A 230,686-nucleotide genomic window follows, 5' to 3' on the forward strand; every position below is an offset into this window, starting at 1 on the left:
AACGCCCGGTCTCATTCCGAACCCGGAAGCTAAGCCCTCCAGCGCCGATGGTACTGCACTCGACAGGGTGTGGGAGAGTAGGACACCGCCGAACATCCGTTACCGAAAGGGGACCCAACACACTGGGTCCCCTTTCGTGCTTTGTATGAAAGGAATGGCTGTGTCGGAAAGCAGTGGTGATCGTCGGAACTTCCGCGGAGACGGCCCCCACCGTTCCGAAGGACAACGAGACGGTCGGCCGTCGTCGGATCGACGTGGGGGTCACGACGACCGCCGTCAGTCTCCGACCGGTGGACAGGATCGTGCCGGCCGTCCGGGTAGTGGTTCAGGTCAGTGGCGCGATCGTGACGATCGCAGTGGAGACCGTGGTGACGACCGCCGCGGATATCAGGGTCGCGACGACCGCCGCGATGATCGTCGCGGCGAACGTTCGTCCGACGATCGCCGTCCCTTCCAGGGGCGCGGCGACGATCGTCGCACCGGGGGTGGGCCGCGTCGTCGTGGCGGCGAAGGCGGCTTCGGGCCGGCCCGTGATCGTGACGCGATCGGGCAGCAGCGGCGTGACGCCCGCCCCGACGAGCCGGATATCCCGGACGACGTCGAGGCATCGGAGCTCGAGCCCGCCGTGCGCCGCGATCTGCTGAGTCTCGACAAGAACAACGCAAATGCGGTCGCCCGCCATCTCGTGATGGCAAGCCGGCTGATCGACGACGATCCGCGTCTGGCACTCGCGCATGCCCGCGCCGCACGTCAGCGTGCCGGCCGCATCGCGGTGGTCCGCGAGACCGCGGGAATCACCGCGTATCACGCCGGCGAATGGGCAGAGGCGTTGTCCGAGCTGCGGGCCGCACGTCGGATGTCCGGTGGCCCGGGCTTCCTCGCCGTGATGGCTGACTGCGAACGCGGTCTGGGGCGTCCCGAGCGCGCGATCGAGCTGGGCCGGAGCGACGAGGCGCGTGCGCTGACGGGCGAGGATGCCAGCGAGCTCCGCATGGTCGTGGCAGGTGCCCGCATGGATCTCGGTCAGTTCGACCAGGCCGTCGTCACCCTGCAGACTGCGGACCTCGATGCGGCGCGTACCGGCGCGGCTGCGGCCCGGCTGTTCTACGCGTATGCCGACGCGCTCGTTGCCGCCGGACGAATCGCCGATGGCCTCAAGTGGTTCCTCAACGCGGCGGCCGCCGATCTCGACGGGGACACCGATGCGGAGGAGCGTGTGGCCGAACTGACCGGAGAAGGTCAGTGACGTCCACGCTGCGAAGCGGCTTCGACGTCCTCCTGCTCGACCTCGACGGCACCGTGTACCAGGGACCCGACATCATCCCTGGTGCGCGGGAGGCGCTCGAGGCCGGGGACGAGCGTCAGCTGTACGTGACGAACAATGCGAGCCGCAGTCCGTCCGAGGTGGCCGAGCATCTGCGTGATCTGGGCTTCACTGCGGCCGACGGCGATGTCGTCACGAGTTCGCAATCGGCTGCACGGCTGCTGTCCGAGCAGTTGGACACGGGGTCTGCGGTGCTGGTCGTCGGCACGGACGCGCTCGCCGCGGAGATCGAGAACGTCGGGCTGCGTGCGGTCCGACGGTTCGCCGACAGCCCGGTGGCTGTGGTCCAGGGGCATTCGCCCGCGACCGACTGGGGGATCCTCGCGGAGGCGACCCTCGCGATCAGGGCCGGCGCGCTGTGGATCGCGGCCAACATCGATTCCACTCTGCCCACGGAGCGGGGACTGGTCCTCGGCAACGGTTCCATGGTGGCCGCACTCCGGACGGCAACGGGGCAGGATCCCGTCGTCGCGGGTAAGCCGGCGTCGCCGCTCATGCGGGACGCCCTGGCGCGGGCGAACGCGTCCAAGCCATTGGTCGTCGGGGACCGACTCGATACCGACATCGCCGGCGCCAACGCGGTGGGTGTCGAATCGCTCCTGGTCCTGACCGGCGTGAGTACGACGGCGGATCTGCTGCGTGCGGACGCGGTCCACCGTCCGACGTATGTCGCAGAGTCGCTCGAGGCGCTCAACCGCCCGGCGGCGTCGTCGGTGGTTGCCGTCCACCCTGGTTGGCAGGTGGACTTCGAAGCCGGTGATCTCGTGGTGCGCACCGTCGACACGGATGGCGAGTCGAACGGTCGTACCACCGCTGGGGCATTCTTGACTGTGCTCGCGGCGGCGTGGACACACCCGGAGTTCGTCCGGATCAGGGCCGCCGACAGCGAAGCACGGACCGCGGTGCCCTCGCTACTGGGCGGCATGTAACGGACCGGACGCCGGGATCACCGGTGGTCCGTTGTCGGGCAGATGGGCTAGGTTTGCTTCGATGAGCACGCCGGTACCACTCCCAGGCCAGCACCTCCCGGGTACGGGCAGCAGTGTCGACCCCGCGAGCATTCACTCGAGGGTCGACGCGCTGCTCACCCGGTTGGACGGTGCCGAAACCGACGCGGACACCGCAAGTGGGCTGACCCGGCAGGCGCAGATTCTCGAACGGGCTCACGATGTTCTCGTCGAGTCCCTGGCAGCAGTGGACAAGGTCTGAAGGTGGCACGTCGAGCAAGGGTCGATGCAGAACTCGTGCGGCGGGGACTCGCACGGTCTCGTGAGCAGGCAGTGGAGTTGATCTCAGCGGGCCGTGTGCTCATCGCCGGGACTGTGGCGACCAAGCCTGCCACGGCGATCGAGGCCGGTACGCCACTCCTGGTGACGGAACTCGACGAGGAGATTTCGTGGGCGTCGCGGGGCGCACACAAGCTGATCGGCGCACTGGAGGCGTTCGGGCCGCGCGGGCTCGCGGTCGAGGGACGACGGTGTCTCGACGCCGGCGCGTCGACCGGAGGATTCACCGATGTGCTTCTGTACAACGGGGCGCGCGAGGTCGCGGCGGTGGACGTCGGGTACGGCCAATTGGTGTGGAAACTCCAGACCGACGACCGCGTGCACGTCTTCGATCGCACCAATGTTCGGTCCATCGACGCCGAGACGATCGGTGGTCCGGTGGACTTGGTGGTGTCGGACCTGTCGTTCATCTCGCTCAAGCTTGTGCTGCCGGCGCTCGTCGCCTGTGTGTCCGATGGTGCGGACCTCGTTCCGATGGTGAAGCCGCAGTTCGAGGTCGGTAAGGATCGCGTCGGCACCGGCGGCGTGGTACGCGACCCGGAACTCCGGGTGAGCGCAGTTCTCGAGGTGGCTGAGGCAGCGGCGGCACTGGGTCTGCGCACTCTCGGCGCCGTGGCCAGCCCGCTTCCGGGTCCGTCGGGCAACGTCGAGTACTTCTTGTGGCTCCGCAAGGCCGACGCGGCTCCCGCGGACGTGGACGCCGACTCGGAAGACGGAGATTCGGCTCCCTCCGTCGAGGAACTGATCCGGCGCGCGGTCGAGGAAGGTCCGCAGTGATCCAGGCCATGGCGGATGCCGTGTCGCGCAGCGATTCGGGCCGTCAGATCCTCCTGGTGGCCCACACCGGCCGCGCCGAGATCACCGACACCGCGCGCCGCGTCGCCGCGATCTGCGCGCACGCCGGAATCGGACTGCGACTCCTCGAGAACGAGGTCGATCTCGCGTGGGTCGAACGCGGCGCCCACGACCCCGACGTACCGGTAGTCACAGTGGTCCCGGAGGGGCCCGGTGCTGCGTCCGACTGTGAGATGGTCATCGTCCTCGGGGGCGACGGCAGCTTCCTGCGCGCTGCGGAACTGGCCCAGTCGGCCGATGTTCCTGTGCTCGGCATCAATCTGGGCAGGATCGGTTTCCTTGCCGAGGCGGAGGCCGAACACCTCGAGGCGGCGATGGCGCAGGTCGTGCGGCGCGAGTACCGCATCGAACATCGGATGACGCTCGACGTCGTGGTCCGCATCGAGGACCGGATCGTGCAGCGAGGGTGGGCACTCAACGAAGCGAGCATCGAGAATCGGTCGCGGCTCGGTGTGCTCGAAGTGGTACTCGAGGTCGACGGACGCCCGGTCTCCGCGTTCGGGTGCGACGGTGTTCTGGTCGCGACCCCCACGGGTTCCACTGCGTACGCGTTCTCCGCAGGCGGCCCCATCGTGTGGCCCGAACTCGAAGCGCTGCTGGTGATTCCGAGCAATGCGCACGCACTGTTTGCGCGTCCGCTCGTGACCAGTCCGGAATCGATCGTGGCAATCGAGACGGTCGCGGACAGCCACGACGGGCTCGTCTTCTGCGATGGACGCCGGACGCTGGAACTGCCGGCAGGCGCTCGGGTCGAGGTGGTGCGCGGTAAGTATCCCGTCCGCTGGGTGCGCCTCGATTCGGCGCCGTTCGCCGATCGCATGGTGCGCAAATTCGAACTACCGGTGACCGGGTGGCGGGGGAGGAAGCGGTAGCTGTGCTTTCGGAGATTCGGATCGACAACCTCGGGGCCATCTCCTCGGCCTGCGCCCAATTCCACGAAGGGCTGACTGTCCTCACCGGCGAGACCGGTGCCGGCAAGACAATGGTGGTCACCAGCCTGCATCTGCTCAGCGGTGCCCGCGCAGACGCCGGCCGTGTGCGGGTCGGTGCGGCACGTGCGGTTGTCGAAGGTCGGTTCAGTGTCGACGCAAGCGCGCCGCAGGTCGACCGTGAGGTCACGCGGCTCCTCGAATCGTGCGGCGCCGAACGTGACGAGGACGGCACCATCATCGCGGTGCGGACCGTGGGTGGGGACGGCCGCTCGCGGGCCCACCTCGGTGGGCGGAGCATCCCGGCCGGTGTGCTCTCCGAGTTCACCGACCCGCTCCTCACGGTGCACGGCCAGAACGATCAGTTGCGTCTACTCCGTCCGGACCAGCAGCGCGCAGCGCTCGACCGCTTCGCGGACAAGGCCGTCGGGCCCCTGCTCGCCCGTTACGGCAAGCACCGGGCGGAGTGGCTCGAGGCACGGACCGAGCTGATCGAACGGACCAGTCGCACACGCGAACTCGCGCAGGAAGCCGATCAGCTGACGTTCGCACTCGAGGAGATCGACCGGATCGCACCCACGGCAGGCGAGGACCGGGAGATCGTCGACGAGGTTCGCAGGCTCGGCGACCTGGATTCGCTGCGTTCTGCCGCAGAGGACTCGCAGGCCGCGCTCGTCGGGATCGAGGACTCGGTCGACGGCGGTTCCGGCGCGCTGGACCTTCTCGGGGAGGCGCGCGCACGGATCGAATCGTCCGACGATCCCGCGCTCGCCGGACTCGGGCCTCGACTGGGGGAGGCGATGGCGGTCGTCGCCGATGTCTCGGGTGAGCTGTCGGGTTATCTGTCCGGACTGCCGAGCGACCCAGGCGCGCTCGACTCGTTGTTGACGCGTCAGGCCGAACTCAAGACCCTCACCCGGAAGTACGCTGCCGACATCGACGGCGTGCTCGAGTGGGCGGGAACGGCGCGGGATCGCCTCGAACGCATCGATGTGTCCGCCGACGCCTTGGCGGACCTGTCCGCGCGGGTGGACAAGGCGGCGACGTCGACCTCGGAAGCTGCCGGCAAGCTCTCCGCGGCTCGGACGAAGGCCGCTGTCAAACTTGCGAAGGCCGTCAGTGACGAATTGGCGGGTCTCGCGATGGGGCGAGCGGCCCTCGAGGTTACGGTGCGCCCGCGGGAGGCGGGACCGGCCGATTCCGCTCCCCTCGTGCTCGACGGACGCGAACTTCACGCGGGCGTCTCCGGTGTCGACGAGGTCGAGTTCCGTCTCGCGGCGCACAGTGGTGCCCCGGCGCTACCGATCAGCAAGAGCGCGTCCGGTGGCGAGTTGTCCCGCGTGATGCTGGCCCTCGAGGTGGTTCTGGCGGGCTCCGACCGCGGCGCGACGATGGTGTTCGACGAGGTCGACGCGGGTGTCGGTGGCCGTGCTGCAGTCGAGATCGGGCGTCGACTCGCCCGTCTGGCACGCACACATCAGGTCATCGTCGTCACGCATCTGCCGCAGGTGGCGGCCTTCGCTGACACACACCTGGTGGTCGACAAGACCGACGACGTCCGAAGTGGCATCGACAGCGGCGTGCGCACCCTCACCGAGGACGAACGGGTCGTGGAACTGGCGCGCATGCTCGCCGGCCTCGAGGACACCGAGACCGGTCGGGCGCACGCGGAGGAACTGCTGTCGATCGCGGGACAGGAGCGCAGCGCCGCGCTGGCGTGACCTCGAAACAGACTTTTCAGTTGGCATTGTGTTACTGGTGTGGTATTTGGTACGGCGCGCCTCCGTGGTGATCGTCATGTGACGGGCGATCATCGAATCCATGAAGATGCCGGCGCTGCTCTCCCGTAAGACCGAATCGCTACCCGGAATCAGCGGCATCGCCCGAGTCGACCGCGACACCGCCAAACTGCTGCGTCGAGTCGGCCATGGTGACATCGTCGTCCTGGACGAGATCGATCTGGATCGGGTGACGGCCGACGCTCTCGTGACGGCCGGCGTCCTCGCCGTCGTGAACGCGTCGGTGTCCATCTCGGGCCGCTATCCGAATCTGGGGCCCGAGGTCCTGGTGGCGAACGGCATCATTCTCGTCGACGCGCCCGGCAGCGAGTTGATGAAGGTCGTCAAGGACGGCTCCAAGGTCCGGTTGCACGAGGGCGCTGTGTACGCGGGCGAACGCCTGCTGGTGCAGGGCGAGGAGCAGGTCGAGGCCGAGATCTCCGACCGGATGATCGAGGCCCGGACGGGCCTCGTCGACCATCTGGAGGCGTTCTCCGGCAACACCATCGAGTTCATTCGGTCGGAGAGCCCGCTACTGATCGACGGCGTCGGCGTGCCGGACATCGACGTGGATCTGAAGGGCCGGCATGTGGTCGTCGTCGCGGACGGGCCCGACCACCAGTCAGACCTCAAGAATCTCAAGCCGTTCATCAAGGAGTATTCGCCGATCCTCATCGGTGTCGGTGCGGGCGCGGACACACTGACCAAGGCCGGCTACCGCCCGGACCTGATCGTCGGTGACCCCGAGGACATCACTGCCGAGACGCTCAAGTGCGGTGCCGAGGTCGTGCTACCCGCCGACCCGGACGGACACGCACAGGGCCTGTCGCGCATCCAGGATCTGGGTATCGGCGCCATGACGTTCCCGGCGTCGGCGTCGCCGTCGGATCTGGCGCTGCTGCTGGCCGACCATCACGGCGCGTCACTCATCGTCACCGTCGGCACCACCGTGTCGCTCGACGAGTTCTTCGACCGCGGCCGCCGGGACGCCAACCCGGCCGCGTTCATGACGCGTCTGAAGGTCGGGCCGAAACTCGTCGACGCCAAGGCCGTCTCGACGCTGTACAGCAGCAGGGTATCCGGTGCGGCCATCGCGTTGCTCGTCCTCGCGGCGCTCACAGCGGTCATCGTCGCGCTGGTGGTCTCCAATGTCGGCGGAGACGCCGTCGACTGGGCAATCGATACGTGGAACAGCTTCGCGCTGTGGGTTCAGGGGCTCTTCAAGTGATTTCGATGCGTCAACATGCCATTTCCATAGCGGCAATCTTCCTGGCCCTGGCCATCGGTGTCGTGCTGGGTTCCGGGTTGCTGTCGAACGGGATGCTCTCGGGTCTGCGAGACGACAAGGCCGATCTGCAGAGCGAGATCGAGGACCTCAACACGACGAACAACCAGTTGAGCGAGCAACTCACCTCCGCCGACGGATTCGACTCCGTGGTGTCCGACCGGATCGTGCGCGACGCACTCGCTCAGCGCTCGGTGGTCCTCGTCACCACACCCGACGCGGATCCGGGCGACCTGGAGGGCGTCAACCGTCTGGTCGGACAGGCCGGCGGGAACGTGACGGGCCGGATCGCACTCACCAAGTCGTTCGTGGACTCGGTGAACGGCGATCAGCTGCGCACGACTGTGACAAACATCATCCCGGCAGGAATTCAGCTCCGGACCGGCGCCGTGGACCAGGGGAGCCTGGCCGGTGACCTGTTGGGTTCGGTCCTGTTGCTCAATCCGCAGACGGCCCAGCCTCAGACCACTCCGGAGGAGCGGGTGCTCGCTCTCGACGCGCTGCGCGGCGGCGGTTTCGTCGACTTCGACGGCAACGTGGCCCCCGCACAGTTCGCGATCGTCGTCACCGGTGCCGGTGATCCCGAGAACACCGGCGGTAACCGTGGTGCCGTGATCGCGAGATTCGCGGCGTCGCTGGACGGCCGCGGCGCCGGCACCGTGCTGGCGGGACCGCCGTCGTCGGCGGAAGGCAGCGGTCCGATCGCGGTCGCGCGCGCCGATGCGGGCGTCTCCGCGATGCTGTCGACGGTCGACAACGTCGACCGGGAATCGGGTCGCATCACCACGATCCTCGCACTTCAGGAGCAGCTCGGAGGCGGATCCGGGCGGTACGGAACGGGGCCGGGAGCGGCCTCCGTGACCGTGGGGGCACCGGCACAATGACACGGGTGTGACGCCTCTCGCCCCGTAACCGGAGCGCCGCGCGCGGCGCTCCGGCGAGAAGGTGTTACCGTGAGGTCCCGTGGGTCGGCAGGCCCCAGCAGCGTCCACTCAGACCAAGTCCTGCACAGTCGTCACGGGAGCCCCTTTGCCACAGTCACGCATTCATTCGCGTAGCGCCACCAAGCACATCTTCGTGAGCGGGGGTGTCGCCTCCTCGCTCGGTAAGGGATTGACCGCTTCCAGCCTCGGTGAGCTGCTCACCGCGCGCGGACTGCGCGTGACCATGCAGAAGCTCGATCCTTACCTCAACGTCGATCCCGGAACGATGAACCCGTTCCAGCACGGCGAGGTGTTCGTCACCGAGGACGGTGCCGAGACCGATCTCGACGTGGGGCACTACGAGCGTTTCCTCGACCGCGACCTCAACGCCTTCGCGAACGTCACGACCGGCCAGGTGTACTCGGCAGTCATCGCCAAGGAGCGTCGCGGTGAGTACCTCGGCGACACCGTCCAGGTGATCCCGCACATCACCGACGAGATCAAGAGCCGCATCACCGCGATGGCCGGAGCGGATGCGCAGGGGCAGGTCCCCGACGTCGTCATCACCGAGATCGGCGGCACGGTCGGCGACATCGAGTCGCAGCCCTTCCTCGAGGCTGCCCGCCAGGTGCGCCACGACGTGGGCCGTGAGAATGTCTTCTTCCTGCACGTGTCGCTCGTTCCTTACCTCGGCCCCTCCGGCGAGCTGAAGACCAAGCCGACGCAGCATTCGGTGGCCGCGCTGCGCAACATCGGTATCCAGCCCGACGCGCTGATCCTGCGCTGCGATCGCGATGTGCCGCAGGCACTCAAGTCGAAGATCGCGCTGATGTGCGACGTCGACGTCGACGCCTGCATCTCCACCCCCGACGCGCCGTCGATCTACGACATCCCGAAGGTGCTGCACAGCGAGGGCCTCGACGCGTACGTGGTCCGTCAGCTGGGCCTGCCGTTCCGTGATGTGGACTGGACGGTGTGGGGCGACCTGCTCGACCGCGTCCACAACCCGCGCGAGACCGTCAAGGTGGCTCTGGTCGGCAAGTACGTCGACCTGCCCGACGCCTACCTGTCGGTGACCGAGGCGCTGCGCGCCGGTGGCTTCGCGCACCGCTCCAAGGTGGAGATCTCGTGGGTGCCGTCCGACGAGTGCGAGACCGAGGAAGGCGCACGTGCCGCGATCGGCGGCGTCGATGCCGTGCTGATCCCGGGAGGCTTCGGCATCCGCGGCATCGAGGGCAAGCTCGGTGCCATCCGCTTCGCGCGCACCCACAAGATTCCGCTGCTCGGCCTGTGCCTGGGTCTGCAGGCCGTCGTCATCGAGGCCGCGCGCTCGGTGGGCCTCGAGGATGCGAACTCGGAGGAGTTCGACGCCGACACCACGCACCCGGTCATCTCGACGATGGCGGACCAGGAGCAGATCGTGGCCGGCGAGGCCGACCTGGGCGGCACGATGCGTCTGGGTGCGTACCCCGCGGTGCTGGACAAGGGCTCGGTCGTCGCCAAGGCATACGGCAGCGAGAACGTCTCCGAGCGTCACCGCCACCGCTACGAGGTCAACAACGCCTACCGCAACCGGATCGCCAAGAGCGGCCTGGTCTTCTCCGGCACGTCGCCGGACGGCCACCTGGTCGAGTTCGTCGAGCTCCCCGCGGACAAGCACCCGTTCTTCGTTGCGACGCAGGCACATCCGGAGCTCAAGAGCCGCCCCACCCGTCCGCATCCGCTGTTCTCGGCCTTCGTCGGCGCTGCCCTCGACTACAAGGCGGCCGAGCAGCTTCCCGTCGAGGTCACGGATGTCGCGGCATCGTCGCCGGCGGACGCGGCCACCGCGGACAGCGTCGGATAGCCACTCGATGAGCCTGCCGGGGGAGCACGAGTTCGACACGGTCGCCTCGCGCGATGTGTACAGCGGGGCGATCGTTGCCCTGCGCGTGGACCGGGTGGCGATGCCCGGCGGGCGAGAAGCTGACCGAGAGGTCGTCGAGCACCACGGGGCTGTTGCCGTGGCGGTGCTCGACGACCTCGATCGGCTGGTACTGATCCATCAGTACCGACATCCACTCGGACGGCGACTGTGGGAGTTGCCTGCGGGCCTGCTCGACGAACCCGGCGAGGCTCCCGTCGCCGCGGCGCGCCGTGAACTCGTCGAGGAGACCGGACTCGCGGCCGACCACTGGTCGGTGCTCGTCGACGTCGCGTTGTCGCCGGGCTTCACGGACGAATCCGTCCGGGTGTTCGTGGCGACCGGCCTGCACGAGGTGGGCCGTCCGGACGCTCACGACGAGGAGGCCGACCTCGAGATCGTGCGGGTTCCGCTCGACGACGCCGTGGACATGGCGCTGCGCGGTGACATCGTCAACGCGACTGCGGTGTCGGGGATCCTGGCGCTCGCTGCGGCGCGCGCGAAGGGCACGAGCCTGCGCTCGGCCGACGCCGAGTGGACCGATCGGCCGGAGGCCTTCACGCGACGCAAGCACGGTCGGGCCGCCCACGGATCCGCATGACCGCGCTGGGCGGTCTGATCGACTCGTATCTGGACCACCTGACCGTCGAGCGCGGGGCCGCACGCAACACCCTTTCGTCGTATCGCCGTGACCTCGAACGCTATGCGCGCTTCCTCGAGGGGCGAGGTATCGATGACGCGCGGTCGGTCAACGAATCCGACGTCAGCGAGTTCGTGGTGGCCCTGCGCAAGGGCGACCCCGACGCCGGGGTCGTGGCGCTGGCGCCGAGTTCGGCGGCGCGTGCACTGATCGCGGTCCGCGGCCTGCACAGATTCGCGGCCGCCGAGGGGGTGACGACCGGTGACGTCGCGCGGGCGGTGAAGCCGCCGACGCCGGGCCGACGGCTTCCCAAGTCGCTGCCGCTCGACGATGTGCTCGCGATTCTCGATGCCGCCGGCGGCGACGGTGCCGCGGACAACCCGCGCACCCTGCGCGACCGCGCGCTGCTCGAGCTGCTCTACTCGACCGGCGCCCGCATTTCCGAGGCAGTCGGCCTCGACGTCGACGACGTTGACACACAGTCCCGTTCGGTGCTGCTGCGCGGCAAGGGCGGCAAGGAACGCGTCGTCCCCATCGGTCGGCCCGCGATCGCCGCGATCGACACCTACCTGGTGCGGGGCCGTCCCGCGCTGTCGGTGCGGGGCGGGCCTGCACTGTTCCTCAACGTCCGCGGTGGCCGGTTGTCCCGGCAGAGCGCCTGGCAGGTGCTGCACACGGCCGCCGAGAAGGCCGGCATCGCGGTCGCGGTCTCACCGCACACCCTGAGACATTCGTTCGCGACACATCTGCTCGACGGCGGCGCCGACGTCCGCGTCGTGCAGGAACTCCTGGGGCACGCCTCGGTGACGACGACGCAGATCTACACCATGGTCACGGTGGGTGCGCTGCGCGAGGTGTGGGCTCAGGCGCATCCCCGGGCGCGTTGACAGGTTGCGTGTTGGCAGTCGTTTGAGATCACGAAGCGGTAGCGTTACGGCATCGGACAGCGACAGGATGGGACCGACAGGACAGGGGAACATCGGACCGTGGTGACACCGCAGCCGCCGGAGGCGGAGCAAGCGCACCCGTATTCCAGGGGCGCGCTGTCGTATGCAGAGAATCTCGAGCCGGTGACGGACGCGCCGATGGGCCCGACCGGCCGTCCGCTGCGTGAGGTGCCGGAACCGGGGCCCGTCGCCGCGCACGGACCCGCTCGAATCATCGCGATGTGCAACCAGAAGGGCGGCGTCGGCAAGACCACGTCGACGATCAACCTGGGCGCCTCACTCGCCCAGTACGGGCGTCGGGTGCTGCTCGTCGACCTCGATCCGCAGGGTGCATTGTCCGCGGGTCTGGGTGTGGCACATCACGATCTGGATCTCACGGTCCACAACCTGCTGGTGGAGCGGACTTCGATCGACGACGTGCTGATGCGCACTCGGATCGAGGGACTGGATCTGCTCCCGAGCAACATCGACCTGTCCGCCGCCGAGATCCAGCTCGTCACCGAGGTGGGCCGCGAGCAGACACTCGGCCGGGTCCTGCACCCCGTTCTCGACCGCTACGACTACGTCCTCATCGACTGCCAACCGTCGCTGGGCCTGCTGACCGTCAACGCACTCGCGTGCGCCGACAGCGTGATCATCCCCATGGAGTGCGAGTACTTCTCGCTTCGGGGCCTGGCCCTGCTCAACGACACCGTCGACAAGGTCCGCGACCGGCTCAATCCGCGGCTCGCCCTCGACGGCATCGTCGTGACGATGTTCGACTCCCGCACCCTGCACGCCCGCGAGGTCATGTCGCGCGTCGTGGAGGTGTTCGGCGACCTCGTGTACGACACCGTGATCAACCGCACCGTGCGATTCCCCGAGACCAGCGTCGCGGGGGAGCCGATCGTCACGTGGGCACCGAAGTCCGGTGGTGCCGAGGCCTACCGGGCATTGGCCCGCGAGGTCATCCACCGCTGCGGCCGGTAGCTGCTGTGACCACGGACGTCGTAGGGGAAGCGCCACCGGAAGCCGTCGCGGAGGATCCGCCGGGATTCCGGTTGCGCCTGCGGAACTTCGAGGGTCCGTTCGACCTGTTGCTGACGCTCATCAGCCAGCACCGACTCGACGTCACCGAGGTGGCGCTCGCGGAGGTCACCGACGAGTTCATCTCGTACATGCGCGGCCTCGGAAGTGACCTGGGGCTGGACCAGACGACCGAGTTCCTGGTGGTGGCCGCGACCCTGCTCGATCTGAAGGCGGCCCGATTGCTACCCGCGGGCGAGGTGGACGATACCGAGGATCTGGCACTGCTCGAGGCGCGGGATCTGCTGTTCGCGCGGCTGCTGCAGTACCGGGCGTACAAGCAGGTGGCGCAGCTGTTCGGTGAACTCGAGTCGGCGGCGCTGCGCCGGTATCCGCGGTCGGTGTCGGTGGAGGACCGCTACGTCGGGCTGCTTCCGGAAGTACTCCTCGGCGTCGACCCCCTGCAGTTCGCGGAGATTGCCGCTACCGCGTTCCGGCCCCGACCCGTGCCGACGGTGGGACTCGATCACCTGCACGTGCCGACGGTGTCGGTGCCGGAACAGGCGGCCAGGATCCTCGAGTTGCTGCAGCAGCACGGCGCCGGGGTGTGGACGTCGTTCGGTGTGCTCATCGCGGAATGCGACGCCCAGGTTCAGATCGTGGCGCGCTTCCTGGCGCTGCTCGAGCTGTATCGAGAGAAGGCGGTGCTGTTCGAACAGCCCGAGCCGCTGGGAGACCTCCTGGTGAGCTGGACCGGCGAGGACCGATCCGCACCGGCGAGCGAGGAGGACTACGGATGACATCCGTCGACACCGACGACCTGGGCCCGTTCGAGGACGAGTTCACCGAACTGTCCGACGACCGGCTCGCCGCCGCGCTCGAGTCCATGCTGCTGGTCTTGGATACACCCGCAGCCCCGTCGCTACTCGCCGACGTCCTCGGAGTTCCGGAAGCACGGGTCGAGACGATGCTGCGGACGATGGCGGCCGGCCTGACCGAGCGGGGGAGCGGCATCGACCTGCGCTATGCGGGTGACGGCTGGCGGTTCTACACGCGCACCGAGTTCGCTCCCTACGTCGAGCGTCTGCTGCTCGACGGTGCCCGGTCCAAGCTGACGCGCGCCGCCCTCGAGACGCTCGCGGTCATCGCGTACCGGCAGCCACTCACCCGCGCACGGATCAGCGCGGTGCGTGGGGTCAATGTCGACGGTGTGATCCGATCGCTGTCGGCGCGCGGGCTGATCACCGAGGCGGGGCTGGACGCCGACTCGGGGGCAACCACGTATGCCACTACGGAACTGTTCCTCGAGCGCCTCGGACTGGCGTCACTCACCGATCTCCCACCCCTCGCGCCACTGCTGCCGGACGTAGATGTGATCGATGACATCACCGAGAGTCTCGAAGCCGATCCACGATTTGCGAGAATGGACAGGAACGCAGGGCCTGCGCAGCCGCAGGACCCTGAGATCGACACCGAAGATTGACAGGAAACAAAAAGTGAACAAGCCCGCTCGCCGTGATGGCACACCGGACCGCAAGACCAGGCAGCCTGCCAAGCCCTCCAAGGGCGCGAAGCCCGCAAAGAGCACTGCCCGCACCGAAGCTGGGAGCAACCAGCTGAACAAGCGGGGCAAGCCGAAGTCGGTCAAGCCCCAGCGCGCCCAGACTCAGGCGCAGAATCCGAAGATCAGCAACGCGAAGCCCGCGAAGCATCAGTACGCCGATGTCGACCGCGATCTCGAGCCCATGAAGGGCGACGGCGTGCGACTCCAGAAGGTGCTCGCGCAGGCCGGAGTCGCCTCCCGCCGCGCCGCCGAGGAGCTCATCGACCAGGGCCGCGTCGAGGTCGGCGGCCGCATCGTCCGCGAGCAGGGCCTGCGTGTCGACCCGGAGAACGCTGTCGTCCGCGTCGACGGAATCCGGGTCGTCGTCAAGAAGGACCTCGTCCACATCGCACTGAACAAGCCCCGTGGCTGGCAGTCGACGATGTCCGACGATCTGGGCCGTCCCTGCATCGGCGACATCGTCTCCGAGCGCGTCTCGGCCGGTCAGCGCCTCTTCCACGTCGGCCGGCTCGATGCCGACACCGAGGGGCTGATCCTGCTCACCAATGACGGCGACCTGGCGCACCGGCTGATGCACCCGTCGTTCGAGGTGCCGAAGACGTACCTGGCCACCGTGCAGGGTGTGGTGGACCGCAACGTCGGCAAGGCGCTCAAGGCCGGTGTCGAACTCGACGACGGCCCCGCCAGCGTGGACTCGTTCGCTGTGATGGACATCAACGGCGGCAAGTCGCTCGTGAAGATCGTCCTGCACGAGGGTCGGAAGCACATCGTGCGTCGTATCCTCGACGCCGTCGGACATCCGGTGGTGCGTCTGGTCCGCACCGACATCGGCGCCGTCGCCCTCGGCGACGGGCGTCCCGGCACCCTGCGTGTCCTCGGCCGCGGCGAGGTCGGCGGCCTCTACGGGGCGGTCGGCCTGTGACGGACCAGGCCGCGCTGGCCGTCGCGATCGACGGCCCGTCGGGCACCGGCAAGTCCAGCGTGTCGCGCCGGGTGGCGACGGCCCTGGGCGCCCGCTACCTCGACACCGGTGCGATGTACCGCATCGCGACGCTGCACGTGCTGCGCCGCGGTGTCGACGTGTCGGATCCGGTCGCGATCGCGGAGGCGACGGCTTCGCTGCCGCTGACGATCGGGACCGATCCGGCGACGGACGGCGTCCAGCTCGACGGCGAGGACGTCACCGACGAGATCCGCGGCGCGGCCGTCACCCAGGCGGTGTCCGCGGTGTCCGCGGTCCCCGAGGTGCGGGCGTTCCTGGTGGATCTGCAGCGCCGCATCGTCGAGCAGGCTGGTCGAATCGTCGTCGAGGGACGCGACATCGGTACCGTCGTACTCCCGGATGCGGACGTGAAGATCTTCCTGACCGCCTCCGCGGAGGCGCGGGCCACGCGACGCAACGCCCAGAACGTCGCGGAAGGCCGCGGTGACGACTTCGCCGCCGTCCTCACCGACGTGCAGCGTCGCGACCACCTCGACTCCACCCGCGCGGTGTCTCCACTGCGCCCGGCGGAGGACTCGGTGACGGTGGATACGAGCGAACTGGGAATCGAAGACGTGATCGGCAGGTTGCTGCTGGTGGTAGGCGACAGAACTGGAGCAGTGCAGTGACCGACGGTATTTCCGGAGATTCCACGGCGATCGAGTACGCCGGAGACGGCATCTGGAGTGAGGAATCCGACTGGGACCTCACCGATCTCCTCGATGGCGAAGACCCCGAGGAGCACATCGCCGTACCGACCCTGGCTGTGGTCGGACGCCCGAACGTCGGCAAGTCGACGCTCGTCAACCGCATCATCGGCCGTCGCGAGGCGGTCGTCGAGGACATCCCCGGTGTGACGCGTGACCGCGTGTCGTACGACGCCAACTGGGCCGGCCGCCGGTTCATGGTGCAGGACACCGGCGGCTGGGAGCCCGACGCCAAGGGGCTGCAGCAGGCGGTGGCGCGTCAGGCCGAGCTGGCGATGAAGACCGCGGATGCGATCCTGCTCGTGGTCGACGCCGTCGTCGGTGCGACCGCGACCGACGAGGCCGCGGCGCGCGTTCTGCGACGGTCGAAGACACCGGTGATCCTGGTCGCCAACAAGGTCGACGACGGCCGCACAGAGTCCGAGGCGGCCGCATTGTGGTCGCTGGGCCTCGGCGAGCCGTACGCGGTCAGTGCGACCCACGGCCGCGGTACCGGTGACCTGCTCGACGAGGTCCTGCGAGTTCTGCCGGAGACGCCCCGTGAGGGCACCGGCGGTGAGGGCCCGCGACGTGTCGCGCTGGTCGGCAAGCCCAACGTCGGCAAGTCCAGTCTGATCAACAAGCTGTCGGGCGACGAGCGTTCGGTGGTGCACGACGTCGCGGGCACCACGGTCGATCCCGTCGACTCGCTCGTCGAACTGGGCGACAAGGTGTGGAAGTTCATCGACACCGCCGGCCTGCGCAAGAAGGTCAACCACGCCAGCGGTCACGAGTTCTACGCGTCGCTGCGGACCAAGGGTGCGATCGAGGCTGCCGAGGTCGCGATCCTGCTGATCGATGCCTCGAAGCCGATCACCGAGCAGGACCTGCGCGTCCTGAGTCTGGTGGCAGAGACGGGCCGTGCGCTGGTAATCGCGTACAACAAGTGGGATCTGGTCGACGAGGACCGGCGTCTGATGCTCGAGAAGGAGATCGACCGCGAACTGGTCCGCGTGCCGTGGGCGCAGCGGGTCAACATCTCGGCACAGACCGGTCGCGCCGTCCAGAAGCTCGTCCCGGCGCTCGAAACGGCCCTGGAGTCGTGGGACAAGCGCATCCCGACCGGACGCCTCAACAACTGGCTCAAGGAAGTGGTGGCTGCGACGCCGCCGCCGATGCGTGGCGGACGCCTGCCCCGCATCATGTTCGCGACCCAGGCCAGCACCCGCCCGCCGACGTTCGTGCTCTTCACGAGCGGCTTCCTCGAGGCCGGCTACCGCCGGTTCCTCGAGCGTCGCCTGCGTGAGGAGTTCGGCTTCGACGGCAGCCCCGTCCGCATCTCGGTGCGTGTGCGGGAGAAGCGGGACCGCAACAAGCGCTGATCGTGCGTGACCGCACGGGTTCTGCCGGAGTCGCACAGCAATTCGATACGGATTCGCTGTGCGACGATCCCAGGACCCGTGCGGTGCAGCGTCCGAGATGGCGAAAGTGGGCGCTGACCAGTCGATTCGCTTTCCGGAGCGACACTGTTGTAATCTTCTGTGGCGCCCGAACGAGGGCGTGGACGGGCTGTGGCGCAGCTTGGTAGCGCACTTGACTGGGGGTCAAGTGGTCGCAGGTTCAAATCCTGTCAGCCCGACCGAGAGAAAGTCCCAGGTGAATGTTTTCACCTGGGACTTTTTCTGTTTCCGGATTGTTTGCGGCAGATCTGGATCAGCCAGATCTGGATCAGCCAGATCTGGATCAATGGGGGCCGCTGGCGAGTCGCGCGGCCGCCCTGTCGACGAGCCGACCCCGAAACCGTTGCATCGCTGCAATGGTGTTCGTGACCTCGCCTGGGTCGGCGTCGGGACGTCGTGGCGAGCCGGCATCGAACGGCGGGGCCGGGTCGTATTCGATGGCCAGCTGGATGCTCACACGCTGGTCACGTAGCGGGCGCCGCGGGCCTGCCGACGCAGGAAGTCGAGCATCGTCGCATCCTCGAACAGCACGAAGGCGCCTTGACCTCCGGGGACGAACAGCACGTCGGCCTGCGGGGCGTCGTCGAGCGTCGCGGTCGGCAGGATCGCGAAACCCGCGTCGGTCGGCACCGGTTCGAGCCGATGCCAGACGAAGTGGACCTCCGTGTCGGGCAGGCGTGAGAACACCTGGGCGGGACCGGTGAGATCGAGTTGAGTGACATCGGGAAACACCACGCACACGATGCGGACTGGCTGGCTCATCCGTTCATCGTTGCCGCACCGGACGATCCGCGCGTCGGAATCGGCCGTGCTAGCTGTCGTCCGAACCTTCGCACAGATGACCGATCGCGTCGGACCAGATCGGGAACGTCTCGACCAGGTCGCGTGATCCGCCTGTCACCTTCCAGACGCCCCAATGCCCGGCGTGGTCTCCCGCATCGATCTTGCGGACCGCCCAGGGCGCGGGGATCCGATCACGACGGATCGGGAGACCGAGAAGCCGACGCATCGCGTCGTAGGGGATCGGATCGCTCATTGCGCTCAGGCGAACTCGGGGCAGTACGAGACGGTCGCGGCTCCCAGCACATTCGTGACCTCGGGCGCCGTGTAGCGGTCGTCGTGCCGGTAGTCGGCGGTGACGTCGGACTTGCTCTGCCCGCGGTAGAGCGCGTTGCACATCGACAGGCCGAGACGGATCTGTTCGCTTTCCGACTTCTCCATCAGTGTGAACTCGGTGATGTACGAGAGGAAGAGCAGATCCTGGCTGCTGAGTTCCGTGCTCGGTTCGAGCGAGTTCACCTGTGTCGATGCGACTTCGGCGGAGGTGGTCGTGGAGGCACGGGCTCGTGCGGTCGGCGAATCGTCGGTGACGTCGACCACAGCGGGCGGTGTGGTGTGTGGGGCGGTGGCTGCGACGGGTTGCGGCGCGGCGCGGGAGATGACGACAGGTTCGCCGTCGGTCGGTGTGCTGCTGCACCCCGTGAGGATCAGAACCGAGGTGGAGAGGGCGGAGAAGAAACCGAGACGAGCCGAGCGAATCACGATGCGGGATCTTTCCCTATCCGTCCGACAGATTCGATTTCGGGGGCGGCATCGTCGCAGTTGTCAGTTCAGGTTGGCGTCCGGGCGGACGACGGGCATGACGATTTCGGTGCGTGGATCGGCGACGTCGGGGTCGTCGAGATAGCACTCCCACGCCTCCCCGACAGTGACGAATCCGTGCTCGGTGATCCATGACGTCAGCGCGATGTACGCGGGTTCGACACTGTCGTAGGCGCCGACGTGCAGCGTGGTGACCGCGGGACCCGCCGGCAACGACGTCGGCTCGACCCTCCCGGTCGTCTCGATCGCCCGCGTGAGGGGGAATCCGGCTTCGATGTTCCACGAACCGCCCGGCAGGGGACGGTATCTCGCGAACGGTGGACCGGCGAGACGGATTCCGGACTCTTCCGCGGCCGCGACGACCTGCCGGAACGCCCCACCGATGAACCCGGCGATGTCCTCGACCGGGACGTCGCCACACACCGCCGCCGCGGGCTGTTCGTCTCGTTCCTCGAGCCGGATGTGGTAGTTCATGAATCGTCTCCCTCGAAGCACGCCAGGTAACCGTCAGCGGCGAGGACGCTCGTCGCGCAGTAGGCCGCGGTCGGGTAGTAGGCGCCCATCGATGTTGCCGGATCGGCGTCGTCCGCCTGCGATGCCTGGATGGACTGTGGGTAGAACGTGTCGTCCGGCAGCATGTTTCGCAGGAAGAGCAGCTTTGTCGGGACGTCGGTGGACCCCCACGGGACGACGGTCACACCGGGCTCGAGGACCGACGGAAGATCCTCCGGAGGGGCCACCACATAGTTGTAGAAGCCGTCTGCGTCGAGCGTCGTCTGGAAGTCCGCGGCACAGGCCACCACGGGGTACGGGGAGATCAGATCGTTCTGACACATCGACCAGTACCGCACCTGACGCCCTGGTTCCGTCACGGCCGTCCCGCCGCGCGTGTCCGGGAAGGTCGGGGCACGGCCGCGCACCACGACGACCCGCCCGGGCTGGTGGGTGAACTGGGCCCCGATGTACTTGTTGTCGCCGTTGGGGAACAGACCCGACGTGCTCGCGGGGTTCACGAACGTGGCCTCGGGGGCGTTGCCGGGGAAGGCTCCGGATGCGGCCGACTCGATCGCCCGATCGAAGCCCGTGCGGGCGGCGTCGGCGACGGGCCCGGTGTAGCCGCTCGGATCGAACGGCTGACCGCAGGGCTGCACCGGCACAGTCGCCCCGCCGATGCGGTACCGGACGTCCGGGAGCGGGACACCACCGCTGAGCGACGCGGGATCGTCCGGGACGTACACGCGAACGATGAGGAACCCGACCGGCGCCGCGCCGGGACGAAGCGCCTGAATCTGGTTCCGGGTGGGGTCGGCGGCGCCGGCGACCAGCGTCGCGTGCCACTGCCGCGCCTGCGGTGGCGCCGAGCGGGCAACCTGAACGTCGAACGGGTTGGAACTGCCCGCGTCGGGCGCGATCTCGTCGTCGCGCAGCGTGTCGATCGTGTCGAGGTCGGTGCCGTAGGTGTTGAGCGAGAAGTACCGGGCCGACGGGAACGTCCCGGACAACTCGATCGTGTCGGACGGACCGAGGGCGTACGGGAGAACCCAGTACGCGGCATTGGTGTCGGGGAACGCGACGTTGAGGACCTCGCCGTCGGACAGGAACCGCCACGCACACGGCGCAGGCTCGGGTGCGGCGGATGCCGGTGCCGGCGCGGTGACGGCCGCCAGGGTGGCGCACAGGACGGCACTACCGCTGAGGATGCGGCGGGTGAGAGATCGCGACGACATGTTCATCCGAACCCCAATCGCAGGTTCTCACGATACGAGGCCCCGGCGCCGATGGTGCATGATCGGGCGAACACTGGTTCTGTGCACAGGAGGTGGTCATGGCGGACCCGAAACGGTTCACGAGACCGGAGATCCAGTCCGCACTCGAGGCTCTGGACGCGGTGACGGTCCCGCTCGGCGACCGGCGGGCCGCAGCCGTGGTGATCGCGGTGATGCAGGGCGCCGGCGGGGTGCCGGTGTTCCCGCTGACTCTGCGTCCGGCGAAGATGCGTGCCCATGCAGGGCAGTTCGCGCTCCCCGGTGGTCGGCTCGATCCCGGTGAAACCGCCAGGGATGCCGCACTGCGCGAACTGCGCGAGGAACTCGGTATCGAGGTCGGGCCCGACGACGTGCTGGGTCGGCTCGACGACTACGTGACCCGGTCGGGCTACGTCATGACCCCGTTCGTCGTGTGGTCCGAGCGGGCCGTCGACTCGGTGGTGCCGAGCCCGGACGAGGTGGCACACGTCTTCTCCGTTCCGCTGGACGAACTCGATGTACCGACGCAGTTCGTCGAGATCCCCGGATCACCCGACCCAGTCGCGTGCTGGCCGTTCCGTGGCGAGCACATCCATGCACCCACCGGGGCGGTGATCCACCAGTTCTGTGAGGTCGTTCTGCACGGCCGGCACACCCGGGTGTCCGAGTTCGCACAACCCAGCTTCGCCTGGCGCTGAAATTCGTGTGAGTCCTGCGCCGCGGGACTAGCGTCAGCGCCGTGACCCTCCTGCGATCGGCACTGCGCGCACTGGACCGCACCGGCGTCGAGCCCGTGGCCTGGCAGCCACCCCCCGCCCCCGCACTCACCGGTGTGCTCGCCCCCAATCGCCTACTCGATGCGGCGGAGCAGTGGAAGCTGCCCGCCGGCAGGGGGCCGGAGGACGTCGCGGTCGACGGCGACGGACGAGTGATCACCGGGGGCGAGGACGGGCGACTGTGGCGCTTCGACGCCGTCGGGCGGGCGACCGAACTGGCCCACACCGGCGGGCGCCCGCTCGGTGTCGAGGTGCTCGACGACGGCCGATACCTGGTGTGCGACAGCGAGCGTGGCGTGTTGCGCGTCGACGAGACCGGTCGGGTGGAGGTACTCACCGACACCGCGCTCGGGACGCCGCTGCTGGCCTGCAACAACTCCGCCGTCGGAAGTGACGGCGTCGTCTATTTCACGGACTCGTCGTCGCGGTTCACGGTCCCGGACCATCGTCTCGACCTGCTCGAGCACTCGGGCACCGGACGCCTGCTCCGGTTCGACCCGCGATCCGGTGACATCGATCTCCTCGCCGGCGGGCTTCAGTTCGCGAACGGGGTGGGACTCTCGCGCGACGAGTCGTTCGTGATCGTGGCGGAAACCGGTTCCTACCGGATCCAGCGGGTCGAGTTGACCGGGCCACGTGCGGGAGCCGTCACCGTGTGGTCGGACAACCTGCCGGGCATTCCCGACAACGTCACGTCGCAGACTGCGGACGGCATTTTCTGGGTGGCGCTGTACAGCCCGCGGATGCGACTGCTCGACCAGGTGGCGCCGCATCCGACCCTGCGAATCCTCACCGCGAACCTTCCGGACTTCGTCCAGCCCGATCCGGAACACCGGGCCTGGGTACTCGGCCTCGACGCCGACGGCCGAATCGTGCACAGCCTGCAGGGAGGCAAAGGCAGCTACTCGCCGGTGACGGGAGTCCGCGAGACCCCGGACTGGCTCTATCTCGGCAGCCTCACCGCCGGGTCGATCGCTCGCATTCCACGGGGTCTCATCGACCGCTGAGCGTCGAGGCCCCATCCGGTCGGTCACTGAAATGCGACACCGTATGTGGAAGGCTGGCGTACCGACAAGGACACGGGGTGCCGAGAGGAATGTTGGTGGACGCGGTAGGACAGCAGAACGTGAGCCCCCCCGCGGGGGCCGACCGCATCCTCACGATCCCCAATCTCCTGAGCATGATCCGCCTGGCGGGGGTACCGCTCTTCCTGTACCTGCTGTTGGGGCCGCAGGCCGACGGCTGGGCCCTGGCGCTGCTCATGCTCAGCGGCTTCACCGACTGGGCCGACGGCAAGCTCGCGCGGCTGCTGAACCAGATGTCGCGGTTCGGCGCGCTGCTCGATCCGTTCGTCGACCGGCTGTACGTGATCACGACCCTGATCGCTTTCGTGCTGCGCGACATCATCCCGTGGTGGGTCGCTGCCATTCTGATCGGGCGTGACCTGATCCTCGCGCTCACCCTGCCGATCTATCGTCGGCGGAGCCTGCCGCCGCCGGAGGTCATCTACCTCGGCAAGGCCGCGACGTTCGCGCTGATGTTCGCGCTTCCGCTGGTGCTGGCCGCGCAGGGGGACTGGGCGATCGCGTCCATCGCTCACGCGTGGGGATATGCGCTCCTGGTCTGGGGCACCGTGCTGTACGTATGGACGGCCGGGATCTACATCGCCAAGGCTGTCGGCGTCGCCCGTACGGTGCCCCGGAGCGGCCCGTGAGCGGTGCACCCCGGCCGGTGCGGCGAAACCCGGTCCCGTCGCTGCTGAAGTCGCTCATGAACGACCATCTCGACCCCGGATACGCCGGGGCTGCCGCGGACCGGGAACAGGGGCACTCGAGACCGTCGCGGATCGCGGCCGGGGCATGGATCGCGTTCGGGGCGCTTCTGGTGGGGCTCGTCTTCGGGATCGCCTACGCGCAGGCGTCGTCGTCAGCGTCCGATGTCGACGCGACCCGTGGCGAGATGCTCACCAAGGTGCGCGACGCCGAGGACCGAGGCCGGAGCCTCGCCACGACCCGCGGCCACCTGGCCGTCCAGGTCGACGCTCTGCGGGCCAAGGTCCTCGCGGGTGACGCCGAGGGCTCCCAGGTACTCGAGCAGTTGCGGACCCTCGAGTCGGCCGCGGCCGCCGAGCCGGTGCACGGACCCGGGATCGTGGTGACGCTGACGGACCCGGCGGCGCGCCCGGATCTATCGGACTCGTCGCAGCGTGCGCCGGGTTCGCCGCAGGCGGGAGTTCTCGACCGAGACCTGCAGTCAGTCGTCAACTCCCTCTGGGCGGCCGGGGCCGAGGCCGTTGCCATCGGCGACGTGCGTGTCGGGCCGGGCGTCACGATCCGACAGGCAGGTGGCGCGATGCTCGTCGACAATCAGCCCGTGCCGTCGCCCTACCGGGTGTCGGCCATCGGATCTCCCGCCAAGCTGCAGACCAGTTTCGTCGTCAGCGACGCGTATCTGCGAATGGCGGCAGTCCGGGATTTCTACGGCGTGGGATTCTCCATCGCCGAGTCAGGCGACCTGCAGCTACCCGCTGCCGCAGGTCGTGAAGTGAGGTACGCACAGGAAACCGGGGCACCGTGAAAGGTGGATATGCGCTCTACGGAGTGCTCGCGCTCGTCGTCGGAATCGTGGTCGGGGTCGCCTTCAGCCCGCAGGTGCCCGACGCGGTCCAGCCCTATCTGCCGATCGCGGTGGTCGCAGCGCTCGACGCCGTCTTCGGTGGCCTGCGCGCGTACCTCGACGAGATCTTCGACTCGAAGGTCTTCGTCGTGTCGTTCGTGTTCAACGTGCTCGTCGCCGCGCTGATCGTCTGGCTCGGTGATCAACTCGGAGTCGGCACCCAGTTGTCGACCGCCATCATCGTCGTCCTCGGCATCCGCATCTTCGGCAATGCGGCCGCGCTGCGGCGGCGACTGTTCGGAGCGTGATCGGTATGCAGGACAACGGGACCCCCACCGGGCCGCGCACCGAAGGCCGGCACGAGATGCCGCCGAAACCCCCCGCGCGTTCCCGGGGACGGCTCGGCTTCGGGCTACTGGCCGTCCTGCTCATGGCCGCGCTCGGGGTGGGTATCGCGACGCAGGTGAGCAGCACAGGTTCCGGTGACAATCTCGACTCGGCACGGCCCGCCGATCTGCTGGTCGTCCTGGGCAACCTGAACCAGCGCGAGGCGGCGCTGCGGCAGGAGGTCGCCGGACTCGAGCAGACGCTGTCGAAACTCGAGGCGGGCGGCGGCGGTTCCGGTGCCGCACTCGACGAGGCGAAGGCGCGCTTGTCGGCTCTCTCGATACAGGCGGGTACCGTCGCCGCGGTCGGCCCCGGGGTGATCCTGACGGTTCAGGATCCCGGAACGTCCGTCGGTTCCGAGGTGATCCTCGATCTTCTGCAGGAGTTGCGGGCCGCCGGTGCCGAGGCGATCGAAATCCAAGGTGCGTCAGCGGATCCGATTCGCATCGGCGTGGATTCGTGGGTCACTGGCGGTGGGGGCAACATCACCGTCGACGGGCGCAAGGTCTCTGCTCCGTTCCGCGTGGTCGCGATCGGTGACCCGCCGACGCTTGCAGCGGCATTGAACATCCCCGGTGGCGTGGTCGACACCGTCGCGCGGAGCGGAGGGCAGCTGCGAATCGAGCAATCTTCGCAGGTCACCGTCGCCGCCTTGCGGGACATCTCACCACGCCAATACGCTCGTCCCGGAAACTGATCTTCTTCGGTCCGCTCGCCGGGCCGTCCCCGAAAGGAAGCCACCGTGAGTGAGCTCGCTACCCCTGCCGATCTGCGCTACACAGCAGAGCACGAATGGGTGCGGCGGACGGGTCCGACGACGGTGCGCGTGGGCATCACGGACTTCGCGCAGTCGCAGCTCGGTGACGTCGTGTTCGTGCAGCTTCCCGCAGTCGGCGAGGACGTGACCGCCGGTGACTCGTTCGGCGAGGTCGAGTCGACGAAGAGCGTCTCCGACATCTTCGCGCCGTTGACGTCGAAAGTGGTTGCCGTCAACGAGGATCTGGACGGCAGCCCCGAACTGGTGAACACCGAGCCGTACGGCAACGGCTGGCTCGTCGACCTGGAGGTCGACGACGAGGCGGGCCTGGACGCGGTGCTCGCCGGAACCCTGGACGCCGAGGGATACCTCGCCATCTCGGGCAGCTGATTTCGCGGGTCACCGCCCGGCCTGTCCGCCTACACGCACCGCCACTCTCAGGGTACGGTCGAGGTGAGCGCAGAGCCGTGGCGGTGCGCAGATCCGCGCCGGAATGTGATCGTGGCCGAGACTTCGTCGAGGCCGAGTTGTACCGCGTGAATCCGGGGGCGCCCAGGGCGCTCCCGGATCGACGGATTGAGGAGGAGAAACGGTGAGCGAGAACGGCAACGACGCGGTTTACGGAGAGACGCCGGCCGAGACCACATCGGTTTTCCGTGCGGATTTTCTCAACGAGATGGACACCCAGTCGTCGCAGACGGCCGAGGCCCCGGTCTCCGGAGTCGAGGGTCTGCCCGCGGGGTCCGCGCTGCTCGTCGTGAAGAGGGGCCCCAACGCGGGCTCGCGCTTCCTGCTCGATCAGCCGACGACGTCCGCCGGGCGTCACCCCGACAGCGACATCTTCCTCGACGACGTCACGGTGAGCCGTCGGCACGCCGAGTTCCGTCAGGACGACGACGAGTTCCAGGTCGTGGACGTGGGTAGCTTGAACGGCACGTACGTCAACCGTGAGCCTGTCGACTCGGCGGTGCTCGCGAACGGTGACGAGGTGCAGATCGGAAAGTTCCGTCTGGTCTTCCTCACTGGACCGCGTGGCAACAGCGGCGGCCCGCAGATCGGCGAATCCGCGGCTGGTGCAGGTAGCTGATGACGGCTGTTCGGCAGGACGCTGCCACGGGCATGTCGATCGGCACGGTGCTCGATCGACTCCGCCCGGATTTTCCGGACGTCACGATCTCCAAGATTCGGTTCCTGGAGGCCGAGGGGCTCATCAGCCCCGAGCGAACCCCGTCCGGCTATCGGCGATTCTCGATCGCGGACTGCGAGCGTCTGCGATTCGTGCTCACCGCGCAGCGGGATCAGTACCTTCCGCTCAAGGTGATCAAGGAACAGCTCGAAGCGATCGACCAGAGCGCGGCGACGGTGGGCGCGGTGGATTCGGCACCGCGCCGCCCTCGCACGCTCGCGATCGCGCCCGGCGAGGTGTCACCGGAAGAGTTCCGGTCCGACCGTGAGGTGCGGATCAGCAGGGACGACCTCATGGACCGCGCGGGTATCGACGCGAAGTTCCTGAGCGAACTGTTGCGCAGCGGGCTCATCGTCCCCGGAGCTGCCGGGTTCTTCGACGAGGACGCCGTCACCCTTGCGCGCACAGCGAACTCGATGTCCGAATTCGGACTCGAGGTGCGGCATCTGCGGGCATTCAAGCTGGCCGCCGATCGCGAGGCCGGGTTGGTTGCGCAGATCGCTGGTCCGGTTGCGAAGGGGCGCGATGCCGGTGCGCGTGATCGCGCCGAAGAGATGGTTCGGGAGCTGGCCGCCCTGTCGCTGACGCTGCACACCTGTCTCGTCAAGGCTGCGGTCCGCGGGGCGCTCGATCGCTGACGGCCGTAGCAGGTTCGAATAGAATCGGGGCAGTACGTCAAGCGGGGCTCGTTCGCCGTTCGAGGTGGACCCGGTCACCGGTACGAGGTGGAGGACGCGATGAGTGAGATGCGTGTGATCGGGATCCGTGTCGAGCAGCCGCAGAACCAGCCGGTGCTGTTACTGCGTGAAAGCAATGGCGACCGCTATCTGCCGATCTGGATCGGCCAGACCGAGGCAACCGCGATTGCGCTGGAGCAGCAGGGAGTCGAACCTGCCCGCCCACTGACGCACGATCTCATCAAAGATCTGCTCGAGGCTTTCGGGCACACACTGCGTGAGGTGCGGATCGTGGACTTGCAGGCCGGCACGTTCTATGCCGATCTGGTGTTCGAGGGCGAGGTTCGCGTGTCCGCCAGGCCCTCGGACTCGGTGGCCATCGCGCTGAGGATCGGTGTACCGATCTTCGTGGAGGAAGCGGTACTCGCCGAGGCCGGCCTGGTGATGCCGGACGAGCGAGAGGACGAGGTGGAGAAGTTCAAGGAGTTCCTCGAGTCCGTGTCGCCGGACGATTTCAAGGCGACCGACGGCTGAATCCCACTCAACCTCAACTTGAGGTTGAGACTCTTGGGCGCGTCGCGTTGACCCGATGCGCCGAGAACCCTAGCGTCGTGCATGCGAACGGACGCCACGCTAGGGGTCCGGGGCGTACTCTGAGTGGATCCACCGTTCGGGTTTACTCGATGTCACGAGTGTGTGGTTGACGGGTTTCGAGAAATCGACAACGACCGTCGCCGCCGCTGAACACGCGAGAGGGAGTAGTCCGTGGGAGATCGGCCGCAGGAGCAGCAGTTGAACCTCACTGACGAGGCAACTGGCCAGGCCTCGAAGGTGTCGACCGTCGACGACATGCAGCCCGGGCTGTTCCCCGATGACTCCGTTCCCGACGAACTCGTCGGCTACCGGGTGCCGAGTGCTTGCCAGATCGCGGGCATCACGTACCGCCAGTTGGACTATTGGGCCCGCACCAATCTTGTCGTCCCGTCCATTCGTGGTGCCGCCGGCTCCGGCAGCCAGCGGCTGTACTCGTTCAAGGACATTCTCGTCCTCAAGATCGTCAAGCGACTCCTGGATACCGGCATCTCGCTGCAGAACATTCGCGTCGCGGTGGACCACTTGCGCCAGCGCGGTGTCGGCGATCTCGCTCGCATCACGTTGTTCTCCGACGGCACGACGGTCTATGAATGCACGTCGGCCGAAGAGGTGGTCGATCTGCTGCAGGGCGGGCAGGGCGTGTTCGGCATCGCGGTCAGCGGAGCGATGCGCGAACTCACCGGAACGATCGCCGATTTCCCGGCGGAACGCGCCGACGGTGGCGAGGCCACCCAGAGCCCTGAAGACGAGTTGGCATCGCGCCGTAAGAACCGGAGCGCCCGCAAGACCGGCTAGACGGTTCCTGGCGTTCGGCGGGCGGGCGGTGGTGGCATAGACTGACGGTGCGTCGCCGTCGCGCGGGAGAGTTCCGTGCAGAGTTTTCTCTGTACGGGCGCCGAAGGAGCAACACCTCCCCGTCAATCTCTCAGGCACCCAGGACCGTGCGGGCTCCGACGCCTCTGGAAAGCGGTGGGAGTACCCACCCGCCCACGGGGAAAGGCGTACGTCGTCCGTGCACAATGCCGGCCGATGTGGCAGCCGAATCTCTCAGGCGCTCGGAACTTCGAGCAGGCGACAGAGGGGGAGGACCGTTCCATTCGTGGAGCGCATCCTGCACCTGACGAACCGCCTGGGAGTTCACTTGATCGACGCTCGTAGCCATTCGTTCGCCGACCGCCATGTCGGTCCCGACTCGGCCGAACTGGCACGCATTCTCGACGTTGTCGGCGTCGAATCGCTCGACGAACTTGCGGCACGAGCCGTTCCGGACAGCATCCTGGACCCGGCACCCGGCGGTGTCGCGGCCGGTCTCGACGTGCTGGACGCGCCCCTCTCCGAGCACGAGGCTCTTGCAGCCCTCACGGAGCTGGCGGCGCGCAACACGGTCGCCACCTCGATGATCGGCCTCGGCTACTACGACACCCTCACGCCGCCCGTGTTGGTGCGCAACATCCTGGAGAATCCGGCCTGGTACACGGCTTACACGCCCTACCAGCCGGAAATCAGCCAGGGCCGCCTCGAGGCGCTGCTCAACTTCCAGACCATGGTCGGCGACCTCACCGGCATGGAGATCGCGAACTCCTCGATGCTCGACGAGGGCACCGCCGCAGCCGAGGCCATGACGCTCCTGCGACGGGCGTCGCGCAGCAAGTCTCCGCGCTTCGTTCTCGACGCCGACCTGTTCCCGCAGACCCGCGCCGTGGTGATCACGCGCGCCGAGCCGCTCGGCATCGAGATCGTCGAGGCGGATTTGACTCGGGGCCTGCCCGACGGTGAGTTCTTCGGTGTCCTCGCGCAGCTTCCGGGCGCGTCGGGTCGGGTCGTCGACCACGCTTCGATGATCGCGGACGCCCATGAACGGGGCGCACTCGTCGCGGTCGGCGCGGACCTGCTCGCCCTCACGCTCCTGACGCCGCCCGGCGAGATGGGCGCTGACGCGTGCTTCGGCACCACTCAACGCTTCGGTGTCCCGATGGGCTTCGGCGGTCCGCACGCCGGCTACCTCGCGGTGCACGGCAAGCATGCTCGTCAGCTCCCGGGACGCCTGGTCGGCATCTCGGTGGACGCCGACAACAACAGGGCGTATCGACTGGCGCTGCAGACCCGCGAACAGCACATTCGGCGCGAGAAGGCGACCAGCAACATCTGCACCGCGCAGGTGCTGCTCGCGATCGTCGCAGCGATGTACGCGAGTTACCACGGCGCGGAGGGCCTCAAGGCCATCGCCCAGCGGGTCCATCAGCGCGCCGAGTTCCTGGCCGACGGCCTGAAGGCCGCGGGCGTCGAGGTGGTGCACGAACAGTTCTTCGACACGGTTCTCGCGCGTGTCGAGGGGCGCGGCGAGGAGGTCGTGGCGAACGCGAAGGCCTGGGGCGTCAACCTACGTCTGGTCGACGCCGACCACGTGGGGATCGCGTGCGACGAGGCGACCACCGAGGCGCACGTCCAGTCGGTGCTCGCGGCGTTCGGGGTTTCCGGGGATGCCGAGTGCGCGCACACTCCGGCGCCGTTCGGTGACCGCACCACGGCGTACCTGCAACACGAATCGTTCACCAAGTACCGCACCGAGACCGCGATGCTGCGTTACCTGCGCGCGCTTTCCGACAAGGACATCGCCCTCGATCGCAGCATGATCCCGCTCGGCTCGTGCACGATGAAGCTCAACGCGACCGCCGAGATGGAGCCCATCACGTGGCCCGGATTCTCGAAGCTGCACCCGTTCGCGATCGAGGACGCACCGGGGATGCTGCAGGTCATCGAGGACCTGCAGGACTGGCTGGTCGCGATCACCGGGTACGACGCGGTGAGCCTGCAGCCCAATGCCGGCAGCCAGGGCGAGTACGCGGGCCTGCTCGCGATTCGCAACTTCCACCTCAGCCGCGGTGACGACCACCGAGACACCTGCCTGATCCCGTCCAGTGCGCACGGCACCAACGCCGCGTCCGCGGTGATGGTCGGGATGCGCGTCGAGGTGGTGGCGTGCCGCGAGAACGGCGACGTCGATCTCGACGACCTGCGCGCCAAGATCGCCGATCACGCCGAGCGGCTGGCCGCGATCATGATCACCTACCCGTCGACGCACGGTGTGTACGAGCATGAGATCGGTGAAATCTGCGCGGCCGTCCACGACGCCGGCGGTCAGGTGTACGTCGACGGTGCCAACCTGAATGCGCTTGTCGGGCTGGCGCGTCCGGGGCGGTTCGGCGGCGACGTGAGTCACCTGAACCTGCACAAGACGTTCTGCATTCCGCACGGTGGCGGTGGCCCCGGTGTCGGACCGATCGGTGTGCGCTCACACCTCGCACCGTTCCTGCCGGGGCATCCGATGGCGCCGGCACTCGGGCAGTGCGGTCCGGTCTCCGCGGCGCCGTACGGTAGTGCGTCGATCCTGCCGATCACGTGGACGTACATCAAGATGATGGGCGCGCAGGGCCTGCGCCGGGCGTCGCTGACGGCCATCGCGTCGGCCAACTACATTGCGCGGCGTCTCGACGAGTACTTCCCGGTGCTCTACACGGGCGAGAACGGAATGGTCGCGCACGAGTGCATCCTCGATCTGCGTCCGCTCACCAAGGAGACTGGCGTGACGGTCGACGACGTCGCCAAGCGCCTCGCCGACTACGGTTTCCACGCCCCGACCATGAGCTTCCCGGTCGCCGGCACACTCATGGTCGAGCCCACCGAGAGCGAAAACCTGGCCGAGATCGACGAGTTCTGCGACGCGATGATCGCGATCCGTCGCGAGATCGATCGGGTCGCGGCAGGGGAGTGGCCTGTCGACGACAACCCGCTCCGCGGCGCCCCGCACACCGCCGAGTGCCTTGTTTCCGAATGGAATCACCCGTACTCGCGGGAGATCGCGGTATACCCGCGCGGCACTGCGCGGCCCAAGGTGTGGCCCGCGGTGCGGCGAATCGACGGCGCGCACGGTGATCGCAACCTCGTGTGCTCATGCCCGCCGATCGAGGCCTACTCCGACTGACGCGTGAACGAAGGGGGTCGATCCGTCCAATGGGCGGACCGGCCCCTTCGTCGCACACAGGCCAGTGCCGGGTGCGAGAATCCGGAGCAGACGGAACTGACAGATACCCGGAATTCGAGCCCGGTTGGCGGCGAGTGTCACGTATGTCGGTGGCCGCGACCCGCAGGCCCGGACGAGCGGGGCGGCCGATACCGAAACGTCGTTGACCTCTCGGTCTGCCGGGCAGATGATCGATGAATGGTCGAGGTGCCGGAAGAGGTGCATACCGCTCGGGTCGCAGATCTCTTCGACTTGGTGGCGGACAGTTACGACAACGTGGGCGTCTCGTTCTTCGGGCCGATCGCGGATCGTCTCGTCGAGGCGGTAGCGCCGCCGCCAGGCGCGCAGGCGCTCGACATCGGCTGCGGTCGGGGCGCGGTGCTCTTTCGGCTGGCGGAGGCGGTCGGCCCGTCCGGTGAGGTGACCGGAATCGATCTCGCGCCGCGGATGGTGGCCATCACCGCCCACGAGGCTCGGGCCCGCGGGTTGACGAACACGCATGTGCAGGTGATGGACGCGATGCGGCCGACGCTTCCGTCCGGCCGCTATGACGTCATCACCGCGTCGTTCATGTTGTTCTTCCTGCCGGATCCGGCGGCCGCTCTGACGGCGTGGCGTTCCCTGCTGGTGCCGCGCGGGACGGTGGGGGTCTCGACGTTCGGTGCGTGGGACCCGCGTTGGGAGGAGCTCGACGACCTGTTCGCGCCGTATCGGGATTCGCGGTTCTTCCCGGTCGATCCGCGGGATCCGGACGGGCCGTTCGGGACCGACGCCGCGGTCGAGGGCTTGATGCGGAACGCCGGCCTCGTGCACGCGCGCACCAGTACATTCGACCTCGATCTCACTTTCGATGATCCGGGGCATTGGTACTCGTGGACCCGTTCGCACGGCCAGCGGATGTTGTGGGAGTCGATTCCGGAGTCCGACCGTGATCAGGTGAAGGATGCCGCGCTCGAGCGGGTCGAGGGGTGGCGGGACGAAAGTGGCCGGGTGGCTACTCGACACGGGATCAGGTTGACGCTCGCGCAGCGACCCTGAGACACGGTCGCACCGCCCGAGGAGGGGGAGGCCATGTCGAGGATCATCGTCGCCGTACTCCTCGTTGCCGCGCTGTTCGGCACCGGTGTCGCGTTCTATCGCGTGCTGTCGGATGTGGCGCCGGCGTCGACGGATCGCCCACTCGCGAACGAAGTCGCCACCGTCAAAGGTCGGACGATGACCTGTGCCGAACTACTGCCCGACGGGTGCACGTTCGATCTGCAGTTCGCGTTCGATCGGTGGGGCGATGGACTGAACGCCTTCGTCGCCAGTGATCTCGGGCCCTGGGGGAGGGGACTTCCTGTGGCGCCGGCGGCGAAACTGGGCCTCGAGGCGTGCAACACCGCTTCGATGCCGGGCCGGACCTACCTCGAATTCGAGCCGGTGGCGCGGGTGGATCATCCCGGTGCGAGTACCCCTGAACTGTATCCATTCTGGAACCAGGCGCGCGAGATTCTCTGCCCGGCTGGGTAGTCGCCCGGTGTGCTCCGCCGCGTTCCGTGGTCGAAGTCCGTGGCGGACGGAATCGTAGGATAGACAGAATATTTGGGTCCACCATCAACCGCACCGCTCCGTACGCTGCCCCTTCTCGAGCAGCCAAGACGAAAGGGGCCTAAGGGCGCTAAGACGCGTCGAGGAAACCGAAGCTGCGAGCGCGGGAAAGTGCCTCCGCACGCGAGTGAACGTTCAGCTTTCGATACAGGGTCCGCTTGTGGGTCTTGACCGTCGATGCGGAGAGGAACGCCAGCGCGGCGATCTGGCCGACGGTCAGGCCGCGCGCGACGCCGTCGAGCACGGTCTTCTCCCGGTCGGTGAGGAGCGGGAAAAGCAACGTCGGGGGATAGTGTGCGACTTCCGGTGTGGCGAGAAACTCTGTCAAGGTCGGCGACGGTCGAGATGCCTGTTCGTCGAGGGAGATCACGGTCTGGCGATCGACTGTTGCGAAGGCACTCCGGATTCCGGCACGGTCGGCGATGGTGCAGGCGTGGGACCAGGCCCGTCCGGCGTCGTCGCGCCGGTCGAGGCTGAACGCGGCCACGGCCTCGATCACGAGCGACTCGAGATGTGCGCGGGTGTACGGGGTACCGAGCCAGTCGTACCGGCGGCACGTGGTGATCGCGGACGGGTAGTCGCCGGTGAGGAGGTGGGTTCGGGCCACCGCTACGACCGCCCACGGGGTGTCGCACGGCAGAGAATCCGCGAGTATCCGCGCTCGACGGGCATCCCCGAGCGCGAGGTGGACCTCGATCTCGGTGGCGTCGAGCAGCGAACTGACGAAGGCGCCGTTGGCGCGTGCTCGGGCGTCGGCGCACTCTGTGAGCGCGGTGAGCCCCTGGACCGGCCGACCCGCCGCGATCGAGTACCTGCAGCGTGCGAACGCGACGAACGGCCAGAGCTCGGCGACTGCCGGCAACTCGCCGAGTGTGTCGAGAGCTTTGCCGGCCGTATCGACGTCGAGGGTGCCGAGGGCCGTGAGGACGCGCGCGACGGCGCCGCCGATCCGAACGAGGGCTTCGGTCCAGTCTTCGCCCGCAGGGGACTGCTCCTCGGCAACCAGCCAGTCGTGAGCTCGCTGCAGTTCTCCCGCGAAAGCCCAGTTGAGAGCGGAGTTGCCGGCCGCGTTGCGAGAGATGTAGTTCATGCTTCGCGCGGTACCCAGACGGTGGGCGCGGCGAAGTTCGACGGTGGACTCCGCGAAATCGCCCGACAGTTGATAGGTGAGCCCCATCTGCATGCGCAGGAACGGCAGGAAGTCGGTGATCGCATCGGGTTCCGCATCGAGCAGGCGATAGATCGAGCGGTTGAGGCGGCGTGTCTGATCGGCGGCCGACGCATAGTCGCCCGCGATGCGCTGCAGGAGGATTCGGTTGCCCACCACACTGAGGGCTGCGCGAGGGTCCTCCGCCACGGTGAGGTCGAGCAGGTCGGCGGTGTCGTACGGCTCGGCGTCGTCGGAGTGGTCGCCGGACAGGTGCCGCACGAGGTCGCGAATGCCGCTGATTGCAGGATGCGCCTCGATCACCGGCCCGGGCAGGACGAGCAGCACGTTCCTGAGCAGTTCGAGATGCCTGTTGACCAGTTCGGCCCCGTGCTGGTCGAACAGTTCGACGGTGAGGTCCCAGTTCTCGGATTCGGCGGCGCAGCGCAGCGCGGCCGCGTGCTCGCCCCGGTCCCGATGGTGAAGTGCCAACAGCGTCGACCGCGCCGACGGGTCCATGCCCTCGGCGCGTTGCACGGCGAGGAGCTCGGTGCGTACGGCGGTCGGCAGCTGCCAGGCGTCGCCGTCCGCGGTGTCGAGGTGGTCCAGGATTCCTGCTGCCTCGAGGTCGCGCAGGTACCGGGCTGCGTCGGGGCCGCCGCCTAGGTACCGCGCCAACTCCACGGTGACCGCATAGGCGGTCGCCGTGCTGACCATAAACGTTCGTAGCTCGGCGTTCGACGTCCCCAGGACGTCGTCGCGGACGTAACTCGTGATCGCTTCGGCGTAGGCCTGTCCGAGGACCACATCGGTCAGCGGGCGAGCAGACCGCGTCGCCGCGAGAACCGCCGTGGCGAGCAAGGACAGCCCTCCGGTCCGGCGGTGGAGTTCGTGCACGTCGGGGTCCGTCGGATGAACGCCGGCCGCAGCGAACATCTCCCGGATGTCGTCGAGGGTGTACAGCAGGTCGTCGGCTCGGACGGTGTGGTGCTCCGGTCCGAAGGACAGCGGATCGTCGAACATCGATCGCCCGACGACCGTCACCATGACGTTGACCGAAGCGCAGTCGTCGACCAGATCGAGGATCTGACGCTCGATGTCGGGGTCGGGGTGCCGGTCGATGCGTTCGAGGATCAGATCGACCGGACGGTCAGCACGCGACAGCGATCGCAGCCCGTCCACGCCGCCGGTGACGCCGACACTCACGAGTTGCTCGCCGACGTGTGTCCAGTATCCGTCGGTAGTGGCCGTCGGTTCGGGGGGCGCAATGACGACAGTGGTGCGCCCGGCGTCTCGTGCGAATCGGTGCCACGCGGTCGCGAGGCTCGACTTCCCGAAGCCCTGCGGTGCCCGGACGACGGTGAGACCGGCGTTCCGCTGGAGTCGGCTGATGAGCCGGCTGGGGGCCCACACTGTGGTTTCGTCGCCGACCGCGTTGCGCTGCTCGGTCAATTCACGTCCTTCGGGTTCGGCTACGGTGTGCGGTCCACACCCCGGTGTCGACACGGAACCACCATCAAGGCACACCGCGCACCGGTGGGGCGGCTCGGTCTCCGTGTCGTGACGCTTTATCACCCCCCACTTCACCCATCACGCTGGAGTGGGGATCAGCTGTCGGTGCCGGGTCGGCTCGCGAGTTCGAGGATCGTGATCTCGGGGGGCGCACCGACACGGACCGGAGGACCCCAAGCGCCCGCGCCACGGGAGGTGTAAATGACAGTGTCGCCGACCTGGTCGAGACCGATCACCGAAGGCTGCTGCAAAGGGACGAGGTAGCCCAGCGGCCACATCTGGCCGCCGTGGGTATGTCCCGACATCTGCAGATCGACGCCGAGTTCGGAAGCCTCCAGGGCCTGCTTCGGCTGGTGCGCCAGGAGCATCACGAAGCGGTCGGGGTCGCGGCCGTCCAGCGCGGCGGCAAGGTTCGGCTCATAGGGGGCGGGGGAGGTGAGGTCGTGGATGCCGGCGAGATCGATGACGCCGCCGCCGCGGTGGATCTCGACGCGTTCGTTGCGCAGCGTCCGGATGCCGAGTGTGTCCCACAGATCCAGCCAGCGTCCTCCGTCGCCCGCGTAGAACTCGTGATTGCCGCTCACGCCGAACACGCCCAGCGGCGCGCGCAGGTCACGCAACGGCTCGAGGTCGCGTCCCACCTTCGCGACCGTGCCGTCGACGAGATCGCCGCCGAGCAGGATGAGTTCGGGCTTCTGCGCGTTGACGAGTTCGACGACCTTGCGGGTGAACCCGATTCCACGGGACGGGCCGACGTGCAGATCGGTCACGAGGGCGATCCGCATGCCGGCGAACTCGCTCGGCAGGCGCCGCAGCGGCACCCGGACCCGTTGGATGCGCGGCGTGTGCGCTTCGGTGACGCCGTATCCGGCGGCACCGATCGCCGCGACGGTCACGGCGACGGTGGCACCGCGCAGGACGCGGCGCCGGGACGGATCCGTGGGCTGCGGGCGCCCCGCGAGCCGGGCGATACCCGAGCCCGCGGCAACCAGAATCAACCCGAGGACGAGGTACAGCAGCGCCGCGAGCCACACCCAGCCGACGAAGCCGGGGATCCGCGCCCACACCGGGTCGAACACCTCACCGCTGCCGATTCCGATCAGTGCCAGGACCCACAGCACGACCAGCGCCACGCCGACGGCGCGGGCGGGACGCCCCTTCAGCCCGGTCGCGCGGACCAGACGGCGGTACACCCACCAACTGACGAGCGCGAGGAAGGCTCCGAAGATCGCGATGCGCACCATGGCCTACGACAGCGTCTTCTCGAGCGCGTCCGCGAGCGCGGGACCCTGTGTGGACGGCACCGCCGCGAATGTCCCGTTCGTCTGCTGGGCCATCGCTTGCAGCGTCCCCTGGTCGCTGTTCTCGCCGATCGAGATCACGTCGACGCGGACCGGATGCGCCGTGCCGGAGAGTGCTTTCGTCAGTTGCTGTTTCGTGGTCGAGGTGTCGTCGTTGGGTCCGTCCGTGATGAGTAGTACGGAATTGGGGCGTCCGTCGACGAACGCGTTCACCGCGCTGTCGTGGGCGGCGATCATCGACGCGTACGTGGACGTCGCCGTGGCCGGGCGCAGCGACTGCAGCGCGGTCTCGAGCCGTTGCCTGCGATCGCCGTCGGACATCGGGCCGGTCGGCACCTTCACGAGGTACGGCTTGCTGCCGTCGAGTCCGCGGCTGTACACCCACAAACCGACGTTCGACGTTTCACCGAGTGCCACGATCCGCGCGGACAGCGCGTCGACGGTGTTGCTGAGCCGTGTGCCGTCGCCGTCGGCGTAACCCATGGACCCGGAGACGTCGAGCAGGATCGTCGTGGCCTGGGGGACGGCCGGGTTCGCGAACGTCGACGCGAGGCGTGCCGCGGCGGGAGCGGCCGCGGGGGCCAATACCTGTTCGAGTGCGGGCATCGGGGTGCGCTCGGTAGCGGCCGGCGTCCGGTCGCCGACGCGGAAGCCCGCATCCACCAGTGACTGCGCCTGCTCCGGCTGCCGCAGGAACTCGACGAACTGCGCGGCCGCGCGGCCGAGGGTCTCGTCGACCCACGGGGTGGTGAGGATCGCTGCGGGGTGGTCGGCGACCGGCGTGGCTCCAGCGGGTGCGAACGCGATCAGACCGTCTCCGTGCGCGAAGACCTGCTGCTCGGTGGCGGGGACCGCATGGAAGGAGGCCGCCGTGTGGTCGGATCGGGCGGAGAGCTTGTCGAGGGTATCGGCCGTCGCCGCTGGGGTGCCGTCGATGGACCTGCTGCCGTTCTCGAGCGCGCCGATCGCGGCAGTGACCTGAGGTGAAGCCGCCTGCGCTTCGGTGAGCGGGCCGGTGCCCGCATTCACGGTGGCCGCGGCGACGGCCTCGATCGCGGCGCCGGTGGCGCCGGAACCGGGCCCGGTGGGCAGCGCGAGTTTCAGGCTGCCCCAGCCCGCGAGACCGAGTCCCGCGAGAGAATCCTTGCCGGACTGCAGCGTGGGCAGGGTCTGCCAGCCCGTACCGGCCGCAGTGAGCGCGAGGGCAAGTTCCTCGGGTGCGGCGACGACGACCGGACTCGACGCGATCGACTTGGGCTGACCGTCCACCGCGCCGGTGCCGGCGAGTCGCTCGACCGCCGTGCCGGTGGCCGGAATCCACAGTGCCGGGGCGGGGCCGAGGTCGGCGTTCCACGGTCCGTCGGGGGCGGCAGCGAGAACGTCGGACACGGCCTGCGAGTCGGCTTCGTGCACCGACACCGACACGCAGTGGTCGCGGATCACCGGCAGAGACTCGGTGAATCTGGTGGCGAGCTCGCGCAGCGGCCCGGCGATGTCCGGGTCGGCGGCGACGGTGAGCGTCGCGTCGCCCTCCACGCACGTCCCGGCCGCGGCGGTGCCCTGACTGCTCGTGCGGTCTCTCAGCTGGAACCAGCCGACGACGCCGAGCACGAGCACGATCACCGACACCACCGCGATGATCGGTCCCTTGCTGACGCCGCGGGTGCGCTGATCGCTGCGATGCTGACCCACGAGGAAACCGCCTTGCTCTCTACCTTGTCGGACCGGCGCCCGACCGGCCCCGACGAACGCAGTCTAGTGACGGATCCGGACATCCCGAATGCGCGCGGCCCCGGCACCTGTGTGGGTGCCGGGGCCGCGCGCGATGTCGAGAATCAGGCGTTGGCGGCCTTGTACTCGCGGCGGCGACGATGCAGGATCGGCTCGGTGTAGCCGCTGGGCTGCTTGCCGCCCTCGAGGATCAGCTCCTTGGCCGCCTGGAAGGCGATGTTGGAGTCGAAGTTCGGCGCCATGTTGCGGTAGGTGGCGTCGCCCTCGTTCTGACGGTCGACGACCGGCGCCATGCGCTCGAGGCTGGCGACGACGTCGGCCTCGGTGACGATGCCGTGGCGCAGCCAGTTCGCCAGCAACTGGCTCGAGATGCGCAGTGTCGCGCGGTCTTCCATGAGTGCGACGTCGTGGATGTCGGGCACCTTGGAGCAGCCGACGCCCGCGTCGATCCAACGGACCACATAGCCGAGAATCGACTGGCAGTTGTTGTCGAGTTCCTGCTGCTTCTCCGCATCCGACCAGTCGGTGGACGGGGCGAGCGGGATAGTGAGGATCTCGTCGATCGTTGCGCGCGGCTTGCCCTTCAGCTGGTCCTGGACCGCGAACACGTCCACCTGGTGGTAGTGCGTGGCATGCAGGGTCGCACCGGTGGGCGACGGCACCCAGGCGGTGTTGGCGCCCGACTTCGGGTGACCGATCTTCTGCTCGAGCATGTCGGCCATCAGATCGGTCATGGCCCACATCCCCTTGCCGATCTGCGCCTTGCCCTGCAGTCCGCACGCGAGGCCGGTGTCGACGTTCCAGTCTTCGTACGCGGCGATCCACGTCTGCTTCTTCATGTCGGCCTTGCGGACCATCGCGCCGGCCTCCATCGAGGTGTGGATCTCGTCGCCGGTGCGGTCGAGGAAGCCGGTGTTGATGAACACCACCCGCTGGTCGGCCTCCTTGATGCAGGCCGCGAGGTTCACGGTGGTGCGCCGCTCCTCGTCCATGATGCCGACCTTGATCGTGTTCTCCGGCAGGCCGAGAATCTCCTCGACCCGACCGAACAGCTCGGTGGTGAACGCGACCTCTTCGGGGCCGTGTTGCTTGGGCTTGACGATGTAGATCGAGCCCGTGCGCGAGTTGTCGAGCGGGCCGTGGTCGTCGTCGATGGTCAGACCGTGGGCCGCGCACGCGCCGGTGATGAGCGCGTCGAGGATGCCCTCGGGCATCTCGTTGCCGTCGGCGTCGAGGATCGCCGGATTCGTCATCAGGTGTCCGACATTGCGGACGAACAGCAGCGAGCGGCCGTGCAGCGTGAGTTCGCCGCCGTCGGGGGTGGTGTAGGTGCGGTCGCCGTTGAGGGTGCGGGTGATGGTCTTGCCGCCCTTGTCGAACGACTCGGACAGGTCACCGCGGTTGAGGCCCAGCCAGTTCCGGTAGCCGACCACCTTGTCGTCGGCGTCGACCGCGGCGACCGAGTCCTCGAAGTCCATGATCGTGGTGATCGCGGACTCGAGCACGACGTCCTTGACGCCGGCGCCGTCGGTCCGGCCGATCGGCGAAGTCGGATCGATCTCGATCTCGACGTGCAAACCGTTGTTGCGCAGCAGCACCGAGGTGGGGTTGTCGCCGTCGCCGAGGTAGCCGACAAACTTCTCCGGCTCCGCCAGCGTCGTGACGACCTCGCCACCCAGTTCGACGGCCAGCTTGTCGTCGATGACGAAGTAGCGGGTGGCCTCGGTGTGCGAGCCCTTGGCCAGCGGGGCGGCGGTGTCGAGGAAGTTCCGGGCCCACGCGATGACCTTGTCGCCGCGAACCTTGTTGTAGCCCTTACCCTTCTCGGCTCCACCCTCCTCGGAGATCGCGTCGGTGCCGTAGAGGGCGTCGTACAGCGAACCCCAGCGGGCATTGGACGCGTTGAGCGCGAAGCGTGCATTGAGAATCGGGACCACCAGCTGCGGCCCGGCGGTGGTGGCGATCTCGGCGTCCACGTTCTCGGTCGCGACCTGGAACGGTGCCGGCTCCGGCAGGAGATACCCGATGTCCTGTAGGAACGCCTTGTACTCGGCGGCATCGAGCGGCTTACCCGCGCGCTCGCGATGCCAGGCATCGATCTGCGCCTGCAGGTCGTCACGCTTGGCGAGCAGCGCCTTGTTCTTCGGGGCGAGGTCGGCAAAGACCTTGCCCGCACCCTCCCAGAACGCCTCAGCGGAAACGCCGGTCCCCGGAAGAGCCTCCTCGTTCACGAAGTCGTAGAGAACCTTGGCGACCTGAAGACCACCGACCTGCACGCGTTCAGTCATGGAACTGCCTCACTTTTCGGTACCAGCAGCGTCTCCGGCACGGCCACGGCCTGGGCATATGCGGGAACGCCGAACGGGACGACAACAATGTTACCCGGCGGTAGCTTCTGCGGGAGATCAGTCCGGTGCGGCTGCCAGGGCATCGACGAATACAGCTCGAGAGCTGAGGCGCGTGAGGTGGGCGCCGACTGCGGTGGGACGAACGGTTCGCGTCCGGATGCAGACTCGATCATGAAAGGCGAGTTGGCCGATCGTGCACAGATGATACGTCCCGCGCACCCTCGTCGCGCGACGGGGCGCGGGCGGGCGGGCGGAGCCGCGACGAGCGGTCGGGGATGCGCGGTGAGTGGAAGCGGGCGCTACTCGTGCTCCCGAATCTGCTGCGCCACCTCGTGGAAACGACACGTTTCCAGGTCGGCCCCGAACGTCCCTTTACGGTAGGGCCCCAGGTCCTGTCTGTACATCACCGACGGCGGGTCGAGGTGTGCGGGAACCGGCTGCGAGTGAGGATGATCGAGCACACGGCGCGGCGATGGCTGTGGGTGTATCGAACGAGGTCCGCTCGGCGCACGCACCGCCACCCACGCCGAAGTTGATCGAGTACCGGAGGATGTATGAGCGACTACGACGCCAAGATGATCATGCTCTCGACCGAGAACCTGGACGAGGCGATCAAGTTCTATACCGAGACCCTCGGGATGACCCTGAAGTTCCGGGACGGCGCGCATTTCGCCGCGCTGGACGGGGGATCGGTGACGATCGCGCTCGCGACCGCCGTCGACCACCCGATCCCCGGCAAGGTCGTCGTCGGTATCAAGACCGCCGACGTCGACGCCGCAGCGAAGGCGATCGAGGAGGGCGGCGGGGCAATCATCAAGGGGCCGTACGACGATGCCCACGAGCGTCGTGTCGTGGTGTACGACAACAATGGCAACGGGCTGGTTTTCTACAGCCCGCTCGCGCGCAAGTGATCCGGGACGGCCCGCGGCGTGTGACGCTGCGGGCCGTCATCGGGTCAGGCCTTCTTCCCGGCCGCTGCCGTCGCCATCCTCGCGGCCGCGTCGGCGAGCGGGATGCCGTCCTCGGCGAGCGCCGGAACCAGCAGGTCCATGCTCTTGCCCAGTATCACCACGAGCAGCACGCGCAGGGCGCTGATGTCGGCGGCGATGCGGACACGATCGGTGCTCACACACGACAGCCGCGAGTATGCCTGCTCCACGGTCTGCCACTCGCCGCGCAGCCCCTCGACTAGCAGTTGCGCGCGGATCACCGGCGCGGCGGCCGGGTAGAGGTCCTCCTCGGCGGCGCGATGCCACGGCCGGAGCGTGTACTCGGCGAAGTCGACGACGGCACGGTGGGCGGCCGCGAACTCGGCGTCGTCGGCTCCGATATTTCGGAACACATCGCGTTCGAGCGCCGCGATGCCGCCGAGCAGGTCGAACATCGTCCCCTGCAGTTCCTCGGCCGCTTCCTGGATCGCCGTGTCGGTCATCGAAATCCTCTCATCCCGTCAGTTCGGCGAATCCGCCGTCGAACTCACAGTAGGTGTCCACGGTTCCCGCGCCACGGCCCTGTCGCACTCACCGATACGCTTCTTTTCGTGCGTGGTGAATACAAGGTTCCCGGTGGCAAGCTCGTGATCGTCGACGTCGAGGTGGAGGACGGGCGCCTTTCGCGGGTGTCGTTGTCCGGGGACTTCTTCCTCGAACCCGACGAGGCGCTGGGCGACATCGTCGCGGCGGTGACCGGCATGCCGACCACCGCCGATGCCGCGCAGCTGGGACAGGCCATCTCGGGTGCGCTTGCCGACGACGCTGCGATGATCGGCTTCACGCCCGAATCTGTCGGCATCGCGGTCCGCCGTGCCCTCGGCCACGCGACCAGCTGGCACGACCACACGTTCGACGTCATCGAACCGGTGGTGCTCGACCCGGCGATGCACGTCGCGCTCGACGAAGTCATCGCCCGCGAGGTGGCGAACGGCGAACGGCGTCCGACCCTGCGATTCTGGGATTGGGATTCACCACTGGTGGTGCTCGGCTCGTTCCAGTCGGTGCGTAATGAGGTCGACGAGGAGGCCGCGACTCGTCACGGCATCGGCGTCGTGCGGCGCATCTCCGGCGGCGGCGCCATGTTCATGGAACCGGGCAACTGCATCACCTACTCGCTCGCGGTGCCCACGTCGCTGGTCGACGGGCTGAGTTTCGAGCGCTCGTACGAGTTCCTGGACCAGTGGGTGATGGGCGCGCTCGCCGACGTCGGCATCAAGGCCCGCTACGTGCCGCTCAACGACATCGCCTCCGAACAGGGCAAGATCGCCGGCGCCGCACAGAAGCGGTTCGCCGCCGGCGCGGTGCTGCACCACGTGACGATGGCCTACGACATCGACGCCGACAAGATGACCGACGTGCTCCGCATCGGGCGGGAGAAGATCTCCGACAAGGGCATCACCAGTTCCGGCAAGCGCGTCGACCCGATGCGCTCGCAGACCGGTATGGCACGCGCCGACATCATCGCCGCGTTCCTCGCGCACTTCCGGGCCCGCTACGACACACGCGACAGCGTCTACAGCGACGCCGAACTGGCTGCCGCACAGGAGTTGGTCGACACCAAGTTCGCGAACCCGGAGTGGACGTACCGCGTGCCGTGACCGGCCGTGCCGCTCCCGAAATGACCTCTCGCGCGCGCAATCGCGGGAGCGGGAGGTCATTTCGGGAGCGTGAGTGGAGTGGCCGCGATAGCGACCCGGTGCGGTGCTCGCGCAGTGCTGACGGGCAAGACCGACGCAGCGCCTCGTCCGGACTCGGCGCCGCGGCGGCGGGCGCGGTTGGCGCCGCACCACTGGCGTGATTCCGGAGCTGTCAGCCGACGGGCTGGTCGGCTGTGTGTACAGCTACCGAGCTGTCGGCGCCCAGCAGTCGACGGCACCGTTCGAGAATGTGCGCCCGCAGGTCCGCAGCCCGCTCGGCCAGCACCGCCTGCTCACGCACGTAGTCGGCGCGGCCCTGCGGGGTCTCGATGCGCACGGGCTCGTAGCCGTAGTCGGACAGGTCGTACGGGCTGGCCCTCATGTCCAGCTCCCGCGCGTCCGTTGCCAGACGGAAACAGTCGAGGACGATCTCGGACTCGATGAGCGCCCCCAGTTTGGATGCCCACTTGTACAGGTCCATGCCGGCGTGCAGGCATCCCGGTTGCTCGCGCGCGACCTGGTCGTCGCGCGACAGCGGTGCCTCGTTGAGGGGGACCGCGTCGGGAGTGAAGAAGCGGAACGCGTCGTAGTGCGTGCAGCGCAGTTGCATCGACTCGACCACCTCGTCGGTGCCGGTGTGTCCGAGACGGAGCGGGACCTGGGCGTGCCGGATCGCTTCCTCGCCGCCGTGGTAGACCATCGCCCACTCGTGCAGGCCGAAGCAGCCCAGGTGGGGCCGCCGGCCCGCGGTCGCGGACAGCAGCGCGGCGATGAACTCGACCGTGTCGCGGCGATGCGCGAGCACGTCGGGGGAGAGCGTCACCAGATCGCCGGTGACCTCGTAGCCGGTGTAGATCAGGTAGTCCTGCGCCGACGGTCCCGCGAGCGCGGTCCCGAACCCGGGATGCCAGCGTCGCAGCTGGTTCGGTCGGACGCTGTAGTACGTGAACAGGAAATCGTGCACCGGATGCTTGACGTCCGCGGCTTTGCGCTGCAGATGCGGCCCGACGAGATCCGCCACCACCTCGCGGTGGCGGTCCCGTCGGGCAGTCCACACTTCTTCCGGCAGAACTGCCGAATTCACTGCTCTCAAACCGCCTTCTGGCCGGGTACGGCATCGACGATCCGATGGGTGCCGTCGCGCACGGTACCGACGAACTCCTCGACGAGGTCCTCGAGCGCGACGATGCCGATCACCGCACCCGACCCGTCGACCACCGCACCGAGGTGCGAGTTGGTGCGCCGCAACCGGGCGAGAGCGTCGTCGAGGGGCAGCGTCACCGAGATGAGCGGCAGTCGGCGGATGTCGGACCGCGGGATCGCGGTCTCGGGTCCGGCCGTCTCGTCGGCGACCCGCTCCAGGACGTCCTTGAGATGCAGATAGCCGATCAGGACACCGTCGGCCTCCCGCACCGGGTAGCGCGAGTAGCCGGTCTCGACGACCGCCCGCTCGACCGCACCCAGCGTGGTCCCGCCGTCGACGAACGGCACGGTACGCATCTTCGCCGAGGGAATCATGACGTCGGCGACCGTGCGGCCCTCGGTCTCGAGGGCCTGGGTGAGCCGGCGGTGTTCCTCCTCGTCGATCAGGCCCTCGGTGTGGGATTCGCCGATCATCTCGGACAGCTCCAGTGCGGAGACCGTCGCATCGAGTTCGTCCTTGGGTTCGACGCGCAGCATCTTGAGGATGCCGTTGGCGCTGATGTTGTAGAACGCGATGAGCGGCTTGGCCAGCTTGATGAACGCGAGGTGCGCGGGCACCAGCAGCATCGCCGTCTTCTCCGGTCCGGCGATCGCGATGTTCTTCGGAACCATCTCGCCGAGCAGGATGTGCAGCACCACGACCAGGCCCAGTGCGATCGTGAACGCGATCGGATGGAGCAGGCCGTCCGGAACGCCGAGCGCGTCCATCGGCGCCTCGATGAGGTGCGCGATGGCCGGCTCGCCGACCTTGCCGAGCAGGATCGAGCAGATCGTGATGCCCAGCTGCGCCGCGGCCAGCATCAGCGACAGGTTCTCGCCGGCCTTGATGACGGTGGCAGCGCGCTTCTTGCCCTGCGCGTGCAGCGCCTCGAGACGGTCGCGGCGCGCGGTGATGAGTGCGAACTCGGCGCCCACGAAGAACGCGTTGCCCGCCAGCAGGACCACGGTGAGTAGAACACCGAACAGATCACCCACGGTGACTCTCCTCCCGGGTCGGGACGATCGCCGGGACCGGGGTCAACAGCACCCGGTCGATGCGACGGCCGTCCATCGTCAGGACACGCGCGATCCAGCCGTACCCGTCCGGGCCGATGGGCAGCCCGTTGGCGTCCGGCAGGCTCACCTCGTCGCCCTCGACCGGGATCCGGCCGAGTGACGTGAGGACGAGGCCGCCGAGGGTGTCGTACTCGCCCTCGGGCGCGACGTACCCGGTGGCGCGGCCGACCTCGTCGGTGCGCAGCAGCCCCGAGCAGGCCCAGCTGTGGCCGACGCGCTGGACGTCGATTTCGGGTTCGTCGTGCTCGTCGCGGACGTCGCCGAGGATTTCCTCGATGAGATCCTCCATGGTCACGACGCCGGCGGTGCCGCCGTACTCGTCGACGACGAGCGCGACCTGCATGCCGTCGGAGCGGACGCGCTCCATCACCGTGTCGCCGTCGAGGGTCGACGGCACCACGGGGACGGCCTGCGCGAGCGAGTCGAGCCGGGTGGTCGAGCGGCGCGCAGCCGGCACCGTGAACGCGTGTTTGATGTGCACGACACCGATCGTGTTGTCCAGGTCGCCGTCGACGATCGGGAAGCGGGAGAAGCCGGTGCGTGATGCCGCCTCGAGCAGGTCGGCGACCGTGGCATCCGTGTCGAGGGTCTCGATCTTCACGCGCGGGGTCATCAGTTCCTCGGCGCTGAGGTCGCCGAACCGCAGCGAGCGGTTCACCAGCAGTGCGGTCCCCGCGTCGAGGGATCCGCGTTCGGCGGACGTGCGGACCAGCGATCCGAGTTCCTGCGGGGAGCGGGCCGACCGCAGTTCCTCGGCGGGTTCGATGCCGAGGCGGCGGACCACCCAGTTGGCGGCGCCGTTGAGGCCGTTGATGGCCCACCTGAAGATCAGTGAGAAGCCGGCTTGGAGGCCGGCGGTGGCACGGGCGGTCGGCAGCGGCCTGGAGATCGCCAGGTTCTTGGGCACCAGTTCGCCGAAGATCATCGAGAACGAGGTCGCGATGATCAGCGCCAGCACCAGGGAGACCCCGCTGGCCGTGGAATCGGACAGGCCGACGCCGTTGAGCAGCGGGGTGATGAACCGGGCGAGCACGGGCTCGGCGAGGTAGCCGGTGATCAGCGTGGTGATCGTGATACCCAACTGGGCGCCGGAGAGCTGGAACGACAGCGTGCGATGCGCGTGCTGGACCTGACGTGCCCGGCGGTCGCCGCCGCGCGCATGGGCGTCGACGGTGCTGCGCTCGAGCGCGGTCAGGGAGAATTCGGCCGCCACGAAGAGGGCGGTGCCTGCGGTCAAGGCGATGAAGCCGACCAGGCTGAGGACGGTGAGTGCGACGTTCACGTCGACACCACCCGCCCGGGCAAGTGGGGAGCTACGGGGCCGCCGGGTTTGTCTCCCGGCTCGGTAGAGGAGCCCTCGGACTCCGCGTCCGGGCCCGGTGCAGTAGCTGCGGGTTGTGCGTCTGGGGGCGTGTGTATGGGTGCCTCGGGCACCGGGGTCCTCTCTGTCGGGCGGCGCATATCGTCGGTTCCAACGGAACCGGTGTCGACGATATTTCCGGAAACGAAGCCTCCACTGTACCGGGCGGCACCGGAACGGGATGAAACGGACACCCTTTTCGGGGTTGGGTCACCAGCCGGAGGGGAGGGGTCGCCCCTCCGCGAAACCGGCCGCGGACTGGACCCCGACGACGGCCTTCTCGTGCAGTTCGTCGAGGGTGCGGGCGCCGGCATAGGTGCAGGTGCTGCGTACCCCGGAGCAGATGTGGTCGAGCAGATCCTCGACGCCCGGGCGTGCGGGATCGAACCGCATCCGGGAGCTCGAGATGCCCTCCTCGAACAGGCCCTTGCGGGCGCGGTCGAACGCGGTGTCGTCGATGGTGCGGGCCGCGACGGCACGCTTGGAGGCCATGCCGAAGCTCTCCTTGTAGCGGTTGCCGTCCCGGTCGAACCGCAAATCGCCGGGCGACTCGTAGGTGCCCGCGAACCACGAGCCGACCATCACATTGGACGCCCCCGCGGCGAGAGCGAGCGCGACGTCACGCGGATGCCGGACCCCGCCGTCGGCCCAGACATGCGCCCCGAGATCGCGGGCCGCCGCGGAGCATTCGGCGACGGCCGAGAACTGGGGCCGGCCCACGCCGGTCATCATCCGGGTGGTGCACATCGCTCCCGGCCCGACACCGACCTTGACGATGTTCGCGCCGGCATCGATCAGGTCGCGCGTCCCCCGCGCCGAGACCACGTTCCCGGCGACGAGCGGCACCCCCAGCCCGAGTGCGGCGACCGAGCGCAGGGCGTCGAGCATTCGCTGCTGATGGCCGTGCGCGGTGTCGAGGACCAGTAGGTCGGCGCCGGCGTCGGCGAGTGCCTTCGCCTTGGCGGCGACATCCCCGTTGACACCGACGGCCGCGGCGATCCGCAGCCGGCCGTGTGCGTCGACCGCGGGCGTGTAGATCCCGGCGCGAATGGCCCCGGTGCGGGTGAGAACCCCGGCGAGCATGCCGTCGGCGTCGACGATCACCGCGAGCGGATCGTGCCGCGACTCGAGCAGTCCGAACACCTCGCGTGGGGTCGCCGTCGCCGGGGCGGTCGCGAAGTCGCGCACTGCGACGGCCCCGACACGGGTGAAGCGGTCCACGTCCGCGCACGACGCCTCGGTGAGCACCCCGATCGGCTTGCCGCCGTCGACCACGACCGCGGCCCGGTGTGCCCGCTTGTTCAGCAGCGTCAGCGCGTCCGAGACGGCGTCCTCGGGGTCCAGGGTGATCGGGGTGTCCGCGACCAGGTGCCGACTCTTGACGAACGCGACGGTCTCGGCGACCGCGGACGACGGCACGTCCTGCGGGATGACGACGAGACCGCCGCGCCGGGCGACAGTCTCGGCCATCCGCCGTCCGGCCACCGCGGTCATGTTGGCGACGACGATCGGGATCGTGGTGCCGGATCCGTCCGACGTCGCGAGGTTCACGTCGAAGCGTGACGCCACGTCGGTCCGGTTCGGGACGAGGAACACGTCGTCGTAGGTGAGGTCGTACGGGGGGCGCTGCCCTTCGAGGAACTGCACAGTCGCCGAGCGTACTGCGCACCCGGGCGTCGTGCCCGCTATCGGTCGAGTGCCGGATCCGGCCGCTCGACCCGTCCGTCGCCGTAGCGGGCGAAGCGTCCGGCCTCCCGATCGTGGACGGGAGCCTGCGAGGGCCACGGCCAGCCCCCGAAACCGGTGCGCCGGTAGTCGTCGTAGGCGGCGGCGATCTCGCGGTCGGTGTTCATGACGAACGGGCCCTGCGCGGCGACCGGTTCCCCGATCGGCACGCCCTGCAGGACCAGCACCGTCGCCGCGGTCTCGGCGCGCAACGTCGTTGCACCGCTGTCGTCGGGGGCGAATCCCCATCCGGAGTCGAGTGCGGCGCCGTCGACGTCGACGCGGGCGCCGTCGCCGTGCACGTAGAGCACCCGGCGGGTGTTCGGGGACGCCGCCGCGGGAAGATCGACGATGGCACCCGGTTCCAGGTCCACGAGCCAGATCGCGACGTCCGAGTCGGCCGCGGCCGCCCAGGAGTTGGTGGGCGGCGCGAGCGCGTCGCGGCCCGCGAACCGCCCCGCAATCACCCGCACCCGCGCGCCGTCGAGTACGACGTCGGGGATGTCCTCGTTCCACTGCATCGTGAACTCGGCCGACGCCGACTTGTTGCGGGCGGGCAGGTTCAACCAGATCTGGTACAGCTCGAAGTCGTTGTCGCCGTCCTGGTTCAGCAGCGGGAACATCTCCGAGTGGCTGACCCCGCCGCCCGCGGTCACCCACTGCACGTCGCCGCCGCCGTAGCGCGCGGATGCGCCGGTGGAGTCGGCGTGGTCGACGAACCCGCGCTGCACGACGGTGATCGTCTCGAAGCCGCGGTGCGGGTGCGCGGGAAACCCGGGCACGGTGGTGCCGTGATACATGTTCCACCCGGACGGGTGGCCGAAGTCCTGGCCGAGCGGGCGGTCGGAGACGTCGACGGCCGGCGTCATGTCCGGGGTGCCCTGAGGGTAGTGGTCGACGTGGTGGACGGCGAACAGGAACGGATCCACTGCCGGCCACGGGGTGCCGAGGCGGAAGACCTGTCCGGTGCGGGCGGGTGAAGTCACGGTTCCTCCAGAGAGCTGTCGTTGAAACTCGAACTGCAGTCTATAGTTGAAACTTGAACTGCATTGTCGACCGTGACAACGTCGCCGGGCCATCGGGCATTCCCGTCAGTCCGAGACAGGCTCCGGGGCAGGCTGCAGCGTGGCCTGTTCGCGCGAGAGCGCGATGGTGGCCACCAGCATCACGACGGCCGCCGCGGCGACTACCGCGATGCCGACACCGGATACCTGTAGGCGCTCGTCGAGCACGGTCATGCCGAGGAAGATCGCGACCACCGGTTCGCCGATCGTCATCGCCGGCAGCGACGCCGACAGCGGCCCCACCTGGAACGCGCGCTGCTGCAAGTACAACCCGATGATTCCGGCCGCGGCCAGGGCGTAGGTCTGCCACGCGCCGAGGACATGGCCGAGTCCGTGCTCGAATAGATCGGTGACGTACTTGGTGAAGGCGACCGCCACCCCGTAGAGCGCACCGCTCGCGCTGCCCAGCAGCAGCGCCCGCCAGCCGGGGGCAACCCGCGGGGACAACCCGAACGCGGTCGCAACCGCGACGAGCACCACCACCGTGACCAGCGGGACCGACCACTGCGCCCACGGCGCGTCGGTGCCGCCCTCGGTGGGGTTGCCGACGACCAGGAACACCGCGAGCGCGGCCGTGAGTGCAATCGCGAGCGCCCACGAGTTGCGGGTGAACCGGTACCCGGAGAACTTCGCCGACAGCGGCAGCGCGAACAGCAGCATCGACACCAGCAGCGGTTGGACGATCAGCACCGACCCCAGCGCCAGCGCGATCACCTGGAACAGGTAGCCGCCGCCGTCGCCGACGACGCCCGCCCACCAACGCGGGCTGCGCATCAGCGCCGCGATGAGCGATCTATCCTCCGGAACCTGCGCCGCCGCACTCTGCTGCGCCACCGAGGCGCACGCGAACAGGAACGCGGCGATCAACGCGCACACGATCGAGGCAGCGGGCAGTCCGGTCATCGGTCAGTTCCCTCCGCGGCGGCGTCGGCTCTGACCGGGTCCGGGGCGGGCGGTGCCGTCGCGTCGCGCCCCGCCACGACCCCGGACACCGCGCTGTGAACCCGGACCCCGACGATCGGTGGGGGCGTCTTTCTTCGGCGGCGCGGGCGACGCCTCCGGTTCCGGTACCGGCGTGCCGCTGGGCTCGCGCGCCCCGGTGACGTCCTCCCATCGCCGGTCGAGGCCGCCGACGTCGAGCGGATCGACGTCCACCCCCGCGGCCCGCATGACCTTCCCGGCGGGGCCGCGCTCGTCCTCGGTCACGACCGTCACCACGACACCGGTCTCCCCGGCGCGAGCGGTCCGCCCCGCCCGGTGCAGGTACGCCTTGGACTCGGTGGGCGGGTCGACGTGCACGACGAGCGAGACGTCGTCGACGTGAATGCCGCGGGCCGCGACGTCGGTGGCGACCAGCACCGGCACCGTGCCGTCGGTGAACGCGGCCAGGGTCCGGGTGCGGTGCCCCTGCGGCTTGTCGCCGTGCAGACCACCCGCCGGGATCCCGGCCGCGTGCAGCTCGTCGGTGAGCCGGTCCACGCCCGCCTTCGTGCGAACGAACAGCAGTGTCTTCCCGGACCGCGCCGCGATGCGGGCGACGGTGGCGTACTTGATCTCTCGCGGCACGTGCAGCACGTGGTGCTCCATCGTGTCGACGGCGGCGACGGCCGCGGCGGTCGCGTGCGTGACCGGATCGTTCAGGTAGCGCGCGACGAGTGTGTCGACCTCGCCGTCGAGGGTCGCCGAGAACAGCAGCCGCTGCGCCGACGCCGGGGTGCGGTCCAGGATCTCGGTGACCTGTGGCAGGAAGCCGAGCTCAGCCATGTGATCGGCCTCGTCGACGGTCGTGACCAGGACGTCGTCGAGCATGATGGTGCCCTGCGCCAGATGATCGGCCAGCCGCCCCGGCGTCGCGATCACGACGTCCACGACGCGCGCGAGCCGAGTGGCCTGTCCCTTGAACGGGACACCACCGACGATCGCAGAGGTCCGCAACCCGAGCGCGAGCGCTGGTTCGTCGAGCGCCTTCTCGATCTGGGCGGCCAGTTCGCGGGTGGGTGCCAGGACGATCGCGCGGGGGCGCCCGGGCCGGCTCGCACCGCCCTTGAGTCGCACCAGCAGCGGCAGCCCGAACGCGAGGGTCTTGCCGGACCCGGTCGGACCGCGGCCGAGGACGTCGCGTCCGGCGAGAATGTCGGGGATCGTGGCGGCCTGGATCGGGAACGGAGCGGCGATGCCGGCACGGCCGAGGGCATGCACGAGCGGGGTGGGCAGGCCGAGCTGCGCGAAGGTGGGGAGAGGACGGTCGGACATGGGTGGCGCGGGCCTTCCGTTCGTGAAGTCACAGGCTACCGCGGGGTGACACAATCGCGGTTCCGCGTGAATGAGGAGGTAGGTGTGTCCGAATCCGGGCGTTCCGAACTGGTGACCGAGGTGGAGTTCCGGCATCTGCAGCGATGCGTCGAGCTGGCGGCGGAGGCGCTGCTGGCCGGCGACGAGCCGTTCGGATCGGTGCTGGCGACCGCCGACGGCACGGCCGTCGCGGAGGACCGCAACCGCATCGCCGACGGCGACCGGACCCGGCATCCCGAGTTCGCGCTGGCGCGGTGGGCGGCCGAGAACCTGACCGAGGAACAGCGGGCCGGCGCGACGGTGTACACGTCGGGGGAGCACTGCCCGATGTGCGCGGCCGCGCACGCGTGGGTGGGCCTGGGGCGCATCGTCTACGTGGCCTCCACCGGGCAACTGGTGTCGTGGCTCGCCGAGATGGGCGTGCCCCCGGCCCCGGTGCGGCCGCTGCCGGTCCAGGACGTCGCCCCGGGCGTCACCGTCGTCGGACCGATCCCCGAACTGGTCGAGGACGTGCACCTGCTGCACCGACGGCTGCACGGGGCCTGACACGCGAATCGGGGCGGACGCCGCAGCGTCCGCCCCGATTCAGCTGTCGTGTGCCGAGACTCAGGCCTCGATCTCGGAACGGTCGCCGCTCCAGAGGGTATGGAACTTGCCGGGCATGTCGACGCGCTCGTAGGTGTGGGCGCCGAAGAAGTCGCGCTGGCCCTGGGTCAGCGCGGCCGGCAGACGCTCGGCGCGCAGACCGTCGTAGTACGACAGCGACGACGCGAACGCCGGCACCGGAATGCCGAGGGTGGTAGCGGTGACGACGACCCGACGCCAGCTGTCGATCGCGTTCTCGATGGCCTCACGGAAGTACGGCTCGACGATCAGCGACGTCAGATCCGGGTTGGTGTCGTACGCCTCCTTGATGCGGTTCAGGAAGCGGGCGCGGATGATGCAGCCGCCACGCCAGATGGTCGCGAGATCGCCCGGGGTGAGATCCCAGCCGTATTCCTCGCTGCCGGCGCGGATCTGATCGAAGCCCTGCGCGTACGCGACGATCTTCGACGCGTACAGCGCGCGGCGGATGTCCTCGGTGAACTGCTTTACGTCGGTCGGCTTGGCGCCCAGCTCACCGGACGCCAGCCCCTTCGCAGCCTTGCGCTGTTCGCGCGAACCGGACAGCGCGCGGGCGAACACCGCCTCGGCGATGCCGGTGACCGGCACACCCAGATCGAGCGCGGACTTGACCGTCCAGCGCCCGGTGCCCTTCTGCTCGGCGGCGTCCACGATCACGTCGACGAGGGCCTTGCCGGTCTTCGCGTCCTTCTGGCGCAGCACCTCGGCGGTGATCTCCACGAGGTAGCTCTCGAGATCGCCGGCGTTCCACTCGGTGAACACGTTCGCGACCTGCTCGGCGTCGAAGCCGAGGGCGTCACGGAACAGGTTGTACGCCTCGCCGATCAGCTGCATGTCGGCGTACTCGATGCCGTTGTGCACCATCTTCACGAAGTGGCCGGAGCCGTCCGGGCCGATGTGCGTGCAGCACGGGGTGCCGTCGACGTGCGCCGAGATCGACTCGAGCAGCGGGCCGAGCGCCGCGTACGACTCCTTCGGGCCACCCGGCATGATCGACGGGCCGTTGAGTGCGCCCTCCTCGCCGCCGGAGATGCCGGCGCCGACGAAGTGCAGGCCGCGCTCACGCAGCGCCGCCTCGCGGCGGATCGTGTCGGTGTACAGCGCGTTGCCGCCGTCGATGATGATGTCGCCGGGCTCCATCGCGTCGGCGAGTTCCTCGATGACCGCGTCGGTCGCGTCGCCGGCCTTGACCATGATCAGCACGCGTCGCGGCTTCTGCAGCGCGCCGACGAACTCCTCGATGGTCTCGGTGCGGACGAAGTCACCGTCGTCGCCGTGTGCAGCCAGAAGGGCATCCGTCTTCGCGACGCTGCGGTTGTGCAGGGCAACCGTGTGCCCGTGGCGGGCGAAGTTGCGAGCGATGTTGGATCCCATAACGGCGAGCCCGGTGACGCCGATCTGGGCGCGGGCAGCCTCGGTGCTGGCAGAAGTCTCGGAGGTCATGGTTACAGCTTCCCCCGAGACCCCACCGTGACGCGAACCGGCCCCGCAGTTCGGGACGTGACACCGGACACGCATTCGGCCCCGACCGCCCGGGGGAGGGCGGCCGGGGCCGAATGGGGTTCACGGACGGTCGATCACGTCGACCGGCGCACTACGCGTTGCGGTTGCGGTGCGGGCCGTCGAAGCCGTCGTAGCTGCGACGCTCCGTGCGGCTACGGAAGCCGCTGCTGCGCTGGTCGGACGCTCCCGCGCCACCGCGGCGGTCGCCGGACGGACGGTTGTCGCGGTCACCGAAGTCGCGGCGCGGGCCGCGGTCGTCGCGGTTGCTGGAGTTGCTACGGAAGCCGCCGCCGTCGCCGTCACGACGCGGGCCGCGGTCACCGAAGTCGCGGCGCGGGCCACGATCGCTCGAGTTGCCACGGAAGCCGCCGCTGTCGCCGTCGCGGCGAGGTGCGCGGTTGTCGCGGTCACCGAAGTCCCGACGGGGTCCGCGGTCGTCGCGGTTGCCGAACGAACGGTTGTCGCGGTCGCCCGAGTTTCCGCGGAAACCACCGCCGCGAGAATCGCCGCCCCGCGAGTCGTTGCCCCGCGAGTCGTTGCCACGGAATCCGTTGTCGCTGCGACGGTCGCCGAAGTCGCGGCGCGGGCCGCGGTCGTCGCGGTTGCTGGAGCCACGGAAGCCGCCGCTGTCGCCGTCGCGGCGAGGTGCGCGGTTGTCGCGGTCACCGAAGTCCCGACGGGGTCCGCGGTCGTCGCGGTTGCCGAACGAACGGTTGTCGCGGTCGCCGAAGTCACGACGCGGCCGATCGCCCTGCGGACGGTCGTCCCGGTTGCTGGAGCCACGGAAGCCGCCGCCGTCACCGTCGCGACGCGGGCCGCGGTCACCGAAGTCGCGTCGCGGGCCGCGATCGTCCCGGTTGCTGGAGTTGCCGCGGTAGCCACCTTCGCGGCGGGGACCACGGTCGCCGAACGAACGCTCACGGCGATCGCCGCGATCGTTGCCGAAGTAGCTCTCCCGCACCGGATCACCGCTCGGCGCCTGCGCGCCCGTGATGGTCGCGAGCTCCTCGGATCCGGGGAACACCGGCACGGCGGTCGCATTCACACCCGCCATGCCGGTGAGGCGGCGGAACATGCGTCGCTGGTTCGGCAGGACGATGGCCGCGACGACACCGGCCTCGCCCGCGCGGGCGGTGCGGCCGGCACGGTGCAGGTAGTCCTTGTGGTCCTGCGGCGGATCGACGTGCACGACGAGGTCGATGCCGTCGACGTGAATACCTCGTGCCGCGACATCGGTCGCGACCAGCACCGGGGTGCGGCCGTTCTTGAAGCGCTCGAGCACGCGGGTGCGCTGGTTCTGTGCCTTGCCGCCGTGCAGAGCCTCGGCCGCGACACCCTTCTCGCGCAGGCGCTCGGTGATGCCCTCGGCGCCCAGCTTGGTGCGGGCGAACATGATGGTGCGGCCCTTGCGGGAGGCGATCTCGGCGAGGACGGCGTCCTTGTCGCCGCGATCGACGAGCAGCACGTAGTGGTCCATCGTGGTGACCGACGCGCGGCCGTCCTGCGTGGAGTGCAGTTCGTGCTCGGGCAGGAACTCGCGCACGAGGGTCTTGACGTCGTTGTCGAGCGTCGCCGAGAACAGCAGGCGCTGGCTGTCGTTCGGGGTGTCGCCGAGCAGCGTGCGGACCTCGGGCAGGAAGCCCATGTCGGCCATCTGGTCGGCCTCGTCGAGTGCCGTCATCTCGATCTCGCCGAGAACGCACGTGTTCTGCCGCAGGTGGTCGCCGAGGCGACCCGGGGTGGCGACGAGGATGTCGACGCCGCGACGCAGCTGGTCGACCTGCTTGGTGAAGGGGGTGCCGCCGACCGCCGCGCGAACGTTCAGTCCGAGCGAGGCGGCGTACGGGGTGAGCGAATCGACGACCTGGAACGCGAGTTCGCGGGTCGGCACGAGAACCAGCGCGCGCGGACGCTTGGGGGCCGGGCGGTCCTCGTGACGCGCCAGGCGCGCCAGCATCGGCAGACCGAATGCGAGCGTCTTGCCGGAGCCGGTCTGGGCGCGGCCGAGAATGTTCTTGCCTGCAATCGCATCCGGGATCGCCATCGCCTGGATCGGCGACGGGACCGTGATCGAGTTGCGGGCGAGTGCGGCGACGACCGGCTCGGGCAGGCCGATCTGCGCGAACGTCAGCTCGGGCTCGGTGTCGGCTTCGGTGTCGGCGTCTGCCGACTCATCGGTGGTCGACTCGGCGTCGGTGTCGGTCGGCTGGGGGGCCTCGGCCTCGACAGTCTCGACGGAGGTCGGGACGGCAGGGTTGTCCTGCTCGTCCTGTACAGAAAGATCTTGTACTGAAGGATCTTGGGCAGCAGTGGTCACGCGGAAATACCTCTCCGGACGTCGGGCGCGTTTCGGAGCGGGGCTGTCATGCAGCCGCACGAAGAGACGAGCCAGGGCACATATCACCTGGCCATCTGAGCGCGTCTTGCGGGAGAGATGGGGCTGTGTGCCACACATTGATTGATCGGGCCGCGACGGCGGCCGAAATCGAGTGTACGCGATGCCGCCCGCGGTCGACGACACATCGTGAGTGGTGTGACCAGCGCTACTTCTGGGGAATCAGGGCTGTGTCGTCGAGAACAGTCGGCTCAGCTCCACCAGCCACGGCACCGCGACGGCGATGGTCGGCACCACGAGGATGGCCGCCGCGCCGGCGTACGCGGCCGCCGCGATCCGGACGTCGGCGCCCGCACCGGTGAGGCGCTGCACGCGAACGAGAGTGCTCGGTCCGCCTACGGCCATCGCACCACGAGGTGCCGTGGAGCCGGCGCACGCGACCAGAGCACGCGCGAGCGGCGCCGGGCCGGTCACCTTGACCGCGGAGTCGTCGGCGAGGAGCTCGACCAACAACTGCACCGAGCCGAGGGCTGACTTCGATCGCGCCACCCGAGGGAACGCGTGGTGGACGGCGGTGAAGGCCTCGAGGACCAGGTCGTGGCGGGCACGCAGGTGCGAACGCTCGTGAGTGAGGATCGCGGTGACCTCGGCGTCGTTCAGCGAATTCAGCGTCCCTTCGCTCAGGACGACTCGCTGCCGCAGCCCGGGAAGGCAGTACGCGATCGGTTCGGCCGTCTCGAGGACTCGGACGTCCGAGAATCGCCCCAGCGCGGCGGAGACATCGATGTCGCCGCGGTCGAGGAGATCGACGAGCATGCGATGGCGGGCGCGCCGGCGGCGGGTGTGCACGCCGACGCGCACGATCGAGAAGATGAGCTTGGCGCCGATCAGCAGGGTGATGCCGAACACGGCGACATACAGCAGCCACAGTGGGAGCCCCAGCGCGTCGATCTCGGCCGTCGGCTCGGTGGTGGGTCGTCCGTCGGGGCCGGGCACCAGCAGCTGGCTCGCGATCGCGAGACCGGAACTGAACGCGGACAGGACCGCCGCCAACGCGATGGCCTGCCACAGCACCAACGCCGCTCGCGGAGCGCGGAAGGGCCACTGTGCTCGACTGAGCAGTGCCGGGACTGGCCCCGACAGCGCAAGCGCGAGTAGCCCGAAAGCCAGCGCCGTAGTGGCGTTCATCGATTACCGGTCATGACGGCGGGAGCCTCAGCTCGCGCGTCCGGTGCCGGGACGCAGACCTGCCGGGCCGGCCTTGGCGGCTTCCGCGACCTCGAGGGCGGCGAGCGCCTCACGGAGGGCGGCAGCCTCGTCGGCACCGACCTGGCCGACGAAATGCACGAGCGCAGCGGCACGCTCACTGGATGCGTCGGCCTGCTGCAGCGCGTCGACCATGAGGCTCGCGACCAACTCGTCGCGACCGTGCATCGGAAGGTACCGGTGCGCGCGGTCGTCGCGCTGCTGGATCACGAGGTGCTTCTTCGCAAGTCGCTGGAGCACGGTCATCACAGTCGTGTACGCCAGTTCCCGGCGTGCGGCGAGTGCTTCGTGCACCTGCCGCACGGTCTGGGGTTCCGTCGCCGACCACAGGTGGTCCATCACCGCACGTTCGAGCTCGCCGAGTCCAGCCATGCTCCGATTCTACGGACCACCCTCCCCGAATGCTTACTACTGCCAGTAGTAAGTTCGGCGCGTCGGTGTGGTATCGGTCTCAACGCCGCGTCGGGCGGTATACCGGTGGGGGAGACGTCAGCGCGGAGGTCCGATGTTCGGGTGGCTCGATCGGTTGTCGCTGGTGTCGGGCCCATTGCCCGTCGTCGTCGCGGTCTGCGGAATCGTCGGCGCGGGCTGGCTCGTCGCCGGCCGACGACGGTGGTTCGTGCGGCGCGCCCTACCCGCGTCCATCGTCGGCGCGGTCGCCGTGACGCTGCTGCTCCGGCTGTTCGTGGAGAAGGTGTGGAAGCCGTTCCCCGACCCGATAGAGACGTCCGTGTACGTGTGGATCGGTATCGGGCTCTGGGCGATTGCACTGGCGGTCCCGCGCGCGTTCACCACCGTCCGGTGGAAGATTCCGGTCACCGTGGTGGCGGCGCTGGCCGTCGTGCTCACCGCCGCGGTGCAGATCAACCGGGTGTTCTACGCCTATCCCACAGTCGGTATCGCGCTCGGTCTGCCGGATCCCGACCGGATCGATTTCGAACAGGTGCCTCCCTCGACCGAGCCCGTCGTCGCCGGACGCCCCCTCGAGGACGTGTGGGCCCCGCAGGCCCCCGGCGACCTCCCGTCGAGCGGACGGCACACGACGACGGCGATCCCGGGCGCCACGTCCGGGTTCTCCGCGCGCGACGCCGTCATCTACCTGCCGCCCGCCTATTTCGCGAACCCGCGGCCGCTGCTGCCGGTCCTGGTGATGCTCGCCGGGCAGCCCGGCTCGCCCGAGGACTGGCTCAACGGCGGCAAGCTCGCGATGACGATGGACGCGTTCGCGCGTGAGCACCACGGTCTCGGACCGGTGGTCGTGGTGCCCGACGGCACCGGATCGCAACTGGCCAACCCGCTGTGCCTGGACTCGCAACTCGGGAAGGTCGCCACCTATCTGGCCGTCGATGTGCCCGCCTGGATCAAGACGCACCTGCAGATCGACCCGGATCCGCGGTCCTGGGCGGTCGGCGGATTGTCCTACGGCGGAACGTGTTCGCTGCAGTTGGCCACCAACTATCCGCAGGTGTATCCGACGTTCCTCGACCTGTCCGGCCAGGAGGAGCCCACGCTCGGGGACCGGGGTCGGACCATCGACCAGGCGTTCGGTGGCGACGAGGCCGCGTTCGTGGCCGTCAACCCGCTGGATCTGATGAAGTCGCGCCGCTACCCGGACTCGGCGGGGATCATCGTCGTGGGCACGCGCGACGACGCCTACCGCGGCGGCGCGCAGAAGGTCTACGCGGTCGCGAAGGACGCCGGCATGGATGTGCAGTACGTGGAGGTTCCCGGTAGCCACAGCTTCTCGGTGTGGTCCGCGGGCCTGCGCGACGAAATGGATTGGCTGGCGAAGAGAATGGGACTGATCTCGTGACAACGCTCCGTCGGTACGCGCGCCGGGTCTCCGAGTTGCTCCGCTACGGCGCGTCCGGCGCGCCGGTCAGCATCACGCTGCTCGCGGTGCTGTGGGTGCTGGGGTTCGCGACCGACTCGATCGTCCACGGTCCCGGCCAGTTCGTCGATCGCCACCTCGCCGTCGGGATCGGTGCCGTCGAGCACTGGCGGCTGTGGACCAGCCTCAGTGCGGGTCTGTGGGCGCCCGGTCTGGCCGGCTATCTCGGCGCCACCGTGCTCGTGTTCCTGGTCGCCGCGCCACTCGAACGTCGGATCGGGTCGGGACGTTTCGCGCTCGCCGCGCTCGTGACGCAGGTCGCGGGCGCGCTGGTGGGGCTGGCGGTGGCCGCGGCCGCGAAACTGCTCGACGCCGACTGGGGATTCCGCCTGCACATCGGCACCGCGGTGGGCCCGACGACGTGGATCGCCGGTGTCGCGATGGCCGCGAGCGCGTCGATGGACACGCTGTGGCGCAGACGGATCCGGGTGGGGCTGCTCGCCCTCACCATCACCCTGGTGCTGTTCGCCGGCCAGTTGCAGGACGTGATCCGACTCGGTGCCGTGGTCGTGGGACTGTGCGTGGGCCCGTGGATCGTCGGACGATCCGCGCGCGGACACCGGATCTCCGGAACCCGCCGCGAGGGTCGGGTGCTGGTCGCGATCGTCGTCGCCGCCACCTCGGTCGGCACGATGCTGGCCGCGCTGTCGCCACACGCCGTCGGCCCGCTCGCGGTGCTGCGGGACCTGTTCCGGGGTGTGCCGTGGACGGTGGACGAGGTGCGCGAGATCTGCGCCGAGGCCCCGACCGGTCCCGACTGCCGGCGCGGCGAACTCGACCTGAGACTGTCCGGGTTCGGTCCGACGCTGCTCAGCCTCATGCCGTCGGTGTTCCTGCTGGTGCTGTGTGACGGGTTGCGCCGCGGCCGCCGGTTCGCGTGGGCGGCATCGCTCGTCGCGCAGGTGCTGCTGCTGGCGTTGTCGCTGCTGAATTTCGCGGTCCGCTACATCGACATCGCCGACGAGGAGTCCCTCTTCTACGGCCTCGACGCCCCCAACGTGTACCGGACGCTCACACCGTTCCTCACGCCGCTCGTGCTCGTGATCCTGCTGCTCGCGACGCGGAAACTGTTCGACGTCGCGGCACCCCCGCGGACGTACACCCGTCTCGCCGGCAAGGTCGCCGTGCTGACCGCGGGGCTCGGCGTGCTGTACGTGCTCGGGGGGCTGTGGGCGCGCAACGGCTTCGACCGCCGGCCCACCGTCGGCATGCTCGTCGCGGACTTCCCGGAGCGCCTGGTGCCACCGGTGTACCTGCAGATGCTCGATCCGCGTCTGCTCCCGGACGACTGGGCGTCGACGCTGCTCTACGAGTGGACCGGCGTCGCGTTCTGGGTCGTGGTGTGCGTGCTGGTGGCGGCCACGTTCCTGCGGCCCGCGCACGGCGCCGACACCGGTGCCGCCGAGCGGGCCCGGGAGACCCTCGTCCACGGTTCGGGCAGCGCGCTGGCGTGGATGACGACGTGGCGCGGCAACTCCTACTGGTTCGGCGCGGGCGGCGACAGCTACGTCGCCTACCGAGTGATCGGCGGTGTCGCGCTGACGACGGGCGGGCCGGTGGGCCGGCCGGACCGGGTGGGCGACGACGTCCGCGGGTTCGCGGAGTTCGCGGCGTCCAACGGGTGGGTGCCGTGCTTCTACTCGGTGACCGGGGACGTGCGGGACGCGGCCGAGTCGCTGGGCTGGGTGGGGGTGCAGGTCGCCGAGGAGACGGTGCTCGACCTCGGCTCGATCGCGTTCACCGGCAAGAAGTTCCAGGACGTGCGCACCGCGCTGAACAAGGCCGCGAAGTCGGGGATCACCGCCGAGTGGGTCAGCTTCCCGACGGCGCCGCTCGCGATCACCGACCAGATCACCGCGATCTCCGAGGAGTGGGTGGCCGACAAGGGGATGCCCGAGATGGGGTTCACGCTCGGCGGCCTGCAGGAGATGGACGATCCCGAGGTGCGCTGCCTCATCGCGGTCGACGAGGAGCGCACCGTGCACGGGGTGACGTCGTGGCTGCCGGTGTACCGGGACGGCCGGGTGGTCGGGTGGACGCTCGACTTCATGCGCCGCCGGGCAGACGGCCCCCAACAGGGCTTCCGGCCCGCGATGGAGTTCCTCATCGCGTCGGCCGCGCTGCTGCTCGAGCAGGAGGGCGCCGAGTTCGTGAGCCTGTCCGGGGCGCCGCTGGCGACCGTGCAGGACGGCGAGCAGACCGGAATGTCGGGGGATGTGCGTCCGGGGCTGTCGGAGGCGATGGATTCGCTGCTCGACGTGCTGGGGCAGACGCTCGAACCCGTGTACGGCTTCCGGTCGTTGTTGGCGTTCAAGTCGAAGTTCCAGCCCCGCTACGAGCCGATGCACATGTGCTTCGCCGATCCGGTCGCGCTCCCCAGTATCGGCAATGCGATCGGACGCGCGTACCTGCCCGACGTCTCGCTGGGACAGGGTGTCCGGCTGGTGCGGACGCTGATCCGCAGATGAGAACCATCGTGCCCGGTGGTTGACGTGGTTGACCGACGGATGGCAGGGTTGGTTGACAAGGTTGACGGGCTGGAGGAGTTGGCGATGACGTCGCTGGTCGAGCAGGAACACGAACTGATCGAGCTGCTCACGCGGCGTGTGCGCAGCACGTTCGCGGCAGCCGCCGAGGCGGGTGTTCCCGCCGAGACGTTCGCCGACGTGGAGGCCATCGCCGACGCCATGTCCGCCGCACTGCCCACCAGTCACGTGTACGACCAGATGGTCGGGCCGTTCTACGACACCGCCGGGATCACCCGCTGGTGGCGGGTCAGCCGCCAGGCCGTCAGCAAGAAGGTCGCCACCAACGCGCTCATTGCGTGCCGCCTCGACGACGGCCAGTGGGTGTACCCGGTGTGGCAGTTCACCGACGGTGGCGCCGTGCATCCGGCGCTCATCGAGGTGTGGCGGATCCTGCGCGCCGCGGCCGACCCGTGGACGGGCGCGCTGTGGCTGTGCACCCCGCAGGACATGCTGGACGGCCGGACCGCCGCGGACTGGCTCACCGCCGACGGGCCGATCGACCCGGTTCGCACCGCCGCCCGCGCCGACGCACAACGGTGGGCTGCATGACCCGTGAGGTCGTCGCGCTCGCCTCACCCGAGAACCGTTCCCTGGCAGGATTTCCCACCTGGTCGCTGACCACGCGGAGGCAACTGTGGCGCGGGCACCGCACCGACAACGGCCCGTGGTGGTTCGCGTCGTCGGGGCGGGGCCGCTTCGATCTCGCCGAACCGCGGGGCACCTGCTACGTCGCGTTCGACGAGCGCACCGCGATCCGGGAGACGGTGGGGGAGGTACTGGCCACCGCCGGGGTGATCCCGCACGACTTCGCCGCCGAGCGCTCGATGTCCCGACTGCGCATCCCCGCCCGTCGCATCCTGGCCGACACGTGCGCCGAGGAGGCCGCCGACTTCGGGCTCACCCGCGAACTGTGCACCGTCACGCCGTACGAGATTCCGCAACGGTGGGCGTCCGCGCTCGCCGGGTCGTGCGCCGGCCTTCGTTATCAGAGCAGGTTCACCACGGGAACGTCGCCGAACGCGGCCGCGCTGTTCGACGACGCCGGCGCGCGCGGGGACTGGGCCGTCGACGACAACGCGCAGCCGTTCGCCGCCGCGGCGCGCCGCTCCGGTTTCACCGTCGGCTCGGTGCCGCGGACCGTGCGAATCGTCCAGCCTCCGGGCTGACCGGTGGGAGCGGCTCGCAGCAGACCCGACTGTGGCAGCCGCGTGCCTTTGCACATTCTGGAAACGGCCTGTTCCTGGACGGATGCCCGTTATGTTCTGTGCAAGGTGGCTACCCGACTGTGGCTCCCGCGTGCCCTGAAGGGTGCGGATCGCATCCGGAAGGAAACACCTCCATGGCCATCCTCGATTGGCTAGGCCCGCGTGGACCACTGTCTCGTAGCGCGGCGGCTCTCGGCGTCGGCGCACTGACGATCGCTGCGGTCCTGACCACCACGGTTGCGGGTCCGGCCGCCGCGGATGCCGTCACCGACACCGTCACCGTCGGCGCGAATCCGTGGGCAGTAGCGGTCAGCGGCGACCGCGCCTACGTCACCAACACCGGCAGCAACACGGTGTCGGTCATCGACACCGCCGCCACCCCGCCCGCCGTCATCGACACCATCGCAGTCGGCGGGCAGCCGATCGGCGTGGCGGTCAGCGGCGACCGCGCTTACGTCACCAACGCCGGCGCCGGCACGGTGTCGGTGATCGATACCGCCGCCACCCCGCCCACCGTCATCGACACCGTCACGGTCGACGCGTTTCCGTACGGGGTGGCGGTCAGCGGTACTCGCGCCTACGTCGCCAACCAGGCCGGCGGCACGGTGTCGGTGATCGATACCGCCGCCACCCCGCCCGCCGTCATCGACACCGTCACGGTCGACGCGCAGCCGTACGGGGTCGCGATCAGCGGCACCCGCGTTTACGTCACCAACCAGGGCGCCGGCACGGTGTCGGTGATCGATACCGCCGCCAACCCACCCACCGTCACTGACACCGTCACGGTCGGCACGGCTCCGTACGGGGTGGCGGTCAGCGGTACTCGCGCCTACGTCGCCAACGGCGGCAGCGGCACGGTGTCGGTGATCGATACCGCCGCTACCCCACCCGCCGTCATCGACACGATCACGGTCGGCACCAGGCCGGTAGGGGTGGCGGTCAGCGGTACTCGCGCCTACGTCGCCAACGGCGGCAGCGGCACGGTGTCGGTGATCGATACCGCCGCCACTCCACCCGCCGTCATCGACACCATCACGGTCGGCACCAGGCCGGCCGTGGTGGCGATCAGCGGTACTCGCGCCTACGCCACCAATGCCGGCGACGACACGGTGTCGGTGATCGCGATCGACCACGCACCCACCCTCACAGGAACCCCGCCCGCCGGGACGGTCGGCCAGCCCTACAACTATGAGTTCACAGTCACCGGACGACCCGCGCCCACCGCGACCGTCACCACCGGCACCCTGCCCGACGGGCTGACCCTCACCCCAGAAGGAGTCCTGTCCGGAACCCCCACCACCGGTGGCCGGTTCGAATTCATGCTCACCGGTTCCAACGGCATCGGCGAACCCGTTGCCCTGCCCGTTGTTCTCGACATCGACGACACCACCCCGTCCGCCACCGGGTCACTCGGGTCACTCGGATTGCTCGGAAGCTTCGAGTCCTTCGTCACGCCGTAACGGTGTTCACCGCTCCTTCGTTGGACCGCCCACCGCGCCGTACACGTGCCGGGTGCCGATGGGGACGATCAGCGGACGGTCCGAGACCGGGTCGTCGATGACGGTGGCGTCGAGCCCGAACACCTCCGCGAGCAGCTCGGCCGAGATGACGTCCTGCGGCTTGCCGGACGCGACGATGCGGCCCTCGGACATGACGACGAGGTGGTCGCTGTAGCGGATGGCGAGGTTCAGATCGTGCAGCACCATGATCACGGTGCGGCCCATTTCCTCGTGCATCCGGTCGACGAGATCGAGCACCTCCACCGAGTGCGACAGGTCGAGGTACGTGGTGGGCTCGTCGAGCAGCAGGATGTCGGTGCCCTGCGCGAGTGCCATCGAGATCCAGGCGCGCTGGCGCTGGCCGCCGGAGAGTTGGTCGACGGGGCGGTCGGCGAGATCGGCGACGCCGGTGAGCGCGAGGGCGTGCGCCACCTCGGTTTCGTCGTCGGACGACCACTGACGGATCCACGACTGGTGGGGGTGCCTGCCGCGCGCGACGAGGTCGGCGACGGTGAGCCCCTCCGGGGCGACGGGGGCCTGCGGCAACATGCCGAGGGTGCGGGCCACGTCCTTGGTGCGCATCGTGGTGATGGCCTTGCCGTCGAGCAGGACGGTGCCCGCGCGCGGCTTGAGCAGCCGGCCCAGGGCCCGCAGCATCGTCGACTTTCCGCACCCGTTGGGTCCGATGACGGTGGTGATGACGCCGGCGGGGATCTCCACGTTCAGGTCCTCGACGATCACGCGATCGCCGTAGCCGAGGGTGAGGTTCTCGGCGACCAGGCGCGGCGCGGGCGTGGACCGGGCCGTCTCGGTGACGAGGGAGTCCTGGGTCATGCCGAGACCTTCCGGTTGTTGCGGACGAGGAGATAGAGCAGGAAGGGTCCGCCGAGCGCGGACGTGACGATGCCGACCGGCAACTCGACGGGCAGGATCGTGCGGGCGATGATGTCGCTGCCCACCACCAGCACCGCACCGGTGAGCGCCGACGCGATGATCGGCGGACCCGGCGACCGGACGAGGCGCATCGCCACCTGCGGGGCCGCGAGCGCGACGAACCCGACCGGGCCGGCCGCTGCGGTGGCGACGGCCGCGAGGATCACCGAGGCGAACAGCAGCTTGGCCTGCTCGGACTGCTGGCGCACACCGAGCGAGCGGGCGTTGTCGTCGCCGAGGCGCAGCGCGCCGAGCGTGAACGTCGAGATGATCGCCCAGCCGCCGATGACGGCGAGGGCGATCGCGACCGGCCACACCTGCCCCCAGCCGGCGCCGTTGATGGAGCCGTTGAGCCACACCTTGGCGCGGGAGACGTCGTTGATGTCGGCGGAGATCAACAGCCAGCCGGTGACGGCGATGAGCATCGCGTTGATGCCGATGCCGATGAGGATCAGCCGGTAGCCCTCCACGCCATTGCGCCACGCCAGCAGGTAGATGACCGCGGCCGTGAGCAGGCCGCCGGCCAGCGCGGCCAGCGGGATGCCGAGCGTCGCCAGCAGGCCCACGAACGAGCCGCCGCCACCGAGAACGATCAGCGCAACCGCCGCGGCGCTCGCACCGGAGGTGATGCCGAGGATGTCGGGGCTGGCGAGGGCATTGCGGGCAATCGACTGCGTGATGGCGCCGGAGATGCCGAGCGCGATGCCGATCAGGACGGCGACCAGGGCGCGGGGCAGACGTAGATCCATGACGATGAACCGCTGCACTTTGGAGCCGCCGCCGACGAGCACGTTGGCGACCTCCGCGATCGACAGCGGGAAGTCGCCGCGGCCGAGGCCGACGCACACCAGGAGGAAGAGCAGCACCAGCAGTACCACGTTCACGACGATCATGAACGGGCGCAGCACCAGCGAGAACGGTCCGACGCGCAGCGCCGGCCGGGACGGCACCTTCGCGGCGTCGGAGCCGGCTCCCGGCGCGGAATCGGGGAGGGAGTTCAGGACGCTCACAGGCTCGCCAGCTTCCTGCGCCGAACGAGCGCGATGAAGAACGGGGCACCCAGCACGGCCAGCACGATGCCGACCTGCAATTCACCGGGCCGGACGACGACGCGTCCGATCACGTCGCACATCACCAGCATCACGCCACCGAGCAGTCCGGCGTACGGGACGAGCCAGCGGTAGTCGGGTCCGGTGATCGCGCGGGCCACGTGCGGAACCACCAGGCCGATGAACGCGATCGGCCCGCAGGCCGCGGTCGCCGCGCCGGTCAGCAGGGTGATCGCGACGATGCCGATCGTGCGGGACATCGCCACGTTGGTGCCCAGTGATCGGGCGACGTCTTCGCCGAGGCTGATCACGTTGAGGCTCGGTGTGCTGGCGATCGCGATGATCAAACCGACGACCAGGAACGGCAGCACCTGCCAGAAGATGTCGAAGCCGCGGCCCGCGACGGATCCGACGACCCAGAACCGGTAGCCGTCCAGGGTGGTCTGGTCGAGGATGACGACGGCGTTGGTCATCGCCTGGAGGAAGAACGCGACGGCGGCGCCCGCGAGCGCCAGGCTCAGGGGACTGGCCTTGCCGTTGCCGATCGAGGAGAGCCCGAACACGGTGATCGACGCCAACGCAGATCCGGCGAAGGCGAACCACAGGTACTGGCTCGGCGCGGTCAGTCCGAGCGCGTAGATGGCGATCACGACGAGGAAGGCCGCGCCTGCGTTGAGGCCGAGCAGGCCGGCGTCGGCCAGCGGGTTTCGGGTGTGCCCCTGGATGAGGGCGCCCGCGACACCGAGCGCGATGCCGACGACGAGTCCGAGCAGGGTGCGCGGGATGCGCAGGGTGCGGACGATGATGTCGGTCTCGCTGCCGCTGGACGAGAACAGAGCGTGGAAGACCTCGGGGAACGACAGGGGTCGGGCACCGATCGCGACACTGGCGAACAACACCAACACCAGGAGGATCGCCAGGACGATCAGGCCCAGGATGCGCCGACGGCGGACCGCCGCCATCGAGGAGTCCGGTGCGATCGGGGTGAAGCCGTCGGCGCGGGCGGTGGCTTCGCGGACCACCTCGATGCCGTCCGCACGCCACGGCAGGCGGCGGAGTGCGCGCCGGACACCGATCGGAGCGCCGGTCTCGGCGTCGCGGGTGACGAGTCCACACCAGCCCTTGCCGACGGTGGTGCCGGCATTGCCCTCGCGGAATCCGCGGTTCCAGACGAGCAGCGCCACTGCGATGAACAGCGCCGCGCCCCCGAAGACGACGCGATCGGCCTGGCCGCCGCCATTGGCGTCGGCGAGGGAATCGACGAGGTACCAGCCGATGACGAGCGGGATCGCCGCGAGGCCGAGATCGAGCAGGTTCGCCAGCGCGCGGCGGTGCCGGGGGGCGGGACCTTCCGGAATCACTTCCTTGCCGTACGCGCTGGGCACACGGTGCTTCGACGCATCCGGATTCACGTCCGGGTGGCGGGTCGTCGTCACGGGCTGGGTGCTCCTAGGAGAGGAAACGCTAACGAGCGTCAGGTTACGGAAGCCTAACCGAACGCGCGAGGGCGGGATCCGCTGTGCGGCACAGGCGGACCCCTCGGTCCGAACTCAACTTAGGCTAGCCTACGCTTCTGCTGATCACCCTGATTCTCGATGGAGGCACGATGGCCGCGACCGCGCATGTCCCGTTCGGTACCGAGACGACAGCACTCGACGCCTCCTGTTGTCGCCTGCGGGAGATCTCGCCGGACTATCCCCGGGTGTACGCCGTCGCGACGATGGCCCGTCAGGGCAAGCGCCGCTGGTGGCCGATCGCATCCTGCGCCGCGCACTCCGACGAGTTGCCCGCCGACCGCGTCGGCCGAATGTATGCGCGGCTGTTCGAGGATCTGCAGTCGCCGACTGCCGCCGTCACGCAGGTGGCGTCGGCGCTCGTGCACGCGATCGTGGGCCGGGTCGCCGCACTGGTGGTGCTGGAGGGGAGGGCGTGGGACCCGGGTGTCGACAACCTCTGGATCCACATGGACAGCGACAACGGCATCGACTGGGCCGGTGTCGTCGACACCACTCTGCGGGTGCTTCCGGAGGACGACCTGGCGTACGCCCGCGAGGTCGTCACCCTGCCGTGTGAGCGCGCACTGCTCGTGTGGACTGCACACCGGTGCGTCACCTCGCTCGCTGCCGTTCGGAGCGCACTCGACCTTTGCGCACCGCTCGACGCCGCCCGGTTCGCGACGCTGGTCGCTGACGCGGTGCTGAGTGCGGTGACGCGGATTCCGCTGTCGACGGGAACCTCGGAGGTGGCGGCGGTGCGCCGCGGCCAGGGGCTGCTCGACGCCTTCGAGGCGGCCGGAGTTCCGGTGCGCGCCCGCATGATGCTGGACGCCGTCTGCTGAAGGGGTTGCCTGATTAGGGCAGCCTTCCCTATACTCGTGTCACCGAGACATTGGACCGCGCCGGAGTCCTGAGGGCTGCAGTGACTCCCGGTCCCTTCCACGGCGGGTTCCGCGCACACGCGCGGAACCCGCCGATTCTTTTCGGTATCCGCCTTCGGAGGGTCGCGTGCGCCCCGGCCACACCGGTAGCTCACTATGACGAGGTACATATTCGGCAGGCGGTCGCTGTCCACACCCGGTGTCGGACTCTCCGCCCGAAGCGATGGAGCAGGTCATGGCGAGCGATGCAGAACGGGCACTCGGGTTGAGCGATGGGGCGGACCCGGCAGAGGTCAACGCCTTCCTCAACAAGGGGTTCGGGGAGGCGCTCGGGCTCGAGTTCACCGAGCTGACCCCGGATCGCGTCCGCGCGCAGTGGAAGGTCACCCCGGCGCTGTACCAACCGTGGGGGATCATGCACGGCGGTGTGCACTGCGCAGTCATCGAATCCGTCGCCAGCATCGCCGCAAGCCTGTGGCTCGGGGACCGCGGTCACGTCGTCGGCGTGAACAACAACACCGACTTCCTGCGCGCATCGCGTGAGGGCGTGCTCCACGCGGAGGCCACGCCGATCCACCGCGGCCGCACCCAGCAACTCTGGGTCGTCACGATCACCGACGATCAGGATCGGCTCGCCGCGCGCGGACAGGTGCGTCTGCAGAACATCACCGAGACGTCCGCGCTCGGCAACAAGTGACGGGGCGGGCTCAGCCCGCTTCGCGCGAATCGGCCGCGTGACGCGATCGACTCTGCTCCTGCAGGATGTCGATCGCGTTGCGCGCGAACACCTGTTGCTCGGTCGACGCCATCTGCGCGCGGCCTCGGCCGAGGAAGCTGACCGTCCACGAGATCACCGTCGACAGTCGACTGCGGAAGCCGACCAGATACATCAGGTGGATGACGAGCCACATGATCCACCCGATGAAGCCGCTGATCTCGAGCTTGCCGACCTTCGCGACCGCGCTGAATCGGGAGATGGTCGCCATCGATCCCTTGTCGAAGTACTTGAACGGCTGACGATCCTCCGGCTTCGCGTCGTCGAGGCCCGCCCTGATCTCCTTCGCTGCGTACTTACCGCCCTGCATCGCCACCTGCGCCAGCCCGGGAAGCTTGTCGAGCGACATCATGTCGCCGATCACGAACACGTTCGGATATCCCGGCAACGTCAGATCCGGATTCACATGCACCCGGCCTGCACGGTCGACCTCCGCACCCGACTGCTCGCCGAGCTGCTTGCCGAGCGGGCTCGCCTGCACGCCCGCCGACCACACCTTGCACTGCGACTCGATACGTGACTCGGTCCCGTCCTTCGCCTTGACGACCAGCCCGTCCACGTCGACGTTCGTGACCATCGCGTCGAGATGGATCTCGACGCCCAGCTTTTCGAGGCGCTCGGCGGCCTTGCGGCTCAGCTTGCCGCCGTAGACCGGCAGGACCGCGGGGGCACCGTCGAGCAGGATGACGCGTGAATCCCGCGTGTCGATCTTCCGGAACGCACCCGCGAGAGTGCGGTGCGCCAACTCAGCGATCTGTCCGGCCAACTCCACACCGGTCGGACCGGCGCCGACGACCACGAACGTGAGGAGCCGGGCGCGCTCGGCGGGATCATCCGACAGTTCGGCCTGCTCGAAAGCGCCGAGGATGCGGCCACGCAGCTCGAGGGCGTCGTCAATTGTCTTCATGCCGGGCGCGAACTCGGCGAAATGATCGTTGCCGAAGTACGACTGCCCCGCCCCCGCCGCCACGATGAGCGAATCGAACTCGGTGACCGTCTCCCGGTCGAGCAGCCGTGACGTGACCTTGCCCGCGGCCAGGTCGATCGCCTCGACGTCGCCCAGGAGCACCTCGGCGTTCTTCTGCTTGCGCAGGACCATGCGGGTCGCCGGCGCGATGTCTCCGACCGACAGGATGCCCGTCGCCACCTGATACAGCAGGGGCTGGAACAAGTGATGGGTGGTGCGGGCGACGAGGGTGATATCCACATCGGCGCGCTTTAGTGCCTGCGTGGCGAACAGGCCACCGAAACCGGAACCGATCACCACGACCCGGTGCGGTCGGGGTTGTGCCGAGGGGTTGCTCATGCCGCGCTCCTCGAGATTCGACGAAACGTGATGACCCTTGTCACGGTAGCCGCCGCCCGGTCACTCGTCCTGCCAACGAGTCGGACCTACGGATACGCCGATGGGCGGTGGGATGACTCCCACCGCCCATCGGCGCTCTGTCTCAGGTGCAGGTCACTCGTCCTTGAAGACGCTGCCGCGGCGGATCAGGAAGGTGAAGCCGATCGTGACGAGGCCGAGGACGACCATCATCGTGGCGACCGTGTTGAGACCGCTCACCGTGGGTGCGACACTGCCGGCCGACATCGCGGACGATGCCAGCAGCATCGTCGCGATCGACGTGCCGATGCCCTGACCACCGGTGCGCAGCACCGAGTTGGTGCCCGTCGCCTCGCTGGTGTTGCTCTCGGGCACGGCCTCGACGATGAGGTTGGGCAGTGCCGTGTACGCGAAGGCGGTACCGATCGACACCGTGATGATCATCGCGACCATGCCGGCGACCGAGTCGTGGAAGACGATGAGCATCGCGCTACTGATTGTGAAGAGGGTGCTACCGAGCAGCATCGACGAGCGCGATCCGACGGCCTTCGAGATGCGGCCGCTCAGCGGGGTGCACACGAAGCCGAACATCGAGCCGATGAACGAGAGCCAACCGGCGTTGGTGGCCGAGATGCCCAGACCGAACGGCGCCGTGGTCGGCGACTGCAGGATCATCGGGATGATCATGGTGCTGATGCCCATGGGGCCGACAGCGATCGCGAGGGTCGCGAGCATGGTCAGCGCGACCTTGCGATCGGTGAACAGGCGGACGTTGACGATCGGATCGGTGACCCGCAGCTCCCACTTGACCCACAGCGCCAGGACGGCGAGACCACCGAGGATCAGACCGAGGGTCTTGCTGTCGGTCCAGCCCCACGCACCGGACTTGTTGATGCCCAGCAGGATCGCGGCGATGGCCGGAGCGAAGGCGATGGTGCCCAAGTAGTCGACCCGCTGGGTCGTACCGACCGGCGGTCGCCACGGCAGGACGAACAGGACGAGCAGCAGTGCCAGCACCGCGTAGACGGCCGCGACAACGAAGATCATGTGCCAGCTGGCGTGATCGATCATGACACCGGCCACCAAAAGCGACGCCGAACCGGCGGCCACAGCGGAACCGGAGATGACCGCGATGGCCACGGGCACCTTCGCTGCAGGCAGATGCTCACGCGCCAGACCGATGCACAGCGGCAGGATCGCGCCCGCCACACCCTGGATGGCACGGCCGACGATGATGCTGCCGATGCTGTCGCCGATGGCACTGATGAACGAGCCGAGGGCTGCGGCACCGAGGAGGACGATCAGGACGCGTTCGCGTCCGTACATGTCACCCAGGCGGCCACAGACCGCGGCCGAGGCGGCGGCAACCAGCAGGAAGGCGGTGACCGCCCAGCCGACCGTGGCCGCATCGCTGTTGAATTCCTTGATGAACGTCGGGATGGCGGCGTACACCATCGACGTTTCGAAGGCGCTGATGATCTCCACGAACACGAGAACGGCGATGATCACCCAGGCCGGACGCTGCCGGTTGTACCGGCCACGGCTCCCGGAGCGGGAGGAGGGGGGTGTGGCGCGAGTATCTGCAGTTGCTGTCACTGAAGTAGATGTCCAGACTCTTGGCTCGCCCGATGACGGGCTGCGCTGCGTGAATTCGAAGATCCGCGAGATCGTCGCGTTTACACGGATTCCGGCGGCCGTGGGTGGGCTGGTCCTGTTCCGTAGGTCACAGAGTGTGGCGCGTCACTGCCAGGCCATCGGGGTGGTGCGCACTGAGTGGGACTGCTGCGTGATGGAGGCAACAGCCGCGACCAGGGAAAACGGAAGAAAGTGCAGGTCAGAGCGGTTCGGTGGACTAGCGCACTCAAAGGTGGGGCTCTCGCTGACCGGGACAGCGGAAATCAAGTGGCTCCACACATGCCTGCGGAGGCGGCAACACAGTGCCGACCGCACGAGTGTGTCAGGCAAATGACACTTGTGTAGGCAAAACAGATGAAATTGGCGCAAACGAATGACTGAGCGCTCAGGTCGGGACTGGTCAAGATCAATGTTCCTGCCGGCGACATCAGTTGCAGGTCATGAAGTGCGCCCACCAGCGAGTAGCACTCGGCAGGGAAGTCCTCGATGAAGCGAGGTGCGATATCGACTGGGAGGAACGCTCGACCCCCGGAAACGTGATGTCCGATTTCCGCTGGCCCGACCGGGCGAAGTGACCGCATGCTGGTGTGATGATCGGCGACGACGGCAAGTACCAGGCGGTGTGCAGTCGCGATGTGCGGTTCGACGGGGAGTTCTTCTTCGCCGTCGCCACCACCGGCATCTACTGTCGGCCGAGTTGTCCGGCGACCACCCCGAAACGCGCGAACGTGCGCTTCTTCCCCACCGCGGCCGCGGCCCAGAGTTCGGGTTTCCGCGCCTGTCGACGCTGTCGTCCCGACGCTGTGCCCGGATCCGCGGTGTGGGATGTGCGGGCGGACGTGGTCGGGCGGGCGATGCGCTTGATCGCCGACGGCGTTGTCGACCGCGAGGGGGTGTCGGGGTTGGCCGCCCGTCTCGGCTACAGCGCCCGGCAGGTTCAGCGTCAACTCAATGCGGAGGTCGGCGCCGGCCCGACGGCACTGGCACGGGCGCGACGGGCGCACACGGCGCGGATCCTGCTGCAGACGACGTCGATGCCGGTGACCGACGTCGCGTTTGCTGCGGGGTTCGCCAGCGTGCGGCAGTTCAACGACACCGTCAGTGAGATCTATGCGGCCACGCCGACGGGCCTGCGCGAAGCGCGACCCCGGTCGGCGACCCGCTTCGGGGACGTGGGTGTCGCCGGGGCGGTGCCCGGGATCCCGCTACGGCTGCCGTTCCGCGGCCCGTACGCGGTCGCCGAGATGTTCGGCGCCCTCGCTTCGAGTCTCTTGCCGGGTGTCGAGGAGATGGCTGGTGATGCCCCCCGTCGCCGCTACCGGCGCACGCTGCGCCTCCCGCACGGTGCCGGGATCGCTGAGGTCCGTGAGTCCGGCGGCGGCGACAGCGGCTGGCTGGACTGTCACCTGTGCCTCGAGGATCTGCGCGACCTCACAACCGCGGCACATCGGGTGCGGCGTCTATTCGACCTCGATGCGGATCCTGATGCGGTCGCCCACCGTCTGGGCCGGGCACTCTCCCCGGTCGTGTCGCTTCGGCCGGGTCTGCGATCACCGGGGACCGTCGATCCGCACGAAGTTGCGGTCCGGGCGGTCGCGGGCACCGCGGCGGCGCAGGTGGTGCAGCGGTACGGGCAGCCGCTTGGCACCGCGCGAGGCGGACTGACGCATCTCTTCCCCCGAGTCGAGGATCTGGCCGACGCCTCGCTCGACGATCTACCTCACTCCGCTGGGCGAACGCTACGGGTGCTCGCTCGTCGCCTCGCCGACGGCGAGATCGTGCTCGATACCGGCGTCGATCGGGCCGTCGCGGAGAAGGCCTTGCTCGACGTCGCCGGAATCGGACCCGCGCGCGCAGCCTACATTCGGATGCGCGGTCTCGGTGACCCCGACGTCCTGCTGACCGACGACGCCGACGTTCGAGCGGGAATGGCCCGGCTCGGTCTCGACGTGGTCGACGCCGATCGCTGGCGGCCGTGGCGAACCTATGCCGGACTCCACCTGGCCGAGGCCGCCCGCGATCGGCGAAACACTTTCAGCGGGTCGTGAATCCGCCGTCGATGGCGAGCGCGGCGCCCGTGATGAACGATGCCTCGTCACTGAGAAGGAACGCGACGAACGGTGCGATCTCAGCGGGCTGCGCGATGCGGTTCACGGGGTGAAGCGACTCTATGTGGGCGAGCGCCTCGTCGGTGGTGACCATCGATTCCCGCGCGAGCGGGGTGTCCACGCCGCCCGTCGTGATGGCGTTGACCCGGACACCTTGCGCGGCCACTTCGAGCGCCACCGACCGGGTCAGCCCCACGACCGCGTGCTTGGCGGCGACGTAGGGTGCGGCCTCCGGAAGCGCCACAACACCCAGATTGGACGCGTTGTTGACGATCGCACCACCGGTCTCGAGTACCGCCGGAATCTGGTGTTTGAGGCAGTTGAAGACGCTTGTCACGTTCTGAGCCAGTTCGGCGTTCCAGGCGTCCGCCTCGATCGTCGAGATCGGGCCCGACGCGTTCACGCCGCCAGCGTTGTTGAATGCGCCGTTCAGACAGCCGAATTCGGCGATCGCGGTCGTGACGAGCAGAGCGGCGTCGTCCTCGACCGACACGTCGGCGGGGACGAAGATCGCCGTGCCACCGGCGGCCCGCAGACCCTCGGCGGCCTGCTCACCGACGTCCTTGCGTCGGCTGCCGATGATGACGGCGGCGCCCTCGGCGGTGAGGCGGCGAGCCACCGCGAGGCCGATTCCGGACGATCCGCCGGTGACGATGAAGACCTTGGATTCCAGACGTGCAGACATGATTGAGCCCTTTCGGAGGGGGTACGTGGATCGGCGCCTCCATCAGGGTGCTGTGCGACGGTAGTGCGCGCTGGCGGGAATCGGACGTTGCGTCGGAGTCCGCAGACAGGGGATGTTCGGACGCACACCGAGCACGGGCTGCATGTCGTAGAGTGCCGGCGATTTCGGTATCAACCGATCGGTTGACTGCGGTATCCACCGGATAGCTCGCAAATCTTGGGCTGCACAGTCGATTCGACGACTGTGCGCCGAATGGCACGCTCGGGTCATGGCAATCATCGAGGTGGACGGCCTCGTCAAGCTTTACGGTGACCACACCGTCGTGAACGGGCTCAGCTTCGTGGTCGAGCGTGGCGAGATCTTCGGCATCCTGGGCCCCAACGGGGCAGGCAAGACCACCACCGTCGAATGCATCGAGGGACTACGCACTCCGGACGGCGGAACCGTTCGCGTCTGCGGCATCGACCCGCAAGACGACAGCGGTGAACTGCGGCAACTGCTCGGCGCGCAGCTGCAGGAGAGCGGGCTGCCCGACAAGCTGACCGTCCGTGAGGCGATGGAGCTGTACAGCTCCTTCTACCGTGAACCCGCCGACTGGCGGGAACTGGTCGGCGCCCTGAACCTCACCGACAAACTGAACACGCAGCACCGGCGGCTCTCCGGCGGACAGAAGCAACGGCTGTCGATCGCGCTCGCGCTCATCGGCAACCCACGAGTGGCCGTGCTCGACGAGCTCACCACCGGCCTGGACCCAACGGCTCGCCGCGACGCGTGGGACCTCGTCGAGAGCATCCGTGACCGAGGCGTCACGATCATGCTGGTCACACACTTCATGGAGGAGGCCGAGCGGCTCTGTGACCGGATCGCCGTGATCGCGGCGGGTCGTCTCGTCGCACTCGACACCCCGGCCGGGTTGGTCGCGAAAGTCGACGACCACCAACGGATCCGGTTCCGGCCTTCCGCACCACTGGATCTCGCGGTGCTGACCACGCTGCCCGAGGTCATCTCGGTCGAGCGGGCCGGACATCAGGTCGTGGTGACCGGCACCGGAGATGTCTTGTCGACCGTGGTCACCGCGCTCGCACACCATCACATCACCGCAGCCGACCTGCGGGTCGAGCAGTCCTCCCTGGACGATGCGTTCGTCACGCTGACCGGCCGCCCCGCCGAGAACTGAGGACACCGACATGTCAGCCCTGCTGCGACTCACCACCACCGAAACCAAACTCTTCTTCCGCGAGCCGATCAGCGTGATCTTCGCGCTCGTGCTCCCACCGCTCCTGCTCGTGGTCCTCGGCGCGATCCCGTCGTTCCGGGAGCCCGACCCGAACCTCGGCGGCCTACGGATCATCGACCTGTACACGCCCATCGTCGTTGCCCTGGCCGTCACGACGCTGGCGACCAGCAGCCTGCCCCAGCAGTTCGCTACCTACCGAGAGAAGGGCGTCCTGCGACGTATGCGGATCACGCCGGTCAAGCCCACCGTCATGCTAGGCGCACAACTGCTGACGTCCACGATCATGGCCACCGCGACAACGGTGCTCGTACTCGCCATCGGCCGACTGGTGTTCGCCGTGAAGTTGCCCCGGGGCCTGCTGGCCTATCCGGTCGCATTCGTGCTGACGGCGTCGGCGATGCTGGCTGTCGGGCTGCTCGTCGCCTCACTCGCTCCCAGTGGCACGAGCGCCGGCGCGATCGGACTGGTGCTGTTCTTCCCGCTGGTGTTCTTCGCGGGCCTGTGGATACCGCGCGAAGCGATGAACGACGTCCTGCGCACGATCAGCGACTTCACTCCACTGGGCTCCGGCGTACAGTCCCTGCAGGACGCCACCGCCGGTCATTGGCCGCAACCGCTCCATCTCGCGGTCATGCTGGGATGGACGATCGTGGCCGGCGGACTGGCCGCGCGGTACTTCCGGTGGGAGTAGATCATGAGCAACGAGGTGGCGCTGCGTGCGGACCACGAGCGGGCGGAGCGCTGGGAGACCGCGGTCATCAGGGTTCTTCCGTACATTCTCCTGGCATCGAGCACCGTAATTACTGTGCTGCAAACGGGTTCGGTGCACCTGGCGGCTGCTCTGGGTCTCACGTTCGTGACCACTGCGTGGCTGCTCTGGCTTCGTGTCCTGGACCGATCTCGCTCCGACGGGCCGCTGATCGGCGTGTACTACGCCGGACTCATGGTGTTGTGTGCAGGACTGGTGGCGCTCGCGCCCTGGTACGGCATCGTCGCCTTCATCGGATACGTCCACGCGTTCCTTTTCCTGACAGGCGCTTGGCGGTACGTCGGTGTCGCCGCCACGTCATTGATCATGGCCGTGACATACATGGGCGGACTGTCCAGGATCACCGCCGACGACATGTGGGTGTGGCTCGCCATCAGCCTGGTCAGCATCGTGATGGCCGGAACCTTCTTCTACTTCGCCGACACGACCGAGAAGTACGGTCACAGGCAGACTCGGGCACTCGCCGAACTACATGACGCCAACACCAAGCTGGAGACAGCACTGGACGAGAACGCTGCGCTGCACGCTCAGCTGCTGGCCCAAGCGCACGAGGCTGGCATCCTGGACGAACGGCAAAGGATGGCACGCGAGATCCACGACACCCTGGCCCAGAGCCTCGCGGGCATCGTCACCCAACTTCAGGCTGCCGAGCAGACGATGGACGGCCCGTCGACGTCGCGTCGGCATGTCACGAAAGCGATGGACCTGGCACGGGGCGGACTGATCGACGCGCGGCGGACGGTCCACGCGGTGGAACCACAGGTGCTTGCCGACGCCAGGCTCCCGGACGCGATCGGCGATGTGGCCAGAGGCTGGTCGGAGGCCAACGACATCCGCGCCGTCCTGACCGTCACCGGTGACCCCAGACCCATGCACACCGACGTGGAGGTGACACTGCTGCGGGCCGCGCAGGAAGCACTCGCCAACGTCGCCAAACACGCCGACGCCAACAGAGTCGGCCTGACTCTGTCCTACATGGAGGACCTGGTGACCCTGGACGTGCGAGACGACGGAGTCGGTTTCGATCCCCACGCGACACGCGTAAACGGCTCCACGAATGGCGGATTCGGGCTCGCGGGTATGCGGCAGCGCGTGCAGCGCCTCACCGGCCGACTCGATATCGAGTCGGAGCTCGGCGGAGGCACCGCGATCTCGGCCTCAGTACCGGCCATCCCGGCGGGCGGCGGGCAGTGATCTCGCTGCTGATCGTCGACGATCACCCAGTAGTGCGTGACGGGCTGCGGAGCATGTTCAGCGCGAACCCCCGCTTCGAGGTCCTCGGCGAAGCCGCCGACGGCGCGGAGGCGGTTGCCGCCGCGACCCGGATCCAACCGGACGTGATCCTCATGGACCTGCGAATGGCCGGGACTGACGGCGTCACCGCCATCAAAGAGCTGGCCGAGCGAGGGGTGTCGGCGCGGGTCTTGGTGCTCACGACGTACGACACGGACAGCGACGTGCTTCCCGCGATCGAAGCCGGCGCCACCGGCTACCTGCTAAAGGACGCACCGAGGGACGAGCTGTTCCGTGCAGTGGAGGCGGCCGCCCAGGGGAAAGCGGTGCTTTCACCCGCCGTCGCGACCCGGCTCATAGACCAGATGCGGCACCCGGCTTCGGCACCGCTGTCGCAGCGTGAGCTCGAGGTCCTCGAGCTGATTGCCCGCGGCTCGACGAACCGCGACGCGGCAAAGCAGCTCTTCATCAGCGAAGCGACGGTCAAGACGCACCTGCTACACGTTTACGCGAAGCTCGGCGTCAATGATCGTGCGGCCGCTGTCGCCACCGCGTTCTCCCGCGGCTACCTGAAACCGCGACACTGATCCTTCGATGACTGAAACAGCCGACCCATTCGACCCGTGCGCGTCGTCTGGTTCGGCCCCTGCAACCAGAGCAACAACGTGTTGGCGGTTGGCCGGAGTGAGGCAGCTGCTGGTTCGGTGAGGTTGTCTTCGGGCAGTACTCGGCGCGCGATCGGGCTGACGCGTCTCGTGTTGCCGTCGCCGAACGGTTCGTCGACCGCATGCGCGCTGGCGGCATCGGCCCGCGTCTGTGTAGGTGCGTCGCTGCGCAACGGCGTCGCGGTAGCCGTCAGCCAGCCTGCTCCGTTCGTCCCATCCGCGAGCGCCGCAGGATACGAGGCGGGAGGCCAGGCCGTCATCTTCACGATCGCTGTGGTCAACGGCTCCCAGGAGAACTACGACCCGACTCTCTTCACGACCAGCCTGCAAAGCGGAAACCGTGAAGCGAGCCAGATATTCGACTCCGCGAAGAATCTGGGAGGAACGCCGAGCACGGTCGTGCTCCCCGGGCGTGAAGCTGAGTTCCAGGTTGCCTACGCCGTCAGTGACCCCACCGACCTCGTCGTGGAAGTAAGCCCACGTTTCGAGTACCGCGATGCCATCTTCACGTTCTGAAGCCGTGTGACCGCGTAGGTCGAGGTGCGTTCGCGGGGCGGAACATGATGCCGTCTCGCTTCGCGCGTGAGGCCGGCGCTCAGCTCAGCTGTCGAACCCGGGGATACTGCCGCGAGTTAGTCGGCGACAGCCGCATAGCAGCGACGCCGCAGGTAGAGCGTGCACGTACTCGCCGCGGACGACGCTCAGGTGAAACTCTCAATAAAACGCCAGCTCAGACGGCATCGGAATGGCTTGTTACGGTCCGTCATCCGCCCTTGGAGTCGTCGAATGATGATCAATACGAACGAAGAAGAGGCGGCCGGAGTGGGGACGGTCATCGCGACCGCTCGGCGTCTTGCGATGGATGCGGACTTGGTGCCGGAGACGGTGGTCGAGTGCGGGTCGCTGGCGGATCTTCGGGCGGTGTGCGAGACCGAGGCGGCGGCGCTTCCTACTGACCCGCGTACGGGCCGGTTCACGACCGCTGCCGACGTGCGGTTGTGGAGGGCGCTGCACTGCGGCGGTAAGACGGCGGGGTATCTCGCGGATCGGTGAAGCCGCGGCAGGGGTTCGATCCGGTCTGATGCGGGGTGGAGTCCCGGCCCGAAGGACCCGGGCCGGGACTCCGTTGGATCAGGGCGCGGTCCGCGACAGCGGGTGGCGGGTCGTGGAGGTGCCGGAGGTGGACGTCGTGTTCACACAGTCCCGTCGACTAGACCAGATCCCGCGATGGTCGCCAACGCGGGGAGCCTCCGTCGACGACCCCGCCCGAACCGCCGGCAAGTCTTCGCAGATCAGCCCGTGAACGCCGATCCCGTTCCGCCGGCCGAGCCGGTTGCGAGCGATCCCGGATTGGGTCCGGTGGGAGCGCTGCCGAGCCAGTTGAACGGCAGGCGACTGGATGTGCTCGGGCCGGTCCCGGCGCCGCCGAGGTAGGTGGCCTCGGCCTCGTACGAGCCGGGGGGCAGCTCGGAGACCCTCGCGGTCATCGTGACCTCGCTCACGCCTCCGTCGAGGAGTGTCGTGACCGGCGGTCCGGTGGTGGACAGGAACTCGGTTGCGTTCAGCAGGCCGACCCGGCGCTTCACGCTGAGCGTCGTCGGCCCGTCGAGCGTGCCCGTCAGGCTGTAGGTGCGCATGGTGAACAGGGCGCCGCAGGTGGGTCCGGGAACGGCCGGCGGCACGCAGGACCGGAACGGCGAGGAGCCCGCCACCTCGAGGGTCGTATAGGTGAGCGCCGGCTCGACGACGACCGTGACGTCGAGTGTGGCGTCGGCTTGCAGACCGTTGCGTGCTCGCAGCGTGATGGGGAACGAGCCCTTCTCCAGCGGGGAGCCGACGATGCCGTTGAAGGACTGGGCGCCGCCCCCTTGTCTGAGCTCGAGCCCGTTCGGAAGCCGGCCGCCGACGATCGAGAGCACAGTCGGGATGCCCGCGGTCCCGCCCGTCCCGACGCACGGCTGGTGGTAGGTGGACCGCAGCGCGGCCGGCGTCACTGCGCAGTCGATGCCGAGTGGCGTCGGCGGCTGAGGTGGTCGTGCGGTGATTGTCGAAATCCAGTTCAGAGTGAGCGGCACCAGCCGACTGAGGGAGCAGTCGCTCGACGAACCGCAGCGGACCTGCCAGTTCGGGAGACCGGTGGGGGGGGAAGGCATCTGGACGAAGTTGAGGCTGTTGTGCACCTCGGTGGCACCGCCGGTGACGTCGATCCTGACCTGTTGCAGGCTCGGTTCGAGGTAGCAGGCCAGCGAGTCGTTCCGCACGGTCAGCGTCAAGGGGACGGTCGTCACGGCGTCGTAGGTCACGAAGTCCGCGGTGGGAAATTGACCCATGCAGTTGCTGTCGCCTGGATAGATGCGCACCCGGACGCCAGCACCGACATCGAACTTCAGCGTGAGAAACATCGGGTAGTTGCCCAACCCCGGGAGCGCCGCGTCCACGCCGGCGACATCGGCTGTCTTGACCTCGGCGACCGGGTCCACGTTTGCCGCGGTCGGCGTCGGTGCGTTCAGTTCAGTCGCTGCGGCCGGCAACGGTGCGCCGAGGACGAGTGCCGACGCGGCGATCGCCATCGCGACGACCGATCCGAGGCCGACCCGCCGCCCACGGGTCCGGTGCGCAACGGCACCCAGGCGCCGTTCGTGCGCGCGCGAGCTGTTCTGGTCCATGATCTGCCGCCTCTGTCGTCAGGGTCGTGGTGCGGCCCGAGGATTCGACAAAGACTACCAACCAGTCTGTATTGAGAGCGGGTGATCTGCAGCACTATCGCGATTGGAGTGTGTCAAGGTTCTCGGACAGCGACTCGGCGGTTTCGGCCAAGTCCAGGGGCGTGGTGTATCGAGGTCGCCGCGTGATTCCTCGTTGGGTTATGCGGTCAGTGCTGGTGTGAGCTCCTCGGCAGGTTCGGCGGTGTCGTTGGTGTCGGTGGGCTTGTCGCCGCGGGCGGTGACGGGGACGTCGAGGCCGAGGTAGCGGCGTCCTTCGATCCACTCGCCGTGTTGTTCGGCGAGCACGGCGCCGACGAGTCGGATCAGGGAGGTGCGGCCGGGGAAGATCCCGACGACGTCGGTTCGATCCGGTCTGATGCTGGTGGGCCCGGCCCGAAGTCGCCGGGCCGGTCCCGTTCGTCAGTGTGGTCGATCGTGTTCGCGGGGTCTGGGTGTTGTTTCTGGGTTCGGATGCGCTTTGTGGGTGGGATGGTGGTCTTGTATGGGGGTTTCAGTTGACCGAGGGGGTTGTGGTGCGGGTACGTCGTGTGGTGGTGGGTTTGTCTGTGGTGGGGCTTGTTCTTGCAGTGGGGGGTTGCGTTAGCGGAGGCGATGCCGGTTCGGGGGCAACAGATGTCGCGGCGGTGGCGGCGGCCGTGCCTCTTCCGGATCGGGTCGTCGTTCGCCAGCCGGGGTTCGTCGATATCGGTTTCTCGGCTGATGAGGTTCCTGTGTGGCCGGGACCGCACCCTTATGAGTTCCTCGAGCCGAGTCCGCCGTCGGGCTCGAGTGGCGAGTTGGCTGGAGAGCAGGCTGAGGTCGTGTATACGGCGGCTCTCGAGAATCCAGGCGTTCTGTGGAACGTCGGCGGCGTTGTGCTGTGGCTGGTTGTCGAACCTCTTTAGTGTTAGTGAGGGCTTCGCGTAGGGCTCGGCCTGTGAGGGCCGTTCGCTGTCCTGACCTGGTGATGTCATGCGGCTTTGCGGTCGGCGCTGCTGGTTGGTCAGGGTTGTTCGGGTTCTTTGGCGTGGCAGCCAGAGTTAGTGGCTGCGGTACCGTGCCCGGTCAGCCTTCTGGGATGGTGATGACGGTTGATTGTTGCTGGACTGTGAAGGCGGGGATCTAAAACGGGATGAAGTAGTCCTCGATTCCGGGGTATGCGGACATCCACATTGCAGGGTCGTTCTGGTGACGTCAGCAGGTCGCGAGTGCGACGTAGGAGCTGGCGGGGATCCCGGTGAGCGCTTGTGTGGTGACGCCGGTTGGCTGGGATCCCATGACGACGTCGGGGATGGGTGGGAGGGCCTCCGCCGGGTACCTCCGCTAGGAGTGTCGCGCAGTTCGGTTCAGAAGTTGTCGGTGACTCAGAAGCCGCTCGCACCCCCGCTCACAATGGTTTTCGCCTGTCCGGCGCGCGAGGCTCCCGATGGATGGGAAACCCTGTAGTCGGTCCCGGCAGCCAGCTGATTCTGTGAGATCCGACACTCCAGGTTTTCGCTCTTCGGCATACCTGAAGTGACGTTCCCCACGACGAAAGGCGTTCCCACCCATGCGCATCCGAGCTCTTCGGCTATCCATTGCGGTGATGGCGACCGCGGTCGCGGCCACAACCGCGACCGCCGGCGTCGCGTCCGCTGGTATCAACTTCGGAAGCTCCGGGGGCAGTTTCGGCAGCAGCGTCGGCAGCAGCGACGGCGAGATGGTCATCACCCTGGTGCGCCATGCGGAGTCCGCCGGTAACACCTCCGGCCTGGTCGACACCAAGGTGCCCGGACCCGACCTGACCCCACGTGGCCGGACGCAGGCAGACAATCTGGCCATCCAGCTGGCCGACCAGGATTTCGACTGCGCCTTCGCGTCCAACATGGTGCGTACAGAGCAGACTGCGGCACCGACCGTCGCCGAGCAACACCTGAGCGTCGACATTCAGCCCGGTTTCCGGGAGATCGAGGCAGGCGACTACGAGGGCTCCCCGGAGGCCGAGGCGCTGTCCGGTTACCTGCAGGCGCCGATCAAGTGGCTCTCCGGCGACCTGAACGCACGGATTCCAGGCTCCATCGACGGCAACGAGTTCGACGGCCGCTTCGATCAGGCACTGCTCAATGTGCAGGACCGTGGCTGCACCAACCCGGTGATCTTCTCGCACGGCGGCACCATCATGTTCTGGTCAATGATGAACGCCAGCAACGCGGACATGAGCAAACTCGGCACCGATCCGATGCGTAACGGCGGCCATGTCACCTTGAAGGGCAGCCCGCAGCGGGGCTGGACGATTGTCGAGTGGGTCGGCCACCCGGACCTCGGCTGATTCGCCCTTCCGCGCCCCGGATGTCATCGACACGATCGATGGCTCCGGGGCGCAGCCGTATCTCGGCCGGGGTCCCCATGGCGACGTCGGGAACAGCCTTCGTCGGCATTCGACACATGGGCGGTCCCGCAACGACGGTAGATCCACGATGGACCCGCCACTCGCCGTGACGGTGCGCAACCGCACGTCGAGGGAAGTCTCCGCAGGGACGGCGGCGTAGCTCGCGGTCAGTTCCCGTCGAGGAAGCGGTAGAGCGGATTGCGTGCGGCGGCCTCCCGCACACCCGTGCCCGCACCCTCGGTGTACACCTGCGTCGTGTTCATCGACTCGTGCCCGAGCATCCGCATGAGCGTGAAGATGCTGACGTTCTCGTCGGCCATGTTGGTGGCGAACGTGTGCCGGAACTGGTGTGTGAGCGCGCCCTTCGCGCGTTCACCGTTGATCCCGGCGCGGCGGTACGCGCGCAGCACCCGGTACTGCAGCGTGCCGCGCGTGATCCGTTCCCCGTCCGCGCCCACGAACAACGGATCGGTGCTGCGAAAGTGTTGCCACGGAGTGGCATCGTCCGGCACGCGGCGTTTCGCCGTCCCGGGAAGCCGTTCGATGCGTGACTCGAGGTAACCGGTCAGCGCCGCCACCAGCGCGGGCTCGGCGGTCGCGACCCGTTCCTTGCTGCCCTTGCCCCGCACGAGGATCACCCGACCCGATCCACCGTCCGGATCGGTGGCGCCGCGAACGTCGCCGAGGTCGACTGCGATCAATTCCGACGACCGCATGCCTGTCAGGAGGGCGGTGAGAATGATCGCGAAGTCCCGCTCACCCCACGGGCGGACGCCGTCGTTGTCATCCTCCTGCAACGTCCGGATCAGCCGGGTGACCGCGTCCGCCGGCAGCGCCTTCGGAATACGCTTGGGCGCCTTGGGGCGAAGGACTGCAGACATGGGATTGGCGACGATGGCGTCGAGTGAGAACAGGTAGTCGCACAGCGTGTTCCAGGTCGACCAGCACCGCCGGATGGACGCGACCTCGTGCGTCGCGGCGAACGCGGCGAACGCCTGCTGCATCGACGGCTTGGTGATCACCTCCACCGGCAACGCGGCCACCGCCATCCCCGCCTGCTCGGACAGGAACCCGGTGATCGCCGCGAAATCCTGGCGATACGCCTTCAGAGTGTGGGGGGAGGGCTTCGCCGTGCTGCGATGCAGCAGGAATTCGCCGAACCAGGCCTCGAGTAGTCGTCGATCGTCACTCACGTGGGCCCGCTCCGTTGTCCTTCCGAGACTGCGATTTGCGCGGCGCCGGGGACCGGTTCGCGTCCGGTGGAGTCTATCGGCCCGTTACGACAGCGAATGACGGCGATGGCGGACGACCACCCCTGACGGGCTCTGCAGATTCGTCATCCGTTTCGCCAGGATCGCGACGAAAATCGTGTAACTTCGCGTGCTGGCGAACAATTCGCGCGTGACTGAACTTCGATTCAGTGCCGCTTCACCCTCGATTTCACCCCTTTCCGACTTTTCCTGACGCCGCCGTATGGATACTTTGAAGGAGGTCAGGCGCACCCCCCGACGTGTGCCTGGCCTTTAAACTTCCGGCGCCCCCGCCGCGGTCCATCCGCGGCGGGGGCGCCGTCGTTTCAGCGGTTGTCGTGAGGCCGCCTCGACATGTGTGGTCCGCGGTCGTTCGGGGTATGTCGACAGCGTGGCGGGGCAAACCGGCGACAGGGTGCCGCGGACGGACCCCGGCCAGGAGGCGCGTGATGGCAACCTGCGATACATGCGGCAACGACTATGACAAGTCGTTCACGGTGGTCATGGGGGACCGGCGTGGAGTGTTCGACAGTTTCGAGTGCGCAGCTCACGCGATGGCACCCGTGTGCGGGCAGTGCGGGTGCCGAATCCTCGGGCACGGAGTCGAGGACGAGAGCCGCATATTCTGCTGCGCAAATTGCGCACGAACGGCCGGACACGAACAGCTTGTCGACCGGGTGTGACGAGCGGCGCGCACCCGCTGCGTCACCGACACTCCCGTCCAGCGACAGCGCCCTGTACCCGTGGCCCGCCAGGACCCCCGCCGCCACGGTGGACTCCTCGGCCCGCAGTTCGTCGGCGATCTCGCGGCGGGTTGGTGGGCGCCCCAATTCATGTGACAGGGCGTCGGAGGACCGCCGGATCTGCTCGTGGACCTCGCCGCGGCCGTCGAACCGCCGCGCGACGTGCTCGGCCGACGGGGGACAGCGTGTGACGGCGCGGTCGCGCAGCCTTGTGAATCGTGGATCTGCGGCGTCGAGCGACGACATCGATTGCAAGAGCGGGACAACGTCCACGTACTCGTCGGTGTGGGTGACGGTGCGAGTCACACAATCGCCTCGCAGTGACGGGGGAACGGCATCAGGGGACCGGGCCAGGGTGATATCCGTGCGCTCACGTGTCCTCCGTTCGATCGACAGCGGACACGACTCATCGTAGGCGTGGGGCGGCCGGGGAGGGGAGTGCGTGGGTCCGCCGGAGGGCCTGAGGCGGGGCGTAATTCGTCCGTTTGCTCACACGTTTGCGCAGGTAGCGGCGTCCGGTCGGCCGAGCGGATCGGTGCGGCGCGTGGGTGATGGGGGCGGCACGAACGGGACTGTCCGAGACTGGCTCGTGTCGAACGCGCCGAATCCACGAACCATCAACGCGCACATGGATATTCGTCATTATCCATGACGGTGGTGTGGGTCTGGGCGGAACCTGCGGGGTAGGGCGGCCCACGGGCCGAAGTCTCTGCCGGCGCGAGAGGAATTGGTACCGACTGTACGTCGCGCGTCGTTCGAATTCCGGCAAACCGGCGGCGGCGTGGCTCGTCGATTTTGCCGCGAGTTCGAGGATGTTGTCGCTGGATTCGGGTGCCGGCCGGATCGCCGGTGACGTCTCGGGCCTCGTGGACGGTGCGCCGACAGACCGACCTGGCAGCGTGGAGGTCGCGGCCCGTCGGCCGAGCTTTCGGCGGCGATGCTTCTGACCGGATCGGTGTGCGCCGTGCGGGCGGTGTCTGACGCCGATGTCGGCGTTCGAGGCCTGGCGTGGGTGGATTCGCTCGGGCAACCTCTGGGGAACCGCCCGATCCCGATAACTTGACATAATGTGGATTATCGGCGAAATGGCGACGTGGGATAACGCCGTCCGTACGGGTTTGCCGCGGCGCTTCGCCGGTGCCGTCGACCGTTCGTTGTCCGATGCTCTGGACTCTGGATGTGCGCGCTGTCGCTGCGCCTGCTCGACGCGTGTGTCCGGCGCGGTTCGGCCCGTCGTCGGCGTCCGACTTGCGGGACGTATCACTCGGACCGCTGTGGACCGCTGTGGGTCTGTCGCGATCCGCCGGTCGGGATTCAAGCTTCGAGCCTGCCCGGGTCGGCGGCCGGATACCGATCAGATGCCGCCGGGCCCGGATCGACCTCCTCGGCGCTCTCCTGTCATCCCGCCGTGTGCCCATCAATACGTCACAGTGACGTATTGATGGGCACACGGTTGTCGGTCACGCGCCGACATACTCCGCGAGATGCTTGCCGGTGAGCGTCGAACGGTCGGCGACGAGATCCGCGGGCGTGCCCTCGAAGACGACCAGTCCGCCGTCGTGTCCGGCGCCCGGGCCGAGGTCGATGATCCAGTCGGCGTGCGCCATGACCGCCTGGTGGTGTTCGATGACGATGACCGACTTGCCGGAGTCGACGAGACGGTCGAGCAGGCCGAGCAGGTTCTCCACGTCCGCGAGGTGCAGGCCGGTGGTGGGCTCGTCGAGGACGTAGACGTCGCCCTTCTCCCCCATGTGCGTCGCGAGCTTGAGCCGCTGACGTTCACCGCCGGACAGCGTGGTGAGCGGCTGCCCGATCTTGATGTACCCGAGTCCGACGTCCACCAGCCGCGCCAGGATCTTGTGGGCAGCAGGCAGTTTTGCGTCGCCCGAGCCGAAGAATTCCTCGGCCTGCGCCACGGACATCGTGAGGACCTCGCTGATGTCCTTGCCACCGAACTTGTAGTCCAGCACCTCGGCCTGGAACCGCTTGCCCTCGCATACTTCGCAGGGTGTGGAGACGCCCGCCATCATCGCCAGGTCGGAGTACACGACGCCGGCGCCGTTACAGTTGGGGCACGCGCCGTCGGAGTTGGCGCTGAACAGGCCGGGCTTGACGCCGTTGGTCTTCGCGAAGGCCTTGCGGATCGGCTCGAGCAGTCCGGTGTAGGTGGCGGGGTTGCTGCGCCGCGAGCCCTTGATCGCACCCTGGTCGATGGACACCACGCCGTCTCGCTTGGCTACAGAGCCGCCGATCAGCGAACTCTTGCCGGAACCGGCGACACCGGTCACCACGGCGAGCACACCCAGTGGGATGTCGACGTCGACACCGCGGAGGTTGTGGGTGTCGGCCCCGCGCACCTCGAGGGCGCCCGACGCTGTCCGGACCGACGGCTTGACCGAGGCGCGGTCGTCGAGGTGCTTGCCGGTGAGGGTGCCCCACGAGCGGAGTTCGTCGACGGTTCCCTCGAAGACGATCTCGCCGCCCTCTGTGCCGGCGCGCGGACCGAGGTCGACGACATGGTCGGCGATCGCGATGGCCTCAGGCTTGTGCTCGACGACCAACACGGTGTTGCCCTTGTCCCGCAGCTGCAGCAACAGGTCGTTCATGCGTGCGATGTCGTGCGGGTGCAGGCCGATGGTGGGCTCGTCGAACACGTAGGTGACGTCGGTGAGCGACGATCCGAGATGACGGATGAGCTTGGTGCGCTGCGCTTCTCCGCCGGAGAGTGTGCCGGCGGGGCGGTCGAGGCTGAGGTAACCGAGTCCGATCTCGACGAAGGAGTCGAGCGTCTCCCCCAGCGACTTCAGCAGCGGCGCCGCCGACGGCTCGTCGAGGCCGCGCACCCAGTCCGCGAGGTCACTGATCTGCATGGCACAGACGTCGGCGATGCTGACGCCGTCGATCTTCGATGAGCGTGCCTCCGCGCTGAGCCGGGTGCCTTCGCAGTCCGGGCAGGTCTGGAAGGTGATCGCGCGGTCGACGAACGCCCGGATGTGGGGCTGCATCGCCTCCCGGTCCTTGGACAGGAACGACTTCTGGATCTTGGGGATCAGGCCCTCGTACGTGACGTTGACGCCCTCGACCTTGACCTTGGTCGGCTCCTTGTAGAGCAGGTCGTCCAACTGCCTCTTGGTGAACTCGGCGATCGGCTTGTCGGCGTCGAAGAATCCGCAGCCGCGGAAGATGCGCCCGTACCAGCCGTCCATGCTGTAGCCGGGGATCGTCAGCGCACCCTCGTTGAGAGACTTGCTGTCGTCGTAGAGCGCGGTGAGGTCGAAGTCGGAGACCTTGCCCAAGCCCTCACAGCGCGGGCACATGCCGCCGGTGATGCTGAAGGCGCGGCGCTCCTTGACCGTTCGGCCGGACTTCTCCACCGTGACGGCCCCGGCCCCGCTCACGGAGGCGACGTTGAACGAGAAGGCCTGCTGCGACCCGATGTGCGGCTGGCCCAGGCGGCTGAACAGGATGCGCAGCATCGCGTTGGCGTCGGTGGCGGTGCCGACGGTGGAGCGGGGGTTGGCACCCATGCGTTCCTGATCGACGATGATCGCGGTCGTGAGCCCGTCGAGGACGTCGACGTCCGGACGTGCCAGGGTCGGCATGAAGCCCTGCACGAAGGCGCTGTAGGTCTCGTTGATCATCCGCTGCGACTCCGCGGCGATCGTGGCGAAGACCAGTGAACTCTTGCCCGAACCGGATACCCCGGTGAACACGGTCAGCCGACGCTTGGGCAGTTCGACGCTGACGTTCTTGAGGTTGTTCTCCCGCGCGCCGTGCACCCGGATCAGGTCGTGGCTGTCAGCGGCGTGCGTGGTCATCGTGTCTCCCTCTGTGGTGTGCGGCCTCCATGTCTACCGGAACGCACTGTCATCGCGTCGCGGTCTGCCAGGTGAAACCGTCGGGGTCGGTGAAGGGACCGGCCTCGGTCCCGATCACGATCCCGTGCGATCCGGTTCCGTCGTCGGCCACCCCGGCGTCCTTCGCGAGGGCACGGCGCCCGTAGAGCGCCAGTTTGATGAGTGACCCCGGGGCGGCGAACTCGACGTACTTGCGGCCGAAGCTCTTGGCCACCTCAAACCCATGGTCGACGTAGAACTGCTTGCTCGCCTTGACATCGTCGGCACCGAGCAGCAGGACGATGTCGTCGATCTTCCGGCTGGCGGGCCCGGTGTTCTTCTTCGACGACGTCGCGATCTTCCAGATCGCGCCGTCCGGGGACTGCACGACGCCGCCGTAGCCCCAGAGACTCTTCTTGACAGGCTGGAGAATGCTCGCTCCGGCGTCGAGTGCGGTCTCGACGAGGGTGTCAACGATGTTGGGCTGGGACACCACGAGTGACAGCGTGTAACCGCGGAATCCGGTGGTCGGTGCGGCGGTGTCTGCGACGGCGGCGAGGTCGTCGACGCCGAGAGCTGCATGGAAGGCCTTTGCGGCGCCGGGGTCGGGGGCGTCGAGGGTCAGTGCGGTGATCGTGGTCATGTCAGCGCACCTCGTTGATGCGGAGCAGGTTGCCTGCGGGGTCGCGGACGGCGAAGTCGCGGATGCCGTAGGGCTGCTCGATCGGTTCCTGGACGATCTCCGCGCCGCCGGCCGCGAGCTTCTCGAAGGTGCCGTCGAGGTCGGGGGTGGCGAGCGTGAGGATCGCGTACGTGCCCTTCGCCATCATCTCGGTTATGGTGCGGCGCTCGTCGTCGGTGATGCCGGGGTCGGCGGCCGGCGGGTGCAGGACCAGCGATGTGCCGGGCTGGTCCGGGTGGCCGACGGTGATCCAGTACATGTCGTTGTAGCCCACCTCCTTGCGAACCTCGAAGCCGAGGAGATCGCGGTAGAAGGCGAGCGTGGCGTCGCGGTCGATGTGCGGGAGGAACGCGGAGTGGATGGTGATGTTCATGACGATCACGCTAGGCGGGGCGTGAGGGCTGCGCTTCTCGATTTCTGATCGGTCTCGTGACGTGCTTGGCGACGCACGACGGCATCTCCGCGTCGGGGCGCACCTGGTCCCGGTACACGCTGGGCGGAACCCCGACGAGCTCGGTGAAACGGGTGCTGAAGGTGCCCAGCGACGAGCAGCCCACCTCGAAGCACACCTCGGTGACGCTGAGGTCGCCGCGCCGCAGCAGCGCCATCGCGCGTTCGATGCGGCGGGTCATCAGGTAGGCGTAGGGGGGCTCGCCGTACGCGCGGCGGAACTGGCGGCTGAGGTGCCCGGCCGACATGTTCACCCCGCGCGCGAGCGCCTCGACGTCGAGCGGCTGCGCGTACTCGCGGTCGATCCGATCGCGGACACGGCGTAGCTGTGCGAGGTCGCGCAGTTGCTGTTCGGCGACGGGTCTTCTGGCCACATCCGTGATGGTGCCACGTCATTCGGGAGTCCGCAGCTTCGCGGAGACCGGTGGCGGGTCCTGGATGCGTGGGACAATGACGCGGTGGCCGCCGTCGGTGCACGATCCGATCCCGGGTGTGAGCTGTGTTCGCTCACGGCATCGGACGGGGACAGCGGCGCCTGGCTGCTCACGTATCTCGGGTTCGATCCTGACACGGAGGGGCAGCGGGAAGCGCTCCTCACCCTCGCCAACGGCTATCAATCGGTGCGTGGTGCGCTGGCCGAGTCCCACGCGGACGGTGTGCACTACCCCGGCGTGTACGTCGCGGGCTGCTACAACCGTCTCGACTCTTTGATCGACGGCGTGCGGCACGAGGACGAGAGCATCGTGAACCTGCCGAACTGGGTGGGCGTGACGTTCCGGATCGACGACGGTCCGTGGTCGTCCCCCGCCGGTGACAGCACCGTCGACCACCACCACGTGGGACTGGACGTGCGCGGGGGTCTGCTTCTGCGGGAGACGGTCCTGGTCGACTCGCGAGGGCGCCGGACCCGATTGCGACAGCGTCGCCTGGTGTCGATGGCGGACCCGCACCTCGCGGTCGTCGACACGCTGGTGCGTCCGGAGAACTGGTCGGGCCGGCTCACCGTGCGCTCGACACTCGACGGGACCGTCCGGAACACGAATGTCGCGGACCTGTCCCGGTTCGCCGATCGTCATCTGACCGAGGTGACGTCGGGACCGTCCGGGGACGACGTGGTGTGGTTGCACGCGGAGACCAGCCAGTCGCGCCTGCGGGTGGCGCAGGCGGCGCGCACCCGGGTCCGTGTCGACGGGATGTCCGTCGAGGCCGAGCGGACCCGGAGTTTCGGATCGGATGCGGTGGCCGACGAGATCTCGCTGGAGGTCGCGTCCGGGCAGAGCGTCGAGGTGGAGAAGACCGTCGCGATGTACACGTCGCACGATCGGGCCATCTCCGAACCGGGTCTCGCGGCGCGGGAGGCCGCCCACAGCGCGTGCTCGTTCGAGCGGGTGGTGGCCGACCACGTGGAGGCGTGGGCGTCGCTGTGGCGGCGGTTCGAGGTGGTCGTCGAGGCGGACGTGCGGACCCGGCTCGCGGCGAACGTGCAGATCTTTCATGTGCTGCAGACCCTTTCCCCGCACACTGCGGATCTGGATGCCGGGGTGCCGGCACGTGGCCTGCACGGCGAGGGCTACCGCGGTCACATCTTCTGGGACGAGATGTTCGTGTTCGGGTTCCTGAATCTGCGGCTGCCGGAGCTGACCCGGGCGTTGCTGCTCTACCGGTTCCGTCGTCTACCGCAGGCCCGGCGGTTGGCGACGGCGCAGGGGCTGCGTGGTGCGTTGTTCCCGTGGCAGAGCGGGAGTGACGGTCGGGAGGAGACGCCGCGGATGTTCTTCAACCCGCGATCGGGTCGGTGGATGGCCGACAATTCGCGGCGTCAGTTCCACGTCGGTCTGGCGGTCGCCTACAACGTGTGGAGCTATTGGGAGGCGACGGCGGATCTGGGCTTCCTCGCGAGCTTCGGCGCCGAGATGCTGGTGGAGAACGCGCGACTGTGGGCGAGCCTGGCGGTGTACGACCCGGCCGACGATCGGTTCGACATCCGTGGGGTGATGGGGCCGGACGAGTTCCACGACGGCTACCCGGATCGTCCCGGCGGCGGCATCGACAACAGCGCGTACGTCAACGTGTTGGCTTCGTGGTCGCTGGCGCGCGCGCTCGACGCGTATCGCGTCCTGGGTGAGAACGAGGCGGCCGGCGTGTGGGAGCGACTGCGAGTGACCGCCGAGGAGATCGAGCATTGGGACTATCTGCGGCGGCGCATGCGGTTGTGCTTCCTCTCGAATGGGTTGCTGAGCCAGTTCGAGGGCTACGAGTCGCTGCGGGAACTGGACTGGGCGGGCTACCGGGCGCGCTACGGGAACATCGGACGGCTCGATCAGATCCTCGAGGCCGAGGGCGACTCCTGCCTGCGGTACCGGGCGTCGAAGCAGGCGGACGTGCTGATGCTGCTGTACCTGTTCTCCGCCGAGGAGCTGACGGCCCTCGTACACCAGATGGGCTATCCGTTCGATCCGGCGTCGATCCCCGAGACGGTCGAGTTCTATCTGGCGCGGACGTCGCACGGGTCGACGCTGAGCAGGGTGACACACGCGTGGGTGCTGGTGCGCGGCGATCGGCGGGGGTCGTGGGAGATGTTGGGTGAGGCCCTCGAATCGGATCTGTCCGACACCCAGGGCGGCACGACCCGCGAGGGTATCCATCTGGGGGCGATGGCGGGCAGCATCGACATCCTGCAGCGCTGCTATTCGGGATTCGCGATCCGGGAGGGCGTGCTGTGGTTGCACCCGCAACTACCCGACGAGTTGCGGAACCTCGAATTCGACGTCCGCTACCGCGGTCATTGGATCCACGTGCGCTGCGACCACGCGTCGGTGACGGTGTCGACGCGCAGGAGCCGGGCCGCGCCGGTTCGGATCGACATCGACGGGTCGGTGCACGAGCTGGCGTCGGGCAGTCGGGTGAGGGTGGAACTGCGGCGGGGCCGTGCCGTCGATGGCACGCTGGAGACGGCACCCGATTTGTGAGGGAGGTTCGACGCAATGGAGACCGACCCGGAAACGGACTTCGCGGAGGGATCGGTGGTGGCCGGTATCGACGGGTCGCCGTCGTCGTTCGAGGCGTTGCGGTGGGCGGCGCAGGTGGCCCGCTGCAAGCGCGCTCCCCTGCACGTAGCGCACGTGCTACCGAGCCCCGGGGTGTATCTGAGTGAGGCGGCGGTGCTGATCCAGGCGCAGTTCACCGAGAAGCTCGAGTCGGATTCGGTGAGCCTGCTGCGCCGCGCGCGTGAACTCGTGGGCGCCGAGTTCTCCGACGTCGACTCGACGTTCGCGCAGTATCCGGGTCCGCCGTCCGCCGCGCTCGTCGAGTTGAGTGGGCGTGCCGGTCTGCTGGTGCTGGGGGCGACGGGCGCGGGCACTGTGGGGGCCATGCTGGTGGGGTCGACGGGGCAGCGCGTCGCGAACCATGCCCGCTGCCCGGTACTGGTGTGCCGTGGCGGTGGGCCGGTGGAGGCCGACGAGAGGCCGATCGTCGTCGGTGTCGACGGCAGCGCGCTGAGTATCCAGGCGGTGGGCATCGCCCACGAGTATGCGGCCGTGCTCGGTGCACGTCTGGTAGCCGTGCATGCGTGGGGTCCGGCGCGAACGATCCAGCGGTACGGGGCATTTCGGCTCGTCGACTGGCCGGCGGTCGAAGCCGAGGAGCGAGCGCTGTTGGCGGAGAGCATGGCCGGCCACTCGGCCGCGTGGCCCGACGTGCGCGTCGAGACGGTCCTCGAGCAGAACAGTGCGGGCCGAACGCTGCTCGAGTACGCCGGGCAGGCGCGGTTCGTGGTGGTGGGCAGCCGTGGACGGAGCCGGATCGCCGGGGCGCTGCTGGGGTCGACCAGCCAGAATCTGCTGCATCATTCGCCGTGTCCGGTGATGATCTGTCGCGGCAAGGGCGCCGCCGGCGTCGACGGCGAATTCGACGGCGAGGCGTGGACCAGCGACTCAGTGTGAGCGGACCACCATCAGGGGAATCGTGGTGCTGCGCAGCAGCGCCGCGCTGGTGGACCCGAGAGTCATGCCGTGGAAGCCGCCGCGCCCGCGACTGCCGACGACGATGAGCCGGGCGCCGGCGCCGCGCATGAGCAGGTTCCGGGCGGGTCGGTCCTGAACGATCACCTGCTTCACCGACACCGACGGATGCTTCTCCCGCCACGGTGCGAGTCGCTCCGCGAGCAGGTGCTGCTCGGCGGCGGCGATGTCCGTCCAGGTGTCCGCGACCGATCCTTCGGGGAGGGCGCGGTCGGACCACGCGTGCAGCGCCACCAGGTCGGCACCGTGCAACGTTGCCTCGTCGAATGCGGCGGCGACCGCGGGTTCGCTGGTCTCGGTGCCATCGACCCCGACGACGACAGGTCCGTCGAAGGCGGGCTCTCCGGGACGTGGCCACCCCGCCACGACCACGACCGGGCAGGCGGCGTGGTGGACGATCGCGGAGGTCACCGATCCGATCAGTCCGCCGGTGAACTCCCCCAGTCCGCGGGTCCCGAGCACGATCATCCGGGCGGTGCCCTCATGATTCATCAGCGCCTGGACGGGTGTGAGCGCCACCATCTCCGTCGAAGCGTCCACCCGGCCGACCTCGGCCGCGAGTTCGACGGCGTCCTGCAACGCGCTTTCGCCGCTGACCCGCAGGTCGTCGGCGAACGGGGACGCCATTCCGATTCCGCCGGTGGTGACGCTGGAGACCAATAGCAGCGGGTCGCCGCGCACCGAGGCCTCACCGGCCGCCCAACGCACCGCGTCGCGCGAACTCGCGGATCCGTCGACTCCGACGACGATCGGTGAACTTCCCATGGGGACTCCCTGTCGGACGACTCCTTCCAGCAAACACCCGGACGCGGGCCCCCACCGAGGTTTGCGCCATCGCGGCGGCACCCGTGACGATCCGTGCCGGATTCGTCGGGAACTTCCTCGGCTGTGCTTAGCTGCACGCATGGGGTGGATTTCACGGGAGATCGGCATTGCGACCGGGGTCGGCGCCATCGCGTCAGCGAGCGAGATGGGTGGTTCCGATGTTGTCGGGTTTGAACCTCTGGTGTTGACGATGGGCGCGTTCGTCGGGGTCGTTGTCGGAACAGTGTCCGTCGTCGGTGGCACTCTGGCGGTGCAGTCGGCGCAGGTGTGGCCGCCGCGGTCGGCGTGGTGTTGGCGGCACAGGTTTGCGGTCTGCTCCGCCGCCGCAGTGTTCCTGTTGCTCGCGATGTTCTTCATCTGGAGTGTGTCGACTTCGGGGATGTCCACGAACCCGGATTCGTCGGAGGGCGCGTGGTTCATGGGGATGTCTGCAGCGTGCGCCGCGGTGACCTACGGATGCACCATTTTCCTGGCGCCGACAGTCGACTCACGTGCGCATCCTCGACGACCGAAGCGAATGAGCGACCCGGGGACGCGCTCGAGCGGCTGAGCTCGTTCGAACGTGGCGAGCCCGCGTTGCGCGCCGTCTCGTCCGATATCGGGATCTTGCCGGGACAGGCCGGTGGGACGACACTCGATGCATGGGCACCCGAGCGGCTCCGGAGCCGATTCGGGCGGCGGTCTCCGTCGCCTGTCGGGCCCCCTCGGTGCACAACAGCCAACCGTGGTCGTGGGTGTTCAGTTGCGGGAGCCTCGAACTGCATGCCGATCGGCTGCGGGCGTTGCCGGTCGTCGACCCGCTGGCCCGTCAGATGGTGATCAGTTGCGGAGCGGCGCTGAACCACCTCGAGGTTGCGGTCGCCGCGCACGGACTCGGCGTCGCGGTAGATCGTCTACCGGATCCGGGCAATCCGATGCTGTTGGCGTCGGTCGCGTTCGTCTCGGCCGACGACTCCGAGCGGGCGCGATCGCTGCGGGCCGCCATCGAGGGACGGTGGACCGACCGTCGCGCCTTCGGCACCCCGACCGACGACGCTCTCGCCGGCCTGCAGGACCTGCTCGGAGGCCACGGCGTCTCACTGACGTTCCTCGGAGCCGACGGCCCCTCCAGGCTGGCGGAGGCCACGCGCAGTGGTGCCGAACTACGCCGGCACGACGCCGCCTATCGGGCCGAATTATTCTGGTGGACAGGGCATTCCGGAACCATCGAGGGTATCCCTGCGAGTGCGCTGCCGGACGGCGCTACGGTCCCGGTGGGGCGGGAGTATCCGCGCGGCATCCTCGAACCGCCGGGGGCGTCGGACCGCGCCGCGCTGGCGGTGCTCAGCACCGACAGCGACACCCGCCTGGACTGGCTGCGGTGTGGGGAGGCGCTGTCGGAGTTGCTGCTCGAGGCGACGGTCCGGGGCCTGGCGACGTGCCCGCTCACCCACGTCACCGAGATCGCAGCGAGTCGGGAGATGGTGCGCGCAGCCGCGACCGCGTCGGGCGCGCGCGGCCGATTTCCCCAGGTGGTGGTGCGTTTGGGGACGCCGTCGGCGGGTGAGTTCGAGGTACCGCGGACGGGTCGGCGCCGCGTCGACGACGTGTGGCACGACGCGGGAATCTAGGCGCCGGTGTTTGTGACCGGGAGCGCGCCACCATGCAGTGACACCCCGGGATTCGCGTGTTCGGATCGCATTATCGGGCCAGGCTTTTGAGCCTTCCCCCACGCAACGAAGCGCAAAGTAGCGTGATGATGCCCAGGCCTACGGTCAGGCCGATCATCGAAAAAGCAACTCCGATCCCTTCTTGACTCGTCACCCCATTAGCCACGCCGGCAGACATGGCTGTAGACAAGCCTGCCGCACAAAACAGCGGTGATATGAGGGATCCAGAATTCACCCTCCTCGCATACATCGAAGTCAGGACAGCGAACGCCGTGAGCGTTACGCCCAAGGCCGCTATCTGCCAGGGAGGATAATCACTCGGAGGTGGATAACTGGGCCCTCGAGACCCTCCCTTGTCTCCAGTTGTCCAACTCAGCCAGCCCGCACAAGCGACAAACCCCAAAACGAAGGCCAGGACTCCTACTTGATGCCGCGATAGCCTCCCCGGACGACCCCATCGAGGCCAAAAACCGCGGCTCACGGATCCGGCGGGCCATTCGGAAACCTCGAAACCGGGAACCCTGCCCATCCGCCAGATCACCAGAGAAGTTGCCGCTGTGGGGATGACGACCAGCGGGATTTCCAGAGACGCGAAGTGGGACGGAGAAAAACTACTCCATGACATTGCGGTGATCCTTCAATGCTCCTAGAAAGAAGGCGCCAGCCCAACCCGGATGCGGGGCCCAACCATTCCACATGATCTACAGAGGATCGACGACCAACCACTGCACCGTGTTGCCTACGTTCCAAAGTGCGCCCGGGTTGCCGAGAGCAGCCAGGTACGTGGCCCGAGCTTGTGCGCCGGCAATCTCACCGCTCGTCCCGGACGGTGGACTGGGCAAGAGGAACTCGGAGGGGTTCGGCCCTGGCCATACAGGTACGTCATCAGGCGAGATGTCGGTGTCGATGAAGGCTGGTCGATGTACGGCCACCCGGTCGGGAATGGGCTTGGTTTCCGCAGCCTCGGTGATGCCCGTCCCCCCGGGAACATCATTGTTTCCGCTACTGCAACCCACCACGGCAAGAGCAAGACCTGCGACTACCAAACCCACTACCGCACGACGTACCCGCACTGTTACTCCCCTGCTGGCAACCGCCCCCATACGAGCCCACCATCCCATGTGGAGGGTTTCAACGAACCCGGAATCACGGCGTCCCACAGTCACGCCCGGGAACCTGTGTAAAGACGACCCCAGCGTCCCCGGAAGCGCCGAGTTCGCGCATGACCCGGGACGCCAGCGACGCCACGCTGATTCGCCTCTCGGCAGTCGCACATGCATCGAGTCTGGGTCTGCATCAGCAAGCTTGGCCTTGTCGGTGCGCAGTAACACGCGCTGGGAACTCTCGATATGGACATAACGGCTACGCGAAAATACATTCACCTGATCGAGGAGTCCCGATATGGCCCTGCCCACTCTCTCCGGGCGGCGTACCGGTGTCGTCCTCGCGTTGGCTTGCGCCGCGGTTGCACTCGGCTCGGCACCCGCCGGCGCGGAGCCCGCCAACCCGTCGAGTCCTCGCGGCGGTCTAGCGGCCGTCAATGACGTGCTGGTCCCGCAGGACCCCGCCTTCTGGAACCCCGATGTCCGCGGAACCCGTGTACTGACTCCGATCCGGCCCGGGGAAACGGTGTACTGCGTGAGCGGCTACGACACGCCGCCCGGGTGCTCCACACTCGACAAGCATTGGTCCTCGCCGCAGCGCGACCTCGTGCACATCGACGTACCCATGATCGGGCGGTCGCCAGTACGCGTGTGGATGGACATCCTCCCCCGCCTCAACGAGGGTTCTCTCGGTCAACTGGTGCAACACTTCTTCGCTCGGTGACACAGTGCCGACATGCGTCGGCGTAGGTCGTGTGTGTCGATAGCGACACCGACGGGATCCGAGTCACAGGCCGTACGGGGTCATTTCAGATCACTTCATCTGCGTCCCATCTGGGTCAACCACAGGTGAATCCGATAAACCAAGGGCGCGAACGGTCCGTACCAGATCCCGTACGAATCTCCCATTGCGCGGTCCCCCTCATTTACAGGTTGTCCTCAGAACCGATTCCACCAACCAACGAAGAGATTCCACTCGAACAACCCTGGCCAACCCGAGTCCATCGGATTCGAGTGGTGCAGATCCGGCGGTAGACCACTCACAGCTGCCTCCCTCAGGCACCTCTAGTGCGGCTGCCGAGACCATTCGGCGGTCGCGGCGGCGAGTGAATCATCGAGCGGACCGGAGGTGTCGATCAGGGCGGCCTCGGGCCACGGATCGGCGTCGTGGGCCATCGCGACTGCAACCGCCGGCGTGGCCTCCGAGTCGGAGTCGCGGCGGGCGGCGGCACGCTCGAGAAGACGGCGCTCGGTGAGCTCGGCGGGCGCCGTGCACCGAAGCTGGACCAGGTCCGAACAGGTCTCCGCCGCAGTCTCGGCGGCGCGGGCGCGATAGTCGTCGTGAGTCCACGACGCGTCGAGCACCACGGATCGTCCCTGAGCGAGGAACCGGTGTGCCCGCTCGAGCATCGACGCGTACACGAGGTCCGTCGAATCGGCCGAGTACCGCCCGCTGCGATAGTCGGGGGCGGGGGTCGAGGCGCGGTCGTCTGCGAACAGGTGCCGTCGGAGGTGGTCGCTCGAGATCAGTTCGGCTCCGACGAGCTCCGCGAGGCGGGCCGCGAGCGTGGACTTGCCGGTCGCGGGCAGTCCCCCGACAACGGCGAGGCGACACCGGGCCTGCTCGAGGTGCTCTTCGGCGAGCGCGGTGTGCTTCAGCGCATCGTCGGCCGACGCGGCCCGGCCCTGGAGATATCGGACGCAGTCGACTTTGGCCCGCATGAACGCGCGGTATGCGATGTAGTGGTGGACGAGCGAATCGGGCGCCGTCTCGGCGGCACGGTCGGTGTAGCCGAGCAGGAGACGCTCGGCGAGGTCCGGCCTGCCCTGGAACTCCAGGTCCATCGCGAGGCATGCGATGTCGTCGATCCGGTCGATGTACCGGAGTCGGTCGTCGAATTCGAGGCAGTCCAGGATCCGGGGGCCGTCGTCGAGGCAGAAGATGTCGTCGCTGAGCAGATCGGCGTGTCCGTCGACGATGCATCCGTCGGTGATCCGCTGCCCGAACAGGGCGCTGCGGCCGTCGAGATAGTGGTCGACTGCGCGGGTGATGGCGTCCAGGCGGCCCGCGTCGATCACCCGCTGGTCAAGTTTCCGGGTCTCGCGCAGATTGTCGTGCCAGCGCCGGCGGACGGCGTCGACGGTGCCCGCCCGGTCGATCTCCGGGCCGCGGGCGGCGACTCGATGGAAATCGGCAACGATGCGGGCGATGGAGTCGACCGCGGCCGCGCACACGGTGGAGCGGTCGCGCGCCAGAATCGAGAGGCGCGCCTGCTCGGGCATGCGCCGCATCACCACCATCGGCTCGCCGACACCGCCGTCCGGATTCCCGAGTTCGGCCACCCCGAGGTAGACGTCGGGGGCCAGTCGGCGGTTCAGCTCGACCTCGCGTTCACACACCGCCACGCGCGCAGCGCGGGTGCGGAAGTCGAGGAACTCGGTGCGGATCGGCTTCTTGGTCTTGTAGACGCGATCGCCGAGGAGGATCACGACCCCCGAGTGCGTTTCGTGCAGCCCGGCGAAGGGCTGTTCGGGCGGCGTCGACGACGGATCAGCCGGCTTCACCGTGCTCGTCGTAGTGGCCCTCGTGTTCGGCATGGCGGTGCCCGTCGTGGATGTAGTCGACATGATCGCCGTGCTGCACCGTTTCGTGGCCGCAGTCCTTGCCGTGGACGTGCGGGTGGTCGGCCGGATCGTGTGCGTGATGCTCGGAAGCCGTCATGGTTCTGCCCTTTCGGTCTGCTCCACGCTGACGTTTCCCACGGTAGTGCGGTTCGCCACGCGTCGGGACGTTTCCGTACGACGGGTCAGCGGAAGCGTTCGGCGCCGCGCGCCATCACGACCAGTCGGTCGGAGAGAGTGGCGAGTTCCCCGGCGTCCGCTCCCTCCGCGACGGCGGTGGCGACGTCCTCGGCCGCGCAGCGCAACTCGAACAGTCTGTCGGACAGTGCGGACGCCTCGTCGGAGGTGAGAACCAGGGCGTCGGCAGGGATCGACGTCCCCTTGACCGCGTTGCGCTGCTCGTAGGCGCGCTGGCGGCAGGATTGACGGCAGTAGCGTCGGCGACGCCCGATCCCGGCCGGAGCGACCTCACGCCCGCACCACACACACGATTCGGGTCTCCGGGAAGCTGCGGCCATGGTCGAACACCTTACTGCGGGCAATGGAACGGGCGCCCGGTAAGATAGGGCGGCCGCATCCACGTGAGCCTCGGGAACGATCCGGGATTCCGGGACGTTGTAGTTGGTTGTGAACGCTCGGTGCGCCGCCCTAGGCGAACTGGCGCGGTGACGAACGAAGAGAGGACACACCATGGCAGATCGCGTACTTCGAGGTAGCCGGCTCGGAGCGGTGAGCTACGAGACCGATCGTGACCACGACCTGGCCCCCCGCCGCATCGCTCGATACCGGTGCGACAACGGCGAGGAGTTCGACGTCCCCTTCGCCGACGAGGCCGAGATTCCCGGCGTCTGGATGTGCAAGAACGGACTCGAGGGCTCGTTGCTCGAAGGCGTCGCGCCCGAGGTGAAGAAGGTCAAGCCCCCGCGCACCCACTGGGACATGCTGCTCGAGCGTCGCTCCGTCGACGAGCTCGAGGAGCTGCTGAAGGAGCGCCTGGACCTGCTCAAGGCCAAGCGTCGCGGAGCTTGATCGCGTAAGCGCCTCGCACCATCGTCACGGCGCCGCCACGACCTGTCGTGGCGGCGCCGACGTGTATCCAGGAGCTTCCCCGTTTCCGAACGGAAACGGGGAAGCTTTTCAGCAGTTGCTGGGTGCGGGTTCGCCGCGGAACCGGGCGTCGAGGTAGTCCAGCGCGCGCGGCGCACCCAGCACGGCCGTCGTGAGGTGGTCCGGGCTGGGGAACAGTTCCGACTCGACCGTCGCCCCGGCTCGGCAGTACCGCTGCAGCGTCGTCGCGATGGAGTCGACAGGGATCAGCACGTCCGTCGGGCTGTGCCATTCGAACAGCGGCGCGGTGGGCACCCCCGGATAGTCCTCGACGCTGTTGTCGGACAAGACCTCTCGTGCTCCAGGGCTGGAGAGCAGGTCGGTCGTCGTGGCGATCTCCGACGCACTGTGGCCGGCTCCGGTCGCCAGGATGTCGTTGGTGCAGGCGTCGGCGACCGCGTCCCGCATGGCCAGGCCGCGGGCGTTCAACTGCTCGCTCACCGGTAGTCGATCGGGGTACTCGCGTTCGAGGCCGATGGCCGCCGCGAGCGCCAGCCCGAACGCCGGGTGCGGAGCGGTTCCGAGGCCCTGGGCCATCTTGCCGAGGTTCATCGGCACGCCGCCCGCCGCGACCCCGACGATGTTCAGCTCCGGCGCGTACGACGGCGCCAGCGCCGCCGCGAACGACGTGGCCATTCCTCCCCCGGAATAGCCGGCCATCGCGACCGGGCTCGCCGCCAGTCCCAGCTCCGGCATGCGCTGCGCGGCCCGGATCCCGTCCAGCGTGATCTGTCCGCCGAGCCTGGCCGCGCCGTATGCGCTGGCCGGGCCCAGATGATCCGGCAGGGCGACGGTCCAGCCACGGGTGAGTGCCACGTTGAGTGCCGGAGCCTCGCGAATCATGAGATTGGGGTCGTTCGTGAAGAGCGTGCGCGACGGGGCACACCGGGCGCCGAGTGCGTTGATGATGTGCTGGTACGACAGCAGTGGACCCGACGATGGCCGCGCGTCGGGGACGAGGAGCGTGCTGACGGCCGCGATCGGGCCGCCCTCCGATCCGGTCGAGCGGAAGCGGACCTGCCAGACGGTGGTGTTCGGAAACTGTGGAAGCAGCGGCATGCGGCGGGCCGCGAGCACGTCCCCGGGTGCGGACCCGGCCAGGTCGCCGGACTGGCCGTAGAACGGATCGGGGTCGGCCGCCGGCAGCACCGGCGCGGCAGTCGCCGGGCCGGTGACCGGTGCGACGAGCACCGCCACCGCGACAACGAGTGCTCGGGTCACACGACTCGTGAACCCGGCGCGGAGCGGCGGTGGTAACAGAGCGAACGGCATCGATATCCCCCTCGAAAAGCGCGGCACCACAAACAGTTCATGTCCACCGAAACCACGCATTTCAGATCTCCCCGTGGATCTGCGGGCGCTTTGCGTTCGGTCGAACGGCGCCCCAGCTTATGCGACGCCGGCACCGGAGCCGAGCTGTTCCCGCGAACCACGTTGCGGCACGGTGTGATTCACTTTCGAATACCGCGCGATCGCGTGCGCTGCAATCGAATCCGGACACATCACGGCATTCGTGACCGCATCGAAACCGAACCGTTCGGGCTGCCGGTTCGCCGCCTCCGCAATCTGGCCGAAGATTCGCCACGCCCCTGCCCCCGTGCCATCATGAAAGGAACGCATGAAGCCAGCGGAACCGGCTGACGCGATCGCTCGCAGATCTACCGCGCAGGTCCAGCAGACGTAAGGCGAGGTGGCGTATGGACGACACCAGCGGCCCGGTCACGGCCGACACCTCAGAACCACCCACGGGAACGCTTCCGGCCGACGAGCAGAGTCTCGTCCACCTCCGATCCGAGCTCGACGACATCGATCGCCGATTCCTCGAGGACATCCGGGCACGGATTGACGTGTGTGTCCGGATCGCCGAGGTCAAGCGACATCGCAGCATTCCGATGATGCAGCCTCAGCGGGTGAATCTGGTCCAGGATCGCGCGGCGGAGTTCGCTCGTTCCAATGGGCTGTCACCGGAGTTTCTGCGCAGACTGTACGAGGTGATGATCGGAGAGACGTGTCGGATCGAGGACGTCGTCATCGGGGCGGACGGCGATGCGAATCGTGCAATGGGCTGATGGCACCATGTCGACCCGCACACTCCTGATCGACAACTACGACTCGTTCACCTACAACCTCTACAGCCTGCTGTCGGAGGTCAACGGTGAACCACCTTGGGTCGTGCACAACGACGCCGACTGGGCGTCGGTGCCGCTCGACGACTTCGACAACATCGTCATCTCGCCCGGTCCGGGGCGCCCGGACCGCAAAAGGGATTTCGGGATCAGCGCGCGAGCCATCGCGAATCGGGAGATTCCGGTGCTGGGCGTGTGTCTGGGTCACCAGGGGCTCTGCCACCTGTTCGGTGGCAACGTGGGGCTGGCGCCGGCGCCGATGCACGGCCGGATCTCCACGATCCGGCACACCGGGACCGGGATCTTCACGGGGATCCCGTCGCCGTTCCAGGCGGTGCGCTACCACTCCCTCATCGTCGACGCGATGCCCCCGGAGCTCGACGAACTGGCGTGGACCGACGACGGCCTCATCATGGCCGCCAAGCATCGCGCACAGCCGTTGTGGGGCGTGCAATTCCATCCCGAGTCGATCTGTACGCAGTACGGGCGCGAGCTGCTCGGGAACTTCCGCGACCTCACTCCCACCCGGTCCGGCCGCCCGGTCGGTCGTCCGGCGTCCGCCGCGGTACCGGACGCGGCGCCCGCGATCGCCGAGCAGCCGCCGCGCTACCACGTGTCGAGTGTGCGGGTGGACCGCGCGGTCGATCCGCACGCGGTCTACAGCAACATGTTCGCGGACGGCCCCAACAGCTTCTGGCTCGACGGCAGCGCCGCCATCGAACCCGAGTCCCGCTTCTCGGTGTTGGGCGACTGTTCCGGCCCGCTCGCCGAGTTCATCACCTACCGGGTGGCGGAGACGACGGTGTGTGTGCAGCGCCAGGGTAGGCCCGACGAGCGTGTGCACCAGCGGTTCTTCGATTACATCGACGAGCAGCTCCGCACGCGTGCGGTGCCGCCGCTGCGGGATCTGCCGTTCGCGTTCGGCCTCGGCTACGTCGGGTATCTGGGGTACGAACTCAAGGCCGACGCCGGCAGTCAGCTGGTGCACTCCTCGCCGACCGCCGACGCGGCCTTCGTGTTCGCGGACCGCGCGGTGGTGATCGACCACCTCGGTGGCTGCTGTCACCTGCTCGCGCTGAGCGAGGAGGCAGACGATCCCGTCGTCGCGAAGTGGTTCGCGGACACCGAGTCTCGCATCCGGAAACTCGCCGAGGAGGTCGCGGCGCCGCCCCCGCACCCGCTGGTGAAACTCGAGGAAGACACGAAACCCCGCCTGCGGCACGGACGTGACGAGTACCTGGCGCTGGTGGGACAGTGCCTGGACGAGATTCGGTCCGGCGAGTCGTACGAGGTGTGCCTGACCAACGCGGCGACCGTGGACCGGGTGATCGACCCGCTGCTGAGTTACGAGACGCTCCGGGAGATCAGCCCCACCCCGTACAGTGCGCTGCTGCAGTTCTCGGGGGTGTCGGTGCTGAGCGCGTCCCCCGAGCGGTTCCTGCGGATCGGCGCCGACCGGGTGGTCGACTCGAAGCCGATCAAGGGCACGCGGCCCCGGGACGCCGAACCGGAGCGCGATGCCGCGCTGCGGCAGAACCTGCTCGACAGTGAGAAGGATCGCGCCGAGAACCTGATGATCGTCGATCTGGTCCGAAACGACCTGTCTCGGGTGTGCATTCCCGGGTCGGTGCACGTGCCGAAGCTGTTCGACGTCGAGACGTATGCGCCGGTGCACCAGCTGGTGTCGACGGTGCGCGGGACCCTCCGTGACGACGTGTCGGCCGTCGACTGCGTGCGAGCGGCGTTCCCCGGCGGCTCGATGACCGGGGCCCCGAAACTGCGGACGATGGAGATCATCGACAAGCTCGAGGAGGGTCCGCGGGGCGTCTACTCGGGCGCGATCGGGTACCTGTCGATCAACGGCACCGCCGACTTCTCCATCGTGATCCGCACGATGGTTGCGACCGACGACCACGTGACCTTCGGTGTCGGCGGTGCGATCGTGGCGCTCTCGGATCCCGAGGAGGAACTCGAGGAGACGATGGTCAAGGCCGTCACGATGCGGCGATGCCTGTCGGCCACCTCGGCGGATGGTGACGGCGAGGGCGGTGCGGAGGATGTCGCCGATCAGGTGGACGATCCGTGACCACACGTGCCGACCCCACCACGTGCGGGCTGGTGATCGTGGGCGGGGCGGGCGCGGTGGGCTCGCTGCTCGCGGAATCGGCACGCGTGGGTGGGGATTCGGTGACTGTGATCGACTCGGCCCCGCCGCGACCGGTGTGCGACGCGCTGCCCGGCGACGTCACCGCGCCGGGCGCGGAGATCCGCGCGGCCCTCGCCGGCGCCGACACGGTGATTCTCGCGGTCCCCGAGAGCGTGGCGCTCGACGCCGTCCCCATCGTCGACAGGCTGATGCGCCCCGGCGCGGTGCTGGTGGAGACGCTGTCCGTCAAGTCGCGGGTCCATCGCGTTCTGCACGAGGATGCCCCGACGCGGCCCGCGGTGGGGATCAATCCGATGTTCGCGCCGGGTCTGGGGATGCAGGGGCGGCCGGTCGCCGCGGTGATCCACCGCGACTCCCCCGACGTCGAGCGGTTTCTGGGTGCCGTGACCGGCTGGGGCGGACGGGTGATCCGGGTGAGCGCGGACGACCACGATCGCACCGCCGCGGCGACGCAGGCGCTCACCCACGCGGCGGTCCTCGGGTTCGGGTTGGCGCTCGGCGAACTCGCCGTCGACGCCGACACCCTGGTCGGGGCGGCGCCGCCGCCGCACGCGACGCTGCTGGCGCTGCTGGCGCGGATCGGTTCGGGTGCCCCCGAGGTGTACTACGACATCCAGGCAGGAAATCCGCACGCGGCCACGGCCCGGGCGGCTCTGGCCGCGGCGCTGCACCGACTGTCCGCGGCCGTCGCGCACGGCGACGAGCGCGAGTTCGGGGCGCTCATGGCGGCCGCGATCGCGCCGCTCGGCGACCATGGCGAGCACTACCGGACGCTGTGCGAGGACCTGTTCACCGGCCCGCTCGCGCCGGGCGATCGACCGGAGGGGGGAACACCGTGACCGACAACGTTTTCGGGGACGAGGCCGCCGAACATGAGAGGCTGCTGCGGTTGCCGTCGCTGCCGCCGTTCGACCCGTCCGATCGGGTGGAGAGCGCGGTCATCGGCGCTCTTGCCGGCAGTTGGCCGCGGCGCGCCGTCGTCAAGCGCCCCGAACCCGACCTCGACGACCTGTTCGACCCGGCGAAGGCGGACTACCCGCAGACGCTGATCCCCTTCCACGACCACGACCTGTTCGCGAAGGTGGACGAGCCGACGCGAGACCGGGTCCTGGCGTGGGCGTGGATCGGCTACAACAAGAACGTCATGGACGTCGAACAGTACGTGGTCAATCCGGGATTTCGGCTGCTGTCGCAGGACGCGTTCGGCACCGGACTCGGCGACCCGCTCACCATCGCGACGATGCAAGCGATGGTCGACGAGCAGTACCACACCCTCATGCACCTGAATGCGAGCGCGCTGACCCGGCGGCGGCGGGGCTGGGACCTACCGGAGAGCCGGCTGCCGTACGGGCCGACGGTCCGGCATCATCGAGCGGCCGTCGACGCCGCGGACTCCCCTCGGGGCGCGGCGCTGGTGTCGCTGGCGTTCACGACCGTCGCCGAGACCTCGATCAGCTCCTACCTGGGTCTGATGACCGACGACGAGGACCTGCAGCCGGTCAACCGCGCCACCGTCGTGCTGCACCGCCGCGACGAATACTGTCACTCCTCCATCGCCGGCGAGCTGCTGAAGATCGTGTTCGAGCGTCTGGGCGGCGACGACCGGCGAATCCTGCTGGCCGGACTCGCGGACGGGCTCGAGGCGTTCCGATCGAACGACTTCGCGACGTGGTCGGCGGTGTTGGAGCACGAGAACGTCCGCGGTGCGGACAGGATCGTCGCGGCCGCCGCGCACGACGCGGGCCGACAACGCTTGGTGCAGGACTGCAGCGCGATCCGGCGTCTGTGCGACGACCTCGGGGTGAGCGACGACGTTCCCTACGAGTGGTCGTGACGACCGCCCGTAGGGCGCCGGGCGCGGTTCACGGTGTCGCGTTGAGCCATTCGTAGAATGCGGGCTCCACGTTGGGGTTGGCGCCGGTGATCCCGTTGTAGGCGCCGATGCCGGCGCCGATGCCGGTGCCGAGAATGCAGCCGGCGATGAAGTTCGGGAAGATCGAGACACAGCCGACCGCCAGTCCCACCCCGGCACCGATCGCCATGCCGGCGGGGCCGCCGGTCTCCCATCCGATCTGAAGCTCGCGCATCAGGTTGTCCTGGGCGGTCTGCTTGTCGACGACGGGCTGCACGAGCGGGACGGCGGAGTCACCGGGCGTGGGGGCCGCGTAGGCGGTGCCGGCTCCCGCGCCGAGCGCCGCCACGACGAGAACCGATGCGGCCGCGGCCGTCGAGGCCTTCAGAAGCTTCATGACGCTCTCCAAACTGTGTGGATGGAACGCACTCCAGTCGTCCCGACGCTAGTCGCTGCGACGGTCCTTCGCCACGAATCTGCGGTGTCCGCGTTCTATGCGAAGTTTGTTGCGGCAGGACCGATTTCAGTGCGCGGCGAGGTATTCCTCGAGCAGCGGACCGATCGCGGCCAGCGCCGCCGGCTCGATCATCTGGTTGTGCTCGCAGTCGATGGTGAACTCGCGGATGCCGCCGGTGATCGCCGGCTGCCACACCTGCGGTGAATGCTGCGCCGTCGGTTCCGTGCTGCCGTCGCCCTGACCGGCGGTGAAGAACAGCAGGTCACCGTCGAAGACATCCGGCGCATACCGGTTCATGATGCGGGCCGACGTCGTGAACCCCTCGTTGATCCGCTCGAGATGGGCCGGCGTGAGTCCGGTGTCCTGGCCGAGGGATTCGTTGAGCAGATCCACCGCCTGCGCGTAGGTGAGGTCGCGGACGTCGCCGTAGGGCGCGAGGTCCAGCCCCAGACCCTCGAGCAGCTCGATCACCGTGAGATGCCCGGGATCCTCCTCCCCCTCCGTCAGATAGCTGTCCATGATCGCGAGGGTCGCGACCTCCTCGTCGGCGCTACGCAGTTCGACGGCCATCGCGTGTGCGATGACGCCGCCGAGCGACCAGCCGAGCAGGTGATACGGCCCGTGCGGCTGCACCGTGCGGATCTCCTCGACGTACCGGTGCGCCAACTGTTGCACCGACTCGAAGTCGGGGCCGCCACTGAGAAGCGGCAGCTGCAGTCCGTACGCCGGGCGGTCCTTCGACAGGTGCTGCACCAAGCCCGCATACCCCCAGGACAGCCCGATCCCGGGATGGACGCAGAACAGCGGGGGCCGTTCGCCGTTGGGACGCAGCGGGATCACCACGCCGAGGGCGTCGTCGACGGGCGAGTCGCTGTGGCCGAGGTACCCCACCGGCAGGTCGATCCGCTTGGCCAGACCCGATGGCGTCGGGTCGAGGAACATCGTCTGCAGCGGCAGTTGCCGGCCGAGCCGGGCCTGCAGCTCCGACATGATGCGGGTCGCGATGATCGAATTGCCGCCGAGATCGAAGAAGCTGTCGTCGATTCCGACGTGGTCGACGCCGAGCACGTCGGCGAACACCTCGGTCACCGCGCGTTCGGTGGCCGTCGTCGGCGGGCGGAACTCGGTGGTGAGCGACGTGAACTCCGGCGCGGGCAGGGCCCGTCGGTCGAGCTTGCCGACCGGGGTCAGCGGGATCTCGTCGAGCACCACCACCGCGGACGGCACCATGTGCGCGGGCAACTGAGCGGCGACGTGGGCGCGCAGGTCCCGCGACTCGACGGAGTGGCCCTCGACGGGACGCACGTACGAGGCGAGCAGCGTGTCGCCGGACGGCCCGGTGTGGCCGAGGGTCGCGGCGAACGTGACGGCGGGATGCCGGGTGAGGACGGCGTCGATCTCGCCGAGCTCGATGCGGAAGCCGCGCACCTTGACCTGGAAGTCGGAGCGGCCGATGTATTCGATGGTGTTGTCGTGCCGCCACCGCACGACGTCGCCGGTGCGGTACATCCGGGATCCGGGAGGGCCGAACGGGCTCGCGACGAAGCGGTCGGCGGTCAGCCCGGGCCGGTTGTGATAGCCGCGGGCCAGGCCGGGACCGGAGATGTACAGCTCGCCGGGCACCCCGACAGGGACCGGGCGCAGGCGGCCGTCGAGCACGGCCTCCTCGAATCCGATTGCGGGCCCGCCGATGTTGACGACCTCGCCGGGCTGCATCGGCGCGCTGACGCTCGCCTGGATGGTCGTCTCGGTGGGGCCGTACCCGTTGAACATCCGTCGTCCCGGCGCCCACTTGGCGACCAGTTCGGGCGGGCACGCCTCGCCGGCGACCGCGAGGACCCGCAGCGATTCGAGTCCCGCGTCTTCGATCGAGGCCAGCGCGGTGGGCGTGATGAACCCGTGCGTGACGCCCTCGCGCGAGAGCAGGTCGGTCAGTTCGGCTCCGCCGTAGACGGTGGGCGGGACGATCACGAGTCGGGCGCCGGCGCTGAACGCCATCATCATCTCGAAGACCGAGGCATCGAAGCTGGGCGACGCGAGATGCGAGACGCGGGCGTCGGGCGTGACGGTGAACCGGAGCCGTTCCTCCTCGGTGAGATTCGCGATGCCCACATGGGTGACGATGACGCCCTTGGGTCGTCCCGTCGACCCCGAGGTGTAGATCAGGTAGGCGGGATGCGCGAGGTGCAGCGGTGTCGTCCGGTCGGCGTCGGTGACCGGGGCCGGCGAAGCCTCCGCCACTTGGGCGGTGAACGCGTCGTCGTCGAGGACCAGCCACGGGACGGTGTCGGGAAGCCGTTCGCGCAGTGTGGACGTCGTCAGTCCCGCCCGGCTGCCCGAGTCGGTGAGCATGTGCGCGATGCGCTCGGCCGGATAGTTCGGGTCCACCGGGACGAAGGCGGCGCCGGCCTTCGCGACGGCCCAGATCGAGACGATCTCGTCGATCGAGCGGGGCATGCCGAGGGCGACGAAGGTCTCCGGGCCGATCCCGCGTCCGGCGAGGACCCGGGCCAGGCGGTTGGAGCGTTCGTCGAGCTCGCGGTAGGTGACCGTCTGCCCGAGGTAGGACAGCGCTGTCGCGTCCGGGTCGACCGAGGCCGCGGATGTGAGCAGTTCGGGCCACACGAGCGCGGACACGTCGGAGCCGCCGTGCGCCGGTGCCAAGGCCGCGAGTTCCCCTGCATCGAGGATCTCGATGTCGCCCACCGCGCGTCCGGGGTCGGCGGTGACCGCCTCGAGGACCCGGACGAAGCGTTCGGCGATCCCGCGGACGGTGGACTCGTCGAACAGATCCGTCGCGAAGTCCAGCGACGCGACGATGCCGGCCGGGGCGCCGTCGCCGGAGAACTCCTCGGCGAGGACCAGTTCGAGGTCTTCCTTGGCGACCTGCGCGTCGATGCCGACGCCCTCGACGACCAGGCCGGGCAGCTCGAGTCGGGGCCGCTCGTTGTTCTGGAATTCGATCGACACCTGGAACAGCGGCGAGTACGACGTCGACCGGGGCGGGTTGATCTCCTCGACCAGGCGCTCGAACGGCACGTCCGCGTGCCCGAATGCGGCGAGGTCCGCCTCGCGTACCTGGCGCAGCAGGGCGTCGAAGGAGTCGCCGTGATCGATCCGGGTGCGCAGCACCAGGGTGTTGACGAACATTCCGACGAGTTCGTCGAGGGCGATCTCGCCGCGCCCGGCGATCGGGGTGCCGATCGCGATGTCGTCGGTGTCCGCCAATCGGGCCAGCACGGTCGCGAGGGCGGCGTGCATCGCCATGAACATGCTCGCGCCGTGCCGGTGCGCGAGGTCGGTGATGTCCGTGTGCAGTTCGGCGGGGACGCGGAACTCGACGCGTCCGCCGCGGAACGTCTGCTGCACGGGCCGGGGGCGGTCGGTCGGGAGCTGAATGACGTCGGGGAGGCCGGCCAGTTCCTCGGTCCAGAACTGCAGCTGCCGCGTGATGAGCGAGGTGGGGTCGGTGTCGGAGCCGAGCATCTCGTGCTGCCACAGCGTGAAGTCGGCGTACTGCACGGGCAGCGGCGTCCACTGCGGGACCGCGCTCGCGGCCCGCGCGGTGTACGCGGCCATCAGGTCCCGGCCGAGCGGCGCCATCGAGTACCCGTCGGCGCAGATGTGGTGCATGACGATCACCAGCACGTGATGCTCGTCGTCGACCTCGATGAGTTCGGCGCGCACGGGCGGTGCGACGGTGACGTCGAACCCGCGTGTGGCGAACGCGGCGATCCGCTTCCGCAGTTCGGTGTCGTCGCCGACCACGACGGGCGCGAGACCGGTGAGGACCTCACTCACCGGCCAGACCGCCTGCGACGGCTCCTGATCGACGATCGGGTACGCGGTGCGCAGGGACTCGTGGCGTTCGAGGACGTCACCGACCGCGTCGCGCAGGGCCGCCGTGTCGAGGGTGCCGGTCAGGTTCACCGCCATCGGGATGTTGTAGGCGGCCGACGCGGTGTCGAACTGGTTGATGAACCACATCCGCTGCTGCGCGAGCGAGAGCGGGATCCGGCCGGGACGTTCGCGGCGGCCGAGTTCGGGTCGTGCGTACCCGCTGCCGGTGCCGCGCTCGCGGGCGACCCACTGCGCGAGCGCGTGGATCGTGGGCGCCTCGAACAGTGCCCGGACGGGGATGTCGGCGTCGAGCAGGCTGCTCAATCGGGCGGTGACGCGGGTCGCGATCAGCGAGTTGCCGCCCAGATCGAAGAAGCTGGCGTCGATGCCGATCCGGTCGACACCGAGAACCTCGGTGAACACGTCCGACAGCGTGTATTCGAGCGGGTTCGTCGGCGCCCGGAATTCACCTGTGGTGAAAGTGAACTCGGGCTCGGGCAGTGCGGCGCGGTCGAGTTTGCCGACCGGGTTCAGCGGGATCTCGTCGAGCACCGTGATCGAGGCGGGCACCATGTGGGCGGGTAGGTGCGACGACAGCCGGTCGAGCAGTGTGCTCGATTCGAGGTCGGCACCGGCCGCGCGCACCACGTAGGACGCCAGGACGGTATCCCCGGCCGGCCCGGGCACGCCGAGGGTGACGGCGAAAGTCACGGCCGGATCGGCGGTGAGTGCGGCGTCGATCTCGCCGAGTTCGATGCGGAATCCGCGCACCTTGACCTGGAAGTCGGAGCGGCCGACGTATTCGATCGTCAGGTCGGGGCGCCACCGGACGATGTCGCCGGTCCGGTACATCCGCTCCCCCGGCTTCCCGAACGGGTTCGCCACGAACCGTTCCGCGGACAGCCCGGGACGGCGGTGGTAGCCACGGGCCAGACCCAGTCCGGCGATGTACAGCTCACCCGGCACCCCCACCGGCACCGGCTGCAGGCGGCCGTCGAGGACGACCTCGCGGACACCACGGATCGGGCCACCGATGGTGATGGGTTGGCCGACGGTCATGGGGTCGCTGATGTTCGTCATGATCGTCGTCTCGGTCGGCCCGTACGCGTTGTGCAGGTTCCGGCCGGGCGCCCACCGCGACACCAGTTCCGGCGGGCAGGCCTCGCCGCCGACCGCGACCTCGGTGAAGTCGTCGAGGCCGGTCGGGTCGACGGTCGCGAGCGCGGCAGTGGTGACGAACGCGTGGGTGACGTGCTCGGCGGCGAGCAGGCGAGCCAGGTCGGCGCCGCCGTACACGGTGGGCTCGGCGATCACCATGGTCGCGCCCGCCCCGAATGCCTGCAGGTACTCGAAGACCGCGCCGTCGAAGCTGGGGGTCGCGAAGTGCAGGGTCCGCGACCGGGCGGTGGCGCCGAACCGGTCGATCTGGTCGAGCGCGAAGTTGTCGAGGCCGCGGTGCGCGACGACGACGCCCTTGGGCCGGCCCGTGGATCCGGAGGTGTAGACGACGTACGCGGCGTGTTCGAGCCCCAGCGGCGCGGCACGGTCGGCGTCGGTGACGGGAGCGTCCGAGTGGGCCGCGCAGGCCGCCGCGAAGTCGGGGTCCTCGAGGGTGAGCCAGGTGACGGTGTCGGGCAGCAGGTGCCGGTGCTCGGCGACGGTCAGGCCCAGGCCGGCGCCCGAGTCGGCGAGCATGTGCTCGATCCGTTCGAGCGGATAGTTGGGGTCCACGGGGACGAACGCGGCGCCGGTCTTGCTGACCGCCCACACCGCCAGGACCGACTCGACGGACCGCGGGATGCCGAGCGCGACGTACGACTCGGGCCCCACCCCCTGGTCGATGAGAACGCGGGCGATCCGCGACGACCGGGTGTCGAGTTCGCGGTAGGTGACCTCGCGCCCGGAGAACGACAGGGCGATCGCGTCGGGGTCGAGAGCGGCGGCGTCGGCGAAGATCTCGGGAAGGGTGCGGGTCGATCCGCCGACCGCACCCGGCACCGGCGCCAGGTCGCGGCGCTCGGTCTCGGTCAACAGGTCCAGCCGCGCGAGCGTCCGGTCCGGATCGTCGGCGATGTGCTCGAGGACGACGGCCACCCGGGTCGCGATCGACTCGATCGCCGCCCGGTCGAAGAACTCCGGGAAGTACTCGAACTTCAAGTTGAGCCGGCCGTTCGCCGACGCGACCACCGACAGCGGGTAGTGGGCGGCGTCGCGGCCGTCGACCCCGGTGACCCGCAGGCCGGCGATGTCGGTGTCGGCAGTCAGCGCGTCCCGGTCCACCGGGTACGACTCGAACACCGTCAGGGTGTCGAACGCCGCGGCCGGACCGGTGGCGCGCTGGATGTCGGCAAGCCCGAGGTAGTGGTGGTCGAGCAGCGTGGCCTGTTCGCGCTGCACGCGGTCCAGGAGTTCGCCGAGCGTCTCGCCGGCGTCGAGGGTGACCCGCACCGGCAGTGTGTTGATGAACAGGCCCACCATCGATTCGATACCGGGGATCTGCGGGGGCCGTCCGGACACGGTGCCGCCGAACAGGACGTCGGTACGGGCCGTCAACGCGCCCAGGACGATTCCCCACGCCGCTTGCACGACGGTGTTGAGGGTCAGGCCGCGTTCGCGTACGAGGGACCGCAGCGTGTCGGTGTGTTCCGGCGACAGCGCGACCTCGAGTTCCTCGGTGCCGGCGGCGTCGAGGCCGGTGGCGCGCGTGTTCGGCGCCAGCAGGGTCGGCTCCTCGAGCCCGGCGAGGGCCCGCCGCCACGCCGCGGTGGACTCGGTGGGATCCTGGTCCGCCATCCAGGCCAGGTAGTCCCGGTAGGGATGCACGCGGGGCAGCAGCGACGCGTCGCCGTCGGTCGCGTACAAGGTGAGCAGGTCGCGGATCACGAGCGGCGTCGACCAGCCGTCGAGCAGGATGTGGTGGTTGGTGACCACGAGGCGGTGCTCGCCGCCGCCGAGGTTCACCAGCGTCATCCGGATCGCCGGTGCCGTCGTCAGATCGAAGCGGGTGCCCCGGTCCGCGACCATCAGTTCGTCGTAGCGGCGGGCGCGGGCGCCCGGGTCGAGGCGGGAGAGATCGACCTCGGTCCACGGCAGGTCCACGCGTTCCGGAATCACCTGTACCGCACCGCTGTCCGACCCGGCGCCGTCGGGCCGCACGAACGCCGCCCGCAGGTTCGGGTGCCGGTCCAGCAGCGCCTGCCCGGCCCGCCACAGCCGGTCGGTGTCGACGCTGCCGCCCAGCGACAGGGTCAATTGCACCAGGTACGCGTCCACCGAGTCGTCGGCGAGCATCGCGTGGAAGTGCAGGCCGGCCTGCAGCGGGGACAGCGACCACACGTCGCTCAGCCCCGGATACCGGTGCTCGAGCTTGTCGATCTCCGTCTGGTCGAGGCCGACGAGGTCCAGATCCGACGGCGTGAGTCCGCCCGCGCCCGGGTGCGCGGCGTGCCGGGCCAGCGCCGACAGCGCCCGCACCCACAGGTCGGCGAGTTCGCCGACGTCGACGGTCGCGAGGACGCCGCGCGGGAACGCCCACGTCGCGCGCAGTCGCGGGCCGTCGGGGGTGTCGCCGACGACGGCGTTGACGTCGAGGGCGCTCGCGACGGGCATCGTCGCGCTGGGGGCGTCGTCGAGTTCGGTGTCGCTCACCGGCACCCACGGAATGTCTTCTGCGGTCGCGGTTCCGCCGAGGCGGCCCAGGTAGTTGAAGGTGACCTGCGGCGTCGGCAGGTCCGCGAGGACCGGCGCGGTGCGCGGGTCGAGGTAGCGGAGCATGCCGAACCCGATGCCGTGGTCAGGGATCGTGAGGAGTTGCTCCTTGACGGCCTTGAGGGCGGCGCCCGCGGCGGGGCCGGCGCCGAACGCGTCGTCGACGTCGATCCCGGTCAGGTCCAGACGGACCGGGAAGATCGTCGTGAACCAGCCGACGGTGCGGCCCAGGTCGGCGCCGGGCACCACCTGGTCCTCGCGGCCGTGTCCCTCGAGGCTGACCAGCGCGGTGTCGGTGTCGGCGCCGCGGGTGCGCCGCCATCGGGTCAGCGCCATCGCGAGACCCGTCAGCAGGGCGTCGGCGACATTGCCGTGGAACACCTCCGGCACCGTGGTGAGCAGCGACTCGGTGATCGGGGTCGGCAGTTCGACCGTCACCTTGTCGACGGTGCCGTGCACGTCGACGGCCGGGTCGAGGGGCCGGGACCCGATCACCGGGTCCGGGGTGTCGAGGGTGGTCCGCCACAGGTCGAGTTCCCGATCCCGGCCGGTGACGTCGGCGAGCCCGTGGGCCCACCGGCGCATCGAGGTTCCGGTCGGTGTGAGGTCGGGCAGGTCTCCGGCCTCGACCCGCGCCCACGCGGCCGCCAGATCGGGGACCAGGATGCGCCACGAGACGCCGTCGACCGCGAGGTGGTGGATCACCAGCAGCAGGCGCCCACCCGACGAACCGGCGTCGAACCACACCGCCTGCAGCACGGTGCCCGCCGCGGGGTCGAGCCGGCCCGCTGCGTCGTCGAGGGCCGCGGCCGCGGTGGCGGTGAAGTCCGTGCCGGACAGCGACTCGACCGGGATCCGGGTGATCAGGCCGGCGACGTCCACCGCGCCGACCGGCCGCACCAGCATCGTGGGCTCGGCCCCGGGCTGCAGCCGGGCGCGCAGCATGTCGTGCCCGTCCACGACCGCCTGCAGCGTCCGCTCCAACTGGTCGCGGTCGATCTCGCGCGGCAGCGCCAGCAGCGCGGTCTGGGTGTACCGGCGCACGTCGTCGCTGCGGCCCAGGAGCCAGTGCATGATCGGCGTGAGCGGGAACTCGCCGATCCCGCCGCCGGGCAGTTCCTCGAGGTGGACCGTTCCCTCGCCGGTGTCGTCGGCGGCGACCGCTGCCAGCCCGGCCACGGAGCGGTGCTCGAAGACGTCCCGCGGGGTGAAGCGCAGACCCGCCGCCTTCGCCCGCGACACCAACTGGATCGACATGATCGAGTCGCCGCCGAGGCCGAAGAACGAATCGTCCACCCCCACCGAGTCGAGACCCAGTACCTCGGCGAACAGCCCCGCGAGGGTGCGCTCGGCATCGGTCTGCGGGGCGCGTCCGGCGGTGGTCCGGACCCCGAACTCGGGCTGCGGCAACGCCTTGCGGTCGAGCTTGCCGTTTGCGGTGATCGGGAGTTCGCCCAGGACCATGAGCGCCGCCGGCACCATGTACGACGTGAGCTCGCGGCCCACGTGGTCCAGCACGTCCTGAGTGTCGAGGTCGGTTGTCTGTTCGGGGACGGCGTACGCGACGAGCCGGGCGGGTGCGGCACCATCCTGGTGCACCGCCACCACTGCCTGCGCGATCCCCGGGTATTGCAGCAACGTCGCCTCGATCTCGCCCAGTTCGATCCGGAAGCCGCGGATCTTCACCTGGAAGTCGCTGCGGCCCAGATACTCCAGCCGACCGTCGCGGTTCCAGCGAGCCAGGTCGCCGGTGCGGTACATCCGGGTTCCCGGTTCGCCGAACGGATCGGCGACGAACCGGCCGGACGTCAGCGCGCCGCGGCCGAGATAGCCGCGGGTCAGCTGCTCCCCCGCGACGTACATCTCGCCGGTGACTCCCGGTGGGACGGGGTGCAGACGCTCGTCCAGGACGACCACCCGCAGTCCGGGGATCGCGCGGCCGATGACGCTCGCGTCGGCGGCCTCGGCGAACGCCCGGTCGAGTTCGAGATGCGTGACGTGCACGGTGGTCTCGGTGATGCCGTACATGTTCACCAGGCGCGGTGCGGTGTCCGGGTGGCGGCCGTACCAACGGCCCAGCTGCCCCAGATCGAGTGCCTCGCCGCCGAACACGACGTACCGCAAGGCCAGGTCGGTGCCCGGGGATGCGTTTTCGGTCGCCAGCCGGTCGGCCTCGGCCAACTGGTAGAACGCGGTCGGGGTCTGGTTGAGCACCGTCACCCGCTCGGTGCGCAGCAGGTCCAGGAACATCTCCGGCGACCGCGCGGTGTAGAAGTCGACGACGACGAGTCGGCCGCCGTGCAGCAGCGGACCCCACAGCTCCCACACCGAGAAGTCGAACGCGTACGAGTGGAACATCGTCCACACGTCGTTCTCGTCGAAGCCGAACGCGCTCGCCGTGTTCGCGAACAGCGTCGACACGTTGCGGTGCGTGACCTGCACGCCTTTGGGGCGGCCGGTGGAGCCGGACGTGTAGATGACGTATGCGACGTCGTCGGGGCGCAGAGGCGAGAGCCGGTCGGCGTCGGTGAACGGCCGGTCCGGTAGCACGTCCAGCGCCCGGATCGTCTCGTCCGAGTCCAGCCGGATCAGGGGCAGATCGGTGTCCGGGATCGCGTCGGCGTCGGCGAGAGTGGTCAGTACGCAGATCGGTGCGGCGTCGCCGAGCATGAACGCGAGCCGCTCCGCCGGATACGTGACGTCGAGCGGGAGATACCCGGCGCCGGACTTGACGACCGCCAACAGCGCGACCACCAGATCGGCGGACCGCGGCAGCGCCACCGCGACGAGTGTCTCCGGGCCCACCCCGGCCGCGACGAGGTGACGGGCGAGGCGGTTGGCTCGGGCCTCGAGTTCGGTGTAGTCGATCGTCTCCCCGTCGGAGGTCAGGGCCGGCCGGTCGGCGAAGCGGGCCGCGGCGGACGCGAAACGATCGGCGAGGGTCTCCTCGCCCGCACCGACCCCTGCGGTGTTCCACTCGTGCAGCATCGTGTCGCGTTCGGCGGCGGTGGTGATCTCGACGTCGCCGGTCGGGCGGGACGGGTCCGCAACGAGCGCCTCGACCAGTCGGGTGAAGCGCTCCCCCAGATCCCGGACCGTGTCGGGCTCGAACAGGTCCGTCGCGTACGTGAACACCGCCGACATGCCCGCCGGGACACCGGATTCGTCGTGACGTTCGGCGAGCGTGAGCTGCAGGTCGAACTTCGCGACGGCCAGTTCGGCCTCGACGGGGTCGGCCACCAGCCCCGGCAGCTCGAGGCGCGGGAGTTCGTTGTTCTGGAACTCGAGCAGCACCTGGAACAGCGGCGAGTGCGCGGTCGAGCGTTCCGGGGCCAGCACGTCCACCAGTCGCTCGAACGGCAGGTCCGCGTGACCGAACGCCGCGAGGTCGAACTCGCGGGTGCCGGCCAGCAGATCACCGAAGCCGCGGTCCGGGTCGACGCGGCTGCGCAGCACCAGCGTGTTGACGAACATGCCCACCAGATCGTCGAGTTCCGCCTCGCCGCGGCCCGCGATCGGGGTGCCGATCGCGATGTCGTCGGTGCCGCTCAGCTTGGCCAGCAGCACCGCGAGGGCCGCGTGCGCCGCCATGAACATCGTGGCGCCGTGCCGTCGCGCGGATTCGGCGAGCGAGCGGTGCACCGCCGCCGGGATCTCGAAGTGCCCGCGGGCGCCGTCGAAACTCTGCCGGGCGGGACGGGGACGGTCGGTCGGCAGCGTGATCGCCTCGGGCAGCCCGGAGAGGGCGTCGGTCCAGAAGCCGAGCTGGCGACGGACCAGCGAGTCCGCGTCGTCCTCGGATCCGAGGACCTCGTGCTGCCACAGCGCGAAGTCGGCGTACTGCACCGGCAGCGGGGTCCACTGCGGCACATGGCCGCCCGTGCGGGCCACGTATGCGGTCATCACATCCCGGGCGAGCGGCGCCATCGAGAAGCCGTCGGCGCTGACGTGGTGGACGACGATCGTCAGGATGTGCTCACGCGGGCCGAGTCGGAGCAGTTCCGCACGGACCGGGACGGCGGCGGTGACATCGAAGCCGCGGGAGATCAGCGCCGCGATCCGGGCGGGCACCTGGTCGGGCGGGGTGTCGACGGCGTCGAGTCCGGGCGCGGCCTCGGCGGCGGGGACGATCATCTGCAGCGGTTCGCCGTCACGGGTCGGGAAGAACGTGCGCAGAGTCTCGTGCCGTTCGACGACGTCGACGACCGCCGCGGCCAGCGCCTGGGTGTCCAGTTCGCCGGACAGGCGCACGGCCAGCGGAATGTTGTAGGCGGCCGACTCGGTGTCGAACTGGTTGATGAACCACATGCGCTTCTGCGCCAGCGACAGCGGTACGGGGTCGGGCCGCTGCTGCGGCACCAGCGACGGCCGGACGACAGTGCCGAGCTGTTCGCGGGAGACCCAGCGCGCCAACAGGTGCGCGGTCGGCGCCTCGAACACTGCCCGCACCCCGAGGTCGACACCGAGCGCGGCGCCGAGTCGGGCGATCACCCGGGTCGCGATCAGCGAATTGCCGCCGAGGTCGAAGAAGCTGTCGTCGACGCCGATGCGTTCGAGCCCGAGGACGGCGGTGAAGGTGTCGACGATGGTCTGCTCGACGGGGTCCGTGGGCGCCCGGAACGTGGTGGCCGCCGGCAGGAACTCCGGGTCCGGCAGGGCCGCCCGATCCAGTTTCCCGATCGGGGTCAACGGGATCTCGTCGAGAATCATGATGCTCGACGGCACCATCTGGGCCGGCAGCCGCTCGGCCACGAACTCGCGTAGCGCACCCGGTTCGGGTTGCGCGTCGGCGGCGGGCAACACGTACGTCACCAGCGCCGTCTCCCCGGTCGGGCCGGGCCGTCCCAGGGTGACCGCGAACCGGATGTCCGGGTGGTCGCCGAACGCGTTGTCGATGTCGCCGAGTTCGATCCGGAAGCCACGGACCTTCACCTGGAAGTCGGAGCGGCCGATGTACTCGATCGTGCGGTCGGCCCGCACCCGCACCACGTCGCCGGTGCGGTACATCCGCTCGCCCGGGATGCCGTGCGGGTTCGCGACGAATCGCTCCGCGGTGAGTTCCGGTCGCCGGTGGTAGCCGCGGGCCAGGTTCGGTCCGGCGATGTACAGCTCGCCGGGCACCCCGGCCGGCACCGGACGCAGCTTGGTGTCGAGGACCAGTTCGGACACCCCGCGCAGCGGTGCACCGATCGTCACGGTCTCGCCGGTCACGAGCGGGGCGCTCACGTTGGCCATGACGGTCGCCTCGGTGGGGCCGTAGCCGTTGTAGAAGCGCCGCCCGTGCGCCCAGCGGGCCACCAGTTCCGGCGGCACCGCCTCGCCGCCGACCATCACCTCGGTGAACTCGTCGAGCCCGGTGGGATCGACGGTCGCGGCCGCCGCGGTCGTGATGAACGCGTGCGTGACGTGCTGGTCGCGGATCAGGTCGGCGAGTTCGCGGCCGCCGTACACCGTGGTCGGTGCGATGACCATTGTCGCGGACGCCCCGAAGGCCAGCAGGTAGTCGAGCACCGCGGCGTCGAAGCTGGGGGTCGAGAAGTGCAGGGTGCGCGACGACGGCTGCGTCGCGAAACGCGCCAGGTACTCCTCGGACAGGTTGTCGAGCCCCTCGTGCGTGACGACGACGCCCTTCGGGGTGCCGGTGGTGCCCGACGTGTAGATCACGTATGCCGGGTGGGTCAGGCGCAGCGGCACCGGCAGATCCGCGTCGTCCAGTGCGGCTGCGGACTGCGCCGCGCACCGTGCCTCGAATGCGCGGTCGTCGAGCACCGCCCAGGGCACCGTGTCGGGCAGTCCGTCGCCGACCCCGGACACCGTCAGCCCCACCGCGGCACCGGAGTCCGCGAGCATGAAGGCGATCCGGTCGGCCGGATAGTTCGGGTCGACCGGCACGAACGCAGCCCCGGCCTTGGCGACTGCCCACACCGCGACCACGGACTCGATCGACCGCGGAATGCCCAACGCGACGAACGATTCCGGGCCCACCCCGTCCTCGACCAGCACGCGGGCCATCCGGTTGGAGCGCTCGTCGAGATCGCGGTAGGTGACCTCGATGTCACCGGAGACCAGGGCGATCGCGGCGGGATCCAGGGCCGCCGCGTCGGCGAGCAGAACCGGCAGGGTGCGGGCGGACCGTCCGGGTCGACCGCGCAGCGGCACCAGCTCGGCCCATTCGGTGTCGGACAGCAGGCGCAGCCGCGCGAGCGGGCACTGCGGATCCTCCGAGATGTCGATGAGGACGCGCTGCACCCGCTCGGCGAGCGACCGGGCCCGGCCGCGGTCGAAGAGATCCGGCAGGAACTTGAGCTTCATCCGCAGGCGGTCGTCGGCGTTGGCGACGAACGTGAGCGGGTAGTGCGCGGCGTCGGCCCCTTCGTGGATGCGTACCAGGCGCAGTCCGGCGATGTCGGCGTCGGCGACCGCCGAGCGGTCCACCGGATACGACTCGAACACCGTGAGCGTGTCGAACGCCAGCGCGGGCCCGACGGCGTCCTGGATGTCGGTCAGGCTCACGTGGTGATGGTCGAGGAGTCCGGCCTGCTCGGACTGCACGCGGCGCAGCAATTCGCCCACCGACTCGCGGGCATCGAGGCGCACCCGGACCGGCAGCGTGTTGATGAACAGGCCGATCATCGCCTCGATGCCGGGGATGTGCGGCGGGCGCCCGGAGACCGTGCCGCCGAACACGACGTCGTCGCGTCCGGTCATCGCGCCCAGCACGATCGCCCACGCCGCCTGCACCATCGTGTTGAGGGTGACGCCCCACTGTCGGCCGATCGCCTGTAACTTGGCGGTGCGGGCGGCGTCGAGCGTCAGGTCGATCTCGTCGGAGACGGTCGACTGTTCGCGGCCGCGATCGAACGGTGCGAGCAGGGTCGGCTCGTCGACACCGGCGAGCGACTCGGCCCACGCGCGCACCCCGGCCTCGGGGTCCTGCGCGCCGATCCACGACAGGTACTCGCGGTACGGGTGCACGCGCGGGAGGGCCGCGGTCTCGCCGTCCGTCGCGTACAGGGTGAGCAGTTCCTGCATCATCAGCGGCGTCGACCAGCCGTCGAGCAGGATGTGGTGGTTGCTGAGGATCAGACGGTGCTCGTCGGGTCCGGTCCGCACCAGCAGGAACCGGATCAGCGGGGCCTCGGCCATGTCGAAGCGCCGCGTGCGGTCGTCGGCGATCAGCCGCACCAGTTCCGCTTCCCGCACCGGCTCGTCGGTCTCGGACAGATCGATCTCGTCCCACGGCAGCGGCACCCGCTCCTGGATCACCTGCACCGGCGTGCCGTCGGTGCCGTGCACGAATGCGGAACGCAGGTTCGGGTGGCGATCGAGCATCGCCTGCCCCGCCCGCCGCAGCCGGTCCGGGTCGGCGCCGCGCACGTCGAGCATCATCTGCACCGTGTAGGCGTCCACGGACCGGTCGGCGAGCTGCGCATGGAACAGCAGACCCGATTGCAGCGGAGACAGCGACCACACGTCCGTCAGGCTGGGGAACCGGTGCTCGAGCTTCTCGATCTCCGTCTGATCGAGCGCGACCAGATCCAGATCCGACGGGGTCACCCCGCCCGCGCCCGGCCGGGTGACGTGCCGCGCGAGCGCGACGAGGGCGTCCGTCCACAGCTGCGCCAGCGCGGTCACGTCGTCCGCCGACAGCACGCCTGCCGGGAAGCCCCACGTGGCGCTGATCCGGGACCCGTCCGGACTGTCGGTGGTGACGGCGTTGATGTCGAGGACCGACGCGGCGGGTAGATCCGGGTCCTGCAGGATCCCCAGGTCGGCGTCGTCGGTCGGCATCCATCCGGCGGCCCGCTGGTCCTCCGGCACCGACGCGGTGAGTCGGCCCAGATAGTTGAAGCTGACCTGCGGGGCCGGCAGATCCCGCAGGGCCCGCTCGCCGTCGTCGTCGAGGTAGCGCAGCAGACCGAACCCGATGCCGTGGTCGGGCACCGCCAGCAACTGCTCCTTGACGGCCTTGATCGCGGCACCCGCGCCGCGCCCGCCCGTGAACGCGTCGTCGATGTCGATCCCGGTGAGATCCATCCGGACCGGGAACAGCGTCGTGAACCAGCCGACGGTACGCGCCAGATCGGCGCCGGGCAGCACGTGATCCTCGCGGCCGTGGCCCTCGAGCGTGACCAGCGCGGTGTCGCCGCCGACGCCGCGGTCCCGGCGCCAGCGCACCAGCGCGAGGGCCAGCGCGGTGAGCAGGCCGTCGTTGACGCTGCCGCGGAACGCGTCGGGCACCGTCGTCAACAGTGCCTCGGTCACGTCGGGCGACACCTCGACGGTGACCTTCTCGGCGGTCGCGGCCACGTCGACGGTCGGGTCGAGCGGGCGGGCGCCGAGCATCGGATCGTCCCCGGACAGCGTCGCGCGCCACAGGTCCAGTTCGGCGCGGCGGTCCGCGGCGACGTCGACCAGGCCGTGCGCCCACCGCCGCATCGAGGTGCCGACCGGGGCCGGGTCCGGCCGCTCCCCTGCGGCGATCTGCGCCCACGCGGTCGCCAGATCCGGCACCAGGATGCGCCACGAGACGCCGTCGACCACCAGGTGGTGCACCACGATCAGGAGCCTGCCGCCGCCGGTCCGGGAGTCGATCCACACCACCTGCACCATCTCGCCGGTGGCCGGGTCGAGCCGGTCCTCCGCCGCGTCGAGTTCGGTGCGCACGGCGTCGGCGAACGCGTCGGTGCCCGGCGCTGCGTCGACCTCGACCCGGCGGATCGCCAACTCCGCGTACACCGCACCGGGCGGCGGCACTACCAGGCGGTGCTCGCCGGGCCGGATCCGCGCCCGCAGCATGTCGTGCCGGTCCAGGACCGCCTGCAGCGCGCCCGCCAGCGATGCCTCGTCGAGGCCCTCGGGCGCTGTGAGCAGGGCGGCCTGCGAGAACCGGTCGTGATGTCCGCCGCGGTCGAGCAGCCACCGCGCCACGGGCAGCAGTGGGACGTCGCCGACACCGCCCCCGTCGAGTTCGGCGAGCACGATCGCGTCCGCGCCGACCTGCGCCACCCGCGCGAGCGCCTCGACCGTCTTGTGCTCGAACACGTCTCGCGGAGTGAAATGCAGACCCGCGGTCTTCGCGCGCGACACCAACTGGATCGACATGATCGAGTCGCCGCCGAGGCCGAAGAACGAATCGTCGACACCCACCGAGTCCAGGCCCAGGACCTCGGCGAACAGTGCGGCCAGGTCCCGTTCCCGGTCGGTGCGCGGGGCGCGCCCCGCCGCGGCGCGGGCACCGAAGTCGGGGGTGGGCAGCGCCCGTCGATCCAGCTTGCCGGCCGGGCCCAGCGGCAGCGCGTCGAGCACCATCACGGCAGACGGCACCATGTACGACGCGAGGAAGGCGCCCACGAAGGCGGTGACGTCGCCCGGGTCGATGGTCGCGCCGGGTTCGGGCACGACGTAACCGACGAGGCGGCTCGCGGGGCCGGAGCCGTCGACGGTGACGACGGACCGTGCGACGCCCGGGAAGCGGCGCAGCGCCGACTCGACCTCGCCGAGTTCGATGCGGAACCCGCGGATCTTCACCTGGAAGTCGGTGCGGCCCAGGTACTCGAGCTGCCCGGAGCCGTTCCACCGGACCAGGTCGCCGGTGCGGTACATGCGGCTGCCCGGCTCGCCGAACGGGTTCGCCACGAACCGCTCGCCGGTGATGCCGGGGCGGGCGTGGTAGCCGCGTGCCAGTCCGGTGCCCAGGACGTACAGCTCGCCGGGCACTCCGCCGGGCACCGGGTGCAGGCGCGCGTCGAGCACCACCAGCGACGTGCCCATCGGGGGGCGGCCGATCGTGACGGGCACTCCCACCGCCAGGGGCTCGCTGATGCTCGCGACGACGGTGGCCTCGGTAGGGCCGTACGCGTTGAACATCCGCCGGCCCGGCGCCCACTGCGCCACCAGTTCGGGTGGGCAGGCCTCGCCGCCGGTGGCGACGCACTCGAGCGCGGTCAGGCCGGCCGGATCGACCGACGCGAGCGCGGCCGGTGTCACGAACGCGTGCGTGACCCGGTTCTCGCGCAGCAGGTCGCGCAGTTCGTCGCCGCCGAGGACGGTCGGCGGGGCGACGACCATCGTGGCGCCCGACCCGACCGCGAGGAGCAGTTCGAGGATCGACGCGTCGAAGCTGGGCGACGAGAAGTGCAGTGTCCGCGAGCGCGGCGTGATGCCGAAGCGGGTGCGTTCCTCGGCCGCGAAGTTCGCCAGGCCGCGGTGCGGGACGACGACGCCCTTCGGGGTGCCGGTCGACCCGGAGGTGTAGATCAGATAGGCGGGGTCGTCGAGCCGGACCGGCCGCACCCGCTCGGCGTCGGCGATCGCGCCGCCCGGCAGCCGGTCGAGCTGGTCGCGAACGTGCCTGTCGTCGAGCACGATCCACTCGGTGACCGGTGGCAACGTGTCGTGGTGTTCGCGGACGGTGAGCCCGAGAACCGCACCGGAGTCCGTGAGCATGTGCTCGATCCGGTCCGGCGGGTAGTGGGGGTCCACCGGCACGAACGCGGCACCCGTCTTCGCGACCGCCCAGGTCGCGGTCACCGATTCGATCGAGCGGGCCAGCGCCAGCGCGACCACCGACTCGGGGCCGATGCCCCGCCCGATCAGCAGCCGGGCCAGCCGGTCCGAGCGCGCGTCGAGTTCCCGGTAGGTGAGTTCGCGGCCCTCGAACACGACGGCGGTGGCCTCGGGGTCGACGACGCTCGCGGTCGCAAGCAACTCGGGCAGGGTGCGGGCCGGGACGCCGGCGCCGCCGCCGACCGGGGCGATCGCGGCCCGCTCGGTCGTGGTCAGCAAGTCGACGTCGCCGACCCGCACGGTGGGATCGTCGGTGACGGCCCGCAGCACGGCGGCGAACCGCTCCGCGAGTCGGGCGACGGTGGCGGGATCGAACAGGTCCGTCGCATACGTGAATCCGGCGGCCACACCGGCGGGTTCACCGGTGTCGGTGAACTCCTCGGTGAGGCTCAGCTGCAGGTCGAAGTTGGTGGCATCGGTGCCGGTGTCCACGACGGTGACGGTGAGGCCGGGCAGTTCGAGCCGGGGACGTTCGATGTTGCGGAACTCGAGCATCACCTGGAACAGCGGCGAGTGCGCGGTGGACCGTTCCGGTGCGAGGGCGTCCACGAGCCGTTCGAACGGCAGGTCCGCGTGGTGGAACGCGTCGAGGTCGCCGTCTCGGACCTCGGACAGCATCTCCGAGTAGGAGGCGGCGGGATCGAACCGACTGCGCAGCACCAGCGTGTTGACGAACATGCCGACCAGATCGTCGACGGCGGCCGCACCGCGGCCGGCGATCGGGGTGCCGATCGCGACATCGTCGGTGTCACCGAGGCGGGCGAGCAGACCGGCGAGGGCCGCGTGCACCGCCATGAACACGGTCGAATTGTGGCCGCGAGCGACCGCGGTGAGCCGCCGGTGCACGTCCGCGCCGATCCGGAAGTCGTGCACGGCGCCGCGCAGGGACCGCTCCGACGGCCGGGGCCGGTCGGTGGGCAGTTCCAGTGCCTCCGGCAGCCCGTCGAGGGCGCGTGCCCAATGCCCCAGCTGGCTGGACAGCATGCTGTCCGGGTCGTCGGTGCTGCCCAGGACCTGCTGCTGCCACAACGCGTAGTCCGCGTACTGCACGTCGAGCGGCGCCCAGTGCGGGGCCCGATCCTCGGTCCGGGCTACGTACGCGCTCATCACGTCCCGCGCCAGCGGTGCCAGCGAGAAGCCGTCCGCGCAGATGTGGTGCACGACGATCACCAGCACGTGGGCCTGCGGGCCCAGCCGCAGCAGCAGCGATCGCACCGGCGGCGCCGCGGTGACGTCGAAGCCTCGCGCCGCGAACTCGGCGATCCGTTCCGGCGCATCCTGTTCGGTGGTGGCAACGGCCTCGAGGTCCGGCGCGACGGCCGCGGTCGGCACGATCACCTGGGTGGGTTCGCCGTCGACCATCGGGAACCGGGTGCGCAGCGACTCGTGGCGCCCGAGGACGTCGGCGACGGCCGCCCGCAGGGCGCCGCGGTCGAGGTCCCCGTCGAGGCGCACCGGCAGCACCACGTTGTAGGCGGCGGAGGCGGTGTCGAACTGGTTGATGAACCACATCCGCTTCTGCGCCAGCGACACCGGGACGATCGGCGGGCGCTCGACCGCGGTGAGCGGTGGGCGGTCGGCGCCGCGCATGCCACCGGACTCGATCCGCAGCGCCAGCGCCGCGACGGTCGGCGCGTCGAAGATGTCGCGCACCCCGACGTGCGCGTCGAGGGCCTCGTTGACCCGCGCCACCAACCGGGTCGCGACCAGCGAGTTCCCGCCCAGGTCGAAGAAGCTGTCGTACACGCCCACCCGTGCGGCGCCGACGAGTTCACCGAAGATCAGCGCGAGGATCTCCTCGACGGGATTTCGCGCGGCCACGAATTCGGTCTCCGCGGCACGGAACTCGGGCGCGGGCAGCGCACGGCGATCCAGCTTGCCGGTGGCGCCGAGGGGGAACTGGTCGAGCACCAGGATCTGCGACGGCACCATATAGGCGGGCAGCGACTCGGCGAGTGCGTCCCGTAGCGCCGCCGGGTCGGCGTCGGCGCCCGGATCGGCGATGACGTACCCGATCAGTGCCTCCCCCATCAGATCATCGCGGCGCACCACGACCACCGCCTGCGCGACGCCCGACTGCCCGAGCAGCGTCGCCTCCACCTCGCCGAGTTCGATGCGCAGGCCACGCAGCTTCACCTGGAAGTCGGTGCGACCCAGGTACTCGAGCTGCCCGGAGCCGTTCCACCGGACCAGGTCGCCGGTGCGGTACAGGCGGGTGCCCGGCTCGCCGAACGGGTTCGCGACGAAACGCTCCGCGGTCAGGTCCGGCCGTCCCACATAGCCGCGTGCCAGCTGGATGCCCGCGAGGTACAGCTCGCCCGGCACCCCGATCGCTGCCGGGTGCAGGCGCGAATCGAGCACGTACACCTGGGTGTTCCACACCGGAGTGCCGATCGGCACGGACACCGTGTCGGCGGCGGTGTACTGCCGGTAGGTGACGTCGACGGCGGCCTCGGTGGGGCCGTACAGGTTGTGCAGTTCGGCCCCCGAGGCGCCCACGAATTCCGCGAACGCGGCCGCCGTCGCCGGAGGCAGCGCCTCGCCGCTGCAGAACACCGTGCGCAGCGACCGGCACTGCTCCGGATCGGCGCCGACGACGAACGCCGCGAGCATCGACGGCACGAAGTGCGCCACGGTGACGTGCCGCTCCGCGATCAGCTGCGACAGATACCCGGGATCGCGGTGCCCGTCCGGCAGCGCGATCGCGAGTCGCGCACCGGTCTGTAACGGCCAGAAGAACTCCCACACCGAGACGTCGAACGTCGCGGGCGTCTTCTGCACCACGACGTCGGCGCCGGTGAGGTTGTACCGGCCCTGCATCCACGCCAGGCGGTTCACGATCGCGCGGTGGCTCACGGCCACACCCTTGGGGCGACCGGTCGACCCCGACGTGTAGATGACGTACGCGACGTCGTCCGGTCGGAGAGTTCCGTGGCGTTCCTCGGGCCGGATCGGGCTGTCGTCGTGGGCGTCGAGGTCGAGGCGGTCGATCTCGAGTACGTTCGCGCCGTCGGGCAGACCCACACGATCCCGGCCGGTCGTGAGCACACACACCGGTTCCGCGCTGGCAAGCACGTAATCGGTCCGCGCCGGCGGGTGATCCGGATCGAGCGGCACGTACGCGCCGCCCGCCTGGGTGATCGCGTACATGCCGATCAGCAGGTCGAACGAGCGCCGTATCGACAACGCGACCCGGCTCTCCGGTCCGACGCCGCGTGCGATGAGTTCGCGAGCGAGGCGCCGGGCGCGGGACGCGAACTGCGCGTACGTGAGTTCGTCGTCGCCGAACGTCAGGGCCACCGCGTGCGGGGTGCGACGTGCTTGCTCGTCGAACAGGTCGACCAACGTCGCATCGGGCACCGGGTGCGCGGTGGCGTTCCACTCGTCGAGGACGAGTTCGCGTTCGCCGTCGACGAGAACGTCGATGTCCCCGACGCGGACGGCGGGATCGACGGTGACGGCCTCGAGGATCCGCACGAACCGCTCCGCGAACACCGCGACGGTGCCGGGGTCGAACAGGTCCGCGGCATACGACAGGGTCGCCTCGAGTGCACCGGGTCGACCCTCCACGTCGGACTGCTCGGTGACGATCACCTGTAGATCGAATTTTGCTGTGCCGGTGTCGATCTCGTCGACCTCGACGGTCAGGCCGGGCAGTTCGACACGGTTGCGGTCCTCCCCCTGTACTACCAGCATCACCTGGAACAGCGGCGCGTACGACGCCGAGCGGGGCGGATCGAGAACCTCGACGAGCCGCTCGAACGGCACGTCGGTGTTGCCCAGGGCCGCGAGATCGGTGGTGCGGGTGTGCGCCAGCAGGTCGCTGAACGTCCCGCCGAGGTCCACCCGGCTGCGCAGCACCAGCGTGTTGACGAACATGCCGATCAGATCGTCGAGTTCGGCCTCGCCGCGCCCGGACACCGGCGAGCCGATCGAGACGTCGGTCGCGCCGCTGGCGCGGGACAGCAGCACGGCGAGCGCCGCGTGCAGCACCATGAACAGGCTGGCCTCGTACTCGCCGGCGACGTCGAGTAGCCGACGGTGCAGGTGCGGCGCGATGCTGAAGTCGACTGTGCCGCCGCGCAGCGACTGCTGAGGTGGACGGGGCCGGTCGGTCGGCAGTTCGAGCAGGTCGGGCGCCCCGGTCAACTCGTCACGCCAGAATGCGAGCTGACGAGCGATGACACTGTGCGGATCATCCTCCGAGCCCAGCAGGTCACGCTGCCACTCCGAGTAGTCGGTGTACTGCACCTCGAGTGGCGGCCATCCCGGTGCGGACCCCGCGGCCCGGGCCGCGTACGCGACCATCACGTCTCGGGCGAGCGGCGCCATCGACAGTCCGTCGGCGGCGACGTGGTGGACGACGAGCGAGAGCACGTGCTCGGCGGGGCCCAGTCGCCACAGGTGCGCGCGAACCGGCGTCTGCACCGACACGTCGAATCCGGCGGTCGCCGCGTCGGTCAGCCGCTGGGGCAGCTGCGCCTCGGTGACGTCGACGGGCGCGAGGTCGAGCGATACCTCGGCTCCGGATCGCACCAGTTGCACCGGGCCGTCGGCGGTGTTCGGGAAGACCGTCCGCAGCGTCTGGTGCCGCGCGACGACATCGGCGAGGGCGGTCCGCAGCGCGGCCAGGTCCAAGGGCCCGCTCAGCCGCACCGCGATCGGGATGTTGTAGGCCGCCGACGACGGGTCGAACTGGTTGACGAACCACATCCGCTGCTGCGCCAGGGACACCGGCACCGGGCCGTCGTGCTCGCGCGGAACCAGCGGCGGCCGTGCGCCGTGGCCCGGCCCGGCGGCCTCCACGCGCGCGGCGAGCGCGGCGACGGTCGGGGCCTCGAACAGGTCGAGGACGGTCAGTTCGGTGCCGAGCGTCGTGTTGATGCGGGCCACGATCCGCGTCGCCGTCAGCGAGTTCCCGCCGAGGTCGAAGAAGCTGTCGGTGGTGCCGATCCGCTCCACCCCGAGCAGTTCCGAGAACACCCCGGCGATCTTCTTCTCGTCCAGCGTGGTGGGCGCGCGGAATTCTCCGGTGCCCGTGTCGAACCGGGGTTCGGGCAGGGCGCGCCGGTCCAGCTTTCCGGCCGGGGTCAGGGGCAGCGAGTCGAGCACGACGACACCGGCGGGCACCATGTGCGGGGGCAGGACGTCGGCGGCGTGCGCGATGACGTCGGCGCCGAGGTCCGCGGCGGTCTCCCGGTTGCTCTCGGGCTGCACGTACGCGACCAGCAGCGTGTCGCCCGACGGTCCGACGAAGCCGGTGGCCAGCGCGAACCCGACGTCGGGGTGCGAGCGCAGCGCGGCCTCCACCTCACCGAGCTCGATGCGGTAGCCGCGGATCTTGATCTGGAAGTCGCTGCGCCCGAGATACTCGAGCGCATGCCCGCCGCGTCCGGATCGCCTCCAGCGCACCAGGTCGCCGGTCCGGTACATTCGGGATCCGTCGAACGGGTTGGCGACGAACCGTTCGGCGGTGATCCCCGCGCGGGCGTGGTAGCCGCGGGCGAGGCCGTCGCCGTAGACGTACAGTTCGCCGGCGACCCCGGGCGGGACGGGGCGCAGCCGGGCGTCGAGGACGAGTGCGCCGATGCCGAGCGGGGGGCTGCCGATCGTGACGTCTTGCCCCACTACGAGTGGTTCGGACACGCTCGACACGACCGTCGCCTCGGTGGGGCCGTACGCGTTGAACATCCGATGCCGCGGAGCCCACTGCTCCACCAGGTACGGCGGGCACGCCTCGCCGCCGGTGACGACGCACTCGAGGTCGCCGAGGGCGGCCGCGTCGACGGATCCCAGGGCCGCCGGTGTGACGAAGGCGTGGGTGACGCGCTCCTCGCGAAGCAGCGCCGTGAGTTCCGCGCCGCCGTAGATCGTGGGCGGGGCGATCACCATCGTGGCGCCCGCCCCGAACGCGAGCATCAGTTCGAGGACGGAGGCGTCGAAGCTGGGTGACGAGAAGTGCAGTGTGCGCGAGTCGGGACGGACCCGGTAGCGGCGACGCTCGTCCTCGGCGAAGTTCGCCAGGCCGCGGTGGGTGACGGTGACGCCCTTGGGCGTGCCCGTCGACCCCGACGTGTAGATGAGATACGCGGGATTGTCGATGTGGACGGGCACGAGACGGTCGGCGTCGGTGACGGCGTCGGCGGACCACTGCCCGACCTGGTCGGCGAACCCGGGATCGTCGAGGACCAGGGACGGCACGGTGTCCGCGACCGCGGCGGCGTGCGCCGCGGTTGTCAGCGCCAGCATCGAGCCCGAATCGGTGAGCATGTGCTCGATGCGGTCGGCCGGGTAGTTCGGGTCCACCGGGACGAACGCGGCACCCGTCTTGGCGACGGCCCACACCGACGACACCGACTCGATCGATCGTGGCATCGACAGCGCCACCACCGACTCCGGGCCGACGCCCCGTGCGATCAGCAGGCGCGCCAACCGGTTCGACTCCTCGTCGAGTTCGCGGTAGCCGACCTGCCGGCCGTCGTAGGACAGCGCCGCCCGATCCGGATCGGCGTGCGCGGCCGCACCGAGGATGTCGGCGAGCGTGCGCGGCTCGACGCCGTCGCCACCCCACACCCCGGACAGTTGCCGGCGCTCGTCGTCGGCGAGCAGGTCGATGTCGGAGACGACGGCGGACGGGTCACCCAGCACCGCATCGAGGACCCGCAGGAATCGCGCGGACAGCGTCTCGATCGTCTCGCTGTCGAACATGTCGGTTGCGAACGCGAACGAGGCGTCGATGCCGTCGGGAACATGCTCGCCGTCGCCGTTGCCCGCGAACCGTTCCTCGACGGTCAGCCGCAGGTCGAGGGCGGAGATGTCGGGACCGGTGTCGGTGCCCCGCACGAACAACTCCGCCTCCTCGAGGTGCGGTGTGCGGCCGTCGAGGAACTCGAGCAGGACCTGGAACAGCGGCGAGTGCGCGTTCTCCCGAGTCCGGTCCAGCGCCTCGACCAACTGTGCGAACGGTGTCTCGGCGTGCCGGAACGCCTGCACGTTGGCGCGGCACACGTCGGTGAGCAGTTGGTCGAACGTGATCCTCGTCGACAGTCTGCTGCGCAGGGTCAGTGTGTTGACGAACTCCCCCGCTGCGCTGCGCCCTGTCACCGGGGTGCCGATGGCGATGTCGTCGACGTCCGCGAGCCGCGCCAGGAGCACCACGAGCGCGGCGTGGACGGCCGAGAACACGGTGCAGCCGCGGGCGTGCGACTGCTCGACGAGCGCGCGGTGCACGTCGGCCGGGACCGTGAAGTCCACCCGGTCGCTGGCGAGAGCCCGCCGGGCCGGACGCGGCCGGTCCGACGGCAGCGAGAGGATGTCCGGCAGGCCGGCGAGCTCGCGGGACCAGAACTCGAGCTGCGAGGCGGTGCGCAGCAACTGCGCGCCCACGACGGAGCTCTCGGTGTGGATGTCGCCGACACGGGCGTCGGGGGGCGCGAGTACGAACTCCTCCACGAGTTCGAGGAACCGCCGATGGTGGGCGCGCAGGTCGCCCTCGGAGTACCGTCCCGGGTTCGCCCGGAACTCGACGAATGTCCTTGTCGGGCTGCCACTCTGGAAGAAGTTGACCAGCAGGTCCTCGACCGGCCCGGAGGTCACGATGTGATATTCGCCCTCGATGTCGCCCAGCGTCATCTTCTGGTGGAACAGCATCACGTTGACCATCGGCCCGGCCAGCCCACGCGCGGTACCGGTGAGGCCGGCGTCGCGCCGGATGTCCTCGATGCTGCACCGCTGGTGCCGCAGTGCGCCCATCAGCTCCAATTGGATGCGGCCGACGAGGTCGGCGACGGTGTCGTGGGGTAGCACCGTGGCCCGCAGCGGCGCGACGTTGACGAGCATGCCACCGGACCGCTGCAGGGGTGCCGTGGTGCGCGCCGACACGGGCATGTTGACCAGGACGTCGGTGCGCCCGGTCATCCGCGCGAGGTAGCACGCGAACGCCGCGATCAGCACTGCCGCGGGCGTCGCCTCGAGTGTGCGGTCGGTGGAGTCGAGCGCCGCGATCACCCTGTCGGGCAACGGTCCGCTCTCGAGCCTGCTCACGGCGGCGACGGGCGCCTCGGTCGCGGCCAGCGTCGAACCGGACTCGATTCCGGCGACGTGGTCGGCCCAGTACTCACGATCGGCCTGGAAGCGACTCGACGCCCGGTACTTCTGGTCGATCGCCAGCAGTTCGTGGAGATCGAGCGCCCGGTTCGGTTCCGGTTCCCGGTTCTCCCGGGCCGCCGTATACAGGACGGCGATCCGGTTCGCCATCGTCATACCGCTGTACCCGTCGAGGGCGACATGATGAATTCTGGTGTACCACAAGTATTCTCGATCGCCGGTCCGCAGGATCGTCATATCGATGAGGCGATCACGGGTGAGGTCGATCGGCACCGAGTAGTCGTGTTCCATCCACTCGTGCGCGGCCGCCGTCGGATCCGGCTGATCGCGCAGGTCGAGCACGGCGATCGAGGTGTCGGTGTTCGGATCGACCAGCTGGAACGGTTCGCCGTCGACGTCGACCAGGTGCAGGAACGGGGACTGGAACTCCTCGGCGGCCACGACAGCGCATCGACTCAGGAGGTCGACGTCCAGGTCCCCGTGCAGCACGACGTACTGCGCGATGAAGATGGGGACCGCCGGTGTGAGTTGCTGGGCGAACCACATACTTCTCTGCACCGCCGAAAGCGGAAACGCTTCGCCGGGGAGAGCTGGTGTGCCGGAACCGTGACCGTCCGGTTCCCGAGATCCTGACATCGTCATTTACACGCCCCCTGAGAGCAGAATGCCCTGGTTGCAACCGGACCACACCATATCAAGATCCATTACGCGCTCGGACTGTTTCCGAGACCGCAAGATCGACTCATATGGCCTGGTAGATAGCGGTATTTGACCCTTCGGTCCGGTTGGTCCCGGGATCCCGCCCGGGGGTGACACGAAGGGGTTCGCGGCGCGAAATCCGCGCCTAGCCGAGCGACGAATCATGCTCCGGTGCGAGGAACGCGTCGCGCGGCCGCAGTTCGGTCCAGTGCGCGTCGATGTAGTCGACACATGCGCGACGGGTGTCCCCGCCGTGCACTATCGCCCAACCGGCGGGAACGTCCGCGAATGCGGGCCAGAGCGAATGCTGGTTCTCCTCGTTGACCAGCACCAGGTATTCGGCATCGGCGTCATCGAACGGATTGGTCACCGTCTCACCTCTCGATCGCAGTCGACGAAATGTGATGCACACCGTTCTTTAGTTCGACCGCCGGACGCTGCCTGTTACACCATGTTAGGCGCGAAAACGCCCCCGCACCTCCGGATGGAGGCGTGCGGGGGCGTTTTCGGGGTGTTTCGGGTCAGGACCGGCCGAGCAGCGCCTTGACCTTGGAGATCCGATTCGTCACACCCCACCGGGTGACCTTGAGCAGTGCCTCGCGGACGATGTTGCCGCTCATCTTCGACTCGCCCAGTTCGCGCTCGGTGAACGTGATCGGCACCTCGGCGACCGTGAAGCCCTGGCCGATCGCCCGCCACGCGAGATCCACCTGGAAGCAGTAGCCGTGCGACTCGACTGCGCCGAGATCGAGCGCCTCGAGGACCTCGCGCCGGTACGCCCGGTAGCCGCCGGTGATGTCCTGCACCTTCACGCCGAGCGCGATCCGCGAGTAGATGTTGCCGCCGCGGGAGAGCCACTCGCGGTGCTTGGGCCAGTTCACCACGGTGCCACCCGGCACGTAGCGCGAGCCCAGCACCAGGTCGGCGCCCGCGTCGACGCGGTCGAGGAGTCGGTGCAACTGTTCGGGGGCGTGGCTGCCGTCGGCATCCATCTCGACCAGCACCGTGTAGTCCCGCTCGAGGCCCCACCGGAAGCCGGCGATGTAGGCCGCACCGAGACCGTTCTTCTCGGTGCGATGCATCACGTGGATGCGTCCCGCCTCGTCCGCTGCGGCGAGCTCGTCCGCGAGCGCCCCGGTGCCGTCGGGGCTACCGTCGTCGACCACGAGGACGTCGGTCCCGGGCAGCGCCCGGTGCAGCCGGCCGACGATCAACGGCAGGTTCTCCCGCTCATTGAAGGTCGGAATGATCACCAGTGTCCGTGCGCTCGGCTGGACGTTTCCCCCGGTTGGCGTCGCCGCTGACATCGAGATCCTCCTCGCCGGCTGTCACCGGCACGTTCGGTGTGTCCTCCACGGGGCGGTCGATCCGCTGCTCCGCGTCCTTGCTGGTCGCCCGGTCACCCCTCCGGCTGCCGACGGCAGCGAAACCGAGCGCGACGGCTGCGCCCAGACACAGGAGATACTCCGGAATCGGGCCGAGCCGAGTTGCCAGCGTAGTACCGGTGCGCAGTGAGACCTCCGACACCAGGGCTGCCGGCTCGAAAAGCGGTGACTGCTGCGTCACCGAACCGTCGACGTCGATGATCGCGCTGACCCCGCTCGTGGCCGCCACGACGACGTCGCGGCGGTGTTCGACGGCCCGCACCCGGGACATCGCCAATTGCTGGTAGGTCATCTCGGTGTCGCCGAACGTGGCGTTGTTGGTGGGCACCGCGATCAGTTCGGCGCCGTCGCGCACCGACTGCGTCAGCGCACGGTCGAACGCCACCTCGTAGCAGGTCGCGACGCCCACCGGGATGCCGCCGGCGTGGACGACACCGTTGCCGTCGCCGGGCACGAAGTTGCCGGCGTCGTCGGCGTACGAGGAGAACTTCCGGAAGAAGTCCCGGTAGGGAATGTATTCGCCGAACGGCTGGATGATCCGCTTGTCGTGCCGCTCGCCGGGGCCGGCGGCCCCGTCCCACACGATCACCGAGTTGGTGGTGGTGCGGTCCGTGTTCACCAGCACGGCACCGACCAGGATCGGCGCGCCCACCGCCTCCGATGCCGCGGTGATCTCGGCGGCGGCGTCCGCGTTGCGGAGGGGGTCGATGTCCGACGCGTTCTCCGGCCACACCACCAGGTCGGGCTGCGGCTCGCGCCCTCCCGCGACGTCGTCGGCCAGCTGGAAGGTGCGCCGGACGTGGTTGTCGAGCACCGCGCGGCGCTGCGCGTTGAAGTCGAGCCCCAGTTGCGGCACGCTGCCCTGGATCGCCGCGACGGTGATGGTCCGGTCGCCGTCCGCGTCGGCGTTGACGTACGGCACCGTGGCGAGCGCGACGACCGACGCGCTGCATGCGACGAGCACCGGCCCGACGAGCGCGAGCACCGGCCGGCGACCGACCGCGGTCAGCGCGAGGACGGCCAGTCCCGTTCCGGTCAGGGCCACTCCGAAGCTGAGCAGCGGCGCCCCGCCGAGCGCGGCGAGCGGCAGTAGCCACCCTTCCGGCTGGCCGAAAGCGAGACGGCCCCAAGGGAACCCGCCGAACGGGACGGACGAGCGCAGCCATTCGGTCAGGCTCCACGCCGCCGCAATCGCGACGGCGACGACCCACACGGGCGCCCGTAGTCGCGCCACCAGTACCGCGCCGAGGCCGAACAGCCCGATGAAGACGGCCTCGGCCGCCGACAGCGCCAGCCACGGCAGTGGCCCGACGTACACGCCGATCCACGGCAGCAGCGGGACGAGGAAGCCCAGGCCCGCGAGATACCCGTAGCCGAAGCCGGCGCGCAGCTTCCGTCCGCCGCGCCCGTAGCCGGTGAGGACCGCGGTCAGCAGCGCGATACCGACGGGTGCGAGGAACCACAGCGGCCGCGGCGGGAAGCTCGCGAACAGCAGCACGCCCGAGGCGACCGCGAGAACGGCGTCGCGCGCGGTCGCGGTCAGCGCGGTTCGGTCAACCCTCATGGACGGTGACCCCGCGGTGCACCGAGCGCACGCACACCGGCACGGGTGCGTCCTCCTCGAGGCGCGGCAGCGCCGGCACCCGCGACCGGGGGTCGGTGGACCAACGCTGCACGGAGTCCTTGGGGGCAGCGACGACGAGTTCGTCGGCATCCCACACGACGTACGACGCCGGAGCGCCTGGTGTCAGGGTGCCGGCCAGGCCGTCGCGCACGCCGCCGGCGCGCCACGCACCACGGGTGGCCGCCGAGAACGCGGCCCGCGGGGAGACGCCGCTACCCGGGGTGTGGTGGTGCACCGCGGCGCGCAGCATCGCCCACGGATCGACGGGAGTGACCGGGGCATCGGAGCCGAAGGCCAGCGACATGCCGGTCCCGGCGATCGGGGCGAACGCGTTCATCCGGGTCGCCCGCTCCGGGCCGAGGCGCTGCGCGTACATGCCGTCCGTGCCACCCCACAGTGCGTCGAACACGGGCTGCATGCTGGCGATCACACCCCAACTGCCGAGCCGCGCGGCCTGTTCCGGGGTGACCATCTCGAGGTGCTCGAGTCGGTGGCCGCGGGACGCGACGGCAGGACCGCCGAGTTCGGTGGCGACAGCCTGGAATGCTGCGACGGCCGTGCGGATCGCGTCGTCGCCGATCACGTGGAAGCCGGCCTGGATGCCGGCGAGCGTGCAGGCGCGGACGTGCGCGGTCACCGCGTCGGCATCGAGATAGCGGTTGCCGTGGTGGCCCACGCAGTCGTGATAGGGCTCGAGGAGGGCCGCGGTGCGGGAGCCGAGGGCGCCGTCGATGAACAGGTCACCTCCCAGCGCGTGGGCGCCGGTGCGGGCCAGGAGTTCGGTGGCCGCCTCCGGCGAGGTGACGGCCTCGCCCCAGTAGCCGCGGACCTCGACGCCGTGCGACAGCCCGAGCAGTTCCCGGAAGTCGGCGAGTCCCCCGATGCCGGGTCCGCCGCATTCGTGGACGGCGACGATGCCCTGCGCCGCGCAATGGTCGAGCGCGGCCGTGCGAGCCTTCGCGCGCTGCGTCTCGGTCAGCAGCGACCGGGCCTGGTCACGAACCAGGTGGTGGGCGTCTGCGGTGAGTGCGCCGTCGGGCGCGTACCCGGCGGCGGCCGTCAGATCCGGCACCGCCGCACGCAGCGTGGTCGAGGCGAGCGCCGAGTGCGCGTCGATGCGGGTGAGATACACCGCGCGGCCGGGGGCGGCGGCGTCGAGGTCGGCGGTGGTCGGGGCCGCGTCGGACCACGTGCTGTCGTCCCAGCCCTGGCCCCAGATGACCGCGCCGTCGTTCTCGCTTGCGAAACGCCGCAGCAGGTCCAGGCATTCGGACCTGCTACACGCCGCCGTGAGATCGAGGCCGGTCAACTGCAGGCCGAGCGCGGTGACGTGGACGTGGGTGTCGACGAAGCCGGGAGTGACGAACGCGCCGTCGAGTTCGATCACCTCGGCGCCCGGGTGCAAGGCGCGTCCCGGACGGTCCTCGCCGATCCACACGACGGTCCCGTCGGTGACGGCCATCGCGGTGGCGTCGGGGGCACTGGGGCTGTAGATGCGGCCGTCGACCAACAGTTGGGTACTCACGGGCATCCAGTCTGCCTGCTACGGCAGCGCGCGGGGCCCCTGGGTCGGGGTGTCGGACCCGAAGTCGGGGTACACGTCCACTACCTCGCCGTCTATGACGGTCCCCCGTCGCGCCGCGGCGTTGCGGGACGCGAACTCGACACCGGCCATGGTCATGTTGGCGCGCTTGCCGGCGAGCAGGACCGCGACCGGGCGGAGTGCCCAGCGGGTGGGCGGCAGCAGCATCAGCAATCCGAGTACCGACGTCACCAGACCCGGCACGAACATCAGCACCGAACCGGCGGCCACCATGGCGCCGTCGGCGACCGCACCCGTCGGGGACGCCTCGCCCCGCGTGGCCCGGCGGAAGCCCTCCATCACGGCACGCCACTGCGACTTGACCAGCACCATGCCCACGGCGGATCCGGCGATGAGCAGCAGAACCGTCCACAGGACGCCGATCGTGCTGCCCACCCAGATCAGCACACCGACCTCCACGACGACGTAGAGAACGAACAGTGCGGCGATCATCGGTGATCCTTTCGGTGGCGCATGCCGCCGGGGTCCGGCGGATGCTCTGTCTGGTCAACGATCGGGGACCCGAAAATGCTCCCACGCGGGATGACAGGCGTCGGAGTCGATGCGATAACGGTCTAACCCTAAAGTTGACGTAGAGAGTTTGGTCGTGGTGCAGTACCAGGACAGACCGGCTGGGAGGGCTGGTCATTCAGGGAGGAGTTCACATGTCACGACGTTTCGGGCGAACCGCACGCCGACTGGCCGTCCGTCTCACCGCCACTGTCGCTGCGGCCGCCGCGGGAGCCGTCGTGTTCTCCGGCGTTGCGAGCGCGGCGCCGGCACCGGCGGCACCCCCGTCGCTGCAGGGTCTGCTCGGCGAGCTGACCAAGACGTTGCCGCTGCCACAGGATCTATTGGGCGGACTGCTCGCCACTCCGGGGGTCACCGACCTCATCGAGGGCGCCACCGGTCAAGAGGTGGGAGCCACCACCGCGAAGGACTTCCTGTTCCCGGCACCGACGTTCGGATGCGGCGTCGCCGGCAACCCGATGACGGTCACCGTCGCGAGCGCGCAGTCGGGGCCGAACTTCCCGATCCCGCCGTGGATCGAGCGCGGCAACCTGCGCTTCCAGGCGCTGCCGGCGCACCTCGACCTCCCGAAGAAGTCGGATCTGCAGGTGGCCTGGTTCAACACGACAACCCTCGAGGGCGGCGTCGTCCCGCTCGATGACACGATCATGAACGTTCCGACGCTGTCGAAGACGGTCGCCACCGGCGAGGGCAACGTGCTGGCCGCGATGTTCGGTCAGGTGAGCTACGAGTCGGGCACCACCTGTACCGCGCTCGGCACGGTCGGACAGTTCACCGCATAGCTTTCCCACGCAACAACGCGCCCCCGCCGACGGCTCGGCGGGGGCGCGTTGTTCCATCGGCACACGATCAGGCGCCGGAGGCGACCTCTTCGATGGCATCGCAGAGGATGGTTCCCGCTGCCGCGGTCCATCGCGGTTCGCGGTCGATGCTCGTCGCGAGACTGTTGATCATGAAGGCCAGCGCTGTGTGGTCGGCGCTGACCGCGATCGAGAGGCCCTCCTCGCGCGTTCCGCCCATCCTGTGATGGCTCCCACCGGGGCCGGAGAACTGGATGTGGACGGCATCGGTGCGACCGCCGTTCTCGGTCCAGGTGCCCAGATACGCGCGCACCGCGAAGTCCCTGCCCGGAAACTCGCCCCCGCCGTCGTAGTCGGCGAAGTCGCTGGTGGACACCTCGTAGTCCCAGTGCTCACCGCCGGCCCGCGGGTCGGTGACGTGTCGGCATGTGGTGGTGCCCTCGGCGGGCAGCAATGCCGCGCCCGCCCACGAGATTCCGAGTTCGAGGCGATTGCCGGTGACCGCATCGACGTCGGGCAGGTCGAGTGCGCTGCCGCGTTCCTGTCTGACGAATCCCGTATCCGGACTGTCAGCCTCGCTCGACGAGCACCCCGTCACCGCCGCGGCCACCATCACCGCAGCGAGCAACGACACGATCCTGCACGGTCTCCCCACCATGCCCCCAACGTATCCGACTAATCGGACACCGGGGCGATGTCCCTCTCAGTGGGAGCCGACCTGGGATTCCGACCGACATTAAGACAATCTGACTTACACCGGCAGCGACCAGCGCGCAACGGGAGGGTCATGCCGACGCCGTGTGCGTCTCGCGCCGCCTGCGAGTTAAGTCAGACTGCCTTACGTCGAGAGAGGCATTCCATGAAGATTCGCTCCCGGTTCCGTATGACCGCCCTCACGGCCGTCGGCGCCTCGGCGCTGATGCTGCTCACGGCGTGCAGCGGGACGTCCGCCGCGCAGTCGACCGACCACGCGCTCATCGACCCGTCGTTGTCGAACGAGCAGATCGCCGACCTGTCGGAAGAGGCCTTCTACTGGGGTCTGAACATCGCCGGTTACTACGAGCTGCGGCACGTCTTCACCGAACTCGAGGGACAGCCCGCCTTTCGGGGCATCAATCGTGTGCAGCCGCAGCTGAACCTGTTCGACGCGAAGACCCGGTACGCGACCACGGTGAACGCATCGACGCTCTACTCCGGCGGCGCCTTCGACGTGTCGGACGGTCCCGTTGTCGTCGAGACACCCGCTGTCACGGACGGTCGCTACTGGAGCGTGCAGGCAACCGACCAGAACGTCGACTGCTTCTTCAAGGCCGGATCGCAGTTCACGGGCAACGCGCCGCAGCGCTACGTGATCGTCGGGCCGGACTGGAAGGGCAAGCTGCCGAGCGGATTCCGGGGCACCGAGATAATCCGGGCGTCGTCGAACTCGTTCACGATCGCCGTGCGTGTCGCGGTCACCACCCGCGACGAGCAGGACATGGCCGGCGCGCGGCAGACCGTCACCGGGGTCCTCGCTGCGCCGCTGGCGCTGTGGGAAGCGAACGGCGGCAGGATTCCTCCGCTCGACCAGCAGCCGATCGTCAAGGGTGACTATGCGACGTTCCCGCGGATGGATCAGATCTCCGACATCGGAAAGTCCATGACGCCGATCGACTACCTGCAACTGCTCAGCCTGTCCATCAACGATCCGTCCCTGACCCGGCGCACCGATTCGGTCAAGGAGACCGACACGTTGAACCGGCTGTCCAAGCTCGGACTTCGCGAGGGCACCATCTTCGAACCGGCCGACGTTTCCGAAGATCAGAAGGCCGCCATCGAGGACGGCTTCGCCCGCGCGCGCCGCGAGGCCAAGAAGGCGTTCGAGTCGTCGCAGGTCGATATGAACGGCTGGAGGCTGCAGTCCAGCCTGTTCTTCGACGACCTCGACTACGTCGCCAAGGCCGGCGCCGACGACGTCGCGTGGGGTACCCCGGTCCCGTACGAGTCGCACACCATCGCCTACGTCTTCGACGACAGCGCGGGCCGACCGCTCGAGGGCAAGTACGACTACACGCTCACGTTCGACGTGAACGATCTGCCGCCGACCACCGAGTTCTGGGAGCTGCCGGTGTACGACTCGGCGGGCTATTTCATCGACAACCCGGTGAACCGGTACAGCGCGACCAGCGAGTTGCTGAAGGCCGGCGATTACGCCGTGGTCGACGGCAAGCTCACCTTCTACCTGCAGCCCGAGCGGCCCGCCGAACCCGAGAAGGCCCGCAACTGGCTGCCGACCTCGCCGTCGGACGGCTTCCAGCTGGCGGCACGGTTCTACGGCCCCACCGCGGGACTGATCGACGGCGGCTACGCGATGCCGCGCATCGTCCGCTCCTCGTAGCCGTGCGATCGTGGCGGGCTGTCAGAACCCGCCACGATCGCCCAGCCGCGCAACAGGTCGGCCACCGGTCAGGTCCGGATGGCCGCCGCCGAGACGCCTCGCTCTCGATAGAACCCCGACAATTCCTGGATCGCCGACTGCAAAGCGCGGCACCGGTCCGCACTAGACTGTGCCGGTGATCGTGACGCATGGCAGTGCTCAGCACACGGACCACGCCCTGCACGTGGTCGACCCCGAGTTCACCGCACTCCCCCTCCGCGCCCTCGCCGACGCGGCGCTCTCGGTGGCGCGGGCGGCCGGCGCGGAACACGCAGACCTGCGGGTGCACCGCACCATCACGCAGTCCCTGCGCCTGCGTGACGGGCGCGTGCAGTCGGTGGAGGACGGTACCGAGACCGGATTCGCGGTCCGGGTGATCGTGGACGGCACCTGGGGCTTCGCGTCGCACGCCCAGCTGACACCGGACACCGCGGCCGCGGTGGCGACGGAGGCGGTCCATGTGGCCCGCGCGCTGCGCACTCTCAACCGCGAACGCGTCGTGCTCGCACCCGAACCCGCCTACCCCGATGCGACGTGGGTCTCGGACTATGTGACCGACCCGTTCACCGTCGCGACCGCAGACAAGGTGGCGCTGCTCGGCGACTGGTCACGGCGTCTGCTGGACGCCGACGGCGTCGACCATGCGACCGCGAACTGCCTGCAGGTCAAGGAGCAGACGTTCTACGCCGACCTGGCCGACTCGACGATCACGCAGCAGCGTGTGCGGTTGCATCCGGAACTCGAGGCCACCTCGGTGGACGCCGCCGCCGGAACCTTCGAGACCATGCGTACCCTCGCCCCGCCGGTGGGGCGAGGCTGGGAATACCTGGCGGGGGCGAGCACAGCGACGGGGAATGTCGCAGCTGCCGGCTGGGGGTGGGACGCCGAACTCGCCGAGATCCCGGGGTTGCTCGCGGAGAAGATCGCGGCCCCGAGCGTCGGCGCCGGTCCCACCGACCTGGTGATCGACCCCACCAACCTGTGGTTGACGATCCACGAATCCATCGGCCACGCCACCGAGTACGACCGGGCGATCGGCTACGAGGCCGCCTACGCCGGAACATCTTTCGCGACACCGGATCTGCTCGGCACGCTGCGGTACGGCACCCCACTGATGCACGTGACCGCCGACCGCACCGAACCGCACGGCCTGGCGAGCGTCGGGTACGACGACGACGCCGTCGCCGCTCAGCGGTGGGACCTGGTGCGCGACGGCACGCTCGTCGGATACCAACTGGACCGGGTGTTCGCGCCGAGACTCGGGCTCGACCGCTCCAACGGATGCTCGTACGCCGATTCCGCGCATCACGTGCCGATCCAGCGGATGGCGAACGTGTCGCTGCAGCCGGACCCGGACACCGACACGAGCACCGCCGACCTGATCTCCCGCGTCGAGAACGGGATCTACGTCGTCGGCGACAAGAGCTGGTCGATCGACATGCAGCGCTACAACTTCCAGTTCACCGGGCAGCGGTTCTTCCGGATCCGCGACGGCAGACTCGACGGTCAGGTCCGGGACGTCGCGTACCAGGCCACCACCACCGACTTCTGGGGGTCGATGGAGGCGGTCGGCGGACCGTCGACGTGGCGCCTCGGCGGCGCATTCAACTGCGGAAAGGCCCAGCCGGGGCAGGTCGCGGCGGTGAGCCACGGCTGCCCGTCCGCGCTGTTCCGCGGCGTCAACGTGCTCAACACCCGGACGGAGGGCGGACGATGATCCCCGCACAGGAACTCGTCGAGCGCGCCCTCGCACTGTCGACCGTGGACGAGGCGATGGTGCTCGTCACCGATGCAGGCGAGGCGTCGCTGCGGTGGGCCGGCAATTCGATGACCACCAACGGCGTCTCGACGTCGCGGTCCTGGACAGTGCTGTCCGTCATCCGCTCCGCCGACGGTTCTGCCAGGGTCGGCGCGGTGACGTCGTCGACGGTGGACGCCGCCGCGATCGCCGACGTCGTGCGGGCCAGTGAGTCCGCCGCGCGGTCCGCGCAGCCTGCCGAGGACGCAATGGACCTGCCGACCGGCGACGGCGTCCATGACGCTGGATGGTCCGACGGCCCGGCGACCACCGGTGTCGAGGTGTTCGCCGGACTCGTGCCCGGTCTGGCCGTGGGCTTCGACGGCGCCGACCGGCTGTACGGCTTCGCGCACCATCAGGTCCACTCCACGTGGCTCGGCACGTCGGCGGGCATCCGCCGCCGGTTCACGCAGCCCACCGGGTCGATCGAGATCAACGGCAAACGCGCCGACGCCAGCGCCTGGGTGGGTTCGGCGAGCCTCGACTTCACCGACGTGTCGGTCCCGCGCCTGCTCGCCGACCTGGGTACCCGGCTGGACTGGTCCGCTCGCTCGGTCGCGCTGCCCGCCGGCCGCTACGAGACGGTCCTGCCGCCGTCGGCGGTGTCGGATCTGATGATTCCGCTGCTGTGGGCGATGGAGGGCCGCGGCGCGCAGGAAGGGCACACGGCGCTCTCCCGCAGCGGCGGCACCCGGGTGGGCGAACGGCTCACCGACATTCCGCTGACGCTGTACTCGGATCCGCACGCGGACCGTCTGGCGTACGCGCCGTTCGTCGCGACCACCACCTCGACCGATACGGTCTCGGTGTTCGACAACGGGATGGATGCGGGACGCGTGGACTGGATCCGCGACGGTGCGATCAACGCACTCGCCTACCCCCGCGCCGCGGCGGCGGAGTTCGATGCGCCCGTTGCCGTTCCGGGAGACAACCTGCTGCTCACCGGCGGTTCGGCGGCCACGCTCGACGACATGGTGGCGGGCACCGAGCGGGGCCTGCTGCTCACGACGCTGTGGTACATCCGGGAGGTCGACCCCGCCACCGCGCTGCTCACCGGCCTCACCCGCGACGGGGTGTATCTGATCGAGGACGGCGTGGTCACCGCCGCGGTGAACAACTTCCGGTTCAACGAGAGCCCGTTGGATCTGTTGCGCCGTGTCACCGAGGTGGGCGCGACCGAGCCGACGCTACCTCGGGAATGGAAGGACTGGTTCACCCGGACGGCGATGCCGCCGATGCGGGTTCCGGACTTCCACATGTCCTCCGTCAGCCAGGCCCAGTGAGGAATCCGATGGCCACGATCTCGAACGACGACCGCTGTCCCTGCCTGTCCGGCGAGCAGTACGGCCAGTGCTGCGGACGCTTCCACCGCGGCGACGCGGACGCGCCCACCGCCGAACAGTTGATGCGCTCGCGCTACGCCGCGTTCGCGGCCGGCGACGAGGACTATCTGCTGCGCACGTGGCATCCGACCACCCGGCCCGCCGGGTTGGACCTCGACCCGGAGCAGGTGTGGCGCCGCCTCGACGTGCTGGCGACGTCGGGCGGCGGCCTGCTCGACACCACCGGCACCGTCGAGTTCGTCGCCCACTACGTCGACCACGGCGAGCGTGGATCGATGCGCGAACACAGCACCTTCGTCCGCGAGGACGGAAGATGGCTGTACGTCGAGGCCGTGCAGTAGAACAACTCTCGAGAAGAGGACCCCACCATGCGTTTCGGATACTTCGTGCCCCAGGGATGGCGACTGGACCTGGTGGGAATCGATCCTGCCGATCAGTGGCGTGTGATGCGCGACCTCGCGGTGCGCGCCGACAACGGCCCGTGGGATTCGATCTGGGTCTACGACCACTTCCACACCGTTCCCGAACCCACCGACGAGGCGACCCACGAGGCGTGGTCGCTGATGTCGGCGTTCGCGGCGGTCACCGACCGGGTACGCCTGGGCCAGATGTGCACCGCGATGAGCTACCGCAACCCCGCCTACCTGGCGAAGGTCGCCGCCACCACCGATCTCATTTCGGGCGGCCGCGTCGAGATGGGCATCGGCGGCGGCTGGTACGAACAGGAGTGGCGCGCGTACGGATACGGGTTCCCGTCGGCCGGTGAGCGACTCGGCCGCCTCGACGAGGGCGTCCAGATCTTCAAGCAGGCCTGGACCACCGGCAGTGCCACCCTCGACGGAAAGCACTACCAGGTCGACGGCGCGATCGTGCGCCCGTTGCCGCTGCAGGACGGCGGCATCCCGCTGTGGATCGCCGGCGGCGGCGAGAAGGTGACGCTCAAGATCGCCGCCAAGTACGCGCAGTACACCAATTTCGACGGCACCCCGGAGGTGTTCGCGCACAAGTCCGAGGTCCTGCGTCGGCATTGTGCGGCGGTGGGCACCGACTTCGATGCCATCACCCGCTCCGCCAACTACAACGTCGCGATCGGCCGCACCGAGGCCGAGGTCCAGGACCGGCTCCGCGCCCTGCACGCTCGCCTCGAACCGATCGTCGGCGCCGAGAAGGCCGAGGCGTCACTGAACGCGTTCCGCGGACTGCCCGCCGTCGGTACTCCGGAACAGATCGTCGAGAACCTGTCGGCGTTGAAGAAGCAGGGCCTCGAGTACGCGATCTTCTACGTGCCGGAGGCGGCGTACGACACGTCCGGTCTCGAGTTGCTCGAGACAGAGGTCCTGCCACACCTGAGGTGAGCGAGTAGCGTCCACAGCAGAGGAGCCTGCTGTGGTGTGGTTCGACGCGGACGGTTACTGGCTGTCGCGGCTGCTCTTCAAGGAGGGGCTCGCCGCTATCTATCTGGCTGCGTTCCTGGTGGCGGTCAATCAGTTCAGACCTCTCATCGGGGACGGCGGGATGCTCCCGGCCCGGCGCTACCTCGCGGGCAGCCCCTGGCAGCGGTCACCGAGCGTCTTCCACGTGCACTACTCCGACCGCTTCTTCGCGGTCGTCGCGTGGTGTGGGGTGGCGCTGTCGGGTCTCGCGCTGTTCGGCCTGGTGGACCGGCTTCCGCTGCCCCTGGCGATGCTGGGCTGGCTGCTGCTGTGGGGGCTGTACCTGTCGATCGTCAACGTCGGGCAACTCTGGTACAGCTTCGGGTGGGAGTCGCTGCTGCTCGAGGTGGGCCTGCTGGCGGTGTTCGCCGGGAACTGGGACACCGCCCCTCCCCTGCTGACGCTGCTGCTGCTCCGGTGGCTGCTGTTCCGGCTCGAGTTCGGTGCGGGTCTGATCAAGATCCGTGGGGATCCGTGCTGGCGGGATCTGACCTGCCTGAACTACCACCACGAGACCCAGCCGATGCCGGGCCCGCTCAGCTGGTACTTCCATCACCTGCCGCGGCCGTTGCACAAGGTCGAGGTGGCCGGCAACCACTTCACGCAGCTGATCGTGCCGTTCTTCCTGTTCGCGCCGCAGCCGGTGGCGGGCGGCGCGGCCGGGATCATGGTGCTCACGCAGCTGTGGTTGGTGGCGAGCGGCAACTTCGCGTGGCTCAACTGGCTCGCGATCGTCCTGGGCCTGTCGGTGCTGCCCGACGCGTTCTGGGTGTTCGTACTGCCGGTGTCGTCGCCGTCCGGTGTCGGGTCGGCGCCGCCGTGGTTCGTGATTCTCGTCGTGGCCGTCACGGTCGCCGTCGTCGCGCTCAGCTACCGCCCGGCGCGGAACATGTTCTCGAGTCACCAGATGATGAACGCGTCGTTCGATCCGTGGCACCTGGTCAACACCTACGGCGCATTCGGCCACATCACGAAGATTCGGCGCGAGATCGTGGTCGAGGGCTGCTCGGACGCGCACCCCGGCCCGGACAGCGAGTGGCTGGCGTACGAGTTCAGGGGCAAACCGGGCGACCTGCGGCGGCGTCCGCGCCAGTTCGCGCCCTACCACCTGCGGCTGGACTGGCTGATGTGGTTCGCCGCGATCTCCCCCGGCTACGCCGCCTCCTGGTTCGGAGCCTTCGTCACCCGACTGCTCGAGGGCGACCGCGCGACTCTGAAACTGTTGCACCACAACCCGTTTCCGAATGCTCCCCCGGCGGCGATCCGGGCGCGGACGTTCCGCTACCGCTTCACGACCCCTGCCGAACGCCGCGAGACCGGCGCCTGGTGGTTCCGGAGCCTCGAGGGCGAGTTCTGCCCGCCGGTGTCGCGGCGTAGCGCGCATTGAGGAGCGGTTCACCGGCCGCCCGGAGCCCAACTCACGCTAATGACAGTTAGCGCCGTCATCGAATCGCGCAGTGCCGGGTGGATGTTTCCGGGCGGCAACACGTGGATCGGCGTGACCGGGCCGGATTCGCAGGGACGATTTCCCAACCTCCGTCCGCGTCGGTAGCCCTAGGAGATGCATGGCACGGTTTTGTCACTGTGACAGTGCGACGGTCCGGGGATCGGGCGTCCAGACCTGTCGGTATCGCTCGGTAGGCTTCATCCCGTCGGATGACGAAAGGACCACGGGTGTGAGCGAGCATGGCGACATCGTCGTGTCCGCACCCGCACTGCCCGCCGTTCCGGATCGTTCGACGCTTCGGACGATCCCCGAGATGGAACCTGCCGCCCCGGTACTGACGGCGTCGGCGGAGGCGCGGATCATGGCGGCACTCGAGCAACGGCACGCGCCGTCGACGGTCCGGAACTACCGGGGCGACTGGGACAAGTTCCGCGCCTGGTGCGCCGAGCGGGGACACGTGCCGATGCCGGCGCACCCGCACACCGTCGCCGACTACCTCACCGAGCACGCCGACCGGCGCACCGATACCGGGGACCGTGTCTACGCGACGAACACCCTTACCCGCTGGGTGGCGTCGATCAACTACTGGCACCGCGCCTGTTCGCGCCCGGCCCCCGGCGGCACCCAGATCGTCAAGGACACGTTGGCCGGCATCCGCCGGACGTACGCCGCATCCGGGGAGCGCCCCACCAAACGGGTCGCGCCCCTCCTCGGAGACGAAATCAGCTACATCCTCGCCACCATGCGCGAGAATGCCGACACCTGGCAGGGCCGGCTGCGTGAACGCCGCGATTCGGCGGTCATCCTGCTCGGATTCCTGGGGGCGTTCCGGCGCTCCGAGCTGTCCGGTCTGCAACTGCGGGACATCACCCTGCACTCGGAGGACGGACTCCACATCCTGGTACGGAGATCGAAGACCGACCAGATCGGCGACGGCATGGTCAAGGCCACGCCGTTCGCTGTCGGTCACCGCGCCTGCCCACCGTGCGTGTACCGGCGCTGGCTCGACGTCCTCCTCGCCCACCATCGGGGCGGCCGTTCTGCTATCGCCCAGCTACTCGATAGCCCCGGAGCATTCCGTACCCACGTCTGCCATGTCCCCTACCCCGATCTCGATCCCGGCGTGGCGGCCTCACCGGTGTTCCGGCCGTTGCGCGTGAACGGGAACATCGGTGACAGCGCCCTCACCGGGCAGGGCATCCACGGGGTGATCCGCCGCGCCGCCACCGATGCCGGCCTGACGCCCGCCAAGATCGCGAAACTCGGCGGGCACTCCCTGCGCGCCGGGTTCGTCACGCAGGCGTTCCGGAACGGAGCGCAGGCTCACGAAGTCATGCGGCAGACCGGGCACAAGAATCCCGCCACCCTGGAAATCTATGCGCGCGAACACAATCCGCTCACGGGGAACGCGGTCGCCGGTTTCGACCTGTAGCGCTCGGGCCCAGACTTCCCGAGTGGGCACCCGGCAACGTCAGTCGAGGATCGCCGTCGCCTCGATCTCGACGAGGACGTCCGGTTCGAACAGGTAGTCCACGCCGATGAGCGAGGCGGGCGGCATGGGCGACGGCAATCCGATCTCCGCGGCGACCCGTTCGACACCGGCCATGAGTTCGGAGATCTTCTCGGGCCGCCAGTCGGTGACGTAGAAGGTCAGTCGCAGGACGTCGTTGAACGTCGCGCCGGCGCCGCCGAGCCCGGCTCCCGTGTTGCGCAGCGCCTGGACAACTTGCCGGGCCAGATCATCCGGGGCCACGGGAGTGCCGTCCGCGAGGCGAGCGATCTGCCCTGCGACGTGCACGTGCCGGGTACCTGTGCCGATCGCGACGTGGTGGTACGGGGTGGGTCCGGTCATGCCTGCAGGGGTGGTGAGATACCGAACGGTCATGAGTGCTCCTCGCACATCGATTCAATGGGGTATCTCAGTGATACTTGGTAACCGAAGGACACTTCAACGAGACTAGGTAGCGTGCGCGATACCACCGACATCGCTTCCGGCGACTTGACCGTCACTCCTCCGCATCGTGAACTTCTCGATCAGGTTCTCGACAAGTGGTCCTTGGCGGTGCTCAACGAACTGTGCGACCACCCGAGCCGCTTCAACGAACTACGCCGCGCGATTCCCGCCGTCACGCAGAAATCGCTGACCGCGACACTGCGCCGCCTCGAACGCAACGGGATCATCGCCCGTGAAGTACTCGACGCCCGACCCATCGCCGTCGAGTACCGGATCACCCCCCTGGGCAAGACGTTGCGGCACCCCGTCGACGTCCTCCTGGCCTGGGCCGATGCCCACATGCCGGCGATCGAGGATGCCCGCACCCGATTCGACAGCGAAGGTGACTGAACCGACGGTTTCCGCCGAACTACAGGGTCGTCGACCCGAAGATCATGCCGAGCGGAACCAGGATCGCGGCGGCAGCAATGGCCAGTGGGTTTCCGGCGAGCATGCCGTCGCGCAGCCGATTCCCGACCTGAGCTGCAATGGCGCTCGATCCTATGATGTGCCTTTCCCTAGATACTTCAGATACTTCGGGTATGTCGCTGAACACCCTGTGAATCGGTTCGTCTCCCAGCCGCGTTACTGCGTGACCGCCAGGCCGATGGTCCCCTTGCGGCCACGTCGAAGAAGACTGCCCTTCATGGTGATCCAGCCGAGGATCCCGTACTTGCGGGCGATGACGTCGCGCGCATGTTCGGTGTCGGCGTCGTCGAGAACGACTGCGGTCGCGTCGATCTGCGGGCCCGTCGGGTTGCCTCGCACATCGCAGGCGCCGACGGTGACGCGCGATCGGTTCCGGATCCGCTTGACCTTCCACGAGTCGGTCACCGTCCACATCAGCAACCGGTCGCCGTCCATCGCCGCCCACAGCGGCGTCGGTACGCCCGAGCCGTCCTTCCGGAATGTGGTCAGCAGAACGTATTTCGAGGCACCGATCTCGCTCAGCGTGGTCATGCCCGCCAGGGTACGTGGGAAATCGGACTGAAAGTCACGCGATGACTCAGCCCTCGGGCTGCTGCGTGTCATTGCCGCTCGTGCCGTGATTGCGCGCCTCGATCGCTTCGACGGACTTGTCGAACTGCTTTCCCAGAACGCGGGTGCCGAAGAGCCCGAGCACGCCGGCAAGCAGACGGCCCCGCAGATTCTTACCGTCACGGACGACCAGTACGTCGACGTCGGTCCCACCAGTCGGTGTCTGCGTGAGGTTGTAGGTGTGGCCCGACGCGCCGCCCCACAGGTTGGAGTCGGTGGTCGTCATCACGACGTGATGCGGGTCGGCCCAGTCGTAGTGCAAACGCTCCCAGATGCCGCTCGAACCCTCGGTGACGTCGGCATCGTGTGGTCCTTGGTTGTGCACCTCGAGATAGCTGTCAGCGCTGTTTCCGAAGACTTCCTCGCGGCCCGGCCCGAAGTCGGTGAGACCCGCAAGGACCTCCTCGGGTGTCGCGTTGGTCGTCTTGTGGAGGTGGATGGTGGTCATGACGTTTCCCTCGACAGGTCGATGGTCCGATCCGGTCCTGAATGGACACGGTGACCTATCCAGGACACCACGCGCGCGAGGATCGAGGAAGAGGGACGTCCATGGTCTTTCCCTCGTGTCAGCGCGTTCGATAGATCGCGGCGGCCATCGCGCCGAGCAGCTCGTTGGCGTCGAGGGCCAGGTCGATCGCGTCGTTCACCGAATCGCTGGGCACGACGATGTCGTTGAGGTAGATCGCGAACACCAGTCGTCGGCCGCTCTGCGCATCGATGTACCCGGCGAGCGCTTTCGTCGTGAGGGCGAGCTGCCCGTCGAGCGCACCGATCAGCGTCCCGGTCTTGGCCCGAATGTTTCCCGCAGCCGGATCGGTGCGATCGATGACGTCAGAGAGGGATCCGTCGATGCCCATGGCCGGCATCGAATCGTAGAAGACGCCGAAATCGTCCCTCTGTGCAAGCAGGCGAAGAAGTTCGGTTTGCGCGATCGGTGCGGCGCTGTCGCCTGGAAGGCCTTGGGCGTCGACGAGAACGAAGGACTCCGGATCGATACCGGCGTCGACGAGGATGTCGCGTTCGATGGTCATTCCGTCCTCGTAGGTGCGGAGTCCTCGTTCAACTGCCATCAGTGGGGCTAGAAGGTTCGCGCCGAGGTTGTGGCTGACTTTGTTGATCAGCGTGGCGTATTCCCTGAACGGCGGCGACGTATGGATTGCGGCTACGGGCAGTGCGGCAACTTCCGGCGAGCTCGGGAGGATGCCGTCGGGGTTGGTGCCCGATGCCGGGGCGGTGGTGGTGATCCCGTTGCGGGCCAGCGCCTCGACGAGCAGGGTCCGTGCGAATGCCGGCGGATCGGGAACCTGGTAGGTCGCCACGAACGGTGCCACCGCATCGGCGGGCACCGTGCCCCGCACAAGGATGCGCCCTGTGCCATCGCTGTCGACGGTCACAGACGGTGCGGTTCCGGCAGCTGTGGTCGTGACATCGGCATCGACGGTGAAGGCCGCTGTTTTCGGACGCCAGTCGACGGCGGCCGGCCTGCCGGGCTCGTGGGGTGTGACGAGCAGGTCGACAAGGTTGTCGTTGACAACGATCGGAGTGATCGGCACTCCGCCGATCGACACGGGGTCCCACAGGCGGTCGTCGATGATGACGTCGCCGTCGATGTGCCGAATCCCGCTGGCAGCGACCTGGCGAGCAAGTTCGTTGATCCCCGCGAGCGGATCTTGCGGGGTGATGGTGGCCATTCCGGGCACGGCATTGGCGTCGTAGTGATCGAAGTCGGGAACTGCGAGAGAGCCCTCCGCGGTCGTCCGTCCGCCCAGTGTGAGGTCGCCGCTGGCCACCATGATCAGGTCACCCGACAGGCGACCCTCCGGCGTGACCACCCCGGTGTGCACGATCGGGGTTCGGAAGCGGTGGTCCCCACCCAGGACCTCGAGTGCCGAGGCGACGGCGAATGTCTTCGCAGTCGATCCGGTCAAGAACGGCGATTCTGCGTTCAGTGACTCGAGGACCTCACCGGATTCCTGGTCGGCGACCAAGATCCCCCAATCTCCCGCATCCCACGGATCGGCGTCCATCAGTCGCTGCAACCCGTCGCTCACGCCTGACGCCGCTGCGGCCGTACCCGAGGATCCGTCGTCGGCTGGACTCGAGCACGCCGCAATCGCCGATGCCGCCACGATCGGTATCGCGATGATCGAGGTGAGTCTGGTGCGGTGCCGCTTGAACATGGAGATTCCATCCTCTCGAGATGGGAGTTGGGTTCGGTGATGACTTTGGTGGCATCACAGGGGCTTTCGAGATCGGGACTCAGCCGCGAAGTGCACGGGCGACGTCGATCCGCGACGTTCTGACAGCGGGCCATGCCAGCGCCAGGCACGTCGTGATCAGCGTCGCGGCGGCCAGACCAGCCAGCATCGGCCAGGGCAGGCCACCCACTACGCCGCCGACCGATGTCCGCGCGCCGACGGCGATGGTCCAGCAGGACACCAGGAGCGTGACGAGGCCGAAGAGGATCGCGGTCACGGCGTAGATGACGCCCTCGTACACGGTGGATCGGGCGATCACTCCGGGTCGGGCCCCAGCTGCACTGATGAGGGCGGAATCCCGACGACGTTCGCGACCGACCAGCGCGATGACGGTGAGCCCGCCGATCCACGAGACCACGAATACCCATCCGAGCACGACGAGCACGTCGTCGAGTCCGGTCGAGCCGCCGGGCATCGCGTTGCCGATCACCATGAAGAGGCCCACGATCGACAGCGCCAGAGCGAATGGGAGGACGGTGGTCACGCTGCGCGCGGCGCGGGCGCGGCAGGAGTGCACGGCCAATCGCCAGGCGATATCGGCGGCCGGCACCAGCGCGGTCCACAGTCTCATCAGCGGCGTGAGTACCCACGGCCCCATCAGGAGCAGAAGGCACACCAGGAAGAGGTTTCCGGCGAAGGCGAACGCGGTGCGCTGTTCGGGTCCGCTGAGCTCGAAGCCCAGACCCGGGATCCACATGCCGATCACGCCGGCGAGCAGACCGAGCGCGAGGATGCTTCGCCCGATGCCGGGCCGGGCCGGGGGCTCGGCGGTGTCGCGGAAGGCGCGCATTTCGGGGGTCCTCGCCGCGCGTCGGGCCGCAGCCCACCCACCCATCAGGGGTGGGACGATGCCCGCGACCAGCGTCGCACCGAGGTACCACGGCTCGAAGCCGACGTAGGCGCCGTGCAGGTCGAGACCGGTGTCGGTCCACTGGCGCAGTGTCGCGCGGGCCACGACGAGTGCGAGCGGCAGCGCGAGCAGACCGGCAGTCAATCCCAGCACCAGCAGTTCGGTGACGAGCACGCGGCGCACCCGGCGCCGCGGGATGCCGAGGATCACCCACAGTGCGTGCTCGCGCCGTCGGGTGGTGAGAGTGAGGCCGACGGTGGAGGCGACGACGGCGACCGCCGCGAGGACGGTGAAGAAGACGATATTGCCGCCCAGGGCGATCGTTGCCTGGGTCATGTCGGCGTCGCCTGCGGCCTGCGCCGAGCCGATCGCGGTGAGCATCGCGATCACGGCTCCGGCGCCGCACGCACCACCGACGGTGGCGCACAGGACGGTCCACAGCCACATCGCGGACTGGCTGCGGATGTCGGCGAGAACGAGGCGGATCATGCGAGCGCGTCCTCTGCGGTGGCGGCCTGGGCGTCGAGGATGGCTTCGCTGACAGCCAGGCCGTCACCGCCGGGAAGCATCGTGTGAACGCGTCCGGAACCCATGACGACGACGTGGTCGGCGCGGGCCGCGGCGTGCGGGTCGTGGGTGACCATCACCACCGTCGTGCCCTGCGCGGGCAGGGCCTGCAGCCAGTCGAGCACCACCCGGCCCGACGCGAGGTCGAGCGCCCCGGTGGGCTCGTCCGCGAACACGATGCGCGGGCGGTTGGCGACAACGCGGGCGACGGCCACGCGCTGGCGCTCGCCGCCGGACAGCCGATCGGGTCGACGTCCGGCATGTTCGCGAATGCCCAGTCGGTCCATGGCGTCGCGGACCCGGGCTCGCGGCACCTTGTGACCGGCGAGGCGGGCCGGAAGCGCGATGTTCTCTTCGACCGACAGCGAGCTGACCAGGTTGTACTCCTGGAACACGAAACCGATGTGCTCACTGCGAAACGCTGCGCGTCTGCGGGCGCCGAGGGAACCGAGATCGGTGCCGAGCACCTCGACGGTGCCGCCGGTGGGCACCTCGAGGCCGGCCGCGCAGAACAGCAGGGTGGATTTGCCGGACCCGGATGGGCCGACGATCGCGGTGAGTCGACCCTCGGGGATGTCGAGATCGATGTCGTGCAGCACGCGGGTGGATTCACGGCGACGACCGGGAACGGGAAAGTCCATGCGCAGGCCGCGCAGCCGGAGACAGGGGGTGGTCGGGGCGTCGTGTGGCATGAATCCATTCGATCGGTTTCGCGCCCGGCAAACACTGGTGCTGTCTCCCCGAGAAGGTAGAGCGAGCACTACCTTCTCGGGGCCCGGAGTCTGGCAGAGTTCGATGCCATGTCGTCCTCACGCCTGGGCCGCAGGGTGGTGCTGGAGATGGCCGCCGCGGCGCTCCTACCGTTCCTGCTGGTGGGCGTGGTGTTGGTGCCGCTGCTGCCGATCACTGCGGTGGTGGTCGCCGAACTCGACCGCATGCGCGCCCGCGCCTGCGGTGCGGCGAGCGAGCCGCTGCGTCCGAGGGACGAATCGTGGTGGCGCTGGATTCGCGCGCGAGTGCGGACGTCCGGACTGTGGCGCACCGACCTGCCGGTGTTGCTGGTGGCGGTCGTGCTGTCGGTGTTCTCACTGCTGATCGCCTTCTTCGGTTTCATCGGTGCGTTGGTTCTCGTCTTCTCCCCCGTCTTCTGGGCGTTCGGCATCGCGGCGCAGGCGGGCCCGTTCACCCCGTCCTCCGCGGGACAGTCGGTGGCTGCGGTGCCCTTCGGTTTCGTGTTGGCGGTGGTGACGGCGGCATTGCTGGCGGGAATCTCGTCGCTGCGCGACGTGGCGCTGCTCGGGTTCTCCACCCAGCGCGACCGCGATCTCCAATCACAGCTGCGCGACCTCCGCAGCAGTCGTGCGTCGTTGACCGAGGCGTTCGAACTGGAGCGGCAGCGCATCGAGCGGGACCTGCACGACGGCGCGCAACAGGACCTCGTCGCGGTCGTGCTCAGTCTGGGGATGCTCGAGGCGGCGGCCGAGTCCGGAGCCGACAACGAACGCCTCAGGGAGTTGGCCTCGCGTTCGCAGGCTCAGGCCGAGCGTGCCCTGGAACGGCTACGCGAGACGGTGCGCGGCATCCATCCCCGTGATCTCAGCGATCTGGGTTTGGTGGCGGCCGTGCGCGAGTTGGTCTCCCGGTCGCCGCTGTCCGTCGAGTTCGTGGCGGAGGGCGACGACGCTTCCCTGTCCGCCCCGATCGCGGGCGCCGTCTACTTCACGATCTCGGAGGCGCTCACCAACGTCGTCAAACATGCCGCGGTCGACCACGCCCGGGTGGAACTCCAGTGCACGCCCGAGGGGGTGACGGCGAGGATCGTCGACGAGGGCGGTGGCGGCGTCGAACTCGGTGAGGGACGCGGCACCGGCCTGGTGGGGCTGCGCGAGCGGATGCGCAGTGTCGGCGGCGAGATTCGGGTGGTGAGCCCGACCGGCGTGGGAACTACGGTGGTGGTGACGGCCCCCGCCGAACCGCCGTGGTGACGATTCGGATCCGAGCACGACGAGGAAATGTGCAGCCATGAGAATCGTGCTCGCCGACGATGCCCCGCTCATCCGGGCCGGGATCAAGGAGATCCTGGTGGCCAGCGGGCACGATGTGGTGCGCGAATGCGACGACGCGCCCTCGCTGGTGTCGGCTGTCGACGCCATGGCCGCCGCCGGTGAGCTGCCCGACCTGGTGATCACCGATGTACGTATGCCGCCCGAGGGCACCGACGACGGCCTGCGAGCCGCGATGGAACTGCGGGCGCGCCATCGTCAGTTGCCGATTCTGGTGCTGTCGGCCTACGTCACCGGGCCCTATGTCAAGGAGCTGCTCAACGGGCCCGGCGCAGACGGTGTCGGCTATCTCCTCAAGGAGAAGGTCGGTCGCGTCGGCGACTTCCTGCGTGCGGTCGAGACGGTGTCCTCCGGCGGTGTCGTGGTCGACCCGGAGGTGGTGCGCCACGTCACTCGGCCGGAATCCTCGTCGGGGCCGCTCGGCAGGCTGACGGCAAGGGAGAGCGAGGTGCTCGCGCTGATGGCCGAGGGCAAGTCCAACGGGGAGATCGCCGACGCGCTGTTCCTGTCGAAGGCGGCGGTGAGCAAGCACGTCGCCAATGTCTTCCTCAAGTTGGGACTGCCGCCCGGGGAGGACAACCGCCGGGTCAAGGCGATCCTCACCTGGCTCGAGCATCACTGATTGGCCCGTCCGCCGGTTGAATATTTCGTGAATATCGCTGCAGATATTGCTGATTCGGGCGTTGTCTGGCTCGTCGTGCGGTTTGCTGGGACGGACTTCCCGACATCCTGGACATCGACGAGGAACACCCCGTGACCGAGTTCTACCCGATCGACCGCCGCCGTTTCCTCGCCGCTGCCGGCATGACCGGTGCGGCCGTCTCGCTGGCCGCGCTGGCGCCCACCGCCGCAGCCGCTGTCCCGGGCGCGGTGCCCGCCGGCGGCAAGCACCCCTTCCCGACAAACTCGAACGTCCGCGTGCTCGTCACCGGCGACGCCGGAACCGGCACCCAGGCGCAGTGGGCCGTCGCGGACGCGATGCGCAAGGTGCACGGCGCCGAGCCGTTCGGGATGGCACTGGGGTTGGGCGACAACATCTACGAGGCCGGGCCGAACGGTGACCGGGACGTGCAGTTCGCCACCAAGTTCGAGGATCCCAACCACGGACTGGACTTCCCGTGGGTGATGGCCCTCGGCAACCACGACAACACCGCCCTCTTTCCCGGCGACGGCGGCTGGCTGCTGCGCGGCAACGACGAGGTGGGCTACCACCAGACCTCCCGCAAATGGTGGATGCCGTCGCGGTACTACTCGGTGCGGGTGCCCGAGGAGAATCCGGTCGTCGAGTTCTTCGTCCTCGACCTCAACCCGGTGGCTGCCTATCTGCCGCCGCTGTTCGTGCCGTACTGGGCGGCCGACGGGCAGTTCATGAACGAGCAGCGCGCCTGGCTGGACGCGGCGATCGAGGCGTCCCCCGCCAAGTGGAAGATCGCGTGCACCCATCACCCGTACCTGAGCAACGGCTCGCACGGCGACGCCGGTGCGTACGACGGGATCCCGCTCGAACCGATGAACGGCATCCACGCCAAGCGCTTCTACGAGGACCACGTCGTCGGGCGCTGCCAGTTCGTCCTGTCCGGCCACGATCACACGCTGCAGGTCCTCGAACCGACCATGGCGTCCAAGGGCACCCGGCAGGTCGTCTCCGGCGCCGCCGGAAAGAACAGCCACGGCAAGTCCACGAGTCCCGAGCGCGCGAATCTCTACCAGAACTTCGACGACGTCGGCTTCATGACCATGGACCTGTCGACGGACTCGGTGCGGCTGCGGGCGTACACCGTGGACATTTCGACTGCGGCACCGACACTCACGTTCGACCGCCGACTATAGGACGGCAGCGGTTCGCAGAGCTCGACGACTTCTACCGACGGCGGAGCCGGAGCCGGCTGTAGGTGAAGACCGTGAGCACGCAGCTGATGAGCACCAGCATGGCGATGCTGAGCAGCCACCACGATCCGGTGTGCTGCCACAGCGAGTCCGGCTCGGTGCCGGTGGCATTCGTGACCAGGTCCACCGTCGAGGCGGCCGCCGCGAACCCCCAACGTGACGGAAAGAGCCACGCGACCTGTTCGAGCCCGGCGCGTCCGGTGATCGTGATCAATCCTCCGCACATCACCAGCTGCGCCATGATCGTGACCACCAGCATCGGCAGCACCTGCTCACTCGAACGCGCCACCGACGACAACGCCAAACCGAGCACGACGCAGGTGCAGGTAGTGGCGGCGATGTCCACGATCAGTTCGACGGCGCCCGACGGGAGCACACTGCCGTGGCCCGGGAACCCCTTGCCCACGTAGACGATCAGCACCATGATCACCGACTGCACGATGCCGGCTGCGCAGAACACGACGATCTTCGCCGTCAGGTAGGCGGACGGCAGCAGCCCGGCGGCACGTTCTCGCTGATAGACCATGCGCTCGCCGACCAGGTCGCGGATGGTCAGCGAACAGCCCATGAAGGCGGCACCGAGAATCAGCACCACCAGGATCTGGGTGAGTTCGCCGGATACGTCGGCACCGGACTGACCGAACCCGGTGTCGCCCGGCACCAGCAGGGCCAGGCCGCCGAGCACGAAAGGCAGCAGGGACAGGAACACCAGATAGCCCCGGTCGGCACGGATCAGTCGAACCTGGCGGCGGGCGACGGTGCTCAACTGCTCGAGTCGGGACGTGTGCGCGGGGCGCCCCAGAGGCCCGGGTGGGCTCGGCGGCGGCGCCGCCTCGGGGCGGGAGGCGCGATACTCGGCGAACACCCCGTCCGGGTCGGAGGCGACACGGGCGAAGATGTCCGCCCAGTCGGTGCTGCCGAGTGCGCTCCCGACTCGGTCGGGCGGTCCCACATACGCGGTCTTGCCACCGGGCGCGAGGAGGAGGACCTGGTCGCACATCTCGAGGTAGGACAGCGAATGCGTGACGATGACGACAACGCGGCCCGAATCGGCGAGGCGGCGCAGCGTCGCCATGATCTGGCGGTCGAGCGCGGGGTCGAGACCCGACGTCGGTTCGTCGAGGATGAGCAGGGAAGGGCCCGTGAGCAACTCCAGCGCGACCGATGCGCGTTTGCGTTGCCCGCCCGAGAGGCGATCGACGCGGGTGTCGGCGTGCTCGGTCAGTTGCAGTTCGTCGAGTACCCCCGCGATCACCGCTTCCCGGTCGGCCCGGGTGGTGTCCGGTGGCAGTCTCAGCTCCGCGGCGTAACCGAGGGCCCTCCGGACGGTCAGCTGCCGATGAACGACGTCGTCCTGAGGGACCATGCCGATGCGGGAGCGCAGTACCGAATAGTCGGTGTGCACGCTGCGTCCGTCGAACTCGACGACGCCCTCCGTCGGTCCTTCCGCACCGGAGATGATCTTGGCGACGGTGGTCTTTCCCGCGCCGGAGGGCCCGATCACCGCGGTGAGACTGCCGGGTCCCGCCGTGAACGTGACGTCCTCGAGTAGTCGTCGCCCACCTTCGATGGTGAGCCCGACGCCGTCCACGCGTAGACCGCCGACGGTCGTGGCTGTCGCCTGCCGTGGAACGAGACGGCCTTCGTGCACGCTGAAGTCGGTGTTGCCGATCGTGACGACGTCGCCGTCGGTCAGCCGTGCGCGCGTCACCCGGGTGCCGCCGACGAACGTTCCGTTGACGCTTCCCAGATCGTCGAGTTCGAGGCCGGACGGCACGTCGTGGACTATCGCGTGACGGCGTGAGGCCAGCACATCGCGGACGACGATGTCGTTGTCGGGGGCCCGTCCGATCGTGAGGGCTCCGGCGGGGACGGTCTCGTGCGGGGTCGGGGGCGGGGCGATCGAATCCCCTACCTCGATCGTCGACTCGTCCCATCGACTGCCCACGTCCTGTCGCGTCGCGTCGGGGTCCTCGATCGAGATCCGCACGGTGGGCCCCTCGACCGCATCACCCAGGCGGACGAGCACAGTGTCCGTGACGGGTACTTCTTCTCGGCGCTTGCCGGCGACGTAGATCCCGTTCTTGCTGCCGGAGTCGACCAGTTGCCATCCCTCGTCCCACCGGAGCTGCGCATGCTCGCGCGACACCACGGGATCGACGATCGTGATCTCCATCTGCGGGTCGCGGCCGATGCGTATCGGTTTGCCCGCCCTGTAGCTTGCGCGGCCCTGTGCAGTCTCGACCACGACCCGCGGGTACTCGCTTCTCGACCAGTCGTCCATCGCCACGGCCTCCGGTCAGCATCAGGCGTCGAGCGTCGACTCCTCCATGGTCGCACCCACGCCCCGGGATCCGTCGACAGAACGAGCACTCTCGTATCCTCGCCGCCAGCCTGAACCCGCGTCCTGATGAGTTTCGTCGACGCGGCGAGTCTGCCTTCTCGTAACACCACACTGGAGAGCGGAGCATCACGTGAGTCAACAGCTGAAGGTCCAGAACTTCAACGTCTCGAGCGACGGCGTCGCCTGCGGGGAGAACCAGACCTTCGAGCGCCCGTTCGGCCTCGATCCCGGTGCGATGTTCGCCTGGGCGGGCGCCACTGCGAGCTGGCCCATGCGGACCGATGCCGGCGGCACCCGCGGCCTGGACGACTACTTCACCCGCGACTTCTCCCACAACATCGGCGCCGAGATCATGGGTCGCAACAAGTTCGGGCCGCAGCGCGGCGCGTGGGAGAACCTCGACTGGGAGGGCTGGTGGGGTGAGGAGCCGCCGTTCCACACGCCGGTCTTCGTCGCGACCCACCACCCCCGGCCGTCGATCACGCGCGGCGAGACCACGTTCCACTTCGTGGACGACAAGCCGGCCACCATCCTCGCTCAGGCGAAAGAGGCTGCGCAGGGGAAGGACGTCCGACTCGGCGGCGGGGTCACCACGATCCGGGAGTTCCTCGACGACGACCTCGTCGACACCATGCACGTGGCCGTCTCCCCGATCACGTTCGGGACCGGACTGCGCCTGTGGGACACCCCGGACGAGCTGCTCGACCGCTTCCATTTGGAAACAGTGCCCAGCTCGATCGGGGTGACCCACCACCTGTTCTGGCGAAAGTAGCCGGTCGGGCTACTCCCCCTCGAGCTCGCCCTCGGTCTCGAGGTACACCTGGCGCAGACCCTCGAGGACCTCGGGGGACGGCTCCTCCCACATGTTCCGATCGACGGCCTCGAGCAGGCGCTCGGAGATGCCGTGGAGCGCCCACGGATTCGACTCGGACATGAACTTGCGGTTCTGCTCGTCCAGCACGTAGGTCTCGGCGAGCTTCTCGTACATCCAGTCCGCGACCACGTTGGTGGTCGCGTCGTACCCGAACAGGTAGTCGACGGTCGCGGCCATCTCGAACGCGCCCTTGTAGCCGTGCCGGCGCATCGCCTCGAGCCAGCGCGGATTCACGACACGGGCACGGAAGACGCGGGCGGTCTCCTCCGACAGCGTCCGGGTGCGGACGGCGTCGGGACGGGTGCTGTCGCCGATGTACGCCTCCGGGGACTTGCCGGTGAGCGCGCGGACGGTCGCGACCATGCCGCCGTGGTACTGGAAGTAGTCGTCCGAGTCGGCGATGTCGTGCTCGCGGGTATCGGTGTTCTTGGCGGCCACCGCGATCCGCTTGTAGGCACTGCGCATGTCGTCCGAAGCCGGGGCACCGTCGAGGCCGCGTCCGTACGCGTAGCCGCCCCACGTGGTGTACACCTGCGCGAGGTCGGCGTCGTTGCGCCAGTTCTTCGAGTCGATCAGCTGCAGCAGTCCCGCGCCGTACGTGCCGGGCTTGGAACCGAAGATGCGGGTGGTGGCGCGGCGGTCGTCGCCGTGCTCGGCGAGATCCGCCTGCGCGTGGGCGCGGACATAGTTGTCGGCGTCGGACTCCTCGAGACCGGCGACCAGGCGGACGGCATCGTCGAGCAGCGCCAGCACGTGCGGGAACGCATCCCGGAAGAAACCGCTGATCCGGACGGTGACGTCGATGCGCGGGCGCCCGAGTTCGGCGAGGTCGATCACCTCGAGACTCGTGACGCGGCGCGACGCCTCGTCCCACACCGGGCGGACACCGAGCAGCGCGAACACCTCGGCGATGTCGTCGCCGGACGTGCGCATCGCGGAGGTACCCCACACCGACAGGCCCACCGACTTCGGCCACTCGCCGTGATCGGCGCGGTAGCGGTCGGCGAGCGACTCGGCCATCGCCTGACCGGTCTCCCACGCCAGCCGCGACGGCACCGCCTTGGGGTCCACCGAGTAGAAGTTGCGGCCGGTGGGCAGCACGTTGATCAGCCCGCGCAGCGGCGAACCGGACGGGCCGGCCGCGATGAAGCCGCCGTCGAGCGCGTGCAGCACCTGGGCGATCTCGCCGGACGTCTGCCGCAGTCGCGGCACCACCTCGGTCGCGGCGAAGCGCAGGATCTGCCGGACGGTGTCGTCGTCGGACAGGCGATCGGCCGCTTCGGGATCCCAGTCGGCGTCGGACAGAGCAGCGATGAGCGCGTGCGCCTGCGCCTCGATCTGGTCGACGCGTGCGCGGTCCTCGGCTCCGTTCACACCGACCTCGGCCTCGCTCAGGCCCAGGGCCTCTCGCAGACCGGGCACCGACTGCTCGCCGCCCCACATCTGCCGGGCCCGCAGCATCGCGAGCACCAGTTCCACCTCGGCGTCGCCCTCCGGGGCGCGGCCCAGGATGTGCAGGCCGTCGCGGATCTGGACGTCCTTGATCTCGCACAGCCAGCCGTCGACGTGCATGAGCATGTCGTCGAACACGTCCTCTTCCGGACGCTCGGACAGGCCCAGGTCGTGATCCATCTTCGCCGCGCGCATCAGCGTCCAGATCTGCTGGCGGATCGCCGGCAGCTTCGCCGGGTCGAGCGCGGAGATGTTGGAGTGCTCGTCGAGCAGCTGCTCGAGCCGGGAGATGTCGCCGTAGCTCTCCGCGCGCGCCATCGGCGGGATCAGGTGGTCGACGAGGGTGGCGTGCGCGCGACGCTTCGCCTGCGTCCCCTCGCCCGGATCGTTGACGAGGAACGGGTAGATCAGCGGCAGGTCGCCGAGTGCGGCGTCGGTGCCGCACGACGCGGACATGCCGAGCGTCTTGCCGGGCAGCCACTCGAGGTTGCCGTGCTTGCCGAGGTGCACGACGGCATCCGCACCGAAACCCCCGTGCTCGGTGCTCGCGCCGATCCAGCGGTACGCGGCCAGGTAGTGGTGACTCGGCGGCAGATCCGGATCGTGGTAGATCGCGACGGGGTTCTCACCGAAACCGCGAGGCGGCTGCACCATGAGCACCACGTTGCCGGCACGGATCGCGGCGATGACGATCTCACCCTCGGGATCCGACGACCGGTCCACGTACAGATCGCCGGGGGCCGAACCCCAGTGCTCCTCGACGCCCTCGCGGAAATCCTGCGGCAGCGTCGCGAACCACTCGCGGTAGCGGGCGGCGGAGATGCGGATCGGGTTGCCCTCGAGTTGCTCGGCGGTGAGCCAATCCGGGTCCTGACCGCCCGCGGCGATCAGCGCGTGGATGAGCGCGTCGCCGTCCTCGGCCGCGAGGCCGGGCAGTGCGTCCTCGCCGTCCACCGGCCCGAGGTCGTAGCCGTTCTCGCGCATCGCCGTCAGCAGATCGATCGCGCTGGCCGGGGTGTCCAGGCCGACGGCGTTGCCGATACGCGCATGCTTGGTCGGGTACGCCGACAGCATCAGCGCAATCTTCTTGTCCGGGTTGGGGATTCGTCCCAGCTTCGCGTGGCGGACGGCGATCCCGGCGACGCGGGCGGCGCGCTCGGCGTCGGGCACGTACGCGGTGAGGCCGTCGGCGTCGATCTCCTTGAACGAGAACGGCACCGTGATGAGGCGTCCGTCGAACTCGGGGACGGCGACCTGGGTGGCGACGTCCAGCGGGGACATGCCGTCGTCGTTGGCCTCCCACGCCTCCCGGCTACTGGTCAGGCACAGGCCCTGCAGGATCGGCACGTCGAGCGCAGCGAGTTCGGCGACATCCCACGCCTCGTCGTCGCCGCCGGCCTGCGCGTTCGCGGGCTTGGTGCCGCCGGCCGCGAGGACGGTCACGACCATCGCGTCGGCCCGGCCCAGCGATTCGAGCAGGTCGGCGGGTGCGGTGCGCAGCGATGCGCAGAAGATCGGCAGCGGAGTCGCCCCGGCGTCCTCGATGGCGTGGCACAACGCCTCGACGTACGTGGTGTTCCCGGCCAGGTGCTGGGCGCGGTAGTAGAGCACCGCGACGGTCGGCCCGTCGATCTCGCGAGCGGGACGCTCGAGTACGCCCCAGTTCGGCAGGTGCACTGCGGGCTCGAACCCGTGACCGGTGAGCAGCACCGTGTCGGACAGGAAGTTGTGCAGTTGGCGCAGGTTGTCGGCGCCGCCCTCCGCGAGATACGTGTGCGCCTCGGCGGCGATGCCGGCGGGAACCGTCGAGCACTCCATCAACTCGGCGTCGGCGGCCTGCTCACCTCCGAGCACGACGGCCGGCAGCCCGGACGCGAGCACCGCGTCGATGCCGTCGTCCCAGGCGCGGCGACCACCGAGGATCCGGACCACGACGAGATCGACGCCGTCGAGCAGTCCGGGCAGGTCTTCGTCGACCAGCAGTCGGGCCGGGTTGGCCCAGCGGTAGTCGGCGCCGCTCGCGCGGGCGCTGAGCAGGTCGGTGTCGGAGGTCGACAGCAGCAGGATCACTGGTGCAGCCTTTCCGGGGTTTCGCGCCCCACGGCAGGGTTCGAGCGAGCCCGAGGGACTCGTCGAAGCGGTTCGGGCGGCGGAAGAGGGTCTGACTTTCACAGTGGCGCGACCGCCCGGAATCTCACCGGTTTCCTCTTCTGCCGCGGTCGCCGGTGATCCTACCGGTCAGCCGTGTGCGCATCAGCCGCCGCACTTCTCTAGCCTGGAGACGTGCCATCTCCACGTTCCGGCCCGGACAAGTGCCCGGGTGCGCTCCAGGTCCACCAGGCCGCCGACGGCCCCCTCGCCCGTGTCCGCCTCCCCGGCGGTGTGATCACATCGCCGCAGCTCCAGGCTCTGGCGGCGGCTGCGCAGGAGATCGGCAACGGCGAGATCGAGCTCACCTCGCGCGGCAACGTCCAATTGCGGTCGGTCACCGACCCGGACGAGTTCGCGCGGCGGATCGCGGAGGTCGGGCTACTGCCGTCCACGACGCACGAGCGGGTGCGCAACATCCTCGCGTCGCCGCTGTCGGGGCGGATCGGCGGTTTCGCCGACGTTCGCGGACTGGTCGCCGATCTCGACCGCGCACTGTGCGACGACCCGGCATTGGCCGACCTGCCCGGGCGGACGCTGTTCACGCTCGACGACGGCACCGGCGACATCTCGGGCCTGGGCGGCGACTTCGGTATCCACGGGCAGGGCGACGAACGCTTCGCACTGGTCCTGGCCGGCGAAGACACCGGCGCCCGGGTCGCCGGCGCCGATGCGGTGGGTGCGCTGCTGGCGGCGGCCCGCACGTTCGCCGAGATCCGCGGCGAGGCGTGGCGACTGAACGAGGTGCCCGGCGGCACCGAGCAGGTCCTCGAGCGTCTCGGCCTCGAGTACGGCGACCCGGTGCAGCTCCCCGGCGCGGTCGAACGCGGTCCGATCGGCTGGCTCGACCAGCCCGACGGCCGCGTCACCCTCGCCGCGGGTCTCGCGTTCGGCACGCTCCCGGCGCGGGTCGCGGAGTTCCTCGCCGCCGTCGACAAGCCGATCCTGGTCACGCCGTGGCGCTCGATCCTGCTGCCGGACCTCGAGGAGTGGGCGGCCGAGCAGGTGGTCCGGGTGCTCGCGCCGATGGGGCTGATCTTCGACGAGAACTCCCCGTATCTGCAGGTCAGCGCCTGCGCGGGACAGCCCGGCTGCGCCAAGTCGCACACCGACGTCCGGGCCGATGCCCGTGAGGCGATCGAGAACGGCGAGCTGCCCGACGACGGCCGCCAGCACTGGTCCGGATGCGATCGCAAGTGCGGTCGCCCCCGCGGCGAAATAACAGACGTGGTCTCCGGCCCCGACGGTTACCGGGTGGAAAACGGGTCGTCGTGATGCCTCTATCGTGTGGCGCATGATCGACTACATCCGCGACGGCGCGGAGATTTATCGCCAGTCCTTCGCGACCATCCGGGCCGAGGCGGACCTCACCCGGTTCCCCGCCGACGTCTCGCAGGCCGTCGTCCGGATGATCCACGCGAGCGGTCAGGTCGATCTGGTCGACGACGTCGCGTTCACGCCGAACGTCGTCGCCGACGCGCGCGAGGCGCTGCGCCGCGGCGCCCCGATCCTGTGCGACGCGAAGATGGTCGCCGCCGGCGTCACCCGTAAGCGACTGCCCCGCGACAACGCCGTGCTGTGCATGCTCGACGACCCACGAGTTCCCGTGCTGGCCAAGGCGATCGACAACACGCGCTCGGCCGCGGCACTCGAGCTGTGGGGCGACAAGCTCGACGGCGCAGTGGTCGCGATCGGCAACGCCCCCACCGCGCTGTTCCATCTGCTCAACCTCATCGAGGCCGGTGCGCCGCGGCCCGCCGCGATCGTCGGCGGACCCGTCGGCTTCATCGGTGCAGCGGAGTCCAAGGAGGCCCTGATCGAGCACCCCTCCGGGCTCGAGTACCTGGTGGTGCGCGGTCGTCGTGGTGGCAGCGCGATCACCGCGGCGGCACTGAATGCGATTGCGAGCGAGGTCGAATGAGCTCCGCAGGCAAGCTGTGGGGTGTGGGCATCGGCCCGGGCGATCCCGAGCTGATGACGGTCAAGGCCGCCCGCGTGATCGGTGAGGCCGACGTCGTCGCGTTCCACAGCGCCCGGCACGGCCGGAGCATCTCGCGCGGGGTCGCTGCCCCGTACATGCGGGAGGGCCAGATCGAGGAACACCTGGTCTACCCGGTCACCACGGAGTCGATCGATCATCCCGGCGGCTACCAGGGTGCGATGGACGAGTTCTACGAGCAGGCAGCCGATCGCCTGGCCACGCACCTCGCGGCGGGGCGCAGTGTCGCGCTCCTCGCGGCCGGCGATCCGCTGTTCTACAGCTCGTACATGCATATGCACAAGCGTCTGGCCGACCGGTTCGACGCCGAGGTCATCCCCGGCGTCACCGCCGTCAGCGCCGCCTCCGCGGCCCTCGCCGAGCCGCTCGTCGAGGGCGAGGAAGTGTTGACCGTCCTGCCGGGCACGCTGCCGCAGGAGGAGCTGACGCGACGCCTGCGCGAGACCGACGCCGCCGCGATCATGAAGCTCGGCCGCACGTATCCCGCTGTGCGCCAGGCATTGAAGGACGCCGGACGGATCGACGAGGCCTACTACGTCGAGCGCGCCAGCACCGACCGGCAGCGCGTTGCCGCGGCAGACGAGGTCGACGACGCCGACGTGCCGTACTTTGCGATCGCGATCGTGCCGAGTCCCCTGAACAACCGCATCGAACCCGAACCTGCGCGTGGTGAGGTCGTGGTCGTGGGACTCGGTCCCGGCGACCAGGCGTGGACCACGCCCGAGGTGCGCCGAGAACTCGCGCGCGCCACCGACCTGATCGGCTACACCACCTACATCGACCGGGTCCCGGTCCGGCCGGGACAGCGTCGGCATGCCAGCGACAACCGTGTCGAGGCCGAGCGCGCGGCGATGGCGCTGGACATGGCCAAGCGTGGCGGACGCGTCGTCGTCGTCTCGTCGGGCGATCCGGGTGTGTTCGCGATGGCCTCCGCGGTGCTCGAGGTGGTGGCCGAAGACCAGTGGAAGGACGTCCCCGTCCGGATCCTGCCCGGTATGACCGCGGCCAATGCCGTCGCCAGCCGGGTGGGAGCCCCGCTGGGCCATGACTACGCGATGCTGTCGCTGTCGGATCGCCTCAAGCCGTGGGACATCGTCGCCAAGCGGGTCTCCGCCGTCGCGAGCGCGGACATGGCCTTCGCGGTCTACAACCCGGCGTCGAAGAGTCGCACGTGGCAGGTGGCCGCGATGCGCGATCTCGTGCTCGAGCACCGCTCCCCCGACACCCCGGTGATCATCGGCCGGGACATCGCCGGGCCCGAGGAGTCGATCAAGATCGTCCGCTTGGCCGACCTCGATCCGTCGGACGTCGACATGCGCTGCCTGCTGATCGTGGGCTCGTCGCAGACCACCGTCGTCGAGAGTGCGCACGGGACAACGGTCTTCACTCCGAGGCATTACCCGGCCTGAGGCCGCACCTGGTCTGAAGCACCGCGGTACCTCGGACCGACGATCCGGGGCGACCGCGTCACCTCGGTGGGTGGGTGCACTGCACCCACCCACCGAGGTGCGATTCCGATCTAGCATCAGGCAATGCCGTCAAACGAACTCGGAGACTTCCTTCGCTCACGCCGTGGTCGAATCGCGCCGGGAGACGTGGGGCTGCACAGCTACGGCACTCGGCGCGTACCCGGTCTCCGACGTGAAGAAGTTGCGATACTCGCAGGTCTGAGCGCCGACTACTACACCCGCTTGGAGCAAGGGCGAGAACGCAATCCCTCGACTCAGGTGCTCGATGCGCTCCTGCGTGCGCTCCGACTCGACGCCGAGCACGAGATGCACCTGTACCGGTTGGCGGGTTTGGTACCGAGTGACCGTGTGTCCGCTGTCGGGGAATCCGTCAGCCCCGCACTGCTGCAGTTGATGCAGACCTACGACTGGACGCCGGCGTTCGTGTTGAACAGGACACTCGACATTCTGGCGTGCAACCGGATTGCCGAAGCGCTCTTCTCACCGTTCGCCGCCACCGACAATCTGGTGCGGATGGTGTTCACGGACCCCGCCGGCGCCTCGTTCTATGCCGAGTGGCCGCGTGCGGCACAGGCCACCGTTGCGGCACTTCGACTGGCCGTCGGGCACCACCCGGCGGATCCTCGTCTGTCCCGGTTGGTTGATGAACTCGCCGCGGCAAGCCCCGCCTTCAGACAGTTGTGGGCCGAAGGTCACGTGCGGGGCAAATCTCTGGACGCGAAGGAACTCGTTCATCCCGACGTCGGTGCGATGAGCTTGACCTCCCAGGCATTCGATGTCCGTGACCGGCCCGGACAGCAACTGCTGATCTATCAGGCGGAGCCGGGGTCCCCGAGTGACCGGGCCCTGAAACTGTTGGGTTCACTCACCGCGACCAGAGATCAGGAGCGGCGCGGCGCGGATTCGCATTCCGGCCGACCCCTGACCTGACCACTGCTCACCAGGCCTACCGTCTGTGCGCCTACTGCGCGCTCGCTGTGGGGCGAACGACGATCTCGTTCACATCCACGTTCGAGGGCTGATCGACGGCAAACGCAATCGCGTCGGCGATCGCTGCGGCCGGAATCGAGACGGCGCGATACGCCCTCATGTCCTCGCGAGCCGTGGCGTCCGAAATGCTCTCCGCCAATTCGGATTCCGTCACTCCCGGGGAGACGACGGTCACGCGGACGTCGCCGGACGATTCCTGGCGCAGTCCTTCGGAGATCGCGCGCACCGCAAACTTCGTAGCGCAGTACACCGCGCCTGTCGGCACCACCTCGTACGCCCCGACAGATGCGATGTTCACGAAATGTCCGCTCCCCTGCGACTTCATGACCGGAAGTGCTGCGGCGATGCCGTGCAGAACGCCGCGAACATTCACGTCGAGCATCCGATTCCACTCGTCGATCTTCAGTGCGCTCAGCGGGGACAGTGGCATCACGCCCGCATTGTTGACCACGACGTCCACCCGTCCGAACTGCTCGCAGGCAGCCTCCACGAAGGACCGGACGTCGGCCAGATCGGTGACATCGACCCTGCGGAAGGCCGCGATGTACCCGGCATCGACAAGTTCTTCCACCAGGTGGGCGAGATGGTCGGTGCGCCGTGCACCGAGGAACACCCGGTGCCCGTCGGCGGCCAGCTTCCGCGCTGTCGCCGCGCCGATTCCGCTGCTGGCTCCGGTGATCAGGACTACTTTGTGCTCGCTCATAGGTGTCTGTCCTCTCGGTACAGGACGAGATGCTCATGGTGGAGCACCCCGTCGCGAATGTCTCCGGTTGCGGTGAATCCGGTGTCGTCGATGTAGTCGAGATGACTTCCGGTCACGGTGTACTGGCCGGTGTAGGCGCTCTCTCGGTTGCCACGGGCTTCGTCGTAGCGACCGTCCGCGCGCAGTTCCTGGCGTATCGAGCCGTCCGATGTCACCCACATGCCGACGATGTCAGCCCGGTCGATCGTGGTTTCGGATTGATCCATCACTGTCCCCTCTCGGTTCGGTGTTCCCAGTCTGGCGACGGAAACGAACCTCAGGTAGGACGTGGTCCGACCGGGTGCCCCACACCCGGTCGGCCGTCTACGGACCGACGTCCATGACATGGATGGCACCCGGGTGCGTCGTCGGCCGATCCCCGACGAAGGGAACTAATTGATCGGGGGCAGTTGGACGACCTGACCGGCGTAGGCAAGTCCGGCACCGAAGCCGAGGAGGAGCGCCGTGTCGCCACGGCGGGCCGATCCTGAACGGAGCAGCTGTTCCATCGCCATCGGGATCGACGCGGCACTCGTGTTGCCGGTTTCGACGATGTCCCGCGCAACCGCGACGGTTTCGGGTAGGCCCAGTGTCCGGATCAGTGCATCGGTGATGCGGCTGTTTGCCTGATGCGGCACGAAGGCGTCGAGGTCGTCGACCGTGACTCCGGACTTCTCCAGTGCGTCACGGCACGCCTTCTCCAGGAAGGTGACTGCCCAACGGAACACGGCCTGACCATTCATTCGGATGTAGGGCCGCTCCGGACTGTCGCCACCGACCGCTGCGGCGTCGACTTCGGCGAAGTACTGCATGAAGTCCTTGTCCTGCTTGATCGCCGCGGTCTGGCTGCCGTCGGATCCCCATGCCACCGGGCCGATGCCCTCGGCGTCGGACGGACCCACCACGACCGCGCCGGCCCCGTCGGCGAAGATGAACGCGCACGTCCGGTCGGTCGGGTCGAGCAGGTCCGACAATCGTTCGACGCCGATCACCAGGACATGGCGGGCCTGTCCGGCGCGGACGAGGCTCGCGGCGTTGCCGAGCGCGTAGCAGAAGCCGGCGCAGCCGGCGGAAATGTCGTAGGCGGCCGTGTCCTGCATGCCGAGCTCGGTTGCGACGACCGCCCCGGCCGACGGCCCGAGCACCATCTGCGACGACGTCGCGAGCACCACCGCATCGACCTGTTCGGGGGCCACACCGGCGGCGGTGAGCGCGTCGCGGGCGGCCGCAACGCTCATAGCGACGATGGTCTCGTCGGGCTCGGCCCAGCCACGGGATGCGATGCCGGAACGGGTTCGGATCCACTCGTCGGAGGAGTCGATGCGGTCGACGATCTCGGCGTTGGGCACGACGCGTCGAGGTCGGTACACGCCGAGACCCAGAAGGGCTGCGTGGGCGACGGGATCTGCGGTGGCGATGGGGGCGGGCACGGCGTCCTCTCCGCGTGAACCGGTCGGTCCCCGCTATTGAGATCTAACAGGAACCGATCGGTTGTGGCCCGGCATCTCGGAGATCCGCCCTCCTGCTCCCGAGGACCACCACCGATCACGGAACTCCCTCTGTCACGATGACGCAGTGCTCCTGATCCGTATCGAGTGGATGACGCTCGCAATCGCCACGGCCGCCTTCGCGGTATTCAGCGCGCTCGAGCGGATGTGGTGGGCGACCGAGTGCCAGCTGGGGCTCCTTCCCACCACATTGATCAGGGACTGGGATGAATGCACGGAGTCGACGTTCTCGTTCTATGGGGCCGGACTCCTCGTTCCCCTGGCAATCCCCGTGGTGCTCTGCGTCATACCGGGCGTTGTGCCTCGTCGCGGCGTCGCGTCGGTTTCCGCGGCCGCGCTCGCCGCATTCTGCATCTCTACGTTTTGGCTCGCGCCGTATCCTCTGCCGGGGAGCGGGGCAGCACTGCTCGGTTTCGCCGGCTATTGCTGGCCGAGCGCGATCATGGCGATTCTGTTGGCATCGTTGCACGATCGGCTGGCTGCAACTTTGCACAACTGACCGCCGAGCCAGCTGGTCTGACCACTTGACCACCGATCCGCCCCGGCCTAGCGTTTGTGACATGGATCTCACGCCGGTGCGTCGGCGGTCGATCCCCGACGACGTTTTCGACCAACTGCTCGACGGGGTCGTCGGCGGCCGGCTGGCTCCGGGCGAGGAGTTGCTCAGTGAGCGCCGGATGGCCGAGTCGCTGGGTGTCTCCCGTCCCGCCGTTCGCGAGGCTCTGAACCGGATTGCCGCGATGGGGCTGGTCGACGTCCGGCAGGGCGGGGCCACCCTCGTGAACGATCTGCACCGGCGGGCGGGGCTGGATCTCCTGCCGAAACTGCTGGTGCGGGGCGGGGAGATCGACCTCGCCGTCGCCCGCAGCATCCTCGAGGCGCGGCTGTGGAACGGCCCCAAGGTCGCGGAGCTGGCGGCCGAACGCGCCGACGCGAAGGTCGCCGACTCGTTGGACGCCGTCGTCGACGTGCTCGATGCGGATAGCGATCCCGTTCGGCGACAGCGGCTGGCACTGGACTTCTGGGACCTGGTGGTCGACGCTGCTGACTCGATCACCTTTCGTCTGATGTTCAATACGCTCCGGGCCGCGTACGAACCGATGCTCGACGCGCTCGCGGTGGCGATGGCGGCGGAAGTCGACGAGGTCGAACGCTACCGATCCATCGTCGCCGCGATCCGGTGCCGCGACGCCGTCTCGGCTTTCGCGGCCGCCCAGTCGCTCCTCGCGCCCGCGACGGCGCTCCTCGCGGCGGCACTCGATCTCGCCCGCACCGACTCACAGGAGTGCTCGTGACCACCACCCGCTCCGGCTCGCCGGCATTCGGGCGAAACGTCACCCTGCCGGCGGCGCTGCGTGAATTCGTCCGTCACCCGAGTCCGTGGATCATCGGGGTCCTGTTCGTCGGCGCCCTCGCAGCACGGTTGATCGTCGGCGAGTGGACGTGGGCGGACGCCGTCGTCCCACTGGTGATGCTCGCGTTCTTCCCGTTGCTGGAGTGGATCATCCACGTGTTCGTCCTGCACTGGCGGCCCCGCCGTGTGGGCGGGCTGACGGTCGATCCGCTACTTGCGCGCAAGCATCGCGCGCACCACTCCGATCCGCGGGACATTCCGCTGGACTTCATTCCTGCGCCGGTGTTCGTCTGGCTGGTTCCGCTCCTGCTCGTGATCACGGTGTTCGTCGCACCCCGGATCGGACTGGGCCTGACGTTCCTGACCGTGATCACCGCCCTCGGCGCCGTCTACGAGTGGACGCACTTCCTGATCCACACCGACTACCGCCCGAAGTCCGCGCTGTACAAAGCCACGTGGCGGCATCACCGCAACCACCACTACCGCAACGAGCACTACTGGTTCACGGTCACCACGTCCGGCACAGCCGACCGTCTGCTTCGGACAGAGCCCGATCCCGACACGGTCGAGAAGTCGCCCACGGCCAAGCATCTGCACGATCTGCGAGCCCGGACCGAGGCCGCGGGGTCGACACGCCACTAGGCTCCACGCCCAGATCTGGCATCGGCTATCGAACGGTCTCGATGCCGGCGAGGATGAGGTCGATACCGGCAAGAAACTGCTCGCGATCGTCGTGCCCCGGGAGGTGAGCCGCCATCCGATGGACGAACGGATACTCCTCGGAGTCGAGCTCAGTCCATCGCGTGGCGACGGTCTCCAGGAAAGCCGATCGATCCGTCTCGCGAGCGAGAAGGCGGGCACCTGCCGCGTACTGCCCCGCGAGGCCGAGGATGTAGTTCACGAGTGCGGACGCGCAGTCGAATTGGTCCTGCTCTGGCATGCCGAGCGCCTGAAGTGGCCCGCCGACGCCTTCGAAGATCTGCACCACCGCGGACTGCCACGGCTCGCGTGACAGCTGCGTGCCAATCCAGGGGTGCGCGTCGATGGCGTCGAACACACCGAGGGCAACAGCTCGGATCGCCTCGTTCGGCGTTGCCCCGTCGACGACTTCGGTCACCGCGCGGGCGATGACAACGTCGGTGGTCGCGGTCAGTAGTTCGTTCTTGTTGGCGACGTGCCAGTAGATCGCACCGGCGCCCGTTGCCAGGCGGGTCGTGAGCGCGCGAAATGTGAGCGCACCCTCTCCCTCCGCGTCGAGGATCTCGATCGCGGCGTCGACGATACGTTCCTTCGAGAGCGCCTCCGTGCGCCGGTCGGTCCGCTGATTCCTGGTCGCCATCACATCATCTTGACACGTTTGGAACGTCGTTCCAAGATGGATCGTGGAATGACGTTCCATTCCCTTCTGAAGGAGAAATGATGACGACACCAGTCACGATCATCGGTGCGGGCCTCGGCGGCCTCACCCTCGCGCGGGTCCTCCACGTCCGCGGCATCGCCGCGACGATCTACGAAGCCGAGTCCTCGGCCGAGACCCGCACGCAGGGCGGTCAGCTCGACATCCACGAGAAAGACGGACAAATCGCACTCGCCGCGGCCGGACTGACCGACGAGTTCCGCGCGATCATTCATCAGGGCGGCGAGGCGTCGCGCGTGCTGGACCAGCACGGCACGGTACTGCTCGAGGAACCCGACGACGGCACGGGTGGGCGTCCGGAGGTCCTTCGCGGCGACCTACGTCGGATCCTGATCGACTCCCTGCCGGCCGGGACGATCCAGTGGGGACACAAGGTCGCCGGCGTCGCGCCTGCCGGGGGTGGCCGACACGAACTGGCCTTCGCGGACGGGGCGACGGTGACCGCCAGCCTGCTCGTCGGCGCCGACGGCGCCTGGTCGAAGGTTCGCCCGCTACTCTCCGACGCCGAGCCCCGGTACGTCGGCACCACGTTCGTCGAGACCTACCTGAACGACGCCGACGTGCGACACCCCGCCGCGGCGGAAGCGGTCGGCAACGGTGCAATGTACGCACTCGCCCCAGGACAGGGAATCACGGCGCACCGTGAAGTCGGGGGCACCCTTCACACGTACGTGCAGTTGAACCGCCCAGCAGACTGGATTGCGGGGATCGATTTCACCGACGCCGCCACCGCGACGGCGCGAATTGCGGCCGAGTTCGAAGGGTGGGCACCGCAGCTCACCGCACTGATCACCGGCGGCGAATCGGCGCCCATCCCCCGCCCAATCCATGCCCTCCCGGATGCACACCGCTGGGACCGCGTGCCTGGTGTGACACTCATCGGCGACGCCGCGCACCTGATGGCACCGTCCGGCGAAGGCGCGAACCTGGCCATGCTCGATGGCGCCGAACTCGCGAACGCGATCGCCGCACACCCCGACGACATCGAAGCGGCACTCGACGAGTACGAGGAGACGATGTTCCCGCGCAGCGAGTCGGAGGCCGCGGACTCACATCTGATTCTGGAGATCTGCCTCGGTGATCGCGCGCCGCATTCTCTTGTCGACTTCCTCACCGGCTCCTCGGAACCGGTAGACGCATGACGCAGTCGGCCCTACGCCTCGCTCATGCGGCGCCACCCTTGTCCGCGTCCTCCTGCAACGTGTGAGCGACAAGCGCATTGGCGTGCCCGTGGCCGATTCCGTGCTCGGTCTTGAGCCACGTCACCAACTCCATGTGCTTGGTGAGGTCGGACGAGCGAATCAGGCTCTGCCACTCGCTGATCGGCTTGCCGTACTTCTTCTCGATCGACGGAAAGTAAGACGCGGGACCCTTCACAGGCTCTGTCATGTTCGGCACGTTACCTGTGGGTGCCGACACGTTCCCGCATTCCACGCAGCCATTCCATCGGATCCCACCCGGGACGCCCCCGTGTGAGCGGGTAGCACGCGAAACCGATGAGTACGGCGGTGAAGTGGCCGATATCGGTGAACGTGAGGGTGCCCAGCAGTGGAAGGCCGTAGACCAGGAGCACCCCGAGCGCGTACAGGTACCGCCACGGCGGCGCGATCCGGTACGCCAGCACCGCGGTGACGCCGGCGAGCGCATAGCTGACCCCCACGTCGAGGGTGTTCACCGCCGATTCCGGTGCTCGATGATGCTCGATCGCGAGATACAGCACCCCCTCGCTGATGTAGGTAGCCCCGACGTGCGCGATCACCGCGATAGACAGCCATCGCCACGTCCCGAGCCATCGCTCGACAGGCACATGGAACAGGTTGAAGAGCACGAAGTAGCCGATCCACGTGCCGCCCGCGATCCACAAGGCGCTCGTGATCAGGACTCTGATCGGGTCCTCACGCAGATGGTGCAGATTGGTCGACCGATCTCCGAGGACGTCGTTCAAGACCTGTGGCGACAAATGGTGCATGACGACCGTCGTCACGAACAGAATTGCCAGCCACACGAACGTGCCGGGGGCGCGGCGAACATACGCCCACACCGCGGACGTTACGTCCGACGCTCGGAACCGCCTCTCGGCATCCACCCGACCAGTATGCCCCCGGTGCCGCGAGCGTGACGTCCTGCCGCGTACCCGCTGATCCGGGCTGTGACCGCGAGGATTGCCGTGCCGGTGCGGTCGCGTTCGATCCATCGCCCCGTCCCTACCGTTACCGGACATCCACCCCGGCTTCGTGGCTTGAACTTGACCGAGACGTAGGTGGGTCCGGTGCCCCAGTGTGGAATTGCTGGACTGTTCGGTGGCAATATTCGGTATTCCATACGATTCCGTCCTGTACGAAATCTCACCCGGAATGCGTGCTGCTCCCAAAATGACCCGCTGCCCGCGCGATCGTGTCCGCGCGGGGTCAATTCAGGAGCGGGAGCACAACTTTCGGCGCTCAGCCCCGCTGCGAGGCCCAGGCCACCGCGACGTCGAGATCCGACGTCGTCGGCACCCCGGCCGGGATAGGGGCCCGCGCCACCATCACCACCGGTACCCCCAGCGCTCGGGCCGCGTCGAGCTTCGCCTCGGTGAGCGCTCCCCCGCTGTTCTTCGACACCACCACGTCGATACGGTGCCGGCGCAAGAGCGCGATCTCGTCGTCGACCGTGAACGGTCCGCGAGCGAGCAGCAGTTCGGCGCGCGGCGGCATCCCGACGTCCGGCGGGTCGATCGCACGGACGAGGAACCACTCGGGACGGTCCGCGAACGCGTCGACGCCCTGCCTGCCGATCGTCAGGAACACCCGCTCCCCCAGCCCCGCAACTGCATCGGCGGCCGACGCGAGATCGGGAACGGTGTGCCAGCGGTCCCCCGGCCGCGACGTCCACTCCGCGCGTCGCAGCACCAGCAGCGGGACGCCGGTCCCGTCCGCCGCGTCGGCGGCATTCGCGGTGATCCGCGCAGCGAAGGGATGCGTCGCGTCGACGACGGCGTCGATGTCGTTGTCCCGCAGCCACGTCGTGAGCCCCTCGACGCCGCCGAACCCGCCGATCCGCACCCTGCCGACCGGCAGCACCGGCTCACGGACGCGGCCGGCGAGAGACGAGATCACCTCGACGTCCTGTTCCGGATCCAGGCGGGCCGCGAGCGTGCGCGCCTCGCGGGTGCCGCCGAGAACGAGGATCCGCCGCACGTGGGATCTCAATGCGTGGTGCGTGAACGCGTCGCCGAGTACAGGTAGCTGTCGGGGAAGCCCGCGGCCGCGAGCACCCGACCCACGATCACCACGGCGGTTTTCGTGATCCCGGCGGCGTGAACCTGGTCGACGAGCGTCGCGAGTGTGCCGCGAAGCACGACCTCGTCGGGCCGACTGGCGAACGCGACCACGGCTGCCGGGCAGTCCGACCCGTAGTTCTCCGACAGTTCCTCGACGATCTGCTCGATCCGGTGCGCACCGAGGTGTACGACCATCGTGGCGCCGCTGCGCCCGAGTGAACGCAAATCCTCCCCCGGCGGCATCGCCGTCGACAGCGTCGACACCCGGGTCAGCACGATCGACTGCGACACTCCCGGCACCGTCAGCTCACGACCGAGAGCGGCGGCAGCCGCGGTGAACGCGGGAACACCAGGAACGATGTCGTAGGCGACGCGTGCCGCGTCGAGTCGCCGAACCTGCTCGGCCACCGCTGAATAGATGGACGGATCCCCTGAGTGCAGCCGCGCGACATCGAGACCGGCCGCGTCGGCGGCGATGATCTGTTCGACGATCTCGTCGAGGCTCATGCGGGCGGTGTCGATCACCTCCGCATCGTCCGGGCACAGCGTCAGCAGCTCGACGGGCACCAGGCTGCCCGCATACAGACACACCGGGCTCTCGGCGATGATCCGCGAGCCACGCAGCGTGATGAGGTCCGCGGCGCCCGGTCCTGCTCCGATGAAGTGGACTGTCATTGCTCTTCCCTTTCGGTGCTGTGCGGCTTGACGACCGACCACTGCGCCACCGGCAGTTGCGGCCGCCACGCCGTGAATCCGCCCAGCGGTTCGCCTCGGTAGATCTGGAACTTGCGCAACTCGCCCCCGAGTCGTGAGAACCACGTCAGGACGAATGCCTCCGACTCGGCGGTGACGGCGTTGACGACCATCCGTCCGCCCGGGCGCAGGCGGTCCCAGCAGGCGTCGAGCAGGCCGTCCTGCGTCACGCCGCCACCCACGAAGATCGCGTCCGGGCTGGACGGCTCGACGGTGAAGGCCGCCGGTGCCGAGCCGAGCACGCGCAAAGCGGGAACACCCAGCTGCGACGCGTTGTCGACGATCTGCGCGACGCGCGCGTCCTCGCGTTCGAAGGCGATCGCGCGGCACCGCGGATCGGTACGCATCCACTCGATGCCGATGGTGCCGGATCCGCCGCCGACATCCCACAGCAGTTCGCCCGGAGCGGGTGCGAGCGCCGAGAGTGTGAGCGCCCGCACCTCGTGCTTGGTCATCTGCCCGTCGCCCCGGAAGGCGGCATCGGGCAGGCCCGGCGTCCGGGTGAGCCGCAGCGCCGAATCCGATGCCCTCAGCTCGAGCGCGATCACATTGAGCGGATCACCGGGCGCCCGGTCCCACGTCGCGGCAACGCCGTCGGCGATGTTCTCGGCCGGTCCACCCAACTGCTCGAGGACCACCATTGTGCTGTCGCCGAAACCGCGCTCGTCCAACACGCGGGCCACCGCAGCGGGTGTCTGCTCGTCGTTACTCAGGACGAGCACACGCTGACCGGCGCTCAGGCTCGCGGCCAGCGTCGACGCCTCGCGATTGACCAGGCTCACGGTCGTCGTCTCGTGCAGCGGCCAGCCCAGCCGGGCGCACGCGAGCGACACCGACGACGGGTGCGCGATCACCTGCAGCCGCTGGGGACCCAGAACGCGCCCGAGCGTCACACCTATGCCGTGGAACATCGGGTCACCACTCGCGAGCACACAGATTCGGCGCTCGCGATGCTCGTCGAACATTCCTGCCAGCGCGGGCAGCATCGGCGACGGCCACGGCACGCGCTTCGCCTCCGACTCGGGGACCAGCGACAGTTGCCGGGTCGAGCCCATCAGCACCTCGGCGTTCCGGACGGCCGCCTGCGCACGTGGAGACAGACCGTCCCAGCCGTCGGCGCCGATACCCACGACGACGATCGGATCGATCACACTGGGAGTCACCGGGGCATCCGCCGCCAGACGAATTGCGGCAGCAGCCGCATCCCGAAGATCACGGGGCGGAGGAGCCCGGGCACCCACACGCGTTCGCTGCCCTTGCGCAACCCGTGCGCGACCGCGTCGGCGACCTGTTGTGGGGTGCTCGAGAACGGAGCCGGCTTCATGCCCTCGGTCATGCGCCCGATGACGAAGCCCGGGCGAACGAGCAACAATCGCACCCCGCTGCCGTGCAGGGCGTCCGAGAGTCCGCTCGCGAAACCGTCGAGACCGGCCTTCGCCGAGCCGTACACGTAATTGGCGCGCCGCACACGAGCCCCCGCGACCGACGAGAACACCACGATCTGACCGGATGCGCGGGCCCGCATCAGGTTCGCCAAGTGCGTGAGCACGCTGACCTGCGCGACATAGTCGGTGTGTACGACGGCGAGCGCGTGCCCGGCATCCTGCTCGGCGCGGGCCTGGTCGCCCAGCACCCCGAACGCCAGCACAGCCACGCCGATAGGGCCGTACTGTTCCGCGATCGCCGACATCACCGCCGGGTGGTCGGCGACGCGGTCCGCGTCGAACTCGACACAGTGAACCGCCGACGCGCCGGCATCGACCATCGCGGCGCGTTCCTGCTCGAGGTCGCCGCTGCGCCGGGACGCGAGCACCACCACGCGACCAGGAGCCAGCCGCTGCGCGACCTCCAGTCCGATCTCGCTGCGACCGCCGAGCAGCACCACCGAGCCTGGTGCGTAGTCCGTGTCACTCATGACTCCAGTGTCCTGGATTCGCAGCGCTCGAGTACCGTCGGGGCATGGCCCGAACCCCGTCCGATCCCTCCCACCTGACCGACGAGGCTGTCTCGTTCCTCACCGAACGGCACCTCGCGACCCTGACGACGCTGCGTAAGGACGGAACGCCGCACGTCGTGGCGGTGGGATTCACGTGGGATCCGGAACGCCGAATCGCCCGGATCATCACGAACGACGCGTCACAGAAGGCGCGCAATGCCGACCGTGGCGGCTACGCCGCCGTCAGTCAGGTCGACGGTGGACGCTGGCTCACCTTGGAGGGCCCCGCTCGGGTGATGTCGGATTCCGCGTCCGTCGCCGAGGGCGTCGATCGCTACGCGGCCCGGTACCGGACGCCGCGCGAGAACCCGACCCGCGTGGTCATCGAGATCTCCGTCGAACGCGTCATGGGGTCCGCAATTCTCGTCGAACGCTGAAATCGCCTGATTTGCACTGGTATTCGGCTGTCGGGTTCGCGGTTACGACGCTCGGGTAGGCGGTACCGTGAGGGGACGTCACCAGCGCACCCGAACGGGGATGGCCATGACTACTCGACGCAATGAACTACCGCCGGATCACCGGTCCGGCGGACGCCGGGCCCTCCGATGGTCCGCGGTGGCCGCGGTCGCGGCGGGCACCCTGGCCGTACCCGCGACGGCGTACGCGCTCCCACCGCATCCGTTCGGCCCACCGGCCGTGACGATCGGCTGCGCCAATCAGGGCAGCCTGATGTCGTTGACGGGAGCCACCGGGCAGTCCGGGCCCGAGCAGACGCCGCCCATCGGGCCCGGCGAGATCCGGTTCGAGTCGTTCCCGGCGGCGCCCCCGATTCCGGCTGCCGGGCAGGTGACCGTCGCGTGGGTCAACCTCGACACCGGTGCGACGGGTGTCGCAGCGCTCGAGGGCGCCTACCCGTACTACTCGAAGACGGTGTACACCGGCCAAGGCAACGTCCGGGCCACCGTGTTCGGGACGATCGATCTGTGGAGCCTGCCGCTGTGTCAGTCGAATCCGACGTTCGGGAACTTCATCGTCTGACCCGCACCGACGTTCAGCCGGGCAGGATCGTGAGTCCGTGCGGCCGCTGGTTCATCGACTCGCACCCGTCCGCGGTCACGACGACGATGTCCTCGATCCGGGCGCCCCACTGCCCGCGGAAGTAGATCCCCGGCTCGATGCTGAAGGCCATTCCCGGCTCGAGGACGGTCTCGTTCCCGGCCACGATGTACGGCTCCTCGTGCACCGACAGCCCGATTCCGTGTCCCGTCCGATGTACGAACACCTCTGCCAGGCCGGCCGCCGCCAGCACGTCCCGCGCTGCGGCGTCGACGGACTCGGCGGTGACTCCGGGACGGACCGCGGCCACGGCTGCGCGCTGGGCCGCCTGCAGGACCGCGACCTGCTCGGCCACCCGGGACTCGGGATCGCCGAGCACGTACGTGCGGGTGGAATCGGAGTTGTAGCCCGGCTCGACCGGTCCCCCGATATCGATCACCACGACGTCCCCCGACTCGATGACCCGTTCGGACACCTCGTGATGCGGATCGGCGCCGTGCGGGCCGGATCCGACGATCACGAACGCGGCCTCGGTATGTCCCTCCGCGAGGATCGCTGCGGTGATGTCCGCGGCGACCTCCGCCTCGGTACGCCCCGGCCGCAGCCACTGACCCATTCGGGCGTGGACGCGGTCGATCGCAGCACCGGCCCGGCGCAGCGCGTCGATCTCGGCGTCGTCCTTGAGCATCCGCAGTTCGCGCAGAACGCCGGTCGCCAGCGCCGGGATCGCACCGAAGCGCCGTGCGAGCGGCACCAGGTGCAACGCGGGCATCGCATCCGTGACCGCGACGCGCGGGGTCTCCGGCAGTAGCGAAGACACCAGTTCGTACGGATCGACACCGTCCACCCAGTCGTGCACCGGCAGCCCCAGGTCACCGACGGCCGACTCGTCGAGCGAGGCCAGTTCGAGACGCGGCAGGACCACCGACGGCGGATTCCCGTCCGCCGGCACGATGAGACACGTCAGCCGCTCGAAGGAGTCGGCGCGTGAGCCGACCAGGTAACGCAGGTCCGGGCCGGGCGTGACCAGCAGTCCGTCCAGTCCGGAACGCCGCGCGATCTCGGCGGCGCGGGCCAATCGATCGGCGTAGACCGACGTCGGGAACCGGGATGCCTCGGCGTGATCGGGGGCGGCGCTCAGCGAACTCTCGGAACTCATGGGTATCAGGCTAGATCGATTTGGCAGGATGGGCCGCATGAGTGGGCCTTTGCTGCTGTTGGACGGTGCAAGTCTGTGGTTCCGGGCGTTCTATGCCCTCCCCGAGTCGATGACCTCGCGGGACGGTCGTCCCGTCAACGCGGTCCGCGGGTTCACCGACATGGTGGCCGCGCTCATCACGCGCACTCAGCCGTCGCGGCTCGCGGTGTGCCTCGACCTGGACTGGCGACCCCGGTTCCGGGTGGAGGCCATACCGTCGTACAAGGCGCATCGCGTGGCGGAGGAATCCGACGGCTCCGCCGAGGAGGTGCCCGACACCCTCACCCCGCAGGTCGACATGATCATGGACGTCCTCGCCGCCGCGGGGATCGCGACCGCTGGCGCCGAGGGCTTCGAGGCCGACGACGTACTGGGAACGCTTGCGGCGCAGGAGAAGAACGACCCCGTCGTGGTGGTCAGCGGCGACCGCGACCTGCTGCAGGTCGTCTGCGACGATCCGGTACCGGTCCGTGTGCTCTACGTGGGCCGGGGTCTGGCGAAGGCCGAACTGTTCGGCCCCGCAGAAGTGGCGGACAAGTACGGGGTGCCCGCCGGACGTGCGGGCGACGCCTATGCCGAACTCGCTCTGCTGCGCGGTGATTCGTCGGACGGACTACCCGGTGTGAAGGGAGTGGGCGAAAAGACAGCGTCCACGCTTCTGCTGCAACACGGTTCGCTGGAGAACCTGCTGGCAGCCGCGGGCGATCCATCCAGCGACGTCGCGAAGGGCGTGCGGGCCAAGCTGTCCGCGGCCGCCGACTACATCGACGCCGCGGTCCCGGTCGTCCGTGTCGTCACCGACGCCGACGTGCGCCTGTCGCGGCCCGACACCCTCGCGAGCAGCCCGGCCGATCCCGCCCGGCTCGAGCAGTTGGCGGCCGAACTGGGCATCGAGCGCTCGGTCGCGCGACTGCTCGCGGCGATGGCGGCCGAACGCGCCTGACCTGAACCCCTACCGGGGTCAGCTCGGGCGGCTGACCTCGTAGGTGCCCTCGTCGTCGGTGAACGTCAGCTTGACCGTCTTCTGTGAGCCGTCGACGGTCAGGGCGCACTCGAACGATGTGCCTTTCTCGACCTTCTGGCCGGACGGGCAGCTGACGCCGGTCACCGACCGTGCTCCGTAGGAATCGGTGACGATCTGTTCGACGCCACGCTGGGCGGCCTCCTGATCGAGGGTCTTCCCGCCGAGGAGTGCCGAGAGCAACCACGCCACCAGGCCCACCACGACGACCGCCGCGATACCGATCCCGACCCAGAGCATCGTTTTGTTCCGGCCCTGCCCCGGCACCGGCTGACCGGGCTGCTGCGGCGCCCACTGATTGATCGGCTGGCCGCCGTAAGGCTGGGGCTGCTGCGGGTACCCGGGAAACATCTGAGGCTGACCGGGCGCGGGAGCCCCCCACTGCTGGCCCGGATTCGGCTGGCCCTGGTTGTGCTGGGGCCAGCCCTGTGGCGACTGCCCCCACTGAGTTCCCGGCGCGGGGCCCGGTGCGCCCGGGTGCGCCTGCCCCCAGGTCTGCCCCTGCACCTGATCGGAGCCGCGGTACGGGCCGGCACCGCGAACGTCGGCCGGGTAGGCGTGCTGGGGGAACTGCTCCGCCGGAGCAGGCGCGCCTGCGCCCTCGACCGAACCTCCGTCGCGCGACCACTGGGTATTCGAGTCGTACGGGCCGCTCATGTCGTCTCCTCGTGTCCGGTCCGCGGCCGTCTACGCCGCAACGAAATGCCTCGCCGGCAGGCCCGAGACGACTGCCACACTACGCAGTACGTGCGACGACGGGGCACATTGCCCCGCGCTGTCCGTGTCGCATCGTGCGGCGTCCCGTCACTCCACCAGGTGGGCCTTCGCGTGCGTCACGGCCTCGATGTCACCGACCGTTGCATCGATCAACTGATGCGCGAGATCGGCGAGTGCGCGAGCGGTCGACAACTCGTCACCGATCGACGGCACGTTCCGATCGACCGGATTGCGCCGGGCTTGGCCGACCCCCACGATCGTGGACTCTGCCATGTGCAGGCGTGCCGTCGACCTGGTCTGCGCCTCGTGCTCGTCGATGGCGATGTCCACCGACCACGTCTTGCCGTCCATCATCTTCTCTCCTCTCGCCGGCGCAGACGTCACGCACGAGTCTGCGCGAGTTGCGCCCGTACGAATCAGTCAACGACGGTCGAGAGAGAAAAACCAGAGCGGGCGGACGCCGACTGCGTCAGGTGGCCGCGATCGCGACCACACCCCGGCGGATCGATCCGATCGCCCGCGCAGCCGCCTTGGCGACCGCCGGATCGGGCGCCGTCGAATGCACCTGGTCGAGGAGATCGATCACCTGCCGGCACCAGCGCACGAAGTCACCGGCAGAAAGTTCCTTGCCGCCCGAACCCGCCGCGAGGAGAACGTCCACCAGGGGTTCGTCGTTGGCCCACCGATAGATCGCGGACACGAATCCCGAATCCGGTTCGCGGGTGACGGGCAGCTTGTGCCGGATCTCGTCGGCCTGCAGGCCGCCCCACACCCGCACTGTCTCCGCGAGCGCGTGCCGCAGCGGCACGGTGGGCCCACGATCTGGTGCGTCCGAATCCTGCCGTGACTCGTACACCACGGACGATACGACGCCGGCGAGTTCGGCAGGCGTCAGCCCACTCCAGGCGCCCCGCCGCAGACACTCCGCGACCAGCAGATCGCTCTCGCTGTAGATCCGGCCCAGACGCTGTCCGTCCTCCGTCGCCTTCGGGTCCTTGCCTTCGGAAATGTAGCCGCGTTCGGTGAGGAGCGACACGATCCGGTCGAAGGTGCGGGCCAGCGAATTGGTGGTCGCCGCTGCCTTCTGCCGCATCGAATCGGTCTCTCGGGCGAGCCGGTTGTACCTCTCGCCGATACGGCTCAACTGCTCCCGATCAGAACGCGAATGGCACGGGTGATCGCGCAGCGCCTTGCGGAGCGCGATCACCTCACTGTCTTCACGCCCACCCTTGACCCGCTTGGTCTTCCGCGGCGGGACGATGCCGGTCGATCGGAGCGCCGACGCCAAGTCGCGGCGCACACGAGCCGTGCGGTGATCGACGTGCCTCGGTAGACGCAGATGTCCGAGGGATCGGACCGGCACCGGGAAATCCGCGGCGCTGACCTTGCCCGCCCACTTGTCCTCGGTGAGCACCAACGGGCGCGGATCGTTCGGATTCTGGTCCGGTTCGAGCACGACGGCCAACCCCGAACGCTTGCCGACGGGAATCGCGACGACGTCACCGCGACGCAACCCCACGAGCGACGCCACCGACGCACCGCGGCGATCGGCGCGGCCCTGCCGCTCGAGCATGCGTTCGCGACTTCGCAGTTGTTCCCGGATCCCGAAGTACTCGAAGTACTCCCCATCCACGCCGCCGAGTTTGTCGCGAAGCTCCGCCAGCGCGGCCTCGTTGCGTTCGATGCCGCGGGTCAGCCCGACAACGGACCGATCCGCCTGGAACTGTGCGAACGATCGTTCCAGGAGTGCCCGGGATTCCGCCGAGCCCATCCGGTCGATCAGATTGATCGACATGTTGTAGCCGGGCCGGAACGAGCTGCGCAGCGGGAACGTTCGGGTCGATGCCAGACCGGCGACGTCGGTGGGTTCGACGCCCGGCTGCCACAGCACGACGGCATGACCCTCGACGTCGATGCCGCGCCGACCGGCCCGACCGGTCAGCTGGGTGTACTCGCCCGGCGTGAGCTCGGCGTGGGTGTCGCCGTTGTACTTGACGAGTCGTTCGAGGACAACGGAACGCGCCGGCATGTTTATACCCAGCGCCAACGTCTCCGTCGCGAACACGGCGCGCACCAGACCGTTGACGAACAACTCCTCGACGGTCTCCTTGAACGCCGGCAGCATCCCCGCATGGTGGGCAGCGAATCCCCGTTCGAGAGCCTCGCGCCAGCCCCAATAGCCGAGCACCTCCAGATCCGGGCGCGGCAGGTCACGAGTGTGCTTGTCGACGATCTCGCGGATCTGCACGGTCTGTTCCGGCGTCGTCAGCCGCAGCTTCGACCGGACGCACTGTGCGAGCGCAGCCTCGCACCCGGCGCGGCTGAAGATGAACGTGATCGCGGGCAGCAGCCCCTCCTCGTCGAGGCGGGCGATCACCTCCGGCCGAGGAAGTGGCCGGAAGTCGTTGGACCGGTAGTTGCCGCGACCGCGGGGCTCCCATGAACTCTCGCGGTCGAGCGCGAGCCTCTGCTTCACGTGACGCACGAGGGAGGGATCGACGACCAGTTGACGCGCAGCCCCCTCGGCGACCTTGGCGTCGAAGAGGTCGAACAGGCGCCGACCCACGAGGATGTGCTGCGAGAGCGGAATCGGCCGGGTCTCGTCCACGACGATCGTCGTGTCGCCGCGGACCGTCTCCATCCAAGCGCCGAATTCCTCGGCGTTGCTCACGGTGGCGGACAGGCTCACCAGTCGCACGTCTTGCGGAAGGTGCAGGATCACCTCCTCCCACACGGCGCCACGGAACCGGTCGGCGAGGTAGTGCACCTCGTCCATCACGACGTGGGACAGGCCCCGCAATGCCGGCGAATCCGCATAGAGCATGTTGCGGAGCACCTCGGTGGTCATGACCACCACCGGCGCATCCGAGTTGATGCTCGTGTCACCCGTCAGTAAGCCGACGGCGTCACTGCCGTAGCGCTCGGCGAGTTCGTTGAACTTCTGGTTGCTGAGCGCCTTGATCGGCGTCGTGTAGAAGCACTTACGACCCGACTCCAACGCCAGGTGCACCGCGAACTCACCGACAACTGTCTTACCTGCGCCGGTCGGCGCGCACACCAGCACCCCGTGGCCTGCCTCGAGGGCCGCACAGGATTGAAGCTGGAAGGGGTCGAGCGGGAAGCTCAGCTGCGCGGTGAAAGAGTCGAGCCGGTTACTCACAGTCACAGTGTGTCCGTGTAGTCCTGCGCGGCCGCAGTCGGAGCGGCGGACGACTGAACGGGAGCGGTGTCCCCGATCGGCGTGGGTTCGGTGATCGACGAGGCGTCCTCGTCGTCCAGTGCGCCCCAGTTCTCTGTTTCACGACGCGCCTTGCGGCTGTCGTTGATCCGCGAGATTTGGACGGCGATCTCGAACAGGACGGTCAGCGCCAACGCGAGTGCCAGCATCGAGAACGGGTCCTGACCCGGTGTCGCGACCGCGGCGAAGACGAACAACGCCATGATGAGACCGCGGCGCCACGCCTTGAGTTTGGCGTACGGCAGCACACCGACGACGTTGAGCGCGACGATGAGCAGCGGAATCTCGAAGCTGACGCCGAAGATGATCAGGAGATTGATCACGAAACCGAAGTACTGGTTGCCGCTCAGCGCAGTGATCTGGACGTTGTCGCCGATTGTCATCAGGAAGTGCAGAGCCTTGGCGACGACGACGTAGGCGAGGACCGCGCCGGCCATGAACAGCACCGACGCGCCGACGACGAAGCTGATCGCGTACTTGCGTTCCTTGGAGTACAGGCCGGGGGTGACGAATCGCCAGATCTGGTACAGCCAGACCGGGCACGCCAGGACGATTCCCGCCGTCAAGGCAACCTTGAAGCGCAGCATGAACTGGTCGAACGGGCCGGTCGCAAGCAACCGGCATGCGCCGTCGGAGCTGAGATCCGCGCGACTCGACGAGGGCAGCGAACAGTACGGGCCCCGCAAGAGTTCTCCGAGGCTCTCGATGCCGAGGATCCGGGTCGAGTACCAGACGAATCCGATGATCGTCGTCACGATGACCGCCGCGACCGCGAGCAGAAGTCGCGTCCGAAGCTCGTAGAGGTGATCGATGAGCGACATCGTGCCGTCTGGATTTGTCCTGCGCCTGCTCCGACGCGGGTCGAACGGAATTCGCACTGTGGGCCCTAGCCTTGATCAGCCGGACACCGGGGTGAGTTCGTCACCCCGGTGTGTGGTGGTACGTGGACTAGGCCGACTTCGGCTCGGTGTGCGACTGCGGAGTCTCCACGACCGTGACATCGACCGTCGGGGACGGAAGCTGACCGGTGGGCGCAGCAGGCGGCTGAGTCGCGGCGTTCGGCGTCGTGTTGCCCTCGTTCTGCATCTCCTTGACCTCGCTCTTGAAGATGCGCAGCGAGCGTCCGAGTCCGCGAGCCGCATCGGGCAGCTTCTTCGAGCCGAACAGGATGATGACGACCAGGGCCACAATGGCCCAGTGCCAGGGGCTCATGGCTCCCATAGTTACCTCCAGGTATCAGATGCCAACGATGCTACCGGACGTGTGTGCGTCGATCTTGCGGTAAATGTCCAGTTCACCGTGACGTTACAACCAACCGGAGCTGCTGCTGCGCAATCGGCCGAGCCGTTAACGAAGCAGTAATCCGAAATTACACTTTCGGACGCTTCCACGGTGGCGGATCGGGGTCATCGGCCACCGCACACGCGTCGTCGACACGAGAGCCCGACGTCATGCATCCAGGGCGTCGTACGCGTCCAAAGCTGCTCGCGCCCGCCGTCGAACAGCCTCGACCAACTCGGGCGGATCCACGACGCGCGCACCGGACCCGAATCCCAGCACGAGGCGCGCCATCCATTCCTGGGAGCCGTACCGCATGGTCGCCTCGACTGAACGATCCGGCAAAGTCCGCACGGGTTCGAGTGGATAGTTTTCCAGGATCCAGCCGTGGTCGGGCGCGATCTGCAGCACCGCGAGGGGCAGGTCCGCGTCCGCACTGAACAGCTCGAGGTGCTCGTCGGTCCCGAGCGCCTGAGTTGGGGGCTCGGCAGGCTCGTCCAACTCGACCGCGGCATCGATCCGGTCGAAACGGAACAGGCGCACGCCCTCGGCCTGACGGCACCACGCCTGCAGGTACGTGTGGTCGTCGAGGAGCAGCGATCGGATGGGGTCGACTACCCGCTCGGTGAGTGCGTCACGCGACGCCGAGTAGTAGGTCAGCCGCAGCGCTCTGTCGCGCTGCAGCGCGTCCCGGACGGTGGCGGCGACGGGGTTCTCCGGTGCCGCCCCGCCGCCGTCGACGCCGCCACCGCCGACTCCGCCGTCGCCGTCGTCCGAACCCGCACCCTCGCGCCGCGCCGCACTGCCGGCGGCCGATTCGATCTTCGCGATCGCGCCCTGTGCTGCGGACGGATCCACCATGCCCGGCATCTCGGCCAGCGAGCGCAGCGCGATCAGCAGCACAGTCGCCTCGGTCGACGTCAGCCGCAGTGGCCGATCGATACCGGCCGAGAAGACCACCGCCACGGTGTCACCCTCGAAGGACAGGTCGATCAGGTCGCCGGGACCGTAGCCGGGCAGCCCACACACGAACAGTTGCTGCAGGTCCTTCGTCAGGTTCGGGACGCTGACACCGAGTTCCCTCGCTGCGGCCTCCTTGCTGATCCCCGGATTCGCGATGAAGTACGGAACCATGTTCAGCAGTCGCGCCAGACGCGACAAACCGGCCGTCATCGAACCTCTCCCCCTTCGTCGGCCGCGAGCTCGACGTCCGCCGCGAACCGCAGTTTCTCCTTGACGTCCGCACGCAACGATTCCGGCGCGAGAACGAGCGCGTCCAGCCCGTGGCCCGCGATGAGCCGCGCCGTCCAGCCCCACGACCGAACCGGTATGTCCAGGACGGCTCCGGCACGGCCGCCGAGTTCGCGCGCCTCACGAACGGTCCCGAGCCGACGCAATTCGAAGGCCCGGCCGTCGGCCACCCAGACCGTCGCCGTACCGGTCACGGAGCCCGCCCCGGTCACCGAGTCGACGATGTCGCGCAGGTCGACGTCCGCAGGCTTGCGGACCGCGTTCTCCGGACCCACCGCGTGGACCGGTTCGCTGATCCGGGACAACCGGAACGTGCGCGTCGCGTCACGGTCGACGTCGTGGCCCACGAGATACCACCGGCCGTGCAGGGTCACGACGCCCCACGGCTCGACGGTCCGGTCCACATAGGGTTCCGTGGGAGCGCTTCGGTGCCGGAAACTGACCGCCTGGCCGGCGTCGATCGCCTCGAGCAATTGCCGCAGCGCCGATTCCGAACCGCGGGTGCGTGCGGGGACGGCGGCCACAGGAACAGCGTCGATGTCTGCGTCCACCTGAACCCCCGCGGCCCTGAGCTTCATGAGCGCGCTCTGGGAGGTCGACATGAGTTCGGGTGATCCCCACAGCCGGGCCGCCACCGCGACCGCGGCCGCCTCACCGCTGTCGAGGTCCACCTCGGGCAGCTCGTACGCCGTGCGGTTGATGCGATAGCCCTCGACGGTGGAGAACCGGTTCGCCGGCCCCGTCTCGAGCGGAATGCCGAGGTCACGGAGTTCACTCTTGTCCCGCTCGAACATCCGGTTGAACGCCTCGTTGCTCGGCGACTCGCGGTACCCCACGACGCTCTCACGGATCTTCTCGGCGGTCAGAAACTGTCGCGTCGACAACAGGCAGATGACAAGGTTCATCAGCCGCTCGACTTTGGAGGTCGCCACGCCGAGAAGAGTAGCGGTCCTACCCCCGACCGGACGGTAACAAAACGGTCGTTTCGTTCGCAGGGTCGCCGAACGAACCGATGGGCGCGGTCACATCGAAGCGATGAGCCGCTCGACCCGTTCGTCGACCGAGCGGAACGGGTCCTTGCAGAGCACGGTCCGCTGCGCCTGATCATTGAGCTTGAGGTGCACCCAGTCCACCGTGAAGTCACGGCCCGCGTCCTGTGCGGCGGCGATGAACTCGCCGCGCAATTTCGCACGGGTGGTCTGCGGCGGGGTCTGCACGGCCGCCTCGATCGTCTCGTCCTCCGTCACCCGCTTCGCGAGGCCCTTGCGCTGCAACAGGTCGAACACACCACGACCGCGCTTGATGTCGTGGTAGGCCAGGTCCAGCTGGGCGATCTTCGGATCCGCCAGATCCATGCCGTACTTGTCCTGGTACCGCTGGAACAGCTTTCGCTTGATGACCCAGTCGATCTCGGTGTCCACCTTCGCGAAGTCCTGGTTCTCGACGGCGTCGAGGGTGCGACCCCACAGATCGACCACCTGGTCGACCTGTGGATCCCGCTCGCGGGTACGCAGATGATCGACCGCGCGGGAGTAGTACTCCCGCTGGATGTCGAGCGCACTCGCCTGGCGGCCACCCGCGAGCCGAACCGGTCGACGGCCCGTAAGGTCGTGGCTGACCTCGCGGATCGCACGAATCGGGTTGTCGAGGGCGAAATCACGGAACGGAACTCCGGCCTCGATCATCTCGAGAACCAGGGCGGCGGTGCCGACCTTGAGCATCGTCGTGGTCTCTGCCATGTTCGAGTCGCCGACGATCACATGGAGCCGCCGGTACTTCTCGGCGTCGGCATGAGGTTCGTCGCGGGTGTTGATGATCGGCCGCGAACGGGTGGTGGCGGACGACACGCCCTCCCAGATGTGTTCGGCGCGCTGCGACAGGCAGAAGGTCGCCGCCTTCGGCGTCTGCAGGATCTTGCCGGCGCCGCAGATCAACTGGCGCGTCACGAGGAACGGCAGCAACACGTCGGAGATCCGGGAGAACTCGCCCGCTCGGACCACGAGGAAGTTCTCATGGCACCCGTACGAGTTTCCCGCCGAGTCGGTGTTGTTCTTGAACAGGTAGATGTCGCCGCCGATGCCTTCCTCGGCGAGCCTTTGTTCGGCGTCGACAAGAAGGTCCTCGAGCACGCGCTCGCCCGCCCGATCGTGGTTCACGAGTTGCAGCAGGCTGTCGCATTCCGCGGTCGCGTACTCGGGATGTGACCCGACATCGAGATACAGTCGCGCCCCGTTGCGGAGGAAGACATTGGAACTGCGGCCCCACGAGACCACCCGCCGGAAGAGGTAGCGGGCAACCTCGTCCGGACTCAGCCGTCGATGACCGTGAAAGGTGCAGGTGACACCGAACTCGGTCTCAATTCCCATGATTCGTCGCTGCACACTTCGACAGTACAGCGCGGAGGCCGTTTGCCTTGCCGTTCGCGATGAGCCTCGCGGCCCTAGGGTGGGAACGTGGCCGAAGTGAGATATTTCCCCGAACGTACCGACCGGATACTCATGCGTCTGAGCGCCGAGTTGCCGCCGTCACGACTCGACGGCGGACTCCGCGGACTGAGCAACGCCGCGAGTCACAGCGTCCTGTGGATGGGCGTCGCGGCCGGAATGGGCCTGGCCGGCGGCCGTGCTCGCAGGGCCGCAGTGCGTGGCGCGCTGTCGGTGGCCGGCGCGAGCGCACTGTCGAACGCGGTCCTCAAACCGATGTTCCCGCGCCGTCGTCCGCCCGCCGGCACGACTGAGTTCGCGATGCGACGCGGTCTACCCGCCCCTCGCTCGTCGTCGTTCCCCTCCGGGCACTCCGCGTCCGCCGCAGCCTTCGCCGTGGGAGTCGCACTCGAGTATCCGGCGGCCGGGGTCGCACTCGCGCCCGTCGCGGCCGCGGTCGCGTACTCGCGGGTGCACACCGGAGTCCACTGGCCCTCCGACATCGCAGTGGGAATGGGTGTGGGCGCGGCGGTCGCGCTCGCGACCAGGCGCTGGTGGGCGGTTCGGAACGAGGAACCGGCGACGCTCGGTCCGGATCGGACAACCCAGGCACTGACGGACGGCGACGGGATGATCGTGTTCGTGAACCCGGGGTCCGGCAGCGAGGACGACTCGGTGCGCACCGAGATCGAGGAACGACTCCCGCAGGCACGGATCGTCGAGTTCGACGGCGACCGCGACTTCGACACTCAGATCGACGAGATCGTCGTCGAACGCTCACCGAAGGCACTCGGGGTGTGCGGGGGCGACGGAACTGTCGTGACCGTCGCGGACGCCTCCGTCCGGCACGACCTTCCGCTCGCGGTCTTCCCCGGCGGCACCCTCAACCACTTCGCGCGCGACGCGGGAGTCGGCGACGTCGCATCGACCGCCGAAGCGATCGCGCGTGGCAGCGCGGAACTGGTCGACCTCGGCCGGATCCGGGTCGACGGCCACCAGGAGGCGACATTCGTCAACACCGCGAGCCTGGGCGGATACCCGGACTCGGTCCGACTGCGCGAGCGCTGGCAACCGCGCCTGGGCAAGTGGCCGGCGGCGGCCTTCGCGATGGCACGGGTTCTGGCGTCCGCTCAGCCTCTGGCGGTCACGATCGACGGCGCCGAACACGCCATCTGGATGCTGTTCGTGGGGAACGGCCGCTACTTCCCGACCGATCAGGTGCCGATGTCCCGTCCCGACATTCATCGAGGCACCATCGATGTGCGATACCTGCTGGCTGATCACCGCTTCTCACGACTGCGGCTCATCGCTGCGGCCCTCACCGGAACACTCGGCACCTCACGTACCTACGTGCACAAGAATGCTCCGGCGGTATCGGTCGAAATCGACGGCGACCCAGTCGCGTTGGCGACCGACGGCGAGGTGGTCGCCGACGGCCGCCGTTTCGAGTTCCGCAGCGAACCCCAGCGAGTGGTGCTCTACCGGCAGGTCTAGTCGGATCCGGCGGTATCCCCGGTTTCGGGGGTATCGCCGGTATCGGGGGTATCGCCGGGCCCGCCACTGTCCTTGGCGTCGGGCTTGGGAGCCGGCGGTGCAGGCAACAACGGCTCGAGTGCGGCGCCCGCAATACGCCGGAACGTACGACGCGGCCGGGACTGGTCGAGCACGGCGACCTCGAGGCCCGAGACTCCCAGCGCACGCCGTTCGGAATCACCGTTGCCGGACGGGGTTCCGTCCCGCAACGCGGTCACCGCAACGGACACCGCCTCGGCGAGATCCATTCCCGGACGATACGACTCACGTAGTGCCGTCGCGATCGGCTCGGTGGTTCCGCCCATCACGACGAACTGCTGCTCGTCCACGATCGATCCGTCGTACGTGATCCGGTACAGCTGGGCCTGCGGCGGCGCGCCCTGCGGGCCCACCTCCGCGACACAGATCTCCACCTCGTACGGCTTGGGCTGTTCGGTGAAGATCGTCCCGAGTGTCTGGGCGTACCCGTTGGCCAGCGAACGACCGGTCACATCGCGGCGGTCGTAGGAGTAGCCGCGCATATCGGCATGCACGATTCCCGCCCGGCGCAGGTTCTCGAACTCGTTGTACTTGCCGACGGCCGCGAACCCCAGTCGGTCGTACAGTTCGCTGACCTTGTGCAACGCGGTGGACGGATTCTCCGCCACGAACAGGACTCCGTCGGCGAACGTCAGCACGATGACACTCCGGCCGCGCGCGATTCCCTTGCGCGCCAACTCCGAGCGATCGCGCATGATCTGCTCGGCGGAGGCGTAGTACGGCAGCGTCATCGCGGTGTGCTTCCTTCCTCGGTGCGGCCGGCCACGACCGCGCGAGCCAATTCGGCAGTCCGCTCCGCCGGCACGTTCACCGCGCCGGTCGAGGTGATGGACACCGCCGTCGGGTAGATCGAGCGCACCAGGTCGGGCCCGCCGGTGGCGGAGTCGTCGTCGGCTGCGTCGTACAGCGCTTCGATGGCCATCCGCAGGGCCGAATCCTCATCGGCGCCTTCGCGATACAGCTTCTTGAGCGACGACTTCGCGAACAGTGATCCGGAACCGATGGCGTGGTAGCCGGCCCGCTCCTCGTACCGTCCGCCGACCACGTCGTAGGACACGATGCGACCCGCGCGTTCGGGGTCGGCTGCATCCAGATCGAAGCCGACGAGCAACGGGACGACCGCAAGGCCCTGCATCGCGGCCCCGAGATTGCCGCGGACCATCGAGGACAGCCTGTTGGCCTTGCCATCGAAGGTGAGTTGGACGCCCTCGATCTTCTCGTAGTGTTCGAGTTCGACGGCGAACAGCCGGACCAGTTCTATGGCGACACCGGCAGTGCCGGCGATTCCGGCTGCCGAGTAGTCGTCGGTGACGAACACCTTCTCGACGTCGCGGCTGGCGATCAGGTTGCCCATCGTGGCGCGCCGGTCACCGGCGATCACGACGCCGCCGGCGAACGTCAACGCCACGATCGTGGTGCCGTGCGGCGCCACGTCTCCGTCGGAACCGTTGCGGTTCATGTCGATTCGATTGCCGGGCAGCATCTCCGGCGCGTGGAGGCGCAGGTACTCGGTGAAGGAGGACAGATTCGAGGCGAACCCCGACCCGAGTCCGGCACCGAGGCCGCCAACAGTCGACGGCGCCCCTGCACGACCGGCCGTCACTGGCCGCCCTTCTGGACGTACGCGCGGACGAAGTCCTCGGCGTTCTCCTCGAGCACGTCGTCGATCTCGTCGAGCAGATCGTCGGTTTCCTCTGCGAGCTTCTCGCGCCGTTCCTGCCCGGCTGCGCCTTCGCCGATCGGGGCATCGTCGTCGTCGCCGCCACCAGCGCGCTTGGTCTGCTCCTGAGCCATAGCCACCGACCTCCTCTTCACCGCGGACCGAACCGGAGCAACCCTCCGGCGGTCCGTCCTGCTCGGACCCTAACCCTACCGACCGACAGTGGCCGTGGGGTTGCAAGCGCGCGGCGCGATTCTCCGGCGTAATCAGTTCGTAAGCTGATCCACCAGCTCAGCCGCCGAATCCACCGAGTCCAGCAGCTTCCCGACATGAGCGCGGCTGCCGCGCAACGGCTCGAGCGTCGGGATGCGCACCAGCGATTCGCCGCCCAGATCGAAGATCACCGAATCCCAGCTGGCCGCTGCGATGTCGGCACCGAAGCGGCGCAGACACTCACCCCGGAAGAAGGCCCGGGTGTCGGTCGGCGGGTTGTGTACCGCGTCGAGCACCGATTGTTCGGACACGAGCCGCTCCATCGAGCCACGCGCGACCAGGCGGTTGTACAGGCCCTTATCGAGCCGGACGTCCGAGTACTGCAAGTCGATCATGTGCAGCCGCGGCGCCGACCACGCCAGGCCCTCACGATTGCGGAAGCCCTCGAGCAGGCGCAGTTTGGCGGGCCAGTCCAGCAGGTGTGCGCACTCCATCGGGTCGCGCTCGAGTAGATCCAGCACCATCGCCCATTTGTCGATGATGTCCGCCACCCGCGGATCGTCGTTGCCCTCCCGGTCGACGAACGTGGCGACGCGGTCGAGGTAGATCCGCTGCAGTGCAAGACCGGTCAGCTCGCGGCCGTCGGCGAGCGCGACAGTTGCCCGCAATGTCGGATCGTGACTGATGTGGTGGACCGCGGTGACCGGACGAGCGAGCTGGAGGTCGGTCAGGTCGACGCCAGCCTCGATGAGGTCGAGCACCAGTGCCGTCGTACCGACCTTGAGGTACGTCGACATCTCCGCCAGGTTCGCATCACCGATGATGACGTGCAGCCGTCGATACTTGTCGGCGTCCGCATGCGGTTCGTCGCGGGTATTGATGATGCCCCGCTTGAGTGTGGTCTCGAGTCCGACCTCCACCTCGATGTAGTCGGCCCGCTGCGACAACTGGAACCCGGCCTCGTCCCCGGACTGGCCGATGCCGACGCGGCCCGAACCGCAGATCACCTGCCGCGATGCGAAGAACGGGGCGAGCCCGGTGATCACCGCCGAGAACGGCGTCGCCCGGGACATGAGGTAATTCTCGTGCGTGCCGTACGAGGCGCCCTTGCCGTCGACGTTGTTCTTGTACAACTGCAGTCGCGGCGCGCCGGGAACGCTCGACGCATGCCGGGCCGCGGCCTCCATCACCCGTTCGCCCGCCTTGTCCCAGATGACGGCGTCGATAGGATCGGTGACCTCGGGTGCCGAGTACTCGGGATGCGCGTGATCGACGTACAGCCGCGCCCCGTTGGTGAGGATCATGTTGGCGGCGCCCACCTCGTCGGCGTCGATCACCGGAGCGGGACCGTTGAGCCTGCCCAGATCGAATCCACGAGCGTCCCGCAACGGCGACTCCACCTCGTAGTCCCACCGGGTGCGCTTGGCCCGCGGAACACCCGCGGCCGCCGCATAGGCCAGCACTGCCTGCGTGGAGGTCAGAATCGGATTCGCCGAAGGCTCGCTGGGCGAAGAGATACCGTACTCGACCTCGATACCGATGATCCGCTGCATGGCACGAGCCTAGATCGTTCGAGGCGTTCGCATCCCGACGACAGCGTGGAACGTGTCATCGATCCTCGCCGATCCGGCACTGGAGGTACGTATCGGCGCCGATTCTGCGTAGAACCATCCCCACCGGCCCTGGTGCCCACCGCGCCGATCTGTCTTTCTCCAGCCGAGGATCCGTGAGGTGCACTGTTCGGCCGCGAACGGTGATGTCGCACTCCCCCGCCGCGACGACGTTGCGCGCCCAGTCACTGTTCGAACCGTAGGTCAGCGCGAATCGATAGCCGTTTCCGATCCGAAACGCATTGACCGGCGTCGTGTAACTCCGACCGGAGCGTCGACCACGGTGATGCATCAGCGCGAAGCCCGGCAAGCGTCCGGCGACGTGGACCACGGCGCGATTGAGTCCCACCCGGTTGGCCCGCGCGAGTGAACGTGGAAGGGGCACGGCGTCACCACCTCTCGTCCCCGCCAGCGTATCCCGACCAGCGACACTTGACCCTGACACAGTGGCAAGGACTCGAATAGTCGACGAAGGAGGTGGTTGTCGTGAATACAACCAACCACGGTGGGCCCGTTGCTCACCTCGTCGACGCTCGCGCCGCTCTCGCCGCCACGAACCCGTCGGCTCGCTTGCGCGCGGCCCTCTCGGCCGGCACCGAGGGCGATCCCCAGATGGCGGATGCACTCGTCGCCAGGTGCGCGGTCGAGCCGGACTTCTACGTCCGCGACATGCTGACCTGGGCGTTGTGCCGACTGCCCGCCGCGATCACGGTGCCGAGACTGCTCACCGAACTGACGTCGGACACCGGACAGGCCCGCAGCCAGGCCCTGCACACGCTGTCGAAGATCGGGGATCGGAGCGCGTGGCCCGCGGTGACGACCCTGCTGCACGACGAGCACGACGAGGCCGCCCGCAGCGCGTGGCGGGCATCCGTCGCGTTGGTGCCGGACGGCGAAAAGGCCGTCCTCGCCGCGGACCTCACCCGGGAACTCGGACGCGGTGACGTGCAACGTCAGCTGAGCCTGAGCCGTGCGCTGGTGGCGCTCGGGGATGCGGCTCTGCCGGTCCTCGACGCGGCGGCAGGAAGCCTCGATCCGCGGATCCATGCCCATGTCGAGGCCACGCTGGGGCTATTCCGAGACCCCGAAAGCGGGTTCACCCTTTCACTCGACATCGCGAAGCGCGTCGCGATCACCGGCCCGGACACCTAGGAGGAGATACAAATGCTGATCGGCGAGGTCTCGCGGCGCTCCGGTGTCAGTGCGCGGATGCTGCGGCACTACGACGCGTTGGGTCTGGTGCAGCCCACAGGTCGCACGGCGGGCGGCTACCGCGAGTACTCGGCTGACGACATCCGACGGCTCTTTCACGTCGAGAGCCTGCGGACGCTGGGGTTGTCGTTGGACGAGTCCAAGCGGGCGCTCGACGAAACCGATTTCGCGCCGACGGATCTGGTCGGCGACCTCATCCGCCACACGCGGCGGAGGATCGCCGCCGAGGAGGAACTGCTCGCGCGACTCGAGCACGTCAACGCCGCGGCCCCCGAGGAATGGGACGACGCTTTGCGGATCGTCGCACTCCTCCAGGGGCTCGGCTCCGAGTCTGCGGCACGTCGACAACAGGCGGTCCTGTCCCAGGACGGTCCGACGGCGCTGCCGATCGAGGCACTGGTCGACGCTGCCCTCTCGGAGGACGACCTCAACGTCGCAGGGGCACTCCACTGGTCGTTGGCCAGGTCCGGTGAGGGACTCGCGGCCCTCGCCGTCGGCCTCGACTCGGAGGCCGTCGATGTGCGGCGTCGCGCCGCGGCCGCGATTGCCGAAGTGCACACCGGCGAAGCCGCGGCACTTCTGACACGAGCCCTGCGCGATACGGACGCCACGATCCGAGGGCGCGCCGCCCTGGCCCTGGGTTCTCGGGGCAGCGCAGATTCGATTCCTACCCTCCTCGAGATGGTCCTGGAGGGGCACCGCGACGTCGAGGCCGCCGAGGTGCTGGGAGCACTGACAGCGGTCTCGATCCCCGCCGAGGACGTCGTCGAGCTCCTACTGGACGAGCTGGGCGACGCGGATGACCCGCCCAGGCGGCTGCGAATCACGCAGGCGCTTGCCGAGATTCCCGGTCCCGAGGCCAGGGGCGTCCTCACTCGACTCACCCGCGACGGCAATCGGACGATCGCGGCCACTGCCGCGGCGATCGTCCGCGCGCAGGACAATGCGCGGGCTCGGCGTTCGAGACCCCGCTGATCGGGGGGATATGTCGATCTTCGTGAATGAACTGGACGGTTGGTCTACAGTCCTGCAGTGATCCAGATCACTGCTACCGGCGGAGCTGATGTGACCCGAAGGACTCTCTCCCGGCGCGGTTTTCTCACCGCCGGCATAGGAGCAGCCGCCGCAGTCGCGGCCGGCTCGCTGCTTCCGCCATCGCTGCAACGGGCACTGGCCGCACCGGTACCACCGGGGAACTTGGACTCGGTCGAGCATGTGGTCCTCCTCATGCAGGAGAACCGGTCGTTCGATCACTACTACGGGACCCTGCGCGGGGTGCGGGGGTTCGGCGACCCCAACGCACTGCAGTTGCGGACCGGGTCCACCGTCTTCGAGCAGCCGGCGGCCGACGGCCGGGTACTGCCGTTCCCGATCCGGGATTCGGCCTCCGCGCAGCGCATGGACGTCCAGAACGTCACCGGACTGGACCACAGCTGGGAGGGCGGGCACCAGGCCCTCGCGGACGGCTGGCACGACGGCTGGATCGCAGCCAAGACCGGCACGACGATGGCCTACTACGACCGCCAGGACATCCCGTTCCACTACGAACTCGCGGACGCGTTCACCATCTGCGACGCCTACCACTGCTCGGTGCCGACGTCGACCAGCCCGAACCGCAACTACTGGGTGTCCGGGTACACCGGATTCGAGCCGCCCGGCCTCAATCCGTTCGGCTCGATGGATGCGTTGGGGGTGTCCGGGTCGTCGGAGCCGGCGGGCCCGGAAGGGCGCGCCGTCACCAACGCCGCCTACAACCCCTGGCACGCCGGCTACGGGTGGCCCACCGTTCCCGAGCGGCTACAGGCCGCCGGCATCACCTGGAAGACGTACCAGGAGTGGGACAATTTCGGCGACAACAACCTCGAGTACTTCACCACCTTCAAGAAGGTTGGTGCCCGCCTCCTCGGCAACCCCGGCCTGATCCCCTATGAGCTGCAGACTCTGGCCGGGTTCTATCTCGCGCTACCCGAGTTGCCGACCGCCGCCCAGGACGTGGCGGTGGGTGCGCTCGAGGTCGCGGTGAACGGACTCTCCCCCGCCGACCGGCAGCTGTACGACCGCGCGCTCTACCGCTCACGGCCGGGGACCCTTGCCGCCGAGTTCCGTGACGACGTCGAGTCCGGCAGACTGCCGCAGGTCAGCTATCTGGTTCCGCCCGAGGTCGATTCGGAGCATCCGTCCGGATCGTCGCCCGCGGCGAGCGCGACGTTGCTCTACGAGGTACTCGACGCTATCGCCTCCGATCCGGACCTCTGGTCGAAGACGGCCGTGATCGTCAACTTCGACGAGAACGACGGCTACTTCGACCACGTGCCACCGCCGCGTCCACCACTGTCGGCCGATACCGAATGGGTGGCGGGTCAGCCGCTCGGGCTCGGTCCGCGGGTGCCGATGACGATCATCTCACCGTGGACCGTGGGCGGATTCGTGTGCTCCCAGCTGTTCGACCACACAGCGGTCACGCAGTTCCTGGAGAAGCGCTTCGGGATCAGTCAACCGGAAATCGACCCGTGGCGTCGGACGGTGAGCGGAGACCTGATGTCGGCGTTCGACTTCGCCACACCGCGGAGCCGGCCCACTCTCACCCGACCACAGCCCACCCCGCCTCTGGAACCGCGATGGACGCCGACTCCACCCGTCGACCAGCGAACTCCTCAGCAGGAGGAGGGTGTCCGCCCGGCCCGCGCGCTGCCGTACCAGCCCGACGCGCACGTGACCCTGGATCCCGCAGCCCGTTCGTTGAGGTTGCGACTGGTCAACACCGGGGCCGCCTCGGCGCACCTGGCCCTGTACCCCTATGCCGGCGAGTTCGACGTACCGCGGCACTACGACGTCCTCGGCGAAAGCGCCGACACGGTGCCCCTGAATGCCTCGCGCTACAGCCTGACACTTCTGGGCCCCAACGGTTTCCGGCGCGAGTTCGACGGTTCGACCGACGCAGCCGCGGCTGAACTCGACGTGTCCTCGATGATCGACACCGCGACGCGGGCGCTCGCCCTGACCGTGGACAACCGGGGAGCCCGGGACCTGAACGTCGAGGTCGACGGTCAGCGGCGTCGGATCACGGCCGGCGGATCCGAATCACTGACGGTGTCGTCGACGAACGGATGGTACGAGGCCACCGTGTCCGTCGACGAGGACCCCCACTTCCGGCGACGACTCGTCGGTCACGTCGAGAACGGACAGGACAGCGTCAGTCAGCTGACATGACGGTGTCGCCGGCGCCCCGGCAACGAACGACATAAACCCGAGAGTCCACTAGGAGGACCCGTGCGTCGTATCCGGCTCGTTTCGCTGATCATGACCGGCTCGCTGGTGCTCGGAGGTGGGATTGCGGCCGCGCAGAGCGGCTTCCCCACGTCCGGAAGTGGAAGTGGAAGTAGCACTGCGCTGACACCGTCCTATTTGAAGGACGATGCAGGCCGTTCACTGATCCTGCGCGGGTTCAACACGGCCTCGAGTGCAAAGAATGCGCCGGACGGTATGCCGGACTTCACCGAAGCAGATCTCGACCGCGAATACGCGGACATGGGAACCAACTTCGTGCGGTTCCTGATCTCCTGGCGCTCGATCGAACCCGCGCCGGGCGTGTACGACCAGCAGTATCTGGACCGTGTCGCGGATCGGGTCGGCTGGTACGCCGAACGCCGCTACAAGGTGATGCTCGACATGCACCAGGATCTGTACTCCGGGGCGATCACCTCAGACGGCGACGGCGGAAACGGCGCCGGCAACATCGGCAACGGCGCGCCGGCCTGGGCGACGTACATGGACGGGCTTCCGGTGGAGCCTCAGCCCCGGTGGGAGCTGTACTACATCCAGCCCGGTGTGATGCGCGCGTTCGACAACTTCTGGAACACCACCGGCAAGCACCCGGAGCTCACCGAGCACTACGCGAACGCGTGGCGTGCGGTTGCCGCGCGTTTCGCCGACAACGATGCCGTCGTGGCCTACGACCTGATGAACGAGCCCTGGGGAGGCACCCTGCTGGGCCCGGAGTTCGAGTCCGGACCACTTGCATCGCTGTACCAGCGGACCACCGACGCCATCCGACAGGTCGACCAGGACACCTGGGTGTGCGTGGCCCCGCAGGCGATCGGCGTCAATCAGGGTCTGCCCAGCGGGCTCACCAAGATCGACGATCCCCGCGCGGGTGAGCAGCGGATCGCCTACTGCCCGCACCTCTACCCACTGCCCCTCGACATCGGTGGCGGACACGAGGGCCTGGCACGCACGCTCACCGACGTGACCGTCGACGCCTGGCGCGCCAACACCGTCCACACCGCCGGAGTGCTCGGTGACGTGCCGATCATCCTCGGCGAATTCGGCCTGGACACCACACTGCCCGGCGCCCGGGACTACATCGAACGCGTCTACGCGACCGCGCGCGAGATGGGCGCCGGAGTCTCGTACTGGTCCAGCGATCCCGGCCCCTGGGGCCCGTACCTTCCCGACGGCACCGAGACGCTGCTGGTCGACACCCTGAACAAGCCGTACCCGCGTGCAGTCGCCGGCACCCCGGTCGAGTGGTCGTCGACCACGGATCGCCTCCAGCTCACGATCGAGCCGGATGCCGCCGTCAGCGCCCCCACGGAGATCTATCTCCCGGAAGCCGGGTTCCCGGGCGACGCCCGGGTCGACGGCGCCGATGTCGTGGGCTGGAACCGCGAGAGTCGATTGCTCACGGTGCGGACGCCGACCGATTCGGGCACCGTGACTGTCACTGTGACCCCGGCAGCCTGATCCGGCGAAAGCGATGAACGGTCGTCGATGCGACGATGGCTTCATGGAGGAAGTCGTTGCGGTCTACGACGCACAGGGTGAACCGATCGGCACTGCGCCGCGCTCACGGGTGTACGCGGAGGGACTGTGGCACGCCAGCGCCGGCGTCCTGTTGCGCTCGCTCGACGGCTCGCGCATCTATGTGCACCGCCGGACGCCCCAGAAGGCCGTGTTCGCGAGCATGCACGACTGTCTTGCCGGTGGCGTCGTCGATCCCGGCGAGACACCGGAACAGACCGCGCGCCGCGAGTTGGAGGAGGAACTGGGGGTTACGGGCGTCGAACTGACCCCGATTTCCCGGATCGCGTGGGACGGGACGTGGAACGGCGCGCCGCTGCGGTGCCACCTGTTCGCGTTCGAGACGCGCTACGACGGGCCGATCCGCCATCAGCCCAGCGAGATCACCGACGGCTGGTGGTGGACCGCGGACGAACTCCACACGCACCTGCAGGACCCGGAGTGGCCGTTCGTTCCGGACACCCGGGCCCTGCTGGCCGACTACCTCGGCTGACGCTGGGACTAGAGGTACTGACCCGTGTTCGACTCGGTGTCGATGGCACGGCTCGCGCTGGCGTTCTTCCCCGTGACGAGTGTGCGAATGTAGACGATCCGCTCGCCCTTCTTGCCTGAGATCCTCGCCCAGTCGTCCGGGTTGGTGGTGTTCGGCAGGTCCTCGTTCTCCGAGAACTCGTCGACAATCGAATCGAAGACGTGCTGCACCCGCAGACCTGGCGACCCCGTCTCGAGCACCGCCTTGATCGCGTACTTCTTGGAGCGGTCCACGATGTTCTGGATCATCGCGCCCGAGTTGAAGTCCTTGAAGTACAGGACCTCCTTGTCACCGTTCGCATACGTGACCTCGAGGAACCGGTTGTCGTCGCTCTCGGCGTACATCCGGTCCACGACCCGTTCGATCATCGCCTTGACGCACGCTGCGCGATCGCCGTTGAACTCGGCGAGGTCGTCGGCGTGGACGGGCAGCGTCTCGGTGAGGTACTTCGAGAAGATGTCCTGCGCCGACTCGGCATCGGGCCGTTCGATCTTGATCTTCACATCGAGGCGCCCGGGGCGCAGGATCGCGGGGTCGATCATGTCCTCGCGGTTGGACGCGCCGATCACGATGACGTTCTCGAGCCCCTCGACGCCGTCGATCTCGCTGAGCAACTGCGGCACGACCGTCGTCTCGACGTCGGACGACACCCCCGATCCGCGGGTGCGGAAGATCGAGTCCATCTCGTCGAAGAACACGATCACGGGTGTGCCCTCGGAGGCCTTTTCCCGGGCCCGCTGGAAGATCATCCGGATATGCCGCTCGGTCTCACCGACGAACTTGTTGAGCAGCTCGGGACCCTTGATGTTGAGGAAGTAGGACTTGGCCTCCTTGCTGTCCTCGCCCCGGGACTCCGCAATCTTCTTGGCCAGCGAGTTCGCGACGGCCTTCGCGATCAGCGTCTTACCGCAGCCCGGAGGCCCGTAGAGCAGCACGCCCTTCGGCGGCCGCAGCGCGTACTCGTGGAACAGATCCTTGTGGAGGAACGGCAGTTCGACGGCATCTCGGATCTGTTCGATCTGCCGACCCAGTCCACCGATGTCGTGGTAGCCGACATCCGGGACTTCCTCGAGCACCAGGTCCTCGACCTCGGCCTTCGGGATGCGCTCGAACGCATACCCCGCTTTGGTGTCGACCAGGAGGGAGTCGCCGGGCCGCAGGCGGCGGGTGGGGGAATCCGGATCCGTGACGATGTCGGCCTCGGCGATCTCCGCAAGCGGGGCGGCGAGCCACACGACCCGCTCCTCGTCCGCGTGACCGACCACGAGCGCACGTTGCCCGTCGTCGAGAACCTCACGCAGAGCGCAGATCTCACCGATGCTCTCGAACCGCGACGCCTCGACGATCGTGAGCGCCTCGTTGAGGCGGACCGTCTGGCCCAGCTGAAGGGTGTCGGTCGCGACGTTGGGCGAGCACGTGAGGCGCATCTTGCGTCCCGACGTGAAGACGTCCACGGTCTGATCCTCGTGGACAGCGAGCAGGATGCCGTACCCACTGGGGGGCTGGCCGAGCCGGTCGACCTCTTCCCGGAGGGCGATGAGCTGCTGCCGGGCCTCTTTGAGCGTGTCCATCAACTTGCCGTTGCGAACGGTGAGCGAATCCAGTCGGGACTCGAGTTCGCGCAACTGCTCGGGGGATTCCGCGAGTTGCCTACGGAGCGCCGCTGTTTCTGCCCGCAGCGCATCGAGTTCACGTGCCGCGGCAACCGGGTCCGGATTCTCTGTCGGGTTCATGTGCAGCTCCTCCCAGTCCGATCTATCAACGCTACCGGCAGCGCGGGCAAAGCGGGGTGTGACACGGGCTCGAACTCCTTCGAGACCCAGTCGTCGGCGAGCCGTGACGCACGTCATCGGTTCGAAACGCCCATGTTAGCCTTACCTTCCTACCGGCCGGTCGTGTCCGATCGTGCCCCCGTAACGAAAGGTCCCACCGTGATCATCCGTAAATCCCTCGTCGCCGTCGGCGTGCTGGTCGCCGCCCTCGGAATGACTGCGTGCAGCTCGGACGATTCGTCGGACACGGCCTCGACCACCGCGGCCACCTCGGCAGTCCCGTCCACGACCGCTTCGGCATCGTCGGCCGACGCTGCTGCACCGTCCGCGCAGGTCCTGCAGGAACAGCTGACGACCTTCTTCGATCCCGCCACCACCGTCGAGCAGAAGGCCGCGGTGATCGAGGACGGAACCGGGCGCACAGCCCTGCTCGGACAGTTCAACGACGTGCTCGCGGGCTACCCGCTGACGGCGACGGTGGGCGAGGTGGCCGTCGACGGTGACACCGTCGTTGCAACCACGCAGATCGCGGGCCCGCACGGTGGCGCACCGGTCCCGGTCACCTTCGTCCAGAAGGACGGCTCCTGGGTCATCGCGGACGCCAGCACCTGTGAGATCTTCGGCATGGGACGACTCTCCTGCTCCTGATCTCCTGATCACACGAAAGGGCCCGTCGCGCAACTTCGCGCGACGGGCCCTTTCGTGGTTCGGGCGGGCTCTCTCAGCCTTTGCCGGGGCGCCGCTGCGGCTTGGGGGTCACCGTGCCCTCGGCGAGACGTCGGGCGGTGACGAGGAAGGCGGTGTGACCCTGCATCCGGTGCTCCGGGCGCACCGCGAGGCCGACAACGTGCCAGCCACGAACGATCGACTCCCACGAGCGCGGTTCGGTCCAGCATTCCTGCTCGCGCATCGCCTCGACGACCTTGGACAGCTGCGTCGTGGTCGCGACGTAGACGACCAGGACGCCGCCCGGGACGAGGGCCTTCGACACGGCGGGCAGGACGTCCCACGGCGCCAGCATGTCGAGCACGACGCGGTCGACCTTGCCGTCGACGTCGGCGTCGTACTCGGCGAGATCGGCGATCGTCAGATCCCAGTTCTCGGGCCGGCCACCGAAGAACGTCTCGACGTTGCGGACGGCGTGCTCGGCATGGTCCTCGCGGACCTCGTAAGACGTGACCCGGCCGGTCGGTCCGACGGCCCGCAGCAGCGAGCAGGTCAGCGCGCCCGAACCCGCTCCTGCCTCGAGCACTCGCGCGCCGGGGAAGACGTCGCCCTCATGGACGATCTGCGCCGCATCCTTCGGGTAGATCACCTGGGCGCCGCGCGGCATCGACAGCACGTAGTCGGTGAGCAATGGGCGCAGCGCGAGGTACGGGGTCCCGTTGGTGGAGGTGACGACGCAGCCCTCGTCGGTCCCGATCAGGGCGTCGTGCAGGATTCCGCCGCGGTGGGTGTGGAACTCCTTTCCGGGTTCCAGGATCACCGTGTACTTGCGCCCCTTGGCATCGGTGAGTTGGACGCGGTCACCGACCTGAAACGGTCCGCTACGTCCCAGTCCGCCTGATGCCATCTCGCGCCCACTCCATTCGTTCGAGGTGCCCGACACAGTGTCGGACCCAGCGCATAGCCTGCCAGGCGTGACCATCACCGTTCCGACGCACCCTGCCCCTGGCGGCGCCGACGCCGGTCAGGAGCCCGGGCAGACCCGTGGGCGCCGGTTGGCACTGTCGCCGTCACGAGCGAGCGATTTCAAGCAGTGCCCGCTGCTGTATCGGTTCCGTGCCATCGACCGCATCCCCGAGACGTCATCGAAGGCGCAGGTCAAGGGCACCGTCGTGCATGCCGCGCTCGAGGCGCTGTTCGCGTTGCCCGCCGACCAGCGAGTTCCCGAGCGGGCCGGCGAGCTCGTCGAACCGGCGTGGGAGCGCGCGCTCGCCGACTCGCCGGACCTCGCCGATCTGATCGGCCCCGACGAGCGCGCGAAGTTCCTCACCGAGGCCCGGCGGCTGGTCGCGACCTACTACCGGCTCGAGGATCCGACGCGCTTCGATCCGGAAGCGTGTGAATTGCGCGTCGAGACGGAACTCGACGACGGGGTACTGCTGCGCGGGTTCGTCGACCGCATCGACGTGTCGCCCACCGGTCTGATCCGGGTGGTCGACTACAAGACCGGTCGGGCGCCGTGGGAGCTGGCCGAGTCCAAGGCACTGTTCCAGATGAAGTTCTACGCACTCGTCCTGTTGCGGACGCGTGGCATCGTCCCGGCGCGGCTGCAGTTGCTGTACCTCGGGGACGGCCAGGCACTCACGTACGACCCGGACGAAGGTGAGCTGCGTCGGTTCGAGCGAACACTCTCCGCGATCTGGCAAGCGATCGTCGAGGCGGGTGCCGAAGGTGACTTCCGCCCCAATCCGGGCCGATTGTGTGACTGGTGCGACCATAAGACGCGTTGCCCGGCCTTCGGAGGAACACCGCCCCCGTATCCGGGCTGGCCGGACGTTCCCACGGAGGAGAGTTCGGAGTTCTAGGAGACAGTCGAGTGAGCGATCAGGCCTACTACGTACCGCTCGGAAGTGCGGAGGACGGCGTCGAGCGGTTCACGTCCACGCCGCTGACCGCGAGCACGTGGGCCGACACGATGCAGCACGGGGCGCCGCCGTCGGCGCTGTTGGTCCGCGCGCTCGAGCGCTGTAACGCCCGGCCCGATGCTCGGCTGACCCGCGTCGTCATCGAGATCCTCGGCCCCATCCCGATCAGCGACATCGAGGTACGTTCGTGGGTCGAGCGCCCCGGCCGGCGTGTCGAATTGGTGGTTGCGGAACTGTGGGCCGCCGGACCCGACGGCACCGCGCGGGCGGTCGCGCGCGGCACCGGGTGGCGGATGGAGACGGTCGACACCGCGGCCGTCGTGCGCACGGCCGACGCTCCCCTGCGCCCGGTGTCCGAAGCGCACGAGGTCGACATGGACGGCCCGTTCTGGGGCACCGGATTCGTGACCAGCCTGGACTGGCGCTGGCTGGCCGAGATCGGCTGCGAGGGCCCCGGACAGGTGTGGGCGCGCCCCAATCCCGTTCTGGTCGAAGGTGAGTCGCTGAGTCCCGTCCAGCGGCTGTTCACCGTCGTCGACGTCTCCAACGGTGTCGGCGCGAAGATCCACCCGGGCGAGTGGACCTTCCTCAATACCGACCTGACCGTCCACCTGTTCCGAGTGCCGGACGGCGAGTGGATCGGACTTTCGTCCGAGACGTCGTACGGGCCCGACGGTGTCGGTATGTGTGCCGGCATCATCTACGACGAGGCCGGCGCGGTGGGACGGATCAACCAGACCCTCCAGATCCGCGCCCGCTAGAGACTCCGCATACGTCGACGGCGGTGCTTCCCCGATTCGGGAAGCACCGCCGTCGACGTATGCGGACTGTGTCAGAAGGCGCGGCAGGACCGGATGTCGGACGCCAGGATCGCCTTGGCGCCGAGGTCGGCCAACTGGTCCATGACGGCGTTGTGGCCCTTGCGCGGAACCATGGCCCGCACGGCGACCCAGCTCTGGTCCGCCAGCGGCGAGAGCGTGGGCGACTCGAGTCCCGGCGTGACCTTGACGGCCTCGTCCAGAGCGGTCTTGGGGCAGTCGTAGTCGAGCATCAGGTACTGCTGCGCGAACACGACTCCCTGCACGCGGGCGATGAGCTGGTTGCGGGCCTTGTCGTTGCGGTCGGAGCCCTGGCGCTCGATGAGCACTCCCTCCGAGTCGCACAGCGAGTCGCCGAACGCCACGAGGTTGTGCTGACGGAGCGTCCGCCCCGAGCCGACGACGTCGGCGATGGCGTCGGCCACACCGAGCTGGATCGAGATCTCGACGGCGCCGTCGAGACGGATGACGGTGGCCTCGAGGCCGCGCGCGGCCAGATCGGTGCGCACCAGGTTCGGGTACGACGTCGCGATCCGCAGGCCCGCCAGATCCTCGACGGCCCAGTCTTTTCCTGCCGGTGCGGCGTAGCGGAAGGTGGAGCCGCCGAAACCGAGCGCGAGGCGCTCGTCGACCGGGGCACCCGAGTCACGCGAGAGGTCGCGGCCGGTGATGCCCAGATCGAGCTCGCCGGAACCGACGTAGATCGCGATGTCCTTGGGGCGCAGGAAGAAGAACTCGACGTTGTTGGTGGGGTCGAGAACCGTCAGATCGCGCGAATCGGTGCGCCGACGGTAACCCGCCTCCGAGAGAATCTGGCTCGCGGACTCGGAGAGCGATCCCTTGTTGGGTACTGCTACGCGCAGCATGTGAGGTGGTCCTTCCGGGACGATGGGGTGCAGTCAGTCGAGGCCGAACTCACAGATGTCGGTAGACGTCTTCGAGCTTCAGACCCTTGCCCACCATCAGGACCTGGACCCAGTAGAGCAGCTGAGAGATTTCCTCGGAGAGAGCTTCGTCGCTCTCGTGTTCGGCGGCGATCCAGACCTCGCCGGCCTCCTCGAGCACCTTCTTGCCCTGCGCATGGACACCAGCGTCCAGCGCAGCAACGGTGCCGGATCCCTCGGGGCGGGAGGCGGCGCGCTCGGTCAGCTCAGCGAACAGGGATTCGAAGGTCTTCACGGGTTCCGATTCTCTCACGAGGCGCCCGGCGCCTCGAACTCAGCATCCAGCGTCCGTCGGCTCTCGAATCGCCTGAGCTCCCCCGTCACCGGATCGTCGAACTCGAGTCTTCGGGCCAGCAGCCGCAGCGGGTCGGTGAAGTCGTCCCTGTCCCGGCGACGGAACACGGGGTAGAAGTTGTCGCCGACAATGGGCGCGCCCAGCGAATTCAGGTGCAGACGCAGCTGATGGGTGCGGCCGGTGCGCGGGTGCAGCCGATACCGAGCCAGCGTGCCCAGGCGTTCGACCAGCTCGATCCGCGTCTCCGAATTCGGCTCTCCCGGTTCCTCGTACGCGGTGAGTTCGCCGTGGACCTTCCGGATCCGGCTGCGCACGGTGCGCGGAAACTCGACGTCGTCGAGGTACGGTGCGATCGCCTCGTACACCTTGCGCACCCGCTGCCGTTCGAACATCTCCTGGTAGGGCCTGCGCAGCTCGGGATCGGACGTGCACAGCAGCACCCCCGCGGTCATCCGGTCCAGACGGTGGACCGGGACCAGGTCGGGCAGATCCAGGTCGCGCCGCAGTCGCACGACGACGGTCTCCCGGATGTGCGCGCCGCGCGGAATCGTCGACAGGAAGTGTGGCTTGTCGACGACGACGAGCCCGCGCCCGTGGTGCAACACATCGATAGCGAAGGGGACCGGGACCTCCGGGGCCGGCTCCCGGTAGAAGTACACGAACCGGGTCGGCTGGTAGCGGGTGGCGCCGTCGACGGCACGCCCGTGCTCGTCGACGACCTCCCGCGCGGCGATCCGGCCCGCCCAGTCCTCGTCGGCATGGTGTTCGGACAGGAACTCCACGACGGTCGCGGCGGCGAGTCCGGCCGGCATGCGGATCCGGTCGGGGCCGAGTCCGTCCCGTACCGGCAGCGGGGCGCGCACCATCGTCAGAACTCTCGGCCGGTCAGGCGTCGTCCGGCACGCACGACTCGCACACGAGCGTCAACTCGCGGCCGTCCATGTCCGGCTGGTTGCGGTACCGCGACGTGGGGGCCTGACACATCGTGCACGTCCCGAGTGTCACCGCCTTGTCGCTGAACCGAAGATTCATCCGCTTGTCGAACACGTACAGCGATCCGTCCCACAGGCCCTCGTCGCCGAAGGCCTCGCCGTAGCGGACGATGCCGCCGTCGATCTGGTAGACCTCGTCGAACCCGCGATTGCGCATCAGCACCGAGAGCACCTCACAACGCACACCGCCGGTGCAGTACGTGACGACCGGCTTGGACTTGAGGTGGTCGTAGCGGCCGCTGTCGAGCTCGGCCAGGAAGTCTCGGGTGGTCGCGACGTCCGGGACGACGGCGTTCCGGAATCGCCCGATCTCGGCCTCGAACTTGTTGCGGCCGTCGAAGAACACGACGTCGTCGCCGCGCTGGGTCACCAGTTCGTGAAGCTCGTTGGGCGACAGGTGAACACCGCCGCCGACGACCCCGTCGGCGTCGACCTTCAGCTCGTCCGGGGCACCGAAGGTGACGATCTCGGGGCGCACCTTCACCGACAACCGCGGGAAGTCGTCGCCGACACCGTCCGACCACTTGATGTCGGCGTCCTTGAACGGCGCGTATGCGCGGGTGCCGCGCACGTAGCGCTTGACGTCGGCGATGTCACCGCCGACGGTGGCGTTGATGCCGTGCTCCGAGATCAGGATCCGGCCCGTCAGGTTGTTCGACGCCGCCAGCGTGTGCTGCCACAGCCGGATCGCCTCGGGGTCGGCGAGCGGCGTGAACCGATAGAACAGAACTATTTTCGGAGTAGCCACCGTCAGGCCACCTCCCGCCGATGCAGCGCGAACAGGTCCGACTCCGTCAGACCTTCGAGGGTGGTGCGGAAGATTCGGTTCGCCGACGCCGGAACATCGGTGATCGACGGAATGACCAGCACGGTGCAACCGGCGGCGTCGGCGGCCGCGGCACCCGTCGGCGAATCCTCCACCGCGAGGCATTCTCCGGGCTCCACACCGAGCAATTCCGCGGCCCGCAGGTACGGCGCCGGGTCGGGCTTTCCCTCCGGCACCTCGTCGCCGCATACCGAGTGGTCGAAGTGCTCACGACCCAGGGTGTCGAGCGCGAACTCGCACAGCTCACGATCGGTGTTGGTCACGAGCGCCGAGCCGAGTCCCGCCGACCGCACGGTGTGCAGCGCCTGCTGGGCGCCGGGTCGCCACGGCAGACCTGCCGCGAACAACTCCCCCATGCGCGTGTACAGCCACTTCTTCGCGTCGGCGAGCGCCTCCGGGTGCGGATCGAGGCCCAGTGACGCGAACACCGTGGTGAGCGCGTTGAGGCTGGACGCCCCGATCGTCGCGAGCCGAGTCTCCTCCGACATCGGGCCGCCCAGATGCAGCGACAACTCCCGAACCCCGATGTCCCACAGGTTCTCCGACTCGAGCAGCGTGCCGTCCATGTCCCACAGGACGGCACGCAGGGTGCCCGCCGATACCGATGACGTTCGATCAAACATTGAAGTACTTGGCCTCCGGGTGGTGCAGCACGAACGCGTCGGTGGACTGCTCGGGATGCAGCTGAACCTCTTCGGACAGCTCGACGCCGATCCGCTCCGGCTCGAGGAGCGCGACGAGCTTGCGCCGGTCCTCCAGATCGGGGCACGCGCCGTAGCCGAACGAGTAACGCGCACCGCGGTACTCGAGCTTGAAGAAATCCTCCACGTTCGCCGGATCCTGCTCCGCGATGTTGTGGCCGCCGGGCAGGACCAGTTCCTCGCGAACGCGGCGATGCCAGTACTCGGCCAGCGCCTCGGTGAGCTGGACGCCGATGCCGTGCACCTCGAGGTAGTCGCGGTAGGCGTTCGCGGCGAACAGTTCGTTCGCGAAATCCGCGATGGGCTGGCCCATGGTCACGAGGTTCATCGGCAGCACGTCGACCCGCCCGTCCTTACGCGCGTCCTCGCGGGACCGCACGAAGTCGGCGATACACAGGAACCGGTCGCGCTGCTGACGCGGGAACGTGAACCGGAAACGCTCGGGCGCATCGGGTTCCGGCGACTCGAGGACGATCACGTCGTCGCCCTCGGAGACCGCTGGGAAGTACCCGTAGACGACGGCGGCGTGTTGCAGCACGCCCTCGGTGCTGAGCCGGTCGAGCCAGTACCGCAGGCGCGGACGCCCCTCGGTCTCGACGAGCTCCTCGTACGTCGGGCCGTCGCCGGCGCGTTGGCCACGCAGACCCCACTGCCCGAGGAACAGTGCCCGCTCGTCGAGCAGACCCGAATACTCGCCGAGCGCAATGCCCTTGACGATCCGGGTGCCCCAGAACGGCGGCTTCGGCACCGCGATGTCGATGGCGACGTCGGAGCGCTCCGGCACGTCGACCGGTGCCGCCTCCGACTTGCGCTTGTCGGCGATCCGCTTCGAGCGCTCGTGCCGCGCCTTTCGCTCGGCGGCCTTCGCTGCGGCCGCCAACGCCTCCGGGCTGTCCGGCGCCGGACCCTCGCCACGCTTGACGGCCATGATCGTGTCCATCAGGTTCAGGCCCTCGAACGCGTCACGCGCATACGACACCTCACCCTGGTAGACCGCGGACAGGTCGTTCTCGACGTACGAACGCGTGAGCGCAGCACCTCCGAGGAGAACCGGGAACTGCTCGGCCACACCCTTGGCGTTGAGTTCCTCGAGGTTCTCCTTCATCACGACCGTCGACTTCACGAGCAGACCCGACATGCCGATGACGTCGGCTTTCTTGTCGAGCGCGACGTCGAGGATGGTCGCGATCGGCTGCTTGATGCCGATGTTGACGACCTCGTACCCGTTGTTGGACAGGATGATGTCGACCAGGTTCTTGCCGATGTCGTGGACGTCGCCCTTGACGGTCGCGAGCACGATCCGGCCCTTGCCGTCGTCGCCGGTCGATTCCATGTGCGGTTCGAGGTGTGCGACGGCAGCCTTCATGACCTCGGCGGACTGCAGCACGAACGGGAGCTGCATCTGGCCGGAGCCGAACAGTTCACCGACGGTCTTCATGCCGGACAGCAGCGTGTCGTTGATGATCTCGAGCGGCGGACGTTCGAGCATCGCAGCGTCGAGGTCGGCCTCGAGGCCGTTCCGCTCGCCGTCGACGATGCGTCGGGCAAGGCGCTCGAAGAGCGGCAGTGCCGCGAGTTCCTCGGCCCGCGAGGCGCGCGCCGACGCCGCCGAGACGCCCTCGAACAGTTCCATCAGCTTCTGCAGCGGGTCGTAGCCCTCGCGGCGGCGGTCGTAGACCAGGTCGAGCGCCGTCTCGCGCTGCTCGTCCGGGATCCGCGCCATCGGCAGGATCTTCGAGGCGTGCACGATCGCGGTGTCGAGGCCGGCGGCGGTGCACTCGTGCAGGAACACCGAGTTGAGCACCTGACGGGCGGCCGGGTTGAGGCCGAACGAGATGTTCGAGATGCCGAGCGTGAAGTGAACGTCCGGGTAGCGGCGCTTGATCTCGCGGATCGCCTCGATCGTCTCGATGCCGTCGCGCCGCACCTCCTCCTGACCGGTCGAGATCGGGAAGGTGAGCGCGTCGATGATGATGTCCGACTGGGACAGCCCCCACCTCGTGGTGATGTCCTCGATCAGCCGCTCGGCGATCCGCACCTTGTGATCGGCGGTACGGGCCTGGCCTTCCTCGTCGATGGTCAGTGCCACCACGGCGGCGCCGTGTTCCTTCACCAGCTCCATGATCCGCTGGTAGCGAGACGTCGGCCCGTCACCGTCCTCGTAGTTCACGGAGTTGACCGCGCTGCGGCCACCGAGGTGCTCGAGGCCCGCCCGCAGCACCTCCGGCTCGGTGGAGTCGAGCATGATCGGCAGCGTCGACGCGGTCGCGAAGCGGCTGGCGAGCGCCGCCATGTCGGCCGCGCCGTCGCGTCCGACGTAGTCGACGTTGAGATCGAGCATGTGTGCGCCGTCGCGGGTCTGATCCTTCGCGATGTCGATGCACTTCTGGTAGTCCTCGGCGATCATCGCTTCACGGAATGCCTTGGAGCCGTTGGAGTTGGTGCGCTCACCGATCATCAGGATCGATGCGTCCTGGTCGAACGGCACCGACTGGTACAGCGACGACGTGCCGTCCTCGGGCTGCGGGGCGCGCTGCGCCCTCTCGACGTTGCGGACGGCCTCGGCGACCCGGCTGATGTGTTCCGGGGTGGTGCCACAGCAGCCGCCGACGAACGCGAGCCCGTACTCGCTGACGAAGCCCGAGAGCGCGATCGCGAGATCCTCGGCCGAGAGCGGGTATTCGGCGCCGTTCGGACCGAGCTGCGGCAGACCGGCGTTCGGCATCACCGACACCGGCAGCTTCGAGTGCCGCGACAGGTGCCGCAGGTGCTCGCTCATCTCGTCGGGCCCGGTGGCGCAGTTGAGGCCGATCATGTCGATGCCGAGCGGTTCGAGTGCCGTGAGCGCGGCACCGATCTCGCTGCCGAGCAGCATCGTGCCGGTGGTCTCCACCGTCACGTGGGTGATGATCGGCAGTCGCTTGCCGAGCTTCTCCATCGCGTGCTGGCTGCCGATGATCGCCGCCTTCACCTGGAGCAGGTCCTGGCAGGTCTCGACGAGGATCGCGTCGGCGCCGCCCTCGATCATGCCGAGCGCGGATTCGGCGTAGGCGTCGCGCAGGACCGCGAACGGCGCGTGGCCGAGCGTGGGCAGCTTCGTGCCCGGTCCCATCGATCCGAGGACGAACCGGCTCATGCCGTCGCGGCCGGGCCCCATCTCGTCGGCGACCTCGCGGGCGATGCGGGTGCCACGCTCGGACAGATCGCGAATGCGGTGGGCGATGTCGTAATCGGCAAGGTTCGGGAGGTTGCAACCGAAGGTGTTGGTCTCGACCGCGTCGGCACCGGCCTCGAAGTACGCGCGGTGGATGTCGCGCAGCACGTCAGGACGGGTCTCGTTGAGAATCTCGTTGCAGCCTTCGAGGCCGAGGAAGTCGTCGAGAGTCAGATCCGCGGCCTGCAACATCGTGCCCATGGCGCCGTCGCCGATGACAACACGCTGCTTCAGCGCATCGAGCAGGGCAGAGTGGAATGGTGCAGACATGCCGTCCAGCGTAGTGGGCGGCTCGTCGGGTGCTGGTCGTAGGCTGGGTGCGTGAGTTCACCGGAGTTCCCCGACACCGCCGCTGCGGACGATGCCGACGCGGACGTCCCACCCCTGCGCGATCCAGTTCTGATCGCCGCTTTCGAGGGCTGGAACGACGCGGGCGACGCCGCGAGCGGGGCAGTCGAGCACCTCGAGCTGACGTGGGACGCCAAGCCACTCGCCGAGCTGGACTCCGAGGACTACTACGACTACCAGGTCAATCGGCCGATGATCCGGCAGATCGACGGGGTCACCCGCGAGATCGTGTGGCCCACCACCCAGCTGTCGCTGTGCAGCCCTCCGGGCAGCGACCGCGACGTGCTGTTGCTGCGTGGCATCGAGCCGAACATGCGGTGGCGCAGCTACTGCGACGAGCTACTCGAGTTCATCGAGGAACTCGGTGTCCACACCGTGGTGATCCTCGGCGCACTCCTCGCCGACACCCCGCACAGCCGGCCGGTGCCGGTCACCGGAACCGCGCACAGCGTCGAGGCCGCCGAACGCTTCAGCCTCGAGAGGTCCCGATACGAGGGCCCGACCGGCATCGCGGGGGTGCTGCAGGACGCGTGCGTCAAGGCGGGGGTTCCGGCGGTGTCCTTCTGGGCCGCGGTTCCCCACTACGTCTCCCAGCCGCCCAATCCCAAGGCGACCGTCGCTCTGCTGCAGCGGGTCGAGGAGGTCCTCGACATCGAGGTCCCGCTCGGCGACCTGCCCAACCAGGCCGAGGACTGGGAGGAGTCGGTGACCGAGATGACGCACGACGACGAGGAGATCGCCGAGTACGTGCGCTCCCTCGAGGAGCGTGGCGACGCGGAGACCGACATCACCGAGGCCATCTCGAAGATCGACGGTGACGCACTCGCCGCCGAGTTCGAGCGATACCTGCGCCGGCGCGGGCCGGGTCGCTTCGGGGCGTGATCGCGGACGGCACCGCCGGCCTGCGCTCGAGGTTGCAACGCTCGGCGCTGTACGCCGGCGGCTTCCTCGGCCCCTTCGGCGGCGGCGTCGTCACGTCGATGCTGCCCGAGATCGGTGACGGCCTCGGAACCGACGCATCCGCCGCTGCGTCGTCTCTCACTGCCTACCTGCTGCCGTTCGCGCTCGTCATGCTCGTATCGGGCACGCTCGGTGCGCGGTGGGGCCGGATGCGGACGGTCCGCGTCGCCTACGGCGTCTATCTCGCCGCGTCGGTCGCGTGCTTCGCTGCCCCGACGCTCGAGTTGTTCCTCGGTGCGCGCGTGCTCCAGGGCTGTGCGAACGCATTCACCACACCCCTTCTGCTGGCGACCCTCGCCGCGATGACGCCGCAGCAGAAACTCGGACGTGCCCTCGGCGCGTTCGGTGCACTGCAGGCGGCCGGGCAGACCAGTGCGCCGCTGATCGGCGGGCTGGCCGCCGAAATCAACTGGCGCCTGGCCTTCCTCGCGATCGCCCTCGTCGCCGGCATCCTGGGCGCCGTCGGCCTGCCCGACGCCGCGCGCACCATACCGGCGGACACCGGCGCCCGGCTTCGGGATGCGCTGCGCCCGGACGTCCTGCGAGTCGGCGTCGTCGCGCTGCTCGGGTGGGGTGCGCTCGGCGGACTGGGATTCCTCCTCGCCTTCCGCGCCGAGGACGTGTTCGGTATGAGCCCGGCCGCTCGCGGACTGCTCCTGACCAGCTTCGGTGTAGCGGGCATTCTCACGGCCCGGCCGGTCGGCACGCTCATCGATCGGATCGGCCCCCGCAGGACGGTCGTGCTCGGCGCCGTCGCAGGCGCGGCCCTGGTCGCTGTGGCGGGCACCGTCGGGTCTGTCGCGGTCGCGGCGATCGCCTGGTTCGTCGCGGGTGTCGCGTCGCAGTTCCTGCTTGTCGGCGTCAACGCCGCGGTTCTCGGCGGCGAGGGCGGTAACCGCGGCGGCGCGGTATCCGTGGTGCAGTCGTTCCGGTTCTCCGGCTCCGCGCTCGCACCGCTCACTCTCACGCCGTTGTATGCGGTCCACCCCAGCGTCAGCTTCCTGCTGCCCGCGCTGCTCCTCGCCGCCCTGCCGCCACTCCTCATGCCCCGCTCCCGCCCGATCGAGGCGGCCGCGGACTCGGAACCGAACACCTGACGAGAAAGTCGCCACAGCGGACACCCCATCTGTGATCGGTCGTCGGGTACGGCGGAAATTGTTGCGTCCGCTGGAACCGGTCGCCGACGCGGTGCCGCCACATATTCGGGCAATCCACTGGTTCCGTCACGCACAGACTTCACCCGGGCGCTCAAACGCGACACGGGTGTTGTTCGGGTTAACCTCCGCTTCCGTTGTGCACAGAGTGACTACTGTGACGAAAGTGAGCATCACAGACGTTGCCCCGAACCCGCGCCCCGAACGCAGCATCGACATCTATCGGCGCGCGGTCTCGTGGCTCGAAGCTGCGCTGCCCCTCGGCTGGACGGTCTCGGCGGACCGGCCCCGCTCCCCCTCCGCGCCGGATCGCCTGCTCATCACCGCCCCCGACGGCGACACCGTCTCGTACTCGATCATCACGTCGAAGGGCATCCTGAGCGGCGACATCGCCCGCATCGCCACCGAACTCTCCGACAGCGACCGCGGATTCGTGTGCGCGCACTACCTGTCGGAGCCCGTGCGCCGACAACTCGACGGGCACGGCATCTCCTACGCCGACGCCACCGGCAACCTCACGATCGTGGCACCGCGCCCCGCCATCTGGGTGCGAAATCGGGGCGCGGACGCCGATCCGTGGCGCGGGCCGGGGCGGCCCTCCGGCGTCCTCACGGGTGAGCCGTCCGAGCGCATCGTGCGGGCCCTCGCCGATCACGTCGGGGAGATCTCGGTCCCCGAACTCATCAAGCTCTCGGGCGCATCGACCGGCGCCGCCTACCGGGTCGTCGAGGTGCTCGCCGAACGCGAGCTGCTCACCCGCACGCCGCGCGGCCCCATCACCGGCGTCCGCTGGGAACACATGCTGCGGGCGTGGGCCGGCGACCGCAAGCCCTGCCCCACGCGGCGTTTCGGGGCACCGAACGGGCTCGAGGATCTGCGCGAACGGCTGGCCGCCGGCAACGGCGAACTCGGGTATGCGGTCACCGGGATCGGCGCCACCGACTACGCCGCGGCCGACGTGCTCGAGCTGTATGCCGACGACGTCGACGCCTTCGCCGCCGCACTCGACCTGCGCCCCGTCGACGGCCGCGGCGACGTCGTCGTAGCGACGCCGTGGTCGGCGGTCGTCTTCGAACGGATGGAGATCCGCGGCGGACTTCATTGCGTCGCACCCACCCACGTCTATGCAGACCTGGTGGCGGGGCCGTTCCGGCACCCTGATGCGGCCGACTACCAGCTGGCTACCTTGAGCGCGGACGAGTCCGCATGGCGCCGTGAGATGCGCCGGCAGAGGTGACCGACCGGCGTGTTCGCTCGCGGACCGACCGACGCCCTACGCTGTCACGGTGAGCGATTCGGGTGACACGCGTGCGTCTGTCGCGTCTGGCGTGGCTTCGGACGTGGATTTCGCCGTGCGCGAGGACCGGTTGCGCCTGTTCTCCTTCACGACTGCGGAGAAGCGCGCCGACTATCTGTGGGTGCTGCGTGCCTTCGACCATGCGCGCGCGAACTACGTTGTGCTGCTGCACGCCGGCGATGCCGCCGACATCCTGGCCCGGATCGCAGGCGACGACGCCACCGGCGCGCTCACCCACGCCGAGATCACGCCCCTACTCGAGCAGTTGCACACGTGGGGCGTACTCGAACGCAGCTACGACGGCAGCCGCGCGGCGACTCTCGCCGAATACCGGAACCGGCACTTCGTGTACCAGTTCAGCCAGGCCGGATACCTGGTCTTCCGGGCGGTCGAGGATCTACTGCACGCGCGTCTCGAGGATGCGACGCTCTCCCGGCTCGCGCTGCCCGACCTGCTCGCCGACCTCGAGGAACTGGCCGAGGCCAACCGGCGCGGGGACGGCGACCTCATCTACCGCAAGCTCGCTCGGCTCGACTCGACGCTCACCGACATGGCGGCGCGGGCGGCCCAGTTCTATCTCATGCTCGGCGATCTGGTGCGCACCACCGAGATCACGCCCGAGGCCTTCCTGTCCCACAAGGACGCACTGCTCAGCCACATGCGCGAGTTCAGTTCCGATCTCGCCCGCTACGCACCCAAGCTGGGTGCCGCGATCGAGACCGTCGAGGCCACCGGGATCGAGTCGCTGATCGCGCGCGCCGCCGCCAGCGACGACCGTGTCTTCCTGTCCCGTGAGGAACGCGAATCCGATTGGCGGGCACGCTGGTCGGGGTTGGCCCAGTGGTTTGTCGCCGCCACCGGACCGAGCGAGTCCGATCGGCTGCGCGAGGGCACCATGAGCGCGATTGCGGCGGTGCTGTCGTTGCTGCGCCGCGTGACCGAGACCCGACGCGGCGGGGTGAGCCGGGAAAGTCAGCTCCGGCATCTCGCGGGCTGGTTCGCAGCGACGCCCGACGAGGATTCTGCGCACGCCCTGTTCCAACTGGTCTTCGACCTTGGCCGACCGCGCCATGTCTCGATGGTGCATCCGGATGCGGACATCATTCCCGACTCCCGGTCCTGGTGGGACGCGACGCCGGTGGAGATCTCCCGGACACTCGCCGAGACCGGCCGCGCTGCGCAGCCCGGCATGCCGTCGCGCGTGCAGCGCAATGAGGGCAGCATCCGGCGACTGCGCGAGGAACAGCTGTCGTCCCAGCGCGCCCGCGCGGTCGCGGCGTCGTCGTTGGCGGCGTCGGGGGCGTACGACCGGGTACTCGACGAACAGGAGACGGACGTCCTGCTCAGCCTGCTCAACGCGGCCCTGACCGCCCGTGTACCGGTCACCGGATCCGTTCCCAGCTCGACCGGTTCGGAGAACGGCGTGCGACTCACGCTCAGCCCCAACGGCGAATCGACGGTGGTGCAGACTGCGCGCGGCAAGCTCCACCTGGACGGACTGCGGGTGAGCGTCCGATGAGGAACCGTGCAGTCTCCCCGCTGGACCTCGACTCTTATCAGCGGGCCGCGCGGGTGATCCTGTCGAATCACCTTGTGACGCAGACTTACCCCGATCGCCTCGCGCTGCCGCTGCTACGCAGATGGGCCACCGAACTGCGCGACGACCTGCTCGAGCTGTTCGGCTACCGACTCGAGGTCACCGAGACCACCGCCCGTCTGTTCACGGTCGCAGACCGCCTCGAACCGGGCGCACCCGCGCGCACCGCCAACGACCGCACCTTCGACCGGCACCGCTACGCGTACCTGGCCCTCGCGCTCGCCGCACTGGGTCGCGCGGGCAACCAGATCACGCTGACAGAACTGGCCGAGCACGTCGCGACCGAGGCCGGGCAGGTGCCCGGAGTGGCTCTGTCCACCGAACGGGCGGCGGACCGCGACGCGTTCGTCGACGCCGTCGGCTGGCTCGCCGCGCGCGGGGCGATCGTCCTTGCCGACGGTGACGCGAGCGGGTGGGCGTCCAACCCCGATGCGGGCGAGGCCCTGTACGACATCGACCGGTCGGTCGTCGTGGCGCTGTTCCGGCCGCCGCGCGCGCTCCAGCATCTGACGTCGGTGCGGTCCCTACTCGCGGGCGAGGACGCACCCGTCGACGAGGACATCACCGGCTACCGGACGACAGATCCGCGGGAGACCGCCCGGCGGATGCGGCGCGCGCTGGTGGAACGGCCCGTCGTGTACGCCGACGCCCTCACCGACGACGAACGCCTGCAGTTGGCGCTGCCCCGCACAGCAACCGACGTCGAGGATCTCACCGGCCTGGTCGCCGAACGCCGCGCCGAGGGCATCGCGATGATCGATCCGTCGGGCCGGATGTCCGACGTCCGCTTCCCGAGCACCGGCACCATCGCGCAGGTCGCGCTCCTGCTCGCCGGTGAGGTGGCCGACCGCGTCCTCGATCTCGATGCCGAACCGCTCCCCCTCCGGCCACTGCCGACCACCGACCAGGCCGAACTGATCGAGCGACTGGACTCGGCGATCCCGCGTGCCGGCATCTTCGAGGAACTCGCCGACACCCTCGCCCCTGCCGACCGGCCGGATCTCTCGCTCGATGCCGAGGCAGAACGGGAACCCGCTCACTACGCGCTCCTCGACGACCACTGGATCACCGCGGCCGTCGACGAACTCGTGCTGCGCTTCGGCCGCACGTTCGCCGCGCAGTGGCAGGCCGACCGCAAGGGGCTGCGCCGCAATGCGATCGCTCTGCTCGATCGGCTCCAGCTGATCCGGATCGTCGACGGCGGCATCCTCGTGCTGCCGCCGATCGCACGGTTCCGGGGCGTCGTCGTCAACATTCGTGACCGGACAGCCCAGTCCGAGTTGTTCCACGAACCGGTTCCCGGCCAAGCCGAACACCTAGAGAAGTAGAGGCATCTTTCGCATGGCATCTGCGCGTTTCAAGCCGACCCGCGCCGGGATCATCAATCTCTGGGACTACCGCGACCAGGAGTTCTCGTTCGCCGACGGCCGACTGGTGCTCCGCGGTCCGAACGGCTCGGGCAAGACCAAGGCACTCGAGGTGCTGTTCCCGTTCGTGTTCGACGGGCGCATCGAGCCCCGCCGCCTCAATCCGTTCGCGGGTGAGGAACGGACGATGAAGTCGAACCTGCTCTACCGGGGCCAGGATTCGGCGCACTCGTACGTGTGGATGGAGTTCGCGCGTGGGCCACAGGAGGACCCGGAGGCAGTCACCGTCGGTATCGGCATGCGCGCGAGCCGGCAGAACGACAAGGTCACCCGCTGGTACTTCGTCGCCGACGGCCGCGTCGGCGTGGACTTCTCACTACTCGGCGACGACGACCGTCCGCTCACGAAGAAGCAACTCGCAGAACAGCTGGGCAGTGATGCGATCACCGACCGCCCTGTCGACTACCGCGGTGCGATCGACGCCCGGCTGTTCGGGCTGGGCGCCGAGCGCTACGACCAGCTGATCAATCTCATCCTGACGCTGCGCCGTCCACAGTTGGCGAAGAACCTCGACCCCAAGGGCCTGTCACAGGCCCTCACCGACGGTCTGCGACCGCTCGACGAGCAACTCGTCCTCGAGGCCGCGCGCTCGTTCAGCGACATGGAGGAGGTCGGCCGGGCGCTCGAGGGCCTCGCCGCCGCGGACCAGGCGGCGCAGAGCTTCGTGACCGTGTACTCGAAGTATCTGGCACAGCAGGCACGTACCGACGTCGAACAGGTCGCCCGGCGCCTCGAATCGGTGGAACGCGCGCAATCAGTTCTGGACGGCGCGGTCGCGCTGCAGTCGTCGCGTCAGGAAGAGCGCCTGCTCGCCGAGGATCGTTTCACCGCCGCCGAGCGCGCGCTCGAGCAGGCTCGCGCCGACCTCGACACCCTCCAGCGCTCGGGCGCCTACGAGGGCAAGCAGCAGCTCGACGACCTCGCCGCGGCTGTCGCTCAGCTCAAGTTGTCCACCGAACAGCAGGCCGACAAGGCCCGCAGAGCGCAGGCGACGCTCGAGCAACGCACCGACGAGGCAATGCGCGCAACCGATTCGGTGCGTCGGGCCACCGCGGCGCTCGTCCACGCGGAGGAGCAATTGGCGGATGCGGCCGAACAGGCGGGCATCGCCTGGACACCGCTGCCGGACGGCTCGCGCTCCGACCAGATCACCGCCGCGGTTCGCGGTCATGCGGAAGAACGTGACGGCGACGTGCGTGCCGTCCGCGCCTCGCTCGCCACCGTCGAGAAGGCGGGCACCGAACGGGATCGCGCCGATCGCGCCGCCGACAGAGGACGCGAACTCCTCGAATCGGCGCAGGCCGCGGTCGCGGAGGCGGAGGCCTCGGTCGAACTCGCCCGCGCCGATTGTGCCGCGGCTCTGCGCGGATGGTGGACCGAGCATTCGACCGAGTACGCGTCGATCGGGGTGACCGCGAATCTCTTCGCGGGCCTCGATGCCGCCCTCGCGCGGGCCGGCGAGGACGACTCCCCCAGCCTGACGACGGTGTTGCACGAGGAGACGCAGTCGGCGCTCGACGAGCAGCGTGCCCAGCGCCGAGACGCGGTCGCCGAGCAGTCGGCGGCGAGGGACCGGATCGCCGCGCTGCGGGCCGACCGCAAGCTGGTCGCCGCCGAGCACGACGACGCCCCGGCCGGCTTCGCGTTCCGCACCGGTGACCGCAGTGACCTCTCCGGGGCCCCGCTGTGGCGTCTGGTTCGGTTCGCAAGCGGCGTCGAACCGGCCCTCGCGGCGGGAGTCGAGTCGGCGCTGGCGGCTGCGAACCTCCTGGACGGGTGGATCTTCGGCGGCGACGGCCCGCCGCCGAGCCTCGAGTCCGAGCAGTACCTCACGGCCCTGCCCGCCGACCGGCGCCCGACGGGGCCGACTCTGGCAGACGTCCTCGAGGTCGAACCCGACGCGGGCGTGCCGGAGTCGACGGTGCAGGCGATTCTCGAGTCGATCTCGCTGGACCGCGGCAACACGGCCGGCGATTCCGTCGTCGGAATCGGGGTGGACGGACACTTCCGCCAGGGTGTCCAGCGCGGCCGACACGTCAAGTCCGAAGCCGAGTACATCGGCACGACGGCACGCGAACGCCGCCGCGCCCAGCGACTCGAGGAGATCGATCTGGATATCGCGGCAGCCGAGGAAGCCCTCGCCGCCGCGCGCGATGCCGAGGCGGAGACCGCCGCGGTCGTCGACCGGCTGACCGGGGCAGGCAAGGCGCTGCCCCGCACGTCGGCGGTGCTGGCCGCCATCAAGAAGCTGACAGAGGCCGCCGGAGCACTCCGCATCCGGTCCGAGTCGACGACCACGTCCGGTGACGAACTGGACCAGGCGATCGCTGATCACACGGCGAAGGAGAAGCAGCTACGAGCGATCGCGGTCACCCACCGCGCGTCGCACCACGCCCGCGACATCGACGCCCTGGCCGCCTCGATCCGACACTTCGAGAGCCAGGGCGAGCAGCTGCTGCGCTGCCGCCGCGAGCACGAGAAGGAACTCGAACACACCCGCGAGGCGGAGGACCGACTCGAGGAAGCCCGCGGTAACACCGACGAGTTCGTCGAGGAGGCAGCGGTCGCCGAGGAGAACTACGCGCAGCAGGTCTCGCGGCTCGAGACCCTCAGGGAGGCGCTGGGGGCCAGTGCCGAGCAGATCGACGCCGACCTCGAGGAGGCCCGTGCGCGGATCGAGGTGTGCAAGACCGAGCAGCGCGGCGCCCGCAAGGCGTACGACACCGCGGTCGAGCAGATCGGCAAGGCGGAGGGCGCACACAGCGCCGCGGTCGAGGCGCTGCGCAGCGCGCTCACCGAGACCCGCACCGACGTGGACCGGCTCGCGCCGTACGCGCGGCGCGACCTGCTCGACCTCCTCGGGGTGGCCGGTGAGCACACCTGGCCGCAGAGCAACGCGGCATGGCTCACCCCGGACCAGTTGGTCTACCGAATCGTCACCGAGGGCGATCCGGATGCACCGATTCTGCCGCCCGAGGTCGGGAACCTGTATCGCGCGATGGACACGGCGACCGCGGCCGTCAAGACGAGCGAGAACGCCAAGAAGTCGACTCGTTCGGCCCTCACCGCCGCCCTGCAGGACTTCGATGCCCAACTCGCCGCGGCGGGCCAGGACTATCGGCTGCAGTGGGATGCGCCGGACGGACTGACCGTCGTCCGCGTCCAGGACGATCAGGGCTTCTCCTCGATCGGCGACTTCGCGACCCGGATCGGGGCGGCGCGTCACGACCAGGAGGTGCTGCTCACCGATTCCGAGCGGCGCATCCTCGAGGACGCGTTGCTGACCGGTCTCG

At 68.7% G+C, this 230,686-nt stretch carries 187 protein-coding genes, 1 tRNA gene, 1 rRNA gene, 2 pseudogenes and 1 riboswitch (1 of these 192 cut by a window edge); of the genes and pseudogenes, 102 read left to right on the forward strand and 89 right to left on the reverse strand.

The window, feature by feature from the left end; genetic code table 11:
* The 19 genes from rrf to C8K36_RS12535 all read left to right on the forward strand — a co-directional run.
* Nucleotides 1-94, forward strand: a 5S ribosomal RNA gene (gene rrf, locus C8K36_RS12445); the annotation flags it as partial.
* A 60-nt stretch (nucleotides 95-154) separates the two neighbouring features.
* Nucleotides 155-1,246, forward strand: coding sequence for a hypothetical protein (locus C8K36_RS12450; protein WP_107984828.1), 1,092 nt, complete (start codon nucleotides 155-157; stop codon nucleotides 1,244-1,246).
* Nucleotides 1,243-2,253 (forward strand): HAD-IIA family hydrolase, encoded by a 1,011-nt coding sequence (locus C8K36_RS12455; protein ID WP_107984829.1) that lies wholly within the window; start codon nucleotides 1,243-1,245, stop codon nucleotides 2,251-2,253. Before C8K36_RS12450 ends, C8K36_RS12455 begins: the two co-directional genes overlap by 4 nt.
* Nucleotides 2,254-2,314: 61 nt before the next feature.
* Nucleotides 2,315-2,533, forward strand: a complete 219-nt coding sequence (locus C8K36_RS12460; protein WP_107984830.1) for a hypothetical protein — start codon at nucleotides 2,315-2,317, stop codon at nucleotides 2,531-2,533.
* A gap of 2 nt (nucleotides 2,534-2,535) precedes the next feature.
* On the forward strand, nucleotides 2,536-3,387 hold the full coding sequence (locus C8K36_RS12465; protein WP_107984831.1) for a TlyA family RNA methyltransferase: 852 nt from the start codon (nucleotides 2,536-2,538) through the stop codon (nucleotides 3,385-3,387).
* A gap of 8 nt (nucleotides 3,388-3,395) precedes the next feature.
* Nucleotides 3,396-4,337 carry an NAD kinase gene (locus C8K36_RS12470; protein WP_107985164.1) on the forward strand — a complete coding sequence of 314 codons (942 nt, stop codon included), beginning with the start codon at nucleotides 3,396-3,398 and terminating at the stop codon, nucleotides 4,335-4,337.
* A gap of 2 nt (nucleotides 4,338-4,339) precedes the next feature.
* Nucleotides 4,340-6,115, forward strand: coding sequence for a DNA repair protein RecN (gene recN, locus C8K36_RS12475; protein ID WP_107985165.1), 1,776 nt, complete (start codon nucleotides 4,340-4,342; stop codon nucleotides 6,113-6,115).
* 100 nt (nucleotides 6,116-6,215) lie between these two features.
* Entirely contained in the window at nucleotides 6,216-7,400 is a 1,185-nt protein-coding gene (gene steA / locus C8K36_RS12480; RefSeq protein WP_107984832.1) for a putative cytokinetic ring protein SteA, read from the forward strand.
* Complete coding sequence (locus C8K36_RS12485; RefSeq protein ID WP_107984833.1) at nucleotides 7,397-8,341, forward strand: copper transporter; 945 nt, start codon at nucleotides 7,397-7,399, stop codon at nucleotides 8,339-8,341. Before steA ends, C8K36_RS12485 begins: the two co-directional genes overlap by 4 nt.
* A 145-nt stretch (nucleotides 8,342-8,486) precedes the next feature.
* A complete protein-coding gene (locus tag C8K36_RS12490) occupies nucleotides 8,487-10,226 on the forward strand; it encodes a CTP synthase (RefSeq protein ID WP_107984834.1) in 1,740 nt (579 codons plus the stop codon).
* Nucleotides 10,227-10,233: 7 nt separating this feature from the next.
* Entirely contained in the window at nucleotides 10,234-10,884 is a 651-nt protein-coding gene (locus tag C8K36_RS12495) for an NUDIX domain-containing protein (RefSeq protein WP_107984835.1), read from the forward strand.
* Nucleotides 10,881-11,810 carry a site-specific tyrosine recombinase XerD gene (gene xerD, locus C8K36_RS12500; RefSeq protein WP_107984836.1) on the forward strand — a complete coding sequence of 310 codons (930 nt, stop codon included), beginning with the start codon at nucleotides 10,881-10,883 and terminating at the stop codon, nucleotides 11,808-11,810. The genes C8K36_RS12495 and xerD overlap by 4 nt, the downstream gene beginning before the upstream one ends.
* A 156-nt stretch (nucleotides 11,811-11,966) precedes the next feature.
* Entirely contained in the window at nucleotides 11,967-12,839 is an 873-nt protein-coding gene (locus tag C8K36_RS12505; RefSeq protein ID WP_420910888.1) for an AAA family ATPase, read from the forward strand.
* Nucleotides 12,840-12,844: 5 nt separating this feature from the next.
* Nucleotides 12,845-13,675: a segregation and condensation protein A gene (locus C8K36_RS12510; protein WP_107984838.1), complete on the forward strand. Its 831-nt coding sequence runs from the start codon at nucleotides 12,845-12,847 to the stop codon at nucleotides 13,673-13,675.
* Nucleotides 13,672-14,358, forward strand: a complete 687-nt coding sequence (gene scpB, locus C8K36_RS12515) for an SMC-Scp complex subunit ScpB (RefSeq protein ID WP_107984839.1) — start codon at nucleotides 13,672-13,674, stop codon at nucleotides 14,356-14,358. Before C8K36_RS12510 ends, scpB begins: the two co-directional genes overlap by 4 nt.
* A 13-nt stretch (nucleotides 14,359-14,371) precedes the next feature.
* Complete coding sequence (locus tag C8K36_RS12520; RefSeq protein WP_107984840.1) at nucleotides 14,372-15,361, forward strand: pseudouridine synthase; 990 nt, start codon at nucleotides 14,372-14,374, stop codon at nucleotides 15,359-15,361.
* Nucleotides 15,358-16,050, forward strand: a complete 693-nt coding sequence (gene cmk, locus C8K36_RS12525) for a (d)CMP kinase (protein WP_107984841.1) — start codon at nucleotides 15,358-15,360, stop codon at nucleotides 16,048-16,050. Before C8K36_RS12520 ends, cmk begins: the two co-directional genes overlap by 4 nt.
* Nucleotides 16,047-17,489 (forward strand): ribosome biogenesis GTPase Der, encoded by a 1,443-nt coding sequence (gene der / locus C8K36_RS12530; RefSeq protein ID WP_258195393.1) that lies wholly within the window; start codon nucleotides 16,047-16,049, stop codon nucleotides 17,487-17,489. The genes cmk and der overlap by 4 nt, the downstream gene beginning before the upstream one ends.
* 183 nt (nucleotides 17,490-17,672) lie before the next feature.
* A tRNA-Pro gene (locus C8K36_RS12535) sits at nucleotides 17,673-17,746 on the forward strand.
* 274 nt (nucleotides 17,747-18,020) lie between these two features.
* On the opposite strand, the gene C8K36_RS24995 is transcribed toward C8K36_RS12535, so the two are convergent.
* The 5 genes from C8K36_RS24995 to C8K36_RS12560 form a co-directional block, all read right to left on the reverse strand.
* A complete protein-coding gene (locus tag C8K36_RS24995) occupies nucleotides 18,021-18,329 on the reverse strand; it encodes a DJ-1/PfpI family protein (protein WP_219910008.1) in 309 nt (102 codons plus the stop codon).
* 49 nt (nucleotides 18,330-18,378) lie between these two features.
* Entirely contained in the window at nucleotides 18,379-18,603 is a 225-nt protein-coding gene (locus C8K36_RS12545) for a hypothetical protein (protein ID WP_107984842.1), read from the reverse strand.
* Between the two features lie 5 nt (nucleotides 18,604-18,608).
* The gene (locus C8K36_RS12550) at nucleotides 18,609-19,109 is read right to left on the reverse strand and encodes a DUF732 domain-containing protein (RefSeq protein WP_107984843.1); all 501 of its coding nucleotides are present in this window, start codon (nucleotides 19,107-19,109) and stop codon (nucleotides 18,609-18,611) included.
* Nucleotides 19,110-19,172: 63 nt separating this feature from the next.
* A complete protein-coding gene (locus tag C8K36_RS12555) occupies nucleotides 19,173-19,643 on the reverse strand; it encodes a GyrI-like domain-containing protein (RefSeq protein WP_107984844.1) in 471 nt (156 codons plus the stop codon).
* Nucleotides 19,640-20,896, reverse strand: coding sequence for a hypothetical protein (locus C8K36_RS12560; protein WP_107985167.1), 1,257 nt, complete (start codon nucleotides 20,894-20,896; stop codon nucleotides 19,640-19,642). The genes C8K36_RS12555 and C8K36_RS12560 overlap by 4 nt, the downstream gene beginning before the upstream one ends.
* Nucleotides 20,897-20,994: 98 nt before the next feature.
* On the opposite strand from C8K36_RS12560, the gene C8K36_RS12565 reads away from it, so the two are divergent.
* The 14 genes from C8K36_RS12565 (at nucleotide 20,995) to C8K36_RS12630 (ending at nucleotide 33,440) form a co-directional block, all read left to right on the forward strand.
* Nucleotides 20,995-21,612 (forward strand): NUDIX hydrolase, encoded by a 618-nt coding sequence (locus C8K36_RS12565; protein WP_107985168.1) that lies wholly within the window; start codon nucleotides 20,995-20,997, stop codon nucleotides 21,610-21,612.
* Nucleotides 21,613-21,653: 41 nt separating this feature from the next.
* Nucleotides 21,654-22,697: an SMP-30/gluconolactonase/LRE family protein gene (locus C8K36_RS12570; RefSeq protein WP_107984845.1), complete on the forward strand. Its 1,044-nt coding sequence runs from the start codon at nucleotides 21,654-21,656 to the stop codon at nucleotides 22,695-22,697.
* A gap of 89 nt (nucleotides 22,698-22,786) precedes the next feature.
* On the forward strand, nucleotides 22,787-23,404 hold the full coding sequence (locus C8K36_RS12575) for a CDP-alcohol phosphatidyltransferase family protein (protein WP_107984846.1): 618 nt from the start codon (nucleotides 22,787-22,789) through the stop codon (nucleotides 23,402-23,404).
* 56 nt (nucleotides 23,405-23,460) lie between these two features.
* The gene (locus C8K36_RS12580; protein WP_107985169.1) at nucleotides 23,461-24,267 is read left to right on the forward strand and encodes a DUF881 domain-containing protein; all 807 of its coding nucleotides are present in this window, start codon (nucleotides 23,461-23,463) and stop codon (nucleotides 24,265-24,267) included.
* On the forward strand, nucleotides 24,264-24,614 hold the full coding sequence (locus C8K36_RS12585; protein WP_107984847.1) for a small basic family protein: 351 nt from the start codon (nucleotides 24,264-24,266) through the stop codon (nucleotides 24,612-24,614). Before C8K36_RS12580 ends, C8K36_RS12585 begins: the two co-directional genes overlap by 4 nt.
* 5 nt (nucleotides 24,615-24,619) lie before the next feature.
* Nucleotides 24,620-25,390, forward strand: coding sequence for a DUF881 domain-containing protein (locus tag C8K36_RS12590; RefSeq protein ID WP_181319547.1), 771 nt, complete (start codon nucleotides 24,620-24,622; stop codon nucleotides 25,388-25,390).
* A gap of 45 nt (nucleotides 25,391-25,435) precedes the next feature.
* On the forward strand, nucleotides 25,436-25,840 hold the full coding sequence (gene gcvH, locus C8K36_RS12595; protein WP_107984849.1) for a glycine cleavage system protein GcvH: 405 nt from the start codon (nucleotides 25,436-25,438) through the stop codon (nucleotides 25,838-25,840).
* A gap of 202 nt (nucleotides 25,841-26,042) precedes the next feature.
* Nucleotides 26,043-26,537 carry a glycogen accumulation regulator GarA gene (garA, locus tag C8K36_RS12600; protein ID WP_107984850.1) on the forward strand — a complete coding sequence of 165 codons (495 nt, stop codon included), beginning with the start codon at nucleotides 26,043-26,045 and terminating at the stop codon, nucleotides 26,535-26,537.
* Nucleotides 26,537-27,274, forward strand: a complete 738-nt coding sequence (locus C8K36_RS12605; RefSeq protein WP_107984851.1) for a MerR family transcriptional regulator — start codon at nucleotides 26,537-26,539, stop codon at nucleotides 27,272-27,274. The genes garA and C8K36_RS12605 overlap by 1 nt, the downstream gene beginning before the upstream one ends.
* A 99-nt stretch (nucleotides 27,275-27,373) precedes the next feature.
* Complete coding sequence (locus tag C8K36_RS12610) at nucleotides 27,374-27,847, forward strand: bifunctional nuclease family protein (protein WP_107985170.1); 474 nt, start codon at nucleotides 27,374-27,376, stop codon at nucleotides 27,845-27,847.
* A 231-nt stretch (nucleotides 27,848-28,078) separates the two neighbouring features.
* Nucleotides 28,079-28,702 carry a MerR family transcriptional regulator gene (locus C8K36_RS12615; protein ID WP_107984852.1) on the forward strand — a complete coding sequence of 208 codons (624 nt, stop codon included), beginning with the start codon at nucleotides 28,079-28,081 and terminating at the stop codon, nucleotides 28,700-28,702.
* Nucleotides 28,703-28,755: 53 nt separating this feature from the next.
* Nucleotides 28,756-28,859, forward strand: a riboswitch (glycine riboswitch).
* 189 nt (nucleotides 28,860-29,048) lie between these two features.
* Nucleotides 29,049-31,889: an aminomethyl-transferring glycine dehydrogenase gene (gene gcvP, locus C8K36_RS12620; protein WP_107985171.1), complete on the forward strand. Its 2,841-nt coding sequence runs from the start codon at nucleotides 29,049-29,051 to the stop codon at nucleotides 31,887-31,889.
* Nucleotides 31,890-32,126: 237 nt separating this feature from the next.
* Complete coding sequence (locus tag C8K36_RS12625; protein ID WP_107984853.1) at nucleotides 32,127-32,966, forward strand: class I SAM-dependent methyltransferase; 840 nt, start codon at nucleotides 32,127-32,129, stop codon at nucleotides 32,964-32,966.
* A gap of 33 nt (nucleotides 32,967-32,999) precedes the next feature.
* Nucleotides 33,000-33,440, forward strand: coding sequence for a hypothetical protein (locus tag C8K36_RS12630; protein ID WP_107984854.1), 441 nt, complete (start codon nucleotides 33,000-33,002; stop codon nucleotides 33,438-33,440).
* A gap of 148 nt (nucleotides 33,441-33,588) precedes the next feature.
* Here C8K36_RS12630 and C8K36_RS12635 read toward each other — a convergent pair whose 3' ends face one another.
* From C8K36_RS12635 to C8K36_RS12650, 4 genes are all read right to left on the reverse strand, one after another.
* Nucleotides 33,589-36,117, reverse strand: coding sequence for a helix-turn-helix transcriptional regulator (locus tag C8K36_RS12635; RefSeq protein WP_107984855.1), 2,529 nt, complete (start codon nucleotides 36,115-36,117; stop codon nucleotides 33,589-33,591).
* Nucleotides 36,118-36,272: 155 nt separating this feature from the next.
* On the reverse strand, nucleotides 36,273-37,421 hold the full coding sequence (locus C8K36_RS12640) for a metallophosphoesterase (protein WP_107984856.1): 1,149 nt from the start codon (nucleotides 37,419-37,421) through the stop codon (nucleotides 36,273-36,275).
* Nucleotides 37,422-37,424: 3 nt separating this feature from the next.
* Nucleotides 37,425-39,170 (reverse strand): substrate-binding domain-containing protein, encoded by a 1,746-nt coding sequence (locus tag C8K36_RS12645; RefSeq protein ID WP_107984857.1) that lies wholly within the window; start codon nucleotides 39,168-39,170, stop codon nucleotides 37,425-37,427.
* A 143-nt stretch (nucleotides 39,171-39,313) separates the two neighbouring features.
* A complete protein-coding gene (locus C8K36_RS12650; RefSeq protein WP_107984858.1) occupies nucleotides 39,314-41,497 on the reverse strand; it encodes a malate synthase G in 2,184 nt (727 codons plus the stop codon).
* 614 nt (nucleotides 41,498-42,111) lie between these two features.
* Here C8K36_RS12650 and C8K36_RS12655 point away from each other — a divergent pair.
* Nucleotides 42,112-42,468 carry a VOC family protein gene (locus C8K36_RS12655; RefSeq protein WP_107984859.1) on the forward strand — a complete coding sequence of 119 codons (357 nt, stop codon included), beginning with the start codon at nucleotides 42,112-42,114 and terminating at the stop codon, nucleotides 42,466-42,468.
* A 44-nt stretch (nucleotides 42,469-42,512) separates the two neighbouring features.
* Here C8K36_RS12655 and C8K36_RS12660 read toward each other — a convergent pair whose 3' ends face one another.
* On the reverse strand, nucleotides 42,513-42,989 hold the full coding sequence (locus C8K36_RS12660) for a hypothetical protein (protein ID WP_107984860.1): 477 nt from the start codon (nucleotides 42,987-42,989) through the stop codon (nucleotides 42,513-42,515).
* 108 nt (nucleotides 42,990-43,097) lie between these two features.
* Here C8K36_RS12660 and C8K36_RS12665 point away from each other — a divergent pair, with 108 nt between their 5' ends.
* Nucleotides 43,098-44,147 carry a lipoate--protein ligase family protein gene (locus tag C8K36_RS12665; protein ID WP_107984861.1) on the forward strand — a complete coding sequence of 350 codons (1,050 nt, stop codon included), beginning with the start codon at nucleotides 43,098-43,100 and terminating at the stop codon, nucleotides 44,145-44,147.
* A 211-nt stretch (nucleotides 44,148-44,358) separates the two neighbouring features.
* Here C8K36_RS12665 and C8K36_RS12670 read toward each other — a convergent pair whose 3' ends face one another.
* The 7 genes from C8K36_RS12670 to C8K36_RS12700 all read right to left on the reverse strand — a co-directional run bounded on the left by C8K36_RS12670 (nucleotide 44,359) and on the right by C8K36_RS12700 (nucleotide 52,847).
* Nucleotides 44,359-45,270, reverse strand: coding sequence for a 3-methyladenine DNA glycosylase (locus C8K36_RS12670; RefSeq protein WP_107984862.1), 912 nt, complete (start codon nucleotides 45,268-45,270; stop codon nucleotides 44,359-44,361).
* A 5-nt stretch (nucleotides 45,271-45,275) separates the two neighbouring features.
* Entirely contained in the window at nucleotides 45,276-46,364 is a 1,089-nt protein-coding gene (locus tag C8K36_RS12675) for a hemolysin family protein (protein WP_107984863.1), read from the reverse strand.
* On the reverse strand, nucleotides 46,357-47,727 hold the full coding sequence (locus C8K36_RS12680) for a hemolysin family protein (RefSeq protein ID WP_107984864.1): 1,371 nt from the start codon (nucleotides 47,725-47,727) through the stop codon (nucleotides 46,357-46,359). The genes C8K36_RS12675 and C8K36_RS12680 overlap by 8 nt, the downstream gene beginning before the upstream one ends.
* 288 nt (nucleotides 47,728-48,015) lie before the next feature.
* Nucleotides 48,016-49,452 carry a GuaB1 family IMP dehydrogenase-related protein gene (locus C8K36_RS12685; protein ID WP_107984865.1) on the reverse strand — a complete coding sequence of 479 codons (1,437 nt, stop codon included), beginning with the start codon at nucleotides 49,450-49,452 and terminating at the stop codon, nucleotides 48,016-48,018.
* Between the two features lie 38 nt (nucleotides 49,453-49,490).
* Nucleotides 49,491-50,516 carry a pirin family protein gene (locus C8K36_RS12690; protein ID WP_107984866.1) on the reverse strand — a complete coding sequence of 342 codons (1,026 nt, stop codon included), beginning with the start codon at nucleotides 50,514-50,516 and terminating at the stop codon, nucleotides 49,491-49,493.
* A gap of 105 nt (nucleotides 50,517-50,621) precedes the next feature.
* Entirely contained in the window at nucleotides 50,622-51,497 is an 876-nt protein-coding gene (locus tag C8K36_RS12695) for a DMT family transporter (protein WP_107984867.1), read from the reverse strand.
* A gap of 3 nt (nucleotides 51,498-51,500) precedes the next feature.
* A complete protein-coding gene (locus C8K36_RS12700) occupies nucleotides 51,501-52,847 on the reverse strand; it encodes a DEAD/DEAH box helicase (RefSeq protein ID WP_107984868.1) in 1,347 nt (448 codons plus the stop codon).
* Nucleotides 52,848-52,931: 84 nt separating this feature from the next.
* Here C8K36_RS12700 and C8K36_RS12705 point away from each other — a divergent pair, with 84 nt between their 5' ends.
* Nucleotides 52,932-53,432, forward strand: a complete 501-nt coding sequence (locus C8K36_RS12705) for a nucleoside deaminase (RefSeq protein ID WP_420910880.1) — start codon at nucleotides 52,932-52,934, stop codon at nucleotides 53,430-53,432.
* A 60-nt stretch (nucleotides 53,433-53,492) separates the two neighbouring features.
* Here the strand turns inward: C8K36_RS12705 and gndA are convergent, their stop codons facing one another.
* From gndA to C8K36_RS12725, 4 genes are all read right to left on the reverse strand, one after another.
* The gene (gndA, locus tag C8K36_RS12710) at nucleotides 53,493-54,953 is read right to left on the reverse strand and encodes an NADP-dependent phosphogluconate dehydrogenase (protein WP_107984869.1); all 1,461 of its coding nucleotides are present in this window, start codon (nucleotides 54,951-54,953) and stop codon (nucleotides 53,493-53,495) included.
* Nucleotides 54,954-55,104: 151 nt separating this feature from the next.
* Nucleotides 55,105-57,330 (reverse strand): DEAD/DEAH box helicase, encoded by a 2,226-nt coding sequence (locus C8K36_RS12715; RefSeq protein WP_420910881.1) that lies wholly within the window; start codon nucleotides 57,328-57,330, stop codon nucleotides 55,105-55,107.
* 240 nt (nucleotides 57,331-57,570) lie between these two features.
* Complete coding sequence (locus C8K36_RS12720) at nucleotides 57,571-58,536, reverse strand: M56 family metallopeptidase (RefSeq protein WP_107984870.1); 966 nt, start codon at nucleotides 58,534-58,536, stop codon at nucleotides 57,571-57,573.
* A gap of 27 nt (nucleotides 58,537-58,563) precedes the next feature.
* Entirely contained in the window at nucleotides 58,564-58,986 is a 423-nt protein-coding gene (locus C8K36_RS12725) for a BlaI/MecI/CopY family transcriptional regulator (RefSeq protein ID WP_107984871.1), read from the reverse strand.
* Nucleotides 58,987-59,119: 133 nt separating this feature from the next.
* On the opposite strand from C8K36_RS12725, the gene C8K36_RS12730 reads away from it, so the two are divergent.
* The 5 genes from C8K36_RS12730 to C8K36_RS12750 all read left to right on the forward strand — a co-directional run bounded on the left by C8K36_RS12730 (nucleotide 59,120) and on the right by C8K36_RS12750 (nucleotide 65,698).
* On the forward strand, nucleotides 59,120-60,427 hold the full coding sequence (locus C8K36_RS12730; RefSeq protein ID WP_107985174.1) for an alpha/beta hydrolase: 1,308 nt from the start codon (nucleotides 59,120-59,122) through the stop codon (nucleotides 60,425-60,427).
* Nucleotides 60,424-62,973 carry a bifunctional lysylphosphatidylglycerol flippase/synthetase MprF gene (locus tag C8K36_RS12735; RefSeq protein WP_181319530.1) on the forward strand — a complete coding sequence of 850 codons (2,550 nt, stop codon included), beginning with the start codon at nucleotides 60,424-60,426 and terminating at the stop codon, nucleotides 62,971-62,973. The genes C8K36_RS12730 and C8K36_RS12735 overlap by 4 nt, the downstream gene beginning before the upstream one ends.
* Nucleotides 62,974-63,057: 84 nt before the next feature.
* Nucleotides 63,058-63,582, forward strand: coding sequence for a hypothetical protein (locus C8K36_RS12740; RefSeq protein WP_181319548.1), 525 nt, complete (start codon nucleotides 63,058-63,060; stop codon nucleotides 63,580-63,582).
* A complete protein-coding gene (locus C8K36_RS12745) occupies nucleotides 63,579-64,199 on the forward strand; it encodes an RES family NAD+ phosphorylase (protein ID WP_107984873.1) in 621 nt (206 codons plus the stop codon). The genes C8K36_RS12740 and C8K36_RS12745 overlap by 4 nt, the downstream gene beginning before the upstream one ends.
* 173 nt (nucleotides 64,200-64,372) lie before the next feature.
* On the forward strand, nucleotides 64,373-65,698 hold the full coding sequence (locus C8K36_RS12750; protein WP_107984874.1) for a YncE family protein: 1,326 nt from the start codon (nucleotides 64,373-64,375) through the stop codon (nucleotides 65,696-65,698).
* Between the two features lie 6 nt (nucleotides 65,699-65,704).
* Here C8K36_RS12750 and C8K36_RS12755 read toward each other — a convergent pair whose 3' ends face one another.
* The 3 genes from C8K36_RS12755 to C8K36_RS12765 form a co-directional block, all read right to left on the reverse strand.
* Nucleotides 65,705-66,571 (reverse strand): ABC transporter ATP-binding protein, encoded by an 867-nt coding sequence (locus C8K36_RS12755; protein WP_107984875.1) that lies wholly within the window; start codon nucleotides 66,569-66,571, stop codon nucleotides 65,705-65,707.
* Nucleotides 66,568-67,563: an iron chelate uptake ABC transporter family permease subunit gene (locus tag C8K36_RS12760; RefSeq protein ID WP_258195417.1), complete on the reverse strand. Its 996-nt coding sequence runs from the start codon at nucleotides 67,561-67,563 to the stop codon at nucleotides 66,568-66,570. The genes C8K36_RS12755 and C8K36_RS12760 overlap by 4 nt, the downstream gene beginning before the upstream one ends.
* A gap of 113 nt (nucleotides 67,564-67,676) precedes the next feature.
* On the reverse strand, nucleotides 67,677-69,155 hold the full coding sequence (locus tag C8K36_RS12765) for an iron chelate uptake ABC transporter family permease subunit (protein WP_107984876.1): 1,479 nt from the start codon (nucleotides 69,153-69,155) through the stop codon (nucleotides 67,677-67,679).
* A gap of 170 nt (nucleotides 69,156-69,325) precedes the next feature.
* On the opposite strand from C8K36_RS12765, the gene C8K36_RS12770 reads away from it, so the two are divergent.
* Together C8K36_RS12770 and C8K36_RS12775 are read left to right on the forward strand one after the other, a co-directional pair.
* The gene (locus C8K36_RS12770; protein ID WP_107984877.1) at nucleotides 69,326-70,057 is read left to right on the forward strand and encodes a hypothetical protein; all 732 of its coding nucleotides are present in this window, start codon (nucleotides 69,326-69,328) and stop codon (nucleotides 70,055-70,057) included.
* 274 nt (nucleotides 70,058-70,331) lie between these two features.
* Nucleotides 70,332-70,793, forward strand: a complete 462-nt coding sequence (locus C8K36_RS12775) for a PaaI family thioesterase (protein WP_107985177.1) — start codon at nucleotides 70,332-70,334, stop codon at nucleotides 70,791-70,793.
* A gap of 10 nt (nucleotides 70,794-70,803) precedes the next feature.
* Here the strand turns inward: C8K36_RS12775 and C8K36_RS12780 are convergent, their stop codons facing one another.
* Together C8K36_RS12780 and C8K36_RS12785 are read right to left on the reverse strand one after the other, a co-directional pair.
* Nucleotides 70,804-72,177, reverse strand: coding sequence for an NAD(P)/FAD-dependent oxidoreductase (locus tag C8K36_RS12780; RefSeq protein ID WP_107984878.1), 1,374 nt, complete (start codon nucleotides 72,175-72,177; stop codon nucleotides 70,804-70,806).
* A 153-nt stretch (nucleotides 72,178-72,330) separates the two neighbouring features.
* Nucleotides 72,331-73,704, reverse strand: coding sequence for an MFS transporter (locus C8K36_RS12785; RefSeq protein ID WP_107984879.1), 1,374 nt, complete (start codon nucleotides 73,702-73,704; stop codon nucleotides 72,331-72,333).
* Between the two features lie 716 nt (nucleotides 73,705-74,420).
* Between C8K36_RS12785 and C8K36_RS12790 the strand changes: the two genes are divergently transcribed.
* Nucleotides 74,421-75,878, forward strand: a complete 1,458-nt coding sequence (locus tag C8K36_RS12790; RefSeq protein WP_107984880.1) for a DNA-3-methyladenine glycosylase 2 family protein — start codon at nucleotides 74,421-74,423, stop codon at nucleotides 75,876-75,878.
* Here the strand turns inward: C8K36_RS12790 and C8K36_RS12795 are convergent.
* On the reverse strand, nucleotides 75,865-76,623 hold the full coding sequence (locus C8K36_RS12795; protein ID WP_107984881.1) for an SDR family NAD(P)-dependent oxidoreductase: 759 nt from the start codon (nucleotides 76,621-76,623) through the stop codon (nucleotides 75,865-75,867). The two genes, C8K36_RS12790 and C8K36_RS12795, sit on opposite strands and share 14 nt — an antisense overlap.
* Nucleotides 76,624-76,891: 268 nt before the next feature.
* On the opposite strand from C8K36_RS12795, the gene C8K36_RS12800 reads away from it, so the two are divergent.
* From C8K36_RS12800 to C8K36_RS12825, 6 genes are all read left to right on the forward strand, one after another.
* Nucleotides 76,892-77,800 (forward strand): ABC transporter ATP-binding protein, encoded by a 909-nt coding sequence (locus C8K36_RS12800; protein WP_107984882.1) that lies wholly within the window; start codon nucleotides 76,892-76,894, stop codon nucleotides 77,798-77,800.
* 10 nt (nucleotides 77,801-77,810) lie between these two features.
* On the forward strand, nucleotides 77,811-78,551 hold the full coding sequence (locus tag C8K36_RS12805) for an ABC transporter permease (protein WP_107984883.1): 741 nt from the start codon (nucleotides 77,811-77,813) through the stop codon (nucleotides 78,549-78,551).
* A gap of 3 nt (nucleotides 78,552-78,554) precedes the next feature.
* Complete coding sequence (locus C8K36_RS12810; RefSeq protein ID WP_107984884.1) at nucleotides 78,555-79,823, forward strand: sensor histidine kinase; 1,269 nt, start codon at nucleotides 78,555-78,557, stop codon at nucleotides 79,821-79,823.
* A complete protein-coding gene (locus tag C8K36_RS12815; RefSeq protein ID WP_107984885.1) occupies nucleotides 79,820-80,449 on the forward strand; it encodes a response regulator in 630 nt (209 codons plus the stop codon). Before C8K36_RS12810 ends, C8K36_RS12815 begins: the two co-directional genes overlap by 4 nt.
* A 117-nt stretch (nucleotides 80,450-80,566) precedes the next feature.
* A complete protein-coding gene (locus tag C8K36_RS12820) occupies nucleotides 80,567-81,043 on the forward strand; it encodes a hypothetical protein (protein WP_146176492.1) in 477 nt (158 codons plus the stop codon).
* A gap of 270 nt (nucleotides 81,044-81,313) precedes the next feature.
* Nucleotides 81,314-81,580: a hypothetical protein gene (locus C8K36_RS12825; protein ID WP_146176493.1), complete on the forward strand. Its 267-nt coding sequence runs from the start codon at nucleotides 81,314-81,316 to the stop codon at nucleotides 81,578-81,580.
* A 239-nt stretch (nucleotides 81,581-81,819) separates the two neighbouring features.
* On the opposite strand, the gene C8K36_RS12830 is transcribed toward C8K36_RS12825, so the two are convergent.
* The 3 genes and pseudogenes from C8K36_RS12830 to C8K36_RS24815 form a co-directional block, all read right to left on the reverse strand.
* Nucleotides 81,820-83,193, reverse strand: a complete 1,374-nt coding sequence (locus tag C8K36_RS12830; protein ID WP_107984888.1) for a hypothetical protein — start codon at nucleotides 83,191-83,193, stop codon at nucleotides 81,820-81,822.
* A gap of 198 nt (nucleotides 83,194-83,391) precedes the next feature.
* Nucleotides 83,392-83,598: pseudogene (locus C8K36_RS12835) on the reverse strand (transposase); the annotation flags it as partial.
* Entirely contained in the window at nucleotides 83,556-84,206 is a 651-nt protein-coding gene (locus C8K36_RS24815; RefSeq protein ID WP_181319531.1) for a hypothetical protein, read from the reverse strand. The gene C8K36_RS24815 and the pseudogene C8K36_RS12835, both read right to left, overlap by 43 nt.
* Before the next feature lie 611 nt (nucleotides 84,207-84,817).
* On the opposite strand from C8K36_RS24815, the gene C8K36_RS12845 reads away from it, so the two are divergent.
* Nucleotides 84,818-85,540 carry a histidine phosphatase family protein gene (locus tag C8K36_RS12845; RefSeq protein WP_258195394.1) on the forward strand — a complete coding sequence of 241 codons (723 nt, stop codon included), beginning with the start codon at nucleotides 84,818-84,820 and terminating at the stop codon, nucleotides 85,538-85,540.
* Between the two features lie 227 nt (nucleotides 85,541-85,767).
* Here C8K36_RS12845 and C8K36_RS12850 read toward each other — a convergent pair whose 3' ends face one another.
* Nucleotides 85,768-86,793 (reverse strand): tyrosine-type recombinase/integrase, encoded by a 1,026-nt coding sequence (locus tag C8K36_RS12850; protein WP_107984890.1) that lies wholly within the window; start codon nucleotides 86,791-86,793, stop codon nucleotides 85,768-85,770.
* Nucleotides 86,794-87,299: 506 nt separating this feature from the next.
* Here C8K36_RS12850 and C8K36_RS25180 point away from each other — a divergent pair.
* Nucleotides 87,300-87,533, forward strand: coding sequence for a hypothetical protein (locus tag C8K36_RS25180; protein ID WP_107985179.1), 234 nt, complete (start codon nucleotides 87,300-87,302; stop codon nucleotides 87,531-87,533).
* Between the two features lie 48 nt (nucleotides 87,534-87,581).
* Here the strand turns inward: C8K36_RS25180 and C8K36_RS25445 are convergent.
* From C8K36_RS25445 to C8K36_RS12880, 5 genes and pseudogenes are all read right to left on the reverse strand, one after another.
* Nucleotides 87,582-87,839: pseudogene (locus C8K36_RS25445) on the reverse strand (sigma-70 domain-containing protein); the annotation flags it as partial.
* A gap of 1,214 nt (nucleotides 87,840-89,053) precedes the next feature.
* Nucleotides 89,054-91,411, reverse strand: a complete 2,358-nt coding sequence (locus tag C8K36_RS12865; RefSeq protein WP_107984891.1) for an ATP-binding cassette domain-containing protein — start codon at nucleotides 91,409-91,411, stop codon at nucleotides 89,054-89,056.
* Nucleotides 91,412-91,460: 49 nt separating this feature from the next.
* Nucleotides 91,461-92,072 carry a glyoxalase gene (locus C8K36_RS12870; protein ID WP_107984892.1) on the reverse strand — a complete coding sequence of 204 codons (612 nt, stop codon included), beginning with the start codon at nucleotides 92,070-92,072 and terminating at the stop codon, nucleotides 91,461-91,463.
* 1 nt (nucleotide 92,073) lies between these two features.
* Nucleotides 92,074-92,484, reverse strand: coding sequence for a VOC family protein (locus C8K36_RS12875; RefSeq protein ID WP_181319533.1), 411 nt, complete (start codon nucleotides 92,482-92,484; stop codon nucleotides 92,074-92,076).
* A 10-nt stretch (nucleotides 92,485-92,494) separates the two neighbouring features.
* A complete protein-coding gene (locus C8K36_RS12880; protein ID WP_107984894.1) occupies nucleotides 92,495-92,935 on the reverse strand; it encodes a helix-turn-helix transcriptional regulator in 441 nt (146 codons plus the stop codon).
* A gap of 84 nt (nucleotides 92,936-93,019) precedes the next feature.
* On the opposite strand from C8K36_RS12880, the gene C8K36_RS12885 reads away from it, so the two are divergent.
* Entirely contained in the window at nucleotides 93,020-95,530 is a 2,511-nt protein-coding gene (locus C8K36_RS12885; RefSeq protein WP_107984895.1) for a glycoside hydrolase family 65 protein, read from the forward strand.
* Between the two features lie 15 nt (nucleotides 95,531-95,545).
* Nucleotides 95,546-96,505 (forward strand): universal stress protein, encoded by a 960-nt coding sequence (locus tag C8K36_RS12890; RefSeq protein WP_107984896.1) that lies wholly within the window; start codon nucleotides 95,546-95,548, stop codon nucleotides 96,503-96,505.
* Here C8K36_RS12890 and C8K36_RS12895 read toward each other — a convergent pair.
* A complete protein-coding gene (locus C8K36_RS12895; RefSeq protein ID WP_107984897.1) occupies nucleotides 96,497-97,348 on the reverse strand; it encodes a universal stress protein in 852 nt (283 codons plus the stop codon). The two genes, C8K36_RS12890 and C8K36_RS12895, sit on opposite strands and share 9 nt — an antisense overlap.
* 139 nt (nucleotides 97,349-97,487) lie before the next feature.
* Between C8K36_RS12895 and C8K36_RS12900 the strand changes: the two genes are divergently transcribed.
* From C8K36_RS12900 to C8K36_RS12915, 3 genes are all read left to right on the forward strand, one after another.
* Entirely contained in the window at nucleotides 97,488-97,958 is a 471-nt protein-coding gene (locus C8K36_RS12900) for a hypothetical protein (protein WP_107984898.1), read from the forward strand.
* A gap of 91 nt (nucleotides 97,959-98,049) precedes the next feature.
* Nucleotides 98,050-99,018 (forward strand): Acg family FMN-binding oxidoreductase, encoded by a 969-nt coding sequence (locus C8K36_RS12905; protein ID WP_107984899.1) that lies wholly within the window; start codon nucleotides 98,050-98,052, stop codon nucleotides 99,016-99,018.
* Between the two features lie 1,440 nt (nucleotides 99,019-100,458).
* Nucleotides 100,459-100,884: a hypothetical protein gene (locus C8K36_RS12915; protein WP_107984900.1), complete on the forward strand. Its 426-nt coding sequence runs from the start codon at nucleotides 100,459-100,461 to the stop codon at nucleotides 100,882-100,884.
* A gap of 341 nt (nucleotides 100,885-101,225) precedes the next feature.
* On the opposite strand, the gene C8K36_RS12920 is transcribed toward C8K36_RS12915, so the two are convergent.
* From C8K36_RS12920 to C8K36_RS12930, 3 genes are all read right to left on the reverse strand, one after another.
* A complete protein-coding gene (locus C8K36_RS12920; protein ID WP_258195395.1) occupies nucleotides 101,226-102,725 on the reverse strand; it encodes an AAA family ATPase in 1,500 nt (499 codons plus the stop codon).
* Nucleotides 102,712-102,882: a zinc transporter permease gene (locus tag C8K36_RS12925; protein ID WP_107984902.1), complete on the reverse strand. Its 171-nt coding sequence runs from the start codon at nucleotides 102,880-102,882 to the stop codon at nucleotides 102,712-102,714. The genes C8K36_RS12920 and C8K36_RS12925 overlap by 14 nt, the downstream gene beginning before the upstream one ends.
* Before the next feature lie 85 nt (nucleotides 102,883-102,967).
* Nucleotides 102,968-103,300 carry a hypothetical protein gene (locus C8K36_RS12930; protein ID WP_107984903.1) on the reverse strand — a complete coding sequence of 111 codons (333 nt, stop codon included), beginning with the start codon at nucleotides 103,298-103,300 and terminating at the stop codon, nucleotides 102,968-102,970.
* Between the two features lie 172 nt (nucleotides 103,301-103,472).
* On the opposite strand from C8K36_RS12930, the gene C8K36_RS12935 reads away from it, so the two are divergent.
* Nucleotides 103,473-103,811, forward strand: a complete 339-nt coding sequence (locus C8K36_RS12935) for an RNA polymerase-binding protein RbpA (protein WP_107984904.1) — start codon at nucleotides 103,473-103,475, stop codon at nucleotides 103,809-103,811.
* Between the two features lie 108 nt (nucleotides 103,812-103,919).
* Here the strand turns inward: C8K36_RS12935 and C8K36_RS12940 are convergent, their stop codons facing one another.
* Complete coding sequence (locus tag C8K36_RS12940; protein WP_107984905.1) at nucleotides 103,920-105,161, reverse strand: lipase family protein; 1,242 nt, start codon at nucleotides 105,159-105,161, stop codon at nucleotides 103,920-103,922.
* A gap of 39 nt (nucleotides 105,162-105,200) precedes the next feature.
* Here C8K36_RS12940 and C8K36_RS24550 point away from each other — a divergent pair, with 39 nt between their 5' ends.
* The 5 genes from C8K36_RS24550 to C8K36_RS12965 are packed head-to-tail and all read left to right on the forward strand — an operon-like array spanning nucleotide 105,201 to nucleotide 110,016.
* Nucleotides 105,201-105,530 carry a hypothetical protein gene (locus tag C8K36_RS24550; RefSeq protein WP_146176494.1) on the forward strand — a complete coding sequence of 110 codons (330 nt, stop codon included), beginning with the start codon at nucleotides 105,201-105,203 and terminating at the stop codon, nucleotides 105,528-105,530.
* Nucleotides 105,531-105,586: 56 nt separating this feature from the next.
* Entirely contained in the window at nucleotides 105,587-105,958 is a 372-nt protein-coding gene (locus C8K36_RS12950; protein WP_107984907.1) for a chorismate mutase family protein, read from the forward strand.
* Between the two features lie 7 nt (nucleotides 105,959-105,965).
* Entirely contained in the window at nucleotides 105,966-108,101 is a 2,136-nt protein-coding gene (pabB, locus tag C8K36_RS12955; protein ID WP_107985181.1) for an aminodeoxychorismate synthase component I, read from the forward strand.
* Nucleotides 108,098-109,021 (forward strand): prephenate dehydrogenase dimerization domain-containing protein, encoded by a 924-nt coding sequence (locus C8K36_RS12960; RefSeq protein WP_107984908.1) that lies wholly within the window; start codon nucleotides 108,098-108,100, stop codon nucleotides 109,019-109,021. The genes pabB and C8K36_RS12960 overlap by 4 nt, the downstream gene beginning before the upstream one ends.
* Complete coding sequence (locus C8K36_RS12965) at nucleotides 109,018-110,016, forward strand: AurF N-oxygenase family protein (protein WP_107984909.1); 999 nt, start codon at nucleotides 109,018-109,020, stop codon at nucleotides 110,014-110,016. Before C8K36_RS12960 ends, C8K36_RS12965 begins: the two co-directional genes overlap by 4 nt.
* A 28-nt stretch (nucleotides 110,017-110,044) precedes the next feature.
* Here C8K36_RS12965 and C8K36_RS12970 read toward each other — a convergent pair whose 3' ends face one another.
* From C8K36_RS12970 to C8K36_RS13000, 7 genes are all read right to left on the reverse strand, one after another.
* On the reverse strand, nucleotides 110,045-110,431 hold the full coding sequence (locus C8K36_RS12970) for a hypothetical protein (RefSeq protein WP_107985182.1): 387 nt from the start codon (nucleotides 110,429-110,431) through the stop codon (nucleotides 110,045-110,047).
* 126 nt (nucleotides 110,432-110,557) lie between these two features.
* Nucleotides 110,558-137,356: a non-ribosomal peptide synthase/polyketide synthase gene (locus C8K36_RS12975; protein ID WP_107984910.1), complete on the reverse strand. Its 26,799-nt coding sequence runs from the start codon at nucleotides 137,354-137,356 to the stop codon at nucleotides 110,558-110,560.
* Between the two features lie 202 nt (nucleotides 137,357-137,558).
* Nucleotides 137,559-137,783, reverse strand: coding sequence for an MbtH family protein (locus tag C8K36_RS12980; RefSeq protein WP_107984911.1), 225 nt, complete (start codon nucleotides 137,781-137,783; stop codon nucleotides 137,559-137,561).
* Between the two features lie 151 nt (nucleotides 137,784-137,934).
* Nucleotides 137,935-138,720: a polyprenol monophosphomannose synthase gene (locus C8K36_RS12985; RefSeq protein WP_107984912.1), complete on the reverse strand. Its 786-nt coding sequence runs from the start codon at nucleotides 138,718-138,720 to the stop codon at nucleotides 137,935-137,937.
* Nucleotides 138,644-140,362 (reverse strand): apolipoprotein N-acyltransferase, encoded by a 1,719-nt coding sequence (lnt, locus tag C8K36_RS12990; RefSeq protein WP_107984913.1) that lies wholly within the window; start codon nucleotides 140,360-140,362, stop codon nucleotides 138,644-138,646. The genes C8K36_RS12985 and lnt overlap by 77 nt, the downstream gene beginning before the upstream one ends.
* Nucleotides 140,352-141,953: an amidohydrolase gene (locus C8K36_RS12995; RefSeq protein ID WP_107984914.1), complete on the reverse strand. Its 1,602-nt coding sequence runs from the start codon at nucleotides 141,951-141,953 to the stop codon at nucleotides 140,352-140,354. Before C8K36_RS12995 ends, lnt begins: the two co-directional genes overlap by 11 nt.
* A 12-nt stretch (nucleotides 141,954-141,965) precedes the next feature.
* Entirely contained in the window at nucleotides 141,966-142,457 is a 492-nt protein-coding gene (locus C8K36_RS13000) for an FxsA family protein (protein ID WP_107984915.1), read from the reverse strand.
* 212 nt (nucleotides 142,458-142,669) lie between these two features.
* On the opposite strand from C8K36_RS13000, the gene C8K36_RS13005 reads away from it, so the two are divergent.
* A complete protein-coding gene (locus tag C8K36_RS13005; protein ID WP_107984916.1) occupies nucleotides 142,670-143,317 on the forward strand; it encodes a hypothetical protein in 648 nt (215 codons plus the stop codon).
* A 67-nt stretch (nucleotides 143,318-143,384) separates the two neighbouring features.
* On the opposite strand, the gene C8K36_RS13010 is transcribed toward C8K36_RS13005, so the two are convergent.
* Complete coding sequence (locus C8K36_RS13010) at nucleotides 143,385-143,969, reverse strand: hypothetical protein (RefSeq protein WP_258195396.1); 585 nt, start codon at nucleotides 143,967-143,969, stop codon at nucleotides 143,385-143,387.
* Between the two features lie 225 nt (nucleotides 143,970-144,194).
* Here C8K36_RS13010 and C8K36_RS13015 point away from each other — a divergent pair, with 225 nt between their 5' ends.
* The 7 genes from C8K36_RS13015 to C8K36_RS13045 all read left to right on the forward strand — a co-directional run bounded on the left by C8K36_RS13015 (nucleotide 144,195) and on the right by C8K36_RS13045 (nucleotide 153,204).
* Nucleotides 144,195-145,712, forward strand: coding sequence for a DUF1254 domain-containing protein (locus tag C8K36_RS13015; protein ID WP_107984917.1), 1,518 nt, complete (start codon nucleotides 144,195-144,197; stop codon nucleotides 145,710-145,712).
* A 175-nt stretch (nucleotides 145,713-145,887) separates the two neighbouring features.
* Entirely contained in the window at nucleotides 145,888-147,468 is a 1,581-nt protein-coding gene (locus C8K36_RS13020) for a TldD/PmbA family protein (RefSeq protein WP_107985184.1), read from the forward strand.
* Nucleotides 147,465-148,832: a metallopeptidase TldD-related protein gene (locus tag C8K36_RS13025; RefSeq protein ID WP_107984918.1), complete on the forward strand. Its 1,368-nt coding sequence runs from the start codon at nucleotides 147,465-147,467 to the stop codon at nucleotides 148,830-148,832. The genes C8K36_RS13020 and C8K36_RS13025 overlap by 4 nt, the downstream gene beginning before the upstream one ends.
* 8 nt (nucleotides 148,833-148,840) lie before the next feature.
* Nucleotides 148,841-149,233, forward strand: a complete 393-nt coding sequence (locus tag C8K36_RS13030; protein ID WP_107984919.1) for a YchJ family protein — start codon at nucleotides 148,841-148,843, stop codon at nucleotides 149,231-149,233.
* Nucleotides 149,234-149,260: 27 nt separating this feature from the next.
* On the forward strand, nucleotides 149,261-150,247 hold the full coding sequence (locus tag C8K36_RS13035) for an LLM class F420-dependent oxidoreductase (RefSeq protein ID WP_107984920.1): 987 nt from the start codon (nucleotides 149,261-149,263) through the stop codon (nucleotides 150,245-150,247).
* A gap of 31 nt (nucleotides 150,248-150,278) precedes the next feature.
* A complete protein-coding gene (locus tag C8K36_RS13040) occupies nucleotides 150,279-151,712 on the forward strand; it encodes a lipase maturation factor family protein (RefSeq protein WP_107984921.1) in 1,434 nt (477 codons plus the stop codon).
* Between the two features lie 373 nt (nucleotides 151,713-152,085).
* The gene (locus C8K36_RS13045; RefSeq protein WP_107985185.1) at nucleotides 152,086-153,204 is read left to right on the forward strand and encodes a site-specific integrase; all 1,119 of its coding nucleotides are present in this window, start codon (nucleotides 152,086-152,088) and stop codon (nucleotides 153,202-153,204) included.
* Between the two features lie 39 nt (nucleotides 153,205-153,243).
* Here the strand turns inward: C8K36_RS13045 and C8K36_RS13050 are convergent, their stop codons facing one another.
* Entirely contained in the window at nucleotides 153,244-153,657 is a 414-nt protein-coding gene (locus C8K36_RS13050; RefSeq protein WP_107984922.1) for a RidA family protein, read from the reverse strand.
* An 81-nt stretch (nucleotides 153,658-153,738) separates the two neighbouring features.
* Here C8K36_RS13050 and C8K36_RS13055 point away from each other — a divergent pair, with 81 nt between their 5' ends.
* Nucleotides 153,739-154,116, forward strand: a complete 378-nt coding sequence (locus C8K36_RS13055) for a winged helix-turn-helix transcriptional regulator (protein ID WP_107984923.1) — start codon at nucleotides 153,739-153,741, stop codon at nucleotides 154,114-154,116.
* A gap of 234 nt (nucleotides 154,117-154,350) precedes the next feature.
* On the opposite strand, the gene C8K36_RS13060 is transcribed toward C8K36_RS13055, so the two are convergent.
* From C8K36_RS13060 to C8K36_RS13080, 5 genes are all read right to left on the reverse strand, one after another.
* Nucleotides 154,351-154,725 carry a PPOX class F420-dependent oxidoreductase gene (locus C8K36_RS13060; RefSeq protein ID WP_107984924.1) on the reverse strand — a complete coding sequence of 125 codons (375 nt, stop codon included), beginning with the start codon at nucleotides 154,723-154,725 and terminating at the stop codon, nucleotides 154,351-154,353.
* A gap of 46 nt (nucleotides 154,726-154,771) precedes the next feature.
* The gene (locus tag C8K36_RS13065) at nucleotides 154,772-155,251 is read right to left on the reverse strand and encodes a hypothetical protein (RefSeq protein ID WP_107984925.1); all 480 of its coding nucleotides are present in this window, start codon (nucleotides 155,249-155,251) and stop codon (nucleotides 154,772-154,774) included.
* 118 nt (nucleotides 155,252-155,369) lie between these two features.
* Nucleotides 155,370-156,983: a D-alanyl-D-alanine carboxypeptidase/D-alanyl-D-alanine endopeptidase gene (gene dacB, locus C8K36_RS13070; protein WP_107984926.1), complete on the reverse strand. Its 1,614-nt coding sequence runs from the start codon at nucleotides 156,981-156,983 to the stop codon at nucleotides 155,370-155,372.
* Between the two features lie 79 nt (nucleotides 156,984-157,062).
* Entirely contained in the window at nucleotides 157,063-158,400 is a 1,338-nt protein-coding gene (locus C8K36_RS13075) for an FtsX-like permease family protein (protein ID WP_107984927.1), read from the reverse strand.
* The gene (locus tag C8K36_RS13080) at nucleotides 158,397-159,170 is read right to left on the reverse strand and encodes an ABC transporter ATP-binding protein (RefSeq protein WP_219910009.1); all 774 of its coding nucleotides are present in this window, start codon (nucleotides 159,168-159,170) and stop codon (nucleotides 158,397-158,399) included. The genes C8K36_RS13075 and C8K36_RS13080 overlap by 4 nt, the downstream gene beginning before the upstream one ends.
* Nucleotides 159,171-159,278: 108 nt before the next feature.
* Between C8K36_RS13080 and C8K36_RS13085 the strand changes: the two genes are divergently transcribed.
* The 3 genes from C8K36_RS13085 (at nucleotide 159,279) to C8K36_RS13095 (ending at nucleotide 162,371) form a co-directional block, all read left to right on the forward strand.
* Entirely contained in the window at nucleotides 159,279-160,463 is a 1,185-nt protein-coding gene (locus tag C8K36_RS13085; protein WP_107984928.1) for a sensor histidine kinase, read from the forward strand.
* 37 nt (nucleotides 160,464-160,500) lie between these two features.
* Complete coding sequence (locus C8K36_RS13090; RefSeq protein ID WP_107984929.1) at nucleotides 160,501-161,163, forward strand: response regulator transcription factor; 663 nt, start codon at nucleotides 160,501-160,503, stop codon at nucleotides 161,161-161,163.
* A gap of 131 nt (nucleotides 161,164-161,294) precedes the next feature.
* A complete protein-coding gene (locus C8K36_RS13095) occupies nucleotides 161,295-162,371 on the forward strand; it encodes a metallophosphoesterase (protein ID WP_107984930.1) in 1,077 nt (358 codons plus the stop codon).
* A gap of 31 nt (nucleotides 162,372-162,402) precedes the next feature.
* Here C8K36_RS13095 and C8K36_RS13100 read toward each other — a convergent pair whose 3' ends face one another.
* Entirely contained in the window at nucleotides 162,403-164,712 is a 2,310-nt protein-coding gene (locus C8K36_RS13100; RefSeq protein ID WP_107984931.1) for an FHA domain-containing protein, read from the reverse strand.
* A gap of 190 nt (nucleotides 164,713-164,902) precedes the next feature.
* Between C8K36_RS13100 and C8K36_RS13105 the strand changes: the two genes are divergently transcribed.
* Nucleotides 164,903-165,544 carry a dihydrofolate reductase family protein gene (locus C8K36_RS13105; protein WP_107984932.1) on the forward strand — a complete coding sequence of 214 codons (642 nt, stop codon included), beginning with the start codon at nucleotides 164,903-164,905 and terminating at the stop codon, nucleotides 165,542-165,544.
* Nucleotides 165,545-165,553: 9 nt separating this feature from the next.
* On the opposite strand, the gene cobN is transcribed toward C8K36_RS13105, so the two are convergent.
* Nucleotides 165,554-169,168, reverse strand: a complete 3,615-nt coding sequence (gene cobN / locus C8K36_RS13110; RefSeq protein WP_107984933.1) for a cobaltochelatase subunit CobN — start codon at nucleotides 169,166-169,168, stop codon at nucleotides 165,554-165,556.
* A 213-nt stretch (nucleotides 169,169-169,381) separates the two neighbouring features.
* Here cobN and cobG point away from each other — a divergent pair, with 213 nt between their 5' ends.
* From cobG to C8K36_RS13130, 4 genes are all read left to right on the forward strand, one after another.
* On the forward strand, nucleotides 169,382-170,521 hold the full coding sequence (gene cobG, locus C8K36_RS13115) for a precorrin-3B synthase (protein WP_107984934.1): 1,140 nt from the start codon (nucleotides 169,382-169,384) through the stop codon (nucleotides 170,519-170,521).
* A gap of 19 nt (nucleotides 170,522-170,540) precedes the next feature.
* Nucleotides 170,541-171,167, forward strand: coding sequence for a precorrin-8X methylmutase (locus C8K36_RS13120; RefSeq protein WP_107984935.1), 627 nt, complete (start codon nucleotides 170,541-170,543; stop codon nucleotides 171,165-171,167).
* Nucleotides 171,164-172,654, forward strand: a complete 1,491-nt coding sequence (gene cobJ / locus C8K36_RS13125) for a precorrin-3B C(17)-methyltransferase (RefSeq protein ID WP_107984936.1) — start codon at nucleotides 171,164-171,166, stop codon at nucleotides 172,652-172,654. The genes C8K36_RS13120 and cobJ overlap by 4 nt, the downstream gene beginning before the upstream one ends.
* A gap of 123 nt (nucleotides 172,655-172,777) precedes the next feature.
* Nucleotides 172,778-173,644, forward strand: coding sequence for a helix-turn-helix transcriptional regulator (locus C8K36_RS13130; protein ID WP_107984937.1), 867 nt, complete (start codon nucleotides 172,778-172,780; stop codon nucleotides 173,642-173,644).
* Between the two features lie 31 nt (nucleotides 173,645-173,675).
* Here C8K36_RS13130 and C8K36_RS13135 read toward each other — a convergent pair whose 3' ends face one another.
* The 3 genes from C8K36_RS13135 to C8K36_RS13145 form a co-directional block, all read right to left on the reverse strand.
* Nucleotides 173,676-174,407, reverse strand: a complete 732-nt coding sequence (locus C8K36_RS13135) for an SDR family oxidoreductase (protein ID WP_107984938.1) — start codon at nucleotides 174,405-174,407, stop codon at nucleotides 173,676-173,678.
* Complete coding sequence (locus C8K36_RS13140) at nucleotides 174,404-174,673, reverse strand: Atu4866 domain-containing protein (protein ID WP_107984939.1); 270 nt, start codon at nucleotides 174,671-174,673, stop codon at nucleotides 174,404-174,406. The genes C8K36_RS13135 and C8K36_RS13140 overlap by 4 nt, the downstream gene beginning before the upstream one ends.
* A gap of 165 nt (nucleotides 174,674-174,838) precedes the next feature.
* Nucleotides 174,839-175,876: a beta-ketoacyl-ACP synthase III gene (locus tag C8K36_RS13145; protein ID WP_107984940.1), complete on the reverse strand. Its 1,038-nt coding sequence runs from the start codon at nucleotides 175,874-175,876 to the stop codon at nucleotides 174,839-174,841.
* A 145-nt stretch (nucleotides 175,877-176,021) separates the two neighbouring features.
* Here C8K36_RS13145 and C8K36_RS13150 point away from each other — a divergent pair, with 145 nt between their 5' ends.
* From C8K36_RS13150 to C8K36_RS13160, 3 genes are all read left to right on the forward strand, one after another.
* Entirely contained in the window at nucleotides 176,022-176,453 is a 432-nt protein-coding gene (locus tag C8K36_RS13150) for a hypothetical protein (protein WP_107984941.1), read from the forward strand.
* A gap of 61 nt (nucleotides 176,454-176,514) precedes the next feature.
* Nucleotides 176,515-177,249, forward strand: coding sequence for a FadR/GntR family transcriptional regulator (locus tag C8K36_RS13155; RefSeq protein WP_107984942.1), 735 nt, complete (start codon nucleotides 176,515-176,517; stop codon nucleotides 177,247-177,249).
* Nucleotides 177,246-177,950 carry a sterol desaturase family protein gene (locus C8K36_RS13160; protein WP_107985187.1) on the forward strand — a complete coding sequence of 235 codons (705 nt, stop codon included), beginning with the start codon at nucleotides 177,246-177,248 and terminating at the stop codon, nucleotides 177,948-177,950. Before C8K36_RS13155 ends, C8K36_RS13160 begins: the two co-directional genes overlap by 4 nt.
* A 25-nt stretch (nucleotides 177,951-177,975) precedes the next feature.
* Here C8K36_RS13160 and C8K36_RS13165 read toward each other — a convergent pair whose 3' ends face one another.
* A complete protein-coding gene (locus tag C8K36_RS13165; RefSeq protein WP_107984943.1) occupies nucleotides 177,976-178,647 on the reverse strand; it encodes a TetR/AcrR family transcriptional regulator in 672 nt (223 codons plus the stop codon).
* An 80-nt stretch (nucleotides 178,648-178,727) separates the two neighbouring features.
* On the opposite strand from C8K36_RS13165, the gene C8K36_RS13170 reads away from it, so the two are divergent.
* The gene (locus tag C8K36_RS13170) at nucleotides 178,728-179,867 is read left to right on the forward strand and encodes an FAD-dependent oxidoreductase (RefSeq protein WP_107985188.1); all 1,140 of its coding nucleotides are present in this window, start codon (nucleotides 178,728-178,730) and stop codon (nucleotides 179,865-179,867) included.
* Nucleotides 179,868-179,889: 22 nt separating this feature from the next.
* On the opposite strand, the gene C8K36_RS13175 is transcribed toward C8K36_RS13170, so the two are convergent.
* The 6 genes from C8K36_RS13175 to C8K36_RS13200 form a co-directional block, all read right to left on the reverse strand.
* Nucleotides 179,890-180,114: a DUF4287 domain-containing protein gene (locus tag C8K36_RS13175; protein WP_107985189.1), complete on the reverse strand. Its 225-nt coding sequence runs from the start codon at nucleotides 180,112-180,114 to the stop codon at nucleotides 179,890-179,892.
* A gap of 10 nt (nucleotides 180,115-180,124) precedes the next feature.
* Nucleotides 180,125-180,811, reverse strand: coding sequence for a rhomboid-like protein (locus C8K36_RS13180; RefSeq protein WP_107984944.1), 687 nt, complete (start codon nucleotides 180,809-180,811; stop codon nucleotides 180,125-180,127).
* A 355-nt stretch (nucleotides 180,812-181,166) separates the two neighbouring features.
* On the reverse strand, nucleotides 181,167-181,904 hold the full coding sequence (locus C8K36_RS13185) for a cobalt-precorrin-6A reductase (protein ID WP_107984945.1): 738 nt from the start codon (nucleotides 181,902-181,904) through the stop codon (nucleotides 181,167-181,169).
* An 8-nt stretch (nucleotides 181,905-181,912) separates the two neighbouring features.
* Complete coding sequence (gene cobM / locus C8K36_RS13190; RefSeq protein WP_107984946.1) at nucleotides 181,913-182,662, reverse strand: precorrin-4 C(11)-methyltransferase; 750 nt, start codon at nucleotides 182,660-182,662, stop codon at nucleotides 181,913-181,915.
* Nucleotides 182,659-183,903 carry a precorrin-6y C5,15-methyltransferase (decarboxylating) subunit CbiE gene (gene cbiE / locus C8K36_RS13195; RefSeq protein WP_420910882.1) on the reverse strand — a complete coding sequence of 415 codons (1,245 nt, stop codon included), beginning with the start codon at nucleotides 183,901-183,903 and terminating at the stop codon, nucleotides 182,659-182,661. The genes cobM and cbiE overlap by 4 nt, the downstream gene beginning before the upstream one ends.
* Nucleotides 183,900-184,655 (reverse strand): SDR family NAD(P)-dependent oxidoreductase, encoded by a 756-nt coding sequence (locus C8K36_RS13200; RefSeq protein ID WP_107984948.1) that lies wholly within the window; start codon nucleotides 184,653-184,655, stop codon nucleotides 183,900-183,902. The genes cbiE and C8K36_RS13200 overlap by 4 nt, the downstream gene beginning before the upstream one ends.
* A 44-nt stretch (nucleotides 184,656-184,699) precedes the next feature.
* Here C8K36_RS13200 and C8K36_RS13205 point away from each other — a divergent pair, with 44 nt between their 5' ends.
* Together C8K36_RS13205 and C8K36_RS13210 are read left to right on the forward strand one after the other, a co-directional pair.
* Nucleotides 184,700-185,113: a PPOX class F420-dependent oxidoreductase gene (locus tag C8K36_RS13205; RefSeq protein WP_107984949.1), complete on the forward strand. Its 414-nt coding sequence runs from the start codon at nucleotides 184,700-184,702 to the stop codon at nucleotides 185,111-185,113.
* A gap of 106 nt (nucleotides 185,114-185,219) precedes the next feature.
* Nucleotides 185,220-185,714, forward strand: a complete 495-nt coding sequence (locus C8K36_RS13210; RefSeq protein ID WP_258195398.1) for a hypothetical protein — start codon at nucleotides 185,220-185,222, stop codon at nucleotides 185,712-185,714.
* Between the two features lie 13 nt (nucleotides 185,715-185,727).
* On the opposite strand, the gene C8K36_RS13215 is transcribed toward C8K36_RS13210, so the two are convergent.
* Nucleotides 185,728-186,891 carry a M24 family metallopeptidase gene (locus C8K36_RS13215; RefSeq protein WP_107984951.1) on the reverse strand — a complete coding sequence of 388 codons (1,164 nt, stop codon included), beginning with the start codon at nucleotides 186,889-186,891 and terminating at the stop codon, nucleotides 185,728-185,730.
* Between the two features lie 37 nt (nucleotides 186,892-186,928).
* On the opposite strand from C8K36_RS13215, the gene C8K36_RS13220 reads away from it, so the two are divergent.
* Nucleotides 186,929-187,873 carry a 5'-3' exonuclease gene (locus tag C8K36_RS13220; RefSeq protein ID WP_107984952.1) on the forward strand — a complete coding sequence of 315 codons (945 nt, stop codon included), beginning with the start codon at nucleotides 186,929-186,931 and terminating at the stop codon, nucleotides 187,871-187,873.
* 18 nt (nucleotides 187,874-187,891) lie between these two features.
* Here C8K36_RS13220 and C8K36_RS13225 read toward each other — a convergent pair whose 3' ends face one another.
* From C8K36_RS13225 to pafA, 8 genes are all read right to left on the reverse strand, one after another.
* Nucleotides 187,892-188,608 (reverse strand): DUF4333 domain-containing protein, encoded by a 717-nt coding sequence (locus C8K36_RS13225; protein WP_107984953.1) that lies wholly within the window; start codon nucleotides 188,606-188,608, stop codon nucleotides 187,892-187,894.
* Between the two features lie 147 nt (nucleotides 188,609-188,755).
* The gene (locus C8K36_RS13230) at nucleotides 188,756-189,019 is read right to left on the reverse strand and encodes a DUF1876 domain-containing protein (RefSeq protein WP_107985190.1); all 264 of its coding nucleotides are present in this window, start codon (nucleotides 189,017-189,019) and stop codon (nucleotides 188,756-188,758) included.
* 118 nt (nucleotides 189,020-189,137) lie between these two features.
* Nucleotides 189,138-191,834, reverse strand: a complete 2,697-nt coding sequence (locus C8K36_RS13235; RefSeq protein WP_107984954.1) for a DEAD/DEAH box helicase — start codon at nucleotides 191,832-191,834, stop codon at nucleotides 189,138-189,140.
* Nucleotides 191,831-192,784 (reverse strand): twin-arginine translocase subunit TatC, encoded by a 954-nt coding sequence (gene tatC / locus C8K36_RS13240; protein WP_107984955.1) that lies wholly within the window; start codon nucleotides 192,782-192,784, stop codon nucleotides 191,831-191,833. The genes C8K36_RS13235 and tatC overlap by 4 nt, the downstream gene beginning before the upstream one ends.
* A 70-nt stretch (nucleotides 192,785-192,854) precedes the next feature.
* Nucleotides 192,855-193,127 (reverse strand): Sec-independent protein translocase subunit TatA, encoded by a 273-nt coding sequence (gene tatA / locus C8K36_RS13245; RefSeq protein ID WP_107984956.1) that lies wholly within the window; start codon nucleotides 193,125-193,127, stop codon nucleotides 192,855-192,857.
* A gap of 228 nt (nucleotides 193,128-193,355) precedes the next feature.
* A complete protein-coding gene (locus C8K36_RS13250; RefSeq protein WP_107984957.1) occupies nucleotides 193,356-194,357 on the reverse strand; it encodes a helix-turn-helix transcriptional regulator in 1,002 nt (333 codons plus the stop codon).
* Nucleotides 194,354-195,367 carry a WYL domain-containing protein gene (locus C8K36_RS13255; protein WP_107984958.1) on the reverse strand — a complete coding sequence of 338 codons (1,014 nt, stop codon included), beginning with the start codon at nucleotides 195,365-195,367 and terminating at the stop codon, nucleotides 194,354-194,356. The genes C8K36_RS13250 and C8K36_RS13255 overlap by 4 nt, the downstream gene beginning before the upstream one ends.
* Nucleotides 195,368-195,457: 90 nt before the next feature.
* Nucleotides 195,458-196,816 (reverse strand): Pup--protein ligase, encoded by a 1,359-nt coding sequence (gene pafA, locus C8K36_RS13260; RefSeq protein ID WP_181319534.1) that lies wholly within the window; start codon nucleotides 196,814-196,816, stop codon nucleotides 195,458-195,460.
* A gap of 117 nt (nucleotides 196,817-196,933) precedes the next feature.
* Here pafA and C8K36_RS13265 point away from each other — a divergent pair, with 117 nt between their 5' ends.
* Complete coding sequence (locus C8K36_RS13265) at nucleotides 196,934-198,352, forward strand: bifunctional phosphatase PAP2/diacylglycerol kinase family protein (RefSeq protein ID WP_107984960.1); 1,419 nt, start codon at nucleotides 196,934-196,936, stop codon at nucleotides 198,350-198,352.
* Here the strand turns inward: C8K36_RS13265 and prcA are convergent.
* From prcA to C8K36_RS13290, 5 genes are all read right to left on the reverse strand, one after another.
* Nucleotides 198,349-199,161, reverse strand: a complete 813-nt coding sequence (gene prcA / locus C8K36_RS13270; RefSeq protein ID WP_107984961.1) for a proteasome subunit alpha — start codon at nucleotides 199,159-199,161, stop codon at nucleotides 198,349-198,351. The genes C8K36_RS13265 and prcA overlap by 4 nt on opposite strands.
* Entirely contained in the window at nucleotides 199,158-199,913 is a 756-nt protein-coding gene (gene prcB / locus C8K36_RS13275) for a proteasome subunit beta (RefSeq protein WP_258195418.1), read from the reverse strand. The genes prcA and prcB overlap by 4 nt, the downstream gene beginning before the upstream one ends.
* A 116-nt stretch (nucleotides 199,914-200,029) precedes the next feature.
* Nucleotides 200,030-200,224 carry a ubiquitin-like protein Pup gene (locus tag C8K36_RS13280; RefSeq protein WP_107984963.1) on the reverse strand — a complete coding sequence of 65 codons (195 nt, stop codon included), beginning with the start codon at nucleotides 200,222-200,224 and terminating at the stop codon, nucleotides 200,030-200,032.
* Nucleotides 200,225-200,356: 132 nt separating this feature from the next.
* Nucleotides 200,357-201,856 carry a depupylase/deamidase Dop gene (gene dop / locus C8K36_RS13285; RefSeq protein WP_107984964.1) on the reverse strand — a complete coding sequence of 500 codons (1,500 nt, stop codon included), beginning with the start codon at nucleotides 201,854-201,856 and terminating at the stop codon, nucleotides 200,357-200,359.
* A 55-nt stretch (nucleotides 201,857-201,911) separates the two neighbouring features.
* A complete protein-coding gene (locus C8K36_RS13290) occupies nucleotides 201,912-202,298 on the reverse strand; it encodes a nitroreductase family deazaflavin-dependent oxidoreductase (RefSeq protein ID WP_181319535.1) in 387 nt (128 codons plus the stop codon).
* A 92-nt stretch (nucleotides 202,299-202,390) separates the two neighbouring features.
* On the opposite strand from C8K36_RS13290, the gene C8K36_RS13295 reads away from it, so the two are divergent.
* From C8K36_RS13295 to C8K36_RS13315, 5 genes are all read left to right on the forward strand, one after another.
* Nucleotides 202,391-203,065, forward strand: coding sequence for a HEAT repeat domain-containing protein (locus C8K36_RS13295; protein ID WP_181319536.1), 675 nt, complete (start codon nucleotides 202,391-202,393; stop codon nucleotides 203,063-203,065).
* 12 nt (nucleotides 203,066-203,077) lie between these two features.
* Nucleotides 203,078-204,100: a HEAT repeat domain-containing protein gene (locus tag C8K36_RS13300; RefSeq protein WP_107984966.1), complete on the forward strand. Its 1,023-nt coding sequence runs from the start codon at nucleotides 203,078-203,080 to the stop codon at nucleotides 204,098-204,100.
* A gap of 90 nt (nucleotides 204,101-204,190) precedes the next feature.
* Nucleotides 204,191-206,335: a phosphocholine-specific phospholipase C gene (locus C8K36_RS13305; RefSeq protein WP_107985192.1), complete on the forward strand. Its 2,145-nt coding sequence runs from the start codon at nucleotides 204,191-204,193 to the stop codon at nucleotides 206,333-206,335.
* Between the two features lie 60 nt (nucleotides 206,336-206,395).
* Entirely contained in the window at nucleotides 206,396-207,868 is a 1,473-nt protein-coding gene (locus C8K36_RS13310; RefSeq protein ID WP_107984967.1) for a cellulase family glycosylhydrolase, read from the forward strand.
* Nucleotides 207,869-207,911: 43 nt separating this feature from the next.
* Nucleotides 207,912-208,418 (forward strand): NUDIX hydrolase, encoded by a 507-nt coding sequence (locus C8K36_RS13315; protein ID WP_107984968.1) that lies wholly within the window; start codon nucleotides 207,912-207,914, stop codon nucleotides 208,416-208,418.
* An 8-nt stretch (nucleotides 208,419-208,426) separates the two neighbouring features.
* Here C8K36_RS13315 and arc read toward each other — a convergent pair whose 3' ends face one another.
* The gene (gene arc, locus C8K36_RS13320) at nucleotides 208,427-210,190 is read right to left on the reverse strand and encodes a proteasome ATPase (protein ID WP_107984969.1); all 1,764 of its coding nucleotides are present in this window, start codon (nucleotides 210,188-210,190) and stop codon (nucleotides 208,427-208,429) included.
* 198 nt (nucleotides 210,191-210,388) lie between these two features.
* Here arc and C8K36_RS13325 point away from each other — a divergent pair, with 198 nt between their 5' ends.
* Nucleotides 210,389-210,877: a hypothetical protein gene (locus C8K36_RS13325; RefSeq protein WP_107984970.1), complete on the forward strand. Its 489-nt coding sequence runs from the start codon at nucleotides 210,389-210,391 to the stop codon at nucleotides 210,875-210,877.
* A gap of 73 nt (nucleotides 210,878-210,950) precedes the next feature.
* Here C8K36_RS13325 and C8K36_RS13330 read toward each other — a convergent pair whose 3' ends face one another.
* On the reverse strand, nucleotides 210,951-211,802 hold the full coding sequence (locus tag C8K36_RS13330) for a tRNA (adenine-N1)-methyltransferase (RefSeq protein ID WP_107984971.1): 852 nt from the start codon (nucleotides 211,800-211,802) through the stop codon (nucleotides 210,951-210,953).
* A gap of 73 nt (nucleotides 211,803-211,875) precedes the next feature.
* On the opposite strand from C8K36_RS13330, the gene C8K36_RS13335 reads away from it, so the two are divergent.
* The gene (locus C8K36_RS13335) at nucleotides 211,876-212,760 is read left to right on the forward strand and encodes a RecB family exonuclease (protein ID WP_420910889.1); all 885 of its coding nucleotides are present in this window, start codon (nucleotides 211,876-211,878) and stop codon (nucleotides 212,758-212,760) included.
* 11 nt (nucleotides 212,761-212,771) lie between these two features.
* Entirely contained in the window at nucleotides 212,772-213,581 is an 810-nt protein-coding gene (locus C8K36_RS13340) for a thioesterase family protein (RefSeq protein ID WP_107984973.1), read from the forward strand.
* Between the two features lie 71 nt (nucleotides 213,582-213,652).
* Here the strand turns inward: C8K36_RS13340 and hisG are convergent, their stop codons facing one another.
* From hisG to metH, 6 genes are read right to left on the reverse strand one after another with little or no spacing between them, the layout of a single operon-like run.
* Nucleotides 213,653-214,504: an ATP phosphoribosyltransferase gene (gene hisG / locus C8K36_RS13345; protein WP_107984974.1), complete on the reverse strand. Its 852-nt coding sequence runs from the start codon at nucleotides 214,502-214,504 to the stop codon at nucleotides 213,653-213,655.
* Between the two features lie 49 nt (nucleotides 214,505-214,553).
* Nucleotides 214,554-214,835 (reverse strand): phosphoribosyl-ATP diphosphatase, encoded by a 282-nt coding sequence (locus C8K36_RS13350; protein ID WP_181319537.1) that lies wholly within the window; start codon nucleotides 214,833-214,835, stop codon nucleotides 214,554-214,556.
* Entirely contained in the window at nucleotides 214,832-215,743 is a 912-nt protein-coding gene (locus tag C8K36_RS13355) for a pseudouridine synthase (RefSeq protein WP_107984976.1), read from the reverse strand. Before C8K36_RS13355 ends, C8K36_RS13350 begins: the two co-directional genes overlap by 4 nt.
* 19 nt (nucleotides 215,744-215,762) lie before the next feature.
* Nucleotides 215,763-216,617, reverse strand: coding sequence for a rhodanese-related sulfurtransferase (locus C8K36_RS13360; RefSeq protein WP_107984977.1), 855 nt, complete (start codon nucleotides 216,615-216,617; stop codon nucleotides 215,763-215,765).
* 2 nt (nucleotides 216,618-216,619) lie between these two features.
* Nucleotides 216,620-217,318 (reverse strand): HAD family hydrolase, encoded by a 699-nt coding sequence (locus C8K36_RS13365; protein WP_107984978.1) that lies wholly within the window; start codon nucleotides 217,316-217,318, stop codon nucleotides 216,620-216,622.
* Entirely contained in the window at nucleotides 217,311-220,880 is a 3,570-nt protein-coding gene (metH, locus tag C8K36_RS13370; RefSeq protein WP_107984979.1) for a methionine synthase, read from the reverse strand. Before metH ends, C8K36_RS13365 begins: the two co-directional genes overlap by 8 nt.
* Nucleotides 220,881-220,931: 51 nt before the next feature.
* Between metH and C8K36_RS13375 the strand changes: the two genes are divergently transcribed.
* The 6 genes from C8K36_RS13375 to C8K36_RS13400 form a co-directional block, all read left to right on the forward strand.
* Nucleotides 220,932-221,840, forward strand: a complete 909-nt coding sequence (locus C8K36_RS13375) for a PAC2 family protein (RefSeq protein WP_107984980.1) — start codon at nucleotides 220,932-220,934, stop codon at nucleotides 221,838-221,840.
* The gene (locus C8K36_RS13380; RefSeq protein WP_107984981.1) at nucleotides 221,837-223,015 is read left to right on the forward strand and encodes an MFS transporter; all 1,179 of its coding nucleotides are present in this window, start codon (nucleotides 221,837-221,839) and stop codon (nucleotides 223,013-223,015) included. The genes C8K36_RS13375 and C8K36_RS13380 overlap by 4 nt, the downstream gene beginning before the upstream one ends.
* 223 nt (nucleotides 223,016-223,238) lie before the next feature.
* Nucleotides 223,239-224,309, forward strand: a complete 1,071-nt coding sequence (locus C8K36_RS13385; RefSeq protein WP_258195399.1) for a hypothetical protein — start codon at nucleotides 223,239-223,241, stop codon at nucleotides 224,307-224,309.
* A 130-nt stretch (nucleotides 224,310-224,439) separates the two neighbouring features.
* On the forward strand, nucleotides 224,440-225,888 hold the full coding sequence (locus tag C8K36_RS13390) for a TIGR02677 family protein (protein ID WP_181319554.1): 1,449 nt from the start codon (nucleotides 224,440-224,442) through the stop codon (nucleotides 225,886-225,888).
* Complete coding sequence (locus C8K36_RS13395; protein WP_107984984.1) at nucleotides 225,885-227,294, forward strand: TIGR02678 family protein; 1,410 nt, start codon at nucleotides 225,885-225,887, stop codon at nucleotides 227,292-227,294. The genes C8K36_RS13390 and C8K36_RS13395 overlap by 4 nt, the downstream gene beginning before the upstream one ends.
* Nucleotides 227,295-227,307: 13 nt before the next feature.
* A protein-coding gene (locus C8K36_RS13400; protein WP_107984985.1) for a TIGR02680 family protein crosses the window boundary here: on the forward strand, nucleotides 227,308-230,686 show its 5' portion. 794 nt of this gene lie beyond the right edge of the window; 3,379 of the gene's 4,173 nt are visible here — the first part of the coding sequence; it begins with the start codon at nucleotides 227,308-227,310; the stop codon falls past the right edge of the window.

The organism is Rhodococcus sp. OK519 (genome assembly GCF_003051005.1).
GTDB lineage: Bacteria > Actinomycetota > Actinomycetes > Mycobacteriales > Mycobacteriaceae > Prescottella.

Coding starts and splice junctions, on each gene's coding strand:
- C8K36_RS12450 (WP_107984828.1), top strand. CDS start 155: ATGGCTGTGTCGGAAAGCAGTGGTGATCGTCGGAACTTCCGCGGAGAC.
- C8K36_RS12460 (WP_107984830.1), top strand. CDS start 2,315: ATGAGCACGCCGGTACCACTCCCAGGCCAGCACCTCCCGGGTACGGGC.
- C8K36_RS12470 (WP_107985164.1), top strand. CDS start 3,396: ATGGCGGATGCCGTGTCGCGCAGCGATTCGGGCCGTCAGATCCTCCTG.
- steA (WP_107984832.1), top strand. CDS start 6,216: ATGAAGATGCCGGCGCTGCTCTCCCGTAAGACCGAATCGCTACCCGGA.
- C8K36_RS12495 (WP_107984835.1), top strand. CDS start 10,234: ATGAGCCTGCCGGGGGAGCACGAGTTCGACACGGTCGCCTCGCGCGAT.
- xerD (WP_107984836.1), top strand. CDS start 10,881: ATGACCGCGCTGGGCGGTCTGATCGACTCGTATCTGGACCACCTGACC.
- scpB (WP_107984839.1), top strand. CDS start 13,672: ATGACATCCGTCGACACCGACGACCTGGGCCCGTTCGAGGACGAGTTC.
- C8K36_RS24995 (WP_219910008.1), bottom strand. CDS start 18,329: ATGAGCCAGCCAGTCCGCATCGTGTGCGTGGTGTTTCCCGATGTCACT.
- C8K36_RS12545 (WP_107984842.1), bottom strand. CDS start 18,603: ATGAGCGATCCGATCCCCTACGACGCGATGCGTCGGCTTCTCGGTCTC.
- C8K36_RS12555 (WP_107984844.1), bottom strand. CDS start 19,643: ATGAACTACCACATCCGGCTCGAGGAACGAGACGAACAGCCCGCGGCG.
- C8K36_RS12560 (WP_107985167.1), bottom strand. CDS start 20,896: ATGTCGTCGCGATCTCTCACCCGCCGCATCCTCAGCGGTAGTGCCGTC.
- C8K36_RS12565 (WP_107985168.1), top strand. CDS start 20,995: ATGGCGGACCCGAAACGGTTCACGAGACCGGAGATCCAGTCCGCACTC.
- C8K36_RS12575 (WP_107984846.1), top strand. CDS start 22,787: ATGTTGGTGGACGCGGTAGGACAGCAGAACGTGAGCCCCCCCGCGGGG.
- C8K36_RS12580 (WP_107985169.1), top strand. CDS start 23,461: ATGAACGACCATCTCGACCCCGGATACGCCGGGGCTGCCGCGGACCGG.
- C8K36_RS12590 (WP_181319547.1), top strand. CDS start 24,620: ATGCAGGACAACGGGACCCCCACCGGGCCGCGCACCGAAGGCCGGCAC.
- C8K36_RS12605 (WP_107984851.1), top strand. CDS start 26,537: ATGACGGCTGTTCGGCAGGACGCTGCCACGGGCATGTCGATCGGCACG.
- C8K36_RS12610 (WP_107985170.1), top strand. CDS start 27,374: ATGAGTGAGATGCGTGTGATCGGGATCCGTGTCGAGCAGCCGCAGAAC.
- C8K36_RS12625 (WP_107984853.1), top strand. CDS start 32,127: ATGGTCGAGGTGCCGGAAGAGGTGCATACCGCTCGGGTCGCAGATCTC.
- C8K36_RS12630 (WP_107984854.1), top strand. CDS start 33,000: ATGTCGAGGATCATCGTCGCCGTACTCCTCGTTGCCGCGCTGTTCGGC.
- C8K36_RS12640 (WP_107984856.1), bottom strand. CDS start 37,421: ATGGTGCGCATCGCGATCTTCGGAGCCTTCCTCGCGCTCGTCAGTTGG.
- C8K36_RS12650 (WP_107984858.1), bottom strand. CDS start 41,497: ATGACTGAACGCGTGCAGGTCGGTGGTCTTCAGGTCGCCAAGGTTCTC.
- C8K36_RS12655 (WP_107984859.1), top strand. CDS start 42,112: ATGAGCGACTACGACGCCAAGATGATCATGCTCTCGACCGAGAACCTG.
- C8K36_RS12660 (WP_107984860.1), bottom strand. CDS start 42,989: ATGACCGACACGGCGATCCAGGAAGCGGCCGAGGAACTGCAGGGGACG.
- C8K36_RS12695 (WP_107984867.1), bottom strand. CDS start 51,497: ATGACCGGACTGCCCGCTGCCTCGATCGTGTGCGCGTTGATCGCCGCG.
- C8K36_RS12700 (WP_107984868.1), bottom strand. CDS start 52,847: ATGTCCGACCGTCCTCTCCCCACCTTCGCGCAGCTCGGCCTGCCCACC.
- gndA (WP_107984869.1), bottom strand. CDS start 54,953: ATGACCTCCGAGACTTCTGCCAGCACCGAGGCTGCCCGCGCCCAGATC.
- C8K36_RS12720 (WP_107984870.1), bottom strand. CDS start 58,536: ATGAACGCCACTACGGCGCTGGCTTTCGGGCTACTCGCGCTTGCGCTG.
- C8K36_RS12725 (WP_107984871.1), bottom strand. CDS start 58,986: ATGGCTGGACTCGGCGAGCTCGAACGTGCGGTGATGGACCACCTGTGG.
- C8K36_RS12730 (WP_107985174.1), top strand. CDS start 59,120: ATGTTCGGGTGGCTCGATCGGTTGTCGCTGGTGTCGGGCCCATTGCCC.
- C8K36_RS12740 (WP_181319548.1), top strand. CDS start 63,058: ATGACGTCGCTGGTCGAGCAGGAACACGAACTGATCGAGCTGCTCACG.
- C8K36_RS12745 (WP_107984873.1), top strand. CDS start 63,579: ATGACCCGTGAGGTCGTCGCGCTCGCCTCACCCGAGAACCGTTCCCTG.
- C8K36_RS12750 (WP_107984874.1), top strand. CDS start 64,373: ATGGCCATCCTCGATTGGCTAGGCCCGCGTGGACCACTGTCTCGTAGC.
- C8K36_RS12755 (WP_107984875.1), bottom strand. CDS start 66,571: ATGACCCAGGACTCCCTCGTCACCGAGACGGCCCGGTCCACGCCCGCG.
- C8K36_RS12760 (WP_258195417.1), bottom strand. CDS start 67,563: ATGATCGTCGTGAACGTGGTACTGCTGGTGCTGCTCTTCCTCCTGGTG.
- C8K36_RS12770 (WP_107984877.1), top strand. CDS start 69,326: ATGGCCGCGACCGCGCATGTCCCGTTCGGTACCGAGACGACAGCACTC.
- C8K36_RS12775 (WP_107985177.1), top strand. CDS start 70,332: ATGGCGAGCGATGCAGAACGGGCACTCGGGTTGAGCGATGGGGCGGAC.
- C8K36_RS12780 (WP_107984878.1), bottom strand. CDS start 72,177: ATGAGCAACCCCTCGGCACAACCCCGACCGCACCGGGTCGTGGTGATC.
- C8K36_RS12790 (WP_107984880.1), top strand. CDS start 74,421: ATGATCGGCGACGACGGCAAGTACCAGGCGGTGTGCAGTCGCGATGTG.
- C8K36_RS12795 (WP_107984881.1), bottom strand. CDS start 76,623: ATGTCTGCACGTCTGGAATCCAAGGTCTTCATCGTCACCGGCGGATCG.
- C8K36_RS12800 (WP_107984882.1), top strand. CDS start 76,892: ATGGCAATCATCGAGGTGGACGGCCTCGTCAAGCTTTACGGTGACCAC.
- C8K36_RS12805 (WP_107984883.1), top strand. CDS start 77,811: ATGTCAGCCCTGCTGCGACTCACCACCACCGAAACCAAACTCTTCTTC.
- C8K36_RS12810 (WP_107984884.1), top strand. CDS start 78,555: ATGAGCAACGAGGTGGCGCTGCGTGCGGACCACGAGCGGGCGGAGCGC.
- C8K36_RS12825 (WP_146176493.1), top strand. CDS start 81,314: ATGATGATCAATACGAACGAAGAAGAGGCGGCCGGAGTGGGGACGGTC.
- C8K36_RS12830 (WP_107984888.1), bottom strand. CDS start 83,193: ATGGACCAGAACAGCTCGCGCGCGCACGAACGGCGCCTGGGTGCCGTT.
- C8K36_RS24815 (WP_181319531.1), bottom strand. CDS start 84,206: ATGACATCACCAGGTCAGGACAGCGAACGGCCCTCACAGGCCGAGCCC.
- C8K36_RS12845 (WP_258195394.1), top strand. CDS start 84,818: ATGGCGACCGCGGTCGCGGCCACAACCGCGACCGCCGGCGTCGCGTCC.
- C8K36_RS25180 (WP_107985179.1), top strand. CDS start 87,300: ATGGCAACCTGCGATACATGCGGCAACGACTATGACAAGTCGTTCACG.
- C8K36_RS12865 (WP_107984891.1), bottom strand. CDS start 91,411: ATGACCACGCACGCCGCTGACAGCCACGACCTGATCCGGGTGCACGGC.
- C8K36_RS12870 (WP_107984892.1), bottom strand. CDS start 92,072: ATGACCACGATCACCGCACTGACCCTCGACGCCCCCGACCCCGGCGCC.
- C8K36_RS12875 (WP_181319533.1), bottom strand. CDS start 92,484: ATGAACATCACCATCCACTCCGCGTTCCTCCCGCACATCGACCGCGAC.
- C8K36_RS12890 (WP_107984896.1), top strand. CDS start 95,546: ATGGAGACCGACCCGGAAACGGACTTCGCGGAGGGATCGGTGGTGGCC.
- C8K36_RS12895 (WP_107984897.1), bottom strand. CDS start 97,348: ATGGGAAGTTCACCGATCGTCGTCGGAGTCGACGGATCCGCGAGTTCG.
- C8K36_RS12900 (WP_107984898.1), top strand. CDS start 97,488: ATGGGGTGGATTTCACGGGAGATCGGCATTGCGACCGGGGTCGGCGCC.
- C8K36_RS12905 (WP_107984899.1), top strand. CDS start 98,050: ATGGGCACCCGAGCGGCTCCGGAGCCGATTCGGGCGGCGGTCTCCGTC.
- C8K36_RS12915 (WP_107984900.1), top strand. CDS start 100,459: ATGGCCCTGCCCACTCTCTCCGGGCGGCGTACCGGTGTCGTCCTCGCG.
- C8K36_RS12925 (WP_107984902.1), bottom strand. CDS start 102,882: ATGACGGCTTCCGAGCATCACGCACACGATCCGGCCGACCACCCGCAC.
- C8K36_RS12930 (WP_107984903.1), bottom strand. CDS start 103,300: ATGGCCGCAGCTTCCCGGAGACCCGAATCGTGTGTGTGGTGCGGGCGT.
- C8K36_RS12935 (WP_107984904.1), top strand. CDS start 103,473: ATGGCAGATCGCGTACTTCGAGGTAGCCGGCTCGGAGCGGTGAGCTAC.
- C8K36_RS12940 (WP_107984905.1), bottom strand. CDS start 105,161: ATGCCGTTCGCTCTGTTACCACCGCCGCTCCGCGCCGGGTTCACGAGT.
- C8K36_RS24550 (WP_146176494.1), top strand. CDS start 105,201: ATGTCCACCGAAACCACGCATTTCAGATCTCCCCGTGGATCTGCGGGC.
- C8K36_RS12950 (WP_107984907.1), top strand. CDS start 105,587: ATGGACGACACCAGCGGCCCGGTCACGGCCGACACCTCAGAACCACCC.
- pabB (WP_107985181.1), top strand. CDS start 105,966: ATGTCGACCCGCACACTCCTGATCGACAACTACGACTCGTTCACCTAC.
- C8K36_RS12970 (WP_107985182.1), bottom strand. CDS start 110,431: ATGAAGCTTCTGAAGGCCTCGACGGCCGCGGCCGCATCGGTTCTCGTC.
- C8K36_RS12975 (WP_107984910.1), bottom strand. CDS start 137,356: ATGACGATGTCAGGATCTCGGGAACCGGACGGTCACGGTTCCGGCACA.
- C8K36_RS12985 (WP_107984912.1), bottom strand. CDS start 138,720: ATGTCAGCGGCGACGCCAACCGGGGGAAACGTCCAGCCGAGCGCACGG.
- lnt (WP_107984913.1), bottom strand. CDS start 140,362: ATGAGGGTTGACCGAACCGCGCTGACCGCGACCGCGCGCGACGCCGTT.
- C8K36_RS12995 (WP_107984914.1), bottom strand. CDS start 141,953: ATGCCCGTGAGTACCCAACTGTTGGTCGACGGCCGCATCTACAGCCCC.
- C8K36_RS13000 (WP_107984915.1), bottom strand. CDS start 142,457: ATGATCGCCGCACTGTTCGTTCTCTACGTCGTCGTGGAGGTCGGTGTG.
- C8K36_RS13005 (WP_107984916.1), top strand. CDS start 142,670: ATGTCACGACGTTTCGGGCGAACCGCACGCCGACTGGCCGTCCGTCTC.
- C8K36_RS13015 (WP_107984917.1), top strand. CDS start 144,195: ATGAAGATTCGCTCCCGGTTCCGTATGACCGCCCTCACGGCCGTCGGC.
- C8K36_RS13025 (WP_107984918.1), top strand. CDS start 147,465: ATGATCCCCGCACAGGAACTCGTCGAGCGCGCCCTCGCACTGTCGACC.
- C8K36_RS13030 (WP_107984919.1), top strand. CDS start 148,841: ATGGCCACGATCTCGAACGACGACCGCTGTCCCTGCCTGTCCGGCGAG.
- C8K36_RS13035 (WP_107984920.1), top strand. CDS start 149,261: ATGCGTTTCGGATACTTCGTGCCCCAGGGATGGCGACTGGACCTGGTG.
- C8K36_RS13045 (WP_107985185.1), top strand. CDS start 152,086: ATGGAACCTGCCGCCCCGGTACTGACGGCGTCGGCGGAGGCGCGGATC.
- C8K36_RS13050 (WP_107984922.1), bottom strand. CDS start 153,657: ATGACCGTTCGGTATCTCACCACCCCTGCAGGCATGACCGGACCCACC.
- C8K36_RS13060 (WP_107984924.1), bottom strand. CDS start 154,725: ATGACCACGCTGAGCGAGATCGGTGCCTCGAAATACGTTCTGCTGACC.
- C8K36_RS13065 (WP_107984925.1), bottom strand. CDS start 155,251: ATGACCACCATCCACCTCCACAAGACGACCAACGCGACACCCGAGGAG.
- dacB (WP_107984926.1), bottom strand. CDS start 156,983: ATGTTCAAGCGGCACCGCACCAGACTCACCTCGATCATCGCGATACCG.
- C8K36_RS13075 (WP_107984927.1), bottom strand. CDS start 158,400: ATGATCCGCCTCGTTCTCGCCGACATCCGCAGCCAGTCCGCGATGTGG.
- C8K36_RS13080 (WP_219910009.1), bottom strand. CDS start 159,170: ATGCCACACGACGCCCCGACCACCCCCTGTCTCCGGCTGCGCGGCCTG.
- C8K36_RS13085 (WP_107984928.1), top strand. CDS start 159,279: ATGTCGTCCTCACGCCTGGGCCGCAGGGTGGTGCTGGAGATGGCCGCC.
- C8K36_RS13090 (WP_107984929.1), top strand. CDS start 160,501: ATGAGAATCGTGCTCGCCGACGATGCCCCGCTCATCCGGGCCGGGATC.
- C8K36_RS13100 (WP_107984931.1), bottom strand. CDS start 164,712: ATGGACGACTGGTCGAGAAGCGAGTACCCGCGGGTCGTGGTCGAGACT.
- C8K36_RS13120 (WP_107984935.1), top strand. CDS start 170,541: ATGATCGACTACATCCGCGACGGCGCGGAGATTTATCGCCAGTCCTTC.
- cobJ (WP_107984936.1), top strand. CDS start 171,164: ATGAGCTCCGCAGGCAAGCTGTGGGGTGTGGGCATCGGCCCGGGCGAT.
- C8K36_RS13130 (WP_107984937.1), top strand. CDS start 172,778: ATGCCGTCAAACGAACTCGGAGACTTCCTTCGCTCACGCCGTGGTCGA.
- C8K36_RS13135 (WP_107984938.1), bottom strand. CDS start 174,407: ATGAGCGAGCACAAAGTAGTCCTGATCACCGGAGCCAGCAGCGGAATC.
- C8K36_RS13140 (WP_107984939.1), bottom strand. CDS start 174,673: ATGGATCAATCCGAAACCACGATCGACCGGGCTGACATCGTCGGCATG.
- C8K36_RS13155 (WP_107984942.1), top strand. CDS start 176,515: ATGGATCTCACGCCGGTGCGTCGGCGGTCGATCCCCGACGACGTTTTC.
- C8K36_RS13165 (WP_107984943.1), bottom strand. CDS start 178,647: ATGGCGACCAGGAATCAGCGGACCGACCGGCGCACGGAGGCGCTCTCG.
- C8K36_RS13170 (WP_107985188.1), top strand. CDS start 178,728: ATGACGACACCAGTCACGATCATCGGTGCGGGCCTCGGCGGCCTCACC.
- C8K36_RS13175 (WP_107985189.1), bottom strand. CDS start 180,114: ATGACAGAGCCTGTGAAGGGTCCCGCGTCTTACTTTCCGTCGATCGAG.
- cobM (WP_107984946.1), bottom strand. CDS start 182,662: ATGACAGTCCACTTCATCGGAGCAGGACCGGGCGCCGCGGACCTCATC.
- C8K36_RS13200 (WP_107984948.1), bottom strand. CDS start 184,655: ATGAGTGACACGGACTACGCACCAGGCTCGGTGGTGCTGCTCGGCGGT.
- C8K36_RS13205 (WP_107984949.1), top strand. CDS start 184,700: ATGGCCCGAACCCCGTCCGATCCCTCCCACCTGACCGACGAGGCTGTC.
- C8K36_RS13210 (WP_258195398.1), top strand. CDS start 185,220: ATGACTACTCGACGCAATGAACTACCGCCGGATCACCGGTCCGGCGGA.
- C8K36_RS13215 (WP_107984951.1), bottom strand. CDS start 186,891: ATGAGTTCCGAGAGTTCGCTGAGCGCCGCCCCCGATCACGCCGAGGCA.
- C8K36_RS13220 (WP_107984952.1), top strand. CDS start 186,929: ATGAGTGGGCCTTTGCTGCTGTTGGACGGTGCAAGTCTGTGGTTCCGG.
- C8K36_RS13225 (WP_107984953.1), bottom strand. CDS start 188,608: ATGAGCGGCCCGTACGACTCGAATACCCAGTGGTCGCGCGACGGAGGT.
- C8K36_RS13230 (WP_107985190.1), bottom strand. CDS start 189,019: ATGGACGGCAAGACGTGGTCGGTGGACATCGCCATCGACGAGCACGAG.
- tatA (WP_107984956.1), bottom strand. CDS start 193,127: ATGGGAGCCATGAGCCCCTGGCACTGGGCCATTGTGGCCCTGGTCGTC.
- C8K36_RS13250 (WP_107984957.1), bottom strand. CDS start 194,357: ATGACGGCCGGTTTGTCGCGTCTGGCGCGACTGCTGAACATGGTTCCG.
- C8K36_RS13265 (WP_107984960.1), top strand. CDS start 196,934: ATGCGTCTGAGCGCCGAGTTGCCGCCGTCACGACTCGACGGCGGACTC.
- prcA (WP_107984961.1), bottom strand. CDS start 199,161: ATGACGCTGCCGTACTACGCCTCCGCCGAGCAGATCATGCGCGATCGC.
- prcB (WP_258195418.1), bottom strand. CDS start 199,913: ATGCTGCCCGGCAATCGAATCGACATGAACCGCAACGGTTCCGACGGA.
- C8K36_RS13280 (WP_107984963.1), bottom strand. CDS start 200,224: ATGGCTCAGGAGCAGACCAAGCGCGCTGGTGGCGGCGACGACGACGAT.
- dop (WP_107984964.1), bottom strand. CDS start 201,856: ATGCAGCGGATCATCGGTATCGAGGTCGAGTACGGTATCTCTTCGCCC.
- C8K36_RS13300 (WP_107984966.1), top strand. CDS start 203,078: ATGCTGATCGGCGAGGTCTCGCGGCGCTCCGGTGTCAGTGCGCGGATG.
- C8K36_RS13315 (WP_107984968.1), top strand. CDS start 207,912: ATGGAGGAAGTCGTTGCGGTCTACGACGCACAGGGTGAACCGATCGGC.
- arc (WP_107984969.1), bottom strand. CDS start 210,190: ATGAACCCGACAGAGAATCCGGACCCGGTTGCCGCGGCACGTGAACTC.
- C8K36_RS13330 (WP_107984971.1), bottom strand. CDS start 211,802: ATGGCATCAGGCGGACTGGGACGTAGCGGACCGTTTCAGGTCGGTGAC.
- hisG (WP_107984974.1), bottom strand. CDS start 214,504: ATGCTGCGCGTAGCAGTACCCAACAAGGGATCGCTCTCCGAGTCCGCG.
- C8K36_RS13355 (WP_107984976.1), bottom strand. CDS start 215,743: ATGGTGCGCGCCCCGCTGCCGGTACGGGACGGACTCGGCCCCGACCGG.
- C8K36_RS13365 (WP_107984978.1), bottom strand. CDS start 217,318: ATGTTTGATCGAACGTCATCGGTATCGGCGGGCACCCTGCGTGCCGTC.
- metH (WP_107984979.1), bottom strand. CDS start 220,880: ATGTCTGCACCATTCCACTCTGCCCTGCTCGATGCGCTGAAGCAGCGT.
- C8K36_RS13395 (WP_107984984.1), top strand. CDS start 225,885: ATGAGGAACCGTGCAGTCTCCCCGCTGGACCTCGACTCTTATCAGCGG.